186 protein-coding genes and 1 other RNA gene (1 of these 187 only partly in view) are annotated in these 230,686 nt (G+C 33.6%); 108 read left to right on the forward strand and 79 right to left on the reverse strand.

Translation table 11 applies throughout. The features are described 5' to 3' along the window. Positions 1–43: 43 nt before the first annotated feature. The 5 genes from ACQUQZ_RS11730 to ACQUQZ_RS11750 all read right to left on the reverse strand — a co-directional run bounded on the left by ACQUQZ_RS11730 (position 44) and on the right by ACQUQZ_RS11750 (position 5,636). Positions 44–1,585 carry a hypothetical protein gene (locus tag ACQUQZ_RS11730; RefSeq protein WP_435355120.1) on the reverse strand — a complete coding sequence of 514 codons (1,542 nt, stop codon included), beginning with the start codon at positions 1,583–1,585 and terminating at the stop codon, positions 44–46. A gap of 78 nt (positions 1,586–1,663) precedes the next feature. Further along, positions 1,664–3,289, reverse strand: a complete 1,626-nt coding sequence (locus ACQUQZ_RS11735) for a hypothetical protein (protein WP_435355121.1) — start codon at positions 3,287–3,289, stop codon at positions 1,664–1,666. After that, complete coding sequence (locus ACQUQZ_RS11740) at positions 3,279–3,689, reverse strand: EVE domain-containing protein (protein ID WP_435355122.1); 411 nt, start codon at positions 3,687–3,689, stop codon at positions 3,279–3,281. The genes ACQUQZ_RS11735 and ACQUQZ_RS11740 overlap by 11 nt, the downstream gene beginning before the upstream one ends. A 350-nt stretch (positions 3,690–4,039) precedes the next feature. Next, the gene (locus ACQUQZ_RS11745; RefSeq protein ID WP_435355123.1) at positions 4,040–4,600 is read right to left on the reverse strand and encodes a 50S ribosomal protein L25/general stress protein Ctc; all 561 of its coding nucleotides are present in this window, start codon (positions 4,598–4,600) and stop codon (positions 4,040–4,042) included. An 85-nt stretch (positions 4,601–4,685) separates the two neighbouring features. After that, the gene (locus ACQUQZ_RS11750; protein WP_435355124.1) at positions 4,686–5,636 is read right to left on the reverse strand and encodes a ribose-phosphate pyrophosphokinase; all 951 of its coding nucleotides are present in this window, start codon (positions 5,634–5,636) and stop codon (positions 4,686–4,688) included. Positions 5,637–5,766: 130 nt separating this feature from the next. Between ACQUQZ_RS11750 and ACQUQZ_RS11755 the strand changes: the two genes are divergently transcribed. The 5 genes from ACQUQZ_RS11755 (at position 5,767) to ACQUQZ_RS11775 (ending at position 11,081) form a co-directional block, all read left to right on the forward strand. Further along, positions 5,767–6,153 carry a hypothetical protein gene (locus tag ACQUQZ_RS11755; RefSeq protein WP_435355125.1) on the forward strand — a complete coding sequence of 129 codons (387 nt, stop codon included), beginning with the start codon at positions 5,767–5,769 and terminating at the stop codon, positions 6,151–6,153. 42 nt (positions 6,154–6,195) lie between these two features. Further along, positions 6,196–6,732 (forward strand): hypothetical protein, encoded by a 537-nt coding sequence (locus ACQUQZ_RS11760; protein WP_435355126.1) that lies wholly within the window; start codon positions 6,196–6,198, stop codon positions 6,730–6,732. Positions 6,733–6,853: 121 nt separating this feature from the next. Next, a complete protein-coding gene (locus ACQUQZ_RS11765; protein ID WP_435355127.1) occupies positions 6,854–9,028 on the forward strand; it encodes a TonB-dependent receptor in 2,175 nt (724 codons plus the stop codon). 269 nt (positions 9,029–9,297) lie between these two features. After that, positions 9,298–9,885: an RNA polymerase sigma factor gene (locus tag ACQUQZ_RS11770; protein ID WP_435355128.1), complete on the forward strand. Its 588-nt coding sequence runs from the start codon at positions 9,298–9,300 to the stop codon at positions 9,883–9,885. After that, the gene (locus tag ACQUQZ_RS11775) at positions 9,885–11,081 is read left to right on the forward strand and encodes a hypothetical protein (RefSeq protein WP_435355129.1); all 1,197 of its coding nucleotides are present in this window, start codon (positions 9,885–9,887) and stop codon (positions 11,079–11,081) included. Before ACQUQZ_RS11770 ends, ACQUQZ_RS11775 begins: the two co-directional genes overlap by 1 nt. Before the next feature lie 19 nt (positions 11,082–11,100). Here ACQUQZ_RS11775 and ACQUQZ_RS11780 read toward each other — a convergent pair whose 3' ends face one another. Next, complete coding sequence (locus ACQUQZ_RS11780; RefSeq protein ID WP_435355130.1) at positions 11,101–12,651, reverse strand: S8 family serine peptidase; 1,551 nt, start codon at positions 12,649–12,651, stop codon at positions 11,101–11,103. Between the two features lie 59 nt (positions 12,652–12,710). On the opposite strand from ACQUQZ_RS11780, the gene ACQUQZ_RS11785 reads away from it, so the two are divergent. The 4 genes from ACQUQZ_RS11785 to ACQUQZ_RS11800 all read left to right on the forward strand — a co-directional run bounded on the left by ACQUQZ_RS11785 (position 12,711) and on the right by ACQUQZ_RS11800 (position 15,846). Further along, complete coding sequence (locus tag ACQUQZ_RS11785; protein ID WP_435355131.1) at positions 12,711–13,997, forward strand: aminopeptidase P N-terminal domain-containing protein; 1,287 nt, start codon at positions 12,711–12,713, stop codon at positions 13,995–13,997. Positions 13,998–14,125: 128 nt separating this feature from the next. Next, the gene (gene parS, locus ACQUQZ_RS11790) at positions 14,126–14,524 is read left to right on the forward strand and encodes a type II RES/Xre toxin-antitoxin system antitoxin (RefSeq protein ID WP_435355132.1); all 399 of its coding nucleotides are present in this window, start codon (positions 14,126–14,128) and stop codon (positions 14,522–14,524) included. After that, entirely contained in the window at positions 14,524–14,979 is a 456-nt protein-coding gene (locus tag ACQUQZ_RS11795; protein ID WP_435355133.1) for an RES family NAD+ phosphorylase, read from the forward strand. The genes parS and ACQUQZ_RS11795 overlap by 1 nt, the downstream gene beginning before the upstream one ends. Positions 14,980–15,030: 51 nt before the next feature. Continuing rightward, positions 15,031–15,846, forward strand: a complete 816-nt coding sequence (locus ACQUQZ_RS11800) for an N-acetylmuramoyl-L-alanine amidase-like domain-containing protein (RefSeq protein WP_435355134.1) — start codon at positions 15,031–15,033, stop codon at positions 15,844–15,846. A 25-nt stretch (positions 15,847–15,871) separates the two neighbouring features. Here ACQUQZ_RS11800 and ACQUQZ_RS11805 read toward each other — a convergent pair whose 3' ends face one another. Together ACQUQZ_RS11805 and ACQUQZ_RS11810 are read right to left on the reverse strand one after the other, a co-directional pair. Continuing rightward, entirely contained in the window at positions 15,872–17,143 is a 1,272-nt protein-coding gene (locus ACQUQZ_RS11805) for an amidohydrolase family protein (protein WP_435355135.1), read from the reverse strand. A 49-nt stretch (positions 17,144–17,192) separates the two neighbouring features. Next, entirely contained in the window at positions 17,193–17,363 is a 171-nt protein-coding gene (locus ACQUQZ_RS11810) for a hypothetical protein (protein ID WP_435355136.1), read from the reverse strand. A 110-nt stretch (positions 17,364–17,473) separates the two neighbouring features. Here ACQUQZ_RS11810 and ACQUQZ_RS11815 point away from each other — a divergent pair, with 110 nt between their 5' ends. Further along, on the forward strand, positions 17,474–17,980 hold the full coding sequence (locus ACQUQZ_RS11815; protein ID WP_435355137.1) for a uridine kinase family protein: 507 nt from the start codon (positions 17,474–17,476) through the stop codon (positions 17,978–17,980). A 174-nt stretch (positions 17,981–18,154) separates the two neighbouring features. After that, positions 18,155–19,036, forward strand: coding sequence for a bifunctional 5,10-methylenetetrahydrofolate dehydrogenase/5,10-methenyltetrahydrofolate cyclohydrolase (locus ACQUQZ_RS11820; protein ID WP_435355138.1), 882 nt, complete (start codon positions 18,155–18,157; stop codon positions 19,034–19,036). Positions 19,037–19,122: 86 nt separating this feature from the next. Here ACQUQZ_RS11820 and ACQUQZ_RS11825 read toward each other — a convergent pair whose 3' ends face one another. From ACQUQZ_RS11825 to ACQUQZ_RS11835, 3 genes are all read right to left on the reverse strand, one after another. Continuing rightward, positions 19,123–19,308, reverse strand: a complete 186-nt coding sequence (locus ACQUQZ_RS11825; RefSeq protein WP_435355139.1) for a T9SS type A sorting domain-containing protein — start codon at positions 19,306–19,308, stop codon at positions 19,123–19,125. A 165-nt stretch (positions 19,309–19,473) separates the two neighbouring features. Beyond that, positions 19,474–20,943 (reverse strand): capsule assembly Wzi family protein, encoded by a 1,470-nt coding sequence (locus ACQUQZ_RS11830; protein WP_435355140.1) that lies wholly within the window; start codon positions 20,941–20,943, stop codon positions 19,474–19,476. Positions 20,944–21,048: 105 nt separating this feature from the next. Next, complete coding sequence (locus tag ACQUQZ_RS11835; RefSeq protein ID WP_435355141.1) at positions 21,049–22,287, reverse strand: DUF819 domain-containing protein; 1,239 nt, start codon at positions 22,285–22,287, stop codon at positions 21,049–21,051. A 602-nt stretch (positions 22,288–22,889) separates the two neighbouring features. Here ACQUQZ_RS11835 and ACQUQZ_RS11840 point away from each other — a divergent pair. Beyond that, the gene (locus ACQUQZ_RS11840; RefSeq protein ID WP_435355142.1) at positions 22,890–23,354 is read left to right on the forward strand and encodes an Lrp/AsnC ligand binding domain-containing protein; all 465 of its coding nucleotides are present in this window, start codon (positions 22,890–22,892) and stop codon (positions 23,352–23,354) included. A 54-nt stretch (positions 23,355–23,408) separates the two neighbouring features. Here ACQUQZ_RS11840 and ACQUQZ_RS11845 read toward each other — a convergent pair whose 3' ends face one another. The 5 genes from ACQUQZ_RS11845 to ACQUQZ_RS11865 form a co-directional block, all read right to left on the reverse strand. Beyond that, a complete protein-coding gene (locus ACQUQZ_RS11845; RefSeq protein WP_435355143.1) occupies positions 23,409–24,272 on the reverse strand; it encodes a DUF5694 domain-containing protein in 864 nt (287 codons plus the stop codon). A 120-nt stretch (positions 24,273–24,392) separates the two neighbouring features. Beyond that, complete coding sequence (gene sufB / locus ACQUQZ_RS11850; RefSeq protein WP_435355144.1) at positions 24,393–25,838, reverse strand: Fe-S cluster assembly protein SufB; 1,446 nt, start codon at positions 25,836–25,838, stop codon at positions 24,393–24,395. 197 nt (positions 25,839–26,035) lie between these two features. Further along, positions 26,036–26,536 carry a hypothetical protein gene (locus ACQUQZ_RS11855; protein WP_435355145.1) on the reverse strand — a complete coding sequence of 167 codons (501 nt, stop codon included), beginning with the start codon at positions 26,534–26,536 and terminating at the stop codon, positions 26,036–26,038. A gap of 29 nt (positions 26,537–26,565) precedes the next feature. After that, positions 26,566–27,672 (reverse strand): lipid-A-disaccharide synthase, encoded by a 1,107-nt coding sequence (gene lpxB / locus ACQUQZ_RS11860; RefSeq protein WP_435355146.1) that lies wholly within the window; start codon positions 27,670–27,672, stop codon positions 26,566–26,568. 55 nt (positions 27,673–27,727) lie between these two features. Beyond that, entirely contained in the window at positions 27,728–28,138 is a 411-nt protein-coding gene (locus tag ACQUQZ_RS11865) for a 6-pyruvoyl trahydropterin synthase family protein (protein ID WP_435355147.1), read from the reverse strand. Positions 28,139–28,299: 161 nt separating this feature from the next. On the opposite strand from ACQUQZ_RS11865, the gene rfaD reads away from it, so the two are divergent. The 5 genes from rfaD (at position 28,300) to hslV (ending at position 35,844) form a co-directional block, all read left to right on the forward strand. Continuing rightward, positions 28,300–29,265 (forward strand): ADP-glyceromanno-heptose 6-epimerase, encoded by a 966-nt coding sequence (gene rfaD, locus ACQUQZ_RS11870; protein ID WP_435355148.1) that lies wholly within the window; start codon positions 28,300–28,302, stop codon positions 29,263–29,265. 115 nt (positions 29,266–29,380) lie between these two features. Then, positions 29,381–31,171 (forward strand): translation elongation factor 4, encoded by a 1,791-nt coding sequence (gene lepA / locus ACQUQZ_RS11875; protein WP_435355149.1) that lies wholly within the window; start codon positions 29,381–29,383, stop codon positions 31,169–31,171. Positions 31,172–31,210: 39 nt separating this feature from the next. After that, entirely contained in the window at positions 31,211–33,385 is a 2,175-nt protein-coding gene (locus ACQUQZ_RS11880) for a hypothetical protein (protein WP_435355150.1), read from the forward strand. Between the two features lie 185 nt (positions 33,386–33,570). After that, positions 33,571–35,181, forward strand: coding sequence for a 2-oxo acid dehydrogenase subunit E2 (locus tag ACQUQZ_RS11885; RefSeq protein WP_435355151.1), 1,611 nt, complete (start codon positions 33,571–33,573; stop codon positions 35,179–35,181). Positions 35,182–35,307: 126 nt separating this feature from the next. Further along, a complete protein-coding gene (hslV, locus tag ACQUQZ_RS11890; RefSeq protein WP_435355152.1) occupies positions 35,308–35,844 on the forward strand; it encodes an ATP-dependent protease subunit HslV in 537 nt (178 codons plus the stop codon). Between the two features lie 50 nt (positions 35,845–35,894). Here the strand turns inward: hslV and ACQUQZ_RS11895 are convergent, their stop codons facing one another. From ACQUQZ_RS11895 to ACQUQZ_RS11905, 3 genes are all read right to left on the reverse strand, one after another. Further along, complete coding sequence (locus ACQUQZ_RS11895) at positions 35,895–36,275, reverse strand: sugar 3,4-ketoisomerase (protein ID WP_435355153.1); 381 nt, start codon at positions 36,273–36,275, stop codon at positions 35,895–35,897. A 96-nt stretch (positions 36,276–36,371) separates the two neighbouring features. Further along, entirely contained in the window at positions 36,372–38,162 is a 1,791-nt protein-coding gene (locus ACQUQZ_RS11900; protein WP_435355154.1) for a hypothetical protein, read from the reverse strand. Between the two features lie 78 nt (positions 38,163–38,240). Beyond that, the gene (locus ACQUQZ_RS11905; protein ID WP_435355155.1) at positions 38,241–38,957 is read right to left on the reverse strand and encodes a glucosamine-6-phosphate deaminase; all 717 of its coding nucleotides are present in this window, start codon (positions 38,955–38,957) and stop codon (positions 38,241–38,243) included. Positions 38,958–39,107: 150 nt separating this feature from the next. On the opposite strand from ACQUQZ_RS11905, the gene ACQUQZ_RS11910 reads away from it, so the two are divergent. The 7 genes from ACQUQZ_RS11910 (at position 39,108) to ACQUQZ_RS11940 (ending at position 49,362) form a co-directional block, all read left to right on the forward strand. After that, positions 39,108–41,543, forward strand: coding sequence for a DUF5686 family protein (locus ACQUQZ_RS11910; protein ID WP_435355156.1), 2,436 nt, complete (start codon positions 39,108–39,110; stop codon positions 41,541–41,543). Between the two features lie 398 nt (positions 41,544–41,941). Next, the gene (locus ACQUQZ_RS11915; RefSeq protein WP_435355157.1) at positions 41,942–43,819 is read left to right on the forward strand and encodes a histidine kinase; all 1,878 of its coding nucleotides are present in this window, start codon (positions 41,942–41,944) and stop codon (positions 43,817–43,819) included. 95 nt (positions 43,820–43,914) lie between these two features. Beyond that, positions 43,915–44,559, forward strand: a complete 645-nt coding sequence (locus tag ACQUQZ_RS11920) for a response regulator transcription factor (RefSeq protein WP_435355158.1) — start codon at positions 43,915–43,917, stop codon at positions 44,557–44,559. A gap of 81 nt (positions 44,560–44,640) precedes the next feature. Further along, positions 44,641–46,302, forward strand: coding sequence for a hypothetical protein (locus ACQUQZ_RS11925; protein WP_435355159.1), 1,662 nt, complete (start codon positions 44,641–44,643; stop codon positions 46,300–46,302). Positions 46,303–46,304: 2 nt separating this feature from the next. Beyond that, the gene (locus ACQUQZ_RS11930) at positions 46,305–46,625 is read left to right on the forward strand and encodes a LytTR family transcriptional regulator DNA-binding domain-containing protein (RefSeq protein ID WP_435355160.1); all 321 of its coding nucleotides are present in this window, start codon (positions 46,305–46,307) and stop codon (positions 46,623–46,625) included. 34 nt (positions 46,626–46,659) lie between these two features. Next, the gene (locus ACQUQZ_RS11935) at positions 46,660–47,817 is read left to right on the forward strand and encodes a C1q-like domain-containing protein (RefSeq protein ID WP_435355161.1); all 1,158 of its coding nucleotides are present in this window, start codon (positions 46,660–46,662) and stop codon (positions 47,815–47,817) included. Positions 47,818–48,045: 228 nt separating this feature from the next. Continuing rightward, the gene (locus ACQUQZ_RS11940; RefSeq protein WP_435355162.1) at positions 48,046–49,362 is read left to right on the forward strand and encodes a hypothetical protein; all 1,317 of its coding nucleotides are present in this window, start codon (positions 48,046–48,048) and stop codon (positions 49,360–49,362) included. Here the strand turns inward: ACQUQZ_RS11940 and ACQUQZ_RS11945 are convergent. Next, a complete protein-coding gene (locus ACQUQZ_RS11945) occupies positions 49,348–50,298 on the reverse strand; it encodes a 1-aminocyclopropane-1-carboxylate deaminase/D-cysteine desulfhydrase (protein WP_435355163.1) in 951 nt (316 codons plus the stop codon). The genes ACQUQZ_RS11940 and ACQUQZ_RS11945 overlap by 15 nt on opposite strands. Positions 50,299–50,332: 34 nt before the next feature. Between ACQUQZ_RS11945 and ACQUQZ_RS11950 the strand changes: the two genes are divergently transcribed. Beyond that, on the forward strand, positions 50,333–51,367 hold the full coding sequence (locus ACQUQZ_RS11950) for an RluA family pseudouridine synthase (RefSeq protein WP_435355164.1): 1,035 nt from the start codon (positions 50,333–50,335) through the stop codon (positions 51,365–51,367). A 104-nt stretch (positions 51,368–51,471) separates the two neighbouring features. After that, a complete protein-coding gene (locus tag ACQUQZ_RS11955; protein ID WP_435355165.1) occupies positions 51,472–51,924 on the forward strand; it encodes a GNAT family N-acetyltransferase in 453 nt (150 codons plus the stop codon). A 95-nt stretch (positions 51,925–52,019) separates the two neighbouring features. Here ACQUQZ_RS11955 and ACQUQZ_RS11960 read toward each other — a convergent pair whose 3' ends face one another. After that, positions 52,020–52,262 carry a hypothetical protein gene (locus ACQUQZ_RS11960; protein ID WP_435355166.1) on the reverse strand — a complete coding sequence of 81 codons (243 nt, stop codon included), beginning with the start codon at positions 52,260–52,262 and terminating at the stop codon, positions 52,020–52,022. 117 nt (positions 52,263–52,379) lie between these two features. On the opposite strand from ACQUQZ_RS11960, the gene ACQUQZ_RS11965 reads away from it, so the two are divergent. Both ACQUQZ_RS11965 and ACQUQZ_RS11970 read left to right on the forward strand, forming a co-directional pair. Next, positions 52,380–53,510: a hypothetical protein gene (locus ACQUQZ_RS11965; RefSeq protein WP_435355167.1), complete on the forward strand. Its 1,131-nt coding sequence runs from the start codon at positions 52,380–52,382 to the stop codon at positions 53,508–53,510. A 117-nt stretch (positions 53,511–53,627) separates the two neighbouring features. Continuing rightward, positions 53,628–54,260 (forward strand): 3-keto-disaccharide hydrolase, encoded by a 633-nt coding sequence (locus tag ACQUQZ_RS11970; RefSeq protein WP_435355168.1) that lies wholly within the window; start codon positions 53,628–53,630, stop codon positions 54,258–54,260. A 63-nt stretch (positions 54,261–54,323) separates the two neighbouring features. Here the strand turns inward: ACQUQZ_RS11970 and ACQUQZ_RS11975 are convergent, their stop codons facing one another. Genes ACQUQZ_RS11975 through ACQUQZ_RS11985 form a run of 3 tightly spaced genes read right to left on the reverse strand, consistent with a single transcriptional unit; the run spans position 54,324 to position 57,325 of the window. Further along, positions 54,324–55,316 (reverse strand): polysaccharide deacetylase family protein, encoded by a 993-nt coding sequence (locus ACQUQZ_RS11975; protein WP_435355169.1) that lies wholly within the window; start codon positions 55,314–55,316, stop codon positions 54,324–54,326. 5 nt (positions 55,317–55,321) lie between these two features. Then, on the reverse strand, positions 55,322–56,071 hold the full coding sequence (locus ACQUQZ_RS11980) for an NIPSNAP family protein (protein WP_435355170.1): 750 nt from the start codon (positions 56,069–56,071) through the stop codon (positions 55,322–55,324). 27 nt (positions 56,072–56,098) lie between these two features. Further along, complete coding sequence (locus ACQUQZ_RS11985) at positions 56,099–57,325, reverse strand: serine hydrolase domain-containing protein (protein ID WP_435355171.1); 1,227 nt, start codon at positions 57,323–57,325, stop codon at positions 56,099–56,101. Positions 57,326–57,426: 101 nt separating this feature from the next. Between ACQUQZ_RS11985 and ACQUQZ_RS11990 the strand changes: the two genes are divergently transcribed. Next, positions 57,427–57,777: a DoxX family protein gene (locus ACQUQZ_RS11990; protein ID WP_435355172.1), complete on the forward strand. Its 351-nt coding sequence runs from the start codon at positions 57,427–57,429 to the stop codon at positions 57,775–57,777. A 33-nt stretch (positions 57,778–57,810) separates the two neighbouring features. Here the strand turns inward: ACQUQZ_RS11990 and ACQUQZ_RS11995 are convergent, their stop codons facing one another. The 3 genes from ACQUQZ_RS11995 to ACQUQZ_RS12005 form a co-directional block, all read right to left on the reverse strand. Beyond that, positions 57,811–58,695: a carbohydrate kinase family protein gene (locus ACQUQZ_RS11995; protein ID WP_435355173.1), complete on the reverse strand. Its 885-nt coding sequence runs from the start codon at positions 58,693–58,695 to the stop codon at positions 57,811–57,813. 66 nt (positions 58,696–58,761) lie between these two features. Continuing rightward, entirely contained in the window at positions 58,762–60,297 is a 1,536-nt protein-coding gene (locus tag ACQUQZ_RS12000) for a glycoside hydrolase family 32 protein (protein WP_435355174.1), read from the reverse strand. 75 nt (positions 60,298–60,372) lie between these two features. Then, complete coding sequence (locus tag ACQUQZ_RS12005) at positions 60,373–63,189, reverse strand: two-component regulator propeller domain-containing protein (protein WP_435355175.1); 2,817 nt, start codon at positions 63,187–63,189, stop codon at positions 60,373–60,375. A gap of 216 nt (positions 63,190–63,405) precedes the next feature. Between ACQUQZ_RS12005 and ACQUQZ_RS12010 the strand changes: the two genes are divergently transcribed. The 4 genes from ACQUQZ_RS12010 to ACQUQZ_RS12025 all read left to right on the forward strand — a co-directional run bounded on the left by ACQUQZ_RS12010 (position 63,406) and on the right by ACQUQZ_RS12025 (position 70,628). Continuing rightward, entirely contained in the window at positions 63,406–66,417 is a 3,012-nt protein-coding gene (locus ACQUQZ_RS12010; protein ID WP_435355176.1) for a SusC/RagA family TonB-linked outer membrane protein, read from the forward strand. A 30-nt stretch (positions 66,418–66,447) separates the two neighbouring features. Then, positions 66,448–67,980 (forward strand): RagB/SusD family nutrient uptake outer membrane protein, encoded by a 1,533-nt coding sequence (locus tag ACQUQZ_RS12015; RefSeq protein ID WP_435355177.1) that lies wholly within the window; start codon positions 66,448–66,450, stop codon positions 67,978–67,980. A gap of 65 nt (positions 67,981–68,045) precedes the next feature. Beyond that, the gene (locus ACQUQZ_RS12020; RefSeq protein ID WP_435355178.1) at positions 68,046–68,900 is read left to right on the forward strand and encodes a LamG-like jellyroll fold domain-containing protein; all 855 of its coding nucleotides are present in this window, start codon (positions 68,046–68,048) and stop codon (positions 68,898–68,900) included. 90 nt (positions 68,901–68,990) lie between these two features. Then, positions 68,991–70,628 (forward strand): glucoamylase family protein, encoded by a 1,638-nt coding sequence (locus ACQUQZ_RS12025; RefSeq protein WP_435355179.1) that lies wholly within the window; start codon positions 68,991–68,993, stop codon positions 70,626–70,628. A 91-nt stretch (positions 70,629–70,719) separates the two neighbouring features. Here ACQUQZ_RS12025 and ACQUQZ_RS12030 read toward each other — a convergent pair whose 3' ends face one another. From ACQUQZ_RS12030 to ACQUQZ_RS12085, 12 genes are all read right to left on the reverse strand, one after another. Further along, complete coding sequence (locus ACQUQZ_RS12030) at positions 70,720–73,668, reverse strand: VPS10 domain-containing protein (protein WP_435355180.1); 2,949 nt, start codon at positions 73,666–73,668, stop codon at positions 70,720–70,722. A gap of 143 nt (positions 73,669–73,811) precedes the next feature. Beyond that, on the reverse strand, positions 73,812–74,675 hold the full coding sequence (locus ACQUQZ_RS12035; RefSeq protein ID WP_435355181.1) for a sugar phosphate isomerase/epimerase family protein: 864 nt from the start codon (positions 74,673–74,675) through the stop codon (positions 73,812–73,814). Between the two features lie 54 nt (positions 74,676–74,729). Then, positions 74,730–76,454, reverse strand: coding sequence for a GMC oxidoreductase (locus tag ACQUQZ_RS12040; protein ID WP_435355182.1), 1,725 nt, complete (start codon positions 76,452–76,454; stop codon positions 74,730–74,732). Positions 76,455–76,527: 73 nt separating this feature from the next. Beyond that, complete coding sequence (locus ACQUQZ_RS12045; protein WP_435355183.1) at positions 76,528–77,043, reverse strand: gluconate 2-dehydrogenase subunit 3 family protein; 516 nt, start codon at positions 77,041–77,043, stop codon at positions 76,528–76,530. Positions 77,044–77,134: 91 nt separating this feature from the next. Continuing rightward, positions 77,135–78,634 (reverse strand): TolB family protein, encoded by a 1,500-nt coding sequence (locus ACQUQZ_RS12050; RefSeq protein ID WP_435355184.1) that lies wholly within the window; start codon positions 78,632–78,634, stop codon positions 77,135–77,137. A gap of 108 nt (positions 78,635–78,742) precedes the next feature. Then, positions 78,743–81,376, reverse strand: a complete 2,634-nt coding sequence (locus tag ACQUQZ_RS12055) for a glycoside hydrolase family 3 C-terminal domain-containing protein (protein ID WP_435355185.1) — start codon at positions 81,374–81,376, stop codon at positions 78,743–78,745. Positions 81,377–81,412: 36 nt separating this feature from the next. Further along, positions 81,413–82,210: a cupin domain-containing protein gene (locus ACQUQZ_RS12060; protein ID WP_435355186.1), complete on the reverse strand. Its 798-nt coding sequence runs from the start codon at positions 82,208–82,210 to the stop codon at positions 81,413–81,415. 23 nt (positions 82,211–82,233) lie between these two features. Continuing rightward, on the reverse strand, positions 82,234–83,985 hold the full coding sequence (locus ACQUQZ_RS12065) for a glycoside hydrolase family 9 protein (protein WP_435355187.1): 1,752 nt from the start codon (positions 83,983–83,985) through the stop codon (positions 82,234–82,236). A 7-nt stretch (positions 83,986–83,992) separates the two neighbouring features. Further along, complete coding sequence (locus tag ACQUQZ_RS12070; RefSeq protein WP_435355188.1) at positions 83,993–84,403, reverse strand: Dabb family protein; 411 nt, start codon at positions 84,401–84,403, stop codon at positions 83,993–83,995. Between the two features lie 108 nt (positions 84,404–84,511). After that, positions 84,512–85,498 carry an aldo/keto reductase gene (locus ACQUQZ_RS12075; RefSeq protein WP_435355189.1) on the reverse strand — a complete coding sequence of 329 codons (987 nt, stop codon included), beginning with the start codon at positions 85,496–85,498 and terminating at the stop codon, positions 84,512–84,514. 109 nt (positions 85,499–85,607) lie between these two features. Next, positions 85,608–86,612, reverse strand: coding sequence for an L-glyceraldehyde 3-phosphate reductase (gene mgrA, locus ACQUQZ_RS12080; protein WP_435355190.1), 1,005 nt, complete (start codon positions 86,610–86,612; stop codon positions 85,608–85,610). Between the two features lie 154 nt (positions 86,613–86,766). Next, a complete protein-coding gene (locus ACQUQZ_RS12085; protein WP_435355191.1) occupies positions 86,767–87,921 on the reverse strand; it encodes a LacI family DNA-binding transcriptional regulator in 1,155 nt (384 codons plus the stop codon). A gap of 643 nt (positions 87,922–88,564) precedes the next feature. On the opposite strand from ACQUQZ_RS12085, the gene ACQUQZ_RS12090 reads away from it, so the two are divergent. From ACQUQZ_RS12090 to ACQUQZ_RS12135, 10 genes are all read left to right on the forward strand, one after another. Beyond that, entirely contained in the window at positions 88,565–89,920 is a 1,356-nt protein-coding gene (locus ACQUQZ_RS12090; RefSeq protein WP_435355192.1) for a putative oxidoreductase C-terminal domain-containing protein, read from the forward strand. Between the two features lie 2 nt (positions 89,921–89,922). Further along, positions 89,923–90,816, forward strand: a complete 894-nt coding sequence (locus ACQUQZ_RS12095) for a PmoA family protein (RefSeq protein ID WP_435355193.1) — start codon at positions 89,923–89,925, stop codon at positions 90,814–90,816. 32 nt (positions 90,817–90,848) lie between these two features. After that, entirely contained in the window at positions 90,849–92,228 is a 1,380-nt protein-coding gene (locus ACQUQZ_RS12100) for a Gfo/Idh/MocA family protein (RefSeq protein WP_435355194.1), read from the forward strand. Between the two features lie 99 nt (positions 92,229–92,327). Continuing rightward, positions 92,328–93,488: a Gfo/Idh/MocA family protein gene (locus tag ACQUQZ_RS12105; RefSeq protein WP_435355195.1), complete on the forward strand. Its 1,161-nt coding sequence runs from the start codon at positions 92,328–92,330 to the stop codon at positions 93,486–93,488. Positions 93,489–93,637: 149 nt separating this feature from the next. After that, positions 93,638–94,834: a mannonate dehydratase gene (uxuA, locus tag ACQUQZ_RS12110; protein WP_435355196.1), complete on the forward strand. Its 1,197-nt coding sequence runs from the start codon at positions 93,638–93,640 to the stop codon at positions 94,832–94,834. Position 94,835: 1 nt separating this feature from the next. After that, a complete protein-coding gene (locus ACQUQZ_RS12115; protein ID WP_435355197.1) occupies positions 94,836–95,231 on the forward strand; it encodes a VOC family protein in 396 nt (131 codons plus the stop codon). A 10-nt stretch (positions 95,232–95,241) separates the two neighbouring features. Then, positions 95,242–97,356 (forward strand): alpha-glucuronidase family glycosyl hydrolase, encoded by a 2,115-nt coding sequence (locus tag ACQUQZ_RS12120; protein ID WP_435355198.1) that lies wholly within the window; start codon positions 95,242–95,244, stop codon positions 97,354–97,356. Further along, a complete protein-coding gene (locus ACQUQZ_RS12125; protein ID WP_435355199.1) occupies positions 97,353–98,165 on the forward strand; it encodes an SDR family NAD(P)-dependent oxidoreductase in 813 nt (270 codons plus the stop codon). Before ACQUQZ_RS12120 ends, ACQUQZ_RS12125 begins: the two co-directional genes overlap by 4 nt. 73 nt (positions 98,166–98,238) lie before the next feature. Further along, positions 98,239–99,276: a glycoside hydrolase family 43 protein gene (locus tag ACQUQZ_RS12130; protein ID WP_435355200.1), complete on the forward strand. Its 1,038-nt coding sequence runs from the start codon at positions 98,239–98,241 to the stop codon at positions 99,274–99,276. Between the two features lie 373 nt (positions 99,277–99,649). Next, the gene (locus ACQUQZ_RS12135) at positions 99,650–100,063 is read left to right on the forward strand and encodes a sugar 3,4-ketoisomerase (RefSeq protein ID WP_435355201.1); all 414 of its coding nucleotides are present in this window, start codon (positions 99,650–99,652) and stop codon (positions 100,061–100,063) included. A gap of 33 nt (positions 100,064–100,096) precedes the next feature. Here the strand turns inward: ACQUQZ_RS12135 and ACQUQZ_RS12140 are convergent, their stop codons facing one another. The 5 genes from ACQUQZ_RS12140 to ACQUQZ_RS12160 form a co-directional block, all read right to left on the reverse strand. Further along, positions 100,097–102,052, reverse strand: coding sequence for a sialate O-acetylesterase (locus tag ACQUQZ_RS12140; RefSeq protein WP_435355202.1), 1,956 nt, complete (start codon positions 102,050–102,052; stop codon positions 100,097–100,099). Positions 102,053–102,093: 41 nt separating this feature from the next. Further along, positions 102,094–103,284, reverse strand: coding sequence for an AGE family epimerase/isomerase (locus ACQUQZ_RS12145; protein ID WP_435355203.1), 1,191 nt, complete (start codon positions 103,282–103,284; stop codon positions 102,094–102,096). A gap of 25 nt (positions 103,285–103,309) precedes the next feature. Then, a complete protein-coding gene (locus ACQUQZ_RS12150; protein ID WP_435355204.1) occupies positions 103,310–104,479 on the reverse strand; it encodes a glycoside hydrolase family 130 protein in 1,170 nt (389 codons plus the stop codon). A 202-nt stretch (positions 104,480–104,681) separates the two neighbouring features. After that, positions 104,682–106,508, reverse strand: a complete 1,827-nt coding sequence (locus tag ACQUQZ_RS12155; protein WP_435355205.1) for a sodium:solute symporter family protein — start codon at positions 106,506–106,508, stop codon at positions 104,682–104,684. A 76-nt stretch (positions 106,509–106,584) separates the two neighbouring features. Beyond that, positions 106,585–107,700, reverse strand: a complete 1,116-nt coding sequence (locus tag ACQUQZ_RS12160) for a glycoside hydrolase family 26 protein (RefSeq protein WP_435355206.1) — start codon at positions 107,698–107,700, stop codon at positions 106,585–106,587. Between the two features lie 551 nt (positions 107,701–108,251). Between ACQUQZ_RS12160 and ACQUQZ_RS12165 the strand changes: the two genes are divergently transcribed. Continuing rightward, positions 108,252–109,124 carry an AraC family transcriptional regulator gene (locus ACQUQZ_RS12165; protein WP_435355207.1) on the forward strand — a complete coding sequence of 291 codons (873 nt, stop codon included), beginning with the start codon at positions 108,252–108,254 and terminating at the stop codon, positions 109,122–109,124. 55 nt (positions 109,125–109,179) lie between these two features. Here ACQUQZ_RS12165 and treF read toward each other — a convergent pair whose 3' ends face one another. After that, the gene (gene treF / locus ACQUQZ_RS12170) at positions 109,180–110,667 is read right to left on the reverse strand and encodes an alpha,alpha-trehalase TreF (RefSeq protein WP_435355208.1); all 1,488 of its coding nucleotides are present in this window, start codon (positions 110,665–110,667) and stop codon (positions 109,180–109,182) included. A 213-nt stretch (positions 110,668–110,880) separates the two neighbouring features. Then, positions 110,881–112,134 carry an MFS transporter gene (locus tag ACQUQZ_RS12175; protein ID WP_435355209.1) on the reverse strand — a complete coding sequence of 418 codons (1,254 nt, stop codon included), beginning with the start codon at positions 112,132–112,134 and terminating at the stop codon, positions 110,881–110,883. A 241-nt stretch (positions 112,135–112,375) separates the two neighbouring features. On the opposite strand from ACQUQZ_RS12175, the gene ACQUQZ_RS12180 reads away from it, so the two are divergent. Further along, entirely contained in the window at positions 112,376–113,230 is an 855-nt protein-coding gene (locus tag ACQUQZ_RS12180; protein WP_435355210.1) for an AraC family transcriptional regulator, read from the forward strand. Between the two features lie 72 nt (positions 113,231–113,302). Here the strand turns inward: ACQUQZ_RS12180 and ACQUQZ_RS12185 are convergent, their stop codons facing one another. Continuing rightward, positions 113,303–114,376: an asparaginase gene (locus ACQUQZ_RS12185; RefSeq protein ID WP_435355211.1), complete on the reverse strand. Its 1,074-nt coding sequence runs from the start codon at positions 114,374–114,376 to the stop codon at positions 113,303–113,305. 408 nt (positions 114,377–114,784) lie between these two features. On the opposite strand from ACQUQZ_RS12185, the gene ACQUQZ_RS12190 reads away from it, so the two are divergent. Further along, entirely contained in the window at positions 114,785–115,183 is a 399-nt protein-coding gene (locus tag ACQUQZ_RS12190) for a hypothetical protein (protein WP_435355212.1), read from the forward strand. Positions 115,184–115,186: 3 nt separating this feature from the next. On the opposite strand, the gene ACQUQZ_RS12195 is transcribed toward ACQUQZ_RS12190, so the two are convergent. Next, positions 115,187–115,510 (reverse strand): tetratricopeptide repeat protein, encoded by a 324-nt coding sequence (locus ACQUQZ_RS12195; protein WP_435355213.1) that lies wholly within the window; start codon positions 115,508–115,510, stop codon positions 115,187–115,189. Between the two features lie 197 nt (positions 115,511–115,707). Here ACQUQZ_RS12195 and ACQUQZ_RS12200 point away from each other — a divergent pair, with 197 nt between their 5' ends. From ACQUQZ_RS12200 to ACQUQZ_RS12245, 10 genes are all read left to right on the forward strand, one after another. Further along, complete coding sequence (locus ACQUQZ_RS12200; RefSeq protein ID WP_435355214.1) at positions 115,708–116,442, forward strand: electron transfer flavoprotein subunit beta/FixA family protein; 735 nt, start codon at positions 115,708–115,710, stop codon at positions 116,440–116,442. 108 nt (positions 116,443–116,550) lie between these two features. Further along, positions 116,551–117,513 (forward strand): electron transfer flavoprotein subunit alpha/FixB family protein, encoded by a 963-nt coding sequence (locus tag ACQUQZ_RS12205; protein ID WP_435355215.1) that lies wholly within the window; start codon positions 116,551–116,553, stop codon positions 117,511–117,513. A gap of 132 nt (positions 117,514–117,645) precedes the next feature. After that, positions 117,646–118,239, forward strand: coding sequence for a bifunctional nuclease domain-containing protein (locus tag ACQUQZ_RS12210; protein ID WP_435355216.1), 594 nt, complete (start codon positions 117,646–117,648; stop codon positions 118,237–118,239). A gap of 158 nt (positions 118,240–118,397) precedes the next feature. Then, the gene (locus ACQUQZ_RS12215) at positions 118,398–119,240 is read left to right on the forward strand and encodes a lysophospholipid acyltransferase family protein (RefSeq protein ID WP_435355217.1); all 843 of its coding nucleotides are present in this window, start codon (positions 118,398–118,400) and stop codon (positions 119,238–119,240) included. A gap of 211 nt (positions 119,241–119,451) precedes the next feature. Beyond that, the gene (locus tag ACQUQZ_RS12220) at positions 119,452–120,333 is read left to right on the forward strand and encodes a cell division protein FtsX (protein ID WP_435355218.1); all 882 of its coding nucleotides are present in this window, start codon (positions 119,452–119,454) and stop codon (positions 120,331–120,333) included. 227 nt (positions 120,334–120,560) lie between these two features. After that, positions 120,561–120,806 (forward strand): DUF3098 domain-containing protein, encoded by a 246-nt coding sequence (locus ACQUQZ_RS12225; RefSeq protein ID WP_435355219.1) that lies wholly within the window; start codon positions 120,561–120,563, stop codon positions 120,804–120,806. Positions 120,807–120,815: 9 nt separating this feature from the next. Further along, on the forward strand, positions 120,816–121,607 hold the full coding sequence (locus ACQUQZ_RS12230; protein WP_435355220.1) for an undecaprenyl-diphosphate phosphatase: 792 nt from the start codon (positions 120,816–120,818) through the stop codon (positions 121,605–121,607). Then, complete coding sequence (gene truB / locus ACQUQZ_RS12235) at positions 121,607–122,302, forward strand: tRNA pseudouridine(55) synthase TruB (RefSeq protein ID WP_435355221.1); 696 nt, start codon at positions 121,607–121,609, stop codon at positions 122,300–122,302. Before ACQUQZ_RS12230 ends, truB begins: the two co-directional genes overlap by 1 nt. Then, entirely contained in the window at positions 122,299–123,228 is a 930-nt protein-coding gene (locus ACQUQZ_RS12240; RefSeq protein WP_435355222.1) for a bifunctional riboflavin kinase/FAD synthetase, read from the forward strand. Before truB ends, ACQUQZ_RS12240 begins: the two co-directional genes overlap by 4 nt. Beyond that, entirely contained in the window at positions 123,219–123,446 is a 228-nt protein-coding gene (locus ACQUQZ_RS12245) for a CBU_0592 family membrane protein (protein ID WP_435355223.1), read from the forward strand. The genes ACQUQZ_RS12240 and ACQUQZ_RS12245 overlap by 10 nt, the downstream gene beginning before the upstream one ends. A 305-nt stretch (positions 123,447–123,751) precedes the next feature. Here the strand turns inward: ACQUQZ_RS12245 and pheA are convergent, their stop codons facing one another. The 3 genes from pheA to ACQUQZ_RS12260 form a co-directional block, all read right to left on the reverse strand. After that, positions 123,752–124,825 (reverse strand): prephenate dehydratase, encoded by a 1,074-nt coding sequence (gene pheA, locus ACQUQZ_RS12250; RefSeq protein ID WP_435355224.1) that lies wholly within the window; start codon positions 124,823–124,825, stop codon positions 123,752–123,754. A gap of 176 nt (positions 124,826–125,001) precedes the next feature. Further along, positions 125,002–125,325 (reverse strand): LytR/AlgR family response regulator transcription factor, encoded by a 324-nt coding sequence (locus tag ACQUQZ_RS12255; RefSeq protein WP_435355225.1) that lies wholly within the window; start codon positions 125,323–125,325, stop codon positions 125,002–125,004. Positions 125,326–125,372: 47 nt separating this feature from the next. Beyond that, positions 125,373–126,629, reverse strand: coding sequence for a hypothetical protein (locus tag ACQUQZ_RS12260; RefSeq protein WP_435355226.1), 1,257 nt, complete (start codon positions 126,627–126,629; stop codon positions 125,373–125,375). A 323-nt stretch (positions 126,630–126,952) separates the two neighbouring features. Here ACQUQZ_RS12260 and ACQUQZ_RS12265 point away from each other — a divergent pair, with 323 nt between their 5' ends. Then, entirely contained in the window at positions 126,953–128,944 is a 1,992-nt protein-coding gene (locus ACQUQZ_RS12265; protein WP_435355228.1) for a histidine kinase, read from the forward strand. Further along, positions 128,945–129,688, forward strand: a complete 744-nt coding sequence (locus tag ACQUQZ_RS12270) for a LytR/AlgR family response regulator transcription factor (protein WP_435355229.1) — start codon at positions 128,945–128,947, stop codon at positions 129,686–129,688. A gap of 32 nt (positions 129,689–129,720) precedes the next feature. Here ACQUQZ_RS12270 and ACQUQZ_RS12275 read toward each other — a convergent pair whose 3' ends face one another. After that, complete coding sequence (locus ACQUQZ_RS12275; protein WP_435355230.1) at positions 129,721–131,610, reverse strand: DNA topoisomerase IV subunit B; 1,890 nt, start codon at positions 131,608–131,610, stop codon at positions 129,721–129,723. A gap of 180 nt (positions 131,611–131,790) precedes the next feature. On the opposite strand from ACQUQZ_RS12275, the gene ACQUQZ_RS12280 reads away from it, so the two are divergent. The 14 genes from ACQUQZ_RS12280 (at position 131,791) to ACQUQZ_RS12345 (ending at position 147,527) form a co-directional block, all read left to right on the forward strand. Further along, positions 131,791–134,265: an SLBB domain-containing protein gene (locus ACQUQZ_RS12280; RefSeq protein ID WP_435355232.1), complete on the forward strand. Its 2,475-nt coding sequence runs from the start codon at positions 131,791–131,793 to the stop codon at positions 134,263–134,265. An 18-nt stretch (positions 134,266–134,283) separates the two neighbouring features. Then, entirely contained in the window at positions 134,284–135,381 is a 1,098-nt protein-coding gene (locus tag ACQUQZ_RS12285; protein WP_435355234.1) for a hypothetical protein, read from the forward strand. Between the two features lie 214 nt (positions 135,382–135,595). Next, positions 135,596–136,429, forward strand: a complete 834-nt coding sequence (locus ACQUQZ_RS12290) for an ABC transporter permease (protein ID WP_435355235.1) — start codon at positions 135,596–135,598, stop codon at positions 136,427–136,429. A gap of 102 nt (positions 136,430–136,531) precedes the next feature. Continuing rightward, positions 136,532–137,776 (forward strand): ABC transporter ATP-binding protein, encoded by a 1,245-nt coding sequence (locus ACQUQZ_RS12295; RefSeq protein WP_435355237.1) that lies wholly within the window; start codon positions 136,532–136,534, stop codon positions 137,774–137,776. A gap of 21 nt (positions 137,777–137,797) precedes the next feature. Continuing rightward, the gene (locus ACQUQZ_RS12300) at positions 137,798–138,877 is read left to right on the forward strand and encodes a DegT/DnrJ/EryC1/StrS family aminotransferase (protein ID WP_435355239.1); all 1,080 of its coding nucleotides are present in this window, start codon (positions 137,798–137,800) and stop codon (positions 138,875–138,877) included. A 12-nt stretch (positions 138,878–138,889) separates the two neighbouring features. Next, positions 138,890–139,870 (forward strand): glycosyltransferase family 2 protein, encoded by a 981-nt coding sequence (locus tag ACQUQZ_RS12305; RefSeq protein WP_435355240.1) that lies wholly within the window; start codon positions 138,890–138,892, stop codon positions 139,868–139,870. Beyond that, complete coding sequence (locus tag ACQUQZ_RS12310; protein ID WP_435355241.1) at positions 139,867–140,964, forward strand: glycosyltransferase family 4 protein; 1,098 nt, start codon at positions 139,867–139,869, stop codon at positions 140,962–140,964. The genes ACQUQZ_RS12305 and ACQUQZ_RS12310 overlap by 4 nt, the downstream gene beginning before the upstream one ends. Positions 140,965–140,969: 5 nt before the next feature. Beyond that, positions 140,970–141,548, forward strand: a complete 579-nt coding sequence (lpcA, locus tag ACQUQZ_RS12315; protein ID WP_435355243.1) for a D-sedoheptulose 7-phosphate isomerase — start codon at positions 140,970–140,972, stop codon at positions 141,546–141,548. 5 nt (positions 141,549–141,553) lie between these two features. Beyond that, complete coding sequence (locus ACQUQZ_RS12320; RefSeq protein WP_435355244.1) at positions 141,554–142,714, forward strand: glycosyltransferase family 4 protein; 1,161 nt, start codon at positions 141,554–141,556, stop codon at positions 142,712–142,714. Positions 142,715–142,836: 122 nt separating this feature from the next. Continuing rightward, a complete protein-coding gene (locus ACQUQZ_RS12325; protein WP_435355246.1) occupies positions 142,837–143,820 on the forward strand; it encodes a glycosyltransferase in 984 nt (327 codons plus the stop codon). Continuing rightward, a complete protein-coding gene (locus ACQUQZ_RS12330; protein WP_435355247.1) occupies positions 143,817–145,037 on the forward strand; it encodes a glycosyltransferase family 4 protein in 1,221 nt (406 codons plus the stop codon). The genes ACQUQZ_RS12325 and ACQUQZ_RS12330 overlap by 4 nt, the downstream gene beginning before the upstream one ends. Before the next feature lie 82 nt (positions 145,038–145,119). Continuing rightward, positions 145,120–146,019: a hypothetical protein gene (locus tag ACQUQZ_RS12335; protein WP_435355249.1), complete on the forward strand. Its 900-nt coding sequence runs from the start codon at positions 145,120–145,122 to the stop codon at positions 146,017–146,019. 77 nt (positions 146,020–146,096) lie between these two features. Continuing rightward, positions 146,097–146,519: an STAS domain-containing protein gene (locus ACQUQZ_RS12340; protein ID WP_435355251.1), complete on the forward strand. Its 423-nt coding sequence runs from the start codon at positions 146,097–146,099 to the stop codon at positions 146,517–146,519. 96 nt (positions 146,520–146,615) lie between these two features. Continuing rightward, entirely contained in the window at positions 146,616–147,527 is a 912-nt protein-coding gene (locus ACQUQZ_RS12345; RefSeq protein WP_435355252.1) for a ribonuclease Z, read from the forward strand. Positions 147,528–147,533: 6 nt separating this feature from the next. On the opposite strand, the gene ACQUQZ_RS12350 is transcribed toward ACQUQZ_RS12345, so the two are convergent. Next, the gene (locus ACQUQZ_RS12350; RefSeq protein ID WP_435355254.1) at positions 147,534–148,064 is read right to left on the reverse strand and encodes an acyl-CoA thioesterase; all 531 of its coding nucleotides are present in this window, start codon (positions 148,062–148,064) and stop codon (positions 147,534–147,536) included. Positions 148,065–148,345: 281 nt separating this feature from the next. Here ACQUQZ_RS12350 and ACQUQZ_RS12355 point away from each other — a divergent pair, with 281 nt between their 5' ends. From ACQUQZ_RS12355 to ACQUQZ_RS12375, 5 genes are all read left to right on the forward strand, one after another. Then, positions 148,346–150,439 carry a nitrite reductase gene (locus ACQUQZ_RS12355; RefSeq protein ID WP_435355256.1) on the forward strand — a complete coding sequence of 698 codons (2,094 nt, stop codon included), beginning with the start codon at positions 148,346–148,348 and terminating at the stop codon, positions 150,437–150,439. 44 nt (positions 150,440–150,483) lie between these two features. Beyond that, entirely contained in the window at positions 150,484–151,365 is an 882-nt protein-coding gene (locus ACQUQZ_RS12360; RefSeq protein WP_435355258.1) for a sulfite exporter TauE/SafE family protein, read from the forward strand. Between the two features lie 105 nt (positions 151,366–151,470). Further along, positions 151,471–152,145, forward strand: coding sequence for a phosphoadenylyl-sulfate reductase (locus ACQUQZ_RS12365; RefSeq protein WP_435355260.1), 675 nt, complete (start codon positions 151,471–151,473; stop codon positions 152,143–152,145). Between the two features lie 207 nt (positions 152,146–152,352). Beyond that, positions 152,353–153,288: a sulfate adenylyltransferase subunit CysD gene (gene cysD / locus ACQUQZ_RS12370; RefSeq protein WP_435355262.1), complete on the forward strand. Its 936-nt coding sequence runs from the start codon at positions 152,353–152,355 to the stop codon at positions 153,286–153,288. Between the two features lie 92 nt (positions 153,289–153,380). Beyond that, the gene (locus tag ACQUQZ_RS12375; protein ID WP_435355264.1) at positions 153,381–154,640 is read left to right on the forward strand and encodes a sulfate adenylyltransferase subunit 1; all 1,260 of its coding nucleotides are present in this window, start codon (positions 153,381–153,383) and stop codon (positions 154,638–154,640) included. A gap of 110 nt (positions 154,641–154,750) precedes the next feature. Here the strand turns inward: ACQUQZ_RS12375 and ACQUQZ_RS12380 are convergent, their stop codons facing one another. Beyond that, complete coding sequence (locus ACQUQZ_RS12380) at positions 154,751–155,359, reverse strand: hypothetical protein (RefSeq protein ID WP_435355266.1); 609 nt, start codon at positions 155,357–155,359, stop codon at positions 154,751–154,753. A 236-nt stretch (positions 155,360–155,595) separates the two neighbouring features. Further along, a complete protein-coding gene (locus ACQUQZ_RS12385) occupies positions 155,596–156,207 on the reverse strand; it encodes a glycosyl hydrolase 108 family protein (protein ID WP_435355268.1) in 612 nt (203 codons plus the stop codon). 512 nt (positions 156,208–156,719) lie between these two features. On the opposite strand from ACQUQZ_RS12385, the gene gltB reads away from it, so the two are divergent. After that, positions 156,720–161,291, forward strand: a complete 4,572-nt coding sequence (gene gltB / locus ACQUQZ_RS12390; protein WP_435355269.1) for a glutamate synthase large subunit — start codon at positions 156,720–156,722, stop codon at positions 161,289–161,291. Positions 161,292–161,429: 138 nt separating this feature from the next. Beyond that, positions 161,430–162,935, forward strand: a complete 1,506-nt coding sequence (locus ACQUQZ_RS12395) for a glutamate synthase subunit beta (RefSeq protein ID WP_435355271.1) — start codon at positions 161,430–161,432, stop codon at positions 162,933–162,935. A 72-nt stretch (positions 162,936–163,007) separates the two neighbouring features. On the opposite strand, the gene ACQUQZ_RS12400 is transcribed toward ACQUQZ_RS12395, so the two are convergent. From ACQUQZ_RS12400 to ACQUQZ_RS12415, 4 genes are all read right to left on the reverse strand, one after another. Beyond that, positions 163,008–163,526 (reverse strand): hypothetical protein, encoded by a 519-nt coding sequence (locus tag ACQUQZ_RS12400; protein WP_435355273.1) that lies wholly within the window; start codon positions 163,524–163,526, stop codon positions 163,008–163,010. 6 nt (positions 163,527–163,532) lie between these two features. Further along, positions 163,533–164,474 carry a phosphoribosylaminoimidazolesuccinocarboxamide synthase gene (locus tag ACQUQZ_RS12405; protein WP_435355275.1) on the reverse strand — a complete coding sequence of 314 codons (942 nt, stop codon included), beginning with the start codon at positions 164,472–164,474 and terminating at the stop codon, positions 163,533–163,535. Positions 164,475–164,541: 67 nt separating this feature from the next. Then, on the reverse strand, positions 164,542–165,213 hold the full coding sequence (locus tag ACQUQZ_RS12410) for a hypothetical protein (protein ID WP_435355277.1): 672 nt from the start codon (positions 165,211–165,213) through the stop codon (positions 164,542–164,544). Between the two features lie 6 nt (positions 165,214–165,219). Continuing rightward, positions 165,220–166,191 carry a vWA domain-containing protein gene (locus ACQUQZ_RS12415; RefSeq protein WP_435355279.1) on the reverse strand — a complete coding sequence of 324 codons (972 nt, stop codon included), beginning with the start codon at positions 166,189–166,191 and terminating at the stop codon, positions 165,220–165,222. A gap of 156 nt (positions 166,192–166,347) precedes the next feature. On the opposite strand from ACQUQZ_RS12415, the gene ACQUQZ_RS12420 reads away from it, so the two are divergent. From ACQUQZ_RS12420 to ACQUQZ_RS12430, 3 genes are all read left to right on the forward strand, one after another. Beyond that, on the forward strand, positions 166,348–167,814 hold the full coding sequence (locus tag ACQUQZ_RS12420) for a glycosyltransferase family 39 protein (protein ID WP_435355281.1): 1,467 nt from the start codon (positions 166,348–166,350) through the stop codon (positions 167,812–167,814). Between the two features lie 104 nt (positions 167,815–167,918). After that, a complete protein-coding gene (locus ACQUQZ_RS12425; protein ID WP_435355283.1) occupies positions 167,919–168,599 on the forward strand; it encodes a glycosyltransferase family 2 protein in 681 nt (226 codons plus the stop codon). A gap of 44 nt (positions 168,600–168,643) precedes the next feature. Further along, on the forward strand, positions 168,644–170,131 hold the full coding sequence (locus ACQUQZ_RS12430; RefSeq protein WP_435355285.1) for a hypothetical protein: 1,488 nt from the start codon (positions 168,644–168,646) through the stop codon (positions 170,129–170,131). Positions 170,132–170,161: 30 nt separating this feature from the next. Here ACQUQZ_RS12430 and ACQUQZ_RS12435 read toward each other — a convergent pair whose 3' ends face one another. From ACQUQZ_RS12435 to ACQUQZ_RS12455, 5 genes are all read right to left on the reverse strand, one after another. Continuing rightward, positions 170,162–171,343, reverse strand: coding sequence for an FG-GAP repeat domain-containing protein (locus ACQUQZ_RS12435; protein WP_435355287.1), 1,182 nt, complete (start codon positions 171,341–171,343; stop codon positions 170,162–170,164). Positions 171,344–171,390: 47 nt separating this feature from the next. Next, positions 171,391–174,216 carry a PVC-type heme-binding CxxCH protein gene (locus tag ACQUQZ_RS12440; RefSeq protein ID WP_435357652.1) on the reverse strand — a complete coding sequence of 942 codons (2,826 nt, stop codon included), beginning with the start codon at positions 174,214–174,216 and terminating at the stop codon, positions 171,391–171,393. 108 nt (positions 174,217–174,324) lie between these two features. Beyond that, positions 174,325–174,963 (reverse strand): 3-keto-disaccharide hydrolase, encoded by a 639-nt coding sequence (locus tag ACQUQZ_RS12445; RefSeq protein WP_435355289.1) that lies wholly within the window; start codon positions 174,961–174,963, stop codon positions 174,325–174,327. Between the two features lie 523 nt (positions 174,964–175,486). Next, positions 175,487–176,539, reverse strand: a complete 1,053-nt coding sequence (locus ACQUQZ_RS12450) for an acyltransferase family protein (protein ID WP_435355291.1) — start codon at positions 176,537–176,539, stop codon at positions 175,487–175,489. Next, the gene (locus ACQUQZ_RS12455; RefSeq protein ID WP_435355293.1) at positions 176,526–177,674 is read right to left on the reverse strand and encodes a glycosyltransferase family 4 protein; all 1,149 of its coding nucleotides are present in this window, start codon (positions 177,672–177,674) and stop codon (positions 176,526–176,528) included. The genes ACQUQZ_RS12450 and ACQUQZ_RS12455 overlap by 14 nt, the downstream gene beginning before the upstream one ends. Positions 177,675–177,856: 182 nt before the next feature. On the opposite strand from ACQUQZ_RS12455, the gene ACQUQZ_RS12460 reads away from it, so the two are divergent. After that, on the forward strand, positions 177,857–179,224 hold the full coding sequence (locus ACQUQZ_RS12460; protein WP_435355295.1) for a hypothetical protein: 1,368 nt from the start codon (positions 177,857–177,859) through the stop codon (positions 179,222–179,224). Between the two features lie 172 nt (positions 179,225–179,396). Here the strand turns inward: ACQUQZ_RS12460 and ACQUQZ_RS12465 are convergent, their stop codons facing one another. The 4 genes from ACQUQZ_RS12465 to ACQUQZ_RS12480 form a co-directional block, all read right to left on the reverse strand. After that, positions 179,397–181,253, reverse strand: coding sequence for a LysM peptidoglycan-binding domain-containing protein (locus ACQUQZ_RS12465; protein WP_435355297.1), 1,857 nt, complete (start codon positions 181,251–181,253; stop codon positions 179,397–179,399). Positions 181,254–181,776: 523 nt separating this feature from the next. Further along, positions 181,777–183,423: a glucose-6-phosphate isomerase gene (gene pgi, locus ACQUQZ_RS12470; RefSeq protein WP_435355299.1), complete on the reverse strand. Its 1,647-nt coding sequence runs from the start codon at positions 183,421–183,423 to the stop codon at positions 181,777–181,779. Positions 183,424–183,560: 137 nt separating this feature from the next. Continuing rightward, positions 183,561–184,364, reverse strand: coding sequence for a glycoside hydrolase family 25 protein (locus ACQUQZ_RS12475; protein ID WP_435355301.1), 804 nt, complete (start codon positions 184,362–184,364; stop codon positions 183,561–183,563). A gap of 162 nt (positions 184,365–184,526) precedes the next feature. Continuing rightward, complete coding sequence (locus tag ACQUQZ_RS12480) at positions 184,527–185,162, reverse strand: peroxiredoxin (protein ID WP_435355303.1); 636 nt, start codon at positions 185,160–185,162, stop codon at positions 184,527–184,529. Positions 185,163–185,425: 263 nt separating this feature from the next. On the opposite strand from ACQUQZ_RS12480, the gene ACQUQZ_RS12485 reads away from it, so the two are divergent. The 12 genes from ACQUQZ_RS12485 to ACQUQZ_RS12540 all read left to right on the forward strand — a co-directional run bounded on the left by ACQUQZ_RS12485 (position 185,426) and on the right by ACQUQZ_RS12540 (position 201,464). Continuing rightward, a complete protein-coding gene (locus ACQUQZ_RS12485; protein WP_435355305.1) occupies positions 185,426–186,070 on the forward strand; it encodes an ABC transporter ATP-binding protein in 645 nt (214 codons plus the stop codon). 131 nt (positions 186,071–186,201) lie between these two features. Further along, positions 186,202–187,395 (forward strand): ABC transporter permease, encoded by a 1,194-nt coding sequence (locus tag ACQUQZ_RS12490; protein ID WP_435355307.1) that lies wholly within the window; start codon positions 186,202–186,204, stop codon positions 187,393–187,395. An 89-nt stretch (positions 187,396–187,484) separates the two neighbouring features. Next, on the forward strand, positions 187,485–187,937 hold the full coding sequence (locus ACQUQZ_RS12495) for a DUF3299 domain-containing protein (RefSeq protein ID WP_435355309.1): 453 nt from the start codon (positions 187,485–187,487) through the stop codon (positions 187,935–187,937). 138 nt (positions 187,938–188,075) lie between these two features. Next, positions 188,076–188,621, forward strand: coding sequence for a hypothetical protein (locus ACQUQZ_RS12500; protein ID WP_435355310.1), 546 nt, complete (start codon positions 188,076–188,078; stop codon positions 188,619–188,621). A 101-nt stretch (positions 188,622–188,722) separates the two neighbouring features. Then, positions 188,723–189,316 (forward strand): Holliday junction branch migration protein RuvA, encoded by a 594-nt coding sequence (gene ruvA / locus ACQUQZ_RS12505; RefSeq protein ID WP_435355311.1) that lies wholly within the window; start codon positions 188,723–188,725, stop codon positions 189,314–189,316. Between the two features lie 158 nt (positions 189,317–189,474). After that, positions 189,475–196,689: a cell surface protein SprA gene (sprA, locus tag ACQUQZ_RS12510; RefSeq protein WP_435355312.1), complete on the forward strand. Its 7,215-nt coding sequence runs from the start codon at positions 189,475–189,477 to the stop codon at positions 196,687–196,689. An 80-nt stretch (positions 196,690–196,769) separates the two neighbouring features. After that, entirely contained in the window at positions 196,770–197,147 is a 378-nt protein-coding gene (gcvH, locus tag ACQUQZ_RS12515) for a glycine cleavage system protein GcvH (RefSeq protein WP_435355314.1), read from the forward strand. Between the two features lie 234 nt (positions 197,148–197,381). Next, entirely contained in the window at positions 197,382–198,680 is a 1,299-nt protein-coding gene (locus ACQUQZ_RS12520; protein ID WP_435355316.1) for a dihydroorotase, read from the forward strand. After that, positions 198,664–199,212, forward strand: a complete 549-nt coding sequence (locus ACQUQZ_RS12525; protein WP_435355318.1) for a DUF4199 domain-containing protein — start codon at positions 198,664–198,666, stop codon at positions 199,210–199,212. The genes ACQUQZ_RS12520 and ACQUQZ_RS12525 overlap by 17 nt, the downstream gene beginning before the upstream one ends. A gap of 49 nt (positions 199,213–199,261) precedes the next feature. Continuing rightward, positions 199,262–199,777 (forward strand): DUF4199 domain-containing protein, encoded by a 516-nt coding sequence (locus ACQUQZ_RS12530; RefSeq protein ID WP_435355320.1) that lies wholly within the window; start codon positions 199,262–199,264, stop codon positions 199,775–199,777. An 81-nt stretch (positions 199,778–199,858) separates the two neighbouring features. Then, positions 199,859–200,581, forward strand: a complete 723-nt coding sequence (gene gldF, locus ACQUQZ_RS12535; protein WP_435355321.1) for a gliding motility-associated ABC transporter permease subunit GldF — start codon at positions 199,859–199,861, stop codon at positions 200,579–200,581. Between the two features lie 91 nt (positions 200,582–200,672). Next, the gene (locus ACQUQZ_RS12540) at positions 200,673–201,464 is read left to right on the forward strand and encodes a PhzF family phenazine biosynthesis protein (protein WP_435355323.1); all 792 of its coding nucleotides are present in this window, start codon (positions 200,673–200,675) and stop codon (positions 201,462–201,464) included. 85 nt (positions 201,465–201,549) lie between these two features. Here ACQUQZ_RS12540 and ACQUQZ_RS12545 read toward each other — a convergent pair whose 3' ends face one another. Further along, positions 201,550–203,394: a glycoside hydrolase family 13 protein gene (locus tag ACQUQZ_RS12545; RefSeq protein WP_435355325.1), complete on the reverse strand. Its 1,845-nt coding sequence runs from the start codon at positions 203,392–203,394 to the stop codon at positions 201,550–201,552. A gap of 416 nt (positions 203,395–203,810) precedes the next feature. Here ACQUQZ_RS12545 and queA point away from each other — a divergent pair, with 416 nt between their 5' ends. After that, positions 203,811–204,863, forward strand: a complete 1,053-nt coding sequence (gene queA / locus ACQUQZ_RS12550; protein ID WP_435355327.1) for a tRNA preQ1(34) S-adenosylmethionine ribosyltransferase-isomerase QueA — start codon at positions 203,811–203,813, stop codon at positions 204,861–204,863. Positions 204,864–204,908: 45 nt separating this feature from the next. Beyond that, positions 204,909–205,607, forward strand: a complete 699-nt coding sequence (locus ACQUQZ_RS12555; RefSeq protein ID WP_435355328.1) for a 2-C-methyl-D-erythritol 4-phosphate cytidylyltransferase — start codon at positions 204,909–204,911, stop codon at positions 205,605–205,607. Positions 205,608–205,693: 86 nt separating this feature from the next. On the opposite strand, the gene ACQUQZ_RS12560 is transcribed toward ACQUQZ_RS12555, so the two are convergent. Together ACQUQZ_RS12560 and ACQUQZ_RS12565 are read right to left on the reverse strand one after the other, a co-directional pair. Continuing rightward, positions 205,694–206,494 carry a hypothetical protein gene (locus ACQUQZ_RS12560; RefSeq protein WP_435355330.1) on the reverse strand — a complete coding sequence of 267 codons (801 nt, stop codon included), beginning with the start codon at positions 206,492–206,494 and terminating at the stop codon, positions 205,694–205,696. Positions 206,495–206,764: 270 nt separating this feature from the next. After that, on the reverse strand, positions 206,765–207,481 hold the full coding sequence (locus ACQUQZ_RS12565) for an SDR family NAD(P)-dependent oxidoreductase (protein WP_435355332.1): 717 nt from the start codon (positions 207,479–207,481) through the stop codon (positions 206,765–206,767). A 106-nt stretch (positions 207,482–207,587) separates the two neighbouring features. On the opposite strand from ACQUQZ_RS12565, the gene meaB reads away from it, so the two are divergent. The 4 genes from meaB to ACQUQZ_RS12585 all read left to right on the forward strand — a co-directional run bounded on the left by meaB (position 207,588) and on the right by ACQUQZ_RS12585 (position 213,215). Continuing rightward, positions 207,588–208,568, forward strand: a complete 981-nt coding sequence (gene meaB, locus ACQUQZ_RS12570) for a methylmalonyl Co-A mutase-associated GTPase MeaB (RefSeq protein WP_435355334.1) — start codon at positions 207,588–207,590, stop codon at positions 208,566–208,568. A 185-nt stretch (positions 208,569–208,753) separates the two neighbouring features. Further along, entirely contained in the window at positions 208,754–211,090 is a 2,337-nt protein-coding gene (locus tag ACQUQZ_RS12575) for an efflux RND transporter permease subunit (protein WP_435355335.1), read from the forward strand. Between the two features lie 131 nt (positions 211,091–211,221). Beyond that, positions 211,222–211,635 (forward strand): rRNA maturation RNase YbeY, encoded by a 414-nt coding sequence (gene ybeY, locus ACQUQZ_RS12580; protein WP_435355337.1) that lies wholly within the window; start codon positions 211,222–211,224, stop codon positions 211,633–211,635. A 446-nt stretch (positions 211,636–212,081) separates the two neighbouring features. Beyond that, complete coding sequence (locus ACQUQZ_RS12585; RefSeq protein WP_435355339.1) at positions 212,082–213,215, forward strand: C1 family peptidase; 1,134 nt, start codon at positions 212,082–212,084, stop codon at positions 213,213–213,215. A gap of 54 nt (positions 213,216–213,269) precedes the next feature. Here ACQUQZ_RS12585 and ACQUQZ_RS12590 read toward each other — a convergent pair whose 3' ends face one another. After that, positions 213,270–214,295, reverse strand: a complete 1,026-nt coding sequence (locus tag ACQUQZ_RS12590) for an NAD(P)-dependent oxidoreductase (RefSeq protein WP_435355340.1) — start codon at positions 214,293–214,295, stop codon at positions 213,270–213,272. A gap of 61 nt (positions 214,296–214,356) precedes the next feature. Between ACQUQZ_RS12590 and pdxA the strand changes: the two genes are divergently transcribed. After that, a complete protein-coding gene (gene pdxA / locus ACQUQZ_RS12595) occupies positions 214,357–215,433 on the forward strand; it encodes a 4-hydroxythreonine-4-phosphate dehydrogenase PdxA (RefSeq protein ID WP_435355342.1) in 1,077 nt (358 codons plus the stop codon). A 116-nt stretch (positions 215,434–215,549) separates the two neighbouring features. Here the strand turns inward: pdxA and ACQUQZ_RS12600 are convergent, their stop codons facing one another. Then, positions 215,550–216,383 carry a tyrosine-type recombinase/integrase gene (locus tag ACQUQZ_RS12600; RefSeq protein WP_435355344.1) on the reverse strand — a complete coding sequence of 278 codons (834 nt, stop codon included), beginning with the start codon at positions 216,381–216,383 and terminating at the stop codon, positions 215,550–215,552. A 155-nt stretch (positions 216,384–216,538) separates the two neighbouring features. On the opposite strand from ACQUQZ_RS12600, the gene ACQUQZ_RS12605 reads away from it, so the two are divergent. Both ACQUQZ_RS12605 and ACQUQZ_RS12610 read left to right on the forward strand, forming a co-directional pair. Then, positions 216,539–217,918, forward strand: a complete 1,380-nt coding sequence (locus ACQUQZ_RS12605) for a sodium:solute symporter family protein (RefSeq protein WP_435355346.1) — start codon at positions 216,539–216,541, stop codon at positions 217,916–217,918. 11 nt (positions 217,919–217,929) lie between these two features. Further along, a complete protein-coding gene (locus tag ACQUQZ_RS12610) occupies positions 217,930–218,343 on the forward strand; it encodes a DUF1801 domain-containing protein (RefSeq protein ID WP_435355348.1) in 414 nt (137 codons plus the stop codon). Here the strand turns inward: ACQUQZ_RS12610 and ACQUQZ_RS12615 are convergent, their stop codons facing one another. Both ACQUQZ_RS12615 and ACQUQZ_RS12620 read right to left on the reverse strand, forming a co-directional pair. Beyond that, on the reverse strand, positions 218,344–219,555 hold the full coding sequence (locus ACQUQZ_RS12615; protein WP_435355349.1) for an NAD(P)/FAD-dependent oxidoreductase: 1,212 nt from the start codon (positions 219,553–219,555) through the stop codon (positions 218,344–218,346). Then, positions 219,556–220,050 (reverse strand): hypothetical protein, encoded by a 495-nt coding sequence (locus ACQUQZ_RS12620; RefSeq protein WP_435355351.1) that lies wholly within the window; start codon positions 220,048–220,050, stop codon positions 219,556–219,558. It abuts the gene before it with no gap. Positions 220,051–220,144: 94 nt separating this feature from the next. Here ACQUQZ_RS12620 and ACQUQZ_RS12625 point away from each other — a divergent pair, with 94 nt between their 5' ends. From ACQUQZ_RS12625 to ssrA, 3 genes are all read left to right on the forward strand, one after another. Then, on the forward strand, positions 220,145–222,268 hold the full coding sequence (locus ACQUQZ_RS12625) for a Tex family protein (protein ID WP_435355352.1): 2,124 nt from the start codon (positions 220,145–220,147) through the stop codon (positions 222,266–222,268). Positions 222,269–222,398: 130 nt separating this feature from the next. Continuing rightward, positions 222,399–224,231: a hypothetical protein gene (locus ACQUQZ_RS12630; RefSeq protein WP_435355354.1), complete on the forward strand. Its 1,833-nt coding sequence runs from the start codon at positions 222,399–222,401 to the stop codon at positions 224,229–224,231. 346 nt (positions 224,232–224,577) lie between these two features. Next, positions 224,578–224,951: a transfer-messenger RNA gene (gene ssrA, locus ACQUQZ_RS12635) on the forward strand. A gap of 59 nt (positions 224,952–225,010) precedes the next feature. On the opposite strand, the gene ACQUQZ_RS12640 is transcribed toward ssrA, so the two are convergent. The 4 genes from ACQUQZ_RS12640 to hisG all read right to left on the reverse strand — a co-directional run bounded on the left by ACQUQZ_RS12640 (position 225,011) and on the right by hisG (position 229,166). Beyond that, positions 225,011–226,294, reverse strand: coding sequence for an amidohydrolase family protein (locus ACQUQZ_RS12640; RefSeq protein WP_435355355.1), 1,284 nt, complete (start codon positions 226,292–226,294; stop codon positions 225,011–225,013). Between the two features lie 43 nt (positions 226,295–226,337). Continuing rightward, on the reverse strand, positions 226,338–227,612 hold the full coding sequence (gene hisD, locus ACQUQZ_RS12645) for a histidinol dehydrogenase (protein ID WP_435355356.1): 1,275 nt from the start codon (positions 227,610–227,612) through the stop codon (positions 226,338–226,340). Positions 227,613–227,625: 13 nt separating this feature from the next. After that, the gene (locus tag ACQUQZ_RS12650; protein WP_435355357.1) at positions 227,626–228,204 is read right to left on the reverse strand and encodes a Uma2 family endonuclease; all 579 of its coding nucleotides are present in this window, start codon (positions 228,202–228,204) and stop codon (positions 227,626–227,628) included. Between the two features lie 92 nt (positions 228,205–228,296). Then, positions 228,297–229,166, reverse strand: a complete 870-nt coding sequence (gene hisG, locus ACQUQZ_RS12655; protein ID WP_435355358.1) for an ATP phosphoribosyltransferase — start codon at positions 229,164–229,166, stop codon at positions 228,297–228,299. 739 nt (positions 229,167–229,905) lie between these two features. On the opposite strand from hisG, the gene ACQUQZ_RS12660 reads away from it, so the two are divergent. After that, on the forward strand, positions 229,906–230,686 hold the beginning of the coding sequence (locus tag ACQUQZ_RS12660) for an OmpA family protein (protein WP_435355359.1). The gene runs 1,079 nt beyond the window's last position; only the first 781 of its 1,860 coding nucleotides appear in the window; the start codon lies at positions 229,906–229,908; its stop codon lies off the right edge, out of view.

Raw genomic sequence — 230,686 nt, forward strand, 5'->3', positions numbered from 1 at the left:
AATAAGTTTCAGTATTAATCAAGATTTCGATTTAATACCGTACTCAAAATTCTGAACTCAAAACTTTAGTTAAGTAAATAATTTTCTTTATATTAGTTTGAGGCAACGATTGTTGTCCTTTTTTTCTTTTACTAGGTTTTTCTTTGGGAGCATCCAAGTCTTTTACTGCCTCAAATTTAATACGACTTCCGTCAGCAATGAAATAATTTTCGTACCAATTTCGCACACCTTGATAAGTCGGCAAAAATTGAGCATTTTTTAAGTCGATAGGTTTTTCTCCATTGAGTTCATCTGATAGCTTGTAATTAGCAGGATTTGAGAAATTTATCGTTCTACTCAACAATAAATTTCCTTTAATACAAGCAGCAACACCATGACTTTCATTGATAGCTAAAGTTTGATCTAATTGGGTAGAAATCTGATTCATTTCTATTCGACTTTGAGAAAGAAGATTTCCTTCTAAATCAAAATTAGCAACAAATCCCTGCTGAAAATTAAACCCCTTAAAAACTTGCTTTGATTGAGATCGTTGATAGTTAACTTGGTTGCCGAATGGATTATAACCCGAATACGGATTGTTTGATGTAACTACCTGATAATTAGGCTGATAGAACGACCCTCCCACTGAAATAATATTACTACTAAAAATAGTTTTTATTGGTAAGAATGTAAAACTATTGGCCATTTTTTTTACTTGATCATCTAATAATTCAGGCGAGCCTTTCAGTAATATTCGATAATCGTAAAACTTTGTAAGCGTGGTTTTATCCTCTTCTATTTTGGCAAAATAAATACCTTTTGCACCTGTATTTGACTGATAAGTTCCAGTAATAATTTTAGTTGTTGAATCAATTGCTGTCATTTGAGCCGTGAGAGGGAAATTTCCAGCATTTGAACGAATATTATTTTTTGTAATTAACTTTCCAGATGTGTCATATTTAGCATAAACCACATAAGCATCTTTGATGAATTCACCTTTTTTCTTTTTTTCATTTGTAAATCCTGACTCTTTCACAGCCCATAAACTTTCTATCACATTTTGTTGAGGAACATACTTAAAAAATTGTGTCTGTACTTTTCCATTCAGCTGGGCAGCAACAAAATCACCAGAACTATCTTGAAAATTATAATGATAAAATGAAGCCCCTTTTTCATTCATTCCAGCCATCATTATTTTATTTTTGAAATACACATAAGTCTGATCTTGAAAAAACTCACGAAGCTCAAAACCCTTATTTTCAAATTTACCATCTTTCAATTCTACACTATATACTTGATAGTACATTCCTTGGTTCTCAGAAAACATAAACGTAACTCTTTCATTATCAAGCGTATATGAAGTTGGTTGTTTTTCTGCATCAAGAAAAATCTCAGATTCCCACACCTTTTTTAGGTCAATATCAAATCTTGCAATAATGGCTTTTGTAACATCTTTTTTTATGAAAAATATCAATCCGTTTTTTCCCAAAGGGATAATTTTTTGCCATGTTGGTCGACCACTTACCTCAATTTCAATGGTTTGTGGTACTTGAGCAATAAGTGCATAATGAATAAAAATGAAGAATATGATAAGTTTAGCTTTCATTCAGTAAGGTGAAGTTGTAGATTAAATAACGGGCCATATCTACAAGATATGACCCGTTTGACTAATACATTAAGGAATTTAAAACGCAATTTTATTCAAATAAAATACCCTTCTACTTCCATCGTTTCGGTTAGTAATTTTTTGATAGCCCCAAGCTAAATAATAATTTTGGTGCCAGTATTCTATGTCATCTGTCTCAGTATCTCTTATTTTATCACCATCTCTTTGTGTATCAATATCTACAATTTTAGTTCCCTCAACCACCTGTGTACCTCTAACAATTTTAGATGCTAACTTTCCTTTATTGCTATAAACTAAAGTAATATCTTCATTTTGGATGTTTATTTTAACTTTTTCTTTCAAGTCCATGCTTTTGACATTATCAAAACTGAAACTATTATCCCAGAGCATATTCCCTTTTTGGTCAAAACCTGCTACTACAGCATGTGTGTATCTGAAACCATCAAATATTTGGCTATTACTATTATAACTCGAATACATCCACGGGTTCCAAGCCCAAGAATTTAGTCCATAATATCTTGAATATCTAAAAGCATTGAAGGAATTATATCCATAGCTAAATGGAGAGCCAAATCCACTACCATAAAACGGTGAGCCATAGTTGTTATTCGTTCTAAATTCAGGGTAAAAAACTTCGGCTACCAAAATATATTGGTTATCTTTTTGAATAATATCATGTACCAAAACCCTATAATTAAGTTTTAAATCATCGCCTTGGCCTTTTTTTCGCATGATTTTTTTCTCAATACGTTCTTGCTGCTTTTCTGTCATGAACTTAAAAAAGTTCTTAAAATCAGTAAAACTGTGCATTTTTAAATATTCTGGTGTTTCTCCATCCACTTTACTAATGTACAAACCTTGCGACATCGGAACACCATTAGATTGATAGCCTTTATAACCATAATTACCAATCATTAATTGAGTACCATCGTTTAGTGGAAACAATTTCCCAGTCAGTAGGCCAAAATCTTCTTCGGGTTCAACACCTAATTGTTCCACTATCTTACCATTATGATTGATTCTTTTGACAACTACATAACTCGAACGACCTTTTTTTACTGAATAAGAAACAACTAACAAATCATTGACATCATCAAAATCAAGTGAAGAAATACTTGCCGTTCCTTTCAAGCCTCCTGCTAAAATTCGAGGTTGCATTTTATTCAAATTCACACTCATCAATACAGGTTCATCTTTCACCATACCAGCCAAATAGGCAATTTCATTATGAACTTTAAATTCCGAAATCTCAAATCTTTTGATATTTTCAAAAAAGAGCTTTTGAATCATTCCAATACCAATGGAAACTTTGAGGATTTGGTATAAGTCCGAATTGTATTTGCTAAAAAGCAGATAAACCTCTCGCCCATCGCGATAATAATCAACAAAAGATTGATTTTCATCTAATTCACCATTCATAGACCAAGTCTGTTGCAAATCAGCATCAAATTTGGTAATATTAAATTCTGTTCTTCCTGTTTTTGATAAAAGCATTACCCCCTCTTCGCCTAAAGTAATGACTTGATAAGTTTGGTCAGATAAGCGAGAAGGTATCTCAATACGTTTGACACTTTGAGCTATTGTCAATACTGGTAATAAGTTGATTGTCAAGCAAAATAATGCAATCCTGACTTTCCAAAATGATGGCTGATAGAAATAATTGAAAGATTCACTAATTTTCATACGCTTTTGAAATAATAACATCGAATTCTTCTTTTTTTAATTGTTGTACCGATAATCTTGATTGTCGAATCAATGAAACATCCTGTAAACGCTCGTCTGATTTGATGGACTTTAGAGTAACTGCCTTAGGTAATTTTTCAACAGCTGTTAGATCGACAACTACCCAGCGAGGGTCTTCTATTGTTGGGTCTGGATATGCTTCTTTCACAACTTTGGCAATACCAACCACTTCCATTCCTTCGTTTGAGTGATAAAACAATACTAAATCATCTAATTTCATGGCAGTGAGATTGTTTCGAGCTTGATAATTTCTCACACCATCCCATGTGCCTACGCCTTGATTAACGAAATCATCCCACGAATATTTGAAAGGTTCTGATTTTACGAGCCAGTAGTTCATTTTTTTAATTTGTTAAAGAAAAAAATTATAGTTTCTATTTATAAGTTCAGTAGAAAAACATCATTTATTAATTTCACATCATTCTGTTAACCAATCAATCTTAAAATTTGTTAATTCAAATCTATGCAAATTATTTTACTCCGCTTATTTTATGCTATGTTAATTTTATACTTGCCTTTGAAAAATAATATAGAATTGTAAGTTATGAAGAAAGAGCAAATATTAATTAAAAAGTAAATGATTAGGTTTCACACATTTATGGATGTGAAAGTTTTGATCAATCATTAAAAAAAATAACGAGCTGATAATCAGCTCGTTATATCTATTAGCAAACAATAATTTCAATCTAATTAAGCACCACGTAATGCACGAGGAATAGCAATTACCGCAACTGGGTTACTTGCAGCATCTAAGATTTTTACACCTTCGAGTGCAGTAATAGCTGCTACTTTAACTGATTTTCCTAAGTCCAAATCTTTGATGTCAATATTGATGTAATCAGGAATATTTTTAGCTGCTCCTTGAACACGCAATTTTTGCATCTTCTGAACCAACTTACCCCCTTTCTTTTGTCCTTCTGAAGGGCCATGTAATTTGATTGGCACTTCAACTTTAATCACTTTATCAGGAGTGATTTCCAAGAAATCAGCATGAATAATTTCATCATTTGTTGGATGAAACTGTGCATCTTGTAAAATCGCTGTATATTCTTTTCCTTCGATATTGATATTTACTTCATAAATATCAGGTGTGAAAAGCAACGCACGAAATAAATACATTGGAACATGGAATGATACCTGTTCTGCACCACCATATAATACACACGGCACTAATCCTTGTCCACGTAATTCTTGTGAAGCTTGACGTCCGAGATTCGCTCTGTGATACCCTACAATCTCTGTTTTTTTCATATTTTTTTTCTTCTTTACCCTCAAAAGAAGTATTTTTTAATGTAAATTGTACCTTGAGAGTTAGAAAAGGTACAATGAATAGGTTTTAGAAACCTAAATTTTGTTGGTAATTTATAAACAATGTGCTAATAGACCCATTATCGCGAATTCTTCCAATTGCTTTGCCAAACAATTCTGCTACTGAAAGAACTTTAATTTTCTCATTATCTTGGCGTAAAGGAATTGAGTCCGTTACCACTAATTCTGTCAAAACAGATTTTGAGATATTTTCATTGGCTTTGCCTGATAAGACTGGATGCGTACAGAAAGCTCTGACTGAGTTTGCCCCTTTTGCCATGATAAGCTCGGCTGCTTTGCACATCGTCCCACCTGTATCAATCAAGTCATCCACTAAAATCACATCCGAACCCTCAACATCACCAATTAATTGCATAGAGGCAATTTCGTTGGCCTTTTTGCGATGTTTATCACAAATGACAATGTCTGCATCAAAATACGATGCAAATTTGCGGCAACGTGACACACCACCCACATCGGGCGAGGCAAATTTAATATTTTGCAAGTTTTGAGCCTTTAAGTAAGGCACAAAAACTGAAATGCCTTCTAAATGATCAACAGGAATATCAAAAAAACCTTGAATTTGTCCTGCATGTAAATCCATTGTCATTACTCGGTCGGCACCAGCGGCAGTGAGCATATTCGCAATTAATTTGGCAGCAATACCTACTCTTGGCTTGTCTTTTCTGTCTTGGCGGGCATATCCAAAATAAGGAATTACCGCACAAACATAATGGGCTGAAGCACGACGAGCGGCATCAATCAGCATCAATAACTCCATGATATTATCACTTGGTGGAAATGTTGATTGTACAATAAATACATCACAACCACGAACTGATTCGTCGAAACTTACTGAAATTTCACTATCGGCAAAACGGTTGATGCTCACACCCCCCAAATCTTTGCCATAATAATCTGCAACCCTGTTTGCCAAATACTTTGATGAAGTACCTGAAAATATCTTAACTTCTGCCATATTATTGCTTATGTCTCGAAAACAAAGTGCAAAGGTACGCTTTTTGCTTAAAAAATCATATATGAATTTGAATATTTTCTGTTTTTTTACATAGATTTGCAATATTCATGGATTAACCATTTAATTTGCCATGACAAACAAAAGATTAAAGCTGATGCAGTTGTCGTTAGTGGACGAAGTTCCAGAACTAAACAAAATTTTCTTTTTAGATGTTTTTGCCGAATCTTTTTTCGATACGGGTAAAAAACGTATGCGACTAAGTACCATAAATGGCCAAAAAGTACCTTGTAACCTAAAAGTAAGTTGTCCCTCAAAATTGGTTGCTCACTATCCTGAAGGAACGATTTTCAAATTAGATGCTCGTTTGGTTCGTCGAGGTGATGGCCTACACCCTTATTTTATTGCTGTCAATAGAAGTAATATGCAAAGGGCTTTAGAATTCTTTGACTACAATTTAAAAGTTCAAAATGGTTTTGATTATGTCTTGCCAAAAAAGAAAAAGGTATTATCAAAATAAATTATTTTGATAGCATAAGGCACTTATCTATTACCACCAATTATGAAAAAACTTTTCTCTTTTTTACTACTTTCTATAATTTTACTCAAAATAGGTGGTTTTGTAGCCATTTTGGGTATAGAAAGGGCATTAATTAGAGAGGAAATGATTGAAAATATATCTCATCATATCATTTCTGATAAATTGACTTGTATCATTGGCAATGAACAAAACTTAACTAAAATTGAATGGGAAAGAGATGGGGAAGAATTTTGGTTTGAAGGGGAATTATTTGATGTTGTAAAAACAGAGAATAACAACGGTATTATTAGTTACTTTTGTATTTCTGACAAAGAAGAAGCCAGCCTTTGTGCTAAAATTGAATATCTATCGCAAAGCCTTCACGAGAACTCTCCACTCAATACTGCATCTAAAGATATTATAATATTAATTTTTCAGCAAATTATTCTTCCAACCTACACACTACTTAATTTTGAAAATACGATTATTTGTCTTGAAAAGACTAAATTCCCAGCTATATTAAATTTATACTTTTCTTCTTACATCTCACAAATATTAGTTCCTCCGCAGTCTATCTGAAATTGTTTATAGTGAAATCATGCTTCAATAATTTGTATTGAGGTAGTATTTCTTTGCATCAAACTTTTGATTTTTCATCAAAGGATGAAATGCTATTTATTCATTCAAAATCAACAATCTCATGAAAAAATCATTTATATTATTTTGTATTTCTCTTATTTCTGTCATCTCTTATGCTCAAGAAACAACTCCAAAAAGTTTGAATGAAGTAATTGTAAGAGAAAAAAGAAAAACTGCTAAAGAAAGAGGAGAATTCAAAAGACATGCACAAACGGTCGAAGCTTTGACTGAAGAAGAGTTAAATAGAAACAATCCCGCATTTATCGAACAAAGTTTAGGGACAATGGCTGGTGTTCAAGTTGATAAAAGAACTCAATTGGGCGGTCAGCGTATCATAATCAGAGGTTATGGAAATGATCAAAAATTCAATAATTGGGGGATCAAAGCCTACTACAATGGCGTACCTCTTACTACTGCTGATGGTATCACAATTATGGATGATATTGATTTTGCCTTAGTCAACAATATTGAAGTTATCAAAGGGCCAGCCGCTACAATGTATGGTGGAGGTGTAGGTGGTGTGGCTCGTTTTTATTTAAAACCCTCAGAAGACAAAGGTGTTTCTTTGACTGAGAAAGCTGTTGTTGGCTCTTTTGGTTTGTTTCAATCTAACACACGTTTAGATATTGTTAATGACAGCTCATCTATGTTTTTGAGCTACGGACATTTGCAGTCAAATGGTTATCGCCCTCGTGGTAATAGTTTAAAGAATTATTTGACCTACATGGGTGAATTCAAATTAAGTAAAAAACAAACTTTAACAACTTATTTAAGTCATAATTATTCTCACGAAGGTGTTACTGGTCAAATCTCTTACGCCGATTACTATGCAGGAATTGATAATGGAAATCCTGCTTATGCAAAGAAAAATGCCCGAAATGATATTCAAGCAACTCGCTTTTCATTGAATCATCAGTATGCTTTCACAAGTAAGTTTAGCAACAGCACTTCTGTATTCTATTTTAATCAAGATTTCAAACGTGTTGCAGCTGGTGCAGATGAAAATAGTATGAATCCAAACTATGGATTTAGGTCAGTATTTAATATTAAAGCCAATCTTGGAAGCAATACTTTAAACGAACTAAACTTAGGAACAGAAATTCAACAATCAAGATCATTGATTTCAAACTATAGATTCCTTGGCACTGATGATGCCAACCCACTAAAAGTACAGGACATTTCAAAAGGCTCATATTTTAAGTACGTTACCAATCAAAACTCGTATTTTGTTCATAATCGTACTACATTCAGTAAATTAGATTTAGCTTTGATTTTAGGTGTTAGCTTAAATCATATTGATTATAAACGTACTGACCTTTTAGCCCCATTAGGTTTAGTGACTGGTTATAACAAAGATTTATCATTTAGTAAATCTTTTGCTAGTTCTGTAAACCCGCATATTGCCTTACAGAAAACTATCAAAAAACAAATCATCAATTTGAGTTATAGCGAAGGCTATAATGCACCAACAGCCAGTACAGCTTTTATCGGCACAATCAATGTAGCCAATGATGGTCTTTTGCCTGAAAAAGCAAAAATGGTAGATTTAGGTATTCAAGGTTTACTTTTTAATGATAAGTTGGATTACCAAGTGTCTCTCTTTGATATTAACATTTCAAATAAATTAACGCAACTTTCTGGTGTTATTCCAACGGGTGGTACTTATACTTATTTCGCAAATACTGGTACACAAAAAAACAAAGGTTTTGAATTAAGTTTAGGATACTTAATTATTCCAGGAAAAGGAGAAGGGTTCATTAAAAAAATTGAACCTTTCTTGAATCTTTCAAGCTATAACTTTAAATATAGCGATTTTAAAACTAAATTTGGTAGTGGTGTAGTTGATTATTCAGGCAAACAAGTGGTCGGAGTACCGAATAGTAAATACACTATTGGCTTAGACATTGTTTTGAAAAATGGCCTGTATTGGAACAATACATATAATACAATGGGAGATGTTTATACTGACTTTGCCAATGCAAATAAGGTTAAAGGTTATTCACTATTCAATAGTAAAATAGGTTATAAATACATTACACCAAAATTTGATTTTGATGTGTATTTGTCAGGAAACAATCTGACAAGCCAAATCAATTATACATTCTTATTTTTGGGAAATAATATCAATGATGCAGACCCAGGCAATGGCTACCCAGCCAATGTTACAACAGATGTAAACCCTGGCCCAAGTAAAGCTTATTATTTTGGTGGTGTGAATGTTCGTTATAAATTTTAAATAAAACGATGGAGACTTGGCAGCTTGTGAAGTCTCCATCGTTTTATCAATTGTGAATTTTGTGCAAAAAATATTATTCCTTATCTTGCATAAAAACTTTTATATTCAGGAATTTAAAATCATCAATCAAATGAAGTGATATTTCTTAAATGACTCACTGCATAATGTGATGAATTTTAACGAGTGAGCATATAAAATCTTATTTTTTACAGCGTTATCATAGTCAATATACGTCTTAGCTTAAAAAGCCATCTAAACGTAAATTTTCCGTGATAACAACAGCAGAAATTTACTTTACAACCTTAACCAAAAAGAAACTATTGACTTCAAATAGTTTGATGGAAGTCGTCGAAAACTGCCTAAAAGGTAATGAAAGTGCCATGAAAAAATTTTATGAGCATTTTCACGGTTTTGCTTTGTCGGTATGTATGAGTTATTGTGAAAATCGTGATGATGCTTTGGAAATCATGAATGATGGCTTTTTAAAAGTTTTTAAGAATTTAGATAAAGTAGAGAATATTGAAAGAATCAAGCCTTGGCTCAGGCGAATCATGATAAATGTTGCGATTGACCATTTTCGGAAAAACGTTAGGAAGCAGTCAACTCAAATATCTGATAATATAGCTGACCAAAATTATGGAGACGCATCGGTTTATGCCAAACTTTCGTCTGAAGATATAATGAAGGCTGTACAAAGTTTGCCTACTAATTATAGGCTTGTCTTTAATTTATATGCTGTTGAAGGGTATTCACACAAAGAAATTGGAGAAATGTTACAAATGGCCGAAAGCACCTCTCGTGCTAATTTATCTTTGGCAAATGGAATGCTTCGTGAGAAGCTAAAAAAAATGCAGTAATGAAACAAGACGAAGAAAATTTTCATCGAATAATCAGAGAAAAGCTGGAGCAATTCAGTCCTGAAAGTTCCCTAGATGACTGGCGAAAAATGAAACGTAAGCTATTGATTAACAATACATTACGTTTTTTGTTACCCAGTTTATCGGTAGTGCTTGTTGGCTTATCATTCTATTTTTTAAAAGATAATGAGGTAGTTGTCCATGCAAAATCCGCTATTTTAGATCTCCCACCTATTACCACCTCAACAAGTCCAAAAACAAAAAAAGCAGAATCAACCCATATTTCTACAAAAAATTTAGAGAAGAAAGAGCTGCCAAAAACAGCAATTATCAATGAAAATCCAGTGTTTCCTGAATTATTTAATGAAACATCAGTGGTAAATGAAGTAGAAGAAACAGAAATTAAAGTAACAAAGATTGCTTCCAAAAAAATGCCAGCACCCGAAATTCATGGATTGGCAGAAAAAGAGATTCGTTACATGGCTTCAACAATGGTTTCGATGAGTGATAAAATTTCAAGGGTGCGTCAACTTGGTAAAACTTATGAGCTCACTTCCTATCAAGCACTTGATCGAAATATTGACAAATGGAAAAATATTGTTGTTGTCTGTGATATTACAACAAGTATGTTTCCTTATACCACCCAAGTATTTGATTGGATGATGGAAAATCACGAAAATACAAGTATCAAAGGGATCGTTTTTTTTACAGATTGCGATAGTTTAGGACGACAAACACGTGGAAGACTTCCAGGGAAAATGTTCTCCGTTAGAAAAAGAGATGAATTAGTCCTTTGGGATACCATGTTTGCTGCCATCAATAATACTGAAAATAACAAAGATAAACCTGAAAATAATATTGAGGCATTGCTTTATGCACAAAAATATTATCCAGATGCAGATGAAATTGTAATGATTGCTGATAATAGTAGCGAAGTAAAAGACATGCGTTTACTTTCTAAAGTTAAAAAGAAAGTTCATGTAATACTTTGTGGTGAAACTTACCAAAAAAACTACGCCTTTCAGTCAGATTTTATAGAAATTGCTAAAAAAACCAATGGTTCGATTCATACTGTTGAAGATGATATTGAAAACGTGACAAAAGTGAAAGAAATGAGCGTCGTCAAAGTTGGAAACATCTATTTCCGTTTCCATAAAGGTAAATTTTACACGACTAAGTTTTTATCACGACCATAAATCAATTTAGCAAATTGTTTTATTTCCAAATAACCTCAATTACTTCTTCTTTACAAATAACCGTAGTTTGTTTCACTTGTGGATTTCTTTTCAGTAAAATAAAATTATATTTCGACCGAAACGAGTCTTGTGAAATCACTTGAGTAGGTGATTTTTTGTTGAAAACAACCACCACATCTTTCGTTGGTAATGGAATTTCTACCTGCTTTTCTCCCTCCGATACTTCGATCGTTTTAGTAAAATTTTTCGTTTCAATATTATTGGCTAAATCAATAGCTTTTTTTCCATTTGGCACACCATTTCCTACAAAATTATTTGCAAATGGGTATAAGTTTGCGGATTTTTCAAGAATATTCTTAATTTCTTTTGTACTTAACCGAGGGTTTAATTGTAACAAACAAGACACGAATCCAGTAATCACTGGTGCGGCAAGCGATGTGCCGAAAAGTGAATAACACGAAACATTCGGTTTGTTATAAGCTAAGAATTCAGGCCCTATACTACTATAACCCATTTTCATTCCAAGTTCATTTGTAGCACCCACGGCAATTACTCCTTCCACATCAGCTGGGGTAGAAATGATCTGCCAACTTCGATCATCGCCCTCATTGCCAGCCGAAACAACCACAATCATCCCTTTTTCTTCAACTGCCATTTGTGCAGCTTTTGCAATCACACTTGTCTTACCATCCATCTGCTCAGGCGAATAACTTTCTTTAGGATTTGAAAAACCTTTGGCATAACCCAAGGAAGTATTGATCAATCTTACTCCTAAACTATCCATCCATTCCATTGCCGCCATCCAATTGTCTTCTTCTCCTCTAAATTCTTTGTTTCCACTATCGGTACGTGCCAAATAAAAATTAGCTTTTGTAGCCAGTCCTAATTGGTAATTTTCTTTTGTATTTCTTCCAGTAATTGCATTCAACACCTCAGTTCCATGAAAATCTGAAGATGTTTCTCGTTCTCCAAAAAAATCTATTTTTTTAGGGTTAACATAATCTTTTACACCTAAAATAAGATTTTTATCGAATAAATGCTTTAATGTTTGAGTATCATTTGCTCCAAAAAAACCAGCATCAATCACACCTATTGTAACACCTTTTCCATCCAAACCGTATTGTAAAAAACTTTCAATTCCAATTTGTTTCATTACAAAATCTACTCGTAAATCATCTTCTGTTTTCAATCGAGTATTAGTTTTGGATAAAACTAATTTGCTATCAATTGGAATAATCCTTTTGATAAAGCTTAATTTCTTTATCTCATCAATTTGATTGGGGCTAATATTGGCTGAAATGGCATTCAACCATTTCGATTTAATCAGTGGCTGAATATCCATACCTTTCAATAATGAAATATATTTTTCATTTACCGGCAAATCCGAAACTTGTGACACTGAAAGTCCTAAATTTCGACGATTTTCTATACATTTTGCCGAGATTGATGCTTTAGCATTTAAATCTTTATCCGTAAAAAATAACCAGTATTTTGCTCTTTGAGCATTTGCACTCAATGAAAATATTCCAATAAAAATAATATTTGTTAAAATTCGACCGATTCTTGTCATAGGAGTGCTATAATTTATAATTTCGCAAATATTCCAAAAAAACAATCAAAAAAACGACAATGCGTTACGAAAAAATTGACTCGCAACTTTTTATCTCAAATAGAGAGCGTCTAAAGAAATTGCTAAAGCCTAATTCACTTGTAATTGTGCATTCAAATGATGTCATGCCAAGTAATGCCGATGGAACTTTAGGCTTTCATCAAAATAACGACATTTTTTATCTAACAGGTATCGACCAAGAAGAAAGTATATTGGTACTTTTTCCTGATTTCCCAGATGAAAAATTTAGAGAGATTCTTTTTGTACGTGAGACAAGTGAACATATCAAAATTTGGGAAGGAGAAAAATTATCGAAAAAACAAGCAACTGAAGTATCAGGCATCCAAAAAATCGTTTGGACAAATAATTTTGAAACAATATTGCGTAAATTAATTTTTGAAGCCGAGCAGGTCTATCTCAATCTAAACGAACATGATGGTGCTGATTGGCAATTTGAAAGTCGAGAAAGACGGTTTATTTCTACATTTAAAAAACAATTCCCACTACATCAAGTCGAAAGATTAGCTCCGTTGATGTTCAAATTGAGAGTAATCAAGCAACCTATTGAGATAGCTTTGATAAAAAAAGCGATTGAAATTACAGGAAAAGGTTTTGTAAGAATGGCGAGATATTTGAAACCCAACATAGCAGAATTTGAATTGGAGGCAGAACTAAGCCATGAGTTTCTTAGGAATCGTTCAAGGGGTCATGCCTTCTCTCCTATTTTAGCATCAGGTGAAAGTGCCTGTGTTCTTCATTATGTTACCAATAATCTTAATTGTAAAGATGGAGATGTAATTTTAATGGATTTTGGTGCAGAATATGGTAATTATAATGCTGATATTACAAGATGTTTGCCTGTAAATGGGAAATTTACCCAACGACAAAAGCAAGTGTATGAAGCAGTTTTAAGAGTAATGAAAGCTGCCAGATCAATGCTCATTGTTGGTAATAACATGGAAAAATTGAGAAAAGATGTAGGAAAAATCATGGAATTTGAATTGATAGAGCTTGGTTTATTGAATGCTGATGAAGTTGACAAACAATCGGATGATGCTCCTTTGTATAAAAAATATTTCCCTCATGGCATTTCACACCACCTCGGACTTGATGTACATGATGTGGGTAGTCGCTATGAAACTTTTAAGGCTGGAATGATTCTCACTTGCGAACCAGGTATTTATATTCCAGAAGAAAAACTCGGTATCCGACTCGAAAATGATATTTTAATTACTGAAAATGGTAATGAAGATTTGATGGCAAATATTCCGATTGAGATATTGGATGTGGAGAGATTAATGAGCTAGTGAGTAGTAAAAAAGTCCATCAAATTCAAAAATCACACAATCATCAATCGCTCATTCACAAATATTTTTGTAATAAGTCTTGCAAAAGACGACAAATAGCGTTTATTTTACGACAAATGTCTAAAAGTATGTTTCTACTATTTAATAAAGCTGTCAAAACTCAATCTGATTTGATTGAATTAGCACGTACAGGGATTCCTAAAAACGCAGTGGTGAAGATGGCAAAACAATTGTCATTCTCTGGAAAAGAATTGGCAATCATTATCAATCTTTCGGAAAGAACGCTTCAAAGGTATCCTGATAATAAAAAATTAGAGAAAATTGCTTCTGAAAAAGCCATTCAATTAGCCAAATTGTATGAAAGAGGCAAAGAAGTTTGGGGTGATTTGGAAAGATTTAAAGGTTGGATGAGGCACCCAAATCCATTTCTTAGTTCAAAAACACCACTTGAAATGTTAGATACTGGTTTTGGATTCGAGATGGTTTTGGACGAAATCGGTCGAATTGAGCATGGAGTTTTAGCATAATGGAAGTTTTTAGACTCGCTACTGCAAAATATGCCAATGACCTTTCAGGAACTGGTGCAAGACTACATGGTGGTCGTTGGAATCAAAAAGGAGAGGCTGTTTTATATACGGCAGGCACTCGTGCATTGGCTTTGGTAGAAGTTTTGGTTCATTTGACCAATGCTTTTTTACCACTCAATTATCAATTGATAAGTCTCTATATTCCTGATGATTCTATCATCGAATTTCCAATAAAATCTCTACCGAGCGACTGGAAAAATCTTGAACCAGGCGAATCTACAAAGAAAATAGCAGCAAAATGGCTAATAACTAATGAGTATTTAGTTATGAAAGTTCCTTCGGCGGTTGTGGAAGGAGAATTTAATTATTTAGTCAATCCACTGCACGCTGATTTTTCAAAAGTAAAAATCTTAAAAACTGAACCTTTTAGTTTTGATACTCGATTACTCAAATAAAACAATTTTAAATTTCATTTATCGTTTCTTGAAAAATATTCTACCGTTCTCATGAAAAAAAGTTTTTTTACAGTTATTCTATTAATTATTACAAATGTAGTTTTTGCTCAAAGTGCTGATGAAATGATTTTTATGCAAAAAATGAAATTGCCTAAAAGTGAATCTAAAGCACAAACTGCCCTCTCGATTGCTAAAAGTTTCATCGGACAGCCTTACAAAGGTGGGACTTTAGAAGTAAATACAAAAGAACAGTTGGTTTGTAATCTTCGTGACTTTGATTGTTCGACTTTTGTGGAGAGTGTTATTGCCATGACATTAATCAAGTATCATGAAAAACCAAGTTATGAAAAATTCAATACACAACTAAAAAACCTTCGTTATCGCAAAGGTGAAATAAATGGTTATACTTCACGTCTCCATTATTTTAGAGAATGGATGATTCAATCGGAAGAAAATAATATCGGACAAGATATAACCAATCTCATTGGTGGACAAATTCAGAAGAAAGAGTTAAACTTTATGACAAGTCACCGTGAACTTTATCCCAAATTGAAAGAAGACGAAGCTTATTTGTTAATTGCAAAAACTCAAAAACATTTAAATGATTATGATTTTTACTTTATTCCAAAGGCAAAAGTCTCAAAAATAGAGAGTCAAATTCATGATGGAGATATCATAGCAATCACTTCAACTATAGATGGATTAGATTATAACCACGAGGGTTTTGCTATCACACAAAATGGTCGGCTTCATTTATTACATGCGTCTTATGATCTCAAAAAAGTGATTATTTCTCAAGAACCACTTGCTGATTATTTAAACAGAATCAAAAAACATTCAGGAATTTCAGTTTTTAGGCTTATATAATTTCAATATTTGGAAAGATAATGGTCTATTCACCAATTATCTTTCCATCTTTCATAACCAACTTTATATTACGAATATCTTTGATATTCTGTGTTGGATTGCCATCAACAACCAAAATATCAGCTAAAAACCCAACTTTCACTCTCCCTACTTGATTTTCAAGATGAAAAGCATCGCTATTAATGCTTGTAGCAGACTTTAGAGCATCGATTGGTTTCATACCATACTCTACCATCATTTCTAATTCTCTGGCATTGTCGCCGTGAGCAAAAACACCAACATCACCTCCAAAACAAATTTTTACACCTGCATCAAATGCTTGTTTAAATGTCTCTTTTTTCTTTTTTATTCGTTCTGGCTCAGGATCAATACCTTTTTTCCAACCTCTATATTGACTAATTGCATCACCTGCTGCAAGTGTCGGACAAAGACAAACGTTTTTTTCAACCATTAATTTCCAAACTTCTGATGTTCCATTATCGCCATGTTCGATTGTTTCAACACCACCTAAAATCGCACGTCTCATTCCTTCGGCAGTCGAAGCGTGAGCAACCGTTGGGCGACCTGCACTTTTAGCAGTTTCTACAATCAATTTTATTTCATCAATTGAAAATGTAGGAGCTGCTTCTCCCCTAAGTCCCCAACGATAATCGGCATAAATTTTTATCAAATCAGCTCCATGACCAATCTGATTTCTTACTTTCTTTATTAAATCGTCATGACCATCAGCCTCCTCTGCCCCTTGTGGAACTTGAATATCTGGAGAGAAGCCTTTCGGAGCATAACTCCCAGTAGCGATCAAAGCTTTGGTAGCAATCAAGAGACGTGGACCTTCAATAATACCATCATTGATTGCTTTTTTAAGGCCAACATCATCAAATTCAGCTCCTTCTGTTCCTAAATCTCTTGCGGTGGTAAAGCCAGCTTTCAAAGTTCGCTCTGCGTGTACAACAGCTCTTGAAGTTCGGTATGAACGAGCCTCTTTCAATACTTGGTCTTCCCAAGGCGTTTCGTTATAAGGATGTAAAAAAAGATGGGTATGTCCTTCAATCAACCCTGGCAATAAAGTACAACCTTTCAAATCGATTACTTTTGTATCTTTAGGTAAGTTCTTCTCAATAGTTAACTGGTTTTCAATGCTTTCAATTTTATTGTTTTTTATTAAAACTCCATATCTTTCTAAGTTTTTTTCTCCATCAAAAATTCGATCTGGCTTAATATAAATATATGATTGAGCTGAAGCTATTTCGAAAGAAAATATCATCAGGAGTAAAAGAACTGCTTTTAATTTGTTCATTGGTTTGATTGACTAAATATATTGTAAGAAAAATATGATAAATAAACCATTATTTATTACGAAAGCTTCTAAGACCAGCAATCCCAATAACTATAAAAAGGATACCCATAAAAGTATTCATCAAAGAAACTGTTTTGATAGAGATTCTTATTGCTAAAATTAAAATTCCACAAGCAATTGCCACATAACTGGCATAATAGGAAAGCTTATTCTTATCCATTTTTTAAGGTTTTAATTATTTTGTCATAAATATAACCAAAATTAATTTTCTTTAAAATCGAATGATATATTTGTATTATAAACCTCATCCTACTCAAAAAATTAAGCAAAATGATTATCGGTATTGGTGGCGTAAGTCGTTCTGGCAAAAGTACATTAGCCAATCTTTTAGTAACGTATTTTAGAAAAAATGGAAAGAAAGCCATCATTTTTCATCAAGACGATTTTGTTTTTCCGGAAACACAAATTCCAAAAATAAAAAACAAAACTGATTGGGAATCACCTCAATCAATTGATTTTGAGCTTTATAGAGAAGTAGTAGAACTTTTTAGAAGTCGCTTCGATATTGTGATTGCCGAAGGCCTCTTTGCTTTTTATGATGAAAAAATGAATGAGATTTATGACAAAAAATTTCAAGTAAAGATTTCAAAACGTACTTTTTTAATACGCCGAGCAATGGATATTCGTTGGGGATACGAACCCACTTGGTTTATCGATCATGTTTGGCAATCTTTTTTAAAATATGGAAAAACCAAAAGTAGTTTAAAAAATGTCATTACTGTAAGTGGAGAAGATGAATTTGATATGGATAAAGTTATTAAGCATATAAATAAATGATTTTTAAAATCATCTATTAAAAAAGACAATTTCAAACCATAAACCACTTATTATCAATACATTACAATACAGTAAAATATTCATCATTCGTAAATCCTCATTCGTAAATACTTTCTTCCATTTGACTTTTGACAAAAATAAACGACCTTTGTATCTTCATTAAAATATCGTTCCATGACAATCATAGATGGCAAACTTATCTCAGCACAAGTAAAACAAGAGCTTAAACAAGAAGTTGAGAAACAAATATTAAATGGCGGAAAAATACCTCATTTAGCTGCAATTTTAGTGGGAAATAATGGTTCAAGCGAAACTTATGTAGCTAGTAAAATTAAGTCTTGTGAAGAAATTGGTTTTAAATCAACCCTTATCAGACGTGATTCAACTACAACAGAAGCTGAATTAATTGAAATAATCGAACAGCTCAACAACGATGAAGACATTGATGGTTTCATTGTTCAATTACCACTTCCTGAGCAAATCAATGTTGACAATGTCATTGAAGCAATCGAGCCACGCAAAGACGTAGATGGTTTTCACCCTATCAATATTGGTAGAATGGCGAAAGGGTTACCAGCTTATATTTCGGCAACTCCTTTTGGTATTTTAGAACTCATCAAAAGATATAATATTGAAACATCAGGCAAACACTGCGTGGTGGTTGGAAGAAGCCATATTGTAGGTTTACCCATGAGTATTTTGATGCAAAGAAATGATTACCCGGGCAACTGTACCGTTTCATTGGTTCATAGCAAAACAAAAAATTTAGCAGAAATAACACAACAAGCTGATATTCTGATTGCAGCCATTGGAAAACCAGAATTTATTACGGCTGATATGGTAAAAGAAGGAGCAGTAGTTATTGATGTTGGTCTAACACGTGTAATTGATACTTCTAAAAAAAGTGGTTTTGCACTCAAGGGTGACGTAAAATTCGATGAAGTAGCTCCCAAGTGTAGTTTTATTACTCCTGTACCGGGTGGAGTTGGTCTAATGACAGTTGCAGCTCTCATGTATAATACATTACTTTCTGCAAGAAGAGAAATTTATAAATAATGCTAAAAGCTGAATTATGAGTTCTAAATTAGCGAATCAATTTCGTTAACACTCATAATTCAGCTTCGCTACAGCAAAATATAGTTTTAGTGATTGATATAAAATTGGTGGGAAACTGAACGACCTTTCGGGAGTTGCAATTCTACAAAATAAATTCCATCTTTAAGTTTTTCAACGTCAAATTCATGTTGATTTCCTCGGTTTATATTTTGTACTTGAAGAACATTTCCTTGTGCATCTTTCAAATAAATTTTAGTGTTTACTTCGCTCATATTATTATATAAATATTAAATTGTGGATAATTATTAGATAGACGTAAATTAGACTAAAAGCTGTTGCATGAGTTTAATTAATTTAATAAAATATTATCTGATGGTAGCAACCTAAGTTTCGTTCATTTACTTTACAAAAAGCTTGTTGGTTAAGATTAGCTCAAACTACCATTTCTTTATAATAGAAACAAAAGTTCCGAAGTTGTCTTTTATTAAATCACCATGATCCACAGAAATATTGACATTTAAGTCTGCTTTTAGTCGCTTTAATGGTATAATTGTATTGACCGAATAAGATATTTGAACAACTGGAACAATTACCTTTCCCAATAAACTGGTATTTCCAAAATTTTTACTGTAAGATAAGCGATTAGAAAATCGTATTACCCCTATTTGATTCAAAAGTCCTGCATAAACTGCCCAAACTCTATTATTATTGATAAAAACATAGCCATTGTCTATTTGCTTTTCAGACCTTAAATTTTCTTCTGGTGTTAGAAATGGTGTTCCTATTGTTTGACGATTATATGACCAGCCATCAAAATATTGTTGGTGATTAAACAAGAAATTTTCTTCATTAGGATGTCTATCTTTCAATCCTAAAAGACGTGCTAAACCGGCTTCATACCGTCCTTGATTTTTGGTAAATAAATATTCAAAAACGACTTTCTTGAACGAAGATTCTGGTTTGGGTGTAAAACTCAATCCATAAAGACCATCATCAGTATTTGTTAAGCCAAAAAGTTGGCCATCTTCAAAAATAAACTGCTTATAAACTAAGAGGCGACTTTTTTTAATCTTAAATTCTGCTGCAGCATCTACCGAACCAAGATGATTTCCAAAATGATTGGTAGTCTCAAAAGCATTATACGAAGCAAATTTAGGCGAGTGCTTCCAAAGATTTTTCATTGGCAAAACAACATTTCCATACACAAACCAATCTTGCGGAAAACGTCCATTCAATAATCTGTCATCGCCTTGTGCAAGTGGAACTTTTGGCATACCTCCCCATTGAACATTGTGAACGATTCCGCCATACAAATTCATCTTTGAAGTTGGTTTCCCGATCTTAAAAAACAATGTTTTCTGATGTAAAAAATAAGATTTAGCAAACCTTTGATCACCAAACCAACCATGTGAAAAAGTACCTTTAACACTCAGCCATTTAAAAAAAAGTTTTGAATAATTGGGCATTCCAATCTGAACTTTTGGTATGGGCATGGCATTACCCGACCATGAAATCGATCCCGAACTCATTAGCGTATCGACGATTCCAAACATTTCCTTTCTTCTACCCACATAAAATTCAAATTTCCCAAGTTTAGTACACAAAAAAGCCTCAGGAAGTAAAATTTGTGGCTTTTTACCAAGAATAGTTACTGCTTCAAAACCGTAATCAAATTTGAAAAATTTATTGAGGGTATCTTTTTTAGTTTTTATACTTTGACGACACATAAATGCAGGTAAGTCGCTTGGAATACTGCCATACTGATTGGAAGCTTGCCAAAAAGGTAGCTTGTTGGTTAGAGAAAAAAAACCTCCTAACTCAAATTGGTAGTTAAATTTTTTCTGTGGATTTTGTTGAGCTATGACTGTCAAAGAAATACAAGTCAGTATTACGGCTAAAAATTTCATATTTCCTCAATGTTATGAGTAAAATTTAGCAAATATGATGCCTATTAGTTAAAATCCAAAATTAAGCGGTGGCATATCTATCTATAAGGTGATAAACTACATTTTTCAATGCGAAAGCCATTGTAAAGCTAAACCTGTTAAATACCCACAATACGTGCCAATGGCATTGCCTAAAATAGCTAACAAAACTCCAATTGGAGCTAAAGACGGATGAAATGCGGCTGCAACTACTGAAGCCGATGCAACACCGCCCACATTTGCTTGCGACCCCACAGCCGTAAAAAAAAATGGTGCCTTGACAAGATAAGCAGCAATAATTGTAAAAATGGCATGGGTAAAAATCCAAATTAGGCCTACTACAAAAAGCATCGGGTTCTGAAATGCTTCAAAAATATGGAGTTGCATCCCAATGGTTGCGATTAGCATATAGAGAAACACCGTTCCAATTTTTGTACTACCCAACTTTTCAAGATTTCTGGCACGCGTATTTGAAAGTAAAAGACCTGATAAAGATGCAATAGTAACAATCCAAAAAGATTTAGATGCTAAACTATAAGCTTTGAGTGCAGGATAATTTATTTCGACAAAGGGCGTAATTTTATCAGCTATAAGATGAGCAATACCAGTAATTCCAAAACCAACTGCCAAGAGTATAAACAATTCTTGGAAGGTAGGATTTTTTTGTTTGGCATTTTCCAATTCAACTCTTGCCCTAATTTCATGAATGACCGAATCATCCGCTTTCATTTTTTTATCAATAATTGCTGCTTTACCAACAAAATACAGTAATAAGCCTAACCATAATTCGGCAAATAATACATCTATTACGCTTGTTTGAGCAAATACTGCTGGAGAAGGTTGGAAAATTTCTTTCAAAGCTAATTGATTTGCATTTCCACCAGTCCAACTACCTGCAATAGTGGCTAAACCTCGCCAAACCTCCTCTCCTTCTTTCCCAAGAAAACTTGGGTCAATCATTTTACCAATCCAAAAACCTAATGGCCCTCCTACCATTACACCCAAAGCACCAGCAAAAAAAACAAAGAGAGCCTTTCCACCTAAACGTTTGATTGCTTTAAAATCAACGCTCAAAGTAAAAAACACTAAACATGTTGGCAATAAGAAACGTGAAGCAGTTTCGTCTAATTGAGACTCGCTTGCAGAAATAATATTGAACGAACTCAACAAGCCTGGAATAAAAAAACAAAGCAGTATTGATGGAACAATTTTATAAAACTTTTCAAAAAGTGAAAGTGTTGTTGAATAAAAAATAAGAGCTAATGTGACCATTAAAATACCCAATACAACGGCATCATTGGTAAAAAAAGGAGAGCTTTGATTCATAAGATTCTTTAGATTTTTAGTAAAAAAAAGCTAATTTTTCTTAAAATCAAAGAGCTTGAGTGATTATACAAAAAAGGGTTAGCTTAAGGAGGTTAAAATAAAATCAAAAAAACACGTAACCCTCAAATCGGAATTACGTGTCGCAATTACACTTCATCAACAAACTAAAAACCAAATAATATTTTTACTAAGCAAAAATACTCAAAAAAAAAGTATGAAAGAAATTTATAGATAAAAATATTCTTTCACACTTTCGATTTGTCTGCTGTAAGAGGGGGAGTCGAACCGCCCACGGTGTAGTTAGCCACAGTACAATTTTGGTGGTCAATCCCAGTCGACTAAGAAATTCCGGCTTATGCTGCGTTTATCCTATATTCACCACCCCCGAGACAGGAGGGCATGGCTGCCAATTTCATCACCTTACAATGTGATAAATTACATTCAGTTGTTATTAATATCTCTCCTGAGTTGTAATTTGATAATGCAAAGTTAATACAAAAAAACTATTTGTTGCAAATATTTTAGTAAAAATATTGAATATTTATATTTTTTTTAATAAAATTACACTTTCATTGATAAATCCTCAAAAACAAAATAATAAAATGGAGAAAAAATTAGAAATTGATAATACTGATTTAAAGATTTTAGCACTTCTAATGCAGGATGCAAAAATGCCATATACGACAATTGGCGAAAAAATTTTTGTTTCTGGGGGTACAGTTCATGTGCGTATGGGTAAGATGGAAGAAATGGGTATTGTGAAAGGCTCTCAACTTATCATCGACCCCGTAAAATTAGGGTGGGATATAAGTGCTTTTTTAGGCATTTACTTGGATAAAAGCGAACTTTATGAGACTGTTGCTAAACAATTGGAAGAAATACCGGAGGTGGTTGCTATCAATTATACAACTGGTCAATACAGCATTTTTGCAAAAATTGTTTGTCGAGATACGCAACATCTAAGGGAGGTTTTGCATGACAAAATTCAAAAAGTTGGCGGAATCCAACGAACAGAAACGTTTATTTCATTGGAAGAAAGATTTAATCGACCAATCCCTTTGATTTAGGAATTGAATGTTTTACGGGTGAATAGATTTTTAATCGTACCTTCACAATACCACTCATTCACTCAATAATTGCTTTGCATCTACTACTTCAAAATATGGATGCGTTTTTAGCATATCCTTTAAAACTTGAACATGTCCACCACCAATAATAACCAACAATTTGCGGTCGAACGGACTCACGCTTGAAAGGATGTTTTGCAGAATTTTGGTGTTACGATAATACTCTTTTGCAGTAAATTCTGCACCAAATCCTCTTGTATTGGTATCCATCCAACCTGTAATATTGAAATAATGAAGCGTTGCTATGCTTTGTTCAGAATTAAGATTGAGCAGATGTTGCTTAATTGTAAGGCTTTTCCAACTTTCATAATTGGCAACATAGTCATTAAATGCCTTTTTAACACTTGGATTTCTGACAAAATATTCATCATAACTTGGGCGATTTAGTTCAAGTTCATGTGTGTAAAATGTCATTAATGTATCAACTTTATTTCGGGCTAATTTTATACCTGTATTCAGATCTGGCTGGACAAAATTCACACATGTGACTCCTATTGGGTGATTAATTTTCTTAGCTAATTTAATACCTATTTGGAAAATTTCGTTGTATTCACTGCTTCGCTCCGTGGGTTTAAGACCATTGAGATAATTTTTATAAACATTATTCCAGTAAGGCTGCGTATCAGGTGTATTTTCTACAAATATTTTATCAGGCTTAAACTTAGCCAAATCATCTACCAAAGATTGAATTTGTTGTTGGCGTTCAGAAGAAAGTAAGTCAGTAATGCTACCTTGCTTATAATCAGGCGATTCACCCATGTGAAAAACACCTAAAAAAGCAATTTGAATTCTTCCACTTTGAGCAAAAGAAGTATTTGAAATCGTGAGTATGTAAAATAAATAGAGTAGCTTCTTCATGCGTTAGGTTTTTGGATTGTACAAACAAAAAGACTGCCAATTAGCAGTCTTTTTGTTTAATATATTGCTTTGTATTCAAAAACAATTGAAATTTATCAATTTTTCATCATTGAATCCTTCTTATCCTACACTTCCTTCCAATGAAATTTCTAATAACTTTTGAGCTTCAACTGCAAATTCCATTGGTAACTGATTCAAAACTTCTTTTACATAACCATTCACAATCAAAGCAACAGCTTGCTCGGTGGGAATTCCTCTTTGGTTACAATAAAACAATTGGTCTTCTCCGATTTTTGAAGTAGTGGCTTCGTGTTCCACCGTTGCGGTTGAATTATTTACCTCGATGTAAGGAAACGTATGAGCTCCACATCTGTCACCTAAAAGTAATGAATCACATTGAGAAAAATTTCGGGCATTTTCTGCTCGTTTTGAAATATCAACTAAACCTCTGTATGAGTTTTGACTTTTTCCTGCTGAAATACCTTTTGAAACAATACGACTTTTAGTATTTTTTCCAATATGTGTCATTTTTGTTCCTGTATCAGCTTGCTGCATATTATTAGTTACAGCAACTGAATAAAACTCTCCGATTGAATTATCACCACGTAAAATGACAGAAGGATATTTCCAAGTAATCGCCGAACCAGTTTCTACTTGAGTCCACGAAATTTTTGAGTTTGCTCCAAAACATAAACCACGTTTTGTCACAAAGTTATAAATCCCACCTTTACCTTCTTTATCGCCTGGATACCAGTTTTGAACTGTAGAATATTTTACTTCTCCCTTTTCGTGAGCAAAAATCTCTACAACTGCGGCATGTAATTGGTTTTCATCACGCATTGGTGCTGTACAACCTTCTAAATAACTAACGTACGAACCTTCGTCAGCCACAATTAAAGTTCGTTCAAATTGACCTGTTCCAGCAGCATTAATTCTAAAATAAGTCGAAAGTTCCATTGGGCAACGTACTCCTTTTGGAATGTAGCAGAACGACCCATCAGAAAACACAGCAGCATTAAGTGCTGCATAATAATTGTCTTTTACAGGAACAACTGAGCCTAAATATTTTTTAATCAACTCAGGATGCTCTTTGATAGCTTCTGAAATCGAACAAAATATAATTCCTAATTCTCCCAATTTTACTTTAAAGGTGGTTGCAACTGAAACTGAATCAATCACGGCATCAACCGCTACACCAGACAAACGTTCTTGCTCTTTTAATGAAATTCCCAAACGTTCGAAAGTACGACGTAATTCTGGATCAATTTCATCAAGACTATTGATTACTTTTTGTTGTTTTGGAGCAGAATAATATTTAATTGACTGCAAATCAACAGGTTTATAATGTACATTAGCCCAAGTTGGTTCGGTCATTGTTTCCCAAACTCGATACGCATTGAGTCTCCATTCGAGCATCCATTCTGGTTCGTTTTTCTTGGCAGAAATCAAACGAACAACATGTTCGTTTAAGCCAGCAGGAATTTCGTCTGCCTCTATGTCAGTGTAAAATCCGTATTTATATTCGGATGTTGTAAGTTCTTCTAATAATTCTAAATCCTTGCTCATGCGATTAATTTTGCGTGATTCACATATCTTTCTAACAAAAGAAAACGAGTAAATGTTCGCAAATTTAGACTTAATATAAATAAGAATTAAATTTAATTTGAAGATTTGTCAATTTCGATGATTTGAAAATGATTTAACTAATTTGTTCATGTAACAAATGAATTAATTCCTAAATCTACAAATTGACCAATCTTACTTTATTTTACAACTTCAAAAGTTGCTACAAATTGATAAGTTACACCACTCAACGCAAGTGAAGTTTTACCTACAAAAGTTGTTTCGGTCAATTCCACAACATCAAAAACAACATTTTCAACTTGTCTGCCTTGAAAAATAATTTTATCAATCGAAAACTGTGTTTCGGTAGCATTCAAGCTCCAATTAGCTTTCAAAAGTAAATCAGGGTCAGTTGCATTACATTTGGTTGCTCCTTCACGAATTTCGTAAGTTTTATTTGAAAAAAAAATCAATAAATTATCTGTTACACAAGTAGGTTGAGTTGAAACCAGATCAATTTTTAACCCTTGAGGATTTGTTGCTTCTGCTTTTGTATTTTTCCAAGTTTTAGAGGTAGTACCTGCTACACCCGCTAAAAGTTCAGTTTTTGTTTTAGGTACAACAACAGTAGTACCTTTCTTACAAGAAAAAATACCTGCAAAACATACGAATAGAATAATAATTACGATGTTGATTCTCATTTTTATACAATTTTGTTTGATGCTAAACTTTATTTACTTAATAATTCTACGATTCTTTTACCTGTTTTCTCTGAAGCTCCAATAGTTCCCAAATTTTCCTTAATTATCTTGTAATCAAGCATTTGATACTGTCTGAAAACTGAATTAGGTAATATATTTTTTAATTCTGAAGCTAAATTTTCACTGTTAAGTTCATCTTGTATTAATTCCTTTACAACTTCTTTTTGTGCAACTAAATTAACCAAAGAAATAAATGGCACTTTAATTAATTGTTTGGCAATTTTATATGAAATCCAACTTGATTTATAACATACCACTTGAGGAACATTGAACAATGCTGTTTCTAAAGTAGCAGTACCAGATGTCACCAATGCCGCAGTTGAATGTGTCAGTAAATCATACGTTTGGTCAAAAATAATACTAATATTTTTATTCAAAAACTTTTGATAAAACTCTTTCGAAAGATTACTAACTCCTGCAATAACGAATTGATAATCAATAAATTGTTCTTTTATAGAAACCATCAACTCTAGCATTTTTTCAACTTCTTGCTTTCTACTACCAGGCAGCAATGCGATAATCTTCTTTTGTTCCAATCCATTAGCTTCTAAAAACTGTGGGTTAGGTTTAAAAGACGCAATAGCATCAAAAAGTGGATTTCCAACAAACTCTACTTCATAATTGTATTTTTTAAAGAACTCAACTTCAAAAGGAAAAATCACAAACAATTTATCAATACTTTTTTTCAATGCCCAAGCTCGATTTTGATTCCACGCCCACACCTTTGGAGAAATGTAATAATAAACCTTATATCCTTCTTTTTTTGCCCATTTAGCAATTCGCATATTAAAGCCCGCATAATCAATCAGAATAATGGCATCTGGTTGAAATTGAGTAATTGAATTTTTACATTCTGTGATAAAACCTAAGATTTTTGGAAGATTCAGAAGTACCTCTATGAACCCCATAAAAGCCAATTCACGGTAATGTTTTGAAATTTCAGCACCTGCCTCTTGCATGTAATCACCTCCCCATGCCCTGATAAGAGCTGAATTATCAGCTCTTTTAATAGCTTTTATAAGATTTGACCCATGTAAATCTCCAGAACGCTCACCCGCAATGATAAAATACTTCATACAAAATTAATTTTGAATGAGTGAATGCTTTTTTAAAATTCTTCCATTCAATCATTTAATTTCCATAATACTCTACATAATGATTTGCTGTTTCTACCAGTTTAATGCAATGAAGACTTCCCTTACAATAGTTTGGGATAATAGGGGCTAAAATTTTCCATATTTCGATGGCAAAATTCTCCGTACTTGGTAATTTTCCATACAAAAAATCGACATCTTTATTCAGAAACGTATGGTCAACCTTATTAATAATTTCATTTTTCATGATTTGGCTTAGATCTTTTAAATCCATCACAAACCCTGTTTCTTCATCAATTTCACCTTTGACTGTTACATAAAGCTCCCAATTATGTCCATGAATATTAGAACAAAGTCCAAAAACTTCTTTGTTTTTCTCAGCCGACCATTTTGGATTATACAATTGATGAGCAGCGTTAAATGTTTCTCTTCTTGTAATATGAATCATTCGATTACTTGATTTTTTTACAAAATTACCAACAAAAATTTTCAACTCACCTTTATTTAGGTTATTTCTTGAAAAAGTACAATTTAATCAAAGTTTAGTGTATGGATTTATATTTTACAATGTTCTAATTTTGCAAACCATTATTTTTTTGGAAAAATACTATGATTATTGTAACAGGAGCGGCAGGTTTTATCGGTAGTTGTCTGATTCAACGGTTGAATCAAGATAACTTCAATTTTATTATTGCGGTGGATGATTTTTCTAATCCACTGAAAATGAAGAACTTAGCCAACAAGAAAATTCAGGAGTTTGTTCATCGAGATAATTTCTTCGATTGGCTTGATAAAAATCAAGCTGAGGTTGAGTTCTGTTTTCATATTGGTGCAAGAACTGATACAACTGAATTTGACACCGAAATTTTTGACAGATTAAACCTAAATTATAGTAAAAACATCTGGAAAAAATGTTATGAATATCAAATTCCTTTGGTATATGCTTCTTCAGCTGCCACTTATGGTGGAGGAGAATTGGGATACGATGATAATGAATTGTTGATTCCTCAATTAAAGCCTTTGAATCCTTATGGAGATTCAAAAAATGATTTTGATAAATGGGCTTTGCTTCAAAAAAATGCACCATTTTTTTGGGCTGGATTGAAATTTTTCAATGTTTATGGGCCAAATGAATTTCATAAAGGGAGAATGGCATCAGTCATTTTTCATGCTTTCAACCAAATTAATAAAGTAGGTAAAATAAAACTTTTCAAATCACATCGTCCAGATTATAAAGATGGTGAGCAAATGCGAGATTTTATTTATGTAAAAGATTTGATTGACGTGTGCATATTTCTAATGCACTCACGTCGAAATTCAGGCATTTATAACCTCGGAACAGGTAAAGCTCGTACTTTTTTAGACCTTGCAAAAGCAACTTTTTCAGCATTAAATCTTTCTCCAGATATAGAATTCATTGATACTCCAGAAGATATTAGAGATAAATACCAATATTTTACACAAGCCAATATGAGTAAGCTACGTATGATTGGCTATAAAAAACCTTTTACATCTTTAGAAGATGCTGTGAAGGACTATGTAACTAATTATTTGGTTGAAGAAAAATATCTTTAAAAATCTGCCTTTTTCTTACTAATTTTGTGGACTTGTACGACGACTGTCCTAAGTCGTCTAATGTCATTTTTAAAAAGATGGGTTAGGAAACCCGTCATACGTATTTGGTATTTGAATGAAAAATATTCGAAATTTTTGCATCATTGCACACATTGACCACGGAAAAAGTACGCTTGCTGACCGTCTATTACAATTTACTGGTACGGTAGCAGGACGAGATATGCAGGCACAAGTCCTTGATGACATGGATTTGGAGCGTGAAAGAGGTATTACAATCAAAAGTCATGCAATTCAAATGAATTATAAGTTTGAAGGGCAAGAATATGTATTAAATTTGATTGATACACCTGGTCACGTTGATTTTAGTTACGAAGTTTCTCGTTCGATTGCTGCTTGCGAAGGTGCCTTATTGGTTGTAGATGCTGCCCAAGGTATTGAGGCACAAACCATTAGTAATCTTTTCCTAGCTCTCGACCACGACCTTGAAATTATTCCTGTTTTAAATAAAATTGACCTTCCTGGTGCAATGCCAGAAGAGGTGAAAGACCAAATTGTTGACTTGATTGGTTGTGATAGAGACTCTATCATTCCTGCAAGTGCGAAAGAAGGTATTGGTATTAATGAAATTTTGGCCGCTATTATTCACCGAATCAAGCCACCAGAAGGAAATCCAAATGAGCCATTACAAGCCTTGATTTTTGACTCAACTTTTAATTCTTTCCGAGGAATTGAAGTAATTTTTCGAGTAAAAAATGGTAGAATTAATAAAGGAGATAAAGTAAAATTTATTGCAACGGGCAAAGAGTATTTTGCTGACGAAGTTGGGATTTTACGACTCACAAAAGAGCCACGTGATTATGTTGACTGCGGTGATGTAGGTTATATCATTTCTGGTATTAAGATAGCAAAAGAAGTAAAAGTTGGGGATACAATTACACAAGTTGACAATCCAACTAAAGAAATGATTAAGGGTTTTGAGGAAGTAAAACCAATGGTTTTTGCTGGAATTTACCCTGTTGACACAACGGAATTTGAAGACCTGCGTGATGCAATGGAGAAATTGCAATTAAATGATGCAGCTTTAATTTGGGAGCCAGAAACCTCTGCCGCTTTAGGCTTTGGTTTTCGTTGCGGATTTTTAGGAATGCTCCATATGGAAATCGTTCAAGAACGTCTTGAACGAGAGTTTGATATGACGGTTTTGACAACTGTTCCATCTGTAAAATTCCATGTTATCAATAAAAGAGAGGAGTTGCTAGAAGTTTCTGCCCCTTCAGAAATGCCCGACCCAAATGTTATCAATTGGATTGAAGAACCATTTATCAATGCACAAATCATCACTGCATCAGATTATGTTGGGCCAATCATTGGCTTGTGTATGGAAAAGCGTGGTATTTTGAAGAACCAAATTTATCTTACTTCCACACGTGTGGAGCTTACATTTGAGTTGCCATTGTCAGAAGTAGTTTTTGACTTTTTTGATAAATTAAAAACAATTTCAAGAGGCTATGCCTCCCTTGATTATCACCTGATTGGCTACCGTGAGTCTTCATTGGTAAAATTGGATATTCTATTGAATGGCGAGCCAGTTGATGCTCTTTCGGCCATCGTTCACCGTGATAAGGCTTATGATTGGGGTAAAAAATTGTGTGAAAAATTAAGAGAATTATTGCCTCGTCAACAATTTGATATTGCCATTCAAGCAGCCATCGGAGCAAAAATTATTTCTCGTGAAACAGTAAAAGCATTAAGAAAAGATGTAACAGCCAAATGTTATGGTGGTGATATTTCTCGTAAACGTAAACTCTTGGAAAAGCAAAAGAAAGGTAAAAAACGTATGCGTCAGATTGGAACAGTAGAAGTGCCACAAGATGCTTTCATGGCAATCTTAAAAATAAATAATTAATTTTTTTCGATTGATAATTTAGAATTTTGATTCGTCTTTATGCCATTATTATTAGCCCTATTTATCATAATTGGATTATTTTTACTTCATAAAAATAATCCAATTAATGGACTTAGAGTCGCTGTCCTAAAAGCCCTGCTTACTTATTCGGTTTTTGTTTTTTTCATCACCGAAATATTAGGTAATCTTTGTCTATTATACAGTACATATATCACTGGTACTTATCTTTTGTTTGCGTTCAGTATCTTTTTGTATCTTTTTTACAAAAGAATTCTTCAAATACATCAGCCTTTTTTCTCAAGTAAAATCTATTCTGAATCAATATATAATTTTTTTCCAAAAAGCATTTTTGCTTTTTTTTTGCTGATTGTTCTGACACTTCTTTTTTTAACAATCTACATTACACCAAATAATACTGATGCCCTTGGTTATCATATTGCAAGAGCGATGTTTTGGATTCAAAATCAAAATTTATTTCATTACCCAACTTCAAGTGCCTATCAATTATATTACAATGTTTTTTCTGAATACTTACTTTTACATACAATTGTATTGTCTGGAGGTGATGGTTTTGTAAATTCTGTTCATTTTGTGGCGTTTATAGGTACACTTTTCGCAACTTCATTGATTGGAAAAAACTTTGGAATGTCGAAAAAAGGGCAAGGGATTGTTGCCATTATCACTTGTACAGTTCCGATGGGAATTTTACAAGCAACAACCAGTCAAAATGATTATCTATCAAGTTTTTTTTTCTGTTGTACCCTTTATTTTGGTCTTCTGCTTTTCGAAAAAACAACAGAATCTTTTCAAGAAAACTTTAAATGGGCTATTTTGTCCTTACTATTGGCTGGCTTTACTAAGTATTCTATTTTTATGTATGGGCTTGGTTTTATTGCTTTTTTTGGCATATATCTACTAAAAACAGATTGGTTGAAATCAATCAAAATTGGCTTTGTTTCAATTGGTTTATTCTTAGTAACTTTTAGTGCTTTTTTTTACCGGAATTACATCGTATTTGGCAATATCCTTATGCCAAATGCCAAGAGTATGCTTTATTATAATTACAAAAATGAAGAATTAGGCATTAAAGTAACCTTATCAAATCTTTCAAAAATCATCGGTAATCATATTGGCTTACCTTTTAATTCTTGGAATTATGCTTATGACAAACTCATTGCCAAATTTCATGATTTAATTGGCTTCGATTTGAATAATAGCCATACAACCTTCGCATCTTATTTTACTATTTTTTCTATCGGAGAGGATTTTTCTGGCAATTTCATTCACTTTTTTCTTATTATCTTTTGTGGAATATGGTTGATCATCCATTTCAAGAAAAAAGAAGATAATCAAAGATTAGTTTTACTTTATTTTGCTTTATTATTTGTTGGACTAATCGCTTATGCTTCAGCTTTCAAATGGCAAACCTTTCATTCTCGTACACAATTACCATTCTTTTTAGCTGCTACTCCGGTGATTGGCTTTGTGCTTGTTGAACTTTCAAAAAAGTATCGTTGGCTAAGAAATGCAACTGTACTTTTGTTAATGATTGCTGCATTACCATATATTTACTGTAATTCGTTGAAACCAATTATGCCAATGGCATATTATTTCAAAAAAATGCTGGTTTATGTTCCATACAGTATTGGTGATAATGAAACTGCCTTAAAAAAGGAACAGTATCAAAAATTAGTAGAAAAAGGGTTATATCAAGAAACAATTCTTCATTTTAGTTCAAAAGCTTATAATATTACTCCTAATTTGACGAGAAACCAAAGGAAAGAGATTTTTGCAATGCTTGATAGCACCACCTATTATGATTTTGTAAAGCACAATGTTTTTGAACGAAAAGAATGGAAACAAGGCTATTTTACTTTTGACGATCAAACTTATCAAAACTTTAAAGGTATTTTTACTTTTCTTAGAAACAATGATTATCAAATTGGTTTAGCTACAAATAGTCAAATGATTCATCCTTTTTTTATGTTTGGTCGAGATAAATATGGTGATAAATTCAAACTATCTTATATACAATATCCACAAGATTTACAGTACTGTTATAATGCAAAGCGTCCTTTTACCTATACTGCAATCATAACTGATGATAAAACCTTGGTAAAAAGGTTAGAAAACAAGATTTTTTCAAAAAAATCATTTGGTCAATTTGATGTTTTATTGTTTCAAAATAGTCAAAATGATATTTTTTTACAATGATCTTATGTAATTTGCAATAATCTTAAAAATAAACTAAACTTTCTCTTTAGTTTTTAAGGACATTCGATTACTTTGTTATAATTTTGAGCGTTGAAAAAATTTACCCAGAAATATCGGTCAGAGCAAATACCGCTATGGAGTACCGACCTAAATTTACTATCTAAAATCTAAGCAAATAATAAAAAATGGCAGAAGTAATCAGAATGCCCAAAATGAGTGATACCATGACAGAGGGTGTCATTGCGGCATGGAATAAGAAAGTTGGTGATGTTGTAAAATCAGGTGATATTTTGGCAGAAGTCGAAACCGATAAGGCGACGATGGATATGGAGTCTTATTATGATGGAACCTTACTTTATATAGGAGTTGAAAAGGGTCAAGCAGTACCAGTTGATGCTATCATGGCTGTGATTGGTAAACCTGGAGAGGATTATCAAAGTCTTTTGACAGGTACACCTGCACCCGTTGCACCAGTAGCAGAACCTGCCCCAGTAGCCGCTACACCAGCTCCAGTTGCTACTCCTGCCGTTGATACTTCAAATATCAAAGCAAAAGTAGTAACAATGCCTCTTTTAAGTGATACCATGACTGAAGGTGTGATTCATACTTGGCTCAAAAAAGTTGGTGATAAAATTAAATCTGGTGATATTTTAGCTGAAATTGAGACAGATAAAGCTACTATGGAATTGGAAGCTTATGAAGATGGAACATTGTTATATATCGGTGTAGAAGCTGGGCAAGCAGCTAAAATTAATGCTGTTATTGCTGTTATTGGCGAGGAAGGAGCAAATTATCAAGCTCTTTTGGGTGCAGCTCCTGTAACTACAGCGGCTCCTACAAAAGAAGCAGAAAAACCTCAAGCAGTCGCTACTCCAGCACCTGCTCAAGCTACATCAGCCCCTGTACAAGCATCAAATAATAGTGGTAGAGTTTTGGCATCTCCATTAGCAAAAAAATTAGCAGAAGAAAAAGGTGTAAAATTAACCGAGATTAGTGGAAGTGGTGAAGGTGGAAGAATTGTAAAATCGGATGTTGATAATTTCACACCAAAAGCACCAGTTAGTGAAAAAACAGCTACTGTTACAGCTCCAGCCGTTGTATCGGGTGTTGAAAGTTATGAAGAAATCCCTTTGACTCAAATGCGTAAAGCTATAGCCAGAAGTTTGTCTGAATCACAATCTTCTGCTGTCGATTTCCAATTAACAATGGAAATTTGTATGGATAAAGCGATCCAAGCAAGGGAGGTGATGAATGAAGCTTCACCAGTGAAAATCTCATTCAACGACTTGGTTTTGAAAGCTTGCGGTGTAGCTTTGAAAAAACATCCAAATGTAAACTCTTCTTGGAGAGAAGACCATATCAGACGTAATCAACATGTACATATCGGTATGGCGGTTGCTATTCCAGAAGGATTAGTTGTTCCTGTAATTAGATTTGCTGATACTTTGCCATTGTCTGTTTTAGCAGCGACAACCAAAGACTTAGGTGGAAAAGCAAAAAATGGCAAACTTCAACCAAAAGACTGGGAAGGAAATACATTTACAGTAAGTAACTTAGGTATGTTTGGTATTGAGTCGTTTACTTCAATTATCAATAACCCTAAAAATGAATCTTGTATTCTTTCAGTTGGTGGAATTAAAGAGATTGTTGCTGTTAAAAATGGTCAATTTTATGCAACCAATGTAATGAAAATAACACTTACTTGCGACCACAGAGTTGTGGATGGTGCAACTGGAGCAGCTTTCTTGGTAACATTGAAACAATTGTTGGAAGAACCTTACAAATTATTAGTGTAAATCAATGAATGGCTGGATGATATAATTTTTAATCAGACATACATTCATACTTATATAATACAAATTCAATTGTGCCATGCTTTTAAGCGTGGCACAATTGCTTATTTAGAAGATAGATTAAAGAATATGCAAAAAATACATGCCACAACTGTTCTCGGTATCATTCACGAAGGTAAAGTAGCTCTTGGAGCCGACGGGCAAGCGACAATGGGTAATACAATCGCCAAAAGTAATGTCAGAAAAGTTCGTAAACTTTATGGAGGAAAAATCCTTGCGGGTTTTGCAGGCTCAACAGCAGATGCCTTTACTTTGATTGAGCGTTTTGAGGAAAAACTCAATTCTTATGGTGGAAACATGAAACGTGCAGCCATTGAATTAGCAAAAGATTGGCGAACTGATCGATTTCTAAGGAAATTAGAAGCAATGTTGATTGTAGCCAATGAAACAGAAATACTTATAATTTCAGGTACTGGCGATGTCTTAGAGCCAGATAATCAAATTGCAGCTATTGGTTCGGGCAGTATGTATGCTCAATCGGCCGCAATTGCACTGAAAAGGCATGCTTCAAACTTATCTGCTGAACAAATGGTACAAGAAGGATTAAATATTGCTGCTGATATATGTATATACACCAATCACAATATCATTATAGAAACAATTTAAATTTTGGTACTATTCTTCTTATAATTTTTTATTCTGGAAAGAAAAAAAATCTATTTTAAAACTCTCTCAGGATATTTCTCATAGATATAATCTTCTTTTTCATAATATCTATCCGAAAGAACCAAGAGAACTGCATCATCAGAAAAATCATACATTTGATGCCAGTCGCTTGGGTCAAGCAATAGGCATGTATCAGGTGTACTAAGTTCGAAAATTTGCGTTTCACTCCCATTATCGACAAAAACCTTACACTTTCCACTTACACAGGCAAGTGCAACCAATGCAAGTTTGTGACGATGCCCACCACGAATTTGATTTTTGGCATCATAAATATAAAATATTCGTTTAACTCCTTCGGGAAGTATTTTTTCAAAAACAGTTAAGCTCCCTTTTTCAGAAGAAAAGGTTTGTAAATGAAGTAATTTGGCCATTAGGCTTTATAATATTAAGTTGTTTAATATGTATTGCAAATTAAAGGTTTTTTCTAAATATAATATAAAACCTCAATATTTTATAATATTGTTTTTCTAACAGCCACAAGGGTAACGCATCTTTAAAGCTTTTTCCTTATTCACAAATTTATACCAATGTGGCGGTTTAGGTATAAAAACAACCCTTCCAGCACCTGGAAATACAGTTTTATGTGTAGCTTTTCCAAAGCTTTTTTGAATTTGTTCGTACATCTCACTTGAAATCAAATCTACATATAAATTTATTCCAACAAAGTCATTATATTGAAAGTATTTAATAAAATGCACCAATTGTTCATCTGAAAATTGATTAATAATTTTGGTAGATTTTTCCCAAGCTGTTGTGTCAGGCGTCATCCAATTACCTACTCCAATTTGCACAAAGCCATTCATGGCAGTTTTGGGTACATGACTATAATATCCACCAATAACCTTTTTATGATGAAATCGACTCATGGCATAAATATTACATGTTTTAGTGAAAATTGGGCATAAATTTTCTTTCAAACCTGCTCCATCTCCACCAACAATGCAAAAGGGAAAATCCATGACCGCTTCTCCTTTCTGCTGATTTATGTTTTCCAGATAGCCAAAAAAGTTTTTATCAAACTCAAATGGTTTCTGGCTATAACGATAACTATAAACCATTGACACTTCAAGTACAAAAAAGGTTGTAATCAATAATAAAAAAATATTTTTCTTCCTAAAACTTTGCCAATGGATTGGCAAAAAAAAGCAAGAAAAAATAACTGGAATCAAAGATGTAAATCTTGAAGGTACACGATTGTATGCACCCCATGGAAATATTTTTAATGTTGGAATTTTATTTGGGTGATAAAAAGTGGACATTAACAAAAGTATCATAAATGGCAAGAAAACAAGCCAATATTTAGTACGGTTTTTAAGAAAACCAGTGATTCCAAGCAACAAGCAAAACCACCCTGGACTACCCGAGCCAAGTCCTTCAGGCATATCCCTAACTGGCCAAATAAACGGATTCAGTAGCGTGTTAAAATACGGAAAAAAAGGTAATAACATCCTAACTGGATTACTCCAAAAGTGAGGAGCATTCCCATCATCAAGATGATAAGTTTTGGCTTCTGCATAAATTTGTAGTACCAAAGGCAAAAAGAAATATAATAAAATAATTGAAGGAATAGCCAACAAAAAATAATATGATGGCAATAATCTTAATTCACTTAGCCAAAATTTAAAATATTGACTAACTTGAAAATCTCCTTTAAAATACCTTTTTAGAAGAATAAATCCCACGACAATTAAACTTAATACAAAACTATTCAAAGCAAACCCACAGATATAGCCGAGATTCATGCCAAGTGTTGCTATCAGTATAAATGCTTTTAGGAATACCCATTTTAAAGAAATACTTTCTTTGAAAATTATGCGTTTGACAAGGATAAAATCAGAAAATAGACTTAGAATTGTCCAATGGATGGTACTATGGTTATAATGGTGAGGGTATTTATTAAGAGCATAAAAATTCAAAAAAGTGACCACAAATCCCACAAAAAAAGCTTTTTCATTACCAAATTCTTTTTTTAGAAGTAGATAAGTGCCTAAAAATGAAATGATTAAGCTAATAACATAATAATAATTAAGCCACGGGCCATGTCCAAAGTTACTATAAAAAAAAGCAAACCAATAATTACTCTCCAATGACCAATCAGAAAAAACTTGAGTAGTCCCAAAAGGATAAAAGGTATTATTATGATTGAAAGAAATATGAGGAAATGGGGCAAAATGTATATTTTCAGATAAATAGTAACCCACATATTCCCATTCATCAGTATCACCACCACCCGTCAGCGGTAATGAAAAATTTCTCACAAAAAAGATTCCGTAAAGAATCGGCAGCAAGATACTTAAAAAAAGAAACAGGTAATTTAGCTTTTTTTTTGTCATCACTTATATCAGCTTTGCTGCAGCTTCATCAAGCCAGATGTAAGAATTTGAATGTAATTTAAAAACAGTTGCAGGTAATTCAGTATTTGGTTCTTGTTCAACTGTCTCTTTCAAAATGTCTGCCTTCCGTTCGCCAGTTGCAATCAATATTGCAGATTTTGCTTCTAACAGATGCTTCAAACCAATTGTAATACCTTGTGTGAGTGTGGTATTTTCTGTAAAATATTTCTGTCCAACAGTGATTGTAATTTCTGCAAGGTCAGAGACATGACAATAATTATCAAAACTGGTACCAGGTTCATTCAATCCAATATGTCCATTTACCCCCACTCCTACTATAATTAAGTCGGCACCTCCTTTTTCAAAGAGTAATTTATCGACCCGTTCACATTCGGCTTGCAAATCATTAGATATCGAATCAAAAAAAGTGTATTGTTTAGGGCCTATTTTTAATGGTTTTAATAGGTTTTCCTCTACAATATATCGGCAACTACCTTCACTTGTAGCAGGTATTCCGACCCATTCATCTAAACCAATGATTGTAACTTCTTCAAAGTCCGCAGGTTGAGCTAATTCAACAATTTTTTTGTAGGTCAGTACAGGTGTATCGCCCGATGTGAGTATGAGTGTTGCCTTTGGATTATTTCTTACTAAATCAATAATAAATTGGGCAGTATGAATAGCTAATTGCTCAGGATTTTGAAATGTTTGTATTTGCATTTTTACTTAAGAAGCTAATTGAATAAGCCAAAGCTATTATTTAAATTTGAAATTTACAATTTCTAATTTAATAACTTTATGGAAAAAGTATTTTAAAATTAAACAACTAAACTGCCGTTACTAAGAATAATATGCTTAAAATCTGCTTTCATGTATAAAACTTTACTCATTTTCCTTATTCTACCTAAAATTCTGAATGCTCAAACCTTTTTGGCAAAAGGAAAAATCATTGATGAAAGTGATCAAAGCAAGCTCTCTTTTGTAAGTATTCGTCTTAAAAATACCCTAAAGGGTACTCAAAGTGATATTGAAGGAAATTTTACGATAAAAGTAAAATCTTTGAAAGATACATTAACTTTTAGTTTTATGGGTTATGAAAGTAAGCAACTTTCAATCAATGAATTACTCCAACAAAATGAGGGATTAGTTTTTTTGAAACAAAAAAACAAAGATTTAAATGAAGTTGTGGTCAGACCAAGAGAAAATCCTGCGTGGGAAATTATCAGAAGAGTTTTAAAAAACAAAGACCAAAATGACCCTGAGAAATTAGACACTTATCAATATAATTCGTATTCAAAAATTGACATTTCTATTGATAGTTTAAAAATCGTGTTTAAAAAAGACACCAATAAGATTGGAAGGAGAAAATCTGCAACATATTATATTCAAGAAAATTATTCAAAAGTAATTTATAAAAAGCCAGCAAAGAAAAAAGAAACAATCATCGCTTCGATTGGAAATTGGCCAGTTACTTATACTTACATTGCCAATACATTTCCTCTCGACATCAATCCATTTGGTTTTTATCATGAATTATTCAATTTTACACTTTTAAAAAGGTTTTATGTCAATCCTATTAATTCAAAAACATTCAAACAATACGATTTTGAACTAAAAGATACCCTTATTCACAAAGCAGATTCAACTTTTATTATTGCTTACAAACCTTATTATTCAAAAAACTTTGAAGGTTTAACAGGCATTTTACAAATCAATAGTGCATCTTATGCTTTAGAAAATATCAGTGCAAAACCAGCTGATACGCTTCAATTTACTACTTTTCAAATTAACCAACAATATAGTAAAATAGCCAATCAATGGTTTCCTTCTAAATCTGAAATCACCATTTTAGGCAATTATGATAAAAATAAGATTAATAGTTTTGGTTCGTTGAAGATAACAAACGTTTATAAAGATATAATAATTAACCAAACCATTGAGAACAAGCTTTTTGACGAATCAAACCGTGAAATGCTGCCAAATGCTACTAAAATTTCTAATGTAGCATTTAAAAAGTACAGATTAGATAGTTTGAGTAATCAAGAAATCGAAGCCTATCAACTTTTCCATAGAAGCAAAAAAACAGAAGATTTATTAAAAATAGATTCAATTGTTAATCCTTTTTTGATGGGTGCAATGGCTGGTGTACTTGAAATAGGAAAAGTTGATATATTGACTAACTTTTTGGTACAACTAAACAACAGCTATGAGAAAATAAGAATTGGCATAGGTTTACAAAATAATCAAAGATTAAAACCGAAATTCAGAATGATGGGAGCTGTAGGTTATGGCATTTTTGATCATAAACCTAAGTATCAGGGGATAATCAGTTGGCATATAACACCTGACAGATACAATAAATTGAGCATTTTTTATGAAAATGATTATAAAATTCCAGCAAATACCCGATTTTTACAGCCTAATTTTTATAATGAAGAACTAACTCCTATCCCCTATTCTATTAAAGATAGTATTCCTGTCAGAATTGATAAATTTAGGAAATATGGTATTTCTCTTCACTTTAAACCCATTCCATATACTTGGTGGAGAATTTCCCTTGAAAATGAATTAAGAATTCCTCAGTATAACTATCAATTTCAAGAATCTAAAACATTTCAAACCTCAGAAATTAAACTTGATATACGCTTTGCTTATAAAGAAATGCTGAATCGAATTGGAAGAATAGAAAATGTAATCAACCGTTGGTATCCAATTATCAACTTACAATTTATTAGGGCTATTCCCAATTTCAATGGAAATTATAACTATTGGAAAACCAGTGCGGATATGGAATATCAGATTCGTTTCAAGAAAATTGGTTTTACAACAATTAATCTAAATGGGGGCTACGCGATGGGAAAAATCCCCTATCCTTTTCTTTTTGGGGCATTAGGTGGGCGTGGAACTTTAAGTTTAAGTGCTAATAATAATTCTGATTCTTTCAAAACTTTAGATTATGGTGCATATCTATCAGATAAATATGTTTCCTTGACAGTCAAACATAACTTTGGCAGAACATTAATTCGTCCACGCAACAAGTTTTTCCAGCCTTCCATTTCTATATTCAATAATCTTATTTATGGTGCTTTGAAAACTCCTGAAGCTCATCAATTTATTCAATTTTCGACCTTTAATAAGGGTTATTTTGAAGTAGGAATTGAAATAAAAGACCTTTTTAGAATTCCAATCAAAAAAATCTTTATTGGCAGCGGTCTTGGACTTGCCTATCATTATGGAGCAAGCTCGGCAATTAATATCAAAGAAAATTTCAGGTTATATTGGCTGGGGATTTTACCAAGTTTTTAATTTATAGAAAATGCCGACACTCCAAGATAAATGTGATTTATTTGCAAAATGCGAAATAACAAGTAAATTTAAATTTAGTAAGCTACACAGCTACATTTTAAATTCAAAAACACCACTTAACTTTCTAATCATCCGAGAGTTTGCTCTCAAAATATTTATTTAAAGACATCATAACCTATTTTTAATGAAAAATATTTGCTCATTACTACTCTTACTAATTATAACTTTTGAATTACAAGCTCAAGTTCCTAAAACAGAAGATTCGTTAGCGATTTTACTCAAAACCAAGCCAAAAGACACGTTTTAAGTATGGGCATTACGTCCTTATATTCTAAAATTGATTTATTGATAAGGAAATTATAAAAAAAGCTAATTACCCTTTGAAAAAACATTTATAGATGAAAAACACCAATAAAAATATCTTTTCTTTTATCTTACTTCTATCTTTTTCTAATATTTGTTTTGGGAATAGTCAATCTAATTCTTTGGTTATATTACTAAAAAAAATCCCCCATGATACAAATTATGTTAGAACAGCAGAACGTTATGTATGGCATTTAATCAACCCTCTGGATGATGTAAAAAAAGCTGATTCTATTATAAAAGCAACTGAAAAGCTTGCACTTAAAATAAAGGATTACGAAGGCTATGCACGATTACATTGGTATGCTGGATTAATGAGATTTCGAGAAATTAAAATGAATGAGTCTTTAAAATACTATAAAGAAGTCGAAGAAATAATATATAAATATAATCTTTCTAATCATTTATTGCAAAAAGTTTATGCTGGTTATGGTTCATGCTATTATCATAACAATGAATTTGAAAAAGCACTGAAATTTTATTTCAAAGCAATTGAATTGACTGAAAAATACAAGTTAAGAGAATTTATTACACAAGCTTATATAGGTGTCTATGAAATTCTTCAATTATCAGACGTGGCAAAAGCAATTTCTTACACAAAAAAAATTCAAGAGGCAACCTATATAGATACAGACTACTCAATGCGGTTTTTAGGTGAACATGCACTTTTCAACTATGGTATTATTAAAAAAGACTTTGTTTATGCACGTGAACATTTAAAAAAATCAGAAAACTTTGCCATCAAATATTGTCGAAAATCAATGATTATTAATTGCTGGGTCGGTTATGGGCATCTTTATGCCTATTTAAACAAACTTGACGAGGGGTTTATTTATCTTTATAAAGCAAAAAAGTTGGCTGAAGAATTGAATATTGACGTCAGAAAAGCCCAAGTTTACGGCGGACTAGGTGATTATTTTTTGCTACAAAATAAATATAAAGAATCAGAAATGTATTTCTTAAAAATGCTTGAATTAAGCAAAAAAGACAATTTTGGTTTAGGGCAAAAGGAAGTTTATGAAGTACTCAGTAAAATTGGCGTAAAAACCAAAAATTTTCGTAAAGCTTATAAATACCAAAGTCTCGCACATACAATCAATGACTCTTTGTTCTCGGCAAACCTGGCTTCCAAGATAAATAAACTCGAAAAAGAAAAACAAGATGCAAATATAAAAGTACTTGAATTATCAAACAAAAATTCAGTTTTTCAGCGAAACATCATCCTTTTTGTAGGAATTTTGAGTCTATTATTCTCAATTTCAATAATTTTTCTTATCATAAATCGAAACAAATTAAAACGATTTAAAGCAGAACAATTGCTCAGAAACCGTATTGCAGCAGATTTGCATGATGAAATTGGGAGTACACTCAGCAGTATCTCTATTTTATCAGAATTGGTTGCCTACCAGCAAAAAAAGGGCGATTTTAAACCAGAAATAATGCAACAAGTGAGTAATGATTCGAGAGAAGTAATAGATAAAATGGATGATATTATTTGGACAATTAATCCCGAAAACGATGCTTTTTATAACCTTGAAACTCGTTTAAAATCTTTTGCAATACCATTATTTGAGTCAAAAGATATTGAATTCAAATTTGATTTTTCACCAGAACTTGAGTTTCTTAAAATTGACATGGGGAAACGACGTGATATTTATTTAATTTTGAAAGAAGCAGTCAATAATTTAATTAAATATAGTCAATGTAAAAATGCAATTATCAAAGGATCTATTCTAAATCATAAATTGATACTAAGTGTGATTGATGATGGAATTGGCTTTAAAAATAATGTTGAATCATTAAGAAATGGACTAAAAAACATGAATAATAGGGCTAAAAAAATTGGCGGAAATTTATTTATTGACAGCAATATTGGAAAAGGAACTATTATAAAATTAGAAATTGGTCTGTAATATTTGATAATCAAAGTGTCTTAAAATTATAGAAACCATATATTTATTCGATTGATACTTAACTTAAAAAGTGTTCAATTTGTTATCTAATAATTATGAGCGAAACAGTGATAAAAGTTGCACTTTACGAAGATAACGATACTTTACGAACAAGTCTAAGTCATTTACTTCAAAGTTCGGAGGAATTCAATTTTTTGGGTTCCTATCATTCACCAGTTGATATTATCCAACATTGTAAACATACACTTCCTGATGTCATTTTAATGGATGTTGATATGCCAATAATGAATGGAATTGATGCAACTAAACTTGTAAAAGAGCGATTTCCTCAAATAAATATACTAATATTAACAGTATTTGAAGACAAAGAGAAACTTTTTAGTGCCTTACAGGCAGGTGCATCTGGCTATCTTTTAAAAAAATCAAAAATAATTGAAATCATTGAGGCTATTCATGAAATTTATCATGGAGGCTCGCCAATGACACCTGCTATCGCACGTAAAGTTTTAGAGTATTTTTCGCTTCCAAAAATTATAAAAAACGAAGAAAATAACCTCTCAGAAAGAGAATTAGACATTTTGAAATGCCTTGTTGATGGCGATAGTTACAAAATGATTGCATCTAATTGCTACATAAGTATGGGTACTGTTCGTAGCCATATCAATAATATTTACAAAAAACTACATGTAAATTCCAAATCTGAGGCAGTTGTAAAAGCTTTAAAGGATAAATTGGTTTAATAAAAACCATATATTTATTCGATTGATGAGTATTGATTGAATATCGAAATTTGCGTGGTAATCAATCAACTCATCATACCCATGAAAAAGATATTTACATTTCTTTTAGTAACACTCATATTTTCGGCTTACGCTCAAAATACCTCAGAGACAACACTAACAGGTACAACATTACCTATTTTAAAAGTTAAGGGTTTTGGGCCATCAAGTTCACCAAGTATTACTCAAAAAATGTCAATTTTAGGTTATACTGGAACGCAATCTACTACGAATGAAACTGCAGGAATAATTGGATACTCAGATAACTCTACTATTGGCAATTATGGCCTTATTGGCTTAGCCAAAGGAGATAATGCTTCTAAAAATATTGGCTTATATGCTTACGGTGGTGGTGCGATTTCAAGCACAAATATTGGTATCTTGGGGGAATCAGATGTATTCAGTAGTACAGGAACTGGGGTAAGAGGTAAAGTAAATTCAAACTCCAATGCTACCGACTTAATGTATGGAGGCTATTTTATTTCAACTCCTACGAATGGGATTAATGGCTCTGCCAAATCTTACGGATTATATGCTACTTCACAAAGTGTGAATTCTGGAACAGTTGCAACAAGTACCGGTATTGAAGCAGAATCATTTGCATGGACTACCTTGAATTCATACGGAGTGAAGGGGACCTCTGCTGGGTTTGGTACTGGAGCTGAATATGGAGGATATTTTTTAGCAAACGGGATAAGTTCGGGTAATAAAACGGGAGTTTATGCAACCACAACTGGAAATGCAATCGTTGCAACTCGAACAGGAGTTCGTGCTGTTGTAACAGGTGCCGCAACTACTTCAGCTTATGGAACTTATTCAGAATCAAACAATTCAGATATTGGCAATTCGTATGGTGGTTATTTTGTGGGAAGTGGCACAGGTCTTGGTTCTAAATATGGTATTTATTCTACAGCAAGTGGTTCGGGAACTCTATTAGCAGCGTATTTGGATGGAAAAGTTGGAATCGGGACAAGTTCCGTTTCAACTAATGAAATATTAGAAGTTAATGGTAGAATGAGGATAAGACGGGGTGCATTTGCATCAGGTATTTGGTTGAATAATAGTGTTAATGGCACAGACATAACTGATGGTGCTTTTGTTGGATTAAATAATGAAACTTCAGGAAGTGAAACTGTCGGATTTTGGCTAAATGGAGCATTCAGATTTTTTGTTGATAGAGCAGGAAATACCACTATTGGCCGAAATGCTATCATTGGGAATAATGCTACTGTTACAGCTAATACAACAACAGCATCGTTAAATGTAAGTTCAACCGCAACAATTAATACTATAAATATTACCAACTCTTCGACTTTCAGCGGTAGCACCACATTTAACAATACAATTTCGGCTAACGATGGTTCTTTTAGTTCAAATCTAAATATTGGAGGACAAGCCACAGTAAACACGCTTAGTGTTGGTGGTGGTGGAACCATTTTTAAAATAAAGAAAGCAAGTGTGACAAGTACACTCAATTCTTTTGCGGGGAATACATTTACCTCACAAAACTTTACCGTTGCTGGAGCAGCCGTTGGTGATGTAGTATTAGCAACTCCTCAAGTAAGTATTGGCAGTGATATAATGATTAGTGAAGTATATGTGTCCGCTGCTGATACAATTACAATAAAATTTTATAAAACTACTGCAGGCTCTACGTTCCCGCAAAATAATTTTGTCTTCAATTTTGTAGTTTTTAAAATATAGCCATGAAAAATAAACCCAATCCTCAGCATTCCATTTTATTACAAAATGCTCACAACCAAGTAGTTAGGCTTGAAGGTGCAGAAAATTACACAAGATTTATCTTTGATGATGGTCGTACTCAACTAATGTCATATTCGCTTAAGATGTATAATAATTCACTTGAATTCCCATTCATAAGAGTAAGTAAATCTTGTATAGTAAACCTCCAATTTTATAAGAATTTTTGTTCAATAAATAAAAAAATACTACTCAGCGACGGTGCTGAAATTCAGGTTTCACGGCGAAGGTTAGGAGAAGTTTCAAAATTCATTGTGTTTACATAACTATTTGGTTATTAATATTTTAAACAAAATTTTTATGAAAATTTTTATCTTTTTTATTACTTTTATTTCTACTTTGAATGTTACTCTTGGGCAATCAGTCACTATTTCACCTAGTAAAATTGACACCAAACAAGATGAATTCAATAACAGTAGTATAACCTTAACAAGTCATTCCCAACCAAGTATTTTTGGAATTAGATATGCAGGTAATCTGGCTTCTCCATCATCTATTCCTGCTTCAACTTCTTTACTTGCATTATTTAGTAGAGGATATAACGGCACAACAATCTCTGGAATTACAGGTTTTATAAATTTTTCTTCAACCGAAAACTTTACCCCTTCAAGTAATGGAACAGCAATGATTTTTGGGACTGCAATCAATGGAACGACAACCGCATTTGAGAGAATGAGAATAACTCAAGATGGCAAAATCGGCATTGGCACTACAACAGTTTCTGCCAATGAAATTATGGAAATAAATGGTAGAATAAGACTTCGGAGAGGTGCATTTGCATCAGGCTTTTGGCTCAATAATAGTGCAAATGGAACAGCTTTGACTGACGGAGCATTTATTGGCTTGAATAACGAAACTGCTGGCTCAGAAACTGCTGGCTTTTGGCTAAACGGAGCTTTTCGTTGGTATGTTGATAGAAATGGTGGGACAACACAAAATTCTGCAACTGTATCGAATTTAGCAGGAACTGGCTTAAGAAATGTTTATGCCGATGCCAATGGCACTTTGACAACAACAGGAAATGCTGTAGCTTTTAGAGCAAAAAGGTCAAATACATTTGTATTTACATCAAATGGAGGAACAAATACAATTTATTTCGACAATGAAGAATATGATCCATCAAACGCATTCACGGCAACCACATCAAGTGGTATTTTTACTGCTCCAGAAACAGGCATTTATCATTTTGATATTTCTGTTGTAATTAACTGTACAGTAAACTCGCCAAGCACAGGTCAATATGTGAGATTAAGTATTCAAAATGCAAGTAATAATGAAATAGCATTTAAAGATTATTTTATTTTAAACAATGAGATTTTTTTCACAATTAATTTAAGTACTGACCTTCAGTTGAATTCAGGAATGCAAATCAGACCAGTCCTAATTAACCAAACTTCAGCATTAATTTCTCCAAGCAATGGCTCTTCAACGTACTTTAATGGCCATCTGATAAGATAACAACAGCCGTTAAAATCACCTAAAGATTTATAAAACCTTTTCGGGGCTTTTTTTTCAATTCATGCTCAAAGTCATTCTTTCCTCCTAAATTTCTCCCTACTTTTATTCTCAGATTTAAATGAAAAGCTTTTTCATTTAAATCTGAGAATTATGCTAATGATTTGTATGATTCTGTAACATTTCTAAATATAAATAATCTCATCTTTGAAACATAAAAAATCCATACCCATGAAAAAAATATTGAGTGTAGTTTTCATTTTTTTTATTACAAATTCTTGTAAAACAAAAGAAATTGTTCCAATACCACCCACTTTAGCGGTCGTTTCAACTTCCGAGCTAACAATCAACTCTGCTCGTCTTTCGAGTGAAATAAGTGATATTGGCAATCAATACATTTCTGATTATGGCGTTGTTTATTCTGAAACAAATGCAACGCCAACACTGGCAGACTCAAAAATTTCACACGGAGCAGTTGCAGCGTCTAATATTGTTCCAGTAAAATTTTCTGATGTGATTCAGGGCTTAAAACCCAGCACCAATTATTACGCAAGAAGCTATAGCATTATAGCATCTGGTGTAGTTTTTGGGCAAATTACTACATTCAAAACTACTGATATTATTCAACCATCAGTCAAAACAGATGCAGTCATTTTAGTTTTTGAAACTTCTGCCAAATTAAGAGGTATTATAGAAAGCAAAGGCACTTACGATGTAAGCGAATATGGTATTTGTTGGTCAGCAACTAATGCCATTCCAACAACTGCTGATTTTAAATCAAGTAAAACAAATCTAAGTGTTTTTCCTACAATTTACACAGAAGATGCTAATAATTTAACCCCAAACACTAGCTATTATTTTCGTGCATTTCTAGTTTCAAATGGGATAACTTCTTATGGTAATGTCTTGACTTTCAAAACATTGGCAATTTCTCAACCATCCATAAAAACTTTAGAAGCTAAAACAATTACAGTTAATTCTGTACAAATTAGAGGTTCTGTTGAAACAAAAGGCACTTATGATATTACAGAATATGGCATATGTTGGTCGCAACGATTTACAACTCCAACAACTGATCATTCAAAAGCTAAGATACTTGGCAATCTATCTACATTTCCTACAGTATTTACCGTAGATATAAACGAATTAGCACAAGGTGGAATCATTTATTACAGAGCATACATCATTTCAAATGGTGTGACAAGCTATAGTGATGTATTAAATTATACTTTAGAAGTAGATGGATTTCCAACTTTAACAACTGATGGCTCAATTAATCTCGACAATGCGTCTCAAAGATTACAAGCAACAATCAAAACAAAAGGTAATTATAATATTTCTGAATACGGAATTTGTTGGTCATTTGCTGTTCCTTATCCTACTATTACTGATGCAAAAATTAGTATATCAGAAAATTCAATGGTATTTCCAACAACATTTACAGTAGATGCGAAAGGATTACAAGCCCATGTGGTCTATTTTTACCGAGCGTATTTAATCTCAAATGGAGCCATTACATACGGTTCGGTAAAATCATTCATTCTTTAGCTGTAACCCTTGAATTCCACCCGTATGTATCAGGACAACAGTCGAATTTGGCATAATTTTCGATTTAATTAATTCATCAAACGCAAAAAACATTTTCCCTGAGTAGATATATTCAATTTCAAATGAATATTTTTCATAAAACGCCTCAATAAAATTCATTAATTGAGGTGTTTTTTTTGCATAACCCCCATGATGGCAATCCCATAATATCTCAAAATTATGCTTTTGATAACCAACATTACTTTCAACTAATCGACTAACTTCTTCTTGTAAATAATGTCCATTTTTTAAGACACAAATACCTATCACCTGCGTCTTGATAGCAGATTTTGCAATAATTCCAGAAATCGTTCCACCTGTTCCAACTGGGCAAATAATATAATCAGGAGCATAACCTAACTGTTCAGTAATTTCATCAACCATCTCTCCCACTCCACCTAAAGCAGATTCATTCGTACCACCTTCTGGAACTATTTTTGAATGAATAAAGGACTGAATGAGTGGATGATTTTGAGGATTTTCACGCATTGCTCGATAGTCATTTCTTGTGACAAAATGCAGTTTCATACCACATTCAGTAGCAAATTTGAGTGTTTGTGAGGAATTTATATTCAGCTCATCACCTCTGATGATGCCAATTGTTTCAAAATCAAAATATTTTCCAGCCGCCGCCGTTGCATAAATATGATTGGAATACGCACCGCCAAATGTAAGGATACTTCGATACCCTAAATGGCTTGCATTCAGCAAGTTATACTTCAATTTTCGCCATTTATTCCCAGAAATTTCGGGATGAATCAAATCATCTCTTTTCACAAAAACTTTTATACTTTTTTCATCAAATATTTTATCATTTAATTTCTGTAAAGGTGAGGGTATTCTTAGGATTTGATTTATTTGTTGGGAGAAAGTAGTATTTGCCGTAATTTCAGTCATTTTTATTGTAAATTTGTATCAAATTTAACGAAGAATGATAGAAGAACAAGAAAATTTAGACAATGATGAAGAGGACGAAATGTATGAACATCAACGTTTAGTAGTTGATAAAGGGCAAATTGCCATGCGTTTAGATAAATATCTTCCTCATTTCACCAAAAACATTTCCCGTAACAAAATACAAAATTCGATTGAAGCTGAAGCAATTAAAGTCAATGGGCTAACTGCCAAAGCAAGTTATAAAGTCAAACCTTTTGATGTTATTACGTTTTCGTTGCCTAAACCACCGCGAAATACGGAGTTAATTCCTGAAGATATTCCATTAAATATTGTTTATGAAGACGAAGATTTAATGGTCATCAATAAACCTGCTGGCATGGTAGTGCATCCAGCTGTTGGGCATTGGACTGGAACATTGGTCAATGGATTAATTCATTATTTACAGAATCTCCCAACTCATCGTAACGGTGAAATTCGCCCAGGCTTGGTACACCGCATTGATAAAGATACTTCTGGGCTATTGGTCATTGCGAAAAATGATTTTTCGATGACTTTCTTGGCAAAACAATTTTTCGAACATAGTATTGAACGTACATACTATGCTTTGGCTTGGGGTGTTCCAAAAGAAGAAACAGGAACTGTACATAATTTTATTGGCAGAAGTCTTAAAAATCGTAAAATTTGTGACGTTTTTGAAGATGGATTTCACGGAAAAGAATCAATCACGCATTATAAAATATTGAAAGATTTGCGTTATGTTTCGTTACTCCAATGTAATTTAGAAACAGGTCGAACACATCAAATTAGAGTTCACATGAAGCATTTAGGTCATCCTCTTTTCAGTGATGCCGAATATGGTGGCGATAAAATTTTGCGTGGCCAAGTTTTCAGTAATTATAAGAAATTTGTCGAAAATTGCTTTGAAACGATGCCTCGACAAGCATTACATGCCAAAACATTAGGTTTCGTACATCCAAGAAGCAAAGAATGGATGCAGTTTGATACTGAATTACCCGAAGATTTTTCAAACGTTATAGAAAAATGGGAAGGGTATTTGAATGCAAATTAGTACATAAAAACTTTGATTTAAGAGAAAAAAATATTCGACGGAATAGCTATTAACCAATTACAGTAAAAAATATTGACTATAGTCTTTGGACAATCGAAAAAAATATGAAAATTAAAATCAGAAAAATTAAAAAGACAGATGTACAAAGGGTTTTTGACCTTGTTTATGAATTGGCAGTTTATGAAAAAGCTCCTGAACAAGTTACCAATACTGTTGAAATGATGCTTAAAGATGGTTTTGGAAAAAACAAAATCTTTGGTTGTTTTGTGGCAGAGGTGGACGGTGTTGTGCAAGGAATTTCATTATATTATTACAGATATTCTACTTGGAAAGGCAAAAGATTATATCTAGAAGATATTGTGGTAACAGAAGAAATGCGTGGACACGGGCTTGGAAAATTGCTTTTTGATAAAGTTATTGAAGAAGCTAAAAACACCGAATGTACTGGAATGATGTGGCAAGTGCTTGATTGGAACGAACCAGCCATCAATTTCTATCGTAAAAACTTTCCAACAAGATTTGATGAAGGTTGGATCAATTGTCATTTGGATTTTTGATAGTCCACTGACGACGGGCAATAGACGACAGAAAGAATCAATAGATTTCAGTAGAACGGAACGCCGCCCTCTATTGACCAAAAACTTTGGACTGGCTAATTCCTTTGTCGTTCCATTCTGCGACGTTCTTTTTGTAGTTTTTGCTGTTTTTTTCGATCTTTCATGGCCTTTTCGCCAATATAATGTATTTTTCCTTTCCAAATTTTTCTTGGATTGAATGTTCTACTACCGTGCTTATGTTCCATTTCGACTCGGCACGACTTTATCGGGCATGGGCGATAGACATAGCAACTTTGAAGAAATACCAACAAAAAGAGTATAAAAGCAAGTTTTTTCATTAAAACTCAAACGACAAAACCGTAGATTTATTTTTTATTTCGTCCAAAATCAGAAAAAGTCTGTAAAATTAATACTTTCAATCTTCTAAATTTAGTAAAGATTATATTTTCCTTCGCATGTCAGAACTCATACAAATAAAGTCTGAAAATTCAGCAGTTTTAAGCAAACTTCAAAAACAATTTAATTCAAGTATTCAAAAGATTAATAATCTTAAAAATTTGGCTGTTTTCATCAAACAAGAAGTTGAACAAATACAAATCAAAATTTCGACTGATATACTTCCACTTGAACAAAAACTGATAGCTATACAAATCAAAGAAATCATTCATTTAGATTCACTTTATCAAGAAAATTACTTCAAAAAACGAGATAATGAAACTTTATCTGCCATGATTTTTGAGCGAGCCAATAGCTATATTGGGCGTTTTCCTTCAGAAGAATTATCAGCTATTTTTTCTCGACATAATGACGGGGTGAGTTACGAAGAACTGGTAAATCAAGTAAATAATGATACTTCTGAAACCATAAAAGATTCATTTTCTTCGATGTTTGGAATGGAATTCGATGAGGATATTGATTTGAGCGACCCAGAAAAGTTTCAGGCATATTTTGACCAACAAATTGACGCTGACAATGCTGACTACGAAACAAGAAAAGCCAATAAAACCAAATCAGCAAAACAACAGGAAAGAGAGGAAAAAAAGCGACAAGATGAGAAAAATTTAAATCGAACCAGTCGGCAGATTTATATGGAATTGGTCAAACAATTTCATCCTGATAGAGAAAAAGATGAATTGGAAAAAGAGAAAAAAACGCTTTTAATGCACCGAATTACGGAAGCCTATGAAAAAGATGACCTTTTTGATTTGCTCCGTTTGCGACTTGATTTGATGGGAACTGATTTTGAACATTCCAAAAATGATAATCTGAAATATTATGTCAAATTACTGAAACAACAAATTGTTGAATTAGAAAATGAAATTGCTGAACTGCAATCTTTTGGTCAAACTTCATTTTTTGGCCCTTCTCTTTATGAACGTTTTGGCTCAGATAGCTATCAAACTTTAGAAACTAAGTTTAAGAAAGAAGTAGCAGCGATAAAAAAAGCCATCAAAGAATCAGAAAAGCAATTGCCTTTTTATAGAGATTATACCCAAGTAAAATATTTAATTGATTCGTATCGACAAGAGCAAAAGTACAAAAATAGACGAGGTTTTGATTTGAATGATGTTTTGGGGAGGATGTAACACCTTTTTATTATTTTCACCCTAAGGTTTAAAGTAGTTTTTTAGTCTTTTGAAAAAAGTCTTATCTATTTTGATTAATTTGCTACATTATTATTCAACCTTACAAATTTCTCAATCATGAAAAAAACAAGCTCTTTTATTGCTTTAATAATCTTATTATCAGTCAGTTTTGGATTTATTCAAAACCATAAAAAACCTAAATGGGTATCTCTTTTTGATGGTAAAACTCTAGATGGCTGGAAAGTTGGCGAAAATGCCAGTTCTTTCAAAGTCGAAGACGGTGCAATCGTTGTCAACGGCCCAAGAGGGCATTTATTTTATGATGGAAAAGTAGGTGAACATAATTTTAAGAACTTTGAATTCAAGGCCAAAGTGATGACAACACAAGGCTCAAACTCTGGTATTTATATTCATACGCTTTACCAAGAAGGTGGCTGGCCATCAAAAGGTTATGAAGTGCAAGTAAATAATTCACATACAGATTGGAAACGTACTGGCAGTTTGTATGATATTCAAGATGTAAAAGAAGTATATGTTCAAGACAATGTTTGGTACACCGAACAAGTCATTGTTCAAGGAAAACATATTATTACAAAAATCAATGACAAAATAGTTGTGGATTATATTGAGCCTGACCAAGTTGACCGTAAGGACAGAAAACTCAGCAGTGGTACATTTGCTTTACAAGCCCATGACCCTAAAAGTAAAGTCTATTACAAAGACATCATGGTGAAACAATTGCCAGATTGATATTTTAAAGATACTTCAACAATAAAAGGGCCATTTTCAATATTGGAAATGGCTCTTTTAATATTACTTTACTTTATCACGTCGTTGCTTCAATTCTCGCCAAGTAGTTAAGATAATTCCATTATCTTGAATATATTTTTTCAAAACTGGATCTATCATGGCAAGCATATCACCTCTACGAGTATTGCCTGAGTCAGAAATATGTTCAAAAACTTCTGTTGGAGATGTACAGTGCATAATTACCATTGTCACACCTGCCTGCAAATCTTTGAATGATTCAATGTATTTCTGAGTTTTGTATTGCTGTAATGTTTTTTCGTCAGGATTTTTTACTTTATCCATTGTCCAGCCATAACTAATATTATGCAAATCATCCAACACAGGCAAACCTGCTGCCCATAGCATCTTTCCAATTTTCTGAGCTTGTTCAAGAGTCAAACCTGCCGCACCATCTTTCATAATCATGGTATCATGTCCACCAGGAAACATGACAGGTATTTTTTGTTCGATTCCAACTTTGAAATATCGCTCTAAATAATCTTGACGAGCAAAAAGCGTTCCCATGTGCGAGTCCATGTGCGTAGGTTCAAAACCCATTGCTCTGGCACGCTCCAACTGACTTCTAATTTCTTTTTCAATTTCATCCGCAGTTGCATGCTTGGCAGTTTCTTCCACACTTCTCCACATGGCACCTTCAGTATCAACTAAATTCGGCACAGTTGGCTTTCCAGACAAAGGTCCCCAACGATAATCTTTCCATTCAGAAGTTAAAGTTAGGTGTAAGCCTGCATCAATATTTGGATGATTTTTGAGATAATGTACAAATCCTGGTACCCACGAACAAGGCATCATAACACTCATAGAAGTGGCTACTCCCTCCTCCACTGCTTTGATTGCTCCAATATTTGAATCGTAAGACATACCCACATCATCCACGTGCATAATGATTACTTTCGCTCCTTTGGGATAGCCTAATTTTTCAGCATACGTTTCATTTTGAGCTTGTGCAAACAAGGAAATACTTGCAAAAATCACCAATAAAATATAGTTTTTCATACAATTTATAGTTGAGAATAAGATAATGGTAACAAGAAAACACGAATGATACGAGAAACAGCATTGGCATATTCGGGAGCAGCAGATATGCGTTTCCAGTCGGCATTGGCACTAAAATCTTTCCAGTTGGCATCTCTTTCTTCCATGTTTTTGAATGCCAACATATACGTCAAGCAAGGCATGTGTTCGCCTGCAATCACTTCTCCAAAGAAAACTGAATTCAATTTGGTGGTTTTGAAAATGCCAATTTCTTCATCATTAAACATCTTTCTTTTTCTGCGTGCTGCATCTTCTGAATAGCTTTCGTAGATTCTCAACTCCAGCAATTTCTGCTCAGCAGTTGGTTTGACAAGTTGGGGTAAGCCATCAAAAGCATTCATTAATGAAGAAGTATATCTAAAATAAGGTGCTTTATCTGGTGGTAAATTATTATATTCTTGACTCGCCTTGATGAATTCTTCATCGGTCTTAATTTTTTCATTGATTACACCAAAATCTGCTATTGAAGAATATGGAATTAATAAATATATTTTGGCAGGGTCAGAATTTCCCATTTCTCCAAAAGCTCCTATATTTTTGACTCCATATTTATTAAATGCAGGAATTAAGGCATTTTTGAAGTAATTTTCAAGGTTTGAACGAGGTGAACCAAAGCGTAGTTCATAAGTACGAAGTTCATACAATTCTTTTTTAACTTGTGCAAACACAGTATTTGTTGTAAAAAACAGAAAAACAATTAAGTTGATTTTTTTCATTAGATTTATAATTGAATAGATAAATATTTACTTTTTAAAAGCCTCTAAAACTCGCTTAACTACACCATCCATTGCATCAGTTGCCAACCATCTTACAACCATCACAAGTTCATGGTCAGGGTCAATATAAATCATATTAGTACCATTACCTAAATGATAAAAAACATTGGCCGAAGCACTTGGCAGTAATTTTTGATTGGTATTCAAAAACCAATTCATATAACCATAAGTTGGTTGAGCAGGCGTTGGTGTCAATGCTTGATTGACCCAATTTTCAGATAAAATTTGCTGGTCTTTCCAACGTCCTTTATTAAGTGACAAGAGTCCAAAACGGCCCATATCATAAGCATTGATAAACATTCCTCCTCCCCAATGTCCTCCACCACTGACTGACTGTACTGCTTGTCCGTCTAAAACAACCCAAGAATTTCGGTAGCCTGTCCATCGCCAAGTATTCGATGCACCGATTTTATCCATGATATTTTCTTTCAAAACTTGCGGCAAAGGTTTTCGCCAAACACTCAAAGCTGCTAAAGAGAGAGCATTGACCCTTACATCATTGTATTCATACACACTTCCTTGCTTATTTCTTGCACGATTTAGCCATTGTGAGGCATCTTTATCTGGGCGATCTGCCCAATCAGGTTTTCCCCAAAGCGTACCTTCCCAATCACTTGTTTGGCGAAGCATGGCATCCCAAGTGATGGTTTTATTATGAGGTGTGTCAAAAAGTCTGAGCATTTCTGATTTTCCAAAATCATCTGCCGAACGATTTACAGCTTGGCCGTATATTTCAATCGGGGGGATATATGCTGCCACAGTATCTTGCACACTTTTGATAAGGCCTCTATCAACTGCTAAACCTACCACACTTGACAAAAAACTTTTGGTGACACTATGGGTAATATCGCAACGAGAAGGCTCACCCCATGACGCAACAATAAAACCTTTATAGATTATCAAGCCAGTTGGTTCTCCTCTATCAGCAAAAGGTCCAATTGCCACACCAAATGGTTCTTTCCCAAAAGATTGATAATGCGAAATCTCCATATTTCTCGGATTTTTCACTTCATTTTCTTTTGCAAAATTGATAGTTTCTTGAATCTTTGTAGGATTTAGCCCCATCTCAGTTGGAGATTTAGTGAGCCAATTATTAGCAGGAGGGAAATATAACTCTTGTTTATTTTTTTGGGCAAAAACAATATTTACTCCAAAAACAACAATTATAAATTGCTGAAAGAACTTTTTAGACATTGATTAGTTATATTTATAACGATGAAGAATATTCGTAAAAATAAGGCAATTAAAATAAATTTTGGCCTAAAATGCGATGAATAATTTCAATTACAAGACTTATGACAACAATTGCACTTTATATCATGTCAGCATTTTTTATTTATGCTGGCATTTCCCATTTTACAAAAAAACATTTTTTTGTAAAAGCCATGCCACCATACATTCCATACCATGAAGCTATGGTAGCTTTGAGTGGAATTGCTGAAATTCTTTTAGGTATTGGACTACTATTTGAAGTTACAAAAAACTATGCAGCATGGGGAATCATACTGCTATTGATAGCTGTTTTTCCAGCAAATATCTATATGGCGACATCAGGTATATTCAAAAAAATACCACAAATTCTACTCTGGTTAAGGTTGCCTTTACAAATCATTCTAATTTGGTGGGCGTATCTTTATACTAAATGATTTGCAGAACAATTTGGAAAATCGTTCTACTTATTAATTCATTAAACTTAAAATATCTTCTTCTCGAATAATCGGTGTTGCACCTTTTTGGGTAGCCACAAAAGCCCCAACTGCACAAGCAAACGCCAAAGCTTGACTCGGCGAAGCACCATTCAACCGCTTTGTAATAAATGATGCTAAAAATGAATCTCCACTACCAATCGTATCATTCACAACTACTTTAAAGCCTTTGTGTTCAGAAAATTCGTTATTTTCATCCATAAAAAAAGCTCCATTTCCACCTCTTGTAACTATGATACCTTTGAGATTATATAAGTTTTTAAGATATGTTGCATTACTTAGTTCATCACCAGATTGTCCATACCAAGTGCAAATCATTTCCAATTCTTCATCATTGACTTTTACAATATCAGCAATTGTAAAAAGTTCTTTTGCCAATTCGAGCGAATAGAAAGGTTTTCTTAAATTAATATCCAAGATACGAAGTTTTGCTAATGATTGAAGTTGAAAAAGCGTGTTTTTAGAGACCTCATTTCTAAGTGCTAAACTACCAAAAACAAAAGCATCAGCCTCTTGTACAGCTTTTTGAGCAATATCAGTTAACTCAATAAAATCCCAAGCAACAGGTTGAATAATTGTGTAGGAGGGACTTCCTTTTTCATCTAAAGTAACCTCAACAATCCCAGTTTGATAATCATTAGATGTTTGAATATTATCAATTGCTAAATTTCTACTTGAGAGAAAATCCTTAATACCTTCTCCTAATTCATCATTTCCTACGGCACTAATTATACTGGCATTTAAGCCTAATTGATTAGCATGAACTGCCACATTCATTGGAGCTCCGCCTGCTATTTTTCCACTTGGAAGCAAGTCCCAAAGAACTTCTCCGAAACAAACTATTTTTTTATTTGACATCATTTTGAAATTGAATTCTTACTAATAATTTACCTTCACAAAAAAACTTCTTAATTATTCAATTAATTATTTTTTCCAAATAGATTTGAGTGGATAAACTGCTCCTGAAATTAGTTCAGCATTTCCACCATTACTATAAACTTCCAAGCGAGTATAATCTTCATTTGGAAAAAACAAGTCTGTAAGAGCAATACTGCCTCCATTAACAAAAACCTCTATCGAAGAATTATCAATTAATGCTTTGATAGTCAATGTTTTAGAGTCAGTAAAAGGAGCAAAATGTTTTTTTGCAAATTTTGTAGAAAAATCAGATTTTCCCGCATTGATTCTGTCGATAAAGACTTGTTTGCTTGCTTTATCATAGCCAAAAACCAGTTTTTCATTTTTTGAATTTGATAAAACAAATCCTAATTCTGAAGCTGTTGAAGCACTTAAATCAAAAGATAAATCTAATTCTTTCAATATTGATTTATCATCAATTAATGTACTTTTTGTAATGGTTTGTTTGGAAATTTCTGTTTTCGAAAGCCTTAATTTTTCGAGTTGATGAACAGGCATTTGAGCCAAACGATAGCCTTCAGGTGTCTGAATCAACGTTAATTTTCTAGGGACAGTCATGGCACTTCGCCAAGTTGAGGTAGGGACTTTAGTAGCATAATCGTCCCAATTTGACATCCAGCCAATAAAAAGCTTTTCATTGTTGGGGGCGTTGAAATAGGTTACTCCAGCGTAGTTATCCGCACCATAATCTAACCAGAGTTTTGTTTCAGGTGTATTATCATTTGTAAAAGTTTTTCCATCAAAATTACCCACAAAATATTGCGTTCCAGAGCCTCCATTGATAGCCCCTCGTCCAATATTTTGAATCAAAACCCATTTTTCAATACCTTCTTTCGTTTTAAATGAAATCATATCTGGACATTCCCAAACTCCATCATTTACACTTTCTTGGATACCAAATGCTCCTGTTTTTTCCCAATCTTTTAAATTAGAAGAAGTAAAAATTTCTAATTGCTTACCTACTGCCAAAGGCATTACCCAATGTTTGGTAGGTTCATGCCAAAATACTTTGGGATCACGGAAATCAGCATCACCTTTGTTGGGTAAAACTGGATTTTTGGCGTATTTCGTCCATGTGCGGCCTTTGTCCAAACTATAAGCAATTCCTTGTGATTCTCTATCTTTTCGTCCAGCTTTTTCTTTTACCATATCATGAATAGTAAAAATTGCAACCAAAGGTTTTTCTTTTCCAGTCTGAAAACCGGTGGTATTATTTTCATCAACTACGATACTTCCCGAAAAAATATAACCCAGTGAATCGGGATATAGTGCAATCGGTAAATGTTCCCAAGAAGTCAAATCTTTGCTTACTGCATGTCCCCAGTGCATAGGGCCCCAAACAGTGCTATCTGGATAAAATTGATAGAACAAATGATATTCACCTTCGTAGTAAACAAGTCCATTAGGGTCATTCATCCAACCTTTTTCTGGTGAAAAATGAAATTGTGGGCGATGCTGTTCCTGGTAATAGGTATTTGTATCTGTTTTCTGATTGCATGAAAAGCAAATCATAGCCAGAAGAGCTAAAAGTGTAGGTTTCATAGGTTAAGGTTATAAAGTATTAAAATCATGTGCAATTAACAAAAAAAAATGAAAACCTGTTAGATTATACTTTCCTTAAATTTCGCTCATCAACCATTCAACCAAATTTTCCTCAGGTTCTAAATTTAACTTTTTTCTAAGACGGTATCGTTTCAATTCAACACTTCGATAGGTAATATTCAATAATTGAGCAATTTCTTTTGATGAAAGATTCATGCGTAAATAGGCCGAAAGTTTTAAGTCACCAGGCGATAAATCAGGAAATCTTTCCAAAAGTATTTTAAAAAACGCTTCATGAACTCGATTGAAATTTTGCTCAAAAACTTGCCAATCTTGTCCTGATGCGATATTATTATCTATTAATTTAATGATTTGATGAAGTGAACCTGCTTTTGTTTGTATTTCTATTTGTTGGCTTTCATACTTTAATTTTTGCAAAAGCTCATTCTTTTTGATCAGTTGCATCGTAGAATTGGCCAACTCTTCTGATTTTCTTATCACATCTTTTTCTAATTGCTCATTTCTCAAACGAATAATTTCTTGCTTACTTTTTTCTTCTTGCTTTTTCAATTCTTCTTCTTTTTGAAGCACCAATTTTAAATTTTTATCATTGATTTTTTTTATATGACTGAGATAAAAATAATAATAGACACTTAAAGCCAAAATTAAGTAAAATAGTTTGCTCCAAATATTCCAATACCACGGGTCTTTTATGGTGAATTTTAGGGTCGCTTCTTCATTTGATGTATTTGTTCTCAAATGAAGAATGTAAGTTCCTGATGGCAGATTATTAAACTCTTTTTCATAATTTTCTGTAAAATCAGACCAATGAGACATATTATTTTCGAGTAGAAAACTAAACTTTACCGACGAAGAATAGTCAGTCGAACTAAATGTAAAATGAATGGTATTTTGATTATGTTTAAAATAGAAGTTTTCTTTTGTACTGTTTCCAGTAAAATACCTGTTCAATAAAGAAAACCCATCAACTTTTAAGCTTCTAATAATTGGCTTCTTTCCTTTTAATCCAAGAAGTTTAGCAATGTCTTTTTTTTCTAAAACAGAAAATCCATTCTCTTTACAAAAGAAAAAAGTAGAATCAAATTGAAGCAAATTTTCGTAATCATTGACCCAAGAAGATTTTTTTAAAGGCAATTCCAACCATTTATTTTTAGAGACAATTTTCCCAAAAGAACCATTTTTTTTCAAAAACCATTGCTCATTATGATCAAAAGAAAATATTTTCTGAAAATCATCATTCCCTTCGAGATATATTTTCTTTTCAAACACTTTCTTCAATTCATTGTATTCCATGATTCCTTTATCAGTGGTTAATACAATTTTCCCTCGAATTTTTGTGAGATTGATCGGCACAAAATCCAAATTAACTTTAATTTGTGCATCAATTTTTTTTAAATCAGAGGAAAGTTTCAAAAGAAAAATACCATTATTTAAGGTATTTACAAAAACTTCACCGGCTTTCACTTCTTCAATCTGTTTGACAGGGTTAGAAAAATCATCAATTTTATGCGAGAAAACCCATTCGCCATCAGTATTTTTTTTATAAAAACACAGCTTGGTATAAGTACCTTGAATTAAGTATTTCCCATCTAAATATTTTAGTGGTTTGATAACCAAACCTCCTGTGATAGTTGAAATTGGTTTCGCTTTAAGATTATCAATCTGAAATGTTCCATTATTGTGACCACAAAACAAATGATTATCAATCACTTCTAAATCCCATGTTTGATTTTGAGTATTGGGAATAAGTGTAAATTTTCGTATTGGGGAATCCAATGAGGTATAAAAAACACCATGATTTGTTGCTAAATAGAGCTGTTTTTGGAAAATTGCTGCATCGAAAACAGTTCCTAATTCTCCCTCAATATCATCAAAATACTTGAAATTAGAACTTAATGCTAACATGGAAATGCCTTTATCCAAACCAATCCAAACATTTCCAGTTTTATCATTTTGAAGTGACAAAACTGTATTATTTTGTAACCCACTTTTTTGGTTGAAATTATTCAAAATTTCGCCTTGTGGATTGGTCAAAATAACTCCATTTAAAATAGTACCAAAAACATAATTTCCATTTTTGAGTCGAATCCCAGCATTCAATTGATTTTGTTGAAGAAACTTTTGTGTTTCGTTATTCAAAATAGAAAAATCCTTTCCATCAAATTTATATAAACCTCGATTTGTACCAATCAAGAATTCATCTTTTTTATTAGTTGGCAAAATTGTATGAACTGCTTCATTTTTTAAGAATTCGCTTTTAGGTATTAGTGTAAATTGTTCATTTTTTAATTCAAAGAGACCTTTATCCAAAACTTCTAAAAAATAATGTCCATTAACTTCAAACACAAAAAGCACATTTCCTGGTGTCTTAATTTGTTTTACTTTGTTATTTTGATACAAATAAATATAAGCAAATGATTGAAATAAAACGCCATCAGGGGTTTCGATAATGTGCCAAATCTCTTCTTGGTTAAATATTTTATCTTCGATTTTTGATTTCAGTGAATAATAGATGAGCTCGCCTTGTTGATTATTTTCCCAATAACCAAACTCGCCAAAAGCTCCAGTAAAAACTCTCCCTTTTTTATCACAAATGACTGAACGGACAATTTGCTTGGCAGGCAATTCATAGGTAGTCCATTGAGTACCATCGTATTCGATTAGGCCTTTTGAATTTGCAAAATAGAGGAACTGTGTTTTGGAACTCTGTGCAATTCCCCAATTTTGTCTATGTGCTCTATAGGTTTGAGGTGAGTAATTAAACAAATCAGGTTGACATAAATCGACCAAACGCTGAGCAAAGGGCTGAGTTGAAAGTAGCGTTAATAGCAAAATAGTAAAAACATCTATTTTATTTTTCCTGTGGCACATTTTGGTAGCACAATTTTTAGAGTGATGTGGTAAAAATATCAAAAAAGCCTAAAATTCAATCAAATGATGTAGTATTGATGTAGTCTGTTTTTAGGATTTCATTTTCAAACAGCTGTACTTTGCAACCAATAAGTTCAACTATTTCTTAGATTATTTCTATAAATCTAATTATTAAATTTTATAAATCCTACCAAAATATAAAACAACATTTCACCTATGAAAAAAAAACATTCATTCACTACATCTAAAATTCTTCTTGGATTTTTTCTATTACTGATTAGTGCTAAGGTGACCTTTGCTCAAAATAAAATATCAGGAAAAATTTTAGATAATAAAACCAAAGAAGGTATTCCTGGGGCTTCCATTAGAATAAAGAATACCAATACTGGTACCGTAAGTGATTTTGAAGGAAATTTTACAATTGCAATATCTGTGAATGCTGTACTTCAAATATCCTACATTGGCTACACAACAAAAGAAATTATTATAAAGAATCAGAACGATCTGACAATTAATCTTGAAGAAGCAAGCAATGATTTAGAACAAGTAGTGGTGGTGGGCTACGGTTCACAACGAAAAGTGGATGTCACTGGTGCAACTTCAAGTGTAAAAGGTGAGGATTTGGTAAAACAGCCAGTAATGACACCAACGCAAGCAATTCAAGGAAAAGTTGCTGGAGTGCAAATCATTAGCAGTGGACGTCCAGGAAGTTCTCCCAATATTCGGATTCGTGGTACCGGAACTGCATTGGCGGGTACAGCAACATTATTTGTTGTTGATGGTGTTTTAACAGACGATATTAGCAATATCAACACTTCAGATATTACTAACGTTGATATTTTGAAAGACGCTTCATCTACGGCAATTTATGGAGCAAGGGGAGCTAATGGTGTTGTAATCATCACAACGAAAAAAGGTATTTCGGGTAAAATGGTTGTCAATTATAATACGACTATTGGTGTCCGTTCAGTAGCAAATTTAGTTAAAATGGCAAATGCCTCAGAATATGCCAACTATGTAAGTGCTGCCAGTGGGCAAGTCGTTAAAGCAGGTGATATTTCTACTAATTGGTATAATCAAATCTTAAGGAATGCTTTCATGCAAAACCATAATCTATCTATTGCAGGTGGTTCTGATAAGGCTAAGCATTATTTAAGTTTGGGTTATTTGGGAGATGAAGGAATTGTCATAAAAAATAATTTCAAACGATTCACTGCCCGTCTGAATAATGATTTTGTTTTACATGAAAAACTTAAAGTTGGAATTTCTTCCTCATTTGCTAATAGTCGTGACCAAAATGTAAATTTGGGCACTGCGTATAATAACGCCTACCGGGCAGCCCCAATCATTGGAGCAGTGAAAGATGGAAAATATGGTAATACTTCACTCTATCAAAACGTAGGTAATGCTGTTTTGGACATCAATAATAATGATGATTATGCAGTAACCAATCGCTTACAATCTTCGGCATATCTTGAGTTTAATCCTATCAAGTCCATTGCATTTCGTAGTAGTATTGGGGGAGATTTAAATTTCAGAAATAGTCGATTGTATAATTATCAATTCAATAATGACCTTACAACATTTATTGATGCTGGTGGGAATCAACGAAATCCAAATAGTAATTTAAGTACTTCCACTCAAAATTTTTTCCGTTGGGTTTGGGACAATACTATTACATACAGCAAGCAAATTGAGAAACATTCATTCAATTTGATGGTCGGAACAACAGCCGAAGCTTATATGATGAGTTCGTTTTCAGCTTTTAGAAAAGATGTTCCTGCTGCAAAAAATCTTTGGTATATCAATACTGGAAATGCCAATACATCAACCAATTCAGGTGAGGGAGACAAATGGTCAAGAAATTCATATATCAGTCGTTTGAATTATAATTTTAATGATAAATACCTATTTACTGCCACCATGCGTGCCGATGGAAGCTCAAGATTTCCTACAGCCAATCGCTGGGGAATATTCCCTTCCTTTGGTGCAGGTTGGGTTTTGACGAATGAAAATTTCTTAAAAAATCAGACGATTTTCCAAACAATCAAACTTCGTGCAAGTTGGGGCCGTGTTGGAAATGATAGAATTGATTCGGATGGCTATATCGTAACAGTTGAGCCAAATTTAGCTTATGCTTTTGGCGGTGGAACAGCTACGTTAGGCTCAGCCATCACACAAATCAAAGACCCTAACTTAAAATGGGAAACAACCGAAGAAGCCGATTTAGGTCTAGAATTTAGTGCCATGAATGGCAAACTTCAAGGAGAATTGGGTTTTTATGATAAAAAATCTAAAGATTTATTAATCAATGTTAAAGTTCCATCTGTTACAGGGGATAAAGATGGAGTAGTGTTAACTAACGCAGCTTCAATTAGAAATACTGGTTTTGAATCAGCATTGACATGGAGAGATAAAATTAATGAAAAACTATCCTATCGCATTGGTGGCAATATTACTTTCAATAAAAACTCAGTCATTGGATTAAATGGTGGACAACCCATTATTGATGGTGGTATTGGTGCTGCTCAGCAATATACAACAAAAACAGATAACGGGCAGCCTGTTGGGAGTTTCTATGTATTGCAAGTATTAGGTGTTTTTCAAACTGATGACGAAGTAGCTGCTTACAAAAACACATCAGGACAGGTAATTCAGCCAAGTGCCTCGGCTGGAGATTTCAAATACCAAGATACCAATGGAGATGGAAAAATTGATGATGCAGACCGTGTATTTGCTGGGTCATATCAACCAAAAGCTTATTTTGGTTTAAATCTTGGCTTTAGTTACCAAAGTTTTGATATTGGGGTTGATGCTTACGGAAATATCGGCAATAAAGTTTATAATGGAAAAAAAGCATTTCGTCAGGCTCTATTAGACAATGTTGAATCTTCGATGGCATATAACCGTTGGTCTCGCGGAAGTGGGATAAATAACGAACCAAGTGCCAATGCTGGAAATCTTCCTGCATCTACCTATTTTATTGAATCTGGAAATTTCATTCGTATTAATAATATATCGTTAGGTTATAATATTTCTCCTGATTTATTAAAAAAAGTAAAACTCGCTTCTGCAAGGGTTTATGTAACAGCTCAAAATTATTTCACTTTTAAAAAATACACAGGTTTTACACCTGAGCTGCCAGGCGACCCAACCAAAGCAGGAATTGAGCTAAACGCTTATCCAACCACTAAAACTTTAGCTTTTGGTCTCAATGTTGGATTTTAAATAAAAATGAATTTATCTCTGAAAAATACAATGAAAAAATATATCATAATAATCAGTTCATTTATTGCAACATCACTTTGGATTTCTGCATGTAGTAGTGATTTTTTAAATGTACCACTTCAAGGAAAGCCAACTGCTGAGACCGACCCTAATTTGCCACAAAATTTAGTGGTAGGCGTCTATAATAGCTTAATGACTGCCGAATCTTTTGGAGCTGAAGGTGATGTGCATGGAATTGCGTTTGTTTCGGCAACCAACATTATTTCGGATGATGCGGATAAAGGTAGTACTCCAAGCGACCAACAAGGAACAGTTGGTGTGATTGACGATTTTACACTTACACCAACCAATTTGTTTGTGCAATCATTGTGGGCAGGACACTATAATGGTATTGCAAAGGTCAATAATGCTTTGGTTAGCATTGAACAATCTACCCTTGAAGAAGTGACTAAAAAGCGTTTAACGAGTGAAATCAGATTTATTAGGGCTTACTATTATTTCAATTTGGTGCGTTGGTTTGGCGGAGTTCCTAAAATTCTTCGTGTTCCAAAAGATGCTTTAGATGCAAATACAGACCCAATTTTTCAAACCCGTGCAAGTTCCGAGGATATTTACCAAGTCATTTTGGAAGACTTGCTTTTTAGTACTGCTAATTTACCATTACGTAATCAAACAGGTGCAGGACGTATTGCTAAAGGTACAGCCCAATCTTTACTCGCTAAAGTATATATGTATCGCAAAGAATGGCAAAAAGCCTATGATTTGACCAAAGAAGTAATCAATTCAAATCAATATGATCTTTTGCCAAATTATGAAACGATTTGGAGACAGGCAGGTGACAATAGTAAAGAAGCCATTTTTGAGGTACAAACAGGGCAATTTAATAATTCTGACTTTGGGGTAAATACCTATTCCATGTTTCAAGGGCCACGTGTGGGTGGCAAAGGAGGATGGACTGATTTAGGTTGGGGATTTTGTACACCTTCTCAAAGCTTGGTCAATGCTTATGAATTAGGTGATTTAAGAAAAGAGGCAAGTATTATTTTCATTGATAATAGTGGAAAATATAAAGGTACAACCCTATTTGATGGATTCCGTGTACCAAGTGCCGACTCGGTACAAAACCTTCGCTACAACTACAAAGCCTATCATTCAGAAAATAAAAATATCGAAAGTTTTCTTGGAAATAGAGATAGGAAACAAAAAAACATTCATCTACTCCGCTTTGCCGAGGTTTTATTAATAAATGCAGAAGCTGCAAACGAATTAGGAAAGACAGCAGAAGCAAGTATTTATTTAAACAAAATTAGACAGAGAGCTGGCTTAAAGGCATTAACTATTTCCACTCAAAACGACATGAGAGAAGCCATTTGGCAAGAACGTCATGTTGAATTAGCGATGGAACATGATAGATTCTTCGACTTGGTTCGTACGGGTCGTGCGGCAAAAGTACTTTCATCAACAAACAAAAACTTTACAGCAGGTAAAAATGAATTACTACCTATTCCAGCTTTACAAATCGCTCTTAGCGGTGGCCAATTAACACAGAATAAAGGGTATTAATACTAATTTCAATAAAATAGACCAATAACAATTTACTTATTTTTTAACAAAATTTTAGAAAAATCATGAAATCAACTCGTGTTTCCTTAGGGATTTTAGTAGCAACAATTACTGCAAGTAGCTTTATCATCTCATGTAAAGATGATAAAGTAAGTTTACCACCTATCGGTGGATTTAATAGTGCAGATGAGGTAGCCTCCTCAAATTTGGTTGCATATTGGGGATTAGATGGCGATGGGAAAGAGGCTAAATCAGGAGCAATGCCAACAAAATCTCAAAATGTTAGTTATGTAACTGGTGCTAAAGGTAAGGCAGCAAGTTTTGCTGGAGGGTACTTGTCGTATAATGTAATTAATAGCCTCACAAGTTTACCAAATGCAACAATTAGCTTGTGGGCTAATGTTAATAACAATGGGACAAGTCCCTCTTGCTTTTTCACGTTAACAAGACCAAATGAATGGGCAGGTAATATTAATTTAATGAGTGAAACTGGTTGGAGAAAAGCATCAAGCGATACAATGCTTTTTAAAGGCTTGGTTGTTACTAAAGTGTCAAATGCTGATTCTTGGCAAGATACAAGAAATGAACCAACCAAAGGAGGTGTTCAAGCGGCAAAATATGCTGGAAAATGGACTCATATTGTACTAACTTGGGATGGAGCAACTTCAATGTTTAAAGTTTATGCCAATGGCGTGAAAATTTCAAATCCAGATTGGGAAGCAAGAGGTACAACTGGCCCTCTAAATTTTACAACACCAACAAAACCAGTGATTGGTGCATGGGGAACTAATATTTCTGGAACACCAGATGCTTGGCAAGTCCCTATGACAGGTATGGTTGACGAAATTCGAATTTATAATAAAGCTTTATCTGATGGTGACATTAGTTCTTTGTACCAATTAGAAAGTGCGGGAAGATAATAGTAAAACCAAATTGTAGAAATTAACCAAATTGTAGAAAGTACCTATCCGTTTGGATGGGTACTTTTCTAAAAAAAAAAGCTATTGCTTATGAAAACTTTAAAATTAGGTATTATTTTATTGATTAGTTTGACTGCTTGTAAAAGTCAAAATATAATACCCGAACAATTTTATTTTAAGACTGTAATGGTAAATGGCAATCAATCTGGCGGGTTTTATGCCAATAATTTAAACCTTTTACCCAAAGTAGATATTGCTTTTTCCGCTCCTTTAAACAAAGAATCTGCTCAACAAAATATTATTTTACAGGAAAAAAACACCTCAACTCCAATACCAATCAACATTTTATTTTTGAATAGTGATAGTGCAGTAAGTCTTGTGCCACAGAAAGCATTAAAAAGTATTACTCAATATAGTTTGATGGTAAATCCTGAATTATTATCAAAAAACAATACCTTATTTAATTCTACCTTGAAATTGGGAATGACCACTCAATTGGATACTACTGACAAATTTCCAAGAATCAGTGATGAAGAATTATTGACTTTAGTGCAAAAACAAACATTTAAATATTTCTGGGATTTTGGACATCCTGTTTCGGGTTTAGCTCGTGAACGCAATACTTCTGGCGATGTCACAACTTCTGGTGGAACTGGTTTTGGCATCATGTCTATTCCTGTTGCCATCGAAAGAGGATTTATTACCAGAAAAGAAGGTTTAGATAGGTTATTAAAAATGACTGATTTTTTAAAAAATAAAGCAAAAAGTTATCATGGAATTTTCCCACATTGGCTCAATGGTGCAACTGGTGAAACCATTCCATTTAGTACTTATGATAATGGAGCCGATATTGTTGAAACTTCCTACTTAATGCAAGGCTTACTAATTGTACGCCAATATTTTAATCAAGAATCAATAGAAGAAATAAAATTAAGAAAAGAAATCAACGAACTTTGGCACGCTGCCGATTGGAATTGGCATACCAAAAATGATGAAAAAGTATTGTATTGGCATTGGTCATCTAATTATGAATGGAAAATGAATCACCAAATTCATGGTTGGAATGAGTGTTTGATAACATACTTTTTAGCCGCCGCCTCTCCTACTCACGGTATTTCAAAAGATGTTTATGATAATGGTTGGGCAGAAAATGGAAAAATGAAAAATGGGAAAACATATTTCGGCACTACTTTACCCTTAGGGTCTGAATACGGCGGGCCATTGTTTTTCTCACAATATTCATTTTTAGGGTTAAATCCTCACCAAATGAAAGACCAGTATGCTGATTACTGGGAACAAAACTTAGCTCATACCAAAGTAAATTATGGCTATTGCCTAAATAACCCTAAAAACTTTAATGGTTATAATGCCAACTGTTGGGGTCTGACAGCGAGTGATTCAAATAATGGTTATGCAGCTCATTCACCAACCGAAGACTTGGGGGTGATTAGTCCAACGGCGGCACTTTCAGCGATGCCTTACACACCTAAAGAGTCGATGGCCGCTCTTCGTTTTTTTTATTATAAATTAGGTGATAAAATTTGGAAGGAATACGGTTTTGTTGATGGCTTCAATCTAACAAATCTATGGTGGGCAGAGTCATATTTAGCAATTGACCAAGGTCCAATTATTTGTATGATTGAAAATCAACGTACGGGATTATTATGGAAATTATTTATGTCTTGTCCAGAAGTTCAAGCGGGAAAAGATAAATTAGGTTTTGAATAAAGTTCCTAATTCTATTTTCAGGACATTTTGTACAAAAAACAGAGCTAAATCTTACAAAGAAATAGCTCTGTTTACAATATTTAACTTCTCATTATTTTAAAATACTATTCAATTTAGCCAATAATTCTTTTGCAGCCAGCACTGCTTGCGTAGTTGGCTTACTATCAGCATCTTGTAAAATATTATGTACTGAAGACAAACCCGACTGAATTTTCTTTAGATCAGCTTCTTTGGCATCAAATTGTTTCAAACCTTCTTCAGTCATTCTGATTCTTTGGCGTAAATCTTTCATTTTAGACAATTCCGCCATAGCTTTTATTCTTCCTTCATAGCAAGCCACTGATAAATCGTGCTGGGTTTTCAAATCCATTGCTGATGTTTTTACTCTTGGATCCATTTTTACAGTGAATGTTTGAGAATATGTTTTCCCATTAACAGTTAATTTTACGCTATAATTTCCTGCTAAAACCCACGGTGAAGTTGCATCAGGAGCAGTATTTTGATATACAGCCGAAATTGGATAAGAAGGTGGTAAATTGAGAGGAGCATAATGTAAATCCCACATAAAACGATGTGAACCAGCCTCTGCTGAAAGAATCTGCTGAGGTCTTATCCAATAATGTGGAATATTCAAATCCGGTAATTCATAGGGCTTATCATTACTCGAAAACTTACGAATAGATTTTCCAGCTGCATCAATAATTTCAAGCGTCACTTCTCCTAGTGTTTTATCTTTTAAATAATAATTAATAATTGCACCATCAGGCGGGTTCTGTCCTTGTGGTTCTTCTTGTGTGATAGGTGTATCTGTGTAAGTACTCCAACGAACACGATAGGTATTTTGTGGTTTATACAAAATTGCTTCTTTTTGAGAAAGTTCATCAGTAATTTGACGTAAAGGTGTAATGTCATCCAAAATCCAAAAACTTCTGCCATGGGTGCCAACAACGATATCATCATCTTTAATAACTAAATCTCTGATACTTGTAGCAGGCATATTCAAACGTAAAGTTTGCCAATTTTCACCATCATCGAAAGATACATATACAGCATTTTCAGAGCCTGCAAAAAGTAAACCTTTTTTTGTAGGGTCTTCTCTCACAGTATTGATTGGTTCGTTTGGTAATCCTTTTACAATTTCTTGCCAAGTTTTTCCAGCATCTTTTGTTCTAAAAATATGCGGTTTCAAATCATCAACACGAATACGATTGACAGCCACATAAGCCACATTGACATCAAAACGTCCTGCATCAATTTGAGAAACTTTCGACCAAGCACCAAAATCTTTGACTTTATTCCACGATTTACCCCCATCAACTGTCAGATGCAGAAGTCCATCATCTGTTCCTGCCCAAATCGAATTGATATTTTTAGGTGAAGGTGCTATCGCATAAATTACACCTCGGCGAGGCATTTTTTTCATGCTTTCTGTGGTATAAACCCCTATACTTGCTGGAATTTCATTGTAGCTTTCACGAGTCAAATCAGGACTGATTACTTGCCATGAATCTCCACCGTTTTGAGTTTTAAATAAAACATTTCCTGCAAAATATAAAGTTTTATTATCGACAGGTGAAAACATCACTGGTGCTGTACGAACAAAACGATATTTACCCGAACGCACCGCTTCAGGAGCAATATTTTGCGTTTGTCCCGTTCTTTTGTCATATTTTGTTATTTTTCCACCATAAATAATATTTGGATCGAGCGGATCGGCAGCTACATATCCATATTCCTCTACTCCAACTGGATGCCAATCTCTGAAAGAAATAATTCCGTCATTTCCACGAGAAGTTATACCAACCGAACCACTTTCTTGCTGACCTCCATATACATTATATGGAAAAGCATTATCGGTACTTACATGATAAAATTGAGCTGTGGGTTGATTATACCACGATGAAAATGTTTTGCCACCATTAACAGTCACAATCGCTCCTTGATCAGCAGCTAAAAGCATAATGTCAGGGTTATTTGGATTTATCCAAAGACGATGATAATCATCCCCACCAGGAGCTCCACGAAAAGCTATCCATGTCTTGCCACCATCTTCTGACTTCCAGGTATCTACATCAGCACTAAATACAATATCTGGATTATTTGGGTGAACTTTAATTTCTGCAAAATCACTACCTCGTCCCCAAAGTCTGCCATCTTGACTAATTCTTGACCAAGATTCACCCGCATCATCAGAGCGAAAAATCCCACCTTCTTCGGGAGCATCAACTGTAGCATATATTCTTGAAGGATTACTTGGAGAAATGCCGAAGCCAATTCTTCCCAAACCTTGCTCATACGTTGGTAATCCTTTGGTTAGTTTGTGCCAAGTTGTTCCTCCATCAGTTGATTTATATAAACCACTTTCAGGGCCTTGCCATGCACCATTTTCCCAAGGGCCTTGACGAGCTGCCCATAAGTCAGCATAAACAATATTTGGATTTTTAGGGTCGATGGTTACCTGAATCGCTCCTGTATCGACATCTTTGTACAATACTTTTTCCCAAGTTTTACCACCATTTTTGGTACGATAAACACCTCTTTCTTCATTTGGTCCATAAGGATGACCTAAAACCGCTGCAAAAGCGATATTTTCATTAGTTGGGTCAATTGCCAGTCCTCCAATTTGTTGACCATCGCTCAAACCCGTATTTACCCAAGTTTTACCTTCATCTATTGATTTATAAATACCATTGCCAACTGATAAGTCAGGGCGTTGAATTCCTTCACCTGAAGCCACATAAATTACATTTGGATTGGATGGTGCAACAGCAACATCACCTACGGAGCCGGTAGGTTGGTCGTCAAATATCGGATTCCAAGTATGTCCGTAGTCGGTAGTTTTCCAAACTCCCCCATTATTTACACCAATATAAAATACATTTGGTTTTTGTGGGACACCCACTGCACCAACTGTTCGACCACCACGATGAGGACCAATCATACGCCATTTCATGCTATCAAAAAGTTTGGGATTAAAACTTTGAGCAGAAACGTAAAATGTTACTAATGAGAAAATTATTCTGAGAATTTTATCTTTCATGAGCTTTTTACAGGTTTGGTGAAGTGATATTTTAAATTAATAATTGAAATTGCAAGTTATGAAAAAAACTCAAATTAGCTCTGGTCGAATTAGGAAATTCGACCTGCAAAAAGAGCCAAACTTTCGTCTGGCTCAATTGATAATTACTTCAAATTCTTTAAATATTCAATACTCAAAGGAACATTTTCCAATTCGTGCTCACTTTCATCTTCGATGAAATAATGTTTGATTCCGATTTTATTAGATTGTTTAAAGATATTTTTCCAATCGGCTTGACCTGTGCCGAGCACTACGTCATTTTCAGCTGGAGTACCGCCTGAGAAATTACCTACAACACCTTTTTTCAAATCTTTAACGTGCATCAGTTTCCAACGGTTTCCATAGGTTTTTAATAATTTCACAGGATTTCCACCACCATGCAGAATCCACAAAACATCCATTTCAAAAGATACAAATTCAGGATTTGTATTTTTGATGAGATAATCAAGCAAAGTTCCATTTTCATAAGGTCTGAATTCATAACCATGAGGATGGTAACAAAAAGTTAAGCCATTTTCTTTTAGAAATTTACCTGCATTATTAAATACTTCCACTGCTTTTTTTGCATCTTCAATAGTAAAATTGTCTCCTTTGTGAGGTATCCATGCACACATCACATAACTTGCATTGAAAATTTTAGCTTTTGTAACAATGTCTTGTGATTTTTTTTCTAATTGATCGTAACCAGCTCCTGTTGAAGGAATCACGATACCACGGGCATCACAAAGTTTTTTGTACTCCTCATCAGTTACACCTTTTGCTCCGCTTGTTTCAATTTCAGTAATTCCCATTTTCTGAATTTTATCAAGCGTACCAACCACGTCTTTTGGAAAGTGATTTCGAAATGTGTAAGCTTGTACCCCAAATGGATATTTGTAAAGTTTTTTTGCACTTGGCTGGGCAAAAACATTTTGCTGAAAAGTGAAAAGTACTATTAAAATAATTAGATAATTCGTTGTTTTTTTCATTTTTTATAAATTTGAGGTTGAAATTGGCACTATGCGATTTAGAAAATTGCTCTACTAAATATTATGTTTTTTTATTTCTTTTACAGCAAAATCAGCAGCTCGGGCGGTGAATGCCATATATGTCAGTGATGGATTTTGTGTACCTGTTGACGTCATACAAGCTCCATCGGTTACAAATACATTTTTACATGCGTGCAATTGATTCCATTCATTGAGCATCGATGTTTTGGGGTCTTTCCCCATTCTTATCCCTCCCATTTCGTGAATATCTGAACCAGGATTTGAATGCGAATCACCACCTCTGATATTTTTAAAACCTGCCAAAGTAAACATTTCTGTCATTTCTTTGATATAATCAACCACCATTTTATCATCATTTTCAGTCCAATCTACCGAAGTGATTAATTGAGGAATACCATATTGGTCTTTTAAATCGGAATGTAATCTAACATGGTTTTTTTCAATTGGAACTGTCTCGCCCATCATCCAAGTGCTGATGTTCCAATTCCCCAACTTTGGATTGAGTAAGTTTTGTTTCAATTCTTCTCCTACTCCATCACGATTTTGCACCAAACCTCTGCCACTTCCAACACCAACGGCATATCCTCGTAGAAAATCCTTTTCTTGTTTATATAAATTCTGAAAGCGTGGTAAATAGCTATTACTTGGATTTTTTCCATCGGTTTTTTTATCAAGAAAACCTTCTACATCCGCACTTAATTTACCTCTGTAATTATGCCAAGCAATGTATTTTCCTAAAGTTCCACTGTCATTTCCAATGCCATTTGGAAAGCGATTAGAAATTGAATTAAGCAAAATTAGGTTAGAATTCAAAGCGGAAGCATTGACAAAAATAATTTTTGCATAATATTCAATCATCTCTTTTGAATTTCCATCAACAATTCTTACCCCAATAGCTCTGCCGTTTGAGGCCCCATTTTTCTTTTCATCATAAATCAATGAATGTACAACTGAATGTGGGCGTAAAGTCATTTTTCCAGTTTTCATCGCCCATGGCAAAGTAGAGGCATTACTACTGAAATACCCTCCATAAGGACACCCTCGATTACACAAGTTTCGGTTTTGACATGTGGCACGACCTTGTTCTGAATGGATTTGTTTTGGCTCGGTAATATGAGCACAACGACCGTGTATTAAAGGTCTATTTTCATATTTTTGATTTAAAACTTTTTTAAAATGTTCTTCAACGCAACTCATTTCAAAGGGCGGCAAAAATTCACCATCTGGTAATTGTGGTAAATTATCTTTATTGCCCGAAATCCCAGCAAATTTCTCAACATGGCTGTACCAAGGAGCTAAATCCTTGTACCGAATTGGCCAATCTATTGCAAAGCCATCTCTGAGAGGACCTTCAAAATCCAAATCTGACCAACGCTGTGTTTGTCTTGCCCAAAGAAGTGACTTACCTCCTACATGATAGCCACGAGTCCATTGAAATGGTTTTTCTTCTACAAAAGGTTGCTCGTTAGGTTTTAAAGCCCAGTGCATTGTTTCTTCTCGCATAAAACTTGCACGCCCATTCGGGTATTGATTTCTTATATCTAAAGGCACTTGCCCACGATGCTCAAATTCCCAAGGATTTTTCATCGTTGTTGGGTAATCTGTTACATGTTGAACATCTCTTCCTCGCTCCAAAACCAAGGTTTTTAAACCTTTTTCACACAATTCTTTGGCAGCCCAACCTCCGCTTATGCCTGAGCCTATGACAATCGCATCAAAAGTTCGAGCTTTGACAGCATCTATATTAAGAAAACTCATATTTTTATTAGGTTGAATTTGATTGAAAAATTATATGCAAATAAAAACTAAATCCTATTTCCTAAAGCCTACTTTAGACATTCACACAACCATAATAATGGCCAGGAGCCATCACATAATTATAATGTTTTGTCAATACATATTCGGAAGTAGTATATGCCAAAACCGTTAATTGTTTCAAAAGAGCAAAAAACTCTTTTTGTTGGGTATCAGTTGACATTGAAAGTTTAACCAATACTTCATTTCTATGAATTTTATCACATTCAATTAGGCTTTTTGAAAAGGTTTCTTTTGTCAATTTGTCAGCATTTTCTAAACCATTCTTGAAACTTTCTTGGGCTAACTTTTCATAGCAGTCTGACAACATTTTATTAATAAAAACAGATGTTTCTAAATCCTTTGCTCCAATAATTTCACCGCTTGGAATGAGAGCATCAACCAAAATATCAAGAATTTGAGCCTGATTTGTGGTGAAAATCGATTTTGTTTGTTTAAGAGTCTCGGCATTCCAACTATTCCCCCATGCAGGTAAAGTTAGTAAACCTGTCGCAGAAAACAACACATTTTTGAGTGCAGCTCTTCGTTTCATATTTGATGTAAGATTAATTTCCGAAAATAAAGAATATTTATAACAAACTGATAATAAGGCATTTAGTAAAAAATATTGCCTGATTATTTTATTAATCGATTTTTGTATTACTCACAAATGCCACATATTTACCATCAGGCGACCAAGATGGTGTATTAATTGTACCTTGACCACCATATATATAGGCAATCGTCTGTGGAACTCCGCCACTTGTTGGCATAAGTCTTAACACTACTTTTTTATAAAATGGGTGGTCTGTTGGTTTGATGTCGGGTGGAAAAGAGATGTATAATAGTTGTTTACCATCTGGCGAAAAATGAGGAAACCAATCATTGTATTGGTCAAATGTAACTTGTTCTTGATTACTTCCATCAGGTTTCATTCGCCAAATTTTCATGGTTCCAGTTCTAACAGAATTAAAATAGATATATTTTCCATCAGGTGTATATTCTGGTCCATCATCCAATGTTGGTGTATTTGTTAGTGCTGTTTCTTTTTTTGTGGCAATATCAATCGACCAAATATCTGGTTGCTTGTTTCTTTCACCCATATAAATGAGCTTTTTGCCATCAGGCGACCAACTATGCAACCATGAATGTCCCAACTCAGGGTTTGTCAATTGAACGGGCTTATCAGAACCGCTAGTTGGCAAAATATAAATAGTCGAAGTCCGTTTTTCGCCAAAATAATTGCTAATAGCTAACATTTTTCCATCAAATGAAATAGCATGGTCGTTATTATTTTGCTTTTGTAAACCAGTATTTAAAACTTCAACTTTCCCATCAGCAATGCTATAACGATACATCAAACCTTCGCAATTATATAATAAATATTTTCCATCTTTTGTCCAATTTGGAGCTTGAAGTGAATTTTTAGCTGAATATAAAATTTTACGCAGGCCAGTTTTAACTTCCATTATTTCTATTTGGCTACCTATATAATCACGATAGGGACGAAAATCTTTTGCCGCAGGAATAGTAATTCTAACATTATTAAAAATTGCTTTTTCAAGCACTTTTTCTTCATGTGAACAAATAAATAGTCCAGCAAAAACCTCTTCATTCAGTTTGATTTCTTTAGTAAATGATTTATAATTTTCGCCTTTTGTGGCAGCGGAAAAAGTAAATTCATTTCCTATTCTTTGAAACTCAATGGCAACAGGGTTAAAAGATGATAATTCGATTTGTTTTGTATCTTCACCTGCTGATTCTCGGTATTGTAAAGATGTTAAATCAACACCATGAACACTTGCATCCACGTAAGCTGAGTTAGCTTGTAAAGAATTTCTGGCCATAATGCCTATTTTTCGATGTGGATTAACTCCCTTTCCTACAAATTGTACTGTTGCTGAAATGATAAAATCACCTTTAATTTTTTTCCATAAAAAATTAAATTGGTCAGTTTTCTCCCACATATTTATGCCAGCACCTTCCATAATATATTCTTGAGAGTTCGGATTATAGGTAGTCTTCCCTAGAATGGTGGGGTTTCCAATATCGGTTCTTTCTTCAAAAAGACCAATTTTATTGGGCAGTTGAGCAAATGCCCAATTGGTAGCAATAATGAAAAATACGATAGTTTTCAATTTCATAGTGTTTAAGGTTGAATTGGTGCGACAGAGGAATTGTAATTATATTTTGTGATTAATTTTTAATATTTTCAATAATTAAATATTCAGACTTTATATTTTTAAAAAAGGCTAAAATATCTTCATTGATTTTTCCAAAACATTACTAGTAGTTTTATTCTTCACATGAGGCTGGCCTCCACCGATGCTTAAAAGCAGGTTTCCTTGTGGTTGATACGATTCTCCATTTTCATTAAAAAGCAATAGTTGTTCGGGTGATAAATTAAAGCTAATAACTTTACTTTCACCTGCTTTTAAGGCAATTCTTTGAAAACCTTTTAAAGCCCGAATCGGAGATTTACCATTGATACCAGGATAAGAAGCATATAATTGAACAACTTCTTCACCAGCAATTTTTCCTATATTTCTAACATTTACACTCACTTTTATTGCCTTTCCTTTCTTTGTGGAAGCAGGAACATTAAAATTTTCATATTTAAAATTAGTATAACTCAGTCCGTGGCCGAATGGAAAAAGTGGTTCTCCTTTAAAATATCGATATGTTCTATTACTCATATCATAATCTTTAAAATCAGGTAAATCTGTATCACTTTTGTAGAAAGTCAAGGGTAAACGACCTGCAGGGTTGAAATCACCAAAAAGCACATCAGCTACCGCAGTTCCAGCACTTTGTCCGCCATACCAAGCATTCATTATGGCAGGTATTTCTTTACTTTCCTCTGGAATAGCTATCGCAGAACCTGTCATCATTACAAAAACAACGGGTTTCCCTGTTGTTTTTAGAGCTTTCATAAATTCGGTTTGGGCTTGCGGAAGCATGATGGTTGTACGGTCACCGCCTGCAAAACCTGCAAAATCAACTCGCATTTCTTCACCTTCCAATTGAGGTGAAATCCCACCAACATAAACAATTGCGTCGGCACCTTTCACTTTATTGGCAATTGCCATAAAATCACTTTTAACAAAATTCCCAGCACTGATTCTGACATTTGCTTTGCCATCGCCTTGCCAATATTCCAAGGCAATTTTATAAACTTCGTCTTTTTTGGTAAAAAATTTGTAGGTTCTAGGTCCCCAACGATTTCTCAACCAAATATTTAAAACTTCCTTATCATTTACAAAAAGCTTGTAACCATCATCTGCTTCAATTTCAAAAGTGATAAAGCCATCACTTTCAGCTTTATAATTAGAAGTATATCTTGCTGAAAAATCTTTGGCTCTGATTTTACCCACCACTTGTGTTCCTTCCTGCCAAAGATTATCAACTATAGATTCCATTCTTATAACTTCTGGTTCTCCTTTTAATTCTTTGTTATTAAAATATTCTGCTTTAAAACCTTGTTTATTTTCCCAAGTAAAACGGTGTGAAACATTCTCTAAAGCGATTAAGCTATCGTTTGTAAAACCCAATGCTTTTTCATAGACAACCTCTACGTTTTTGCCAACTTTATCTTTTATTCCTTGTAAAACCGTTGTTAGTTCTGAAGGGATTCCATTATAATTTCCTAAAATTGAAATTCTATTATCAGCATTAGGTCCCAAAACTGCGATCTTTTTGATATTTTTTTTCAATGGCAACACATTGTTTTCATTCTTCATTAAAACAATTGATTCACGAGCCATTTTTAGAGCATGTGCTTTATGTTCGGCAGATTCTAATACACTTTCGGGAGTTTGAGCGTATTTTACCATTGAAATTGGGTCAAACATTCCTAATTTATAACGAGTTGTGAAAAGTCTTTTTATTGAAACATCAATTTGAGCTTCACTTATCAATCCTTTTTTAACCCCATCCAGTAAGGAGTAATAGGCATCTGTACCACATTCTATATCTGTTCCATTCAAAACTGCATCGACAGAAGCTGTGGTTGCATCTGGATGTGTCTTATGAAATTTAAAAAAATCTTCAATTCCCCAACAATCACTCGTCACATAGCCCTTAAATCCCCAATTTTTTCTAAGAATATCCTGCATCAGCATATCATTTCCACAGCAAGGTTTACCATCCAAACGATTATATGCACACATGACCCCTTCCACATTTGTTTTGGTTACCAATTCTTTGAAAGCAGGTAAATATGTATCATATAAATCATATTTATTTGGGCTAAAATTATCAGAGTGGCGAGAAGGCTCAGGGCCGCTGTGAACAGCGAAATGTTTTGCACACGCAGCGGCTTGCAAATATTTTGGATCATTACCTTGTAATCCATGTACAAAAGACTTTCCTAACATAGCAGTCAAATAAGGATCTTCTCCATAAGTTTCTTGTCCACGTCCCCATCGAGGGTCACGAAAAATATTGATATTGGGTGTCCAATAAGTTAGCCCCACAAACCTTTCATTATTCCTACCCAAAGCATTTGCTTTATTGAAAATTGCTCGACCTTCTAAGGCAGCATATTTTGCCATTTTTTGAAGCGAAGTGGTATCCCAAGTGGCAGCCATTCCTATGGCTTGTGGAAAGACGGTAGCTTTAAATGGACTTCTAGCAACGCCATGCAATACCTCATTCCACCAATCATAAGCTGGAATTCCCAAACGAGGAATGGCAGGAGCTGAATTTATCATTTGATGTACTTTTTCATCTAAAGTAAGACGGCCAACCAAATCATTTACCCGAGATTCAATAGGTAAATTTGGATTCCACATTGGTAAAGATTTAAAATCCTGTGCTTGGCAAATGGTAAAATTTACTACAAGTAATAAATTAATTAGGCTGAATTTATATATGATATTTCTCATTTCTATAAACAAATTTAATCTTTTAACTTAAAAACCTTACTCAAACTGAAAAGCAAAATAGGTACAAGTGCCTTTCCCTACATTTCTAAGTCCATGCCAATCATTTGATTGTAAAAAAACAATATCACCAACTTTTGAGTCATGCCATACGCCATTGATAGTTTCTTGTGCTTTGCTATCTTTTTCATCATTTTGACTATTTATCAAAAAGATAATCTCAGCAGCTTTGTGCTGATGAGCCTCATGACTCATTAATCCTTCATTGAGCGTTGTGACATGCATTTCAAAACGTTTACACATACTTGTTGGACGATTATAAAAATCTCTTCTACCACCTTTATCATGTGGTTTAAAACTTATTTCGTCCCAATTTAGCATCAAAGAGCCTCCTGCTTTTTTACCTCTTTCAATATCTACTGGCTCGATAGAATTGTATTGAAAAACATAGTATGTCGTGTTTTTATCACTTAGGTTTATAGTTTCACGCATATCTCCCGACATAATTAAGGCAATTCCACCAGGTTTTATAACCTTAGTTTTCCCTTCGATAGTAACAGTCAATTCACCTTCCTTTACAATGATTAATTCTTCATTTTCTTGGGTATAAGCAGCAGGCCTCATTCGCCCTTTCGGTAAAAGAGTACTTGCATGAACTTTACAAAGCTTAAAATGAGGAGTGGTACCTTCTAAAATTTGACGTGCTTCACCTTGCGGTCTTTTTTCGGCAGTTAAATCGTCCCATTTATATACTTTAGATTCGATAAGTTTGCCTTGCGAATAGGCTACGCTTTGAATCAGAAAAAATAAAAAAATGAATAGTTCAAGGTTTTTCATAGGAATAGTGGGTTGAATATGATCTAAAATTTTTGCTGCAATGCTTCTATAGCAGCTGCTAAATACACCATTGGAGCATTCCAATTGATGGCTATTTCGTTGGTTGAATAGGAACAAGTAACATCTAAAAACGATTCATCAGCAATTTTGCTTGGATAGCCTTCACATTTATCTTGTTGACCAGGATTAGGCCCACCAGAAAGGAGTCCAGGAACAGGTTCCATAATTCCATCAGCTTCAGAAGGACGATGATGAGGAAACATCACTTGTTTGCTTCCAAAACCAGTTAAAAAACAATATCCTGTGGCATTTCTTCCTAAAATATAATCCAAGTTGCCTAACGCACCATTTAGGTATTTTTTATCGGAATTGTAACGATATACTTGTAAAAGTGCAATTCCTTGATTGGCTGCATGCGAACTACTTCCCCACATATAATCTTTTGCAGATTTTCCCATCACTGAGTTAAACGCTTGATTTTCAACACCTTTTAGTAATTCATCTCCAAAAACCTGAAGACGATTTTTTAAATTTGGCAAATCCTTTTTACCTAATTCTGTAAGGTCATTTTCACTTCTTAAGAGTGAATAATAAGCCAACATTTGAACCTGATTCCAACTTGGTAATAGTAAGCTGGTTGGTGGAAATAAATTTACAGCTTTATAATAAGTTTCATCTTTTGTTGTGATGTAAAGCTCTGTGGCCGCCCAAATCCATTCGTCACTATCATTTCTGTCTTCATATCCTCCAGTAACAATATCAGGGTCAAAAAGCTTATTCATTTCATTTTGGCGATAAACACTTGTAGGATTTGCTTTTGCCCAACTCCACGCTTTGATCGAAGCATTTAAACAAGAGTCTGCTAAAGAAGGAAGTTCTTTTTTATAACTTCGTAGGATTCGACTTGCTTGAGCCATTACAGCAGCAAAGTCTAATGTTGCAATCGTATTTTTTTGAATAACATATCGAGGTTTGATGGCTACATCAGGCATGACCATTCCATCAAATGAAGGATTGGTAAGTTTATGATAAACTCCTCCATCATTAGGGTCTTGCATGGTCAGCATCCAGCGTAAATTCCATAGAGTTTCATCCAATAAATCAGGAATCTTGTTTTTACTTTCTGGAATATTTGCTTCAAAAGTCTTAAAAAAGTTAGGGTAATCTTCATAAAGCGAAAGCAAAGTCGCAACTGTAATTCCAGAGTTTACAATATATTTGTTGTAATCACCTGCATCGTACCAACCTTTTGGTGAAGAAATAAGCGTTCCTTCTGGGCGTTTTTCCGTGGCTGCTGAAGCATGAATCAATACTTTATCGTCAGGGTGTCCTGCCTTTCGGTGCCATTTTCCAGCATATTTTTCTGGTAATTCGGTTGAAGCTCTTTGGTAATAAAAACCTTTTAAAGCTGCAATTGCTGCTTCACGATGAATAGCTGATTTGATCTCAAATGAATACGAAACACCTATTTTAGGAATGGCAAGAAAATATTTCCCAAATTTATTTAAGTTTGAAAAATCAGCAATTTGTGTTGTTTTTTGAGAAATGGCATTGACTCGCTGTTCTGAAAACTTGCCTCTAAAAACTGTATCTTTTTTTGAAGCAGACAAAACATAAAAAGACTCTTGCTTCTCTCCAACCCAAACAGCTATTTTTTGAGCATTTGGATAAAAACCAATTTGATTAAGCCGAATATTTGCATTTTGACAAAAAGTCAAAGAAATATTCGTTAGAAAAAAAGTTATAGTTAAGGTTAATGGGTTGAATAGTTTCATTGAAATGCTATTTACGTACTGGGCCAATTGAATCATAAACAATCACTTTTTCCCATAGATGAGAATAATCTTCAACAAATTTTAAGTGAATTGGATGTTTTTGATAAATTTCTTCTTCTTCTAAATTATCAAAGAAGCAAAGCCATGATACAGCATATCCACGCTCAATAACTGATCGATTGGTTGACGCTGGTGAACCAATATGCACCATTCTGATGGTTGGTACTTTTGATAATTTCTCCAAACCTTCCAATAATTTTGCTTTATCAGCTTCACTATTTGGATTTTTTAACCAAAAATAAACGTGATGAACAAAAAGTTCTTTTGCAACACTGGCTTCGGCAGTCGAAAAAGTAGCTGTTGCAGCAGTAACTAATGAGACATTTTTTACAAAATTTCTACGAGAAAGATTTTTCATTTTTTTAATTTTACTTCTATAAAAGCAAAAGAATTAATTTAATTGAAATTGATACATTATTGAATTGAACATCTTGAGTACATCAATCAAAATTCGACCTTTTAGTGATCACCACAATTGATGTACTGATTTTTTAATGTATGTCTTATAAATAGAATCAATCTTAACAAGTTGATCTTCGCTCAAATCAGGAAAACTGAGTGATTCTAAATTTGCGGTTACTTGTTCGGGACGAGATGCTCCAGGAATAATTGTACTTACGGCCTCATGTTGTAAAATCCAACGTAAAGCGATTGGTGCTAAATTATCATTTTGAGGAAAAAGTTTTTTTAACTCCTCTACCGCAGATAATCCTGTTTCATAATCAATGCCTGAGAAAGTTTCACCTTTATCAAACATTTCTCCATTTCGATTAAAATTTCTGTGGTCACCTGCAGTGAATGTCGATTGCTTTGAAAATTTCCCTGTTAATAATCCACTTGCCAAAGGCACACGAACAATAATTCCTACATTTTTCTTCTGAGCTTGCTCGAAAAATAACTCGGCAGGACGCTGGCGAAACATATTAAAGATAATTTGAACACTTGTTACATTATTATATTCAATACCTTTGAGTGCTTCTTCAACTTTTTCAACACTAATACCCAAATTCAAAACCTTGCCTTCTTCTTTCAATCTATCAAACAATTCAAAAATCTCGGGCCGATAATAAACTTCTGTTGGCGGACAATGCAACTGAATTAAATCTAATGTCTCAAGCCCCATATTTTTAAGACTATTTTCTACAAACTTCCTTAAAACGGATGGTTGATAGGCTTCATTTACGTGAGGATTGAGTTGACGACCGCATTTGGTTGCAACAAATATTCTTTCTGAGCGAGATTTAACAAATCTACCAACTGCTTTTTCACTTTCGCCATCACCGTAAACATCAGCCGTATCAATAAAATTAATGCCTGAATCTACGGCAGCATTTAATATTTTTTCAGCTGTTAAATGACTGAAATCATCGCCCCATTTGCCGCCTACTTGCCAAGTTCCAAGACTGATTTCAGAAATTTCAAAGCCTGTTTTTCCTAATTTTCTATAATTCATATTTTTAAGGTATCAGGGCTTAGATTTTAGGAATTAGGTTGATTGAATTATAAATTTTGTTTGTTTTAGAATTTATTTCCTTTTTGGCCTAATTCCTAACTCCTAAACTCTATTTCAAAATCTCTTCAATTTTTGTTAATTCTTCTGGCGAAAAATCTTTGTTATTCAAACACTCCAATGAATCAAGCAATTGAGAAGTTCGACTTGCTCCAATCAATACTGACGTTACTCGTTGGTCTTTGAGCAACCAAGCCAAAGCCATTTGTGCCAAAGTTTGTCCACGTTCAACTGCTAAATCATTTAAACTTTGAATTTTTGCAATCACTTCTGGCGTAATTGCACTTTCTTGCAAAAATCCATGTGCAAGAGCTGCACGAGATCCTTCAGGAATTCCCTTCAAGTATTTATTTGTCAAAAGTCCTTGTGCCAAAGGCGAAAATGGAATACACCCAATACCTTCATTTCCCAATACATCAAGCAGGCTGCCAACAGGGGTATTTCCTTCAACCCATCGTTCAAACATTGAATATTTTGGCTGATGAATTAAACATGGCGTTCCTAGATCTTTCAAGATTTTAGTAGCTTTTACTGTGTCTTCGGCTGAATAATTGGAGATTCCCACATAAAGAGCTTTTCCTTGACGAACAATGCTATCTAAAGCACCCATCGTTTCTTCTAAAGGTGTTTCTGGGTCAGGTCTATGCGAATAGAAAATATCAACGTAATCAAGTCCAATACGTTTGAGACTTTGATCGCAACTTGCTATTACATATTTTCTTGAACCCCATTCACCATAAGGGCCAGGCCACATCAAATAACCAGCTTTAGAAGAAATAATTAGTTCATCTCGATATTGTGCAAAGTCTTTCTTAAAAATAACACCAAAATTTTCTTCGGCCGAGCCTGGAGGCGGGCCATAATTATTGGCTAAGTCGAAATGGGTAATACCTTTGTCAAATGCAGTCCGTAGAATATCTCGGTAATTTTCAAAAACATCAACTCCTCCAAAGTTGTGCCATAATCCGAGAGAAATGGCTGGCAATTTTAATCCACTTTTGCCACATCGGCGGTATTCCATACTATCATAACGAGCAGGATTTGCAAGATAGGTCATTAGGTTTTATTTTAAGGTTGTTTACTAAAAAATACGCTTGAATTAATTGTTGTGAACTAAGGCACAAGTTAAATCAAATAAATTTAGGAATAATGAAAATATTGGAATTGAATACAAATTTGCTAAAAAAGTATTAGAGATAGTTAACAAAATTTTATTGATTTTTTAAAGATGATTGCCGCACAATCAATTGACCAGTAATCGTTTTTGTAAATGGCTGAAACGTATCTCGATTAATTATATTATCAATCAAAATTGTTGCTGCTTCTTGTCCAATCATGTATGGAAATTGATTAAAAACTGTCAAAGATGGCTCAATCAGCGAAGCCAATAAATCATCTCCAAAAGCAACTAAAGCAATTTCATTTGGAATTTTTATACCTTTTTGTTTTAAAGCTACCGTCATTTCAATTGCATTTCCATAATGAACACTAAATATACCATCTGGTTTTTGAGGTAAATCTAACCAACCTGTCAGTGCTGTAAGCGAATCCTCTTCTTTAAAACTACTATGAAAAATCAATTCTTTATCAATTGGAATGTCATATTTTTCTAATGCTGCTTTATAACCATTTAATCTTTTTTGACTAATCAATAAATCTTCTGGACCAGCACATGCAGCAATTCTTCTACACCCTTGTTGAATCAAATGTTCAACTAAGGCAAAACTTCCTGCAAAATCTTCTTGAATCACTTTAGCTGTATCCACTTCATCACAAACCCTATCAAAATGTACAATTGGCATACCTTTTTTGAGTTGTAATTTTATGTGTTCAAAACTATTGGTTTCTTTTGAATGACTTATTAATAATCCATCGACTCTACTGGCAACCAATGCTTGTACATTTAATGTTTCAGTATGATGTGATTCATTTGATTGACAAATCATTACTCGATAACCTGCCTCAGAAACCACCTTTTGGATTCCTGCTACAACTCCAGCAAAAAATGGTCTTTGTATATCTGGAATTACAACCCCGATCGTATGTGTCTCGCCTTTATGCAAACTTTGAGCAAGAAAATTTGGGCGATAATCCATTTCGTTGGCTACCCTAAGAATTTCTGTACGTGTAAATTCATTAATTTCTGAACTGTTATTCAATGCACGAGAAACAGTAGATGGAGAAACACCCAAGGTTTTGGCAATATCAACAATCGTTGTTTGATGTTGCTTTTTGCTAACTTGTTCATTGGCTGCATTGACAGAAAAATGCAATTCACACGATTTACAGAATAGCCTTTGTTTGCCCCGAACAAAGCCCGAGCGAACAATATTATCAACTTTACCACATTTGACACAAGCAACCATAAAATTTGTATTATTCTAATAATAAACGTTAAATCAATAAAACATATAGAACTTTCATACAAATATTCATTATTTATACAATTTCCATAAAAAACATTATTATTACAAGTTAATCTAGTAAAATTTAATCTATCGGAAACGTTTCCGAAAACGCATCCGATAGATTAAATTCATTTTTTTTGAAATTTAGTTGATAATTGCATTTAAATATTCATCTAATATGTACTATATTCAAATAAGTATTAAAAAAACAATCAAAAACATTCGGCAATAAAATGTAAAAACCAAAAAATATTGCTTCGACAATTGTACTTTTTTAATATTACACTTACGTCTCCACAGCTACAAACTTTTACAAAACCTATAATTTATTTGAGTCGCTTACTACTACTATTAAACTATGATGTTACAAAAGGTCAGTTGTGCTAAAACATGACTGGCCTTATTCATTAAACTCGATAGATTTACTTTTATAAAAGTTATCAAAACTCAATGCTAAAATTTAAACCACCTATTAAATCATCACTATAGTTTAATAATAAAATAATCGCTTTTTTTGATATATTTTTAACCAAAATAGAAAAATACTTTTAAAAAGTAGAAATATTTTTAGAACTTAGATGATAAAATAAGCTAATATAAAATGACAAGAAAATATTTTACAATGCTATTGATGTCAATGAACTCAATAGTTTATGCACAAAACAAACCAGTGAAATTTATTACTCTTGACCCTGGTCATTTCCATGCCGCTTTAGTACAAAATAAAACGTATGCTAATGTTGAATCAGTGGTAAATGTTTACGCTCCAGCAGGGCAAGATTTACAAGACCATCTCAAACGAATTGAGAGTTATAATACAAGAGCAAAAAATCCAACTCAATGGCAGGAGCAAGTTTATCAAGGCAATGATTTCTTTGAAAAAATGATTGCCGAAAATAAGGGTGAAACTGCAAAAAATAGCGTATTGATTTTAGCAGGAAATAATCAAAAGAAAACAGAATATATTCTAAAGGCAGCCGAATCGGGTATGCACATTTTGGGAGATAAACCCATGTGTATTGATGCAAAAGGTTATGCTTTATTGAAAAAAGCTTTTGAAGCGGCTAAGAAAAATAATGTTTTACTCTATGATATTATGACAGAACGCTCAGAAATTACCACCGTTTTGCAAAAAGAATTATCACAAACACCTGCCATTTTTGGTAAATTAGAAAAGGGAACAACGGCGAATCCAGCAATATTTACTGAAAGTGTACATTATTTCTATAAATATGTGTCGGGGAGTCCGCTTAAACGTCCTACTTGGTTTATGGATGTTTCTCAACAAGGCGAAGGAATTGCCGATGTAATGGTTCATTTAGTTGACTTAGCTCAATGGATTACTTTCCCGAATGTTACATTGGCAAACAAAGATGTTATAATAAACTCGGCTAAACGCTGGCCAACCACCATGACTCTCAGTCAATTTTCTACCATAACGGGTGAAAAAAAATTCCCTGCCTTTTTATCAAAAGATTTAAAAAATGATACTACGATTAATGTATTTGCCAATGGAGAAATCAACTATAGCATGAAAGGCGTTCATACAAAATTACGTGCCTTGTGGAATTATAGCACTCCTGAAGGTGGTGATACACATTATTCAGTTATCAGAGGCTCGAAAGCAAATATCGAAATCAGACAAGGAAAGGAAGAAAAATTTGTACCTCAACTTTATATAAAACCAGTAAATCTATCAGAAAGTGAGTTAAATCAATCTTTTGATGGCCTTAAAGCAAAATACCCAGGTATTAGCTTAATAAAACATGGGAGCGAATGGTTGGTTGAAATTCCAGCATTGTACCGTACTGGTCATGAAGCACATTTTGGTGAAGTAATGGAGCGTTTCTTGAATTATCAAGCTAAAAATCAGTTACCAGAGTGGGAAGTTCCCAATATGCTTGTAAAATATTATATCACCACCAAAGCCTTAGAAATGGCGAAATCAAAGCATTAATTATGAAAATTAAATTAGTCTTTATCTTAGTTTTAGGTATTTTTAGTCTCAAATCTTTTGGACAAACTAAAATTATCGCCCAAAAATTTCACTCAAAAATTGATATTAGTATCAATAATAATCTTTTTACGAGTTATATTTTTTCTGAAGATGAAAAATATCCATTCTTTTTTCCTGTGAATGGGCCTTCTAATTCAAGCGTGACCTCCATGAGAAATGGAAATTATCCGCATCATAGTTCATTGTTTTTTGGTTGTGACAAGGTAAATGGAGGAAATTATTGGCAAGAAGGACTAGAAAGAGGACAAATTATTTCATTAAGAGCGGATATTATTGAATCTGGGGCTGATAAAGTTGTGATTGAAGATGAATGTATTTGGCGAAGACCAAATGCCAATGCTCCAATTAAAGATTTTCGTAAAATTACCATTACTGCACCGTCGAAAGAACTTTTTCAAATTGATTTTGACATTTCGATGGAAATGTTGATGGATGTCCAAATTGAAAAAACCAATCACTCACTTTTTAGTGGTAGAATGGATGCTGACCTTGCTGTCATTAACGGGGGAACAATGATTAATGCCAACGGAGATAAAGGCGAAAAAGAAACTTTTGGAAAAAAATCTTCTTGGATAGACTTTTATGGCAAAAGAGGTGACAAAATTGAAGGAATGGCTATTTTTCAGCACCCATCCAACGAGTGGTATCCATCGCCGTGGTTCACTCGTGACTATGGTTTCTTTTCACCTACCCCAATGTATTGGCCTCAAAATGACAAAGAAACAAGTTTAAAAAAAGGGCAAACAATCAAATTAAAATACCGAGTACTTGTACATTCGGGCGATGTTGTTTCAGCTAAAATTGCTGAACAATTTGAAAAGTATAAATCAGAATAAAAAAGCATCATTCAAACCTATCTAATATAAAAATGGAACGTAGAAAATTTTTAGGGCAAACACTCACGGGCGTAGTGGCTGCTACAATTGGCATTCCAACAATTGTACCTTCATCAGTATTCGGTAAAAATGCACCAAGTAATAAAATTAATATTGGACAAATTGGTTGCGGTCGCATTGGTAGAGACCATGATATGGTTGGTACGATGCAACATGATGCAGCACGAATGATGGCTGTTTGCGATTTAGACAGCAATCGTTTGAAGGATGGAAAATTATTGGTTGAAAGTTATTACAAGAAAAAAACTGGGAAGGATAATTATGTAGATGTTAAAATGTATGATGATTATCGTGAAATGCTCCTCAATAAAGATATTGATGCGGTAATCATTAGTACACCTGATTTTTGGCATGCTCAACCCGCAATCGAGGCTGCACTGGCAGGCAAAGATATTTACTTACAAAAACCAACATCACTTACTATCGCTGAAGGGCGAATACTGAGTGATGTCATTAAAAAAACCGGAAAAATACTCCAAGTTGGCACACAACAACGTTCATCACCTCAATTCAGGATTGCAGCCGAATTGGTAAGAAATGGTCGAATTGGCAAGTTACATACTGTAAAAGTTGGACTTCCAGGCGATCCTTCTGGCCCATCTGCTCCTGCCATGCCTGTACCTAAAGGTTTTAACTATAATATGTGGTTAGGTTCAACACCTGAAGTTCCTTATACCGAAATTGGGGTTCATCCACAAGTTGGCTATGGCCGACCTGGCTGGTTGAGAGTCGAACAATTTGGAGCAGGAATGATTACAGGCTGGGGACAGCACCATTTTGATTCGGCAGCTTGGGGAATGGATACCGAATATACTGGTCCAACTTCAGTTCAAGCAGTTGCAGAATTTCCAAAATCAGGCTTGTGGAATGTTCATGGGGATTTTATGGTAAAAGCAGATTATGCCAATGGCGTAACCATGTACACCAGCGGAGGCTTTCCGAATGGAATTCGCTATGAAGGAACAGAAGGCTGGATTTTTGTATCAAGAGGTGACTATGTTGCTTCAGCAAGTGACCCAGTTTCAAAGGCCAAGAGTAGTAAAGCATTAGATGCAAGTGACCCAAAAATCCTTGAATCAGTTATCGGTGAAAACGAAATTCATTTATACAAAAGTGATGAACAGCATGGCAATTGGTTAGATTGTATTCAAAGCAGAAAAGAACCCATTTCTCCAGTAGAAATTGGTCATCGAGCTTGTAGTGTTTGCTTAATTAGCCATATTGCCATGAAATTGCCTCGTAAACTAACTTGGAATCCAACTACTGAGCGTTTTGTGGGTGATGATGAGGCTAATGCCATGCTTTCTCGTCCTCAGAGAGCTCCTTATGGTACAAATTATATTAAAATGTAAAACTTAGATTCAAGATATGAGATACAAGATTGGAGAAAAGTAAAAAAACTTACACTATCTCGTGATCTTATATCTCGAATCTCATATCTTTCCTTAAAAATGGATAATAATAATAGAAGAAACTTCCTCAAAAAAACAAGCTCTGCTGCTGCTGGCTTGATGGCAATACCAATGTTCCAAAACCTTGAATTTGGGCATTTAAAAACTGAAAAAGTTATCGCTACAAAACAGCCAATCTATGAAAATCCACGTATTCGTTTTTCAGTGATAGGCATGAATCATGACCATATTAATAGCCAAGTCAGAGCAGTAAAAAAAGGGGGTGGAGAGCTAGTTTCTTATTTTGCCAAAGAGGCTGACTTAATCGCCAAGTTTGCTAAAAATTTTCCAGAGGCTAAATTAGCAAAAGATGAGAATGAAATCTTAGAAGATAAATCTATTCAACTTGTTTTAAGTTCGGCAATTGCATCGGAAAGAGCTCCTTTGGGCATTCGAGTAATGAAATCAGGTAAAGATTTTATGTCTGATAAACCAGGTATAACTACACTCGAACAGCTCGCCGAAGTTCGTAAAGTACAAAAAGCTACAGGTAGAATTTATTCAATCATGTACAGCGAACGCTTTGAAAATAAGGCAACTGTAAAAGCTGGTGAATTAGTAAAGGCTGGTGCAATTGGCAATGTCATTCAAACAATTGGACTTGGACCTCATCGCATGAACACTAAAACAAGACCAGAATGGTTCTTTGATAGAGATTTGTTTGGTGGTATTATTACTGATATTGCTTCACACCAATTTGACCAGTATCTTTATTTTACAGGATCAAAGCAAGCAACTGTGGTTGCGTCTCAAATTGGAAATGTACATCATCCAGAATTTCCTAAATTTGAGGATTTTGGTGACGCCATGCTTCGTGGTGATGGCGGAATGGGCTACATCCGTGTCGATTGGTTTACTCCTGATGGCTTAAAAACTTGGGGCGATGGTAGATTAACAATATTAGGTACAGAAGGCTTTATAGAAATTCGTAAAAATATTGATATTGGAGGCCGTGAAGGCGGAAGTCATTTATTTTTAACTGATAATAAAGAAACCAAATATTTTGATTGTTCAGCTCAAAACTTGCCTTATGGGCCTCAATTAGTAGATGATATCCTAAATAGAACCGAAACTGCTATGACTCAAGAGCATTGTTTCTTAGCAACAGAACTTGCGTTGAAAGCACAAAAGAATGCACAAAGAATAACACTAAATAAATGACGATTTTTGAATGACGAATGAAGATTCATGAATAAAAACTCATTAAATTAATTATCAGCACATTAATTTTTTTTGCTATTAATCATTCAAAATTCGTCATTCATAACTCTTCATTCGTCATTCCAAATTCTAAATTCCAAATTAAAAAAATGACTCACACGATGCGTTGGTTTGGGCCAAACGACCCAGTTTCTTTAATGGATATTCGTCAAGCAGGCTGTACGGGAGTTGTTTCGGCACTTCACCAAATTCCTGTTGGAGAAATCTGGACTGTAGAAGCCATCAAAGAAAGAATTCAAATAATAGAAAAAGATAATAATAAATATTCTCCGCTAAAATGGTTGGTGGTTGAAAGTTTACCCGTGCATGAAGACATCAAAAAAGGTCTTTCAAGTTGTGAGTATTTTATTGAAAACTATAAACAATCATTGCAAAATTTAGCAATCTGTGGCATAAAAACCGTATGTTATAATTTTATGCCTGTTTTAGATTGGTCACGTACCAACTTAAATTATGAAATGCCCGATGGTTCAAAAGCACTAAGATTTGTTTGGGAAGATTTTGCAATTTTTGATTTGTATATTCTTAAACGTCCAAATGCCGAGAAAGATTATGAAATAGAACTGCGAGAATCGGCAAAAAATAAATTTGAATCAATGAGTGCAGAGGAAATAGAAACACTCAAAAACACAGCACTTTTAGGTCTTCCTGGTTCGGAAGAAGCTTTTAATCTAAGCACTTTTCAAGGATTATTAGATAATTATGCGAATATTGGAGATGCTGAACTTAGAGCAAATTTGTACTATTTTATCCAACAAGTTGCTCCATTCGCTCAAGAAATTGGCATTAATCTTTGCATTCATCCCGACGATCCGCCTAAATCTTTATTGGGTTTGCCAAGAGTTGTAAGTACAGAAAATGATTTAGCCCAATTAATGCAAGCTTGTGATATTGTTGCTAATGGTATCACCTTTTGTACAGGTTCTTTAGGAGTACGTGAAGACAATGATTTGTCCAAGATAATCAAAAGGTTTGGTGAACGTATTCACTTTATTCATTTAAGAACAACTAAAAGAGAAGAAAATCCATTAAACTTCCATGAAGCAGCACATCTTGCGGGTGATGTTGATATGTACGAAGTCGTAAAAGCCATCTTACAAGAGCAAAATCATAGAAAAAATACAGGAAAAGGTGATATTTCAATTCCAATGCGACCAGATCATGGCCACCAAATGTTGGATGATTTGAATAAAAAAACATATCCTGGATATTCTGCTATCGGACGTTTGAAAGGTTTAGCAGAATTAAGAGGTTTACAAATGTCTATTGAAAGAAATCTACAATAAAATGAATCAGAGCATCGCCCACATTGCATTGGTAGTAGAAGATTATGATGAAGCTATTGACTTTTACACCAAAAAACTGCATTTCAATTTGATTGAAGACACCATTTTAAGTTCAACCAAACGTTGGGTTTTAGTTGCCCCAAAAAACTCAAAAGAAACGTCTCTTTTATTGGCAAAAGCGGTAGGTGACGAACAAAAAAACAGAATCGGCAATCAGACTGGTGGCCGAGTTTTTCTATTTTTATATACAGATGATTTTTGGAGAGATTATAATGATATGCTAACTAAAGGCATCCATTTTGTTCGTCAGCCTGTTGAAGAAATTTATGGAACTGTTGCAGTTTTTGAAGATTTATATGGTAATCAGTGGGATTTATTAGAAAAAAGAGTCAAATAATTTAATTATAATGAAGAAATATCTACTCATATTAATTTTAGCAACAATTAATCATCTAAGTTTTGCTGATGATGGCTCACGTTTATGGCTAAAATATGATCTAATTAAAAATGTTCAACAAAGAGAACAATTTTCTAAACATACAAAATTTATATCGGTAAGTAATTTCAAAAATGAAATAATCTCCAAAGCATCAGATGAGTTAAAAACTGGAATTGAAGGCTTATTGGGCAAGAAAGCCTCCATCATACTTGAAGCTAAAAATCAAACAGGAGGAATTATTCTTGAAGTTTCTAATCATCAGACTTTGACGCAAAATCTTGCTGACGGCAGTTTTGCTATATTTGCCAAAGGTGGAAATATTGTGATTTCTTCAAAAACTGAAGTTGGTGTTTTGTATGGCTCGTTTGAATTATTGAGAAAAATTCAGACCTTACAATCTTTAACAAATATCTCTATTATAAGCAGTCCAAAAATAAAAATCCGAATGCTGAATCATTGGGATAATGCAAATGGAACAGTTGAGCGTGGATATGCTGGTTCTTCTATTTGGAAATGGAATGAACTACCTTTTAGAATTGACCCAAGATATATTGCTTATGCTCGTGCCAATGCTTCAATCGGTATTAATGCTACTTCTATCAATAATGTCAATGCAAGTTCAAGATTCTTAACTGCTGAATATCTTGAAAAAATAAAAGCAGTTGCCGATGTTTTACGCCCTTACGGAATCAAAGTTTTCATTTCAGTCAATTTTAGATCTCCACGTACATTAGGAGGACTAAAAACTTCTGACCCACTCGACCCCGAAGTTCATAAATGGTGGAATGAAAAAACGAAAGAAATTCATCAATATATACCAGATTTTGGTGGATATTTAGTAAAAGCAAATTCTGAAGGAGAGCCTGGCCCTCAAGATTATGGAAGAACACACGCCGATGGAGCAAATATGTTGGCAGAAGCCATGAAACCCTTTTCAGGAATTGTCATTTGGCGTGCATTTGTTTATAATGCCGATCCTAATGGAGATAGATTTAAAGAAGGATTTGAACAATTTAAGCCATTAGATGGAAAATTTGATCCAAAAGTGATTGTTCAAGTAAAGAATGGTCCAATTGACTTTATGCCACGTGAACCATTTCATCCAATGTTTGGTGGTTTTTCAAATACGCCTCTTGCCATGGAATTTCAAATAACTCAGGAATATTTAGGGCAATCAACGCATTTAACCTATTTAGCACCAATGTTTAAAGAGTGCCTTGATACTGACACTTACGCCAAAGGTAAAGGCTCTGAAGTTTCAAAAGTAATAGATGGAAGCTTATACAATAACCAAAACTCATTAATGGCTGGAGTTGCCAATACTGGCTCTGATGCTAATTGGTGTGGGCATCCATTCAACCAAGCAAACTGGTATGCATTTGGTCGCCTTGCTTGGGATTATACGCTTAGTTCTGAACAAATTGCCAAAGAATGGATAGGTATGACGTTGACCAATGATGAAAAATCAAAAATGCAGATTAATGACATTATGCAAAAGTCTTTACCAACTTATATCAGTTATACTTACCCACTTGGATTACACCACATGATGGGAGAAGGGCATCATTATGGACCTGAGCCATGGCTTTCAAAAGCAGGTCGTCTTGATTGGACTTCTGTTTATTATCACCGAGCCGATTCAGTAGGTTTAGGCTTTGACCGTACTGGCAAATTAAGTAATGCTTTGAATCTTTATTCAAAGCAAATAAATGATTCTTGGGGGAATCCTGACAAATGCAATTTAAATTATTTGCTTTGGTTTCACCACATTCCTTGGAACAAAAAATTAAGTACAGGTAATACTTTGTGGGAAGAACTTTGTTACCGCTATTATAATGGTGTAAATCAAGTAAAAGATTTACAAGAAAAATGGGAAACTGTAGAAAATCAAATTGATTCTGAAACATTCCAAAGTGTAAAAGGAAGGCTCAAAATTCAAGAAAAAGAAGCCATTTGGTGGCGAGATGCTTGTGTTTTGTATTTTAAGGAATACACAAAGATGCCTATTCCAAGCTCACTCACTCCACCAAATAGAACTTTAGAAGACGTAAAAAAAATAACAGAAATTTATCATTTAAGATGACTAACCTATCAACATCAGAAGTACCAATTAAGGTACAACACCATCATTCTCACGAAACAGCCTTCTCTTTAGAAGGAAAACTAATCCTGATTACAGGTGGCGGAAGTGGCATTGGCTTTGAAATTGCTCAGTGCATGACTTACGCTGGGGCGAGAATTATTATTACTGGACGTAGAGAAGATGTTTTAAAAGAAGCAGTTACGCAATTAGGTAAAAACGCTCACTATTTTGTTAATGATGTAACTGATTTATCTTCTCTAGAAGGCTTGGTCAATAATATCGAATTAGCTCATGGTCCAATTGACATATTGGTTAATAACGCAGGTATCAATATGAAAAAACCTGCATTAGAGGTTTCTGATGAAGATTTTAATCGGATTATTCAAACCAATCTTAATGCAGTTTTTGCACTAACTCGTGCTTGTGCTGCTCGCATGATTGCTCGCAAAAGTGGTACAATTATCATGATTTCATCTATGGCTGCTTATTATGGTATTGATAGAGTGGTAGCTTATGCCGCATCAAAATCAGGTTTGGAAGGCATGGTAAAAGTTTTAGCTTCAGAATTTTCACCACATAATGTAAGGGTAAATGCAATCGCACCTGGATTTATCGAAACAAATATGATGAAAACAGCCATGAGCAGCGACCCTGACCGCATGAATCGTGCATTGAATCGCACGCCAATGGGGAAATTTGGGAAACCTTCTGATATTGGTTGGGCTGCTGTATTTTTAGCGTCTGATGCAGCTCGGTATATCACAGGTGTTTCTCTTCCTGTTGATGGTGGAAACTCCATTGGATTTTAAGTAATTCTTCAAAATTTTTAAAAACCTGTAAGGTATCCTTTATAGGTTTTACTTTTAAATCTTAAAAATCAATATGAATATCTTCAAAACAACTGTTGTCCCTCTCCTACTTTTTGGAGTATTAGATATTTTTGGACAATCAAAAAAGCCTATTTCACCACCATTGGTTTCCCACATTTTCACAGCAGATCCCTCTGCACATGTTTTTAACGGAAAAATATATATTTATCCCTCACATGATATTGAGTCTCCAACAGCACAAAATGATGATGGAGGACTTTTTGATATGAAAGATTATCATATCTTGTCGATGGACTCACCACAATCTCAAACAAAAGACAATGGAGTTGCACTCGCAATCAATGATGTTCCTTGGGTTGGACGACAACTCTGGGCTCCTGATGCAGCATTTAAAAACGGCACCTATTATTTATATTTCCCAGCCAAAGACAAAGAAGATATTTTCCGAATAGGTGTTGCTACGAGTAAAAATCCTGTTGGGCCTTTCAAAGCTGAAAAAGAGCCAATAAAAGGAAGTTATAGCATTGATCCATGTGTTTTTAAAGATAAAGATGGAAGTTTTTATATCTATTTTGGCGGCATTTGGGGTGGACAATTGCATCGTTGGAATAAAAACACTTATCAAGCAAATGCCAAGTACCCTAAAAAAGGAGAACAAGCAAGATTACCAAGAATTGCTAAACTATCAGCTGATATGAAAAGTTTTTCTGAGGAAGTGAAAGAGGTAAAGATTTTGGATGAAAATGGAAATCTTTTCTTGGAAGATAACAATGATAAACGCTTCTTTGAAGCAGCTTGGGTACATACATACAAAGGGAAATACTATTTCTCCTATTCAACAGGCGATACTCACAATATTTGTTATGCCATCGGTGATTCTCCTTATGGCCCTTTTACATATAAAGGAATTGTTTTAAAACCTGTGAGTGGTTGGACAAATCACCATTCAATTGTTGAATTTAAAGGAAAATGGTATATTTACTACCATGATACGCTAATTTCAAACAAAACTCATTTAAGAAACATTAAAGTAGCAGAATTGAATTATAATCCAGATGGAAGTATTCAAACAATTGATGTGAAAGAATAATAAAGAATAGGATTTGAATGCAATATGAAAATTTATAAATTCCTCATCTACTAAATTCTACTTTCTTAAATTAAATATTAAGCGTATGTCGAGTGATTAAATTTACCATATTTTGATCTCAAAGAGAAATAAAATTATAAATCTGAGTTTTAAGTAATTTGCCTGAAATTATTAAAAAATAGATAACTATAAATATTCATTTTTTTTATTTTTAATTAAAAAAAATCAAGAAATTAATATATAAATTTCAAAAAAAGAAAAAAGTGATAAAAAATTATTATTTTTTTACTAAGTTTACAAGTATAATCCAAATTGAATCAAACAAACACAAAATATGGAAAAATTGACATTTCCATAATCTTTTATAAAATCTATGCCCAAACTCTTTACTTTACCAGTACATTCAAGTAGCAGAGGAGATTTGACCGTTTTTGAGAATGTTCTGCCAGGCACGCTCAAACGTATCTTTTACATTTCCAATGCTGATGGCGAAACCCGTGGAGGACATAGACATATTAAAGCATGGCAAGCTTTGATGTGTGTGCAAGGCACTTGTGATATTTATGTTGAAACACCAAACAAAAAATTCGTATTTACTTTAGATGAACCAAACAAAGTTTTAGTACTTGAACCTCAAGACTGGCATACACTTGAAAACTTCACAGAAAATGCTATTGTTTTAGTAGTTTCTAATGAAAATTATAATCCAGAGGATTATATTTACCCAAGTTACAGTGATACATTAAAAGTTACTGAGCCAACTGAAGAAGTACTTAAAAAGGATTGATAACCAATATCAATCCTTTTTAATTTTTCATTACTATTCAAATTTTTGTCCAAAAGTCATTGATTTCCAACTATCTGTACGAAACGGACTAGCAGGAAAACCTATACTATTAAATAAATTTGCTTCTATTGGAGCATCTGACCAAGCATACCTCACAGCTAATGGTTTTTGTCCTTTAGGATGCGTAATTATTACTTTATCGCCAATTATTTCGGCTTTTGTGTAGTAAAAAACCTTGTCTTCACCTGCAATTTCAAAACCTTTTAAATACCCATACTTATCTTTTGCTATCAAGCCATTTCCTGCAAATTTAAATGTTATTATCGCTTTATCTTTTTCAAACTTAGCAGATTGGTATAAAGGTCCACTTGGTAAAACATCTTGGAAATAATCATTTTTTAGTGCTGTTGCTGCCAATCTTTTCGCTACATCTTGCTTATTGGTTGGATGTATGTCATTTTCATTCCCAACATCAATAGTTACAGCCATGCCAGTTTTTGGCAGATTTAGTGTCATGACTTGTGCTTCACGTAATTCAGCCCAATTACTTCCTTGATTACTATCTTGGTTAGCTCCAAAACTTGATAATTGTACAAAATAAAAGGAAAAATCCTCACCCCATTGTTTTCTCCAGTCATTAATCATTAATGGAAAACTTTGTCGATATTGATATGCTCGACTTGCATTTGACTCTCCTTGATACCACAAAGTTCCACGAATGGAAAAAGGAATTAAAGGAGCAACCATACCATTAAAAATGGTTGTACCAATATTATTACTTGAATGTACATATTCATGTTTTTCAGCAAAAGATGGCATCAACTTCCAATCTTTAGCAATATTGATTCTTTCAGATGATGAACTTACATATAAATCTTCATTTGTGCCTTCTAAACCTAAACCATACCATGATGGATCGAGCCTACTTCCAAACTTGATAATTAATTGATTATTACCCGCTTTCCAAGTATTTACAGGTATCGTTATTTTTCGATTTCCTTTAAAAACTCCAGCAGCAATCATATTGCCATTAATATATATTTCGTTGAAACTATCTTGTACCCCCAAACCCAATGTAGTTTCTTGTTTGCTCATTTCATCTGATATTTCAATTGTCCGAGCCATATACCCTTTGCCACGAAATGCCCAAATTCCTTTCCAATCCCATTGTCCAAGTGGACTTTCAGTATTCACCCATTTTGAAAAGTCATAGTTCGGTTCAGTATATTTTTTTTCATCTGCTGTACTTGGTTGAAAATCGCTTCCAAAAAGTTTCTTACGAACATTTTTGTCATGAAAACTATCAGCCTCCGCCCAATTGTTCGGTAGATTATTTGCATAATTTTTGAGTTCATCGTTAGTGAGCATCGCTTCTTTACTTATCCAACCTTCGATCTGAGAGCCACCCCATGATGCATGAAGCAGACCAATTGGGATATTCAATTTCTGATGCAATTCACGAGCGAAAAAGAAACCTATGGCCGAAAAATCACCTACAGTTTGTGCTGAACTTATTTGCCAATTACCTGATTTTAGGTCAGCTTGGGGTTGTATTGTAACTTCATGTTCAACGAAGAAATGTCTAATCTGAGGGAAATTAGCATTTTTTTGCTCTTCTTTGAAGTTTTTTGCTTGTTTAACAGTCCATTCCATATTTGATTGTCCTGATAAAAGCCAAACTTCACCAATCAAAATGTCCTTAACTTCAATTTTGTTTGTATTTGTTGAGACCTGCATTGAATACGGCCCACCTGCTTCCATTGCCGAAAATTTCACTACCCATTTACCATTAGCATTAGCTTGAATAGTTTGGATTTGATTGGATAATGCCACTTTTACATTTTCACCTGGATTTGCCCACCCCCATACAGGAATTGGTTTTTGTCGTTGAAGTACAACATGGTCTGAAAATAAACGAGCAAGTTTTAATTGAGCAAAAGAGGTAAGATTACTTACAGATAAAAATAATAAAAATATAAAATGTTTCATAGATTGAATAGAATTTTTGATTAAGCAAATCTACATTTTTTTCACAATCTTTTTAGTATTTCTAAACAAGCTCTAACATTATGATAAGGACATTTCCAAAAACCAATTTTATCTTCCTCATTCATTATTGAATAATCACTATTGACACCCCAAAACCATTCACCTTGCTGTGTATCACGTAAATATTTTTTTATAAAACTCCATAACTGAAATACTTTTTCTAATTGCTTTCTATCGTTTGCCAATTGATAAGCATTCAAAAATCCAACCATGCCTTCGGCACTCACCCACCATTCTCGATGACTATCAAAATGTTGATTTGTTGGATTAAATTCATGAATTAAACTTCCATCTTCATTTAATCCTTCAGAAGCAGCATTTACAATATTTAGTGCGATTTTCTTCCATTTCATTATTAAATCATCATCTTTCAATATTTCGGCGGCTTCGAGCAAAAGCCACGAAGCCTCAATATCATGACCATAAGAAATTGCATCCGATTGCTTTTTCCATTCGTTATCAAAGAATAAACCCAAATGAAAATTTTCGTGATTGATTATTTTATATTCAAAAATATCTAATAAACATCTGATTTTTTCGGCTAAAAAACTGTTCTTCCACACACTATATAAATTGACGTAGGCCTCAATGATATGTAAATGTGTGTTCATTGTTTTGGGGTCATTACGGTCTTTTTCACTTAACCTTAAATCTTCAATTATCTCCCAACTTTGTGTAAAAGCCTCATTGTATCCATCTGTAATTTTATCGTAACTATGCAACTCGATTAATTCAAATAATTCGATGGCAAAATCTAAAGCCTCTTGTACTTGAGTAGCTTTATAATATTCAGACAAACCATAGATAGTAAAAGCTAAAGCATAAATTTGTTTACGAGTATTCAAAGGGTTACCTTTTGCATCTACCGACCAATACACACCCCCATAAATTTTATCTCTAAAATGTTGATTGATATATTGAAAAGCTCTTGTTGCCGCTTGAAGTCTATCAAGTATTTTTGAATCATCATTTTGGTTATATGCTGCAGAAAAAGTCCACAAGATTCTTGCATTTAAAACACTACCTTTTTCGGCATGGTGAAAATTTTTCCCCTCGTTATCCATTTTCCCAATGAACCCACCATAAGAATCATCAAAAGAATAGTTCAGCCAAAATTGAAGTATATTTTGCAATTCAGTGTAAATTTCAGCCTTAAATGTAGCCTTATCCATTATATCTTTTCTGAAATTATTAAATTTATAAGGCTAAATTCTTTTCAATAATATTTTTCAATCTCTCAACTGAAGTAGCAGAACGAAATCCATCAGAAGGAGTATTGATACAATAATCCATCAATTTGTCTAAGGTAGAAGTAGCCACGTGCATCCTTGTATCGGAAGAAGCATAATAGATAAAAACGGTTCCATCTTCATCTAAAATCCAGCCATTTGAGAAAGCAACATTTGATACATCTCCTACTCTTTCATTTCCTTCGGGAGCAATAAAATAGCCAGCTGGTTTATAGATTACCTTGGTTAAATCAACTAAATCAGTCATAAAAACATATAAAACATATCGTAGTCCGGCGGCAGTATTTCTAACGCCATGTGCTAAATGTAACCAACCTTTTGGTGTTTTTAGAGGTGCTGGGCCTTGTCCATTTTTTACTTCATAAACGGTATGATAATGTTTTTCGTCAACAATATATTCTTTTTCAACATTGGCATTCATCATTGAATCAGTAAATCCTAAGCCTATTCCTCCTCCAGTTCCAGCTTCTATAAACCCATCTTGTGGGCGTGTATAAAGTGCATATTTTCCACTAACAAACTCAGGATGAAGTACAACATTTCTTTGTTGTGGTGAAGGTGTCTTCAAATCTGGTAAACGCTCCCATGTTTTCAAATCTTTTGTGCGTGCAATACCACATTGAGCAATGGCTGATGATTCATCACCTTTTTTTGCATTTGGATCTTTTCGTTCTGTGCAAAAAAGCCCATAAATCCAACCATCTTCATGAGCAACTAACCTCATATCATATACATTACCATCGGGAATATCTGTTTCTGGCATTGTAATTGGAAAATCCCAAAATTTAAAATTATCAATTCCATTTGGGCTTTCTGCAATGGCAAAAAAAGATTTTCTATCCATTCCTTCTACCCTCACTGCTAAAATAAATTTTCCATTAAATTTTATTGCCCCTGAATTGAAAGTTGCATTAATACCAAACCTTTCCATCAAGTAAGGGTTTGTCAGTGGGTTCAAATCATATCTCCAAATTAATGGGGCATGTTCGGCAGTTAAAATTGGGAATTCATATTTGTCATAAATCCCATTCCCAAGAGCTACTTTCGAGTTTTTACGTCCCAAAAGTTCTTCATAAGCTTTTGTAAGAGCCGAAAAGCGATTTTCAAATGTGGTCATTTATATAAAAATTGATTGTTTTGAGTAAATTTTAGGAATTAGGAATTAGGAATTAGGAATTAGGAATTAGAAACGGCATCCTGATTTCATAAAGTTCATTTATTTATAACTTTTCTTTATTAATTTTTTTTAGATTTTCTTTCCTAATTCGTCATTCGAAATTCTTAACTCGTCATTTGCCAGTTCTATTCATCTATATACGTTAATCTTCTAACCTATCCCACCATGTAAATTTCAAAATGAAAATAATACATGCCAATATGGCTATATCAAATAGTAAAGGGAGATGCATCCCTAATACAAAATACATAGGTAAGGCTGTTAGACAAAGCTGTGCAATAATACCTAAAACCACATTAAACATATCTATTTTGAAACCTTCATTTGCTTTAAATGTAGGTTCATCTTTCAAAACCAAATCATGAATTGGTCGCCAAAATCCCCAAGGACGAACTGTTTTATAGAAAGATTTTAAAACTTTTTCATCAGTAGGCGGTGCTAAAAATGTTCCACCGAAAGATGCCGCTAAAGAGATTATAAATAAAAGTGGCCACCAATATAAAGGTAAACCTGTGGTAAGATATGGCATCACTAATGCCGCTATAATTCCAGCAGCCATTCCCCAAAAAAAGCCATTGGCATTAAATCGCCACCAATACCATTTTAAACAGTTGGCAGCAACATAACCGCCATATAAACCTCCCACAATCCACTGCAAAATTTCATTGACACTGTTTGCCATAAAACCTAAAATAATTCCAATAATAACTACTGCAATGCCAACAATGTAGTTGATCGAAATTGTCTTTTTATTATTGGCATTTGGGTTAATATATTTTAAGTAAATATCATTTACAATGTATGCTTGTGCTGCGTTGAGTGTGCCACTAAATGTACCCATAAATGCACCCATCAGTCCAGTTAGAACTATTCCAAGCACACCAACAGGCATAAATTTATTGACTGTTTCGGGTAAAATTAATTCAAAATCAATTTCGCCTAAAGGATTTTTTATATGTAATTGATTATAGTATAATAATGCTAAAACAGTCAAGCCAATAATCATTGAGTATCGAACAGGAAGTAGAATGATACTCACAAAACCAGTCATTTTACTGGCTTCTTTTGGACTACTTGTACTTAATATTTTTTGCATATCATAATTTGGAGCAGGCCCAGCCAATGATGCAAAAACCCCTTTCAAGAGCATCATCATAAAAAACAGTCCAAAAATGCCATATCCATCAGCAGCAATTTTATCATTCACTTCTGGCCTAATTTTCGACCAATCAAGGTTTAAATTCCATCCAAAAAATGGACTATCCCAGCCATTGGGTAGCACTAAAGTATTGCCATTGAGATGGTTCATTGCTATGACGGCAATTGAAATTGAAGCGATAATCATGATACTATATTTAATCACATCCCCCAAAACAATGCTGTGCATACCTCCTAAAACAGAGTAAAATGTTGCAATAATTGTAAATATAATTCCATAAAAATGTGGAATATATTTAGCAGGAATATCAAATGGTACATAATCTTTCACAATATGCCAAGGAATAAAAATCTCAATGAATTTTCCTAAACCCACAAATCCATAAGCTAAAAACCCAAAACAACTCAGCAAAGCAAATGCAATAACCACAATTTGTGAACTTTTCACGCCTTGTCCAGTCATTCCAAATCTGGTTTGAAGCCATGCTGCTCCCGTATTTGAATTGCTTCGTCTTAGCCATTTACTCAAAAACATCATTAAAAAAACTTGGTTAAAAACTGGCCAAAGCCAAGGAATCCAGATGCTTTTTAAACCATAAACAAAGCAAAGACTAACCATCCACATTGTACCACTAATATCAAACATATCCGAAGCATCACTCAAGCCAAGCATATACCATGGCAATTTTTTCCCACCCATCAGATAACTATCTTTATTTTCCTTCGCTTTTTTCCGCATATAGAAGCCAATGAAAATCATCGTGGCTAAATATGCCAAAAGTATCAAAACATCAATTGTTTGAAGCTTCATGTTTTTTTAAGGTTAATGATTGATAGTAAATTGTTCATATTCAATTGCATACATTAATATTGTCAAATCATTTTGATTATTGTTTGTAAAGGTTTCTTGCGGCAGTTTGTTTTTCAAGAATTACTTTTCCAGACTGAATCATTTTCATAAAATCTTCGGCACTTTTTTGTCCTTTATATGGTGCATAAAAATGGTCAGTTCTTCCATTTCTCCACACCAAAATGTAGGAGAGTTTGGTATCTTGGACAACAGGTAAGACAATGTTTGTCCACCAATTAGCTTCTGTCAATTGTTCCAAACCCATTTCAGTTATAGCACATGGTTTGTTCGTTTCGGTGGCAATTTCCTGTAAAGTATTCACCATTCGCTTAAAATCAACTTTGAATGACTCATTACTTATAGGAGCATTACGGTGATATAAATCAAAACCAACCAAATCAACAAAATCATTTCCTGGGTATCGCTCTAAATAATGTTCCTTTGAATTAAACTTATCTGTAGAGTAGGCAATTAGTAAGTTGTGTACTTTCTTCTTCTTTTGTAAGTAATTGATTGTAAATTTCCACATTTTTATATATTCTTCGGGAGTACAATGTCCCGATCCCCACCAAAACCAAGAACCAGTATGCTCATGGAATGGTCGAAAAATTATTGGGATTAATTCACCATTTGCACCTTTTAAGCTTTTCAAAAAAACAGCAACTTTATCTAACCAAGATTTATATCGCTTTAGGTTGTTTTTATTATCAAAAATATGCTTGATTGTAGAATCTGCTTTATCCCATGAAGACTTTTTGGGATCGGTTGGATTATTGAAATGCCAACTAATTGTACTTATTCCACCGCGATCGTATGTTTCTTGAATATATTTTTGAATTTTAAGGAAAGGTACTCCATCTAAATTATTTGCATTATCAAACTCAATTTTCCCCAAATCCCAACCAAGAACGGCAGGATATTCTCCCGAAACTGACATTACATCAGAACGCCCATCTTCGCCAATCCAACGAGTGCCATCTTCATTTAAACCGTAAGCCAAACCATCTTGATGCCCAAACATCACGCCTTTGTATTGGTATTCTAGCAAATGACGATATAAATGTCGAGTTTCTCTGGTAGCTTTTTTATCAATTTGAGCCATTGATAAAAAACTAATCAGTACACAAATAGAAAAAAAACTGTATTTAATCATGAATATCTAATTTGAAGCTTTGAAAAAGTTAAGGTTAATTTTTCTTTATGGGTTACGAGCTAATTTTATGAGTATTTGTTAATTCAACGAACAATAGAATTTATTTATATAAAAGTTTTACTAAGATAAATTCAGGGCAAGTAAGACTCGCCCTGAAAGAAATAAAGTTTTAAACCTAAAACAAACAACTGTAAATATTTGGAGTGGAAACATCACTTAACCAACAGTGCTATTTTATAAAATTATTGACACAAAATAACACTATTTTAAATGCAGCTACATAACACAATTTTACCCATTTATTGCACTTTTCTTACACAAAACATAAATAATTGCATGAATACATTTATGCACTATTATAGGTACATATTTATCACTATTAAAAGTTCTCTAATAAAACATCAACATTAATTCAAAATAAATTACTATAAATACCTTTTTTAATTTAACTTTTAAAAGATACAATTAAACTTTTTTGTGTTTTTATTGAAAACTATTACTTTTACATCAAAAAACATTACAGTATTATTTTATCTAAATCTACTAATAATATGAGCAATTTTTATCACGAAATAACTCCACTTACACCGAATGATTGTTTCATGGTTTTTGATAGACTTAAAAGTAAATTCAATTTTCCAGTGCATTTTCACGAAGAGTATGAACTAAATTTTATAGAAAATGCTAAAGGTGCAAAGCGAATAGTTGGCGATAATATTCAAATGATTGATGATTTAGATTTAGTTTTGGTTGGCTCAAATCTGCCTCATAGCTGGCTTAATTATGAATCTTCTTATCAAGATATTCATGAGATAACAATTCAATTCCACAAAGATTTATTTGATGACAAATTTTTACAAAGGAATCAGTTAAGTTTTATAAGAAATTTACTGGAACGCTCATCCAGAGGGATTTCATTTTCAACTGAAACAATTAAAAACATCAAACCTCGACTAATTGCTTTATCAAAAAAAAGTGGATTTGATTCGGTAATTGAGTTAATATCTATTCTTCATGACTTATCTGTTTCTCGCAATGCACAAATCCTGACCAGTAGTTCATTTATGAATGAAAATGGCAATTTTAATAGTAGAAGGATTGAAAAAGCATTTGAATACATGCGAGCCAATTATAATAAAGACATTTCGCTCGATGACATCGCTAAAATTGTTAATATGGCTGAAGTGAGCTTTAGTAGGTTTATTAAAAAACGAACAGGAAAAACCTTTGTCGATAGTCTCAATGATATCCGATTAGGTCATGCTTCTCGCCTATTAATTGATACCACTTTAACTATTTCTGAAGTTTCTTTTAAATGTGGATATAATAATCTTTCCTATTTTAATCGTGTTTTTAAGAAGAAACATAATTGTACACCAAAAGAATTTAGAGAGAATTATTCTGGCACAAGAACATTTGTATAAAATACCATAAAACACTTACTATAAACACTTTACGACATATGTGTTCATGTAAATATTAAGGTTTAGACACCAACATCTTTAGGTACACACCATTTGTCCAACCAAAGCCATCTTGATTTGGATATTCGCCACCACTTGCCTCACCTATTTCACTGTCAACATTATATTTTTCAGTCAATTTACCAGAGTTTTTATAAACTGTCAAATTGAGTTTCATCCAATTGGTTTTAATTTTTTGAGCAAGAGATGTAATATCATAATTTAATAACCCTTTGTATGCAATCCATTGCAATGGGGCCCATCCATTTGGTGCATCCCATTGTTGTTCAGTCGCTTTAAGAGTTGTTATTAAACCACCCTTTTTCAAAAATTTTTCTTCTATTACGATTGCTACTTTTTCAGCTTGTTTTTCAGTACTTATTCCAAAGTAAAGTGGATAAGTTGCAGCTAAAGTATAATGTATTTTGGGTTTATTTTCAATAAAATCAAAATCAAAATAAAACATTTTCGTTTTATCCCAACAATACTTTTGAATAGCTTCTTGACGTTTTTGGGCGTAATATTTAAATTTCAATGTGTTTTCTGTATCATTGTTCAAAAGATATGCCTCTGACAAAGTTTCTTCCAAATGTACAAGCAAACAATTCAAATCTACTGGAATAATATCGGTAGTATGAATACTTTCAAATGAATTTTCATCCTTAAACCAACGACTACTAAAGTCCCAACCAGACTCAGCAGCAGCTCTCAAATTTCTAAACAATTGTGGAGGCGATTGAGTCGATTTATGTGACAATTCAACATCTTCTTTAAATGCTTCAGGTCGAGGAGCATCTTTCTCATCCCAAAAACGATTTAATATCGAATTATCGGGCATTTTAACTACTCGACCAATGGCATTATTTACATCAGTAAGTGCATATTTACCCGACATCCAAAATTGATATTCTTTCTCTAAATATGGTAGATAATCAACCAAAATTTGAGACCCTTTTTCTTCGCTTAAAAGCCTGACCATCAAGGAATAATATGGTGGTTGCGAACGACTTGTATAATATGTTCGATTTCCATTCGGAATTAATCCTATTTGGTTAATTAAGTATGAAAAATTATCAACCATTTGTTGGATTAAGTCTATCCTACCCGATACTTGCAATCCAAGCATGGTAAAAAAGCTATCCCAATAATACACTTCTCTAAAACGACCACCAGGAACAACATAGGCGTTCGGCAATGGAATCAATGAAGTATGTTCAGCTTTAGGTTGGCGAGTAAGCACTGTCCATAATTTTTCAATATGCTCTTCAATGCTTTCATTGGTATCAGTTTTGTATGAAAACGAATAACTTTCAGGCAAATCAAAATTTTCAGATATAAAGTCCTTTAATTCAAAATTTGGTAAATCTTTTTCATTTAAAAACTTTTCATTGATAAGTGATAAATTATATTTTGGCGTACAATCTGGAAATGTTTTATTATCAGGGAAAACATTTTGCATTTGTACAAATTCAAATAATTGTCCTAATTCATGAATATTTTTCATTGATAACTTTAATAGTGTAATAATAGGATGTTAAAAATATAATTAACGAATTAATGAAAATGAGGAAATTCGAGGAGTTTACACTTGTGGACTCCAAATGACGAGTTACGAATTTCGAATGAGAAACTAATTTTATAATCTTACTAAAGAAAAGGTTTGAATGAGTGAACATTATAAAATCAAGAGACATTCCTAATTCCTAATTCCCAATTCCTAATGCCCCCCCGTAGTATCAAATTCAATAGTTTTATTTGTTTTTTTCTGTATATTATTTAAAATAAACAAGCAAATAGCCAAAATTGCCATCGGAATTAAAGCGAAATAGAATGCTTTTTCTCCTCCAATATTTTTAAATAAATACCCTACTAATCTCGACCCTAAAGTCCCCCCTATTGCCGAGAAGAAAACCAATAAAGATGCCATCGGGCTATGAAATACCTTTTCAGTTGCACTTAAAACAATTGAATTTACCAATGGATATATGGGTGCTAAAAAGAAACCAATCAATGGAAAAACATAAGCAATCACAGGCACATCAGTCAATGAATTGATTTCTTTGATTTCAAGATTACTGGTTTGTGGCAAAACAGTGATCACCATCAATGCTGCCCCTATCAAACAAGCCAACAATAAAATCAACCAATAAACCTTTTTGATCAAAATAGAAGATAAATACCTTCCACCTGCGATAGAAAGCATGAGAATAACAGCCATAAAAACACTCAATTTTTCAGGCAAATGAAGTACTTTTTCATTGAAAGTAGGCAACCAACTCATAATCCCTTGCTCTGTCATCACATACATAAATGCTGCAATAGCAAAAACACTTACCAAAGGACGTTTCAATAAACCAATCATTTGTTTGAAATCATCTCCCAAATTCGTACCTGGAATTTCATAATTGAGGCGTTTGAAATCTGAAAAAAGCAAAAACAGAAATGAAAGACCAATCAAAGTTGCTACTACCAAATACACTCTCAACCAAGCATTTGGGTCAGTTTCACTATAAAACAAAGGAAAACCTACAAAAGCAACTGCTATTCCAATCATAAAAAAACTTTCAATCGAGCTTATAAATCCTTTGTGTTCCTTGTCATTATTAACCAACAAGCCAACCAATGAATAAACAGAAACTTTCACCACAGCAAATGAAATACCTACACAAGCAAATAAAATACGAACAGAGGTAAATGAATTACCAAAATACATTTGCAAACACCCTATAAATACAAGAGCCAATGAAATTAACATGCCTCTTTTATAGCCCAATCTTGGCAAAAATGAACCAACTAAAAAAGAAACAAAGGCAATAGATAAATCTTTGAATGCTTCAAGTGAACTTGCTGAAAGCTCATCTACATGGTAAGTATTGATTGATTTTTGAATCAAAATACCGACGCTATTGAGAAGCATCGCAAATACAAAATAATTAAGATAAAGTGAAAGTTTGATCTGCCAGTTTTTCATAAATGTAGGTTGTACTATATATATAATGAAAGTTAAATTATAGTAAAAAAGCGAGCAAATTGCCCGCCTTTTAAACTCATCATAGGTTATTGCCTTAATCTTTCAAAATCAAAATTAATCTTCTATCAATTTGATAGGCAAAATTGAGTTTTTTTTTGAAAAAAAAATATTCTTTTATTAAGCGATTTTAAAACTATATTATTATTTTTATGAAAAATTTAATTATTCTAATCTTAATTGAGTGAAAACTGCATTTGAACAAATACAAAATGATGAAGGAAGTTCATTTCGCCTACTGAATCAAAAAGTTAATGCCAACGATTTCCCATGGAGTTATCATTACCATCCAGAATATGAATTAGTTTTAGTATTTGATGGCAGAGGTAGAAGACACGTAGGAAATCACCTCAGTTATTATGATAATGGTGATTTGGTTTTGATTGGTTCAAATCTACCTCATGCGGGTTTTGGATATGATAGTATTGGTGAACATGAAGAAATTGTTATTCAATTCAAAGATGATTTTTTAGGAGCAAACTTTTTTGATAAACCAGAAATGCTTGCCATAAAAAAACTATTTGAACGTTCACAACAGGGAATCGTATTTCAAGGTGCAACCAGACAGCTTATTACTAATAGAATAAAGAAACTATTAAATCTTAGCCATTTTGAGCGATTACTTGAGCTATTGATGATTTTCCAAATTTTAGCAAACTCAGAAGAGTATGCTTTGTTAAATAATCAAGATACTCGATATGATTTCAATCAAAAAGACCAAGTTCGCTTAAAACGCATTTATGAATATGTAGAAAAAAACTATCAAATCCCCATTGATATCAAAGCCGCTGCTGACATAGCCAACTTGACTGTACCTTCATTTTGCAATTATTTCAAAAAAACAGTCAATCAAACATTTACGGATTTTATGAACGAATATCGTATCAATCAAGCTTGTAAACTATTGGCTACAGAAAAGAGCATTACCGATATTTGTTTTGAATGTGGTTTTGCCAATGCTTCCTATTTTAGTAAAGTTTTCAAAGCGATTAAAGGAAAAACGCCTCTTCAATTTAAGAATTTAGTAATGCGAAAATGAAAAGAGTACTGAATTCTGAGTTTAGAGTTCTGAATATACAAATCTAATTGTATCAGAAGGTTTAATTCAGAACTAAAAACTCATTTCTCCACAAATATTATTTTCAAGTCGGTATTTAACTCTTTCTGGCTCAGTCTCTTGACCTAAAAGAAACATCATTTTTGTAATAGCCGCTTCCGTAGTAATATCCGAACCACTTGAAATGCCAATGGATTTTAATTTTGAACTTGTTTGGTAATGACCTTGTAGCACTCTTCCTCCATCACATTGAGAAACATTAAAGATCACCATCCCATTTTTGGTTGCCTGATGTAATTCTTCCAAAAACCATTCATCAGATGGAGCATTTCCAGCACCATAAGTTTCCAAGACTACTCCTCTTAAACCAGTCGTTGTCAAAATATTATGTACTATTTTTTGATTAATTCCTGGAAAAAGTTTCAAAATCACTACCTGTTCATCTAATTTTTCATGCAAAATGAGCGGTAAATCTGGGCGATAAGGCAAAATAAATGGAAAGTTAAAATCAATTGTCACCCCAACTTCTGCTAATGCTGGGTAGTTTTCAGAGCGAAAAGCGTTGAATTGACTACTTTCTTTCTTTTTTGCACGATTTCCTCTTAAAAGATAAGAATTAAAATAAACTGCTACTTCTGGTACTACAGGGCGTCCATTAATTTGTGATGAAGCTATTTCTAAGGCAGTAATCAAATTTTCTCGTGCGTCGGTACGAGCGATACCAATAGGCAATTGAGCTCCTGTCAAAATCACAGGTTTTGACAAATTTTCTAGTAAAAAACTCAAAGCTGATGCGGTATATGCCATTGTGTCTGTTCCATGCAAGATTACAAAAGCATCAAAATCCTCAAAATTGTTTTTTATGATTTGTGCAAGTTCTATCCAAGTTTCAGGTTTAATATTTGAAGAATCAATTGGTTTAGCTAAGGTGAGTGTGGTTAGTTCAAATTCTAAGCGTTGTAATTCAGGTACATTTACCAGTATTTGGTCAAAGTCGAATGGAACTAAACTTTTACTTTTTGTATCATAAACCATTCCAAGCGTTCCTCCTGTATATATCATTAATACTGAAGTAGCACGATTTTTTAATTGTGATGATGTGATAATTTTAGAGGTTTTATAAGTCATTTTAAACTTAGGTTTATCTGATTGATGAAGATTTTGATAATTGATAATAATACGAAATTTTTCTAAAATTTAACGTTTATTATTTCAAAAAATATGCCTTTGAAAAAAAAAATTGTTTTTTTTTTAGTAAAAATACAAGCTCAATTTTAGGCAGTATTGCGGTATTCGACAATTTATTTAACTAAACTTAGCTAAATCGAAATCTATTTTTTAGAAAATGAATATTTTTTTGAGTAATTATACTCAAATTTAAACCTGTTTTTTGGATTTTTTTACTTTTAAAATTATACTATTCCAAGAAAATATTATATTTTTATTGAACATTTTTTAGAAAATACCGTTATATTTGATAATCAGTACTTCTGACAAACAAAATATTATTCGAAAAACATATAATTTTTAAGTATTATGAATTTACAGCCCACATTGCGAATCGTAACAGATGACGTGGCAATCATTGATTGCTTGGTTGATAACAATGAAATGTTTAAATCATTCGACACCAACAAAACAGCCTCATTTATTGTTGGCGAAGATTATCATTTGGTTTTTTATTTTGCAGATAGCAAACTTGAAAATCGCTTTATGATGTATATAGTTGATGACTTCTCTGAAAATGTTGATTGTATGGCATATATTTTAAATCATTTAGATGAACAAATCAATCAAAACAAAGAAGAAAATAGTCATTTTTTCATGATGAAGCAAGCTAAAAGTAAAGTTTTAGATGTGCTTTACATGACAGATACTTTCCGTGCTTTATTTGGTAAAAATAGAGAAACTGAAAATACACAAATGCACTACTAATATTTATTCGATTTCATCAAGAAACATTCGATAAGCCCGTTTAAGCTCATCAAAAGCCTTTACATTTTGCTTTTGTTGAGCTTTTTCTATGCCTAATTCATACGTTTGCTTTGCCTTTTCAATTTCATCCAATTCAAAATATAGAGCCGCTGCATGATAGTAAGTTGGCACATAATCTGGGTGTTCACTTAGCAATTTTTTGAGGTAAAAAAGAGCTTGTTTATTATCCTTATTTATATACTCCATTGCCACAGCGTAGATGTTAAAAGGCTCGTTTGGCTCCTCAGCTAAATACTCCAATAAAATTTTTAATCGTTCTGCTTGCATACAATTTTTCTTTAATATAGATTTGCATAATGTTATGCGTGCATACTAATTTATGCGTATTTCAATATTTAGTATTATCTTTCTAAGTACAATATTATTAATATATGCTTTTCTTATAACCGCTAAAAGCATTAATTTATTAAAACAAATCCCTTAGGAACGGTACGCCGCTGCGGTTAGGGGGTGGTTTATTAATCATGAAAATATTAGTCTGTATTTCGAGTGTACCAGATACGACATCTAAGATTTCTTTTACAGATGGCGATACAAAGCTAAACAAAGCTGGCGTAACTTACATCATCGGGCCTTATGATGATTATGCACTTGCTCGTGCAGTTGAATTGAAGGAACAAAATGGGGCAAGTATTACTGTTTTGAATGTAGGCGGGGCTGATGCAGAGCCTCAAATCAGAAAAGCATTGGCAATTGGTGCTGATGATGCGATTCGTGTAGATGTGGAACCAAGTGATTCTTATTCTGTAGCTGAACAAATTGCAGCAGTTGCCAAAGATGGCAGCTATGATTTGATTTTGATGGGCAGAGAAACAAGCGACTATAATTCGGGTGTTGTGCATGGAATTGTTGGAGAAATGCTCGGAATCCCTTCTTTCTCACCAGTAATGCACTTAGATATTGAGGGTGGAATTGCAAGTATCACTCGTGAAATTGAAGGTGGCAAAGAAAAATTAACAGCTCCACTTCCTTTAGTTTTAGGATGTCAAGAACCTATTGCTGAGTGGAAAATCCCAAATATGCGAGGTATTATGACTGCTCGTACCAAGCCTTTAAAGGTAATACCAGCATCAGGTTCGGCTCTGACAACAACTGAAAAATATACACTTCCAGCACCTAAAGGAGCTTGTAAAATGATTCCTGCTGAAGAAGCTGAAAAATTAATTGAATTATTAAAAACCGAAGCAAAAGTCCTTTGATATTTACGATTTCAGAATTACGATTTACGAATTTTTTATATCACAATTCGAACCTCGTAATTCGTAAATCCTAATTCGTAATTCGTACCTCATAATTCGTCAATCAAAATGATACTCATATTCACAGAAGTTGCTGATGGAGCAATTAAAAAATCATCACTTGAAGCCATTTATTATGGTTCAAAAGTTGCCGAAATGTTAGGAACATCAGCCGTTGCCTTAGCGATCGGCAAAGCTGATTCATCTGAATTGGCAAAAGCAGGAAGTTTTGGTGCAGCAAAAGTGCTTCACGCAAATGATTCAAAATTAGAGGCTGCCAACAGCATGGCTTATGCCACTGTTTTAGCCGAAGCCGTAAAAGCAACTGGTGCAAAAGTTGTAATTTCAGCAAAATCATCATTTGCAGATGCTGTTACCGCACGCACAGGAGGAGCTTTGAAAGCTGCTGTTGTTGGAAATGTTACTGAATTACCCAATGTAAGTAACGGTTTTAAAGTAAAAGTAAGCATTTTTACAGGAAAAGCATTTGCAGAAGTAAATGTTACGAGTGACATTAAAATTCTGGCTATCAAGAAAAATGCGGTTGCTCCAATTGAATCAGGCAATAGTGCAACTGTTGAAGTCTTTACTCCTGCCTTATCAGATAATCTTTTTATGGCAAAAGTAACAGAAACAATCAAAGCTACGGGAACAGTATCTTTACCAGAGGCAGATTTAGTAGTTTCTGGTGGTAGAGGTATGAAAGGACCTGAAAATTGGCAGCCATTGCTTGATTTAGCAGATGCTTTGGGAGCTGCGACAGCCTGTTCGAAGCCTGTTTCAGACTTAGATTGGCGACCGCACCACGAACACGTCGGACAAACTGGTGTTAAAGTATCTCCTAACCTCTATATTGCTTGTGGAATTTCTGGTGCCATTCAGCACTTAGCTGGTGTCAACTCTTCAAAGGTAATTGTTGTAATCAATAAAGACCCTGAAGCACCTTTCTTTAAAGCAGCAGACTATGGTATTGTAGGTGATGTTTTTGATGTTTTGCCAAAATTGACAAAAGCTGTTTTAGCAAATAAATAATTGGATTAATTGATTTTTAATTATCCAATCCAAAAACATATAAATTTAAAAAAAATCCTGTGGGTAAAACACTCACAGGATTTTTTTTCAAAACCATAGAGTCCTTTTTTAAGATTTGCTTATATTTGCATCGTGGAAAAAGTAAAACTCGAAATATTAGGACTGTCGCCAAGTCAATCTCAGACTGGCTCTTTCGCATTGGTTTTGTCAGAAGAAGCTGGCAATCGCCGTTTGCCCATTATTATTGGTATGTTTGAAGCCCAAGCCATCGCAATTGAGATGGAACGCATCACACCCAATCGACCAATGACGCACGACTTATTCAAATCATTTGCTCGTGCTTTTGATTTTACGGTCGAAGAAATCTTGATTTCAGATTTACGGGAAGGTATTTTCTTTGCAAAAGTTGTATGCACAGACGGTATTCGTCAAAAATCAATTGATGCCCGCCCTTCTGATGCTATTGCTATTGGTTTACGTTTTCAAGTTCCAATTTATACGACCAATCAAATTTTAGCGGATGCTGGTATTTCTTCTCAAGAAGCAACCACAGCAGACGAACCAGAAGAGTTAATTCAATCATCCTCTCGTCCACAAAAAACCTACAAAGATTCTTTGAAGGATTTTAGTTTAGATGAATTAGATAAAATGCTTTCTCAAGCACTAATCGATGAAGAATACGAAAAAGCTGCGAAAATCAGAGATGAGATAAGTAAAAGAAACTAGAGGATAGCTCTTAGACAATTGTTTGATAATCAAGCACTTGTTTATTAAATGATCCAAAAAACAAATTAAAGAATACTGGAGATATAGGATTTCTCAGATTTTGTTTGTAGTTTTCACTTATTAATAGCCTAACTATTCCATAAATCGTAGTTCCGAAAATGCTTCGTGTACTTAAAAATTTCTTGCCTATACCAAATAATGACCCAAATCCTTTTTTTAGATATGTGTCATACATAGATATTTTTGGTATTTTTGATCGTGATCCTTTTGGTAATTGGCTGATTTTAAAGCGTTTAATCATTTTAATTGCTGGAATTCCGACCTACTGGCGAATAGCAGTAGCCAATCAATTAAAAGTTGAAGGCACAGAATATCTTGCAAAACTCCCCAATCAAAACGTTTATTTTATTTCGAATCATCAAACCTATTTTGCTGATGTAATTACTTTTTACCACATTTTCTGTTCTGTAAAATGGGGTTTTGGCAATAGGGTTTTACCAATTGCTTTGCTCGCACCAAGAGGTAGGTTGTTTTATGTAGCAGCCAGCGAGACGATGAAAGAAGGTATTATTCCCAAAATATTCAGTTTAGCTGGTGCAATCTTAGTTGAACGCTCATGGAGAGCAAAAGGTGAAAATGTAAAAAGAGAATTAGACACTTCAGCAGGCGATAATGTATCAAAAGGATTAAAATTTGGATGGGTTGTAAGTTTTCCACAAGGAACAACCAGTCCGTATGCACCCATTCGTAAAGGGACAGCACATATCATTAAAGATAACAATCCAATTGTTGTTCCTGTCGTGATTGATGGCTTTAGGAGAGCCTTCAATAAATCAGGTTTAAATTATAAAAAGCGAAATACTGAATTGAAGGTGAAGTTTAAAGAACCTATCTATTTTTCACCAGATGCAACAGTGGAGGAAATTACTGAAGTAGTAAAAAACATTATCGAACAAAATATGCCTGAACGAATCGCTCGTTGGAAAAGTGAAACAGCTTGAAAATCAAATTTTCACCAAATTATCTAATCCTTGCTGTTAAAAATCATTAATTTCTACATAATTTCTACATCTTCCTTTATCTTTGCTGATGATTATACTTTTTTATGTTTAATTACTTAAGTTTTCAAAGATTTATTGAAATCTTTTACACATTTAATCAAAGAAGACTGCTTAAAATACATAAAAAACATAAAGCAATTGTTGAATAAGTATGCAGAAAAAAAACCGAAAATTAGGTAGTTATCCAAGTCTTTTAATTGTAATTAGTCTAACAGCTGCATTATTTTTGATAGCTTTTAGTGGTTGGATTGCCCTTACCTCAAAGCAACTGGTGCAATATGTTAAACAAAACATTGAAGTGCAAATATATCTTGATAAATCCTTGACTCCAATTCAGCGAGATTCGGTTCGAAATTTAATTTCTCAAAAAAATTACATTGCTTATTCTGAGAATGTTCCACAAATTAAATTTATTTCTAAAGAAAGTACTGCCGAGCGAGTTCTGAAAGAAACCAATGAAGATTTTAGATCAATTTTAGGTGAAAATCCTTACAGAGATGCTTTTAGTTTGCGAATCAAAGATACCTACTTTAGTGAAGAACAATTAGCTAAAATTAAGGCTGACTTAGAACAAGTACCTGGTGTTTTTGAAGCCGATTATGCCAAAGATTTTGTTGAAAGTATCAATAAGAATGCCAATAAAGCTTACTTAATCATTGCATCTATAGTTGTTTTATTGCTAATTGCGATTGTTTTATTAATCAATAATACCATTCGATTGGCTCTCTATTCTCAAAGGTTCATTATTAGAAGTATGCAGTTGGTAGGTGCAACTGATTGGTTTATTCAAAAGCCATTTCTCATTCGTGGTATTTTTCAAGGAATTTTGTCAGGAATATTAGCAATTATTCTTTTGGTTGGCGTCCAACAAATAGCTATTCGTGAGATTGAAGATTTAGCAATCCTACAAGATTTTGAAAAATTATCATTTCTTTTTGGGGCAGTGATATTACTGGGTATTTTGATAGGGATTCTCAGTACTTTTCAATCAATGTATAGGTATTTGCATACTGATTTGGAAGATTTGTATTGAACATAAAAACACATCTTGATAATACAATGTTTCGTTGTAGAACGAAAAGCAAATGTTCAACATCTTACATTTTATTCTGTTTTCAATGTTAACTTACGTATGTACTACATGTAAACAACGAAAAAAAAATATTAATAAATATCATAAAACTCATGTTTCAAAATCTCCAAAACATGAATCAACCAAATAATTAAAAGTCCTTCTAATGGAGATTAGAAGGCCATAACATGAAAAATGCTCCAATCAATAATCCTGTTGAATTAAATGAAAATGATGGTAAAAGTCCACTTCCTTTCGGCAAAAGCAATTATCTCTTCATGCTGATTGGACTGGGTTTAATTTTTCTTGGATATTTCATTATGACACTTGACAAAGAAGAATTTGGTTTTGGTTTTTTAGGAATCACACTCGGACCAGCTATTGCCTTTATAGGCTTTTTATTCCAATTTTACCCAATTTTCAAGAAAAAATAAGCCTATTATATGAATTTTATTGAAGCAATTATCCTTGCAATTATCGAAGGTATTACTGAATATCTGCCAATTAGTTCGACTGGACACATGATTATTGGCTCATCTCTCATGGGAATTAGTGAATTATCTTTCACTAAAGTTTTTGAGGTAAATATCCAATTCGGAGCAATTTTATCAGTAGTTGTACTTTACTGGAAACGTTTCTTTCAATCTTTTGAATTTTATAAAAAGTTGCTTGCAGCATTTTTCCCTGCCGCTGTAATTGGTTTTTTATTAAATGATATCATTGACCAATTACTTGAAAGTGTTGCAGTGGTAGCAATTATGCTTGTTTTAGGGGGTATTATTTTAGTTTTCATTGATAAATATTTTGAGAAAAAAGCTACCAAAGAAAACATTACTTATATTGAAGCCATACAAATTGGACTTTTCCAATGTATAGCCATGATTCCAGGGGTTTCTCGTTCAGCAGCAAGTATTATTGGTGGTATGTTTCAAGGCCTTTCAAGAAAAGAATCAGCCGAATTTTCATTTTTTTTGGCAGTTCCAACGATGTTTGCTGCTTCTGGTTATAAACTTTTAAAAGGTTTTAAGGAAGGAACACTCACATTCTCTACCAATGAACTTCAAACTTTAGCGATTGGAAATATAGTTGCCTTTATTGTAGCAATGCTTGCAATCAAGTTTTTCATTTCATTTCTTCAAAAATATGGCTTTAAAGTCTTTGGGTATTATCGAATAGTAGTTGGTTTAATCATTCTGGGACTTTTGGCCGCTGGATATGACTTAAAAGTAGTGTAATGGACGAAAGAAATGAAGTAATATTGATTGACAAACCTTTGCGTTGGACTTCATTCGATGTAGTCAATAAAATACGTTGGGCTGGAAAATATAAAAAAGTTGGACACGCCGGAACACTTGACCCATTAGCAACTGGTTTATTAATTCTTTGTACTGGAAAAAAAACCAAGGAAATTGATACATATCAAGCTCAGGAGAAAGAATATACTGGCACCTTGGTACTGGGAAAAACAACCCCATCGGTTGATTTAGAAACAGATTTTGATGCCGAATTTCCGACAGATCATATTACACAAGAAGCTATAAATCAGGCTATTAGTCAACTTTCTGGAATAATTGAACAAATTCCGCCTGCTCATTCTGCTATCAAAATTAATGGCAAACGGGCTTATGAATCTGCTCGAAAAGGTGAGGATATAGTTATCAAATCACGCCAAGTTGAAGTAAAGGAATTTGATATTGATGCAAGTAAATTTCCTGAAATTGCCTTTAGAATTGTTTGTTCAAAAGGCACCTACATCAGAAGTTTAGTTCGAGATTTTGGAAAATTACTTGGATCTGGTGCATATATGAGTTCGCTAAGAAGAACCAGAATTGGAGACTTTAAAATCGAAAATGCCTCTACAATTGAGCAATTTTTGGCAGATTTGCCTATAATACCTAATAATACTGAAAATTCGAACACAGCAAAGTGAAGATATATTACAATTTAACAGATTTTGAGCCATTAAACAACGCAACTGTTACAATCGGCACATTCGATGGTGTACATTTAGGGCATCAAAAAATACTTCAAATACTTAGAGAAACCGCACAAAGTTCGAATGGAGAGTCGGTTGTTCTGACGTTTTGGCCGCATCCTCGTATGGTAGTTTCGCAGGATAGTCAAGTCTTAAAATTGCTTTCTACTATTGATGAAAAGATTGAACTTCTTGAAAAGCAAGGAGTTGATCATTTGCTTGTTATTCCTTTTACAAGAGAGTTTTCAGAATTAAGTTCGGAAGAATATGTTCGAAACATTTTAATAAAGGGCATTGGAACAAAAAAATTAGTGATTGGTTATGACCACCGATTTGGAAGAAATCGTGAAGGTGGATTTGATTATTTAAAAGCCAATGCTAATGAATTTGATATTTCGATAGAAGAGATTCCTCGACAAGAAATTGACAATTTAACAATAAGTTCAACAAAAATTCGTCAAGCACTTTCAGAAGGTCAAATTCGTCCAGCAAATGAATTATTAGGGAGAAATTATAGTTTCACAGGCATTGTTGTTAAAGGACGACAATTAGGGCGTACCATTGGTTTTCCAACAGCCAATGTCCAAGTTTCTGAAACTTATAAACTCATCCCTGCCAATGGGGTTTATGCAGTCAAAACATTTGTGCGTGGGCATTGGTATGCAGGTATGATGAATATTGGTACTCGACCTACCGTTGATGGCATTGGGCGTACGCAAGAAGTTAATATTTTTGACTTTGATGATGACATTTATGGCGAGACTGTGATTGTAGAATTGATTGATTTTATAAGAAATGAACAAAAATTCAATGGGATTGAAGAATTAAAGGCACAAATATTAAGAGATAAAGCAACCACTAAAGAAAAGTTATGTTTGTAGAAATCGTTGGCTGGATAGGGTCAGTCCTAATTGTAGGTTCTTATTTTCTTAATATTCAAGGCAAATTAGAATCAACTGATAAAAAATACATTTTGTCAAATCTACTTGGCGGGATTTGCTTCATCATCAATACTTATGCACATCAAGCATATCCTTCTGTAGCTGTAAATATCATTTGGGTTTTGATTGCTATCTTTGCTATATTCAGAAAGAAATAAAGCAAAAATACCGCCTAAAAGACGGTATTTTTGTCATGTTGTTTTGTCCTTATTTCCTATTAAAAAGAGTTTGAAAATATTATTAAATTTTTAATAATATTATTTCATACTTAATGCTTGTAAAAGCAAGTATAATACCACGCTAAAAATAAATTATTAGATGGTAGCAAATTGGGCTATTTGCAAAAACTTGACTAAAGGAAAAGGGATGAACAATAAATATTGGGCTTTATCAAAAAATATGCCATCAATTTTAATTATAAATCTGAGGACTGAGCCAAAGCAACACTTTTTGATTAAGGATATTAAGCATTTCTTACATAACTACCAAGCCATTTAATAGCATTACGATGCTTCTTAAATACTTTCTGAACATTTTCATCTTCAAAAAAACCTTCCAATTCCATAAAAAACCAAAAATTAAAATCTTCATCACCTTTATACGGGCGACTTTCAATTTTAGTTAAATTGATTCCAGCTTTTTTAAAGTCTTGGAGAAAGCTTGCCAAAATACCTGGTTTATCTGTATCAGGGAGACGAGCAATAATGGTAGTTTTATCATTACCACTTCGCATATTTACAAAGTTTTTTGCCAAAATGTAGAATCGAGTTCTATTTTGACTATTATCTTCTATATTATTAAAAAGTACGGGTAATCCGAAAAGTTTAGCAGCAATTTCCGAACATATTGCTGCACTTTCTGGGTCTTCAGCAGCTAATTTGGCGGCTTTTGAAGTTGATTCAACTTGAATTTCTTCGGGTTGAGTTTGCTCAAAATACTTATTCAAAAAACCTCTACATTGTCTAAAAGCAATGTCTTTTGAGTAAATACGCTTGATTCTTGAAGGATTTTCGGCTTCGGTAGCTAATGCAAAATGAACTGGAATTTTTAGTTCGGCAGCTACATTTACATTCATTTCATTGAGCAAATCAACTGTTTCATAAACTATACCTTCTTGGTTATTTTCGATAGGAATAACCCCAAACTTTGCTCGTCCAGTATCAACTGCCTCAAAAACTGACTTAATTGTTGGTAGAGTCATGTACTCACTCATCGCTCCAAATCGACTTTCGGCAGCTTGATGTGTAAAACTACCTTCTGGACCAAGATATGCCACTCTTTCGGGCAATTCGATATTGCGAGCAGCAGCAAAAATCTCTAAATAGATTGCATCAATTGCTTCTTTATTTAATGGTCCATTATTTAGTACATTCAGTCTATCCAAAATCTCTTTTTCTCGTTCCGGACGATAAATGATGGCTTTGGTTGAACGTTTAATCTCTCCCACTTTATGTACCAAAGTCATACGTTGGTTCAAGAGTGCAAGTAGTTGATTATCAATTGAATCAATATCTTTTCTTATAGCTTCGAGTGTCACTTTCCTAATAGGTTGGTTATAAATATTTTTCTTAGATTACAAATTTAGATAAAAACACTTAATTTTACTCATTTTAGTAGTTTACAATTCGTATATAAATAAAAATAAGACTCAATTGAGTCTTATTTTTGATAAATCAACTTATAATGAATTAATTTTCTTTTCAATTCTTATCGCTATTTATTTTTATGAGATTCTAAAAAATCTTTCAAATCTTCTCGTCTTCTTCTTGAAACATTTAACTCAACGTTGTTTTTCATCTTTACAATTGTATGATTTCCCATAGCATTAGATAAAAATTTTAAGTTTATTATAAATGTTTTACTTATTCTAAAAAAGCCTTGCTGAGAAAAACTCTCTTGCAATTTTTTAAGTGTTTTTGCCAATACTATTTTATTACCATTTTCAAAATGAAGCTCTGTATAATTGACATCAGCTCTCAAGAAAACAACTTCACTCGGTCTGACGTTTTTATTGTGAGAAATTTTAATAGTTTTCATTAAATCTGTGGAATTATGTTTATCAAATCTTATTTTAAAATTTAAATTTAATTATTAAGAGTGTAGGAATATTTAATTGCAGCACCCACAAGTATAAGATTTGTTGAGGCTGGCATTGTTACTACTAATCGATAAAAATTAACTGAATTATTAACGACTTCGGTTAGTGGAGGAGAAGTAACCGATAACACATTTGTACTCGCTGATATATTGGTAAATGTACCATTAGCTCCCGTAATATTTGTATAGGCTCCACTACCAGAATGACTCATTTTTTGTAAACCATAAGATGTTAATCCTAGACCCGTTGATGGTGAAACACCATCATTATCAATATAATAAATAGTTAATTCATTAATAGAAGCAGCATCAGGTAATGAAATATTGGCATGAAACGACCCCGTAGCACTCGTCATAGACACTCCTCTACTACCTTGTGTAGATTCATTGGATGAGACATGAGAAACGAAAGTTCCTGGCCCTAATTTTAAGATTTCGTTGCGGGTAAGAGTTTGCCATTCTGCCGTACCACTAATATCTGTACTTACCAAAACTTTATCTACACCAGCACTATTACCTTGGTATCTCATCTTACCTGCTATTACAAGCCCATATCCACCAGCAGTATTTTGAAAATACCCACCCGCAGCAGTTAGATGGTCTGCTTTTCCCCAAACAGCGGTACCATTTGTACCAAAAACATTTCCATGTACCCCAACACCAGAAACTTGCCCAGATTGCCCAAATACTCCGTAGCCACTTGAGCTACTTCCTTGTGTAAAACCATAAACCCCAGTGCCAGTTAATGAATATCCATAAACACCATATCCACTACCAGCATGCGTACCCTTTACTCCAATACCATTGTTATTTGTCGAAGAATTTATGCCTTTCACCCCAATAGTCTCCCCTGATGGGTTCGTTGCATCGGCACTTCCTAAAATACCCGACGTGTTAGTTAAGGATGATGTTATATTTCCTTGAATTGCTGAAGACCCAACTCCTCCTCCAGTGTTTATTACCTGAAAGCCTTGTGTAGAAAACGTTCCAGAACCAGAATACGGCAAAGTCAGTGAACTGCCGCCACCTCCACCTGTTGCAACTTCCATCCAGCCACTTCCACTACAAACATTAGCTCGGTTGGTTGTCGTCAAGAATACAATTTTGCCATAATCTGCCGCTGCACAAGCTGGCAATACCGAAACACTCGGAATCTGCAAGTTATTTGGACTTAATGTAATCGACTGAGCTTTTGATGAAAATGCAATAAGTGTAAAAACACTGATTAATAACTTTTTTTTCATGTTTTCTGTACTTTTTTGATTGATTTTGAAAATTTTATAGTGTTTAAAACGCCATAATCAGTGCAGTCACAAACACACAAAATGATAATAAATAAATAGGCTAATTTTCGCTTCATTGGGATTGTATTGATGATGCAATTTGAGTTGAAAAATTTTCTCATAATTTTACATTTATCCAACGGTAACATTTTTAAGTCAGTTGGTAGAAAATACTTATCCGTAGGTTTTTAGACAGATAATGATTTCAAGCAACAAAACTTACAGATTTGGAAATATCAAAAAAAGGTATCTACTTTTGTAAAAAAGCAGTAAATCATTAATCAATGAGCAGATTTTTATTCATTTTATTTCTGACAATTGCCAGTTTTGCAAAAGCACAGCAACTTGAAAACTTAATTGAAAAATGTGAAGATTTTCACTTGTCGGGTGAAGCAGATTCTTTGAAGAAATACACAAAATTGGCTTCAGAATTTGCCACTAAAAGTAATGATGCCCTCACTATAACTCGTTTACAGTATTTTAATGCCACTACCCTTTTACGTACTCAGCCCGATAGTGCAATCAAATTACTGACGGCTATTAATAAAACCTTTATAAGCAGAAACGACACTAAGTTTTTGCCATATATCAATGCAAGTTTTGGTGCATACAACCGAAGATTAGGAAATTATAAAGAGGCTTTGAAGTACTATAACCAAGCCATTGATTATGCCAAACAGCACTATCCGAACAATACAAACAAAAAATTGAATCGAATTTTGGCATTGCAGTATAATAGTATTGCAGTAATTAATTTCGAGATGTCGGATTATGAACTTTCAAATCAAAATGCACTTAATGCCTCAAGAATCGCAAATCAATATAATTTTACTCAAATAGAATTGGCTTCAACGATTATCTTAGCCAATATTAAGATGCACTTTAAGCAATTAGATTTGGCAGAAAAAAGTTTTCTTGAAGCAAAAAATCTATCTATCAAGATTAATGACAAATACCGGTTGGGAGTAGCCCTCGCCAATTTGGGAATTATAAATTTTCTGAGGGTCGAGGCTTCACAAACAAATTCAAAAGCCTATTTGGCTTCAAAAAAGTATTTCTTTGAAGCACTCGAAATAGCTAAAGAACAAAACGATTTCACAGCTATATCGGCCAGGTATTCAAATTTAGCAAATGTCGAAAACGTAGTAAAAAATTACCAAAGTGCTAATGTATACTTGAAAGATGCCCTAAAATACGCTGATTTATCCAAATCAAAGTTGCTCACGATGCAGGTTACAACATCTTTAGCACGGAATTATTTGGCATTGAATGATACAAAAATGGCCATCGAATTGGCTAATAAAGGCTTGAAGATGTCGCAGGAAATGAGCAATGAAAAAGAATTGCCTAACCTCTATAGCATTATACAAGAATCCTACACAAAAGAAAAGAATTATGTTAAAGCACTCGAATTTCAGAAAGCTCAAATGAATGCTAAAGATAGTTTATATGCAAGCTCAACTTCTGCAAAAATTTCCGAACTACAAACCAAATATGAAACTGAAAAAAAACAAAAAGAAATTGAGGTTTTGACACTTCAAAACCAAGCTAAAGAGGCTGAAATCAAACAAAAAAACTACTTAATTTTAGCAATTACGCTAGGTATTTTAATGCTGATGGGCAGTTTTATATTTTGGAATCACCAGCGAAATCTCAAAGAAAAACAACAAACTGCCGAAATGAAACAGCGGCTTTTGAGAGCACAATTGAATCCACATTTTTTGTTTAATTGCTTAAACTCTATCCAAAGACTTTATATTGATGGCAAAACTGCCAAAGCCAATGATTTTATTGCTGATTTTGCACAATTAATGCGTGATATTCTCGAAAAAACCAGCCGAACGACCATTCCCCTTTACGAAGAAATGGATTTTATTGAAGCCTACCTTTCGCTTGAAAAACGACGTTTGGGAGATAAATTTGAGTACCAAATCATCATGGATGAAAAAATCAAAAACGCTGATTTTGTAGTACCTTCATTTATAGTGCAACCATTGGTCGAAAATGCACTTTTGCATGGAGTTCTACCAAAAAATCAAAAAGGAAAAATCGCAATTTCAATCAATCAGCTAAGCAATGAAAGTCTTTCAATTTCAGTGAAGGACGATGGTATTGGCTTTTATGAATCTATGAAAAAATCCGGAAAACATACATCTAAAGGTATAGACTTGATAAAAACAAGGCTGGGAAAGAAAGGTAAAATATTGATTAAAGAAATTAAGAATTTGAATGATGAAATAGTAGGCTCAGATGTTGAACTCGTTTTAAATACGTAAATGTTAAAGGTTATAATTATAGATGACGAAGAAGATGCAAGGTATTTACTTCGTAAGGCATTGGAAGAAAATTTTAAAGAAACCATTCAAATCGTTGGCGAAGCAGATGGCTATAAAAAAGGAGTAGTTTTACTCGAAAGTATTCCTTGTGATGTGGCGTTTCTTGATATTAAAATGCCTGATGGCACAGGTTTCGATATTCTAAACGCCATCGAAAACAAAAACTTTTCGGTAGTTTTCATAACTGCCTTTGATAGATTTGCAATCAAAGCATTTGATTTTTCGGCTATCGGATATTTAGTTAAACCATTCAAAATAAGCGATCTATCAAAAACTATTGAGCGTATTTTAGTTCAAAAAGAAAAACTAAATAAAGATTTTACCCCTTTCAAAATTTTGTTAGAAAGCTATTCAGAAGAAAGAATTCGAAAACTTGTTTTACCGAATGCCGATGGGTTCACGGTCGTAATGCTTGATGAAATTCTATATGTTAATTCGGTCAGAAATTATTCAGAATTTCATTTAGTCAATAATTCAAGAGTGCTAACGAGCAAGCCATTGATCAATTATGATACACTACTTTCGGAACAAGGTTTTTTCAGAATTCACCATTCCTATCTTATTAATTTGAGTCATTTAAAGGCCTTTGTACGCTCAGAAGGAGGAGCAGTCAAAATGATAAATGGTGATTTATTGCCCGTTTCTCGTCAGAAAAAAAGTGAATTGATGGATAAGTTTTTATGAAACCAATCGCTCAATTCACTTTAAAAATAAGCTTACTTAATTTCTAAAATTTCTGCCAAAACCTCATCAATTTCATCTTTTTCAATTCTAAGATTATCAATGATAAATTTTTGACGTTCAGGTGTATTTTTACCCATATAATAACTTAAAATCTTAGCAATCGAAGATTCTTTTTCTAAAATAACTGGCTCTAAACGTATATCCTCTCCAATAAAATTTTCAAATTCATCAGGCGAAATTTCACCTAAACCTTTAAATCGTGTAATTTCGGGCTTTGGAGAAAGTTTGTTGATCGCCTTTTGTCTTTCTTCATCCGAGTAACAATAAATTGTTTCTTTCTTATTACGTACCCTAAACAAAGGTGTTTCTAAAATATACAAATGTCCTTCACGCACCAAATCGGGAAAAAACTGCAAGAAAAATGTCAACAAAAGTAATCTAATGTGCATGCCGTCCACATCAGCATCTGTCGCTACAATAATTTTATTATAACGTAATTCTTCTAAACCGTTCTCAATATTGAGTGCATGTTGAAGCAAATTAAATTCTTCATTTTCATAAACAATCTTTTTGGTTAAGCCAAAACTATTCAAAGGTTTACCACGAAGACTGAAAACTGCTTGTAATTCAGGATTTCGAGCTTTGGTTATCGAACCACTGGCCGAGTCACCTTCAGTAATAAACATGACTGTATCAAAACGCTTTTCATTTTTTTCATCATCCAAATGAAAACGACAATCTCTCAGTTTTTTGTTATGCAAATTTGCTTTTTTAGCTCGTTCATTGGCTAATTTTCTAACTCCTGCCAATTCTTTACGCTCACGTTCTGACTGCTCTATTCGCTTTTTAAGGGCTTCTTTCACAGCAGTATTCATGTGCAAATAATTATCCAATTTTTCTTTCAAAAAATCACTGATAAATGTGCGAACGGTTGGAGAATTTGGTTCAGGTGAAATGGTTGCAGAACCTAACTTGGTTTTGGTCTGCGATTCAAAAACTGGTTCTTGTACTCGAATTGAAATTGCAGCAATAACTGATTGCCGAATATCTTCGGGTGTATAATCTTTATTAAAATGCTCTCTAATGGTACGAACCAACGCTTCTCTAAATCCAGAAAGGTGAGTGCCACCTTGCGTTGTATTTTGTCCATTTACAAAAGAATAATATTCTTCACCATACTGATTTCCGTGTGAAAGAGCAACTTCAATATCATCACCTTTCAAATGAATAATCGGATATCTCAACGAATCCTCATCAGTTTTTCGTCGTAGCAAATCTAATAAACCATTTTGCGATATATACTTTTGCTTATTAAAAACAATGGTCATGCCAGCATTCAGATAGCAATAATTCCAAATCATTGCTTCAACAAACTGAGGGATATAATGATAATGCTTAAATACAGTGCTATCTGGTTCAAAAACGACATAAGTACCATTTTTTTGTTCAGAATCAATGATTTCAGATTCTTTAATTAATTCACCCTTGTCAAATTCAGCCCACTTGGTTTTCCCCTCTCTGAATGCCTGAACTTTAAAATAAGAAGAAAGAGCATTGACTGCTTTTGTACCTACCCCATTCAAACCTACGGCTTTTTGAAATGCTTTGCTATCGTATTTGGCTCCCGTATTAATTTTTGAAACCACATCAACCACTTTTCCCAGTGGAATTCCACGACCATAATCTCTTACTTCGACCCTTCCTTCATCCAATTTTATCTCAATTGATTTCCCGTATCCCATTGCATACTCATCAATGCAATTGTCCATTACCTCTTTCAAAAGTACATAAATACCATCGTCAGCCGATGAGCCATCACCAAGCTTACCAATATACATACCTGGACGTAAACGAATGTGTTCTTTCCAGTCAAGCGACCGAATGCTATCTTCATTATAGGTTGCTTCTTTCATATCAGCCATTTTTTATAATAATATTTTGAAGTTTGGGTTTTTATAATTTACTTTGTAATTCAAAGTTCTTTTTAATACATACTTTCTATGAAAAAGCAAAAAAACAAAAAATCTTGCGTTACTTTGCATAGTTTTTCGAGTATTATAAATAATAGACTCGATTGGAATTTGACTAACAACGTTATGAATATGAAATTAAGCAAAAATAGGTTTTCACAATTTTTTCTCAAATTTACGCTTTTTACACTTATTTTAAGCAATTCTTTTGGACAAAATCCTGTTGCAACACCAACTGGCCCTACAACAGCTCCAATTAACATTCCTACCAATATTCCAGCGGTCAATCCAAATGGTACAGGAACACAGCAAACTCCTAATATGCCATTGCCCAATAAAAATCGTGCTTTACCAACCAATGACCCAACGGCAGTCAGAACAACAGGTGTCAATGCGGCCGACCAACGTGCGATGACAAAAGAAGACTCATTGAGAGTAATCAAGGAGCAAGAAGCCAATGAAGACGCTGCAAAGGCAACTTTGAGAAGGAGAATTTTCGGAAACAATTATTTCAATACTGTTAAATTTGATCCAAGCCCTGCTATAAATATTGCTACACCAAGTAATTATGTATTAGGGCCAAATGATCAATTAATCATTGATATTTATGGTTACTCACAGGCTACTTATAAACCAATTGTATCACCAGATGGTTTTATAACAATTGACCGAATAGGTTTGATATACGTTGCAGGTTCATCAATCGAACAAGCAAAAGAGCGTATTATCAATCGTTTAGCAAAAGTTTATATTGGTTTAAGACCTTTTTCTGGCTTTGAACCAAATACATTTTGTAATATATCTTTGGGTGCAATTAGAAGTATTAAAGTGACAATAACTGGTGAGGTTATCGCTCCTGGAACTTATACCCTTTCTTCGCTTTCTACTACATTAAATGCTCTTTATGTGTGTGGTGGGCCAAACGAAATTGGTACTTACCGTAAAATAGAAGTGATCCGAAATAATAAAGTTGTTTCAACTTTTGATCTTTACGAACTCTTAATGAGCGGTACTACTAAAAATAATATCCTTTTACAAGACCAAGATGTGATACAAGTACTACCTTATGTCTCACGTATAGCTGTGCAAGGGTATGCGAAAAGAAATGGTTTATTTGAGTTACTTGAAAATGAAAAACTTAATAAAGTCATTGAATATGCTGGTGGATTTAATGCTTATGCCTATACACATCGCTTAAAAGTGCATAGAAACACTTCAAGAGAAAGAAAAATTTTAGATGTATTATCAAAAGATCTTAACAACTTTAGTGTTCAGTCGGGTGATTCACTTGTGATTGAAAGAGTATTAGAAAGGTATGAGAATATGGTAACAATCGGCGGTGCCATTTATAGACCTGGGGAATATTCCTTAGAATCAAATCCAACATTGACACAGTTGATTGCTGGAGCAGAAGGTTTAAAAGGTGAAGCACTTACGGGCCGTGTGTCAATTGTAAGAACCAGAGATAATATGATCGTTGAAAATATTGCAGTAAATTTAGACGACATAATGAAAGGAAATGCAGCAGATATTGCCTTAAAAAGAGAAGACATTATTACAATACCTTCAATCTTCGATTTAACAGAGCCTGCTTATATTCATATTCAAGGAGCTTTAAATAATCCAGATGCTGTGGAAGGTATTGAATTGCCTTTTTTAAGAAATATGACAATCGAAGACGTCCTTGTAAAAGTAGGTGGTTTATCAGAATCAGCTTCATTATCAAGAGTAGAAGTTGTACGTAGAAAAAGGAATGTTGATCCAACATCAACAAATGCTCAAATATCAGATACTTACATATTTGATATTAGCTCAGATTTAAAAGTTGAGCAAAAAGGAAGTAAATTTTATTTATATCCTTTTGATGAAATTTTTATTCGTAAATCACCCAACTATGTCAAACAAACTTTCGTTGAAATACAAGGTGAAGTAATTTTCCCTGCAAAATATGGCATACAAAGTAAAACTGAGAAGATTTCAGATGTTATCCAACGTTCAGGTGGTCTAACTCCGCAGGCTTATTTAGAAGGTGCTACATTGGTAAGAGAAGTACAATTAAGTGAAATTGAAATTGCACAGAGAAGGCAAGCAATTAATGAAATTGCTAATAGCGTGAAGGGCAATCAAGTAGTAGAAGTAGAGGATGTAGATGCTACAAAAAAATCATCAATTGGTATCAATTTAACAAAGATCATGCAAAATCCTGGTTCAAACGAAGATATGATTTTGCAAGATGGTGATATTATTCAGATTCCAAAAAGATTAGAAACAGTACGTGTTCAAGGAGAAGTTTTGTATCCAACGACAGTTAAATATTTGGATTCACAAGGCTTTATCAATTATATCTCTCATGCAGGTGGATTTACAAAAAAATCACTTCGTAGTAAATCATATATATTGTACGCCAATGGTTCTGTTGATAGAACACGTCGATTCTTGTTCGTAAATATATATCCTAAAGTAGCACCTGGTTCTGAAATTATCATTCCTCAAAAAACTACAACGGCTCAGCAACAACTTGCTCAAGCTCAAGGCTTGTTTGCAACAGTTGCTGGTACAATCACAACCCTACTAAGTATTTTTACAATATTTAAGTTAACTAAATAAAAGAAATCCATCGTAACAATGGCAGAATACCAAACCATACAAGAAGAACAAATTAGTACGAAAGATTTAATTAAGAAAATCATTGGCGTATTTAATCTAATAGGAAGTCATTGGAAACTACTTCTTATCAGCATTGGATTAGGTTCACTAATAAGTATTCTTCTAGATATTAAAGACCTAAAAGAATCTGAATTTATTGGAGAAATCCAATTTAATTTAGAATCGGGTGGAAACGGACAAAATCCAATGGGTGGATTAGGCGGTCTTGCATCTGCTTTCGGCGTAGGTGGCATGGGTGGAGCAACTTCCAATGATTTATTTAGTGGTGGAAACTTTGGACTAATGGTTTCTTCAAAAGCTTTGTATGAAAAAGCATTAATGAAGGAAGTAACTATTGGTGGAAAAAAGACTTTATTCATCAATTTCTATAAAGATAGTAGTGATATTGCAAAAAAAGAATGGGGTGGTGATTTACTTCATGAACCAGATAAAAAATCAATAGCATATCGCTTTAAACTCAAGCAACCAAGTGAATTTACAAAGGATGAAAATATAATGATTGCTACCATTTATGAAAAATTGGCAGCTCAAACTCAACTTCAACCTTTGGATAAAAATGGATCAATTATGGTTTTGTCATGTATTACTAATAGTGAGTTATTGACAAAAGTTTGGTTAGAAACATTATTAACTTCACTTGAAGAGTTCTATATAGAAGTTCGTACTCGCAAAACAAGAGAAATTTATGACATTCAGGTAAACAGGCTTCGAGAATTGGAAGGAAAACTCAGCTCTACAGATAGGCAGTTGGCAACTACCAATTTTCAAAATTTGAATGCAGTTGACCCTACAGCTCCCATGAGGCAGCAACAATTGAATAGAAGTAATAATTTTATTTCTAATCAATATTATACTCAAATGGCAACTGTAGAACAATTAAAAATGGCATTGATCCATCAAACACCTCTATTTACTGTTTTACAACCTGTTCGTCTGCCTTTATTACAGAAAACATATTCAATTGGAGGCAATACTAAGACAGGTGCATTTTTAGGATTTTTCCTTTGTTTAGTAGTTATTATCTTTAGGAAAACATATCAAGAATTGATGAGTTAATTTTTTGTCATAAAAGTTTAAACATGTATAATCTGTGACTATCAGTGTTTAAACTTTTACAAATTGCATTAAAGCTATTATCAAATCATCAATTTTAAATGATAATTGAATTTAATAAAATACTTTTACGATGTTATTATAGATTTAGATTTAATAGTAAATATAATACCTAAATCTAAAATCGTAAATCCTATTTATTCTCAGGAGTTTTTAAATGAAAAAAGAAAACGAAATTATAATAAAAGCAGGAAAATCAGCACTTCATTATTGGCGTGAGGTATGGAGGCAAAGAGAATTGTTCTGGATTTTAGGTAAACGTGATGTAATGGTTCGTTACAAACAAAGCGTTTTAGGCATTTCTTGGGCTGTTATTCGTACTTTACTTACCACAATGGTGATGGTTTTTGCTTTTGGTAAAATAGCAAAATTAGAAGAAGGCTCAACAATTCCATATATGCTGGTTGTCATTCCGGGCGTAATCATTTGGTTGTTTTTTTCACAATGCCTTTTGCAAATTAGTAATAGTATTGTTGGGAATGGAAACCTTGTTTCTAAAGTGTATTTTCCTCGAATAATCATTCCTTTTAGTTCTCTTTTGGTAGGGCTTCTAGATGCTTTTATTGCCTTTGTCTTATTTTTTATCATTTGCCTTTATTACCAATTTTTACCTAATTGGCATATAATTTTCGCCCCAGTATTCTTGTTGTTAGCTTATTTGGGAGCATTTGGAGCAGGTCTTTTTGCTGCAACCTTGAATGTAAAATACCGAGATATTGGCCAAATTATACCTTTTGTAGTGCAATTTGGGTACTTTATTTCACCTGTTGCCTATTCAGTAGAAAAATACAAAAAAGAATGGTGGTACCCAATCTACAATCTCAATCCTGTTGCAGGTACAATTGATGGACTACGTTGGGCATTGTTGGGTGATTTTGCTCAATTCAATTGGCAAAGTTTTTTACCGATGCTCTTTTTTGTGGTAATATCTGTGATTGGTGCAATTTGGTTTTTCCGCAAAAACGAAAACTCATTTGTTGACTATATTTGAGATTTTTACACAAAAATCAACACATATATGATTTATAATAGTTTTTTGTAAGTAATAATACATTAACATTGCAATTAAATTTTCGGCACAAAAATTCTATAAATGAAGGCAATTTCAATAGAAAATATTTCAAAAAAATACATTCTTAGTCATAAAAAGAAAAAGTACCAAAACCTCAAAGAAACGGTTTCTGGCTTTGTAAGCGAACTTTTTACAAGTAAAGATGAAGAAGAAACCAAAGAAGTATTTTGGGCTTTAAGAAATATAAGCTTTAGCATTGATGAAGGCGACCGCATTGGAATTGTAGGAGCAAATGGAGCAGGGAAATCAACTTTGCTGAAAATTTTAAGTCGAATAACTGAACCTACACATGGAGAAGTCAAAGTTCGGGGTAGAATGGCGAGCCTACTCGAAGTAGGAACTGGTTTTCATCCTGAATTAACTGGTAGAGAAAATATTTTCTTGAATGGTGCTATTCTTGGAATGAAACAAAATGAAATTAGAAGCCAATTTGATGAAATTGTTGATTTTGCAGGAATTGAAAAGTTTTTAGATACACCCGTAAAACGCTATTCATCAGGAATGTACGTGCGATTAGGCTTTGCCATCGCTGCTCATTTAGAACCTGAAATTTTAATCGTGGATGAAGTTTTAGCAGTTGGTGATTCAGAGTTTCAGAAAAAATGTCTTGGCAAAATGAAAGACGTTTCAAGCAGTGGACGAACAATTTTATTTGTGAGTCATAATGTAACGGCAGTACAAGGATTATGTAATAAAGCTGCTTTTTTGCAAAAAGGCAATTTGATAAAATACGGTGAAGTAGGCGATGTATTGCATGATTATATGTCAAGCATCTCTAAATTTCAATTAAAACAACACTGGGAAACACCAGAAGAAGCTCCAGGTAATGATTTAGTTAGAATCAAAAATATCGAGGTTGTACCAGAGCTTATCGAAGGTAGTAAAAATATTGATGTTCGAACACCATTAAAAGTTAATTTCGAATTTTGGAATATGCTTGAAACTGCTCAATTGAATTTGAGCATGTTTCTCTATAATATGACTGGTGAATGTGTTTTTAATGTCGGAAGTCAGGCAAAAACATTTTCTAAAGGATTAATCAAAGGTACACTTGAGATTCCTGGTAATTTCTTAAATGATGGTTCGTATTACATTTCAGTAATGATTGTAAAAGATACTGCCGACCCGATTTACTTTATGGAGGATGCTATCAGTTTTGATGTAGCTGATTTTAGAGAAGGTACTAATTGGTATGGAAAATGGCCAGGGGCAGTACGACCTATCAATATTCCAATTCAGACATGGAAAATGGATGGATTGATTTAATAAATAATTAATAATTGAATCGTGACCATAAACGTAACAAAATCTTTTTTACCCCCTTTTGAAGAATACCAAGAAGCAATTAAAGGTATTTGGGAAAACACATGGCTAACTAATAATGGGCCTTTGGTCAGAAAATTAGAGGGTCAATTAAAAGAATATTTGGGCGTTGAAAATCTACTCTACGTAGGAAATGGAACGATTGCTCTACAAATTGCTGTAAAAGCATTAGAATTAAAAGGTGAAATCATTACGACCCCTTTTTCTTATTGTGCAACTACCACAGCCATTCTTTGGGAAAATCTTAAACCTGTTTTTGTTGATATTGAACCAGATACCTTCAATATCGATGCAAATTTGATTGAAGCTGCCATCACCGAAAAAACTTCTGCAATCTTGGCAACTCATGTATATGGCCGCCCTTGTGATGTTGAGAAAATTGATCAAATCGCAAAAAAATATAACCTAAAAGTGATTTATGATGGAGCTCATTCTTTTGGAGCAACTTATAAAGGAAAATCGGTTTTGTCTTACGGTGATGTTAGTACATGTAGTTTTCATGCTACTAAAGTTTTCCATACAATAGAAGGTGGTTCTGTCGTATCAAATGATAAAGATTTACATACAAAATTAGAATTATATAGAAGTTTTGGTCATAGAGGCGATGATTACTATTCGGTAGGCATTAATGCAAAAAACTCAGAATTTCATGCTGCCATGGGACTTTGTAACCTGCCAAAAGTTGAAGATATTATTGATAAAAGAAGAATTATTTCAGAAAAATATGATGCTTTACTGAATTGGGAGAAATTGAAAAGACCTACACAAAGTATAGCAGAATTTGAGTATAATTATGCCTATTACCCAATAATTTTACCTTCTGAAGGCAAATTATTTGAAGTAACTGAAGCTTTACAAAAAGAAGATATTACGCCAAGAAGGTATTTTTACCCTTCTTTGAATCAACTCCCCTATTTAGATTTTTACAATCCATGTCCAGTCTCTGAAAGCTATTCATTGCGGGCTTTGTCCTTGCCATTGTTCTATGATTTGGATTTAAATGATGTCGAAAAAATTTCAACAATCATTAATCAAACTCTTTAATCTCTCGCATCGTTGGTAACTGTTTCTATCATAATTGTCAATTATCGTACACCCGAACTAATTGTTGAATGTATCAAAACTATCAAACAATTTACCACGAACGTAAGCTATGAGGTAATTGTGGTTGATAATGCTTCAAAGGGAGATGATGAAAGATTTATAAAAACTCAATTTCCTGAAACTCGCTGGTTATCAATGAATTATAATGCAGGATTTGCCCGTGCAAATAATGCTGGTATGAGAATTGCTCAAGGGAAATATCTGCTTTTATTGAACTCAGACACAAAACTTTATGAACCAGTTATTGACCGTTGTGTAGCACAGTTAGAAGTTCGTCCTGATGTCATTGCCGGTGGAGCATATCAAGTTTTTCCAGATTTATCGCCACGAGCATTTTACCATACATTCACTTTCCGCAAAGATTTTTGGATTGTTCCTCCACAATTCAGAAAATACCTTGATATTTTCATCATACCAACCAAATATGATGACCCAGAGCAAGTTGATTATATTGCAGCAGCTTTTTTAATGGTAAGAAAAGAAGGCTTTGAAAAAACAGGTGGGTTTGATGAAGAGTTTTTTTTGTATGGCGAAGACACCGAATGGGGTTATAGACTAAGTAAAATAGGTAAATTATTGGTTTTTAAGGATTGTAATATCATTCATGAAGAATGGGGAAGCAAGCCCGAACGCTATGAGGAAGCTCAAAACTATACTTATTTTAATCGTTTCGACCTACAAATTCAATTATCTAACATTGTTTGGATAAGAAAACAATATGGCATTTTACATTTCTTTGCCCTGATGCTACACTATTGGTTGTGGATTCCCACTTTCTTTTTGATGAAAATTGTATCGAATTTATTAAAATTGAAGAATCCATTCGGTGAGCTTGAGAATCAAAAGAAATTTGCCAAGATGATTTCAACATTTTCTTCTTATTTTTGGCAAATTTTATTAAAAAAGCCAACTTTCTATAAAATCAATCAATGAATCAAAGTAAAATTCTCTTCATAACTCCTACGGGTGGACGAACTGGTTCTGAAATGCTACTTTGGTATTTGCTGAGTCGATTGTCAGGAAAAATAAAGACGGCTATCTATACCCGTATGAATGGAGAACTTTTCGCAAACCATTCTACAGCCGATCAAACTTTTATTAACCACGCAAAAAAAGGGTTTATTTATGGAATTTATGAAGGACTTTACCATAAACTATTCAAAATCACACCTGAAGAGAAAAAAGTTGAGAGAATTCAACGAAAAATAAAAGCCGATAAATGGTATTTGAATACTTTAACAATGCCAGAATTTGCTAAATTGGCACATCAATTAAAAGTTCCCTATTTTCTTCATGTCCATGAATTGGTGACAATTTATGATGAAATTAAGTATGAACCATTTAAGTTTCAATTAGATAATGCTGAAAAAATAATTTGCTGTTCGTCCATTGTGGAAACCCGAATCAAACAAATGGGTTATCAAAATACAATTTTATTGCACTCATTTATTGATACCGAAAAAATTTCAGTAAAACAATCGCCAAATCTGATAAGAGAGCAATTAAATGTACCTGTTGATGCTTTTATTTGGGTCATGTCTGGTTCTATGAATCTTAGAAAAGGTTATGATTTATTGCCTGATCTATTTCAGTTTTTACCTAAAAACACCTATATTCTTTGGTTGGGAAGTGTAAAAGAAACGGGAGTTTTACATTATATTCGTCAGCGAACAAAGCTTGAAAAGCTCAATTTTATTGAAATTGGTGAAAAATCTGATGAGTATTATGATTATCTCAATATTGCTGATGGTTTTGTTTTAATGGCTCGTGAAGATCCATTCCCTTTAGTGATGATGGAAGCGGCTTTTCTGCAAAAACCAATTGTTGGCTATAATTCGGGAGGAATTTCTGAATTTATCCAAGAAGGAATGGGTGGAGTAGTTGATAGTTTCAATCCAAAAGACTTGTCTGAATTAATGCTAAAAATTCAAAATCAATCAATTAAAATAGACAAAGAAAAATTAAAGAATAGGGCTTTGGAATTTGACATAAAAAACCAAATCGGCCGATGGGACAATATTTTCTAAAAAACATGAACAATTACAACGATATAGTAGGTGAATTACAGGAAGCTCAAAAAGTTTTAAATGACTTTATTGCTTCTCCTGAAAACATTAAAAACATCGAATTGGCGGCCGATTTGATGGCAAATTCAATAAAAAACGGACATAAAATTATTTCATGTGGCAACGGCGGCTCTCATTGTGATGCCATGCACTTTGCTGAAGAGCTTTCGGGACGTTATCGTGAAAATAGAAAATCATTAGCTGCTATTGCGATTTCAGATGTAAGTCATATTTCTTGTACAGGTAATGATTATGGCTTTGACTTCATTTTTTCGAGATTTATTGAAGGTTTGGGCAATAATGGTGATGTTTTGTTGGGAATAAGTACAAGTGGTAACTCACAAAATATTATCAATGCTACACTTGCTGCACGTGAAAAAGGTATGAAAGTCATTATTTTTTCTGGTAAAGATGGTGGAAAGTTAGCAGGAATGGCTGATGTAGAAATTAGAGTACCTCACTTTGGATATGCCGACCGTATTCAAGAAATTCACATTAAAGTCATTCATATTCTCATCATGTTGATTGAGAAAAAAGTATTATAAAAACAATGAAAATCCTTTTCATAAGTCATGATGCTAACCGAGCTGGAGCTCAACTTTTTTTGTTAAATATTATGCAATATTTGAGTAAAAAAGGCATTGGTATGCACTTGCTTTTGCTTGGTGAAGGAGTTTTAGAAAAAGATTTTAAAGAGATCTGTACTGTTCATCAATATCCAAAAGAAACTGGAACTAAGAATATTTACAAAAAAGCAATTTCAAAAATAATTTTAAAACAAAATAATCAAAAAGCACTATTAAATAATTTACTTCTTGCTGAAAATTTTGATTTAATCTACGCCAATACCATTGCAACTGCATGGGTCATGCCTGAACTTTTAGGCTTTCTTAAAATTCCTTTGCTGACGCACATTCACGAACTTGAATTTTCGATCCAATTATATTCTAATCAACAAGACAGAGAATTTTTATTAGCCAATACCACAAAACTTATCGCTTGTTCAAAAGCGGTTGCCCAAAACATCATTAAAAATCATCATTTTTCACCCGAAAAGATTGAAATAATCCATTCTTTTGTTGAGAATGAAAAAGTAATTTTACGGAGTCAAGAATCTGATAGTCAGAAAATTAGACAAAAATATAATTTACCTGCGGATGCTTTTTTAGTGGGTGGTTGTGGAAATGCTGAATGGCGAAAAGGAATTGACATTTTTGCATTAGTGGCATCAAATGTAGTAGAATTAGTAGAGAAGGAACGCTTGCATTTTGTTTGGATTGGCATAAAAAAAGAGGGTGAATATTATGAGCAAATTTGTTATGATATTGAAAAATTAGGGATTCAAAAGCATGTTACTTTTATTGAACAAACACCCGATGCCATCGAACTCATTACTTGTTTGGATATTTTTACCTTGGTTTCTCGTGAAGATCCCTTCCCTTTGGTTATGCTTGAAGCAGCTCTCTCCCAAAAAGCGATTGTTGGCTTTGAAAAAACTGGTGGTTGTTCGGAATTCATTGAAACAGATGCAGGAATGCTTGTACCTTATTTAAATACCCATCAGATGGCTTCAAAAATAATAGATTGTTACAAAAATCAATCTTCACTTGAGGTATTTGGAAAAAAAGCCAAAGAAAAAGTTTTGAAAAAATATAGTTTTGAAAACTCAGTAGTAAAAATTGAAGAATTATTAAGTTTAGTAAATTCATGACTTCGACTACACTCAATCACCGTAATTATAAGTCTTAATTCATCAATTATAATTCATCAATCGTTATTCGTAACTAGTCATTCGTTATTTGTCATTCGTAAATCCAAAATCGTCAATCATTTATGACACTCGCATTTACACTTTGTTCGGTCAATTATCTTGCTCAAGCACATACTTTGGGAGATTCATTGAAAGAACAAAATCCAAATATACATTTTATCATTGGTTTAGTAGATAAACTTGAAACCAAAGCAATCGACTTATCAAAATTACCCAACTATCCTCTTTTAGAGGTTGATAAAATTAATATTAAGGATTTTGAAGGAATGTGCGAACGATATGATATTACTGAGCTAAATACTGCAGTAAAGCCTTTTTATTTCGATTATTTCTTAAAAAATCACCCTGAATTTTCCAATATTATCTATTTCGACCCCGATATTATTGTATTTAATAAATTAACACACCTTACATCGAACTTAGAAAAATACAATATCGTTGTTACGCCACACATTACTACTCCATATAACGATAATTTATGGCAAAGTGAAGAAGACTTGATCAATACGGGCATTTATAACTTTGGTTTTGTCGCAATTAAACGTTCGGAAACATCACAAAGAATGATTCATTGGTGGTGTCAAAAACTTGAAAAGGAATGTAAAATTGACTTGTGTAATGGCCTATTTGTGGACCAACATTGGGGAGAGTTTTTTCCAGTTTATTTTGATAAAGTATTGATAGACAAGCATTTGGGAAACAATGTTGCTTATTGGAATTTACATGAAAGATTTTGTTTGGAAATTAATGGAAAATGGATGATTAATGAGATTTCTCCTTTACAGTTCTTTCATTATAGCGGATATTTGATTGCCAAGCCAAATGAAGTTTCAAAATATCAGAATAGAATCAATTTTGAAAACCGACCAGATATCGTTCCACTCTTTGAATTATACAAAAATCGTTTGTTGGAAAATAACGAACTTTATTGGAAAAACTTCAAGTGTGATTATATCAAACCTCCAAAAATTAAACGCTTTGTCAGGGTAAGAAAATATGCAAAATTACCTCTTGAAAAATTAGCTTCAATGATTGAATCTTTATGAAAATTGCAATTTGGCATAATCTTCCAAGTGGTGGTGGAAGCAGAGCTTTAAACTACCATATCAATGGGCTTCATCAACGGAATCACTATATTGAAATTTGGAGTAACTCTCCAGATGCCGATGGATTTATGCAAATTCCTATGGGAATCAAAGTTCATCAAATTCCTTTGATACGCAATAAAAAAATAAGTTTTAGAGATAAAATAAAGTCAGTTTTCTTTGAAAAAGACCAAAATATACTCGATATGGAAGCTCATTGCCAACGTTGTGCAGATGAGATAAATAATGGAGATTTTGATGTTTTATTTGCCAATAGTTGTTTTTATTATGCTGTACCATTTATAGCAAAATATATAAAAATCCCTAAAGTTTTATATCTTGGAGAGCCATTTCGCTTTTTTTATGAATCACTTCCACGCTTGGTTTGGGAAGCTCCACGAGGTGTGGCTGGTCAATTATTTCGTAGAAGTTACTGGTTGCCTATTTTAGAAGATTTATGGGTTGAAAGAAAAAACAGGGTGCAATTACGAGAAGAAAGAAAAAACTATGAGGCATTTGATAAAGTTTTAGTAAATTCAATATATTCAGCAGAAAGTTGTTTAAAAGCTTATGGTTCACCTGCCGAGGTTTGCTATTTAGGCATTGATTCAAGCATTTTTAAAGAAAATCAAATTGCTTCGTCCGATTATGTCATAGGTTTGGGTAATTTTTATATCAATAAAAATCCTCGTTTAGCCATCGAAGCACTCGCTGAAATGAAACAAAATAAGCCTAAACTTATTTGGGTTGCCAATATGGTGGATAAGGCTTACAGCCAAGAAATGTCTGAATTAGCTCAAAAACTAAATGTGAATTTTGAAATAAAAACGTTGGTCAATGATGAAGAATTAGTGTGCCTTTTATCGAATGCACTTTGCATGATTTATACTTCACAATTAGAACCTTTTGGGTTTGCACCGCTCGAAGCTAATGCTTGTGGAACACCCGTAATTGCACTACAAGAAGGAGGCGTAAAAGAAACGATTATTGATGGTAAAAATGGTTTTTTAAGTAATAGAAATCCACAGAAAATTGCGAAATATTTAGATTTTTTGGCTCAAAATAAAGATTTAAGAGAAGAAATGGGTATTTTTGCAGCTCAATATGTTCGTACTGAATGGACGCTCGAAAAATGTACCAATAATATTGAAAATGCACTCGAAAGCGTTCTAAAATAAATTCGTATCAACTAAAGGATCACATTTTACATTTTACATTTTACATTTTACATTTTACATTTTACATTTTACATTTCATACCTTGCCTTCAATACCTCTCATATTTACAGTTTGTTCTATCAATCAATTAGCTAATGCTTTTGTTTTGGGCGATTCTATTAAAGTCCAACACCCTCATTATCAATACTTTATAGGATTAGTTGATAAAGAATCAAATATTCCTAAATCAATAAAATCGCCTTATCCAATTATTGATATTGATAAAATTGAGATTCCAGCATTCAATGAAATGGCTGAAAAATATACTTATGATGAACTAACAGCCGATTGTAAGCCATTTTTTGCAAAATATTTTATTCAAAAAAGCGATAAAGTTATATATTTTGATTGTACTTCTTTCGTTTATCATACATTAGATTTTATTACTCAAACACTTGATAATCAAGATATTATTCTTGTGCCCCAATTGCTTTATGCAGGAAAGCATCCTGATGAAAAACAAATTTTGAATTCGGGAATTTATCATGCTGGATTTTTTGCTTTAAAACAAACATCGGAATCAACACGTTTTTTAAATTGGTGGAGCAATAACACCCAAAATAAAGGCTTTCGAGATTTGTGTAAAGGCTTAAATGCAGACCAGCTTTGGCTCGAACATGTTCCAGCTTTATTTGACAACGTTTATATCGAAAAACATGAAGGCTTGAATATTGGCACGTGGAATCTTTCAGAGAGAAAAATACAATATACTGATAATCAGCCTTTTATAAACAACAAACCAGTGATTTCAATCAATTTCAAAGAGTTGAAATACTGGAAAAAATATGAGCAAGGTTTAAATAAATATTCGAATAAAAATATAGAGAAAGTCAAGCCTAATTTTGGGCTTCCAAATCCGATTGAGAAACCTACACAAAAATTTATCGCAAATAAAGTTAGAAAAATCAATAATGTATTTGATTGGATTTTGGACAAAATTTAGGTCTATTTTAAAATCAATCGTACGTGAAAAGAAAAATTTCGCTTAAATTTGCGGAGTATTCCCAAATAGCATTTATTATGAATTATAGCATAGAAAAAACAGAACATTATGCACTTATTGAAATCAATGAGACTGCATTTGATAAAAAAATTACTCCTGAATTTGAGAAATTAGTTGTTGTGCTTTATCGTGAGGGTATCAATAACATGGTTGTTGATTTTAGTAAAATTACTGAAATTGATGACGCTGGGTTATCTTTGATTCGCAAGGCCACTAAAGTTTGTCGCACCGAACAAGGTTTATTTATTATTTGCACAAAAGACGATGATCTACTTGATTTGATTGATGCAGAAAAAATCCCCGAACTCGTTACGTTACCAACCACTGATGAAGGAATTGATGCTGTTTTTATGAATGATTTAGAAAATGATTTTCGTGAAGAACATGACGACGAATTTGATTTAGGCGAAGACAATGGCTTCACTGAAGGCAAATTTTGATTTAGTCCACAGTCAACGGACAACCGTCCACCGAAAATACACACTAACCACTTACAAGTACCATTGACTATTGTCCGTGGACTATCGACTAAAAGAATGAATTTTGAATTTTTAGTACTTGGCACTGGCTCTGCCACACCAGTAGTTAATCGCCATCCATCTGCTTTTTTATTATCAATTGAAAATGAATCTTTCTTGATTGATTGTGGTGAGGGTACTCAATATCGCCTACTTGAACATAAGGTTAAATCTTCTCGTATTAGACATATTTTTATTAGCCATTTGCATGGCGACCACTATTTTGGTTTAATCGGTTTGCTTTCAAGCTGGAATCTTAACCAACGAAAGGAAAGTTTAACCATTTTTGCCCCAAGAGGATTGGCAGAAATTTTAACTATTCAATTCAAACATTCAGATACTAAACTCAACTTCAAAATTACTTTTGTAGAAACTGAAACAGAAAAAATTGACTCGATTCTTGAAACCAATTTAGTGACAGTTGAAACAATACCTTTGCATCATCGAATTCCTTGTTGTGGCTTTTTGTTTCGTTCAAAAGCCTCTAAAAGAAAGATTTTAGCAGAAAAACTACCCGATAATTTCCCAATTCCTTATATCAAAATGTTGAAAGATGGTTTGGATGTAAGTGACGAATTAAGTGGAGAAGTTTACCTCAATCATGAATATACTACAGTAGGTTCAGTTTCAAAATCATTCGCTTATTGCTCTGATACCGCTTACAACGAATTGAAAATCAAGCAGTTACAGAACATTGATGCCATTTACCACGAGGCTACATTTACTGAATCAGAATTAAAACGTGCCGAACAAACAAATCACTCGACAGCAAAGCAGGCGGCAAGTATTGCAAATCAAATCAATGCCAATCAATTAGTCATTGGTCATTATTCTTCACGTTACAAAAATTTAGACGAGCATCTTTCTGAAGCAAAATCAGTTTTTGAAAACACTTTTCTTGCCGAGGAAGGTAAAGTATATAAAATTTAATTTGCTTTAAAGCGAAGATTGTTTCTCTAATAATTCTTGCTTTACGGCCTTTATTCTTTGGTTAAAAGTGGTATTTTTAAAATCAATTCCTTGTTCACAAGTAGCTGATAAATAATCAGTTACACTTTTTTGATGCGGCACTCTCCTACCCGTTTCGACACTTACGTATTTACTGGTTGTCCACATGAAATTTTTCAATTCAGTTTTGCTTTCGTCGGTCATAAAATATTCAGTCACAACTGTATCATCATCAAAAAAGATAATTCTTGAAAATATTTTCACCCATTCACTTACCAATGCTGGTCGGATGTAGGATATTTGATGCTGATAAACGACCCAACTGGTGCGGTAGTTTTTGAAAATTTCTGAAAACTTAAATTCATACAATTTCGCAGCTTGGTCTTCTCGGGCGTTGAAATAATAATCAAAATATTTAGAATTATTCAGATGCTGCAAAGGATCGCAATCTTGAAAGCGAATAATTGCTCTTGATTCAGTAACTTTAGGATATTCCTTTCCAGGTATTTTCTCAAACATAATTTATTACTCTTTTGATATTTTGATTTGTCATTGCACAACAAAATTAGCTTAGTATTTACTAATAAACAAGCCAAGAAACCTTACAACAATATGATGCATTTTCTTTAAAATCAATATTTCTCAATTCATTAGTGAAATATTCTCAAAAAACAACAACTAAAGTATTACTAAATAGCTTATTATTAACCATTTACAAGAAATTTTCAAAATTATCACCATATAGTCTATAATTATTATAGATTTTATATAACTTTGTACCGTAAAACAAAATAAAAATTATGCAAAGTTTTCGGACAGAGTTAGAAAATCCTTTAGTCGAAAAAGACATTATAGATTTAGAGCGAAAAATTAGATTATTCCGTGAAGGGAAAATCCATGAGGAGAAGTTTCGTAGTTTGAGATTAGCACGTGGTGTTTATGGGCAACGTCAACAAGGCGTTCAGATGGTGAGAATAAAATTGCCTTATGGTAAAATGACTTTGGCTCAATGGAAAAGAATCGCTGATATATCTGATGAATATTCTACTGGAAACCTTCACTTTACTACTCGTCAAGATATTCAAATTCACTTTGTAAGTTTAGAAAGAACTCCTGAATTGTGGGCTAAATTAGAAGAAGAGAATGTTACTTTGCGTGAAGCCTGTGGAAATACTGTAAGAAATATCACAGCCTCTCCAACAGCAGGCATTGATCCTAATGAACCTTTTGATGTAACGCCTTATGTTCATGCTACATTTGAATATTTCCTTCGTAATCCTGTTTGTCAAGAAATGGGACGTAAATTCAAAATGTCATTTTCAAATACAGACGATGATACAGCTTTGAGTTATATGCACGATTTGGGTTTTATTCCAAAAATGCAAGATGGTAAGCGTGGTTTTAAAATCATGCTTGGTGGTGGCTTGGGAGCTCAACCTCAATTAGCTCATTTAGCTTATGAATTTTTAGAAGAAGATGCTATCATTCCGTTTGTTGAAGCAGTTTTAAGAGTTTTCGACCGTCACGGAGAAAGGAATTCTCGTCATAAAGCACGTTTGAAATTCTTAATTGCCAAAATCGGTTTTGATGCCTTCATGGAATTGGTTGAAGCAGAAAAACTTTCTTTAAAAGTTAAAACTTTTAAAGTAGATACTGAAAAGTTTGAGCAAAAAATATCTACTGATAGTGAAAAAAACAATTCTGAACTCAGCACTCAGAATTCAGAACTTTACAACGCTTGGCTTAAGACCAATGCTTTTGCACAAAAACAAGCTGGATATTTTGGCGTTTTTGTAAGAGTGCCTTTAGGAAATATTTCAAGTACAGTTTCTCGTAGTTTGATTGAAAAATTGGCTGGTTATGTAGCAGATGATGTACGTGTAACAGTCAATCAAGGACTTTTATTGCGTTTTGTAAAAGAGGAAAATTTACCTTATATATTCAATTTATTAAGTGAATATAATTTAGCTGCTCCAGGTGCCAATAGCATTGCTAATATCACTGCTTGTCCAGGGACAGATACTTGTAATTTGGCTATTTCAGATAGTACAAGTATTACTTTGGAATTTGAGAAAGTTTTGCGTGAAGATTTCCCTGAATTAGTTGAGGAGAACAACATGCAAATCAAAATTTCAGGTTGTATGAATGCTTGTGGTCAACACAGCATGGCACACATTGGTTTTCATGGAAGTTCTTTAAAAGCTGCTGGAAAAGTGCTTCCTGCTCTCCAAGTACTTTTAGGTGGTGGAACTATCGGAAACGGACAAGGAAGAATCGCGGATAAAGTGATTAAAATACCAAGCAAGCGTGGTCCACAGTTATTAAGAATTATCTTAAATGATTATGAAGCCAATGGATTTGAAGGTGAATATTTTAATGATTATTACGACCGTCAAGGGGAAAAATATTTTTATGCTTTATTGAAGCCATTGGCAGATTTAACGACTTTAATTGATACAGATTTTGTCGATTGGGGACGTGATGAAATTTTCCAAACCGAAATCGGTGTGGGTGAATGTGCCAGTGTGATTATTGATTTAGTTGCGACGATTTTCTATGAATCAGAAGAAAAAATAGCATGGGCAAAAGAAGCTTACGGCGAAAGCCGTTGGGCAGATGCCATTTATTATGCTTATCAATCGCAAATAAATACTGCTAAGGCTATTTTGCTTGAAAAAAATATAAGTTCTAATACGCAACACGGAATTATCTCTGAATTCGATAAGCATTTTACTGATGAATTTGAGGGTAATTTCAAAGAACAAGTTTTGCAAATCAATCAAAATGAGCCGAGTCAAGCATTTGCACTTGCCTATATCACAACATCAGAAAATTTCTTAAAACAAACCATGATTGTTCGTGAATCATTAAGGAATGAGTTTGCAGTTGCATAAAATAAAACTTTCGTCAATAGTTTGGTCGAATATTAAACATTAATATGAAAAGAATTGCCATTGCATTAAGTGAAAATGTACAAATGAAATTCATTGCCTACGCAATGATTTTTATGAAATTCTCGCTTTTAGCTATTTTAGCGTATCGAATTATTACAGGAATTAATACATTCCAATTTTCAATCGATACCATGTTCTTATATTTTGTAGGAATTGGTTTTTTAGCTCAATTGGTTGATGGAGCATTGGGTATGGCTTATGGTGCTTCATGCACATCAATGTTGATGGGCTTAGGAGTTCCTCCTGCTTATGCAACTGCCAGCGTCCATACTGCCGAAGTGTTTACAACTGGAGTATCTGGACTTTCGCACATTTATTTTGGCAATATTGACAAAAAACTTTTCTTCAGAATTGTATTAACTGGCGTAGTTGGTGCCATGATTGGTGCATACTTAATATCTGATGTATTTGATGGGAAGGCAATAAAGCCTTACATTGCAATATATATGATTATTTTGGGTGGTATCATCATTTCAAAAGCATTTAAGAAACGTCCAACCGAACCACAGAATAAAAACTTAGGTCTTTTAGGTTTCTTTGGTGGATTTTTAGATGCCGTTGGTGGTGGGGGTTGGGGGCCTTTGGTAACCTCGAATCTTATCAGCAAAGGTAATGCACCTAAAGAAGCCATTGGTACTGTTAATACAGCAGAGTTTTTTGTTTCTTTTTTTAGCACTGGTGTATTTATGCTATTCATTGATATTCAAGCTTGGCAAGCCATTGCGGGTTTAATTATTGGTGGCGTTTTTGCAGCTCCGTTAGGTGCATTTTTAGTAAAACTTTTTCCACCAAAAACTATTATGATTTCTGTAGGTGTATTAGTTGTATTACTAAACATTTGGAATTTAGCGAAGGCGTGGCTTTAATGAATAGTGAATTTCCCGAATGACAAGTTACGAATTTATTTTATGTTTATTTTTTAACTTGAAATTCTTTGTTCGTCATTCGTCACTCGTAATTTGTAAATTGTTATGATAGAAACATTAGAAAAGCTCTCTCTTGAAGAAAGTCTCAATTTTTTAGCCAATAATCATCCCAATAAGGTGGTTTTCTCCACCTCATTGGGTCAAGAAGACCAAGTAATAACTGATGCTATTTTCAAAAATAACATCAATATAAAAGTATTTACACTTGATACTGGACGACTTTTTCAAGAAACTTACGAGTTAATTGACCGTACTCGTTCACGTTACAAGAAAAATATTGAGATTTATTTTCCAAATACTGAAAAAGTACAACAATTGACCACTAATAAAGGCCTAAATAGCTTCTATGAGTCGGTTGAGAATAGAAAAGAATGTTGTTTTATTCGTAAGATTGAGCCTTTAAAAAGAGCTTTAGCAGGTGCAGAAGTTTGGATTACAGGCTTACGTGCCGAACAATCAGAAAATCGTCATGATATGAAGATTTGGGAATGGGACGAAGGTAATAATGTTTGGAAATTTAACCCATTGATTCATTGGACTTATGAGGATGTTTTGAAATACATTTCAGCAAACAAAGTTCCTGACAATCCACTTCATCGAAAAGGTTTTATTAGCATTGGCTGTCAGCCTTGTACACGTGCAATTGGCCCAGAAGAACATCCAAGAGCTGGTCGTTGGTGGTGGGAAGAATCTAAAAAAGAATGTGGACTTCATGCTTGATTTATGAGGTTAGAGGTACGAACAAGACGCCATTGCGATTACAAATAAGAAGTCGTATATTTGTACTTTGATATTCTGCATAGAGACAAGCAATTCAAAGCGTAAAAAGTTATAAAGAATAAAGAAATTTTAAGAATTCAGATGCGAATTAGTTAATTATTGTGCAATAATTAACCAATTCGCAATTCATAAATCGTAATTCCATCAATGAGTACAATTTCAGAAATATCAACGGTATATCAAGCAAATGATACTTCGTTTCCAAGAGAATTGGAAGATGAGGCAATTTATATTTTAAGAGAAGTAGCCTCCCAATTTGAAAAGCCTGCGATTCTTTTTTCAGGTGGAAAAGATTCGATTACTGTTGTCCGATTAGCTCAAAAGGCTTTTTATCCTGCAAAAATTCCATTTGCATTATTGCATGTAGATACTGGTCATAATTTCCCAGAAACGATTGAGTACCGTGATTGGTTGGTGAATAAATTAGGATTGGAACTTCACGTTCGATATGTTGAAGATTCAATCAAACAAGGCAAAGTAAAAGAAGAAACGGGTAAATATGCCAGTCGAAATGCCTCTCAAACAGTAACACTTTTGGATGCTATTGAAGAATTTAAGTTTGATGCTTGTATTGGAGGAGCCAGACGTGATGAAGAAAAAGCAAGAGCAAAAGAGCGTATTTTTTCTGTAAGAGACGATTTTGGTCAATGGGATGCAAAAAAACAACGCCCAGAACTATTTGATATGCTCAATGGAAAAATTGAATTAGGTGAAAATGTTAGGGTTTTCCCCATTTCAAATTGGACTGAATTAGATGTTTGGAACTATATCAAAGAAGAAGAGCTAAGAATCCCTTCTATTTATTTTACACATGAACGAGATGTTTTTGAGCGTGATGGCATGATTTGGGCAGATTCTGAATTTATCAATAAATCAGAAGATGAAATTCCATACAAAACCCAAGTACGTTTCAGAACAGTTGGTGATATGACTTGTACGGCGGCTGTTGCCTCAACAGCAGATAATTTGGATGATGTAATCGGAGAGATTCTTTCAGCTCAAATTTCAGAACGTGGTGCAAGAATTGACGACAAACGCTCTGAAGCAGCGATGGAAAAACGTAAACAAGCAGGATACTTTTGATAGTTCTGAGTTCTGAGTTTAGAGTGCTGAGTTATTTTTTCTCAGAAACTCCAATTCAGAACTCAGCACTCTAAACTCAGAACTTATTTAAAATGGATATATTAAGAATAGCAACAGCAGGATCGGTAGATGATGGAAAAAGTACACTCATCGGACGCTTGCTTTATGAAACAAATTCGATTACAAAAGATAAAATAGAAGCACTTGAATCAGCATCTAAACGAAAAGGACTTGATTTTTTAGACCTTTCTTTGTTGACTGATGGTTTGATTGCTGAACGTGAACAAGGTATTACAATTGATGTAGCACATATTTATTTCAGTACTCCCAATCGTAAATACATCATCGCTGATACACCTGGTCACTTTGAATATACAAGAAATATGGTTACGGGTGCATCAAACACTTCCGTTTCAATCATATTAATTGATGCCCGAAATGGTGTTGTTGAGCAAACCAAACGACATTTTTATATTTCTTCGATGCTACGCATTAAAAATATTGTTGTAGCTGTCAATAAGATGGATTTGGTAGATTATAGCCAAGAACGTTTTGAGGCAATTAAAACTGAACTTTTGGCCATTGCTGAGCAAGTGAGCTTTAAAGGACAAAATTTGCAATTTATTCCTATTTCATCATTGTACGGTGAAAATTTAGTTAGAAAGTCAGCCGAAACACCTTGGTACCAAGGTGAAACATTGCTTGATACTTTAGAAAAAGTAAGCTCCCAAAACGCCGAACTAAGTACCATACAAGCTCGTTTCCCAGTTCAGCAAGTGATTAGACCCAAAACTGAAGATTTCCATGATTTCAGAGGCTATGCAGGAAAAATTGCCAGTGGTAGCTTTTTGGTTGGAGATTTAGTCGAAGCATTACCAAGTGGGCAAATTAGTAAAATAAAAACAATTGAAAAATTTGGTCAACAATTGGAATTGGGCAAAGCAAAAGAATCTGTTGTCATTACACTTGAAGATAATATTGATGTAAGCAGAGGAAATATGTTAGTTAAAGTTGGAGAAACCCCTCCTTCTTTAAAAGAAATTCAAGCAAAAATTTGTTGGTTAGATAGTACAATATTATCGGTTGGTAAATCGTATCTATTACAACACGGTATCAACCGAGTGAAGGCAAAAGTGACAAAAATCAATACTTTGATTGACATCAAAGATATGACTTTGAACAATACACCAGCAGCAGATGGTGGCATCAAGCTCAATGAAATTGGTTGGATAACTGTAAAAACCGCTAATCCAATTTATGCTGATAAGTATGAAGATAATCCAGCTAACGGCTCTTTCATTTTAATTGATGAAATGAGTAATAATACAGTAGGCGTAGGATTTGTAGAATAAAGATACAAGTACAACAGATTTATATTAATTACTCATCAACTAACTTCCGAAAACATATAGTTTAGGTAAGTTGAAAAATAGACGGCTAACTTGGCTGTCTTTTTTTTTGCCTATTTTACATCATCAGCCGTGGATTGTTCGGTTTGTTTTTTCGCTTTTGGTAGTACAATATAGTCTTCTACGATATTACCTTCTTCTTCTCGTTGTTCTTCCATATAAAAAGACTTTGCTCTTTTAAACCATCCTTTGTTTATACGAGCATCTTTTCGAGTACGATAATAACGAAGTCGATACTCTACGTATGGATTTACAATATCTTCAGGATGTTCAAAACTATTGGCAACATTTACATCCTCAAGCGATAAAATGCCATCTTGTGCTACACCAATAATTTTTTCAAAAGCCGTAATATTTCTATTATCTTTACCAACACCTGCATTTATGAGATGATCTATAAAAACTTCAGCTACTTCCTGACTTGTGAAACGATTTCCATAATAGCGATCCCAATAATAGTGGCGATGTATATATAATGCTTCACTTTTGGAAAAAATTTTGTTTCCCCAAATTGGTTTATGGATACCATACCCCTCTCCTTCAAATTTTAAAAGTTTCGGAGCATATTTATTAAATGAAGCTCCTTGATTAATAAATATTACGCAAATAAATGATAAAATGCTGATAGCCAGCAAAGAGAAAATCGCTTTTTTTAAGTTCATTGTGAATTTTTTTCAGTCAAAGCAAATACAAGCAATAATTATACCGCTAAATAAGGTTAAAAAAATAAATTCGAGTAGAATTGAATAATAGGCTAAATTTCAGTAGGTTAAAAAATGACAAGCAATTTATCAATTGAAGAATAATAAAATTCTATCTAATAGAAGCTAAATAAAAATACGATTGCTAATACAACGAATTTTGTACTAACAATCGTATTAATTTTGAAAATTTTTGATTATTTTCTTACAAGAAGTTCATCATCGAATAATTCGAGACATTCATTAACTTCTACTTTAATTAACATTTTAGGTAATATTAAACAATCTGCTAACGAGCAGCCATCTTTATCAATTATCATAAAGCTTTTCGCTCTTCTTGTCCAACCAGGGTATTTATGGTAGTTTTTTCTTGACTGATAATAAAAGAGGCGATAATTAACAAATGGATTAATAATTTTTTCAGGAATAGAAATACGATTGGCAACTTTAATGTCCTCACGAGACAAAACCCCATTCTGTTCTACACCAAGAATTGCTTCGAAAGCCTTGATATTTACACTTTCTTTTCCTTCACCTGCATTGATTATATGGTCAATAAATACCTCAGCAACAGCTTGACTTTTAAATAAATCTGCATGATATTTGTCCCAGTAAAACTTTTTATGAATGCTATATGCTTCATTTTTTGTAAAAAGTTTATTTCCCCAAACTGCTTGATGAATTCCGTAGCCATTACCTTCAAATTTCATTAATTTAGCAAAGTATTTTTCGAATGAAGCAGCTTTAGAAAACTGGAAAGAAAGAGCGAGTAACAAGGTTGTCAAAACCTTCTTTTGTGTTTGTGTCATATTAGATTCACGATGGTACAATACAAAGTAAAACATAATATCTTGATAATCAAGCAATTATCCATATTATTTATTAAGTGGCAAAGCAATCTGTTCTAATTTTAACATTAAATCATTAAATATTACCATAAGTGATCATACATTAAAGTATTTATTATATCTTTCTAAAATGCTAAACACTTAAAACTAACTTCAGAAAAAAGCGTTGAATTTCTTAGTTGATAATTAAATAATTCCAGATTTAATATTTTATTATTGTTAAATTGTTGTTTTCATCTTTGTATTTTTCCTATAATATTTGTTGTTAAAACAAGTATTTTTTACTTGTGAAAGAAAATTTGGTTTAAAAGTTGTTATGCCAAATAAATTTGGTATTATATTGCAATGCAATTATGATATACACTTGTAAGACCCCTTCGTTTCAATAGATTATTAGGTAGTCATAAAAGCATCAAAACAACAAAATCACATTTAGGTACAATTTCAAATCACTATTATTTTTTGTACGCACGATGACTGAAACTGAACAGGTTACGGAGCAACAACAAGGCCTTTATCGCTCAGAATTTGAGCATGATGCCTGTGGAATAGGTTTTAGAGCCCATTTGAAAGGACGCAAGTCACATGGCATAGTTGCAGATGCCATCAAAATGCTCGAACGCATGGATCATCGTGGTGCTTGTGGTTGCGACCCAAACACAGGCGATGGTGCTGGTATTTTATTACAAATACCTCACGAATTTTTCCTTGACGAATGTAATAAATTAGACTTCCAACTACCTGCTATTGGCGAGTATGGTGTTGGGATGATTTTCTTTCCAATGGATAAAACTGAGCGTGAGGAATGTAGAGATATTTTGAACCGAAAAATTGACAAGTTAGGTTTAGAACTTCTTGGATACCGCAAAGTTGTTACCAAAGGTGATATTTTAGGTGAAGGTTCTGCTTCAGTTGAGCCAGAAGTTGAACAAGTATTTATCAAACGCCCTGTTGATATTACTGAAGAAATAGACTTTGAACGTAAATTATATATCCTTCGTCAATATGCTTCTCGAATTATTCGTGAGGCTGTTGCTGGAGCAAAAGAACATTTTTATTTCTCGTCGTTGTCATGTCGCACCATTTCTTATAAAGGTCAATTAACAACTGAACAATTAAAATATTATTTCCCCGATTTATCAAACGAGTCGGTTACCTCTGCTTTTGCGGTTATTCACTCTCGTTTCTCGACCAATACCTTTCCTTCTTGGAAATTAGCACAGCCTTTCCGCTTTATTGCACACAATGGTGAGATTAATACTGTTAAAGGGAATGTCAATTGGATACGTGCTGGAGAAAAGTCTTTTGTTTCTGACTTCTTCACCAAAGAAGAAATGGACATGGTATTGCCTATTTGCGATACTGGAAACTCAGATTCAGCTCAATTAGATAATGTTTTAGAATTATTATATCTATCTGGTCGTTCATTACCTCATGTAATGATGATGCTTGTACCTGAAGCTTGGGATGGTAACGAGCAAATGGATGCCACCAGAAAAGCATTTTATGAATATCATGCGGCTATCATGGAGCCGTGGGATGGTCCAGCTTCTATCTCTTTTACTGATGGTAAAATTGTTGGAGCTACTTTAGATAGAAATGGTCTTCGTCCATCTCGTTATTGGGTACTTGATGATGATACTGTGATCATGGCATCAGAGGCTGGGGTTTTAGACATTGACCAAGCAAAAGTTGTTTCAAAAGGACGTCTGCAACCTGGTAAAATGTTCGTTGTGGACATGGAACAGGGCAGAATCATTCCTGATGAGGAAGTAAAAGCAGATATTTGTTCACGTCAGCCATATCAAGAATGGTTGGATGAATATAAAATAAAAACTGAAGTACTTCCAAAATCTATTCGCCCATACCAACATTATAGCGAAGAGACTTTGTTGAAACGCCAAATTACTTTTGGTTATACTTCGGAAGATTTAAGAATGATTTTAGCTCCTATGGCACAAACTGGCATGGAAGCTATTGGCTCGATGGGCGTTGATACACCTTTGGCAATTCTCTCTGATCAAAGTCAGCATTTATCTTATTACTTCAAACAATTATTTGCTCAAGTTACCAACCCACCGATTGATTCAATTCGTGAGCGTTCGATCATGTCATTGATCTCATTTGTAGGTTCTAACGAGAATATATTGACAGAAACACCAAATCATTGTCGTTTGGTACAACTTGACCAACCTGTATTAACAATTGAAGAGTTTGATAAACTTCGATTTGTAGATTATAAAGGTTTTCAAGGAAAAACAATCAATACTTACTTCAATTCAAAAGCAGAGGACATTGGCAAGGCATTAGAGTTTGGCTTGGAAAGAATTTGTCGATATGCTGAAGATGCCATTGAAGACGGTTTTGAAATTTTGATTCTTTCAGACCGTGCAATTGACACCGACCATGCTCCAATTCCTTCTCTTTTAGCTACTGCTGCGATTCACCACCACCTCATACGTAAAGGTATTCGTGGTAAAGCAGGTATTTTGGTTGAAGCGGGTGATATTTGGGAAACACACCATTTTGCTACCTTAATTGGCTATGGTGCATCGGGTATTTGTCCTTATATGGCATTTGAAACATTGTCATATATGAACAAAAAAGGATTGATTGAAGGTGAATTTAATGATTATACACTTTATAAAAATTATATTAAGGCTGTTGATAAAGAATTATTGAAGATTTTCTCTAAAATGGGAATTTCAACATTACAATCTTATCAAGGAGCACAAATTTTCGAGTGTATTGGTCTTAATAAACAAGTGATTGATAAATATTTCACTGGAACGATTTCAAGAATTGGGGGAATGGGGCTTGCTGAAATTGCAAAAGAAGCCTTTGTAAGACATAAAGTTGCTTTCCCTGAAATTCCGCAAGAATCTGTGAAGCGTTTGGAAGTGGGTGGAGTTTATCAATGGAAACAACGTGGTGAACGTCACATGTTCAACCCTCAATCCATTCATTTATTACAACAATCGGGTAGAGTGGGTGAAAAAGATTTGGACAAAGGTTTCCAAATTTTCAAACAATACTCAAAACTCATCAATGACCAAAGCAGAGATGCGATCACCCTTCGAGGATTACTTCGCTTCAAAAAAGGAAACCCAATTCCTTTAGAAGAAGTTGAGCCAATCGAAAGTATTTTCAAACGTTTTGCCACAGGTGCGATGTCGTTTGGTTCGATTTCATGGGAAGCTCACACAACTTTGGCCATTGCCATGAACCGCATTGGTGGTCGCTCTAACTCAGGAGAAGGTGGAGAAGATGAAATTCGTTATGAATTAGATAAAAATGGTGATAATTTAAGTTCTTCTATCAAGCAAGTTGCTTCGGGGCGTTTTGGTGTAACAAGCCATTATCTAACAAATGCCAAAGAACTTCAAATAAAAATGGCTCAAGGTGCAAAACCTGGTGAAGGTGGGCAGCTTCCAGGCCATAAAGTAGATGATTGGATTGGTCGTGTACGTCATAGTACTCCTGGTGTAGGATTAATTTCACCACCACCACACCATGATATTTATTCAATCGAGGATTTGGCTCAGTTAATTTATGATTTAAAAAACTCCAATCGTGATGCCAGAATTTCAGTAAAATTAGTGTCAGAAGCTGGTGTAGGAACAGTTGCTGCTGGGGTTGCAAAAGCACACGCAGATGTTGTTTTGATTGCAGGACATGATGGAGGAACTGGAGCATCTCCCCTATCTTCTATTCGTCATGCAGGTTTACCATGGGAATTAGGTCTTGCAGAAGCTCATCAAACTTTGGTAAAGAACAAACTTCGTGGTAGAATAACTGTTCAAGCAGACGGACAATTAAGAACAGGAAGAGATATAGCGATTGCAGCTTTACTTGGTGCCGAAGAATTTGGTGTTGCAACAGCTGCTTTGGTTGCAGTAGGTTGTATTATGATGCGTAAATGTCATCTAAATACTTGCCCAGTTGGTGTAGCTACACAAAATAAAGAATTACGTGCCATGTTTAGTGGAAAGCCTGAACATGTGGTCAATATGTTTACATATTTGGCGATGGAACTGCGTGAAATTATGGCTGAATTAGGCTTCCGTACCATCAATGAAATGGTTGGACAAACGCAATATCTTGAAAAACGTGATGATTTAACGCATTGGAAATACAAGAAAATTGATCTTTCTGGTGTTCTTTTCAAAGAACCAACCACACTTGATGTAGCTCAATATAAACAAGAAGAACAAGATCATGGTATTTCACAAGTGCTTGACTGGCAAATGATTACTGATGCTCAACCTTCAATTTTGAAAAAACAAGAAGTTGAGGCGAGCTATGTAGTAAACAACTTGAATCGTGCAATTGGAGCTATGACTTCAAACGAGATTTCCAAGGTTTATAAAGGTGATGGTTTACCTTATGGTACTATTCATTATAAATATCGTGGTACTGCAGGACAATCTTTTGGAGCTTTCTCTACGAAAGGTTTAAAACTTGAACTCGAAGGTGATTCAAATGATTACTTTGGAAAAGGACTTTGCGGAGCAGAATTAATTGTTTATCCAGATAGAAAAGCGACTTTCAAAGCCGAAGAAAATATGGTGATAGGAAACGTAGCTTTCTATGGAGCAACTTCAGGTGAAGCTTATATCAATGGTATGGCAGGTGAACGTTTCTGTGTTAGAAATTCTGGAGCTAAGGTTGTTGTTGAAGGAGTTGGTGACCATGGATTAGAGTACATGACTGGTGGATTGGCTATTATCTTAGGAGAAACTGGTCGTAATTTTGCTGCTGGTATGAGTGGCGGCTTTGCATTTGTTTATGATCCAAACAAAACTTTTGATGCAAAATGTAACAAAGAAATGGTTGGTTTAGAAACTGTTGATGCTGACGATGCAGCTATGTTGAAAGCTTTTATCGAAAAACACCATCAATTAACTAAAAGTCAAGTTGCTGAAAGAATTTTATCAAATTTTGATGCTGAGGTAGCAAACTTTGTCAAAGTATTCCCAACTGATTACAAAAGAGTGTTGTTGGAACGCAAGAAAAAAGCAGAAACTGAGAAAGTTTTAGCATAGTCAAGTGTCGATAAGATTTTTAATTTAATTAATAAAGCATTTAGTATTAGACTATTGATGATAGTTTTGTCTTATAAATAGTAACTATCCGCTGTTGTCAATTGGCTATCGACTATATAACAAAATCACAATATAACAATGGGAAAACCTACTGGTTTCTTAGAATTTCAAAGAGAATTAGCAGCTAAACGCAATGTAGATGAGCGTCGTTTAGACTATAATGAGGTTGAAATGCCGACAAATGACGAAAACTCACGTACGCAGGCAGCTCGCTGCATGGACTGTGGTGTTCCTTTTTGTCACAACGGTTGTCCACTCGGAAATATTATTCCTGAGTTTAATGATGCTGTTTGGGAGCAAAACTGGGAGTATGCTTATCAGATATTAAGTTCGACCAATAATTTTCCTGAATTTACAGGAAGAATTTGCCCAGCTCCTTGCGAATCAGCTTGTGTTTTGGGCATCAATAAGCCTCCAGTTGCCATCGAATATATTGAAAAGTCAATCATTGAAAGAGCATTTGCCAATGGCTGGGTTAAACCAAATATCCCTAAAAAACGCACTGGAAAAAAAGTAGCAGTAGTAGGTTCAGGGCCTGCTGGTTTGGCTACTGCATCTCAGCTCAACAAAGCTGGCCATTTAGTGACCGTTTTTGAGCGTGCCGATGAAGTTGGTGGTTTACTACGTTACGGAATTCCTGATTTCAAATTGGATAAATCAGTTGTTCGACGCCGTGTGGATGTAATGACTGAGGAAGGCATTGAGTTTATTACCAATGCAAATGTTGGCGAAAATATTAAGTCAAGTGATTTATTAAGAGATTTTGATGCCATCGTTCTTTCAGGAGGTTCAACAGTTCCTCGACTAATTGAAATTAAGGGAAATGATTTGAAAGGCATTTATCCTGCAATGGAATTTTTAAGTCAACAAAATAAGAGAGTTTCTGGTATTGAACGTATCAAAGACCACAAAGGTGATATTTATCAAAATGGTGAAATCTTTGCAACTGATAAAAATGTAGTAGTTATTGGAGGGGGAGATACAGGTTCTGACTGTGTTGGTACATCAAATCGCCACAAAGCAAAAACTATTACACAAGTTGAGGTAATGCCTGAACCAAGCATTGACGATAAAAAACAACCTTATTATCAAGTAAGAGCTGAGGCTACTCCTTGGCCAAACTGGCCTTTGACTAAGCGTACTTCGACTTCTCATGAAGAAGGTTGCGAACGTTTGTTTAGCATTAATGTAAAAGAATTTATTGGGGATGCCAATGGAAATCTGAAAGGTATTTTAATTTCAGAAAGTGCTACTTTCAACGGAGCTCGTATAGAAATGAATGAACGTGAAATTCCTTGTGAATTAGCATTAATAGCTGCTGGTTTTTTACATCCACAGCAAGATTTATTGTCACAGTTAGAAATTGAAGTTGACGAACGCAAGAATGTAAAAGCTCCCAATTATCAAACTTCAAATGCAAAAGTGTTTGCGGCTGGTGATATGCGTCGTGGCCAATCTTTGGTTGTTTGGGCAATTTCTGAAGGTCGTGAATGTGCAAGAAAAGTGGATGAATTCTTAATGGGCGAATCACTTTTAGAAGCAAAAGCAATTTCTATGATTTCACCTGCTTATGCAGGAGTATAAAATAGTTTTTTTGTAACGCAATTTTCCAAAATTTAGCTCTTAGAAAAAGTAATTTGGAAAATTGCGTTACAATTACCTACTCAAAAAATATTCACGAAAAAGTATCATTTCTTGCTCCTCTATCTCAATATATTTCTGAAAAATTCTATCACCAACTTGACTCCGAATCGCAGAAATTCCAACATCAATTAACCGCAAACCTTTTTCTGTCAATAAAATATTGTCAAAAGCCAAACCACTGATATTTGAAGGACGTTTAAGATCTCGGTGAACAAATCCAGCTTTATGTAGCTCTCTAATTTCAGATTCAAATACATCTAACCAAAGTTCTCGAATTTCTACTTCATAGGCTCTATAATCTATTGGCCTAATTCGTTCCATCACTAACATTTCAGCATGTAATTCCTCTTGAAAATCTAAGCGAATAAATTTAACAACTAAATCGTTGATAGCATTCGCAAATCTCATTTTTTCTGCTTCAGAGCCAATATCAGAACGAGTATCATCTGTAAACAATTTTGCAACCTCAGCATCTGATAAAACGATAACCGTGTTGTTTGCTCCTGACGATAATCTTCTTGGATATTTCATGAATTTTCAGAGTCCTAAATAATTCTTAATGTTTTTTTCAATTCTATTAAGTACATCTTCCTCCTCATTTGCAATAAATTTCTCACCTGCTACTTTTTCATAAAGTTCGATATAACGATTAGAAATTTCCGACACTTTTTCATCAGTCATTTCCGGAACAGTTTGCCCTTCTTTTCCTTGAAAATTATTCGCAATCAACCATTCTCGTACAAATTCCTTTGATAATTGTTTTTGTGGCAACCCTTTTTCTAAATTTTCTTGGTAAGAATCTGCGATAAAATAACGAGAAGAATCTGGTGTATGCACTTCATCTATTAAATAAATAACGCCATCTTTTTCACCAAACTCATATTTTGTATCGACCAATATAAGGTTTCTTTCTGAAGCAATCTCAGTCCCTCTTTGAAACAATGCCAAAGCATATTTTTCCAATTGAATATACTTTTCTTCAGAAACTAATCCTTTAGCTATAATATCTTCTCTCGAAATATCTTCATCATGTCCTTCATGAGCTTTCGTCGTAGGTGTGATAATTGGTGTTTCAAATTTATCATTTTCCTTCATACCATCAGGTAATGTGACACCACATAGTGTACGCAAACCACTTTTATAAGTACGCCAAGCATGACCAACCAAATAGCCTCTCACAACCATTTCAACAGGAAAAGTTTCACAACGAATACCCACAGAAACATTTGGATCAGGAGCCGCCAAAAACCAATTAGGTACAATATCTTTTGTTAAATTAAGAAATTTTGCTGCAATTTGATTGAGAACCTGTCCTTTATGTGGTATTGGTCGAGGCAGAACTACATCAAAAGCTGAAATACGGTCAGAAGCAACCATGACGACTTTATCACCAAAATCATACACATCTCTTACTTTTCCACGATAAAAGCCAGTTTGTCCTTCTAAATTAAAATTTGTTTCTTTTACAGATGATGCCATTTTTATATTAATTATTTTTTCAATTTTCATTTAATAAACGAAAAACAGAGTAAGAAATCATACATATTTACCAATCTTTAGCATTTTTATCTATTTTTTTACTCGCTTTTTTTCTTTGTTGTGAATATTGTAACTCGTTAGTTTTCATTGCTTCCAAAATTTGCAAAGCTTTCTCTTTGCTCATTTTTTCAGGAGTCTGAGAAGTTAATTCGTCCTTTTTTTCTTCAGTTTTTTGAGTTTCACCATTACCATTTTGGTTTTGCTGCTCTGTTTGCTCATTTTGATTTCTATTATTTTGAGGTGATTTTTGAGGTAATTTCTTTCTTAAAAGTTCAAAATTATACCGAGCAATTTTATTATCAGGTGTTTTTTGCAACGCTTCCTTAAACAACATTAATGAAGTACTACTATCTCCGAGCATATTATCAATTACACCTATTTGAATCAAAGCAGTTGAATATATTTGTTCATCGCTTATTTTTAAGAGCTTACGATATTCATTGAGAGCTTTCAATGTATCATTTTTATAGAAATAAGCGTGTGCTAAATTTAATCGAGCCTCTGGTTCTAAATTAAATGATATATCTGACAATTTTTGGTATTTTTCAGCAGCCAGGTTATATTTTTTTTGGGCAAATGCTCTCCCAGCTTCATTTTTTAACAGATTTCTTTCAGTAACATTCGTTAAAGAACGAATATTAAGAAACAATAGAATGATATAAAAAAACCAAGTATTCAATCGTTTTTAGATTTTAATTGTTCTTACCGTCACCAAAACATCTACAAACATTAGAATTAAAGCCAAAATTACGAAATAATAATATTTATTGTTAGCAACCGTCATCTTTCGAGTATCAATCCAATTGCTTTCCAAGTTATCAACTTCTTTTAATAATGTACTTACATCATTTAGTTGATTAGTAAGTTGAAAATATTTTCCACCAAAAGATTTGCTCAATTTTTTAAGATAATCGGCATTCAACTTTGTGAGAACTTGATTACCATCTCTGTCTTTTTTAAACTCATTCCCTTCTTTTATCGCTCCACCTTGTGGTGTTCCAACACCTAAAACAAGCAGATTAATTTTATTTCTCTTTAATTCACCAATCACTTTCTGATCTAAGTCCCCAAAATCCTCTCCATCAGTAATAAGTACAATCACTTTTGCTTTTCGATTGGTGTTTGCATTCTGCGAATTACCCGAATATTTATGGAGTATCAACTCAAATGCACTATTCAAGTTTGTCCCGTTTTCAACAAATAATTCAGTATTAAGTTTTTGGATAAACAAGCGTAAGGCATCTCTATCAAAAGTCAGTGGCGTATGAACATACGCTTCTGAAGAAAAAACAATTAAGCCAACTCGATTTGATTTCAGTAGGCTAAGATTTTTGGTAAGTTCAAATTTAACTCTTTCTAATCGGGTAGGTTCAATATCAATGGCGTTCATTGATTTGGATAAATCAAAGACAAAAAAAATATCTTTTCCAGTTGCTTGTGCCTCTATTTCATTTACTCCAAAGCTTGGTCCCAACAAGCCTAAAATACAAAGACCCAAATAAATTGCTCTAATAAAAAATTTGATGATTACTGAACGGGCTGTGGTTCCTAAGCGTCTGGCAACAAGGTATAATCGAATAAAGTAGGCAGCATATACCAACAAAAATATGCCAATGAAGACAAACTCGACTATTGTAAGAGGCTTTATCCAATTCATGCTTAAAATTATGACGGTTTGACGAGAACCCCAAGTAAAAATTTGCTAATTTTGCATTTTAAATATATTTCAGTTAATATTTTCACTCAATAGAATAAAAGAGCATTCAACAAAATGATATATATATTTTTCTCTTGCAGCTCAATGTTAAAGTAAATGAATAAAAAAAACTTTTTTCAAGTTGGCGTTTTATTAATTTTAACGTTGATTTTTGGTCTATTTGCTTATAATTCAGACTTTGGTTATGATGCTTTAGAGTATTTAGTCATTGGTCGTTCGATGAATGATGGCTATGAAATGTATGATTTTATTCCTTCAAAATCTTGGTTATGGTATGTTTTTGTGCAGCATGCTATCAATTTATTAGGTGGTGATTTTACACACTTTCAAGTAACATTGCTCATCACTCTCCTGTTTTCAAGTATTGGCATTTCAACTTTCTATGTTGTAGATAAAATTTCAAAAAATCAAAAAACTGCATTTGTAGCTACATTTTTGACATTATTGTCATGCTTTTTCATGGAAATGAACTTCCTTGAACCCGAAGCTCCGATTGCAGTTTTAGCAATTTGGTCATGTTTTTTTCTTTCTAGAAACACGAATACTTATTGGTTATTTGGAGGAATTCTCTTGGGGATTGCAATGTGTTTCAAGAGTATTGCTATGTTTTATGTAGCTGGAGCTGGATTTTATTTGTTATATGAATGTTTTATCATTAGGCAATCAAATTTTTGGCAAATTACTCAAAAAGGCACATTGTTTATTCTTGGTTTTACAATTCCATTAGGTTTATCATTACTTTATTTTTATTCAATCAATCGCTTAGAACAACATATCTATTGGTCATATATCTATCCTTTTGGTTCATATCCAGCTCATACAATTTTCCTTAAAAAACTTCTAACTAAAACTTTCTGGCTGCTACTATTAACATTTTTTAGTTTACTATTGGCATTCTATCATCGTAAACATTTCTTTACAAACTTTGTTTTTTCACTGTCTGTTTTTTTAGGAATATTTTCTTTAACATCTCTATTAAAAAGTCAAGCTTCTCATTATCTATTTCCAGCGGCTCCCTTTTTTTCAATTATTATTGCCATGGTTTATAGCTATTATAGCGATATATTTGCCAAAAAGATTAAACAAATCTATCTTTTTGTTGGAAGTCTTGCCTTGCTAGTTGCAATTATTACGTTTATCAGTCGCCCAGATGTAATAAAACGTTTGTTTCATGTCAATGATTTTGCCATTGACAAAACGTACAATCATACAGTAAATAGGTATTTAAAAAAGGGAGACAAGGCTCTTTTGATTGATTTTGGTTCATTGTTTTATTTTCATTCACACGTTTATCCCAATGTACCATTTATCAACACTGAAATGCAAACAAGTGATTACATTAAAAGACATGTAAATGTTTATGAGAAATCATTGCAAGATACTTCTCTTAAATTAGTAATTTTTGGTTATCGACCAAGTGTCATTGATGATAGTTCAAAAGTTAATACCCCAGAAAATAAAGAAGCACTTGATAAACTTAGAAAAGGGCTTCAGGAAAAATTTATTCCTGAAAAAGATAGTATTTTATACATCACACTTTGGCATCGAAAGCCTAATTTATAGAGAAATTACATTAATAAAAAACATTAGGATTTATCATCCAATTGTACATGTGAGAAACATAATTTGTTTTCACTTATCAATCAAAAAATCGTAAATAAAAAAATATGCTCCTTTCTGTTTTAATTCCAGCATACAACGAAGTTAATAATATTGAAAAAATATTAAATAAGATTGGAGAAATTGATATTCCAAAAGAAATTATTGTAGTTGATGATGGCTCAAGTGATGGTACAAGAGAATTATTATCTCGCTTGAAAAGTGACACTTTAAAAATAATTTTTCATGAAAAAAATCAAGGAAAAGGTGGAGCTATCCGAACAGCCATTCGCCATGCTACGGGTAAGGTCATTATTATTCAAGATGCCGATTTAGAATATGACCCACATGATTATTACAAATTGGTTCCGCTTGTAGCAAATGGCCAAGAAAAAGTTGTTTATGGCTCTCGATTTTTGAATAAACAAAACAAACACTCTTATTTTTCATTCTTTTTAGGTGGGCAGATTGTCACATGGATAACTAATATTCTGTATTTTCAAAATCTTACTGACGAACCTACTTGCTACAAAGTTTTTGATGCAAACTTACTTAAATCAATCAAACTGAATTGTACAGGCTTTGAGTTTTGTCCAGAAGTAACAGCAAAAGTTGCAAAATTAGGTTATAAAATACCTGAAATTCCAATTAATTATTTTCCACGTTCAATAAGCGAAGGAAAAAAAATAAATTGGAAAGACGGTATTGAAGCGATATGGGTTTTGCTAAAATATAGATTTGTGAACTAAATTATTTGACAATTTGAATATTGCTCATGCTATAATCATAAACTATGACAATCAAGCAACTCAAAATAGCAACCATCACTTATTTTCTATTACCCAATATTATATTTATCCTTACTTGGTTAAATCCTATTTGGGCAAGTTTAGGCTTTGTTTTTTCAATCTATTCTTTTTATAGCTTTATCCAGCAAACAATTCAGAATGAGGAAGATTTTACTGCATTAAGAGTAGAAAAAATACAATTACGCACACAGACATATCTATTATTATTTACCTTGATTTTAGGATTGCTATTTAGTTTAGGAAACTTTGGTTTAGGTCAATCCTATGACTATTTCAAACATAATACAATTGTAAAAGAACTTATTGAAAAACCTTTTCCAGTAGTTTATGAAAATGAAACCCGTTATGGCATTCTGCATGAACCAGCTATTTTAGGCTATTATATTGCTTATTATTTACCAACAGCAATCATCTGCAAGTTTGTTGGTATAGGATTTAGTAATATTTTATTGTTTTTTTGGGGAAGTATTGGCATTTATTTTTCGTTTTGTTGGCTGTATTTCCTTAGTCCGAAAAACATTCATTTTGTTCTGGTACTTGTCTTATTTTTATTAGGAGCAACACTATTCAAACCTTATTTATATGCACATTATTTATTAAAAAATATTGTTTCCCTTCCTATGATTCAATATTTTATTTGGCCATCTGGCATTTCGTTTAACCTTATCAATATACATTATTCACCCCAACATTATATTGTTAGTGTCATTGGTGTTTTTTTTGTCTATTATGAGAGTTTTATTAGAAAAGACATTCGATTCATTATCTTCTTTGTTTCTTTGTTGCTCATGTGGTCATTTTTAGGTGCATTGAGTGTTGGCCTCATTACTGGTTTCTTGGTTTTATACCGAAAATTTTCCAACTTTTTCACATTTGCTAATTTGATTGGAGGGGGTGTGCTTTTATTTATTATGGCAACATATTTCTTGGCACATTTTCAAGATAATCGCTATAGTGGTTTCATTTGGACATTTGCTGATATATCAGGCTATTTATACCAGAAACCGCTTTTGTCGTTGTTGGCATTAGTTGCATATTGTGCCTTTGAAGTAGGTATTTATCTGTTTTTTATGTACAAAATTTACTCTTCAAAAAGTGTTTATAAAGAAAGACTTGTTTTAGTATTCTTTTGTGCTTCCTTTTTCATCATCTCCCCACTTTACAGACTTGGTTTTAATAATGATTTAGCCATGAGGCTAATAAGTACCATTAAAATTTTAATATTTTTATTGGTTTTAAGTACCTATTCAGAAATGATTAAATCACAAATTTTAAGCAAATTTTTAAAATTATACTTCGTTTTTACAATCATTTTAGGTATTTTCAGCAGCTTTACAACATTAAAATGGGACAAAGTTCCTACAATAGCAGAAAGTCCAAATATCAATAAAGCTGATATTCCACAAGAGATCTACTTACAATATTTTGCCAAGAAAAATTCTTTTTTTGGTAATTACCTAATGAAAAAATAATTCCTCCCTAAACGTTAAGGAGGAATTGTTCTATTTTTTGTTGATAAAGTTTTCAAATAAAAACACGCCATTTTTGTTTGAAACAATAATATCTATTTTCTTGTCCTTGTTAATATCCTTAGCAACGATATTCAAACCTGCTCCAGAATCATTATCAATCTGATATTCTTTCCAATATGGTTTTTGGGCAGGCGTAAATTCAAAATACAACAATAATGCTGGGTCAGCATCACCAGGGTCACGGCCATGATGTGCCAAGAATCTTTTTCCTGTAATGTATTCAGCACGTCCATCTCCGTTCAAATCTGCCATAATTGAGGCATGCGTTTGTGCAGTTGAATTACTAATTTGATGTGTTACAAAATTTATTTTACCTTGTTCATCTACTTGTTCATGAAACCAAATTCCTAAAGCATGGGCAGATGCACTCACAACGTCGTTTTTGCCGTCACCATTCACATCAAGTATTTGCATATGAGAGCAAGGCTCACCCAAATTGGCTGCATGAAACTCCCAATTTCCTGCATTCAAATTTTTTGTTCCTTCAAACCAACCTTCACGAATCACGACATCCTTTATTCCATCTTTGTTGACATCGCCAAAGCCAATTCCGTGTGAAAAAATCTCCGTACCTTTAACATTTTCTGCACTTAAATTAAACCGCTTCCACTCAGTTTCTCCTTTTTTTAAGGGAGCTTGAAGCCAAATAATTTGTTTTTTTGTTTTATCGCCACAAAGGATATCCAGTCGTCCATCACCATCAATGTCAATAAATCCAGGTGATTCGTTAGAAATGCCAACTGAGTCGGCAATGATATGCTTTTTCCATTCATTAACTTGTTGCTTTTTAGGGTTTTCAAACCAAAATGCTGGCTTTCCAGGGAAATCAATGATCACTACATCGTCCCAACCGTCCAAATTCACATCCATCCCTAAGTCTAAGAAAGAATTACTGTATTCTTTTCTTGGCTCAAATGTTCGGGACGGAGCCATTTCATGCTTTATCCAATTGGGAGCCTCAAACCAATAATATCCTGCAATAATATCCAGGCGACCATCTTTATTCAAATCTGCTACTGCCGCACCCTCTGAAATAAAATCTCTCGTGAGTGTTGTTTTTTTGAAGTTAACATTGGTTTGACAGTTGGCATTGCTTTGAAAAAGCAAGGTGCATACTGCGGTAAATTTGATTAGTTTATTAATAATATTCATGAGTATATTTTTTATAAATCTTTGAAAGTCAATATTTAATCGCATTTTCAAAGGCTTTTATTTTCTAAGATTTTTTCAATTGCCATGATTTCTTCATGATTGGTGTGACTCATTTTAGCTAAACGTTCACTCAACTCTTTCAATTGTTTCTTTGATTCTTCGGTATTAATCGCACCTACTCTTTGAATCGTATAAAGCAAAAATTTAGGCATTTTTGCTTTTTCTGCCATGAGAATAGCACGTTTTATGTCAATTTCGGACAAAGGCTCTGCTGCATACCAAACCATCAAGGGCTGATTATGATCAGCCTTATCCTCAACTTTCTGAACAAGAGCCTCTACAACTTCCCATCTTTTGCTTGGTTCTAATCTTTGCATTGCAGCAGCTAAATATAGCCGTACCAAAGCTGAATTATCGTTCTGAGCTAAAATATTTAATTGTTTTAAAGTTTCATCTGTAATTGATTTATTCTCAAGCAAGAGTTGAATGGCCCAACTTCTAACATATTCGCTTGGATTACTCAACAAATCAGTCATTTCTTTCTCTGTCAAACCCTTGGTAACATGGAGTGTCCACAAAGCTCTGAGTTTTCGAGTGGCATCAGGATTGGTATTTAGTATTGCTTTCAACGCTTCATGCACTTGTTTGTTTCCGCCTCGCTCTTGCAAAATTGTTCTTGATTGACGCACAAACCACTCATTGGCACTCAACTGATAATTCACCAATTCCATATCGCTTGCTTTAGCTAAATCTACCTGAACCCATTTGTCATTTTCATGACTAATTTTAAAAATACGACCCATTGTTTTATCATGTACATCAGGGTTTGAACTATGGCACTGGTTTTTGTCATACCAATCAATTGCAAAAACAGAGCCACTGGCATCATACTTAAAATTTAGCCATTGCGACCATGAATCATTCATTGCCATGAAATCTTTTTTATGTGAACCAACATAACCAGAACCCGAGCGTGTCAATTGATCAATATTTAGCTTTGCTCCATTGATATTATTCATGAAAATATTATTATGGTATTCTTTTGGCCAACTATTGCCTCCTAAATATATCATTGCCCCTGCATGAGCATGACCACCACCTGCGGCAGCAGATCTAAAATTTCCTGCATGGGGTCCTCTTTCTCCAAGCCAATGCCGATGGTCGGCTATTGTTTTAATATCATCATAAATATATGGATTAAAGTGCTTTCCAGCCTGACGGAAGTATCTACCACCTTGAATAATATGGTACAAATGTGGGATCACACATGCAGTAATAAATGGATGACCGTAATCATTAAAATCTATTCCCCAAGGATTGCTTGAGCCTTCTGCAAAAACTTCAAACTGATGTTTTGTAGGGTGATATCTCCATACACCAGCATTGAGTTTGACTCTTTGCTCGTCTGGTGTACCAGGTTTTCCAACTTTTGAATGTGTAAATACGCCATGTGTACCATAGAGCCAACCATCTGGCCCCCAACGAAGACTATTAAGCGTTTCATGGGTATCTTGAGTTCCCCAACCATCAAGCAATTTTTGAGGTTCTCCTGTTGGTTTGTCTTCCTTAAAATCAGCAGGTATAAATAATAAATATGGTGCTGCACCCAACCAAACGCCACCCATACCCACTTCGATGCCACTTACTAAATTAAGCCCCTCCATGAATATTTTCTTCTTGTCTAATGTACCATCTCCATTGGTATCTTCAAATATCAAAATTCGGTCACGTCCTTGTCCTTCGGGTGCTGGTACGGGATAAGTATGCCCTTCAACAACCCAAAGCCTTCCTCTTGAATCAATTGTAAAACTTATTGGACGAATAATATCTGGCTCAGCTGCAGCTAATGTAATTTTAAAGCCCTTGGGAGGTGTCATGGCTTTGGCAGCCTCAATACCCGAAAGCCCTGCATTTAAAACAGGGTCAAGCGGCGGTAGAATAATAATATCTTTTTGGTTAAGTTCATTCGGGAAATTAGGTCTTGTCGAATAAAAAAGGAAGTTATCAAAGTTGATGTGAGCCCACTTATCGTTAGGTATATACGGAATCTGAGAAATGCCAGTTTCGTTATCAATTATACGAATAAAAATATTTTTATTCATATACGGTTTCAAATTAACAACAACTGGCTGAAGTGTCGCTCTTCCTTGCCCAGTTGAATGATAAATAACTTTCTTAGTATCTGCCAAAACGATTTCAACACGGGTATCTTGCAATGCTCCTCCCGATACTTGAAAGGAAGCATAAGGGTGTGTAACAATAAACGGAACTGATGTAAGCGTACCCGTAAGTTTATAATTGAGTGTACCTCCACTGCTTAAAAAATGTTTGCCTTCAAAACCTATATTCATATCTTTTTCATGAATAGGTGATGGGTCTTCACTAATTAATGGGTTTACAAAAGCATCTCCTGTTGCTTTCCAGTCGGCAAGTGTGCCGCTTTCAAAATTTAGATTCAAGAGTTTACCATTTTTCTTAGGTATGATTCCCACGATTTTTGTTTCAGAAATATCACCCTCGACGACTTCCAATTTACCAACCATGCCTGCTGCACGATGTCCAGGTACAGAACAATAGTAAGTGTCATTTTTTTCCGCAACAAAAACGATACTTGTTTTTGAGCCTTTCTCTAAGATCGTTTTGCTTTTAATGCCTAATTTTTCAATCGCAATATCATGCGTCATCAATTCGCCATTTGTAATTGTGATTCTTATACGATTGCCTTTTTTTACCCGTAAAGTAGGATTTCTTGTTCCATCTTTGGCAAAATAACCAAGCATAGTTGCTTCCAATGCATATTCTTGGTCAATTTTAGTAGTATCTTGAAGGGGTTGGGTTAATGGAATAATTGCTCTACCATATATTTGGGGCATAATAACGATTCCAAAAAGAAAGAAGAGAAGTAAAAGAGGTTTGTTCATAGTTTTGAGTCAAAGGGTGAATAATATTATAGTCGTATTTTATTGCTTTTAAAATTGATATTATGGTAATTCTTGAATGAAAATATCTTTGAAGGCGACTTGTGCTGCACCATCACCATGAATTTGCAAACCTATCAATCCAGATTGTGGTATTGTCAAATCGGCCTCCGTATAGTCAGTTGTTTGTTTGCCGTTAATAAAAATTCTAATTCTTCGATTTTCAGCTCTTAATTCGTAATTATTCCAGTCATTAAGTTTAATGATCTTTTGTGTTTCATTGGGATCATTTCCAGCAATGGTCTTATTTCTTCTTGATTCATCATACAATGTACCCCAATATTTTTCTCCATAATCTGCCTGATAACCAGTCATTTCATGGGCAGGGTCTTTCAAACGTTGACTTCTAAATTGAATGCCTGAATTAATAAAACCTACGTTTCCAGTCAATTTAACTTTAAGTTTTAAAATGAAATTTGCATAACTACGGGTAGTACATAGAAAATCATTATGTGGCACTTTTTTATCTAACATTCCTCCTATTAAAGCTCCATTTTCTATTCTCCACATATTTAATGTATCTCCTTCCCAACCGCTAAACGTTTTACCATCAAATAATCGAACAGGCTTGGGTGGAAATTGTACGACAAAACTTGTCAAAAAAAAGAGGACCAATACTGACCAAGAAATGAGTTTTTTCATAAAAATAAGGTAGGTTATAGTTCCATAAAGGATGAAATATAATGATAGCGAAGAGGCTCATCCTTATGCAATGCTAAAATACATATTTTACACAATTTAATTATAAAAGTTCTTGATTTTTTGATAAAATCAAGAATTATCACCCTCCCCTTAACCCCTCTCCCACAAGAGAAGGTAAAAAAGTTATCCTAACTCAAATTACAGTGCATTTAGTAGCGTTTGATCATTCATTTAATAAAAGACTGTTACACTAATGCGGCAAGGTAGCAGTAAGCCCCGAAAGCTTCTTGCACAAGTGCGGCAAGGTAGCAGCAAGCCCCGAAAGCTTCTTGGAATATTGGACAAATTTCTATTAAACTATTCAAAGCCATAGTCCTTAAGACTTCAAAACCAATAAAAAAAAGATGGGTCAATTTCCTGAATGCCTTAGGTATTTAATGGGTTGAAGACAATAGATAAGTTATAACATCCAAATAATTGGATTTAAAAGCAAATAAAAAAAAATAGTAAACTATAGGGGAAATTACATTTTCAATTTTAATATTTTTTGCTCAATTAACTTCCACGAAGCAAATGCTACCACTGTTGTTAGCATCACCAAAAAAATTAAATTCCAAATACTTCCCGAAAATCCTAAACTAAGCATCGCATTAACGATTGGCATGTGGTAGATATAAATGCCATAAGAAATGTCGTTTTCATGCAATAATTTTTTACTTAAATCAGTATATGAAAAAGCAAATGAAATTGTCAATAATGAAAGCAGTGTATTAGCCATAATTCCAGCGATCGAGCTATCATATGGATAATAATAAAGTTTAAGCCAACCATGAAAAATAAGTGTATAGATTATATAAATAGCAAGCCAAATCAATACTTTTCCTCTTATTAGTGGTTCAATCCATTTAAAATTTTTATAAATGGCGATACCAGTTAAGAAAAAGTGAAGATAAACCAAAACCGTATTTCCTAAAAGCTTATCATACAATTCATGTCGAAGCATCCAAGAATTAGTGAGATGAAAATCCTTGATAATAACTGAGATAATAAAGAAAATGGCAAGTATTGTATTTGTGAGCCATAATTTTTTATTTTTTCCAACCACGTAAAGAATCAATGGTAAGACCAAATAAAATTGGAGTTCGATTGCAATACTCCACAAGCTACCATTGGGGTGTCCTACTCCCCATGTTTTTAGATTTGGGCTTGCATAAAATTGAAAAAAAGATATTTGAGCCAAAAACCACATCCCTAAATCTTTCAAATTGAATGATTTAGCAAAATATAAAAATAGTATAGCTGTGATACTTGTACAAACCCACAGAGCAGGAAAAATACGAAAACTACGATTTTTAAAGTATTTTTTTAATTCGAAGTTATTTCTTTCAAGCGAATACGATATTAAGAAACCACTAATGGTAAAAAATATGGGTACTCCAGGCAATTGGTATAAAATCACCAGAAAACCATAAAGATGATCGAAAACCTCCAGATGCTCGGCACCATGCCAAAGCAAAACTTGAAAAGCGGCAATTAAACGTATTAAGTCAAAATTATTGTTTCTATTGATTGTCATAAACTACTTTTTTGAAACCATCGTACATTTCCTGAGCAACTTGTTCGGGTGAAAACCTTTGAATTATTTCTTTAGATTTTCTACCAAAAGGAGCAATCTTTTCTGGTTCATTTACAAATTTATTAAAAATATTGGTCAATTCTTTCACATCATTAGGATTAAAAGTATACCCATTTTGGTCTTCTATCACCAAATCATAAGCAGAGCCACATTTATTTGATACAATGACTGGCATACCACACGCCATTGCTTCATTTACAACCAGCCCCCAAGGTTCTGAATAACTGGGAAGTATAAATACATCACCCAATGCCAATATTTTTGGCACATCATACCATGCCTGCCCTGCTATAAATCTAATACCGTCCAAATGATTATCAGCAGCATATTTTTTCAATTTCTCCTCTTCACTCCCATCACCTAAAATAATCAATCCCCATTCAGAGTCAGCCAAAGGTTTATAAGCAGCAAATAAATTATCCAAATTTTTAACTTCGATGAGCCTTCCAACATAAATAAAATTATACTTCTTTAATTGATAGATTTCTTTGTTGGTTTTTCTTTCAATCACTGCTTCATTATAGATTGTTTCTACTTTTTGATTATCAACTGCATTGTTAGCAACCAAGATATGTTTAGGCTGCATCCCCAACTTATACATATACTCGGCTGATTTTGAACCATAACAAAAAAAACCTTGAGCTCTACTGACAATAAACCGTTTTAAAGCTTCTCTCCACCAAATGTTCGGATTATCACCTTCTGTCGAATCTGCAGAAATGATAACCTTTATCCCTTTCATTCTACAATAAAAAAGCACCAAATTCATGGCTGGTTCATAATATCCAGGTAGGTTTACTACGTCGGGTTTAAACTTACGTATCCAATAAATTGATTTTTTAGTTCTTTGCCAAATGGTAGTATTTTCATAATAGTCCTCAAATAATACTTGAACATTATATTGATGGATACTGTAATCTATACTACCAATTTTTGCACGAGTAAATTCATTAAGAGCAGTTTGAAGGACTAATAGCTCATCATTTGGATGTTTATCAACAACTTTTTGAAGCTCCGTATAGATTTTTGCTTTATAATGAGCCCAAAAAAACTGATGTATAACGAGCATCTTCATGCTTTATGTGGTTTTGTATGAAAGAATGATTATTTTTTTTCCTTATTTATTGAAGACTAATACTATTTTAGCTTCTAAAAATTCCACAAAATTAAGAAAATTTAAGCCGCAAAATAGGAAAATTGCAACAATAAACTTTATTTACGAGTATAGTGAAGTATATTTGTAAAAAAAATTGTACAATGGTCATTTACATTGATTGGTTACTCAATAAAATAAATAAATATAGGCAAAGTCTGGGATTAAGTTTCTTTTTTGTTGGTCTTCCTTTGGTTTATTTTCTTCGTGATGGAATTAAATTAGCACCTGGCAACTCTGCGTTTACAGCAGCGTTTACTATATTAAGTCTTTTAATTGCCTTTCCTATAAATCCAAAACGTTTGTATCATGCCAATACTATTGGCTATTTGCTATGTTGTTTGTATGGTATTATAGCTCTTATTTATTTGGCTCTATATGTACCCAACAGAGGTTGGTTTACCAATACCCCAGTTGAAGTAGTTAATCAATTAGTATTATTGACTGCTATGTTTATTTTTGCTGGCACTTCAATCAATACTTTAAAAAGTACTTTTGTACAATTTACGCTCTTTTTTAGTGTTCTTGGAGGTCTTAGCTTGCTATATTACATTGCAAGAAACCCAGCTTATGTGATTGGTATGAGAGCTGCCATTAGTTTTGGCGATGATGGAGGAATGGGGTCGATGGGAAATCCTCATATTTACGCTAAAAGTGCTTATATTGGAGTAGTTGCTGGAATAATATTATTAAAAAACGAAACCCGTCAATTATGGCGTTGGGTATATTATACAAGTGTGTTTATACTATTATTAGTCATTGGACTTTGTCAATCAATGGCAATTGTAATGATCACTGGTGTTTTTTTCTTTCTCTATTTTATCTCAAATTTGAAAGCACACAACATCTATAAAAGTTTAAAATGGATTTTTGGTTGGCAAGGTATTATATTATTCATCATCTCTGTTTACGGAATATATTATATATGGGAATATACGAGATATGATGAATACATAATCAACGTTTATGAAAAAATCTTTGAAAGGTTTGACAAGATATTTGTTACATTTTTTGATAACGATACGGCACAAAAAGTTAAATTCGCAGGTGATTCTTCGGCATCTACACGCGTAACAAATATTGAATTAGTTTTCAAAACACTTGCCAAAAACCTCGATAAAAACAATTGGTTTCGTATAATATTTGGCAACGGTTACCAAGATTATTATGTTGATTCTCCATTCATTGAAATGTTCCATGATTTGGGAGTCATTGGATTGTTACTTTTTACTGCCTTACATATTGTAATTTTATATTGGATTTTTAAAGAAATTTTTAATCCAACCTGTGATTTTACCCTTATGCTTGCCTATGTATTTTTAGTTACGCTCATTCAAAATTTTACCTTTGGAATGCCTTATGATTATGGTAGATGGTGTTCAATGGCTTTCGTAGCTCGGTTTGCCTTGAGCTATAAAAAAGTTTTAATTAGCAATGATTATGATACGTCAAAATCCATCGTACCAAATTAATCAATAAGGTAAAATAACTAAAACTTTGCTTATCAAGTCAAAGCGTTTTAATCCATTAATATATTTCAAATAAGTACTGCTGAAATGATTCAATCAATAAGTTCTATACAAAAAAAATTAGCTCCCGCCAAAGGTAGAAGCTAATCTGAGCTATTGAGTGAATCTATACTATTTACAAACGTTTAACTTTCAGAACTGTACCAACCTCGATAATGGTACTTGATAAATTATTCAACTTCCACAATTGTTCGACCGATACGTTATAATTTACTGAAATTCTGAAAAGGGTTTCGTCCTTTCGAACGGTGTGATATACATATTTAATACTTGACTTATTTTCCTCTTTACCTACACTAGATTCTGCAATTGTTTTGGTGTTAGGAACTGATTCATCTTTCAAATCTTGCTTTTTTTCATTCAGATCATTTTGCTGAACACCCTTTTTATCAACATCTTTGGGCAAATTTATATTTTTTGGCTGTTCTTTCCTAATTTCTTGGCTTAAAGGTAAAGAATTTAAATCAATTTCCTTTGGTGCACTTTCGACCAATATATTTTTGTCATTATTTACTACTAATGCCTGATTTTCTTTTACAATAATGGTGTCTTTGACTGGAATTGGAACAAGACGTTCACTATCATTTTCAGTACCTATTAACTCTTCAATGGCAGCAAATTCATCGGGCATTTCGATGTATTCTATCGGTTTATTTTTAGGCCTTGTTGTTTGCATCCAAATAATTCTGCCTCTTTGTAAACGCTGAACTGACTCTAATCGATTATATTCTAAAAGGCTCTCTAATTTGACACCATAAATTTGTGAAATATCCCAAAGTGTTTCACCTTCTCTTACCACGTGAAAGGGAACACTTGCCTTCACATTCTTCTTTTCTATGTAATAAACCTGACCGATATGAAGTAAATCGTTTACTTTCATATCATTATATTCAACAAATTTTTCAATTGAAATGCCTGCTTTATATGCCATATTTACTACAGCATCACACATTTCAGCTTGCAATCCCTTTAAATCATTAATCTTGTAAAAAATTCCACCTTTATTAACACCCTTACTTTTTTCTACCAGTTCTTCTCTTTTCAAAACTGGAAAACCTAAATCTTTTGAAGGAAGCCCAACCTTTCTTGACAATTCTGCCAAAGTCCTAACTTCATTGAATCTACTGGTAGGCACTACAACCAATACTTGGCAATCTGTATCAGGAACATTTTTGGAAATTAGCCAGAGATTATACTCACTCAAAGTAGCGGGTTCTACTTTTAATTCGGCAGAAATTTTGTTTAATGTTTTACCTTTACTGTATGGATATTCATATACAACCTTAGGTACAGCAGGTTTATAAAGCGGAAATTCTTTTTCTATTGCTAATTTGTAGGCTAAAAACTGCAAAATTGCCATATATGCAGGGCTATCTAAAAGTATGTAAGCATTACCAGACCACTTCTTGCTAACTTCCAGTAAGCTTAATACTTTCTTATCAGATATATGCGAAAAGAGAGTTGTACCCCAATTGCTGTACAAGACATAGTTTCTTTTCAAACACATTGCAGCTCCTTTGGTAGCCGCAATTAGATGCTTTCTTTCATCTAATTGGTTATTCATCAATAAATCTACGTCTTCTGCTTTTTGCTTATCGAGACACCAAAAAACCCCAGCTTCGAGGTTAATATTGTTTTCAATAGAAGATTGATATTTATTATAACTAACCAAATATTTAAAATCATCTGGTACATTTTGCTCTCTTAATATAGGTTCAACTACTGGCAAGAACAATGCAACTTTATCTAATTGATTTTGAATATTTTGTTTGTTTGACTGAATATTTTTCAATTCATTTTGTATTAAATAACGAGTTACGTCATTTAACTGAAATGTAATATCAGCAAACTTAACTTCGTAAGGAACGAGTGGATTATCTGTTTTGTGTGGAGCGGCGAATACATTATTATTTCCCCAAAAAGTAAAAAGGAATACAAACTCAATTGTATATTTGAAAGCACGTAAGTCCATTATAAGATTCACAGATACTGTTGAGAGGGAGATGTCCTAACTCTTACATAAAAACATCTCTCTCAACAGATGATTACCTTTACTTTTTTTGGGTTTGAGCTTGAACTTTCGTTCGGCTGCAGTGTGTTACCACGAATGATAACACCCACTCTTATATTTAATTAGGAAAGCGATTTGCTATTGTGTTCCAAAGGTATATGATGAATTTTAAATTTCCAAATGTAAACGGTTAAATTTTTTATAATTTCCATAATTTTTATTTTTTCAAAAAAAAATGAAAACGAAATTGTACCGTTAAATAACTTATTATCAAGTCTTTATAAATTTCTTCAGACTACTATTTAATAAGAATTTTCAAATTAAAATAATTTAAAAATTGCAATTCGAATCAAACAAATAATACATTCTATAAATTTTGTACATTTGTAAAGAAAATTTTTCCTTAAAAAAACAAAAAACTATCAGAAAATCTGATAGTTTTTTGTTAAATATTTTTCCACAAAAAATAAAAAAATTCAGTTATTTATTTTCTCCACTTCTTGTATTGATTAATCAAAGCATTGGTTGAGCTGTCATGGCTTTCAACCACTTCATTATTAGTCAATTCTGGGTAAATTTTGTTAGCTAATTGCTTTCCTAATTCAACACCCCATTGGTCAAAACTAAATACATTCCAGATAATTCCCTGAACAAAGATTTTATGTTCATACATCGCAATCAAACTACCTAAACTTTTAGGAGTGACTTTCTTTAAAAGTATAGAGTTTGTTGGACGATTTCCTTCAAAAACCTTAAATGGAGCTATTTTTTCAGCTTCATCTTTCGACTTCCCTACTAATTCTGCATCAACTTCTTCACGAGTTTTACCATTCATCAATGCTTCTGTTTGTGCAAAAAAGTTAGAAAGCAACATTTTATGATGTTCACCAATAGGATTATGAGATATTGCTGGTGCAATAAAATCAGCAGGAATTAATTTTGTTCCTTGATGAATCAACTGATAAAAGGCATGTTGTCCGTTTGTACCCGGCTCGCCCCAAATGATTGGCCCTGTCTGATAATCTACCTTTTTTCCGCTTCTATCAATATATTTACCATTTGATTCCATATCTCCTTGTTGAAAATATGCTGCAAAACGATGTAAATATTGATCATAAGGCAAAATAGCATGAGAATCTGCCCCATAAAAATTATTGTACCAAATGCCTAATAATGCTAAAAGGACAGGTATATTTTTTTCAAAAGGTGTACTCCTGAAATGATTATCCATTTCATGAGCACCTAAAAGTAATTGCTCAAAGTTTTCAAATCCAATCGAACAAGCAATCGACAAGCCAATGGCAGACCAAATTGAATATCTACCTCCTACCCAGTCCCAAAATCCAAACATATTTGCAGGATCAATTCCAAACTTCTCAACTTCCTTTTGATTGGTTGAAATGGCTACAAAATGTTTTTTAACAAAAGATTCATCTACTGCACTTTTCAAAAACCAATCTCTTGCCGATAGGGCATTAGTCATGGTTTCTTGAGTCGTAAAAGTTTTTGATGCAATCATAAATAATGTGGTTGCAGGATTAACTTTTTTCAATGTTTCGGCAATATGTGTTCCGTCAACATTCGATACAAAATGAATATTTATGTTTTTCTTTTTATAGGCTTTCAAAGCTTCAGTGACCATAACTGGACCTAAATCCGAGCCCCCAATACCAATATTAATAATATCAGTGATTGATTGATTGGTATATCCTTTCCAAGTACCAGAAATAACATTTTCTGAAAAACGCTTCATTTTCAACAAGACTTCATTGATTTCTGGCATTACATCCTTTCCATCAACTAAAATGGCAGAATTTGAACGATTTCTCAAAGCAACATGTAGTACTGAACGGTTTTCAGTTTGATTGATTTTTTCACCTTTAAACATTTGCTCAATCGCATCAGACAATTGACACTCCTTTGCTAAATCAGTCAAATAGGACAAAGTTCGACGGTTGATATTGTTTTTTGAATAATCAAGTAAAATATCATTGAAACGTACTGAAAATTTCTTAAAACGATTTTTATCCTCAGCAAATAGTTCTTTCAAATGCTTTTTGCTGATTGTACGATGATGAGCTTTAAGTTTTTTGAAAGCCGAGGTTTGAGTAAAATTTGTAGAATTAAGCATGTTTTGATTTGATAGTTACTTGTTATTAGTACTTAAATTATTTTGAAAATTTACTGAATATAACAAGGACATAAGATTTTGAACATTAAAAATTATTGGATGATAACAAGAAAACCACTAATCAATTTCCTAAATAATTATTTTTCAGGTTTAATACAAATATCAGCTAAATGGCTTTTAGAAGCCACGAAAACATTAAAGTCAACATTACCTTTTACACCGTCAATTTTTCCCTCTGCACTATGTTGCCAAATCATTAATTTTGCATCCTCATATCCTTCTAATTTTTGACTATCATAATCAGAAATCCAAAGCGGATATTCATCAAAATTATCTTTTATATATTGTCTATATATATAAGCATTTGTGTAGATAATTGGCTTTGAGCCATAATGATTTTCAATAACATTGATAAATGTTCTAACATTATCAACTAAATTTTCACGCACTTTTCTACCTTTTCCATGAATTTCAAAGTCCACCACAGGCACAAAATCACCCTCTTCAAGTCTAACAGATTCAATAAAGTTTTGTGCTTGTAACTTTGGGTCTGCCCAAGGCACATAAAAGTGGTAAGCTCCACGAATCAGTCCTTCACGCTTTGCTCCTCGGAAATTATAATCAAAATCTTGGTCTTTAAGGTCAGTTCCCTCTGTAGCTTTTACAAAACAAAAATTGATTTCAACCTTATCATCATCACTATGCTTTACCTTAAACCAATCAATGTTTTCGTTATGATGTGAGACATCAATACCATGAATCGTGTATCTGAGGGGTAATCGAATGCCAAAATTTTCTACATAAGTCCACTTTTGCCCATCACTTACATAGACAGGGTACAAAGTAATAAGAGCAATAACTATTAATATATAAAGACTTTTGAGGCTAAGTAACTGATTAGATACTTTTTTCCAAAAGCTCAACTTCTTTTTTTTCTTCATTTTTCAAAAGAGTATTATCAACTTATCTACTAATGAAGTTCATAATACAAATATTATGCAAAAATAAATAAAAATAAAACCGAAAGAAAATTACTTTCGGTTTTTGGAACTCGTTTCAAAAATAAACAATACAAATATCTGATAACCAATGAATTATAATCATTATTTATTTGGTTGTGGTGTATAACGCAAATATGGTTTTACGACAGTTACACCTTTAGGGAACTTTGCAATCGCATCTTCAGTTGAAACCGCTGGTACTACAATTGTGTCTTCACCATCTTTCCAATCGGCTGGGGTTGCTACTTGATAATTGGCTGTGAGTTGCAAAGAGTCAATAACTCTTAGTAATTCTGTAAAATTACGCCCTGTTGAAGCTGGGTACGTTAAAGTCAATTTTACTTTTTTATCGGGTCCAATGATAAATACCGAACGAACAGTTGCTTTTTCTGAGGCATTCGGGTGAATCATGTCATACAAAGTCGCAACATTTCTATCTGAATCTGCAATGATAGGAAAATTAACTGTAACACCATTAACTTCTTCAATATCTGGAACCCATTTACCATGAGAAGCTAAATCATCAACAGAAACCGCAATAACCTTTACACCCCTCTTAGCAAAATCATCTTTCAATAGTGCCGTTTTCCCTAATTCGGTTGTACAAACGGGGGTGAAATCAGCAGGATGTGAAAATAACATCCCCCAAGAATTTCCAAGCCATTCGTGAAAATTAATTGTTCCCTGCGTCGTTTCAGCAGTGAAATCAGGTGCGATATCTCCTAATCGAAGTGACATATATTTTGAATATTTAAATGTTTGAAATTTATTTAATCTACTAAGTTAATAGAGAATTCAAATTTTAGAAAAATAGTTCACAAATGTAGCTAAAAGTTTTATTAAGATATTATGCCAAAAATCATAATTCATTTAATATGAATAACAATTAAACGTTTGCATTTTATAAAAAGCTTTTTCTAAAGTTAAATATTGATTAAGTCATTAAAATTCTTGTACAATATCGTTCGTAAGTAGTATATTTGAAACAAAAATGAGATATAATGCTTGCTTGCTCTGACCTTCAATTTTCATACGGTAAACAAATTCAGGATAGTCCACAACGAAAATTCAATTTCCCTTCGTTTTCATGTGCCAAAGGAGAAACTTTATTGATTCTTGGCAATTCAGGTACAGGCAAAACTACATTATTGCACTTGATGGCCTTACTACTCCATCCTCAAAGTGGTTCGATTCAAATAAATGGTGTAGAGTTATCCAATTTATCTGCCAAAGAAGCTACCAAAATGCGTGCAAATCATTTGGGTATTATTTATCAAAAATCCCACTTCGTAAGTTCACTTAATGTCATAGAAAATCTGCTTTTGGCAAATTATTTAGCCGACCAAAACCAGTCGAAAGAACAAGCTCATAAATTGGCAAAAAATCTTGGCTTTGCTGATAAGTTAGACAAAAAAACGACTTCACTTAGTGGAGGAGAACAACAAAGGGTAAGTATTGCCCGAGCTTTGATGAACAATCCGAATGTGATTTTGGCAGATGAACCCACATCTAATCTGGATGATGACAATTGCGAAAAAGTCATTCAATTACTTGAAAATCAATCAAAAAACATAGGTGCAGCCTTGGTGATTGTAACTCACGACCAAAGGTTGAAAGATAGATATAGCAATATTATTACACTTTAATCAATTACGAGTTACGAATGATGATTTACAAATAAGGAATTACTTCGCAACGTTTTTCTAAACTACATAAAAAAGAAGTTTTCAAACAATTTTTATTCGTAAATCGTCAATCAATAATTGTTATTCAAAATATGTTATTTAAAATCAGTTGGAAAAATATTATCGACAAAAAACTCAACAGTTTTTTATGCGTTTTGTTAATGACTTTAGGCATTGGCATGATTTCACTTTTGATGCTATTGGGCAAACAATTACAAGATAAATTCGCCAAAAATATCAGTGGGATTGATTTAGTTGTTGGTGCAAAAGGAAGCCCATTACAGTTAATTTTGTCAAGTGTTTACCAAATTGATAATCCAACAGGCAATGTTTATTTAGATGATGTACAAACCATTGCTCAAAATCCGATGGTCAAAGAAATGATTCCATTATCAATGGGAGACAATTTTCAAGGTTATCGTATTTTGGGAACAAATAAAAAATATTTTGAACACTTCAAGACGAAATTTGCATCTGGCAAGATGTTCAAAGCAGATTTGGAGGTAGTTTTAGGTGGACAAACCGCTCTTAATACAAATCTCAAAGTTGGTGATACATTTGCCAGTTCTCATGGCCTTGACTCAGAAGGTGAAAAACATAATGAAAGAAAGTATAAAGTTGTAGGTATATTAGAATTCAATAATTCGGTAGTTGATAACTTAATCTTAACAAGCTTGGGTAGTGTTTGGAGCATACACGAAAATCACGAAGCAGGCGAAATGGAAGACAGTACCAAAAAGCGTGAAATCACCAGTGCAATTATTAAGTTTCGTTCGCCAATGGGCATGATGACCATGCCAAGAAATATTAATCAAAATTCAAAATTGCAAGCGGCCGTACCTGCAATTGAAGTCAATCGTATATTTGAGTTGCTTGGTATTGGAATTGACGGATTACAAGTTTTAGCAGCAGTGATCATGCTTATTTCAGGCATTAGTGTTTTTGTTTCATTGTACAATTCATTAAAAGAACGCAAATATGAAATGGCTTTAATGCTTTCAATGGGAGCGAGCCGAACTCGTTTGTTTTTAATGTTGTTATTAGAAGGAATAATTTTATCACTTTTGGGCTATGTTGCAGGAATCTTACTTAGCCGCATCGGAATTTATTTAATTTCTAATCAGTTAAGTAAAAAATTCCATTTTGATGTCAATCAGTTTGCATTACAAACTGGTGAAATTTACTTATTCGTTGGAGCGTTATTAGTGGGTATTTTAGCTGCGTCATTGCCTTCTATTGGTATATATCGCATAAATATTTCTAAGACTTTAGCAGAAGAAAGTTAGAATAATGATCAAATATGAATGTATCAGATTATTCATTATATATTTAAACAAATTATTGTATCAAAACTCATTCATCAATCATACTTAATATGAAAACCATTTCAAAAACATTTTTATTAGGAATACTAACACTTTCTTTATTTTCATTCACATTGCTTGACGAGCCAACAAAAGTTACTTGGGAAACCCTTCGTGATGTAACTTTTAAGAAAAAATGGAGTGCAGAAGAATCCATGTTTATCCTCTACCCTACTTTTGGGGCCAAAGTGGCAGGATTAAAGGACAAAGAAATTGTGCTGACTGGCTATATGATTCCAGTTGATGTGGATGCCAATGTTTATGTACTTTCTGCAAATCCATATAGTTCATGCTTTTTTTGTGGAGGAGCCGGACCAGAGTCTGTTGTTCAAATAAAATTCAAAAAAACTACTAAACGTTTCAATACCGATGACCGAGTGACTGTAAAAGGCACATTGAAACTTAATGCGGATGATATTAATGAACTAAACTATATTTTAACCAATAGTGATTTAGTATTGTAATATCTATTTTTGCATCAATTAAAAGCGTCTGAGAGAAATTCGGACGCTTTTTTGTTCAATAAAAAGAAATAACATTTCGTTTGATAGAGAGTATTTGATACTTTTGAGAAAATCTTGCAATTTTGAATAAGAAATAGAATGAAAAGACTGCTTTTTGTATTTACTTTAATTTTTATCACTGGTTTATCAATTGATGCTTCAGCACAATATGATTATAATTGGGCGGTAGGTTTTCGAGTTGGTGAACCACTTGGTTTTAATGTGAGAAAATATTTTCAAAATGGAGACAAAGCATTTGATGTAAATGTCGGAACTTATGGTTTCCTTTATAATCGTCAACGGCGTTATAATGCTGGCGAATACAAGACAGCAGGGCTAATGATTCAAGGAATTTATCTTTGGCAAAATGAAGTATTGGGGCGTGATTGGGCCCACGTATATTATGGTTTTGGTGGACAAGTTAATTCAAGAAGCCATTACGCCGATATTTTAATCGGACAAAAAGTTGATCATATCCGAAAAATTGCTCTTGGTCCTACTGGTACCGCAGGTATCGAACTCAAATTGCCTAATCAACCAATAGCCTTTTTTGTTGACGCTGGGCTTTATATCGAAGCCCTGCCTTCTCCCTTCTTTTGGAATGGTCAAGTAAGTGGTGGTATAAGGTTAAATATTATTAAATGAGTTTTTTTTTGTTCTGAGTGCTGAATTCTTAGTGATCGCAATTGCGGTTTAGAATTTAAAGTTCAACAACTCAGACTTCATAATTCAGAATTCAAAACCCCATGATTGCTTATCTCGACGGAAAATTAGCGTATAAAGATCCTTCTTATGTCATTATTGATGTTGGTGGTGTAGGGTATCAAGTTAAAATCTCACTTCAAACTTATGCTGCTTTACACAATACAGGAGAGCGGTGTAAGCTACATACATTGCTAATCGTTCGTGAAGATTCGCATACTTTATTTGGTTTTTCAGAAGCCGAAGAAAAAAATTTATTTGAAGATTTAACAAGTGTTTCGGGAATTGGTCCAAGTACTGCAATGGTTATGCTTTCATCATTATCTTCTGGAGAAATTAAACATGCTTTAGTAACCGAAGATGTAAAAACGATTCAAAGCATTAAAGGAATTGGCCTTAAAACGGCTCAACGTGCTATTATAGAATTAAAAGATAAATTAAAGAAAGATAATCTTGTAGGTGGTGTAACTCCTAATCTTTTTGCACCTGCCAATGCTAAACTTCGTAACGAGTCGCTTGCAGCACTGGTGATGCTTGGTATTCCAAGAGCAACAGCCGAAAAAAGTATTGATGCCATTCTTAAACGTGAAGGCAATGAAATTACAGTGGAACAACTAATAAAATTCGCACTCCGATAAGATTTTATAAGCTCAATATTCAATACAAAATTCACACACAACAACATCCTAAAACATAAAATCTTCAAAATACGTTTATTTTTATTGGTTTTATAGACTATTGGCAAGGTTTTAGTCGTTTAAGGTTTGAAGTCCTATTGAAATCCCTTAAAAACTGTATGTTCAGACAGCTATTAAAATTAAATCATGTTTCTATTATTTTACTTTTTTATACTTTTTGCTCGGTAAATCCATTGTTTGGGCAGAACAGGAAAAAAGGTAATACTACTGTTGAAAAAAACAATTCAGATTCGCTTGCGATTCCTGATAAAGATACTGTGATTGTCAAAACCGGCACCAAACCTTCTTATCGTTGGCAAGATCGCTACCTCAATCGCTATGCTTCAAGAGTTCCACAATCGCCATTTTATTTAAAAGACCCAAAGAATATTTCCAATGATTTCAAGATTTCACCTGAAACAAAAGAGATTTCGATTACTGAAAAAGCAGGCAAAAATATAGATTATCGTGTACCACAATCGCTGACATTCAACGAATATTCAAGTATTCAAAATGCAGCCATTCGTAAGAGTATTTTGCGTGATTATGAAAACTTACAAGATGGAAAAAGTGCCACAAGTGGCCGTGGATTAAGACCATTATTAGAGAAAAACCCCGTAGTAGATAGAATTTTTGGTGGAAATTTGATTGATTTAAAACCGAATGGTTTTGTAACTTTAGATTTTCAATTGATTAAACAATTTATTGACAACCCATTTTTACCACTCATTCAGAGAAGGCAAACACTTTTCAATTTTAATGAACAAATCAACATCAATTTCAATGGAAAAATTGGTGAAAAAATGGGAATTTTAACTAATCTTGATACAAAAGCTGCATTCAACTTTGAAAATCAACTCAAACTAAATTTCAAAAATCAGCCTGAAGATATTCTTCAAAAGGTCGAAGCAGGTAATGTAAGTATGCCAGTAAAAAGTCAGTTGATTCCTGGGGTTCAAAATTTATTTGGTGTAAAAGCAGGTTTCAAATTAGGTAAATTGGATGTAACGGCAGTTTTGGCACAACAACGCTCAAAAACAGAGTCGATAGTTTTAAATGGTGGTACACAAAGCCGTGCTTTTGAAATTAGATGCGATAATTATGATGAAAATCGACACTTCTTTTTAGCTCAGTTTTTTAGAGGTAACTATGAAAAAGCTCTCAGAAACTTACCTTTAGTTCTTTCTGGCGTAAAAATTACTCGTTTGGAAGTCTATGTGACAAATCGAACAAATAATATCGAATCAATGCGAAACTTAGTAGCATTTTCTGATATTGGCGATAAAAAAATAACCGAAGGCCAGTACAGTCCTGTCGATAATAAAGCAACAACACTTTATGACCAGCTAAATAGTAATCCTGCATTCAGAAAAATTGATACAACTACTTCTTCACTAGCAGGTTTAGGACTAAAAAAAGGCGTTGACTATGAAATTTTAAGGGGAGCTAAACGCTTAACTGAAAGAGAATTTAAGTTTAATGCAGAGTTGGGTTATATATCATTAGTTACTCCACTCAGGAATGATGAAATTTTAGGTGTCGCTTACGAATATACTTATAACGGAAGAACTTTTAAAGTTGGAGAATTAACTGAAGATTATTCAGCTCGTCGTGAAGATGAGGTAATCATGTTAAAACTCATCAAATCTTCTACAATTCGTAACCGTACTAATAGTCCGATGTGGGATTTAATGATGAAAAACATTTATTCATTAGGAGTATCTGGTATTGGCAAGCAAGGTTTTCAATTACGTGTCATTTACAAAGACGACAAAACAGGCATCGACAATCCCAACTTGCAAGAAGGTAGAAAACTTCAAAATATCCCGCTGATTAGACTTTTAGGACTTGATAAATTAAACCCAAACAATGACCCACAGCCCGAAGGAGATGGTAACTTCGACTTTGTAGAGGATGTGACCATTGATACAAAAATGGGGAAGTTAATTTTTCCTGTCCTTGAACCTTTTGGGACAACTCTAAACAAACTTTTTGATACGGACGAACAAATTCTTCGTGAAAAATATGTTTTCAATGAGCTTTATCGAAGTACAATGACTGATGCTCAACAAGTTACAACCAAAAATAAATTTTTCATAAGGGGGAGTTTACAAGCAAGTAGTTCTTCTGATATAGCCTTACCATTAGGGGCATCAGGGCAATCAGTGAGAATATTTGCGGGTGGGGTACAATTACAAGAAGGAGTTGATTATACCATTGAGCCACAGTTAGGAAGAATAAAAATTACTAATCAGAGTGTTTTAAATTCGGCAAGACAAATTAGAATTGAGTGGGAAAAACCTGACTTATTCAATACTCAAATAAGATTTATGATGGGAACGAGGTTAGATTATAACCTCAGCAAAGACATTCATTTGGGGGCCACTTTCATGGCATTGCGTGAAAGTACACCAGGTTTTATGACACGTACAGCCATTGGGCAAGAGCCGGTTAATAACTCAATCGTTGGATTTGATATCAATTATCGCAAAGATGCTCGTTTTCTTACTCGCTTTTTGGATGCTTTACCTTTGATTCAAACCAAAGAAATGTCATCTATCCAATTCACCGCTGAATATGCTAAGTTATTCCCTTCAGTAAATAACAAACGTATTGGTGGAAATTCGATGATTGATGATTTTGAAGCAACCAGAAATATCAATGATTTGACTCGTCAGCCTACTCGTTGGAGACCTGCTTCAACCCCCGAAAAGTTTCAAGGTAGTGCAACAGGTTATGATTATAACTATAAAAGAGGTAAGATTTCAGTTTACACAGTTGACCAAAGTACTTATTTTGCAGGCGGATTTGGCGGAAGTGGCAGTGTACTTCCTCAAAGTGTAACTGATGCTGCCAACAATAACCTTTACGAAAAAGCCTTCTCCCCAACTCAAATATTTACAGGGAGATCATTACCATCATTTAATAATTCGATTCCATTAAATATTCTTGATATTTCTTATTTTCCTGCCGAAAGAGGAATGTATAATTATAATTCTAATCTTGATGCTGATGGATATTTACAAAATCCTAAACAAAATTTTGGAGCAGTGATGCGAGGAATCACCGCCGATAACGACTTTGATAATGCCAATACCGAATATCTAACTTTTTGGATGCTCGACCCATTCAAAGACATTATTCGTGATGGTTCACCGAATGGGAATAAAAAGAATACTACAGGTGGAAAGTTAATGTTTCATTTAGGTGATATTTCTGAAGATTTTATACCTGATAGCAGAAATAACTTTGAAAATGGTCTTTTACCGAATGGTGGGTCTTCCTCTCAACCTGTCAATACTCGCTGGGGAAAAGCTCCAAGCGTTCAATTTATGACTGATGCATTTGATAACCAAAATGGTTCAAGAGAGAAACAGGACGTTGGTTTGGATGGATTGAATAATAGTGAAGAAACAACTTACCCACACATTCAAAAGTATTTATCAGATGTAAAAAATAAGGTAAAACCAGCCGTTTTTGAACAAATCGCAAAAGACCCTTCGGGTGATGATTTCAAATTTTTTATTGATGCTGATTATGATGCCCAAAATAAAGGACTTTTAGAAAGATTTAAAAATTATTTAGGTACTGAAAATAACTCTCCACAAAGTAATACAACTTCCACTGTTGGAGCAACTCCTGCCAACTCTGTTACACCAGACAAGGAAGATATCAATGCCGATAACACCATTAATGATGTAGAAAATTTTTATGAATATGAAATCAATTTACAACCTAATAGATTAGATGTTGGGAATGGCTTCATTGTAGATAAAGTAACGGTTCCAGGTACTGATGCTACTTGGTATTTATTTAGAGTGCCAGTCAAGCAGTTTACTCGTAAGTTTGGTGATATTAATGGTTTTAAATCTATCCGTTTTATGCGAATGATGCTTACTGATTTTGAACAGCCAGTAGTACTTCGTTTTGCATCATTGCAATTAGAATCGAATCAATACCGTGTGTATGACAAAAACTTAAGCAAAGCAGGATTGACAGAAGTTCCAGAGCCTTATGATGCTAAATTTAAAGTGGGTGTTGTAAGTATCGAAGAAAATGGGTGTGCTGATGATGGTCAAAATTGTAACGTAAAAAATGGAAAAACACCGTATGTGGTTCCTCCTGGATTTATTCGTGACAGAGATGTGACTCAGCAACAATTTAATATTGTTTTTAATGAGCAATCTATTTCATTAGGTGTAACCAACCTTCGTGATGGCGATTCTCGTGCAGTTTTCCGCAATACTCGCATCGATATGGTTAATTATAAACGCCTAAAAATGTTTATACATGCAGAAAATGAAAGCGGAGACCAAAAAACTGTTGGTGGTGCGTTTATTAGAATAGGAACTGATTTAACTGAGAATTATTATGAAATAGAAGTTCCTCAACTAAAAGTTACACCTAATGGTGTGACAAATGAAAATGATATTTGGCCAGAAGAAAATGCCATTGATGTAGCTTTGCAAGAATTAATAGCTTTGAAAGGTGAGCGAAATCGAGTAGCTAAAAATGTGGCTGTGCCTTACACAAAACCAACTGAAGATGGTAAATTCAATATCTCAGTGCTTGGTAATCCTGATTTAAGTACAACTTTGACGATAATGTTGGGAGTTAGAAATCCAAAATCACCTGATGAACAAGCTAATACCTTTTTGGTTTGGATGGATGAACTTCGTGCTTACGGTTTTGACCAAACCTCTGGCGATGCTGCCCTATTAGCTGCCAATATCAAAATGGCTGATTTAGCAACGGTAACCATTAATGGGAACTTGAAAACGTATGGTTTTGGTGGCGTTCAAGATAAAATTTCTGAGCGTGCTAGAGATACAGGTAAGGGTATTGGTATTGCATCAAATATCGAATTAGATAAATTATTTCCCGAAAAATGGGGTTTAAAGATTCCATTTTTTATCAATTATGATAAACAAACCGTAACACCTCATTTTAATCCACTAGACCCAGATATGCCTTTAGAGATTGCTCTAAGTAATATTTCGGACCAAAGTGAGCGAGAGCGTTATCGTCGATTAGTTGTAGATGAAAGTACTCGTAGAGGTTTTAACTTTTCAAATGTGAGAAAAATAAAAACCAAGGAGGGTGCAAAATCTCATGTTTATGATATTGAAAACTTCTCTTTTACCTACGCACAAAACAATGTAAGTAGAAGTAATATTTTGATAGACCAATATGCTTTAAATCAGTATAGAGGAGGTTTTACTTATCAATATCAACCAAAACAAATTAATTGGGAACCATTCAAAGATAATAAAAAATTAGAGCGTCCATTTTTATATTGGCTCAAAGATTTTAACTTCTCTCCTTTGCCTACAGTTGTGGCATTTCGCACTGATTTTGACAGAAATTTTGCTAAAACTCAGTTAAGAAATTCTGATTTAACGACCAATGGAATCATTCCAACTTTTGAAAAGTATTTCTTGATGAATCGTACCTATGATTTGCAGTGGAATTTGACCAAAAGTATCTTGTTAAATTATAATGCTGCCATGAATGCCATCATTGATGAGCCTACTGGTGATTTGAACACTCAAAAGAAACTCGATTCTCTTTATAGTAGTTTAAAACGATTTGGTCGTGCAAAGAATTTTAGTCAAGAAATTCGAGCTACCTATCGTTTGCCATTAGACAAGTTTTTCTTGCTTGACTGGATGACCGCCGATGCAAAATACAATGCCAATTTCAACTATCAGGCTGCCGCATATAATATTAAAGATGAAAATGATGTGCTTTTTGGAAATACTATTAGAAATGGACGTGAGCGTGGAGTCAGAGGTAAAATCGACTTTGTAAAACTTTATAATAAGGCCAAATATTTACGTTTTGCCAACAGTCCGAATCCAGAGCGAAAACGTTTTACAAGAAACCCAAGTGATGAAGAAGTCATTGAAGTTTTACCAAGTAATTTAGCAAAGGCATTTACTCGTTTGTTGATGAGTGTTCGTGGAATTGATTATGATTATTCACTCATCGAAACAACAATTTTACCTGGTTTTATGCCAACTCCAAGGTTCTTTGGTTTAAGTGATGAGTTTGGCAATAGTGATGCACGAAACTTTGTGATTGGCTCACAAGACCATGAATTTCAAAAAATCGCAGCAAGCAATGGCTGGCTTTCAAAAACAACAACCCAGACACAGCCATTTACACAAACAGCTCAAAGGAAATTTAGTTTCAGAACCACGATTGAACCTGCAAAGGATTTCAGAATTCAAATTAGTGGAAATATGAGCCGAGGTGATACTTATCAAGAGTATTATATTGCCAATGCAGATGGTACTTACAGCAGTTCAAGCCCAGTAAGAAACGGTAATTTTGGTATGTCTTTTTGGGCTTTCCGCACAGCATTTACAAGAATGTCCAGATCTGACGTAAAAAACAATTATCACTACGATGTTTTTGAGAATATGATTAAGTTACGAGATGATATCTATGCCAATTACAAATTAAACGGAGAGTCTAAATATGATAAAAACTCTCAAGACATTTTGATTCCAGCATTTTTTGCAGCTTATAGTGGGAAAGAATCAAGAGCAAAAATTGGTTTAAATCCATTCAATCCAAATAATAGAAAAATCAATCTTCCACTTCCCAACTGGCGAATTGATTATTCTGGTTTGGCAAGTTTAGAGCCTTTTAAAAAGATTTTTAGTTCATTATCTATCCAACATAGTTACACTTCTAATTTTAATGTGGGTAACTTTACTTCGTCATTAGAATATAATAATATTAATACCCGAATTGATTTGACACAAAGAGGTTATCCGCTTCCTTCTGACAATGTACTCAATAGTTTGAGTCAATACATCCCTGTTTATGTGATGAGTACCATTACGCTGGAAGAAAAATTTGCCCCTTTCATCGGGATTCAATTTGTGACTAAAAGTAAAATTTCTGGAAAATTTGAATATAATAAAGAAAGAAGAGCTTCTTTGAATCTCGCCAATTCACAAGTGGCAGAGTATTCGAGTGATGATTTTGTATTTAATTTTGGTTTCAAGAAAAACAATGTAAAATTACCGCTAAGAGGGCGTGATGGAAAAGTAATAACCCTTAAAAATGATTTGAATTTACAGTTTAATTTCACAATTAGAGATATTAAAGCCATTCAAAGACGCTTAGATGGTGACCCTCAACCAACACAAGGAAACTATAATTTGCAATTAGGCCCTCGCATCTCTTATCAAGTCAATAAGCGAGTAATGATGAATTTTTATATCGACCACTTAGTCAATACACCATTTGTAACCAATTTTTCTTATCCAAGAGTAACCACAACTGGTGGATTGAATGTTAGATTTGCATTATCTGATTAAAACTTTTTAAGTCACTTATTTTTCAATTTCCCAACATTTCATGTAACTTGCAACAAAATCAATAAAACTTTACATCAACAATGAATTTTCCTGCTGACTTACGCTATACAAGCGAACATGAATGGGTAAAAATGACCGACGGTAATATTGCCATAGTTGGCATCACAGATTTTGCTCAAAGTGAATTGGGTGATATTGTTTTCGTAGAAATAGAAACGGTTGGTCAAACATTTCCTGCCAATGAAATTTTTGGCACAGTCGAAGCAGTAAAAACAGTTTCAGACTTATTTTTACCAATTGGTGGCAAAATTTTAGAAGTAAATCCAGCCTTACAAAATGCTCCTGAATTAGTTAATAATGACCCTTATGGTGAAGGCTGGATGATTAAATTGGAGGTTGGCAACATTGCAGAATTTGATGCTTTGATGGACGCAACTGCCTATCAAAATATTATTTAATAAATAAAATGAAGATAATTCAATAAAATATTAAAAAAAATGCCCTAACAAGGGCATTTTTTTTACAAAAAATATACTTGTTGGATTTCTATGACATTGAAGACAATGTAATTTGAAGATTTAGAAATTTCTCAGTTTGAGAAACAACAGCATAAGCATCTGATAATCAAGCAATTAAATTTCATTCTTCAAGTTACTCAATTATTATAAATACTTTGCACTTTTACCGCTCAAATGAAAATTTTACTAAAATCTGTAAAAATAATTGATGCAAATGCTGACAATCATGGTCAGACAAAGGATATTTTTATAGAAAATGGGATTATTATTGCAATTGCAGATAATATTTCTCATCAAGCAGATCATATTTTTGAAGGAGAAAACCTTTGTGTTTCGGCGGGCTGGGTTGATATGCGGGTTTCTCCCAAAGATCCAGGGTATGAATCGAAGGAAGATTTAACTACTTTATGCCAAGCAGCAATGGCAGGTGGGTTTACAGAAATTTTCACCTTGCCAAATACCAAACCAATCGTACAAACCAAAGAAGCAATATCATATTTTAAAAGTTTTGCAAGCAATCAGTTGATTGACATCCATGTAGGGGCAGCTATAACAAAAAATTGTGAAGGCAAAGACTTTACCGAAATGCTTGATCTCCAGAATGCTGGTGCAGCAGCTTTTACCGATGGCGAACATACAATATGGAACGCTGATATTTTGTTGAAAACATTACAATACCTCGCTCCTATTGATGCTTTACTGATGAATCGACCAGAGGAGCCAAGTATGACCATTTTTGGTCAGATGCACGAAGGAATTGAAAGCACCTTACTCGGTATGAAGGGGATTCCGAGTACAGCCGAAGAATTGATGATTATGAGAGACTTGAAATTATTGGAATATTTTTTAGGTTCAGAAATATCCGAAAATAAAACTTCAAAACTCCATTTTTCTACTATTTCCACTGCAAAAACAGTCGAAATGATAAGTGAAGCAAAAAAGAAAGGACTTCCTGTAAGTTGTGATATTGCTGCTCATCAGCTTGCTTTTATTGATACTGATTTAAAAGATTTTGATACTAATTTAAAGGTAAACCCACCTTTTCGTAGCAAAAATGACATTATAGCACTACAACGGGGATTAGCAGATGGCACAATCGATGCAATTGTTTCAGACCATAATCCACATGATGATGAGGCAAAAAATTTAGAGTTTGATTTAGCTGATTTTGGTATTATTGGTCTTGAAACAGCTTTTTCGGTAGCAAATACAAATAGTCAATTAAGTATCGAGCAATTGATTGATAAATTTACCAACAATCCTCGAAAATTATTGCGTTTACCAAAAGTAAAAATTGAAGTTGGAGAAATTGCTAATTTGACAGTTTTTGATCCTTCAATCAATTGGGTTTTCTCAAAAAATCATATTCACTCAAAATCAAAAAATACACCTTTCGTTGGTAAAGAATTAATCGGAAAAAGTGTGGCTGTAATTAACAAAGGGAAAATATACACAAATGATAGTAAAAAATAGAATTATTCGAAGTGCATTGATTTACGGAAGTATTGCCGCGGCAATCTGTATCATAGTTGCCATGTTGCAATATTATGGCCTTCATAAAAGCCCTTTTGGACGCTATAAAGCCCCTGCTTTTGGTATTAATATTATTTTTATTGTGGTGGCTGTATGGACTTACCGTGCTAATAATGGTGGTATTTTGACATTTACGGAAGGCTTTTCGGTCGGTTTTATGACCAATCTTTTTGCTGCATTATTGACAGCTTTGTTTTTTTATATTTTTGTTCAATTCATTGATAGTCAATGGGGTAATAACCAATCAATTATGCTTTGGGTCAATGAAAATATTGCTGGAATTGAAAAAATAAAGGATGCTCACATCAAAAATTTTGGATTAAAAGAATACAATGACTTATTGAAGCAAGCCAAAGAAGTACCTTCGGCTGGATTCGTTTTTTTAGATGAACTTGGTAAGAAACAAATTTGTATCATTGCTGTAACTGTCATCTCAATAATTTTTAGACGACATACATTCACTGTATCATAGTTTTTTTATACATTTACTTATCAAATTTACTTAACCCTAATCTTTACTCATGGAAAAACCTTCAACTGCTCGCATTGCCCTCAAATGGGGATTAGTCACAGCAATATTGATAATCATTTATACAGTCATTTTATATATGACTGGTCTTTTCAAGACACCATCATTATCATGGATAAGTTTTCTACTGTTATTAACTGGAATATTCTTAGCTCTAAGAGAATTCAAGTCATTGAATGGCAATTTTATGAGTTTTAGTGAAGGTTTGGGAGTAGGGACGCTCATGAGTGCCGTAACTGGTTTGATTGGCTCTATTTTTAGCTATATCTATATTAATTATATTGATACAACTATTATGCAGCAAATGAGTGATTTGCAAAGAGAACAATTGGAAGCAAGAGGAATGTCAACTGAGCAAGTTGACCAAGCGATGGAAATGGCTGCCAAATTTACATCTCCAGGTCTAATGTTTTTATTTGGAATCTTAGGGTATGTATTTTTTGGATTCATTTTTTCGTTAATAGTATCGGCTATTGTTAAGAACAGTAAACCAGAAGTTGAATTTTAATACGTTATTGACTAAATACGATTTTTCAAAATTAATTTCTCCAATTAAAATCGTCATTCGTCAATTGTAAATCCTTTAATAATGTTTGCTATTTTCCGAAAAGAATTAAATAGTTTTCTCAATTCACTTGTTGCTTATATAGTAATTGGCGTATTTTTAGTCTTTGTTGGCCTTTTTACGTGGTTTTTTGATTCAAATGTACTAGATTATGGTTATGCCGACTTGAATAACTTTTTTCAGTTGACACCATATATTTTCATTTTTTTGATTCCTGCTATTACGATGAGGTCTTTTTCGGAAGAATTTAAAAGTGGCACAATCGAATTACTTTTCACCAAACCTTTGACTGATTGGCAAATAATTTTGGGTAAGTTTTTAGCAATATTTCTCTTAATTTTACTCGCTTTATTGCCTACTTTATTATATTATTATTCTGTTTATCAGTTGGGAAATCCCAAAGGAAATATTGATTCGGCCGCAGTTATTGGCTCTTATTTAGGTCTTTTACTATTAGGAGGAGTTTTTGCTGGCATTGGACTTTGGGCCTCTTCACTAACTGATAATCAGATTGTTGCCTTTATATTTGGTACGGTTATTTGTTATTTTCTTTATGATGGAATCAATCAATTTGCCAATCTATTTAGTGGAACAACTCAATTCATTATCAATTATTTTGGACTAAGCTATCATTATGAATCGCTTGGGCGTGGATTGATTGATTCAAAAGATGTCATATTCTTGTTAAGTATTATTTTCTTGATGTTATTTCTAACAAAATTAAGATTAACTGCAAAGAAAAATTAGGTTCTTCGGCTGTCTTCTACTTCGCTCAGACACCAAAGTACATTGAGTTAATAAAAATAAATCACTCATTCATTATTTCAACCATTGATTTATGCAACTTCCTATCTATCAAGTAGATGCGTTCACTGATAAGCTTTTTGGTGGTAATCCAGCAGCCGTTATTCCTTTGAAAAATTGGTTGCCTGATGAATTAATGCAAAAAATTGCCTTGGAAAATAATCTTTCAGAAACAGCTTTTTTTGTTACTATTGATACAAATCAATTTCAAATTCGTTGGTTTACCCCTACTATTGAAGTTAATCTATGTGGACACGCTACTTTAGCAACAGCTTTTGTAATTTTTAATATATTGAAGTGCCAGCAAGATACTATTTTTTTTGAATCAAAAAGTGGTATCTTGAAAGTTAGAAAAGAAGGAAATTGGCTTGAATTAGATTTTCCTGCACAAGCAATTGTAGCTGCTCAAGCTCCCGAAGGGCTCATTGAAGGCATTGGTAAAAAACCGCTTGAAGTTTATCGGGCTTCTGATGATTATCTATTGGTTTATAAATCACAGAAAGATATTGAAGAAATTTCTCCTAATTTTAATACGTTGAAACAAGTTAAAGCTCGTGGTGTAATCATTACCTCAAAGGCCAAATCGAAGCGTTTAGACTTTGTTTCAAGGTTTTTTGGTCCAGGTTCAGGCATTGATGAAGATCCTGTGACGGGTTCTGCACATACTAAATTAGTACCATTTTGGGCAAATATTTTAAATAAAAACGAACTCATTGCCGAGCAAATTTCCAGTCGAAAAGGCTTCCTTAAATGTAAACTCGTCGGGGATAGAGTTTTGATGACTGGAAAAGGCAAGTTATTTTTAAAAGGAAAAATAACTTTATAATTATAGCAAACTTATCCTGAGATTAAAACCCAAATTAAATGGGAAATAAACGATTATACTAATATTTCAGTATGACATCATTTTTTTAATGAATTTCAAAAATCGTTGTAGATTTAGCTGGAACTAAAATTTGATTTTTGAGCAATTGTGATTCTTTACTAAAAATATTTTGAATATAAGTTTTACCCTTCAAAATCTCATTAAAATGTTTCGGGTCAATTGATGAGATTTTTTCGTTTTTATTCAGTACTACCATCACCATTTTTTTGTTATCATATCTAAAATAGACATAAATACCATCAAAAGGAGCAAAATGGAGTGTTTTTCCTGTCGAAATTACAGGATTCATTTTTCGCCAATTCAACAATTGTTTTAAATAAACTTTGGTGCTTTTTTGTGCATCTGACAAACCTTTTTCAGAAAAAACACTCATACTATCTTCTTTCCAACCACCAGGAAAATCTGAGCGAATTAGTCCATCAACTTTATGATGCCCAGTATTTTGCATCAAAACTTCAGTACCATAATATATCTGTGGAATTCCTCTTGTAGTGAGCAAATACGCCAAAGCCATTTTTGTGAGTTCTACATCTTCATTTAGCTGAGTGAAAAGTCTATCCATATCATGGTTGTCACCCATAATCAGAATGTTTGAAGGATCGGCATAAACAAAATCATTGGCTAAAGCTTCGTATAAAACGATCAACCCTCTCCCCCAAGTCTCTTTCTCAGTGAGAGCTTTCACGAGTGCCTCTTGCAATGGAAAATCCATGATACTCGTCAAACAACCATTGTAGCCATCAGTATTTTTTTTGCCTCTTTGCCAGTATGATGTTATAAGTGGATTTAGACTCCATTCTTCACCTACAATACTGAAATTTGGATATTCATCCATAATTGCACAACTCCAATTTTTTAAAAAAGTTTTGTCAGAATAACCATAAGTGTCTTGGCGAATACCTCCCAATTGTAAGGTTTCTATCCACCAAATAGTGTTTTGTATCAAATAATTAGCCATGAAAGGATTTTCACCGTTCATATCCGGCATCATTCTATCAAACCAACCCTTTTTCATAAATTCCTTGTCATAATCTGAAGCATATAAGTCTTGGTTTACCGTTCGACGATGATTGGTTGATGTCTTGGTATCAGGATAATTTAGCCAATTTTTAAATGGTAAATCTTCGGTCCACCAATAACCGTATCCTGTGTGATTAAGAACTTCATCAAAAATCAATTTGATACCTTTTTGACTGGCTTTTGTAGAAAGTTCTTTGTAATCATCAAGAGTTCCATATCGTGGGTCAACTTTATAATGATTTGTGATTGCATATCCATGATACGAGTAACCTGACATATTATTTTCGAGAACTGGTGTAGGCCAAATGGCTGTAAAACCCATTTCAGCTATATAATCAAGGCTGTTTATCATTCCTCTAATGTCACCACCGTGACGTCCACCATCAAAACTGCGGTTGATTTTTGCTTCTTTCATTCCTAAAACAATATCATTGGAATAATCACCATTGACAAAGCGGTCGGGAGTAATAAGGTATATTACATCTGATGAATTAAAACCACGCATCTGGGTCGATGACTGTTGTTTGGCTAATAAGCTATAATTGTAGTGGTAAACGGTTTTTCCAGCTTTTTTGAATTTGATAGTAAAACTACCCGCTCTGGCAGTTTTGGCAATCACCAAATCGAGAAAAAGATAATTTTTGCTATCGGCTTTATTAACTTTTTTGATGCTTACACCTGAGTAATTAATTATCGGCTGGGTGTCACTAATGTTCTCTCCATGAATCAATAATTGCAAATTTGGATTTTTCAAGCCCACCCACCAATTAAGCGGTTCAACATGATGAATTTGTGCGTTTGCTTTAAGTAAGAAACAACAAATAAATACCACTAGGTAAATCTTTTTCATTTTTATATGAATTTATAAGGAATATCCAAAAGCTCTACAGGATAGTGAATCAATTTTTATAGCATAACTTTTTGATTTCATTATGAAACAATGAACCACCATTTTTAAATAAAAAAACAATCTAATATCTATCAACTTTTAATGAAGGCAAGATACTATTTTTTTACCTTTAATAAAAAGAATCAAATGATGTCATTTTGGGTAAACCATGTATATAGAAATTTTTAAATATAAAAAACAAATATCTCAAAAAACTTGACACCCCCTACCTTGATGTTGTACCTTTGCGACCTATTTATATTAGGTTGAGTAATATTTCTTCGCCTAAATTTCTTCATGTAAGATAAAAGCACCCCAAAACATGAATGAAATCAAACAAAATTTTCTGTAAAAAACAGAATTGGGAATAAATAAAAATGAAACTTTCAGAATTCAAAATTGATCTTCCGCACAGCCTTATTGCCATGCACCCTCACGAGCAGCGTGATGGAGGTCGTATGATGGTAGTTAATCGCAAAACCAAAAAAATTGAACATAAAATGTTTAAAGACATTGTTGATTATTTTGGTGAAAAAGATACCTTGGTTGTTAATAATACTAAAGTTTTCCCAGCACGTCTATACGGTTCTAAAGAAAAAACTGGAGCTAAAATTGAGGTTTTTTTATTGCGAGAACTCAACCGTGAAATGCGTTTATGGGATGTTTTGGTTGATCCAGCTCGTAAAATTCGTGTCGGTAATAAATTATATTTTGGAGATAGCGATTTGGTTGCTGAAGTCATTGATAACACAACTTCTCGTGGTCGTACAATCCGTTTTTTGTTTGATGGTTCTCATGAAGAAATGATGAAGGCTGTTCACGAATTAGGTGAAACACCTCTTCCGATTGATATAATCAAACGCCCAGTAACCGAGGAAGATCGTGTGCGTTATCAGACAATATTTGCAGAAAACGAAGGAGCTGTTGCTGCTCCAACGGCTGGAATGCACTTTACTAAAAATGTTCAACGTAGAATGGAAATTAAAGGTACTAACTTTTGTCCAATCACTTTGCACATTGGTATTGGTACTTTCCGTCAGGTTGATGTGGAAGATTTAACTAAGCATAAAACAGATTCAGAAAACTTTTTCATTCCTGAAAGTACCTGTGAAATCGTGAATCGCTCGATTGACATGGAAGGTAAAATTTGTGCCATCGGTACAACTGCCATGAAAGCTATCGAATCTTCTGTATCTGCAAGTGACCACTTGAAACCAGTTGATAATGGTTGGACAGATAAATTCATCTTCCCTCCTTTTGAATTTAAAATTACCAATGCTCTATTAACAAATTTCCACTTGCCAGAGTCAATCCTATTGATGACAGCCTGTGCTTTTGGTGGACATGAATTGATCATGCACGCATATAACGAAGCCATCAAGGAAAAGTACAAATTCTTCACTTATGGTGATGCCATGTTGATATTGTAGCCCCACTCAGCCCTTCCAAATCGGGAGGGCTTTTTTTTCTTTTAAATGGACTCACCTTTAAAATACGCAATCATTGTTGCTGGTGGAAGTGGTAGCAGAATGAAAAGCGAAATTCCAAAGCAATTTTTACCACTTGCTGGAAAACCTATTTTACTACACACCGTAGAGGTATTTCTACAAATAACTGATATTCAACTAATTATTGTTCTTCCTAAAAATGATATTGATTATTGGCATCAGATTACACAATCGAATGCAAACATTCAATCATTTAAAAATTCAATTATCATTACTGAAGGTGGAGCTACAAGATTTCAGTCTGTAAAAAATGGTTTAAAACAAATCAAAGATGATGGATTAGTGGCCGTTCATGATGGAGTTAGACCATTAGTAAGTCTTGATATTATCCAAAAATCTTATCAAGTTGCTTATGAACATGGTACTGCGGTGACGAGTGTTTGGGTAAAGGATTCGGTAAGAGAGGTGGATAAAGACGGAAAAAACTTGGCTATTGATCGTACAAAATTAAAACTTATACAAACGCCACAAACATTTCGATTAAGCCTTTTCAAAAAGGCTTTTGAGGTAGAAGAGGAAGCTTTTTTTACAGATTGTGCCAGTGTACTTGAATTTTCTGGTCAGCAAATCAATTTAATTGACGGAGCTTATGAGAATATTAAAATTACCACTCCTGAGGATATGATTGTCGCTGAGGCTTTTTTAAAATTGAAAATTGAAAATTGAAAATTGAAAATTGAAAATTGAAAATTTTGGTCTGTGTTCTTTCATATTCCAACGCAAATCATCATTTATTTTAAATTATCTATTGTTTACTGGCAATTATATTCAAATTTAGATTCAGCCGAAAGAATTTTGTTTTGATTTTCAAGCATAATTTTCATCGAGTTTGGAAATCCTTGTTCATTGACAATAACCTCTCTGATAGTTCTGAGTTCAGGAACTTCCTTTAATTCTGTGCCTTGTAAGGTAAAAAATTTGGTTGATTGAATATTATTTCCTCCAAAAGGAAGAAAAGCATACAGCGGCCGAATTAACCAATATATTCTAATTTCTGGAATTCCTTCAAAAAAATTACGATTATTGTCAAAAGTATGCTCATTCAAGGTAGGTAAACTACCATAATCTGAGCGATAAATGCGATAAGGATTTCCATTCACATCATATTCTATACTTCGATTCACACCTAATAATCTCAGTCCTAAAGCACTTATTGGGCGATTTTGAGCATCATACTCAAAAACAATTTCATCATTTATTACACCATTAGTTGTTTGAGTCGATTTAGTCACTAAACCAGATGAATTGTAAGTGAGATCAAAACGGGAGATTTTACTTGTATTTGATTCGTCACGAAAGGCCAACAATTTCCCTAATGTGTTATATTCATAAAAAATTTTTATTCTTCCAGATGTATCTTTTGCATTCTTCAAATCATAACTATACATCATCTCAATACGATTATCCTTCAATCTAACTAAATCATGGTGAATCAGGTTTGTTGCAGGATAGGTCGTAATAAATTTTGTCAAATGGCAAACAGGCGTTTGATCTTCTTTTTTACAAGATAAAAAAGTGATACATACTATTAAGATAAGTATTAATGGCCGCATATATTTAGAAAATTCATTCTGATTAAACGTATTAAGTTTTATTTTGTTCAGTAAAATTTTTAAAATTTTGTTATATCATTGAATATCAGCATTTTAACAAAAACAGTGATATTAAATTAAACTTAAATTTTAAATAAAAAACAATGCTCAAAGATAGAAAAATCGTTTCATAAAGAAGCAGATTTTACCAAAAAACCAATGATTACTATGTATGTTTTAACAATAACAGTTCAATCTCAAACAATCAATATCTAAATTAAAAAAAAATAATTAAAATACTTTTTCCAAAAGCCACTCTGGAATCATTTTTAGTATTAAAGCAATCAATACATATCTCTTTGTGATATATGCTACTTTCTTTTTTGAATCTATGGCATCTTTGATTTGAATAGCCGCTTTTTCTGGACTTGATACCCAAAACATCCCTTTATTTTGTTTTGTCATTGGCGTGTCAACAAAGCCAGGACGAATATCCGTAATGGCAATACCGTGCTTATATTTTGTTGAACGCATACGCAAACCTGACATATAATTAGCCATAAATGCCTTAGAGGCATGGTATTCTGGTGAATAGGCACTTCCTGAAAGAGATGCCAATGAAGAAATCCCTACTATCTGACCCCCACCTTTTTGTTGAAAATATTGATAAGACCAATGAGCCAAAGCTAAAAAGCCTCTCACATTGATATGAACTGTTTCAATTTCTTGTATGAAAGTAGCCTTTGGAAAACCTACTCCTGCATTAATTATAACCACATCAAATCCGCCCAATTCGAGTGACAGTTCATCCATTATATTTCTTGATTCTTCATAATTGATTACATCCATCGAACGAACATGAATTTTGGTTTGTGGGTATGTTTGTTTGATTTCTTCAAGCAAAGCAATTCTTCTACCTGTAATAGCCATTTCAATTCCTTTCGAAGCATAAAGTTCTGCTAACGAACGTCCAATTCCAGTTGTAGCACCAATGATTACTATTTTCATATTTATTTATGAGAGAGTTTATATAAAAATCAAGTACAATACTTCGTTAGATTACTTATCTTTGTTCGTAAATGTAATGAATTCATTCAATACTCAAAATATTTTCATGCAAAAAAGACTTTCTGCCAATGAGTATATTCAAGGAATTTTATCTGGAAATAGGGTTATTCTTAGCAGAGCGATTACGCTTGTAGAAAGTCAATTAAGCCAAGATAAAAATTTAGCTCAAGAAGTTTTAGAGAAAATATTGCCGTTTTCGGGAAAATCAATCAGAATTGGAATAACTGGTGTACCTGGTGTTGGGAAAAGTACTTTTATTGAGGCTTTTGGTAAACATATTACTTCTCAAAACAAAAAAATAGCCGTTCTTGCAATTGACCCCAGTAGTCAGCGAACTGGCGGAAGTATCATGGGTGATAAAACTCGCATGGAAGAGCTTTCGCATGAATCTAATGCTTATATTCGCCCTTCTCCATCTGGAAATTCACTTGGAGGAGTAGCAAACAAAACACGTGAAACTATGTTATTATGCGAAGCTGCTGGCTTTGAAGTAATCATTGTTGAAACTGTTGGAGTGGGTCAATCTGAAACAATAGTAAAAGGAATGGTAGATTTTTTCTTATTATTGATGCTTTCAGGGGCAGGAGATGAACTACAAGGTATCAAACGTGGAATAATGGAAATGGCTGATGCTGTTGTAATTACCAAAACAGACGGAGATAATATTCAAAAAGCTAAGAATGCTAGGATGGAATACATTCATGCTTTACATCTTTATCCACCATCGCAAAATAATTGGTATCCTCAAGTATTAACTTGTTCGGCGTTGGAAAAAACTGGGCTTTTTGAAATTTGGGAAATGATAATAGATTTTCAAAAAAAAATGTTGGCAAATGGCTTTTGGCAAAGGAATCGTCAAGAACAAAATTTAGAATGGATGTATGCTTTTATTAAGCAAACTTTAACCGCTCAATTCTTTGATAATCAATTAGTTAAAAACAACATCCCACTGATAGAAGCTAAGATTTTAGCTGGAGAGTTATTACCAATCCAGGCGGCAAATACACTTTTCAAATTGTTAAATTGAACGAATGCCACAAAATAGAATTTAAAATTCTAACTAAATTTCGTATTTTATTCATAAGTTTAGAACATTTCTTCGAGATAGTTTATCAAAAAGTCGTAATTTTGGAGAGTTATTGCAATTATCGTACTTGATATCCTATTATTCGCACATTCAATTTTTAGAATTATACTGACCCCTAAAAAAATATGTTCTGGTATAACATTTCAAAAGTAATATTAAAAAATCGCAGGATTTGGCTGGCAGTGATTTTTTTTACAACCGTTTTCATGGCTTATATGGCATCCCAAATTACGATGTCGTATGAGTTGGCAAGAATTTTACCTAAAAGTGATGAAAATTTTAAAATTTATGAAGATTTCAAAAAGAGATTTGGCGAAGATGGTAATGTGATGGTGATTGCCATCGAATCAGATAAGATTTATGAATTAAAGACATTCAATGAATGGTATGATTTAAACAAAAAAATCAAGAGTATTGAAGGCATTAAAAATGTAGTATCAAATGCTAATCTCTTTGGTGTTGTTAGAGATGATAGTTCAAAAAAATTTATATTTCCCCCCATTGTTCCTCACAAACCTAATAGCCAAGCTGAGGTTGATAGTGTCAAAGCGAAAATTGCAAAAATGCCTTTTTATAAAGGTGTGATATACAGTACCAAAGGAAATGCACATCTCATGGCCGTCACTTTTGATCAATCAAAGTTAAATAGCAAAGGCAGAATAAGTATTTCAAGAGAAGTGCAAGCCGAAGCTGAAGCTTTTGGCAAGAAAACAGGCATAGAAGTGCATTTTTCAGGAATGCCTTTTATTCGCACAAATTTCTTATCTAAAGTGTCTGCCGAAATGACAATGTTTCTTGGACTTGCTTTTTTGGTAACTATTGGTATTCTTTATTTGTTTTTACGTTCGTTTAAGGTAGTATTAATTACAGCATTATTGGTCATCATTTCTGTAATTTGGTCAGTTGGTTATATCGTCTTATTAGGTTATAAAATCACTATCCTAACTGGGCTAATTCCTCCTCTAATCATTGTAATAGGTATCCCAAATACAATTTTTTTAGTCAACAAATTTCAAGAAGAATTCTTGAAACATGGCGATAAAATGCGTGCTTTGGCCGTAACGATTGAAAAAATTGGCAAAACTACTTTTCTTGCCAATGTTACGACTTCTATAGGCTTTTTTGTTTTTTATTTTACTGGCAGCCCTTTATTACTTGAATTTGGCTTAGTTGCAGCCATCTGTATTATGTCAACTTGGGCAATATCTCTGATGCTTGTCCCTACAATGTTGAGCTATTCAGCTCCGCCGAGTGCAAAAAATGTAAGACATTTAGATAATAAAAATATCACACAATTTTTGAGTTTTGTTAATAGAATTGTTCATACAAAACGTACCATCTTGTATTGGTCCATTGGTATTTTATTGATTATTTTTACCTACGGGATGACTCGTCTGAAAGCAATTGGCTACATTGTTGATGATTTACCTCAAAAAGACCCAATTTATGCTGATTTGAAATTTATTGAAAAACATTTTCATGGCATTGTTCCTTTTGAGGTTGTAATAGATACCAAGAGAGAAAATGGTGTTTTAAATCCACAAGTTTTGAATAAAATTAAAGTCATGCAACGTGAGTTTGCCAAGTATGATGACTTTACCAATCCAATTTCATTAGTTGAGGCTATCAAACTCGTATATCAGGGCTATAGAGGTGGCGACCCAAAATATTTTCAATTACCTGGAGCTTTAGAACTTCAAAAATTAGCTGAATATGTTGGAACAGTAAAAGGTAAAGAAAACCTTGCTTCTCCATTTATTGATAGTACAAAACGATACACAAGGGTAAGTTTTCAGTGTGGAGATGCTGGAACTGTGAGAATTAGACAATTGGTTACAACACTACAACCAAAAATTGATTCTATATTCAACTATGACAAAGAAGCTCAAGCTTGGCTTCCAAAAGATGAGCAAATCGAAGCCAAAATCACTGGGAATGGCGTTGTTTTTATGAAAGGTAATGACTATTTACTCCAAAATTTGGTTGAAAGTACTCTTTGGGCAATTTTGTTGGTCAGTATAGTCATGTCAACTCAGTTTTTTGATTTTAAAATGATTTTAATTTCATCTATACCAAGTATTATTCCTTTAATTATTACTGCAGGAGTGATGGGGTATTTTGGTATTCCACTAAAGCCAACAACGACTTTAGTTTTCAGTATCGCTTTTGGAATTTCTTCCGATGGAACAATCTATTTCTTGACCAAATACAAGGATGAAATTAAAAATCATAATCGAACTGTTTCAGAAGCTATTACCGAAACTATTATGTACACGGGTATAAGTATGTTTTATACGGCCTTTATTCTTTTCTTTGGTTTTGGAATTTTTGCTGCTTCCAATTTCAAAGGAACAATCTATCTTGGCACATTGGTTTCGATTACCCTTCTTATGGGAATGATAGCCAATTTGATCCTTTTACCAGCATTTATTATGACTTTAGATAAAAAAAGAACAAAATAAATATTCATCTTATTCGCCCAAAAACAAGGCTGTTCTACCAAGAGCAGTCTTTATTTTTGATTATATCATTGAAATTCAACTTATCCACTGTATTTTTGAAAGCGAATAAATAAAAAAATATTACTTATTTAATGATAAATTTTCACACTGAAGACATCAATTTTAAAGTAGAAAAACCAATCAAAACAAAAAAATGGTTAAAAAAAGTAATTGAAATGGAAGGTTTTGAACTCTCAGAAATCAATTACATTTTTTGCTCTGATGAGTATCTACATAAAATAAATCTGGAATACCTGGACCATGATACCTTGACAGATATCATCACTTTTGATAATTCGGAAGAAAAAAACCTCATAGAAGGCGATATTTTTGTCAGTATTGACAGAGTGAATGACAATGCAAAAGATTTCAATAGTTCATTTGAACAAGAATTACAACGTGTATTGGTGCATGGTGTATTGCATCTTTGTGGCTACTATGATAAATCTATTGAAGATGAAAAGCAAATGAGAGCTAAAGAAGACTTTTACTTGAATATCTGGTGAAATAATATTGTTTGAAAAGAAAAAAAGGCAGATACTTCTGCCCTTTTTTGCCTATTTTGCTATTGAGTATAATAATATTTTGTTCTATTTTTGTTACTTTCCCTAAGTTTCTAATCTTCCGAATTTCTTAATCTTCTCTGAAAATAATAAAAGAAATAACCATGCCAAATCTTCAAATCTAAACATTTCAGGGACCTCTAAGTACACTTTAAAGCTCAATTTTTATTTAAATTACGAAGTATAAATCTATATTTTTTTAAAAAAACTATCACAGAAAAACAATATTTATCCGTTAGATAATTTTTTATAAAAAAAATAAAACCTATTCATTTAGTAAATATTTGTTAGCAATTTATTCTCCTTAATATTTTCAATTTCATTGGAATCTTCTACATTTGAAATAAATTTCAAATACCCAATCACTAATTAAACTAATATAAAAATCAATGGAAAATCGAATTGGTGGCTATTTAGCTGGAGCAATTCCGGCAGGAGTCACAAGAAAGGAATCAGGAAAGTATGATAAACTTCCTTCAAAAGTAGATTTAAGAGACCACCTCACCGAAGTTGAAATGCAAGTAGGAAATAGTTGCGTTGCAAATGCCTTTGCAGGTGCTTATGAATATCTAGCTAAACGAACCAATGGTGAATCTGGTGATGTAAGCCGCTTATATATATATTACAATGCACGTTATTTGGGCGATTCTCAAGACAAAGATTGTGGCTCAGTCATGTATAATGCAATTGAGGGTTTAAAACAGTACGGTGCTTGCTCAGAAGATCTTTGGCCAAATGATGAAACCATGATTTTGGATGAACCCGACCAAAGTTCCTACGACCATGGTTCAAATTTCAAGATAGTTGATGCAGAATATATTGAAACTGATCTTGAATTATGGAAACAAACACTTGCCGAAGGTTATCCCATTTCATTTTGTTTAAATACTTTCCAATCTTTTGATAGTGCCTGTCAAAATAGAGGAAGAGTTCCAATGCCTAAACCTTCTGATAACGTGCGTACAACTCATGGCTGGCATGCAATGCTATGTGTTGGTTATTCCGACCCCGATAAGGTATTTATTGTTAGAAATTCCTGGGGAAAAGACTGGGGTGACAGAGGTTATTGCTATATTCCTTATGATTACATGATAAATAAAGATTTCAATGGTCATGATTCTTGGATTATCAAATCGGTAGAAAATCTTGATTTTAGTGACGGGGTTTGGGACGAAACGGAAGAATCAAGCTTTGCTGTAGATGGAATGATATATGTAACAGATTTTTGGATTCAAACGGAGGATACAGAAGACTTTGCAACTGAACTTGAAAAATTATGCTTAGAATATGTTGAAAGTGAAGAAGATTTCTTTTTTGATTATGAAGCAAAAGAAGAAGATGGTGTAGAATATACCTATATCAATAATTTTGAGATACTAACAGAAAATCCTGATGATTTTATTGCTGATTTAGAATCGCTTTGTGAGAATTACGCTATTGATGAAGAATATAGTTTCACCTATAGCAATGAAGAAAATACTGAAGAAGAAGATGAGGAGGAAGAAGAGGAAGAAGATAAATAGATTATAGTTAGAAGTTGCGAATGCCCTTATTTGAGGGCATTCGCATTAGAAATATCAGAAAACTAATTGTCCAATTTTTTCAACCAAAACTTGATTAATTTTGACATATGACTCATGCGTCCATCCAGCAATATGAGGAGTCAAAATAACTCTGTCGGATTGAGTGATTTTATTAAAAACCTCTTGTTGCTCTGGTGTTAATTTTTGAAGTTTTTCGTTCTCCAATACATCCAAACAAGCACCTCTGACTTTACCATTTTCAAGAGCAGCTAATATGTCTTTCAGAACGACTATTTCACCACGAGAAGCATTTAAAAAATAAATAGATTTTTTGAATCTATTTAAATATTGAGAATCCACCATTATTGATGTTTCATTGGTCAATGGTATATGAAGAGTAAGAATATCCGCTTCTTCATAAATCCTATCCATTGATGATTCTTCAACAAATTCATCATTAAAATTTGTCTTAAATTTATCAAAAGCCAAAATTTTACAATCAAAAGCTTTTAGTCTTTTTGCTGTTTCTGAGCCATTATTTCCATAACCAATCAAACCAACAGTTTTTCCACTTAATTCATATCCCCTATTGGCTTCACGTAACCAAATACCATTTCTTACTTGTCTATCGGCAATCAAAATATTATTCATTAAACATAGAAGCATTCCAATGATATGTTCAGCAACAGCCACTCTATTTCCTTCATTTGCTGAAAAAAGATGAATTTTTTTTTCGCTAACTACCTCATTATCAATCAAATCAAGTCCAGCTCCAGCTCTAGCTATAAATCTTAACTGATGTGCATTTTCCAATAGTTCTTCGTCAACAAAAGTCTTGCTTCTGATAATCAAGCCTTCATATTTCCCTATTGATTCAATGATTTCTTGGCGTTTTATCAATGGCTTATAATCAGGAATATAGCCAATATTTTCAAGCATTTGAATGATACTTAAGTGCATTTCGTCGGCAATCAAGACTAAACCGCTATTTGTGGGACTGATACTATTCACAGGATTTTTTTTATATTGTCTTTGTAAGTAACTTGCAACAAAATTACGGTTACATATTTGGATACACATTATTTAATACAATTTTTTACAAAAAAATGTTTATCCCAACACCATTTAAATAAAGTTTAAAGTGAGCGAATTACAAAAACCAATCATTGGCATTAGTATCGGCGATTTTAACGGTATAGGACCAGAAGTTATTTTAAAAGCTGTCGGCGGCAATCGTTTGAATAAAATTTGTACACCTGTGATTTATGGCTCTGGCAAAGTCATCAATCGTTATCGTCAAATTTTAGAATTAAAAGATTGGCAGTTTTTCACTATTCAGAAAATTGAGCAACTCAATCATAAGCAAGTCAATGTCATCAATTGCATGAATGACCAAAATTTAGAAGTTAATCCTGGAGCAATCACACCAGAAGCGGGTAAATTGGCTTTTGAATCACTTAAAAGAGCAGTTGAAGATTTAAAATCTGGCAAAATAACAGCTTTAGTTACTGCTCCAATTAATAAACATAATATTCAAAGTGATGTGTTTAAGTTTCCTGGGCACACTGAATTTTTAGCAGATACTTTTGGCACTAAAGATGTGCTTATGTTTATGGTTAGCAATGACTTGAAAATTGGTGTGGTAACAGGTCATCTACCACTTGAACAAGTCAAGCAAAATATAAATAAAGAGTTAATAACCAAGAAATTAGAGCAAATAAAAACTTCCCTAAAACGTGATTTTGGGATTCAAAAACCTCGCATTGCAGTGCTTGGCCTAAATCCTCATGCGGGAGAAAATGGCTTATTAGGAAATGAAGAAGAAGAAATCATTAAACCTGCCATTACAGAATTTAAAAAGAAAGGAAATATTGTTTTTGGGCCATTTCCAGCAGATGGTTTTTTTGGAACTGCAGCATGGAAAAACTACGATGCTGTTTTAGCGATGTATCACGATCAAGGTTTAATGCCTTTTAAAATGATTGCATTTGAAAACGGTGTAAATTTTACAGCAGGCCTACCAAAGGTACGCACATCGCCAGACCACGGAACAGCTTACGACATTGCTGGAAAAAATCAGGCTGATGAATCTTCAATGCTGAATGCTATTTATACTGCTATTGATATAGCAAAGAATCGTCAAGAATTAAGCGATTTAGAAGCAAATTCTATGAAAAAGAAAACAATTGTATTGAAAGAGGCAAGTATGGAAGACTAATTTTAGTGCTGAGTTGAGAGTTCTGAATTTTGAGTTAGCTGACGCAATTTTTTTAGTATTTAGAGGCAATAGAAATAATTTGTCTCAGGATTCAGAACTCTCAACTCAGCACTATATTATACCTCTAAGTCTTCAAAGGGACTTCTTACATTTACAATTTCAATTTGTGCTATTTGATTATAAATAGCTGTTGTTTGTAAATAACGATGTCCTAAAATTTCCTGAAGTAAATGAATATCCATACCACGTTCTAAGCAATGTACCGCATAGCTATGTCTTAAAGTATGAACAGAGGCTTCTTTTTGAATTTTAGCTTTAGAAATGGCATGTTGAAATACTAATTGAACACTTCTTGAACTATATGGTTTACCTTTATCTCCAGCAAAAAGTAAATCCTTGGGTTGATATTTTTCAATGTAGGAGTGTAAAATTGGCACTAATTTAGTCGGCAACATCAACTCTCGGCCTTTCTCAGATTTGGTTGGAGGAATAGTAATTTTCCTATTATTAAAATCAATATCTGTCACTTTCATGGTTAGGACATCACTCAATTTCAATCCTGCCGCATAAATGATTGATAACAATGCTCTATGTTTCTGATTATCAAGTGCTTGTATAATCTTTCCAATTTCTTTTTCTGTCAATATCTCAGGTAAACTGTCTTCTTTCGACTCACCAGATGCCTTAATACCTAATTTTCTATTGAAAATAGTTTCATAAAAAAGTTTAATCGCTTTTCCAGATTGTATGGCAGCATCAACAGACCCAGCCTTTTTCTCGCTAAGTTCCTTTAAATAATCGGCAATCAGTTCTTCAGTGATTTTACTTTGAGGTAAATCACGAAAATGGTTGTAAAAAACAAAAATAGCATTTCTATATGCTGCTATCGTTTGTGAGTTGTACTTTCCTTTTCTTAATATTTCGGTAAATCGTTCTATGAGGTGGGTCACAGCTTTTCAATAGTTTAAATTAAAGCCTTCGTAGCGAAAAATATAAATATTGACGCAGAAATAAAAATAAAGTCACAAAGAATTCGTTATTTTTTATTTTTTTTGTAAAAAACTGCACTTTATCACCGTATGTCTATCTTTATCACCAAAATAAAATGCTCATTATTTTTATTTTTCTTTATCTCATAGTTACAATTTTAGTTGGTTGGTTTGCTTCGAGATATGTAAAAACTTCTAATGACTTTGCTATCGCAGGTCGAAAAATGCCAACTTATGTTGTTGCATCTGGGCTATTTGCAACATGGTTTGGGTCAGAAACTGTGATGGGAGCCTCATCAGAATTTGTAGAAAATGGTTTGCTTGGTGTTATCGAAGATCCTTTTGGAGCATCACTTTGTTTACTCCTCATTGGACTCTTTTTTGCACGTCCACTATACAAACTTAATATTTTAACTTTTAGCGATTATTTCAGTATCAGATACAATAAAAAAGTTGAGTGGATTTCAGCAATTTTTATGATTCCCTCTTATTTTAGTTGGATTGCAGCTCAACTAGTAGCTTTGGCCATAGTTTTACAAGCAATTGCTAATATTCCATTTGTTTGGGGAATCATTATTTGTGCATCCGTTGTCTTATTTTATACTTATGTCGGTGGTATGTGGTCGGTAGCCATCACTGATACTGTACAAACTGCAATCATCATTATTGGCATGTTGGTTTTGATGCTCGAATTAGTTGGCGAAATTGGCGGTTGGCAACAAATAGTTGATAAAACTCCCGAAGGTTTCTTTAGTTTTACGCCTAAAGAAAATTCAATTCCAAGCTGGATTGCCTATTTTGGAGCTTGGATTACAATAGGCTGGGGTTCCATTCCACAGCAGGATGTTTTTCAACGTACACTTTCAGCAAAATCAGAAAAAGTGGCAGTTAATAGTGCCTATTGGTCGGCATTTATGTACTTAACAGTTGCATCAATGCCTTTGGTTATTGCTCTTTGTGGTACTTTATTATACCCAGATATTAAACAAGGTGATACCCAAATGACCATACCTATTTTAGTTTTAAAACATTCTTCTCTTGGTATGCAAATTGTTTTTTTTGGAGCTTTACTTTCGGCTATTTTGAGTACTTGTAGTGGTGCTATTTTGGCTCCAGCAACTGTTTTAGGAGAAAACTTAATAAAACCTCTCTATGGGCATCGAATTTCAGATAAAAAACTATTACAAATTATGCGATTTTCTGTAATCGGCATTACAATAATTGGAGTAGCATTATCACTTTATAAATCAGCCATCTATGAATTAGTTGGCGAATCATCCGCTTTAAGTTTAGTAGCTCTTTTTGTGCCTTTAGTAGCTGGTCTATATTGGAAAAAAGCCACTGCACTTGGTGCAATTCTATCAATGATTTTTGGTACTGGCGTTTGGTTTATTTTGGAATTTTATGAACCTGAAATACCTGGAATGATTTGGGGGCTATTGGCAAGTATTGCGGGAATGATTGCAGGTTCATTAAAAAGATTTTTTTTAAAATAATTCAAAATAACATGCAAAAATACCTCTCAATAGAAGACTTTATTGAAAGCCAAGACCCTGAAATTACTGCCTTACTTTGGTCTTTGCGGCATACGATTTTGAATGCACACCCCAAAATGAAGGAAAGATTTATGTTTAATACTGCTATGTTTGGAGTCAAAAACGAACTTTGTTATTTCGTTATAATGAAGAAAAATAGCGGTGTTGAAGTTGGCTTTCATCGAGGATTTCAGATGTCAAACATTCAAGGGCTTTTGGAGGCAAAAAAAAGACAATTTATTCAAAGTGTTTCATTCAAAAATGCAGAAGATTTACAAGAAAAACTCGCAGCTTTCAAAGAAATATTACAAGAAGCCATCATTTTAGACGAAATCAATGACAAATCAATCTTTTCTGAAATTCTTCAAAAAGGTAGAAAGAAATAATCAGATATTTTGTGCGGCCAACCAACCACCAGTCCAAGCAGCTTGAAAATTAAATCCGCCTGTTATGGCATCAATATTAAGCACTTCTCCAGCCATAAATAGCGATGGATATTTTTTTGAACTAAAAGTATTTAAATCTATTTCTGATAAATCAACGCCGCCAGCTGTAACAAACTCTTCTTTAAAAGTACTTTTTCCATTGACCTCAAATTTACAAGCAGTCAGTTGTTCGGCTAACTTTTGTATATGCTTTTTTCCAGTTTCAGCCCATTTTTGAAATTCACCAATTTCAGCGGCTTTGCAAAGGCTTTTCCATAAACGTATCGGGATGCCAAATTCAGCATTTAGCATAACGTTCTTTTTAGATTGAAGATTTATCTGTTGATGAAGGTGCTCTTTTACTTCTCCAATATTTTTGCCTGACATCCAATTGACTTCAATTTTGAACTTATAATTCAAAGCATTTAATTCTCTGGCTGCCCACGCTGAAAGTTTCAAAATAGCAGGGGCAGAAAGCCCCCAGTGCGTGATGAGAATTGGGCCATCACTTTCAAATTTTGAGCCAATAATTTTAACTTTTGCTTGTGGTACACTTAATCCCATCAAATCACTGATGCGTTCATCTTTGATATTAAAAGTAAAAAGCGATGGAACAGGTGGAATAATTGTCAAATCTAATTTTTCAAGTAAACGCCAGGTTGCTGGATCGCTGCCTGTGCCTAACATCAGTTTTTTAGCACGCATTATTCTATTACCGAAAACATTAATTTCCCACGGAAATGGTTGTGTTGCATGATAAACAAAATCTTCCACACGAGCATTCGTTATAATCTCAACTCGATTTTTTCTTGCATTATCCATCAAACAATCAATTATTGTTTGAGAAGAATCGGTGGTAGGAAACATCCTACCATCGGATTCTTTTTTAATTTTTACCCCTCGGCTTTCAAACCATTCGATTGTATGGGTAGGATTAAATTTTTGAAAAGGCTCTAATAAATCATTTTCACCACGTGGATAAAACTTGACCAATTTCTCTGGCTCAAAACACGCATGCGTTACATTACAACGTCCGCCTCCCGAAACCTTTACTTTCTGTAATACATCACGCCCACGTTCGAGAATTGCTATTTTGACAGCCTTTTTTTCAGCAGCATTAATTGCTGTAAAAAAACCAGCTGCACCACCACCAACTACAATAATATCATACATTTACTTGACATATTTTTCTTCAAAGTAAGTTCTTTTTTCTCGTAAAAGCTGCACTAACTTTTCAATTTCTTTAGGTGAAGTTCCAAACTCGAAGGTCACTTTATGTTTAGAATCGTCTTTAATTATTTCTATCCATTCGGCACCGCCATCGGCACAATCAGGGCAGCCAATTACTTCGGGTAATTTTTTAAATGCTTCAAAATCAATATTTTGTATAATATTACTTGCATATAAATTTGTTAGTTTTTCTTTATAACTCTGCGGAACTCCGCCAACTGCTCCTCTACCCTCGGTAGTATAAACAGTGAATACCAAATCATTCTTTACCAAATTCATTTCTTTTCTGCAAGGCCCTATGCACATACCAAAGCTAGTACCATAATTGACTACATAATTTTTCATACTTGTCTCATTGCCAAGCACTTGACTATCTTTTTCACAGCTCATGGCAAAGATTGTGGAAAGAATCATCCATAACATTAATTGCTTTTTCATATTTTAATTGGATTTTTGTGAATATATTAGTCAATCAATCATTGACCATCAACTTTACTATTAGATTCAAATTTTACCATAAAGGTTGGAACTTATGACCCAAAAACAAATACAAATTATCGCTTTAACTGTTGGGGTAGCAGAAAAAAATATCCAAAATACGATTTCCCTACTTGAAGAAGGAGCGACTGTTCCTTTTATTTCAAGATATAGAAAAGAAATGACGGGCAGTATGGACGAGGTGCAGGTGGCAAATACAAAAGATTTATACAACAAATTTATTGAAGCGGATAAACGCCGTGAAGCCATTATAAAGTCGATTGAAGAACAAGGCAAAATGACTCCAGAATTGCTTTTGAAACTCAATAATGTACTCTATATCAACGAATTAGAAGATTTATATATACCATACAAACAAAAGCGAAAAACAAAAGCAAGTATTGCTATTGAAAAAGGTTTAGAACCTTTGGCAAAAATAATTTTTGCTCAAAAAGACAGAAATATTGAAACAATCGCTGAAAAATACCTTAATGATAAAGTTGACTCCATCGAAGAAGCACTTCAAGGTGCCAGAGATATTATGGCAGAATGGGTCAACGAAGACATTCAAGCTCGAAATGCCGTTAGAAAACTTTTTGAACGTGAAGCCATCATCACCTCAAAAGTAAAAAAAGGTAAAAAAGAAGAAGGAATAAAATTCCAAGATTATTTCGATTTTTCTGAGCCGCTCTCTCGCATCCCTTCACATAGACTTTTGGCATTACGAAGAGGAGAAGAAGAAGGTATTTTATCCATTGATGTTTCGATTGAAGCCGAACGTGGTACAGATGCTCTCGACCGTATTTTTCTACGTGGTTTACCTGATGCCAAAGAACAAGTGGCTTTAGCCATTACAGATGCTTATGGCAGACTTTTGAAGCCAAGTATAGAAACTGAATTTGCCAACATTTCAAAACAAAAAGCAGATAGTGAAGCCATTAAAATTTTTGCAACTAATCTTCGACAATTACTTTTGGCTTCGCCTTTGGGTCAAAAAAGAGTGATGGGGATTGACCCTGGTTTTAGAACGGGTTGTAAAATCGTATGCTTAAATGAGCGTGGAGATTTGCTCTATGATACTGTAATTTACCCGTTAAGCAAACAAATGGAAGCAGAAGCAATCTTGAAAAAATTGCTTCAAGAATATAAAATAGACGCCATTGCCATAGGAAATGGCACAGCAAGTCGTGAAACTGAAAGTCTTGTCAAATCAGTTCTTAAAAACTCAGCTTTTAGTACTATTGCTGTTCATGTCGTCTCTGAGCAAGGAGCATCCATCTATTCGGCCTCTCCTATTGCTCGTGAAGAATTTCCTGATAAAGATGTAACAGTACGTGGAGCAATTTCGATCGGTAGAAGATTGATGGATCCTTTGGCTGAATTGGTAAAAATTGATGCAAAATCAATTGGTGTTGGGCAATATCAACATGATGTAGAACAAAAAACATTGAAAGAAAGTCTTGATTCTGTCGTAGAAAGCTGTGTAAATTTAGTGGGTGTTGAACTCAATACAGCCAGTAAGCATTTATTGAGTTATGTTTCTGGTTTAGGCCCAGCTTTGGCTCAAAACATTGTTGATTATCGCACAAAAAATGGAGCATTCACCTCAAGAAATGAGCTTAAAACTGTTCCAAGATTAGGAGCGAAAGCTTTTGAACAAAGTGCAGGTTTTTTGAGAATTCACGGAGCAGAAAACCCTTTGGATAATTCGGCAGTTCATCCAGAAACTTATCCAATCGTTCAGAAAATTGCAAAAGATTTAGGTGTAAAGGTCTCTGAGCTCATTGGTAATGAGCAAATTAAGTCAAAAATAGTCTTAAAAAACTATATAACTGATAAAGTTGGAATACCAACATTAAATGACATCTTGTCAGAATTACAAAAACCTGGACGTGACCCTCGCGAAACCTTAGAAGCTTTTGAATTTGCATCTGATGTCCATACGATGGAAGATTTAAAAGAGGGGATGGTACTACCAGGAATCGTTACAAATATTACAGCTTTTGGATGTTTTGTTGATGTAGGTGTACATCAAGATGGCCTTGTCCATCTTTCACAAATGGCAAATCGGTATATCAAAGACCCTAATGAAGTGGTGAAGGTGCATCAAAAAGTACAAGTGAAAGTAATGGAAATTGATATTTCCAGAAAAAGAATTGGGCTTTCGATGAAGTTTTAATGTATAAAATAATCAAAAAAACGTGAGTTGACCGTTAAGTAAAATTTCCGATTGAAATTTGTCATTTTTTCGTAAATCAAAAAAATGATTCTATAACTTTCAGAAAAATTCATTTTAAACTTGTAAACCCATGAAAAAAATTATTCTTATCCTTGTTTTTATTTACCCATTTGTTTCATTCTCACAAAGAATGGATATTGTTGACCCAATTGGAGGGACAATAATTAAATCAACAAGTAAAAGTAGCTTTAATGCAACTGATATTGATGCATTCAATGGTGATGCAGCCTTGCGTTTTATAAAAGCAGGTGTACAACAATGGAATATTCGAAATAGACCTGCAGATAATTATTTAGAAATATTTGAATTAAACGGTGGGGGTAGCCGTGTAGTAATTCAAGATGCTACAGGAAATTTTGGTATCGGTGAAACTACTAATCCTACTTATAAATTAGATGTGCTTCATGGCGGTTCTACGGGTATTCGTAGCCGCTCAAGTAGTTCATTTTCAGTGGTTGATATTGATGCTGCCAGTGGTGATGCTGCCTTACGTTTTGCAAAAGCCGGCGTTAACCAATGGAATGTACGTAATAGACCTGCTGATGATTATTTTGAAATATTTGAATTAGGTGGTGGGGGTAGCCGTGTGGTTGTTCAAGATGGTTCTGGTAATGTCGGAATCGGTGAAACTGTTAATCCTACTTATAAATTAGACGTGCTTCATGGTGGTGCAACTGGTATTCGAAGTCGTTCAAGTAGTACTTTTTCTTTGATAGATATTGATGCTGCCAACGGTGATGCGGCTTTACGTTTTGCCAAAGCTGGTGTTAATCAATGGAATGTTCGTAACAGACCAGCCGATGATTACTTTGAAATATTTGAATTAGGCGGTGGGGGTAGTCGTTTGGTAGTTCAAGATGGTACTGGAAATGTTGGGATTGGTGAAACGACTTCTCCATCTTATAAATTAGATGTACTTCATGGTGGTTCTACGGGTATTCGTAGCCGCTCAAGTGGTTCATTTTCAGTGGTTGATATTGATGCAGCAAGCGGTGATGCTGCCTTGCGTTTTGCAAAAGCTGGCGTAAACCAATGGAATATCAGAAACAATCCAGCAAATGACAATTTACAGATTTTCGAGTTAGGTGGTGGAGGTGAAAGAATGAGAATTGAAAATGGAACGGGTAATGTTGTTATTACCGGAAACTTATCGAAAGGTGGTGGTTCATTTAAAATAGACCATCCAATTGAACCAGAAAATAAATATTTATATCATAGTTTTGTTGAAAGCCCCGATATGATGAATATTTACAATGGTAATATAGTAACGGATGCTTCAGGCAAAGCGACAGTTAAGCTTCCTGATTACTTTGAAGCCTTAAACATGGAATATCGTTATCAATTAACTGTAATTGGTTCGTTCGCTCAAGCCATTGTTGAAAGGGAAGTTGCGGAAAACACTTTTGAAATTGCTACCAATAAACCCAATGTAAAAGTTAGTTGGCAAGTAACTGGTATCCGTCAAGATGCCTTTGCCAAAGGAAATAGAATTCCAAATGTTGAAGAAAAGGAATCATACAATAAAGGTAAATATTTACATCCAAGAGCATTTGGCAAACCAGATTACATGGGAATTGGTTATGTTACTTATAATGATAAAAATAAATTGAGAGGAACTGGAAATGAACCAAGCTCAATTGATGATTCACCTGCTCCTACACCTCCAGTAACTAAAGCAGTTGTTATTGAAGGCTCTAGTTTAGAACAAAAAGCTGTCGTTGCTCCAATTACCACTAAAACAGAGGAAGTCAAAGGTTCTACTTTAGAGCAAAAGGCGGTTGTTGCTCCAGCTACAAATAAAACAGAAGATGTTAAAGGTTCTTCTGTAGAACAAAAAACCTTAGTGGCTCCTACTGCACCTAAAGTACAAGATACAAACAAACAATCTACTGAAAAAAATTAGAAAAAAAATAGAAAAATGCCTTGAATTCTTTTCAGGGCATTTTTTAATTGCTTACCCTCTCTAAATTATAAACTTGTGAGATACCTCAAGGAATTAGAATTGAGTCTAGTATTTTACAAACAACTGATTGGCAAATCCCAATAATTAAAGAGAATCTTTATTAGATTCTTACCAAAAAAATCGAAAAACTAAGCCTTTTTTTACTTTTTAAGAAAAAAACAATATAAATATTTTTTCTTGATTAGACTGGTAATCAATACATTAGACAAACTTATAAAGTTGATTTACATTATTGTGTCTATTTTTTGAACTAATAAGTGTACTTTTGCATTTAATAATAGCAATTGGGGACGACCGGTTTTGACGGCGTGAGTGGTTGCGAGTATAAGCATGTCGGGAGTTGGTAGGATCTCCCGTTAAAAATTCTTCCGAACAATAACTGGCAATACTTCGTATGCCATGGCTGCTTAATTCCGGAGTGAATTAAACATTAGCCACATCCTGCCTCGGCTAACCTTTGCTGCTGGGGAGTTCAGGGTGTCGCCCCGCAAAGGCGATTATAGGTGGGGAACTTATCTGTAATTAGTATTTAGGTTTCTAAGGTGCTACTAAGGTCTGATGCTAACCTACTATCACTCGAAAATAAATAGCAACTAAACATGTAGAAGGTTCGACAATTGCCAAGTTCGGACCAGGGTTCGAGTCCCTGCGTCTCCACAAAAAAGCCTGATAATCGACTGATTATCAGGCTTTTCTATAATAGAAAAACTTTTTTATTTTCAATTCTTATAAACAATACCATCTTTCATAACAAAAATTAATTTCTTTTCTAAAAGAGTAATATCTGCTATTGGGTCGCCATCAACCGCTACAATATCAGCAAATTTACCAACTGAAATTGAGCCAATTTTGTCTTTTACTCCAATTAAATCTGCGGCATTAATTGTTGCTGATTGAATCGCTTGAACTGGTGTAAGGCCGAATTTTACCATATAATAAAATTGTTTAGCATTGTCACCATGTGGATAAACCCCTGCATCAGTGCCAAAAGCAATCTTAACACCTGCTTTTACTGCTTTTTGAAAGTTTTCTCTTTGTGTACGACCAACTAATTTTTCTTTATCAATAATTTTTTGAGGGAAACCTAATTTTGTATATTCTGCTAAAATATAATCGTCATTATAAATATCAGCTACCAAATAAGTACCTTTTTGCTTCATCAATTCAATACCTTCATCGTCAATAAAACTACCATGCTCAATGGATGCCACCCCAGCTTTTACAGCTCGTTTAATTCCTTCTGTCCCATGTGCATGAGCAGCTACTTTTTTACCCCACATTTTAGCCTCATCAACCATCACATTCATTTCTTCTTGTGAATACTGTGGTCCCCCTACCGATTCTTCTTCCGTCAACACCCCTGCTGTTGCACCAAATTTTATCAAATCAGCTCCATATTTGATGTTCATTCTAACTTTTTTTCTGATTTCATCAACACCATCAGCGACTGTCGAAATTTGTTGAATATGAACATAAGGCGAAAAACCCGATAAATCTCCATGACTACCAGTAGCACCGATAAATGGGCCAGATACAAATAAACGTGGCCCGATTACCTTACCAGCATCAATCGCTCTCTTTAATGCTACGTCAACATAGTCATTGGCACCAACATCACGACAAGTAGTGAATCCCGCTTCTAAAGTACGCTTAGTATATATATGAGCAGATATAGCTACATCTATGGACGATTTACGAAACAAATCTTCCATATAATTTTCTGGTTGTCCTGTAATATGAGTATGACAATCTATTAAACCAGGTAAAACAGTTTGTTTACTCAAATCTATTACCTTCGCATTTGCTGGAATCTTCAAATTGCTTCCAACTTCGCTAATTAAGTTGTTTTTTATGATAATGATTTGATTATCAATAAAAATACCTTTCTCGCTATCAAATAATTTACCAGCTTTAATGACAGTAAAGGTATCTTGTGAATATACTTGAACGCCAATCAAGCAAAATAGAAGCAAAAACAATAATTTTCTATGAAATATAAGCATAATATTATTCTTTATTGAAGGTTTTATATAAGAAGATACTATTTCATTCATTCAACAAACTTTCCATTCGTAAACTTACAGCACGCTTATGAGCTTCCAAAGATTCAGCTTCAGCCATTAATTCGACCGTTTTACCGATATTCAAGATTCCTTCTTTAGAAATTTCTTGAAAAGTTATTTTCTTTACAAAACTATCTACCGAAACACCACTGTATGCTCTTGCATAACCATTGGTTGGTAAAGTATGATTTGTTCCTGAAGCATAATCACCACAAGATTCGGGTGTATAATTTCCAAGAAAAACCGAACCTGCATTGATGATTTTTTCACCTACTTCATTGTAATTTTCGACTGCTAAAATCAAATGTTCTGGTGCATATTCATTAAGCATATCAATACAATCTTGTTGATTTTCGAGCAAAATAATCTTTGAATTATCAATTGCTTTTGCTGCTAAATCTTTTCTAGGGAGCCGATTCAATTGACCTGAAACAGCCAAGTTAACAGCCGAGACAAACTTTTTACTGGTAGAAATCAATAAAACCTGACTATCTGCTCCGTGTTCAGCTTGTGAAAGTAAATCTGATGCCACAAACGATGGTACTGCTGAATCATCTGCCATCACAGCTACTTCTGATGGTCCCGCTGGCATGTCTATTGCTACACCCTCTTTACTCAACAATTGTTTGGCAGCAGTGACAAACTGATTTCCAGGGCCAAAGATTTTATATACTTGTGGAATTGTCTCAGTTCCATAAGCCATTGCGGCAATTGCTTGAGCCCCTCCTACTCTGAAAACTTTGGTGATACCAACCAATTTGGCAGCATAATAAATAGCTGGGTGGTTGCTCGGAGAACATAAAATTCGTTCTTCACATTCAGCAATTTGTGCTGGAATCCCCAACATCAAAACTGTTGAAAAAAGGGGTGCTGTTCCGCCAGGAATATAAAAACCAACTTTCTGAATACCTACACTTTTTCTCCAACATCTTACACCAGTCATCGTTTCAATTACTTCAGGCGATTGTTTTTGAGCTTCATGAAAAGTATAAATATTTTTATAGGCTTGCCAAATAGCTTCTTTCAACTCTTGTGATAATTGACTTTCTGAAGCTTCAATTTCTTCTTGTGAAACCAAAAAATCTTTGATTTCTACTTTATCGAATTTCAAGGCAAATTCACGCAAAGCGGTATCACCTCCCAATTTAACTTTTTGTAAAATAGGCAATACTTTTTGCTCAATATCGGCCATTTCCTGTACAGGACGAGCAAGTAGTTGCTTCCATTCTGAGCGTGGAGGAAAAGATATAATTTTCATTTATTTTATTTACTTATTCACCAATTGTATCAAAAATTGCATCCATATCAACTTCAAATCCTTCTAAAACTATACTTTTGACGTTATTTTCTGACAAAGGAAAAATCTGAAATTTGCCGTCTTGTAAAATATATTGCTGAATCACTTGTTCATAAGGAAAAACTACCGAGTATTCTTTCACTCCCGCTTGCTCATAAATTTGATATTTGATACCCATTTCTTTGCGTGAATTTCCTAAAGAAAGTACTTCAATTACTAAATCGGGAGAGCCAACACAGCCTTGTTTTTTAATTTTAGATGTATCGCATATTACACACAAATCTGGCTGAACAACTGTTTCACCATCACCTTTTATGGAAGGTAAATAAACATCAAAGGGGGCAGCAATCACTTTATAAGTTTTTTTTTGTAGAAAATATGCCAAACTAAAATGCAAATTACTGCTGATTTCTTGGTGTTTACTGGTAGCTGCTGGCGACATACGGGCAATATACCCTTTCAAAAGCTCTACTCTTTCAGTAAACTTCCATGATAGATAGTCTTTAAAAGTATAGGCTTTTGAAAAATCTAATTGATCGATGCTTGTTATCATTTTATTTGCCTCAATTAATTAAATATTGTGATGTGAGACAAAGAAGAATTAAAACTCTCAAATCTCACGTCTCGAATCTCATGTCTTAAAAATCAATAAATCATTTTTTCAATCGGAATAACCAAAATTCCCTCTGCTCCTGCTGAACGGATAGCTTCGATATTTTCCCAAAATTGATTTTCTTCCAAAACTGAATGAATCGAACTCCACCCCTCCATTGCTAAAGGAACAATAGTAGGGCTTTTCATACCGGGAATCATATTAATAATATCTTGAAGCTTATCGTTTGGAGCATTCAACAAGATATATTTATAATTCTGAGCTGTTTGAACAGCTTTTATTCTAAACAACAATTTGTTGAGGGTATCATGTTTTGCTTTTGACAACTTTTTATTTGTAATCAAAATTGCTTCCGAACGAAAAATCACTTCAACTTCTTTTAAACCATTACTCAAAAGTGTACTTCCCGAACTTACTATATCACACACACCCTCAGCCAGACCAATACTTGGTGCTATTTCTACCGAACCACTGATTTCATGAATATCGGCTTTTACCCCTTTTTCTTTCAAGAAATTACCTAAAATTCGAGGGTAAGAAGTCGCAATACTTTTTCCTTGAAAATCATCAATACCTTGATAATCAATACCACGTGGAACCGCAATTGATAATCGGCACTTTGAAAAGCCCAATCTATAGGTAGTTTCAGCTTTCCGATTTGTTTCTATAAAAACATTTTCTCCTACTATACCAATATCTGCGACCCCATCTTCAACATAACCTGGAATATCATCATCTCTTAAAAAAAGAAATTCGGCAGGGAAATTGGATGAAGAAGTCTTGAGTTTTCCTGTTCCACTCTCAAACTTAATTCCGCACTCTTTGAATAGTCTAAACGAATCTTCACTTAGTCTTCCAGACTTTTGGAGGGCAATTCGTAATATTGAATCTGAATTTGGCATTATAATATATCTTATTTCTTTGGTAAGATTGCAAAATTACGCTAATCATTGCGGATTGAAAAATATTCTTTCATCTTACTTCTATAAATCTATATTTATTGTAAAAAAAAAACTTTCAAAATATTTTGAAAATCAATTTATATTAATTTAAATTTACATAAATAACATAGTTTAACTTTCCTATAATCATTTAGTCCCCTAAAAAATGAAAAACTCAGTACAATTGGGTTCCGTAAGAACACGTGCGATTCTTACCCCTAAGGCCAAAAAGCTTATCTCATTTGCCATATTAGTTTCTATTTGTCTGATGGCAATATTAAACTAATAACCTCCTCAGAAAATACACTCCGAAACTTCATACAAGGTATATGAAATTTTTGAAGTGCATAACATTTAAAAGTTAATTATTATTCAAGATTTTAACTTAGTAAAAAATTAACCGTTAGCTATTCAAATAGTCATGTCTTTACATTAAAATCTTTAAATTCCTTAAAGATTTTAATGTAAAGACCCCTATCATTTAATTGATTTTCACCATTACCGTGTGGAAATAAAAAAAGCCAAATTAAAAATTCACACTATCACTTCAGTTTATCAAGAAAATAGCTATGAAAAGCGTAGTAAAACCCTTAGAATACAAAAAACAATAGTACTTTAAACTTTTTTGGCACAACTTTTGGCATACCTATTAAACAGAAACACATAATTATTATAAGTAACCCAAAAAATGACTAAAATAATGAACAAAGTTGTACTTTTAGCTACAGCTGTCGCTTTCTATGGAGTTAGCGAAACATTTGCCCAGACCAATTTAAAGACTATCGGTACACCCATCAACACCAAAGAGTATCGAGAACACGCATTTTCAATTAGCGGAGACGGAAAAACTTTTATTTACGTGCAAGACCGTCCAGATGGCACAAAAGTATTTATGAGTACACGCCAAGATAAAGCTTCTTCTTGGGAATCTCCTCAAATCATCAGTACAATCACTGATAAAATTCAGAAAGGAAAAATAATGGGAACAAGTCTTACCTATGATGGTAGGGAGTTGTTTTTTGATGCAATTCTCCCAAGTGGATTTGGAGACAGGGACATTTTTTATGCAAAACGTTTAGGAAATAATTGGAGTGATCCACTGAATGTCGGTGAGCCTCTCAATACGGCCATGTTTGAAGGAAACCCAAGTATCTCGCAAGATGGAAAGATGTTATTCTTTGTTCGTGAAAACTTTGAAAAATATCATGGAACTGAATCTTGCAAAACTATTTGGGTTGCGAATAGAACAGATGAAGGCGGATGGACAAATTTCGAAAAAATGGGTGAACCTATTAATTCGGAATGTGAAAAATCAGCTACTTTAATGCCCGATAGCAGAACACTGATATTTAGTTCAATTCGAGGCGGTGGGGCTGGAGGTTACGACTTATACCAAACTGAATTGCAAGAAGATGGCACATGGACATTTCCAAGAGATTTAGATTTTTTGAATACACCAAGCAATGAAGAATATGCGGCTA

Source organism: Emticicia sp. SJ17W-69 (assembly GCF_051209875.1).
Classification (GTDB): domain Bacteria; phylum Bacteroidota; class Bacteroidia; order Cytophagales; family Spirosomataceae; genus Emticicia.

Coding starts and splice junctions, on each gene's coding strand:
- ACQUQZ_RS11730 (WP_435355120.1), bottom strand. CDS start 1,585: ATGAAAGCTAAACTTATCATATTCTTCATTTTTATTCATTATGCACTT.
- ACQUQZ_RS11735 (WP_435355121.1), bottom strand. CDS start 3,289: ATGAAAATTAGTGAATCTTTCAATTATTTCTATCAGCCATCATTTTGG.
- ACQUQZ_RS11740 (WP_435355122.1), bottom strand. CDS start 3,689: ATGAACTACTGGCTCGTAAAATCAGAACCTTTCAAATATTCGTGGGAT.
- ACQUQZ_RS11745 (WP_435355123.1), bottom strand. CDS start 4,600: ATGAAAAAAACAGAGATTGTAGGGTATCACAGAGCGAATCTCGGACGT.
- ACQUQZ_RS11750 (WP_435355124.1), bottom strand. CDS start 5,636: ATGGCAGAAGTTAAGATATTTTCAGGTACTTCATCAAAGTATTTGGCA.
- ACQUQZ_RS11755 (WP_435355125.1), top strand. CDS start 5,767: ATGACAAACAAAAGATTAAAGCTGATGCAGTTGTCGTTAGTGGACGAA.
- ACQUQZ_RS11760 (WP_435355126.1), top strand. CDS start 6,196: ATGAAAAAACTTTTCTCTTTTTTACTACTTTCTATAATTTTACTCAAA.
- ACQUQZ_RS11765 (WP_435355127.1), top strand. CDS start 6,854: ATGAAAAAATCATTTATATTATTTTGTATTTCTCTTATTTCTGTCATC.
- ACQUQZ_RS11775 (WP_435355129.1), top strand. CDS start 9,885: ATGAAACAAGACGAAGAAAATTTTCATCGAATAATCAGAGAAAAGCTG.
- ACQUQZ_RS11780 (WP_435355130.1), bottom strand. CDS start 12,651: ATGACAAGAATCGGTCGAATTTTAACAAATATTATTTTTATTGGAATA.
- ACQUQZ_RS11785 (WP_435355131.1), top strand. CDS start 12,711: ATGCGTTACGAAAAAATTGACTCGCAACTTTTTATCTCAAATAGAGAG.
- parS (WP_435355132.1), top strand. CDS start 14,126: ATGTTTCTACTATTTAATAAAGCTGTCAAAACTCAATCTGATTTGATT.
- ACQUQZ_RS11795 (WP_435355133.1), top strand. CDS start 14,524: ATGGAAGTTTTTAGACTCGCTACTGCAAAATATGCCAATGACCTTTCA.
- ACQUQZ_RS11800 (WP_435355134.1), top strand. CDS start 15,031: ATGAAAAAAAGTTTTTTTACAGTTATTCTATTAATTATTACAAATGTA.
- ACQUQZ_RS11805 (WP_435355135.1), bottom strand. CDS start 17,143: ATGAACAAATTAAAAGCAGTTCTTTTACTCCTGATGATATTTTCTTTC.
- ACQUQZ_RS11810 (WP_435355136.1), bottom strand. CDS start 17,363: ATGGATAAGAATAAGCTTTCCTATTATGCCAGTTATGTGGCAATTGCT.
- ACQUQZ_RS11815 (WP_435355137.1), top strand. CDS start 17,474: ATGATTATCGGTATTGGTGGCGTAAGTCGTTCTGGCAAAAGTACATTA.
- ACQUQZ_RS11820 (WP_435355138.1), top strand. CDS start 18,155: ATGACAATCATAGATGGCAAACTTATCTCAGCACAAGTAAAACAAGAG.
- ACQUQZ_RS11825 (WP_435355139.1), bottom strand. CDS start 19,308: ATGAGCGAAGTAAACACTAAAATTTATTTGAAAGATGCACAAGGAAAT.
- ACQUQZ_RS11830 (WP_435355140.1), bottom strand. CDS start 20,943: ATGAAATTTTTAGCCGTAATACTGACTTGTATTTCTTTGACAGTCATA.
- ACQUQZ_RS11835 (WP_435355141.1), bottom strand. CDS start 22,287: ATGAATCAAAGCTCTCCTTTTTTTACCAATGATGCCGTTGTATTGGGT.
- ACQUQZ_RS11840 (WP_435355142.1), top strand. CDS start 22,890: ATGGAGAAAAAATTAGAAATTGATAATACTGATTTAAAGATTTTAGCA.
- ACQUQZ_RS11845 (WP_435355143.1), bottom strand. CDS start 24,272: ATGAAGAAGCTACTCTATTTATTTTACATACTCACGATTTCAAATACT.
- sufB (WP_435355144.1), bottom strand. CDS start 25,838: ATGAGCAAGGATTTAGAATTATTAGAAGAACTTACAACATCCGAATAT.
- ACQUQZ_RS11855 (WP_435355145.1), bottom strand. CDS start 26,536: ATGAGAATCAACATCGTAATTATTATTCTATTCGTATGTTTTGCAGGT.
- lpxB (WP_435355146.1), bottom strand. CDS start 27,672: ATGAAGTATTTTATCATTGCGGGTGAGCGTTCTGGAGATTTACATGGG.
- ACQUQZ_RS11865 (WP_435355147.1), bottom strand. CDS start 28,138: ATGATTCATATTACAAGAAGAGAAACATTTAACGCTGCTCATCAATTG.
- rfaD (WP_435355148.1), top strand. CDS start 28,300: ATGATTATTGTAACAGGAGCGGCAGGTTTTATCGGTAGTTGTCTGATT.
- lepA (WP_435355149.1), top strand. CDS start 29,381: ATGAAAAATATTCGAAATTTTTGCATCATTGCACACATTGACCACGGA.
- ACQUQZ_RS11880 (WP_435355150.1), top strand. CDS start 31,211: ATGCCATTATTATTAGCCCTATTTATCATAATTGGATTATTTTTACTT.
- ACQUQZ_RS11885 (WP_435355151.1), top strand. CDS start 33,571: ATGGCAGAAGTAATCAGAATGCCCAAAATGAGTGATACCATGACAGAG.
- hslV (WP_435355152.1), top strand. CDS start 35,308: ATGCAAAAAATACATGCCACAACTGTTCTCGGTATCATTCACGAAGGT.
- ACQUQZ_RS11895 (WP_435355153.1), bottom strand. CDS start 36,275: ATGGCCAAATTACTTCATTTACAAACCTTTTCTTCTGAAAAAGGGAGC.
- ACQUQZ_RS11905 (WP_435355155.1), bottom strand. CDS start 38,957: ATGCAAATACAAACATTTCAAAATCCTGAGCAATTAGCTATTCATACT.
- ACQUQZ_RS11910 (WP_435355156.1), top strand. CDS start 39,108: ATGTATAAAACTTTACTCATTTTCCTTATTCTACCTAAAATTCTGAAT.
- ACQUQZ_RS11915 (WP_435355157.1), top strand. CDS start 41,942: ATGAAAAACACCAATAAAAATATCTTTTCTTTTATCTTACTTCTATCT.
- ACQUQZ_RS11920 (WP_435355158.1), top strand. CDS start 43,915: ATGAGCGAAACAGTGATAAAAGTTGCACTTTACGAAGATAACGATACT.
- ACQUQZ_RS11925 (WP_435355159.1), top strand. CDS start 44,641: ATGAAAAAGATATTTACATTTCTTTTAGTAACACTCATATTTTCGGCT.
- ACQUQZ_RS11930 (WP_435355160.1), top strand. CDS start 46,305: ATGAAAAATAAACCCAATCCTCAGCATTCCATTTTATTACAAAATGCT.
- ACQUQZ_RS11935 (WP_435355161.1), top strand. CDS start 46,660: ATGAAAATTTTTATCTTTTTTATTACTTTTATTTCTACTTTGAATGTT.
- ACQUQZ_RS11940 (WP_435355162.1), top strand. CDS start 48,046: ATGAAAAAAATATTGAGTGTAGTTTTCATTTTTTTTATTACAAATTCT.
- ACQUQZ_RS11945 (WP_435355163.1), bottom strand. CDS start 50,298: ATGACTGAAATTACGGCAAATACTACTTTCTCCCAACAAATAAATCAA.
- ACQUQZ_RS11950 (WP_435355164.1), top strand. CDS start 50,333: ATGATAGAAGAACAAGAAAATTTAGACAATGATGAAGAGGACGAAATG.
- ACQUQZ_RS11955 (WP_435355165.1), top strand. CDS start 51,472: ATGAAAATTAAAATCAGAAAAATTAAAAAGACAGATGTACAAAGGGTT.
- ACQUQZ_RS11960 (WP_435355166.1), bottom strand. CDS start 52,262: ATGAAAAAACTTGCTTTTATACTCTTTTTGTTGGTATTTCTTCAAAGT.
- ACQUQZ_RS11965 (WP_435355167.1), top strand. CDS start 52,380: ATGTCAGAACTCATACAAATAAAGTCTGAAAATTCAGCAGTTTTAAGC.
- ACQUQZ_RS11970 (WP_435355168.1), top strand. CDS start 53,628: ATGAAAAAAACAAGCTCTTTTATTGCTTTAATAATCTTATTATCAGTC.
- ACQUQZ_RS11975 (WP_435355169.1), bottom strand. CDS start 55,316: ATGAAAAACTATATTTTATTGGTGATTTTTGCAAGTATTTCCTTGTTT.
- ACQUQZ_RS11980 (WP_435355170.1), bottom strand. CDS start 56,071: ATGAAAAAAATCAACTTAATTGTTTTTCTGTTTTTTACAACAAATACT.
- ACQUQZ_RS11985 (WP_435355171.1), bottom strand. CDS start 57,325: ATGTCTAAAAAGTTCTTTCAGCAATTTATAATTGTTGTTTTTGGAGTA.
- ACQUQZ_RS11990 (WP_435355172.1), top strand. CDS start 57,427: ATGACAACAATTGCACTTTATATCATGTCAGCATTTTTTATTTATGCT.
- ACQUQZ_RS11995 (WP_435355173.1), bottom strand. CDS start 58,695: ATGTCAAATAAAAAAATAGTTTGTTTCGGAGAAGTTCTTTGGGACTTG.
- ACQUQZ_RS12000 (WP_435355174.1), bottom strand. CDS start 60,297: ATGAAACCTACACTTTTAGCTCTTCTGGCTATGATTTGCTTTTCATGC.
- ACQUQZ_RS12005 (WP_435355175.1), bottom strand. CDS start 63,189: ATGTGCCACAGGAAAAATAAAATAGATGTTTTTACTATTTTGCTATTA.
- ACQUQZ_RS12010 (WP_435355176.1), top strand. CDS start 63,406: ATGAAAAAAAAACATTCATTCACTACATCTAAAATTCTTCTTGGATTT.
- ACQUQZ_RS12015 (WP_435355177.1), top strand. CDS start 66,448: ATGAAAAAATATATCATAATAATCAGTTCATTTATTGCAACATCACTT.
- ACQUQZ_RS12020 (WP_435355178.1), top strand. CDS start 68,046: ATGAAATCAACTCGTGTTTCCTTAGGGATTTTAGTAGCAACAATTACT.
- ACQUQZ_RS12025 (WP_435355179.1), top strand. CDS start 68,991: ATGAAAACTTTAAAATTAGGTATTATTTTATTGATTAGTTTGACTGCT.
- ACQUQZ_RS12030 (WP_435355180.1), bottom strand. CDS start 73,668: ATGAAAGATAAAATTCTCAGAATAATTTTCTCATTAGTAACATTTTAC.
- ACQUQZ_RS12035 (WP_435355181.1), bottom strand. CDS start 74,675: ATGAAAAAAACAACGAATTATCTAATTATTTTAATAGTACTTTTCACT.
- ACQUQZ_RS12040 (WP_435355182.1), bottom strand. CDS start 76,454: ATGAGTTTTCTTAATATAGATGCTGTCAAAGCTCGAACTTTTGATGCG.
- ACQUQZ_RS12045 (WP_435355183.1), bottom strand. CDS start 77,043: ATGAAACGAAGAGCTGCACTCAAAAATGTGTTGTTTTCTGCGACAGGT.
- ACQUQZ_RS12050 (WP_435355184.1), bottom strand. CDS start 78,634: ATGAAATTGAAAACTATCGTATTTTTCATTATTGCTACCAATTGGGCA.
- ACQUQZ_RS12055 (WP_435355185.1), bottom strand. CDS start 81,376: ATGAGAAATATCATATATAAATTCAGCCTAATTAATTTATTACTTGTA.
- ACQUQZ_RS12060 (WP_435355186.1), bottom strand. CDS start 82,210: ATGAAAAACCTTGAACTATTCATTTTTTTATTTTTTCTGATTCAAAGC.
- ACQUQZ_RS12065 (WP_435355187.1), bottom strand. CDS start 83,985: ATGAAACTATTCAACCCATTAACCTTAACTATAACTTTTTTTCTAACG.
- ACQUQZ_RS12070 (WP_435355188.1), bottom strand. CDS start 84,403: ATGAAAAATCTTTCTCGTAGAAATTTTGTAAAAAATGTCTCATTAGTT.
- ACQUQZ_RS12075 (WP_435355189.1), bottom strand. CDS start 85,498: ATGAATTATAGAAAATTAGGAAAAACAGGCTTTGAAATTTCTGAAATC.
- mgrA (WP_435355190.1), bottom strand. CDS start 86,612: ATGACCTATCTTGCAAATCCTGCTCGTTATGATAGTATGGAATACCGC.
- ACQUQZ_RS12085 (WP_435355191.1), bottom strand. CDS start 87,921: ATGGTTGCTTGTGTCAAATGTGGTAAAGTTGATAATATTGTTCGCTCG.
- ACQUQZ_RS12090 (WP_435355192.1), top strand. CDS start 88,565: ATGACAAGAAAATATTTTACAATGCTATTGATGTCAATGAACTCAATA.
- ACQUQZ_RS12095 (WP_435355193.1), top strand. CDS start 89,923: ATGAAAATTAAATTAGTCTTTATCTTAGTTTTAGGTATTTTTAGTCTC.
- ACQUQZ_RS12100 (WP_435355194.1), top strand. CDS start 90,849: ATGGAACGTAGAAAATTTTTAGGGCAAACACTCACGGGCGTAGTGGCT.
- ACQUQZ_RS12105 (WP_435355195.1), top strand. CDS start 92,328: ATGGATAATAATAATAGAAGAAACTTCCTCAAAAAAACAAGCTCTGCT.
- uxuA (WP_435355196.1), top strand. CDS start 93,638: ATGACTCACACGATGCGTTGGTTTGGGCCAAACGACCCAGTTTCTTTA.
- ACQUQZ_RS12115 (WP_435355197.1), top strand. CDS start 94,836: ATGAATCAGAGCATCGCCCACATTGCATTGGTAGTAGAAGATTATGAT.
- ACQUQZ_RS12120 (WP_435355198.1), top strand. CDS start 95,242: ATGAAGAAATATCTACTCATATTAATTTTAGCAACAATTAATCATCTA.
- ACQUQZ_RS12125 (WP_435355199.1), top strand. CDS start 97,353: ATGACTAACCTATCAACATCAGAAGTACCAATTAAGGTACAACACCAT.
- ACQUQZ_RS12130 (WP_435355200.1), top strand. CDS start 98,239: ATGAATATCTTCAAAACAACTGTTGTCCCTCTCCTACTTTTTGGAGTA.
- ACQUQZ_RS12135 (WP_435355201.1), top strand. CDS start 99,650: ATGCCCAAACTCTTTACTTTACCAGTACATTCAAGTAGCAGAGGAGAT.
- ACQUQZ_RS12140 (WP_435355202.1), bottom strand. CDS start 102,052: ATGAAACATTTTATATTTTTATTATTTTTATCTGTAAGTAATCTTACC.
- ACQUQZ_RS12145 (WP_435355203.1), bottom strand. CDS start 103,284: ATGGATAAGGCTACATTTAAGGCTGAAATTTACACTGAATTGCAAAAT.
- ACQUQZ_RS12150 (WP_435355204.1), bottom strand. CDS start 104,479: ATGACCACATTTGAAAATCGCTTTTCGGCTCTTACAAAAGCTTATGAA.
- ACQUQZ_RS12155 (WP_435355205.1), bottom strand. CDS start 106,508: ATGAAGCTTCAAACAATTGATGTTTTGATACTTTTGGCATATTTAGCC.
- ACQUQZ_RS12160 (WP_435355206.1), bottom strand. CDS start 107,700: ATGATTAAATACAGTTTTTTTTCTATTTGTGTACTGATTAGTTTTTTA.
- ACQUQZ_RS12165 (WP_435355207.1), top strand. CDS start 108,252: ATGAGCAATTTTTATCACGAAATAACTCCACTTACACCGAATGATTGT.
- treF (WP_435355208.1), bottom strand. CDS start 110,667: ATGAAAAATATTCATGAATTAGGACAATTATTTGAATTTGTACAAATG.
- ACQUQZ_RS12175 (WP_435355209.1), bottom strand. CDS start 112,134: ATGAAAAACTGGCAGATCAAACTTTCACTTTATCTTAATTATTTTGTA.
- ACQUQZ_RS12185 (WP_435355211.1), bottom strand. CDS start 114,376: ATGACTTATAAAACCTCTAAAATTATCACATCATCACAATTAAAAAAT.
- ACQUQZ_RS12190 (WP_435355212.1), top strand. CDS start 114,785: ATGAATTTACAGCCCACATTGCGAATCGTAACAGATGACGTGGCAATC.
- ACQUQZ_RS12195 (WP_435355213.1), bottom strand. CDS start 115,510: ATGCAAGCAGAACGATTAAAAATTTTATTGGAGTATTTAGCTGAGGAG.
- ACQUQZ_RS12200 (WP_435355214.1), top strand. CDS start 115,708: ATGAAAATATTAGTCTGTATTTCGAGTGTACCAGATACGACATCTAAG.
- ACQUQZ_RS12205 (WP_435355215.1), top strand. CDS start 116,551: ATGATACTCATATTCACAGAAGTTGCTGATGGAGCAATTAAAAAATCA.
- ACQUQZ_RS12215 (WP_435355217.1), top strand. CDS start 118,398: ATGCTTCGTGTACTTAAAAATTTCTTGCCTATACCAAATAATGACCCA.
- ACQUQZ_RS12220 (WP_435355218.1), top strand. CDS start 119,452: ATGCAGAAAAAAAACCGAAAATTAGGTAGTTATCCAAGTCTTTTAATT.
- ACQUQZ_RS12225 (WP_435355219.1), top strand. CDS start 120,561: ATGAAAAATGCTCCAATCAATAATCCTGTTGAATTAAATGAAAATGAT.
- ACQUQZ_RS12230 (WP_435355220.1), top strand. CDS start 120,816: ATGAATTTTATTGAAGCAATTATCCTTGCAATTATCGAAGGTATTACT.
- truB (WP_435355221.1), top strand. CDS start 121,607: ATGGACGAAAGAAATGAAGTAATATTGATTGACAAACCTTTGCGTTGG.
- ACQUQZ_RS12245 (WP_435355223.1), top strand. CDS start 123,219: ATGTTTGTAGAAATCGTTGGCTGGATAGGGTCAGTCCTAATTGTAGGT.
- ACQUQZ_RS12255 (WP_435355225.1), bottom strand. CDS start 125,325: ATGAAAACTATTAAAATTTCTCACAATAAAAACGTCAGACCGAGTGAA.
- ACQUQZ_RS12260 (WP_435355226.1), bottom strand. CDS start 126,629: ATGAAAAAAAAGTTATTAATCAGTGTTTTTACACTTATTGCATTTTCA.
- ACQUQZ_RS12265 (WP_435355228.1), top strand. CDS start 126,953: ATGAGCAGATTTTTATTCATTTTATTTCTGACAATTGCCAGTTTTGCA.
- ACQUQZ_RS12270 (WP_435355229.1), top strand. CDS start 128,945: ATGTTAAAGGTTATAATTATAGATGACGAAGAAGATGCAAGGTATTTA.
- ACQUQZ_RS12275 (WP_435355230.1), bottom strand. CDS start 131,610: ATGGCTGATATGAAAGAAGCAACCTATAATGAAGATAGCATTCGGTCG.
- ACQUQZ_RS12280 (WP_435355232.1), top strand. CDS start 131,791: ATGAAATTAAGCAAAAATAGGTTTTCACAATTTTTTCTCAAATTTACG.
- ACQUQZ_RS12285 (WP_435355234.1), top strand. CDS start 134,284: ATGGCAGAATACCAAACCATACAAGAAGAACAAATTAGTACGAAAGAT.
- ACQUQZ_RS12290 (WP_435355235.1), top strand. CDS start 135,596: ATGAAAAAAGAAAACGAAATTATAATAAAAGCAGGAAAATCAGCACTT.
- ACQUQZ_RS12295 (WP_435355237.1), top strand. CDS start 136,532: ATGAAGGCAATTTCAATAGAAAATATTTCAAAAAAATACATTCTTAGT.
- ACQUQZ_RS12310 (WP_435355241.1), top strand. CDS start 139,867: ATGAATCAAAGTAAAATTCTCTTCATAACTCCTACGGGTGGACGAACT.
- lpcA (WP_435355243.1), top strand. CDS start 140,970: ATGAACAATTACAACGATATAGTAGGTGAATTACAGGAAGCTCAAAAA.
- ACQUQZ_RS12320 (WP_435355244.1), top strand. CDS start 141,554: ATGAAAATCCTTTTCATAAGTCATGATGCTAACCGAGCTGGAGCTCAA.
- ACQUQZ_RS12325 (WP_435355246.1), top strand. CDS start 142,837: ATGACACTCGCATTTACACTTTGTTCGGTCAATTATCTTGCTCAAGCA.
- ACQUQZ_RS12330 (WP_435355247.1), top strand. CDS start 143,817: ATGAAAATTGCAATTTGGCATAATCTTCCAAGTGGTGGTGGAAGCAGA.
- ACQUQZ_RS12340 (WP_435355251.1), top strand. CDS start 146,097: ATGAATTATAGCATAGAAAAAACAGAACATTATGCACTTATTGAAATC.
- ACQUQZ_RS12345 (WP_435355252.1), top strand. CDS start 146,616: ATGAATTTTGAATTTTTAGTACTTGGCACTGGCTCTGCCACACCAGTA.
- ACQUQZ_RS12350 (WP_435355254.1), bottom strand. CDS start 148,064: ATGTTTGAGAAAATACCTGGAAAGGAATATCCTAAAGTTACTGAATCA.
- ACQUQZ_RS12355 (WP_435355256.1), top strand. CDS start 148,346: ATGCAAAGTTTTCGGACAGAGTTAGAAAATCCTTTAGTCGAAAAAGAC.
- ACQUQZ_RS12360 (WP_435355258.1), top strand. CDS start 150,484: ATGAAAAGAATTGCCATTGCATTAAGTGAAAATGTACAAATGAAATTC.
- ACQUQZ_RS12365 (WP_435355260.1), top strand. CDS start 151,471: ATGATAGAAACATTAGAAAAGCTCTCTCTTGAAGAAAGTCTCAATTTT.
- cysD (WP_435355262.1), top strand. CDS start 152,353: ATGAGTACAATTTCAGAAATATCAACGGTATATCAAGCAAATGATACT.
- ACQUQZ_RS12375 (WP_435355264.1), top strand. CDS start 153,381: ATGGATATATTAAGAATAGCAACAGCAGGATCGGTAGATGATGGAAAA.
- ACQUQZ_RS12380 (WP_435355266.1), bottom strand. CDS start 155,359: ATGAACTTAAAAAAAGCGATTTTCTCTTTGCTGGCTATCAGCATTTTA.
- ACQUQZ_RS12385 (WP_435355268.1), bottom strand. CDS start 156,207: ATGACACAAACACAAAAGAAGGTTTTGACAACCTTGTTACTCGCTCTT.
- gltB (WP_435355269.1), top strand. CDS start 156,720: ATGACTGAAACTGAACAGGTTACGGAGCAACAACAAGGCCTTTATCGC.
- ACQUQZ_RS12395 (WP_435355271.1), top strand. CDS start 161,430: ATGGGAAAACCTACTGGTTTCTTAGAATTTCAAAGAGAATTAGCAGCT.
- ACQUQZ_RS12400 (WP_435355273.1), bottom strand. CDS start 163,526: ATGAAATATCCAAGAAGATTATCGTCAGGAGCAAACAACACGGTTATC.
- ACQUQZ_RS12405 (WP_435355275.1), bottom strand. CDS start 164,474: ATGGCATCATCTGTAAAAGAAACAAATTTTAATTTAGAAGGACAAACT.
- ACQUQZ_RS12415 (WP_435355279.1), bottom strand. CDS start 166,191: ATGAATTGGATAAAGCCTCTTACAATAGTCGAGTTTGTCTTCATTGGC.
- ACQUQZ_RS12420 (WP_435355281.1), top strand. CDS start 166,348: ATGAATAAAAAAAACTTTTTTCAAGTTGGCGTTTTATTAATTTTAACG.
- ACQUQZ_RS12425 (WP_435355283.1), top strand. CDS start 167,919: ATGCTCCTTTCTGTTTTAATTCCAGCATACAACGAAGTTAATAATATT.
- ACQUQZ_RS12430 (WP_435355285.1), top strand. CDS start 168,644: ATGACAATCAAGCAACTCAAAATAGCAACCATCACTTATTTTCTATTA.
- ACQUQZ_RS12435 (WP_435355287.1), bottom strand. CDS start 171,343: ATGAATATTATTAATAAACTAATCAAATTTACCGCAGTATGCACCTTG.
- ACQUQZ_RS12440 (WP_435357652.1), bottom strand. CDS start 174,216: ATGCCCCAAATATATGGTAGAGCAATTATTCCATTAACCCAACCCCTT.
- ACQUQZ_RS12445 (WP_435355289.1), bottom strand. CDS start 174,963: ATGAAAAAACTCATTTCTTGGTCAGTATTGGTCCTCTTTTTTTTGACA.
- ACQUQZ_RS12450 (WP_435355291.1), bottom strand. CDS start 176,539: ATGACAATCAATAGAAACAATAATTTTGACTTAATACGTTTAATTGCC.
- ACQUQZ_RS12455 (WP_435355293.1), bottom strand. CDS start 177,674: ATGAAGATGCTCGTTATACATCAGTTTTTTTGGGCTCATTATAAAGCA.
- ACQUQZ_RS12460 (WP_435355295.1), top strand. CDS start 177,857: ATGGTCATTTACATTGATTGGTTACTCAATAAAATAAATAAATATAGG.
- ACQUQZ_RS12465 (WP_435355297.1), bottom strand. CDS start 181,253: ATGGACTTACGTGCTTTCAAATATACAATTGAGTTTGTATTCCTTTTT.
- pgi (WP_435355299.1), bottom strand. CDS start 183,423: ATGCTTAATTCTACAAATTTTACTCAAACCTCGGCTTTCAAAAAACTT.
- ACQUQZ_RS12475 (WP_435355301.1), bottom strand. CDS start 184,364: ATGAAGAAAAAAAAGAAGTTGAGCTTTTGGAAAAAAGTATCTAATCAG.
- ACQUQZ_RS12480 (WP_435355303.1), bottom strand. CDS start 185,162: ATGTCACTTCGATTAGGAGATATCGCACCTGATTTCACTGCTGAAACG.
- ACQUQZ_RS12485 (WP_435355305.1), top strand. CDS start 185,426: ATGCTTGCTTGCTCTGACCTTCAATTTTCATACGGTAAACAAATTCAG.
- ACQUQZ_RS12490 (WP_435355307.1), top strand. CDS start 186,202: ATGTTATTTAAAATCAGTTGGAAAAATATTATCGACAAAAAACTCAAC.
- ACQUQZ_RS12495 (WP_435355309.1), top strand. CDS start 187,485: ATGAAAACCATTTCAAAAACATTTTTATTAGGAATACTAACACTTTCT.
- ACQUQZ_RS12500 (WP_435355310.1), top strand. CDS start 188,076: ATGAAAAGACTGCTTTTTGTATTTACTTTAATTTTTATCACTGGTTTA.
- ruvA (WP_435355311.1), top strand. CDS start 188,723: ATGATTGCTTATCTCGACGGAAAATTAGCGTATAAAGATCCTTCTTAT.
- sprA (WP_435355312.1), top strand. CDS start 189,475: ATGTTCAGACAGCTATTAAAATTAAATCATGTTTCTATTATTTTACTT.
- gcvH (WP_435355314.1), top strand. CDS start 196,770: ATGAATTTTCCTGCTGACTTACGCTATACAAGCGAACATGAATGGGTA.
- ACQUQZ_RS12520 (WP_435355316.1), top strand. CDS start 197,382: ATGAAAATTTTACTAAAATCTGTAAAAATAATTGATGCAAATGCTGAC.
- ACQUQZ_RS12525 (WP_435355318.1), top strand. CDS start 198,664: ATGATAGTAAAAAATAGAATTATTCGAAGTGCATTGATTTACGGAAGT.
- ACQUQZ_RS12530 (WP_435355320.1), top strand. CDS start 199,262: ATGGAAAAACCTTCAACTGCTCGCATTGCCCTCAAATGGGGATTAGTC.
- gldF (WP_435355321.1), top strand. CDS start 199,859: ATGTTTGCTATTTTCCGAAAAGAATTAAATAGTTTTCTCAATTCACTT.
- ACQUQZ_RS12540 (WP_435355323.1), top strand. CDS start 200,673: ATGCAACTTCCTATCTATCAAGTAGATGCGTTCACTGATAAGCTTTTT.
- ACQUQZ_RS12545 (WP_435355325.1), bottom strand. CDS start 203,394: ATGAAAAAGATTTACCTAGTGGTATTTATTTGTTGTTTCTTACTTAAA.
- queA (WP_435355327.1), top strand. CDS start 203,811: ATGAAACTTTCAGAATTCAAAATTGATCTTCCGCACAGCCTTATTGCC.
- ACQUQZ_RS12555 (WP_435355328.1), top strand. CDS start 204,909: ATGGACTCACCTTTAAAATACGCAATCATTGTTGCTGGTGGAAGTGGT.
- ACQUQZ_RS12560 (WP_435355330.1), bottom strand. CDS start 206,494: ATGCGGCCATTAATACTTATCTTAATAGTATGTATCACTTTTTTATCT.
- ACQUQZ_RS12565 (WP_435355332.1), bottom strand. CDS start 207,481: ATGAAAATAGTAATCATTGGTGCTACAACTGGAATTGGACGTTCGTTA.
- meaB (WP_435355334.1), top strand. CDS start 207,588: ATGCAAAAAAGACTTTCTGCCAATGAGTATATTCAAGGAATTTTATCT.
- ACQUQZ_RS12575 (WP_435355335.1), top strand. CDS start 208,754: ATGTTCTGGTATAACATTTCAAAAGTAATATTAAAAAATCGCAGGATT.
- ybeY (WP_435355337.1), top strand. CDS start 211,222: ATGATAAATTTTCACACTGAAGACATCAATTTTAAAGTAGAAAAACCA.
- ACQUQZ_RS12585 (WP_435355339.1), top strand. CDS start 212,082: ATGGAAAATCGAATTGGTGGCTATTTAGCTGGAGCAATTCCGGCAGGA.
- ACQUQZ_RS12590 (WP_435355340.1), bottom strand. CDS start 214,295: ATGTGTATCCAAATATGTAACCGTAATTTTGTTGCAAGTTACTTACAA.
- ACQUQZ_RS12605 (WP_435355346.1), top strand. CDS start 216,539: ATGCTCATTATTTTTATTTTTCTTTATCTCATAGTTACAATTTTAGTT.
- ACQUQZ_RS12610 (WP_435355348.1), top strand. CDS start 217,930: ATGCAAAAATACCTCTCAATAGAAGACTTTATTGAAAGCCAAGACCCT.
- ACQUQZ_RS12615 (WP_435355349.1), bottom strand. CDS start 219,555: ATGTATGATATTATTGTAGTTGGTGGTGGTGCAGCTGGTTTTTTTACA.
- ACQUQZ_RS12620 (WP_435355351.1), bottom strand. CDS start 220,050: ATGAAAAAGCAATTAATGTTATGGATGATTCTTTCCACAATCTTTGCC.
- ACQUQZ_RS12625 (WP_435355352.1), top strand. CDS start 220,145: ATGACCCAAAAACAAATACAAATTATCGCTTTAACTGTTGGGGTAGCA.
- ACQUQZ_RS12630 (WP_435355354.1), top strand. CDS start 222,399: ATGAAAAAAATTATTCTTATCCTTGTTTTTATTTACCCATTTGTTTCA.
- ACQUQZ_RS12640 (WP_435355355.1), bottom strand. CDS start 226,294: ATGCTTATATTTCATAGAAAATTATTGTTTTTGCTTCTATTTTGCTTG.
- hisD (WP_435355356.1), bottom strand. CDS start 227,612: ATGAAAATTATATCTTTTCCTCCACGCTCAGAATGGAAGCAACTACTT.
- ACQUQZ_RS12650 (WP_435355357.1), bottom strand. CDS start 228,204: ATGATAACAAGCATCGATCAATTAGATTTTTCAAAAGCCTATACTTTT.
- hisG (WP_435355358.1), bottom strand. CDS start 229,166: ATGCCAAATTCAGATTCAATATTACGAATTGCCCTCCAAAAGTCTGGA.